The following is a 230,686-nucleotide window of genomic DNA, read 5'->3' as shown; positions in this document are numbered from 1 at the left end:
TCAGAGCACTCACAGCCCTGTCTGCAACCCTGACCCCTGCCTACTGTGAATTAAAGAATTTTGACCATTTTGGAGACCGGGTCATCTTTGTAGATGTGGTACCCAACCCGGCTCTTACCGCTTACCGAAAACAGCTACAGGAAATGCTGCGCACTTCCTTTGGTTTCAGCGACAGCAAGCTTCCGGAACGATTTCATCCTCACATCACCATTGCCAACAGGGATCTCACTGCCGAGAAATTCGAACCCTGCATGCTGGTATTTAAGGATCGTTCCTATTATCGCAGCTTCCGCATGGAGGGCCTTGCCCTGTTAAAGCATCGGGGAGATTACTGGGAGGTTTACAGGGAGTTTCCATTCTAATTAAGAACTGAGAATTGTTTATCTTAGCTCTAAAATCAATTTAGAATCTATGAACGCATTTTTCAAAATTTTTATGAGCTTCGGCCTTGTTCTTCTTATAAGCTGTGGGGAAACCAAGAAAGAAGAAAAGAAAGACGGATTTCAATACGACCAGGCTGCTGAAAAAACAGATACCTCAGAGGAAAAATCACAAAATGAAGTATTGATCACAGGAGACGACATGATGAAATACAGCACCAGGGAGATTCGTGTAAAAGCCGGAGAACCGGTTACCCTTACACTAAAGCACATTGGTAAGCTGGACATTAAGGTCATGGGGCACAACTGGGTTTTACTAAAGCAAGGCACAGACCTCGTTGGTTTTGCCTCTAAGGCTTCTGCAGCGGCAGACAACAATTACATTCCGGCAGAAACCGAAGATGTGATTGCCCATACCAAAATGCTGGGAGGTGGCGAATCAGACACCATTACTTTTGACGCTCCTGCCCCAGGTACCTACCAGTTTTTATGCAGTTTCCCAGGGCATTTCGCCCAGATGCAGGGCACATTTATTGTGGAATAAATCCCTGTGATTCACATGAAATATCTAATTCCGGTGTTTCTTTTGCTCCTGATAACAGGTTGCAAAAGAAACACTTCTTCTACAGTCTCCGAAGCCGCGCCGGCACCGGAATGGATTTCCCTTTTTAACGGAAAAGATCTTGAGGGCTGGGTACCCAAGATCAAAGGGGAATTACCCGGACAGGATTCCCTGAAGACCTTTAGGGTAAACCAGGGTACTATTGCTGTATCCTACGAGAACTATCCGGAGTTTGGCAATCGCTTTGGTCATCTTTTCTACGAAACACCTTTTTCCGCATATTTTCTCCTGGTCGATTACAGATTCCAAGGGGAACAGGCAAAGGGTGGAGAACCCTGGGCCTTCAAAAACAGTGGGATCATGTTTCATTCGCAATCGGCCTCCTCCATGCTCAAAGACCAGAATTTCCCGGTAAGCCTGGAAGGCCAGTTTCTTGGAGGTAATGGCGAGGACCCCAGGCCTACAATGAACCTCTGTACTCCGGGTACCCATGTGCAAATGGCCGACACCCTTTTCACCCCCCACTGCGTCAATTCGACCTCCAGAACCTTTCATGGAGAAGAATGGGTTCAGGCCGGATTCCTGGTGTTAAAAGATTCCCTGATCGTGCATTATGTTAATGGGCAAGAAGTTTTAAGGTATACCAAACCCCAGCTGGGAGGTGATATGGCAGCAGATGCCTCCGCCGAATTTCAGGTCCAGGGCAGCCCTCTTACATCGGGTTATATTGCCTTGCAAAGTGAAAGCCATCCGCTTGAATTCCGGGAGATTATTATTACAGACCTGGAACCCTACTTTGGCGACCAGGAAAAACTGAATGAAGTAATAGAAGGGATCAGGGAGAAAACAGACCAATAAAAAGATCAACGCCAGCCTCCGCCAAGCGCCCTGTAAAGTTCAACCTTAGACTGCAGTTCCTGCAATCTGAAATTCACGAATTCAAATTCGCTGATCAGTTGATTGGTATTAGCATTGAGCACTTCGATATAATCCGCATACCCCTGGGTAAGAAGGATGGCAGCAAATCTTGTGGCCTTGGTATTGGCCTCCAATTCCTTCATTTTAATTTCTGACAAACGCTGGGCAGCATCAATATTGTAAAGGGCATCCGACACCTCTTTTCCTGCGTTTAAAAGGGAGAGTCTGAAGTCAAGAAAAGCCTGCTGTTGCTGGCTTTGAGCCACCTCGTATCCGGTTCGGATCTCCCGTTGACGGAAAATGGGTTGCGTAAGACCTGCCATCAGATTGGAGAACAGTGAACTCGCATTGAACCAATCGTCAAGGTCCGAACTTAAAAATCCGCCGGAAGCACTAAGGGTAAAGGTGGGATAGAAATTACTCCGGGCTACATTGGTGAGTTCGAAAGCTTCCCTGAAGGCATACTCTGAAGCGACAATATCGGGCCTGTTCTGCAGGAGACGATAAGGCACCCCCGTTTCAAGCTCGACGTCGATGGTCACATTCCTGAAATTTCCCCGTTTCAGTGGCCCGGGCACCCTACCCAAAAGCACGGAAAGGGCATTTTCAAGCAGCCGGATCTGGTTTTCCACATTTACCTCCACGGCATCAGAATTATATTTCAGGGCCAGGATCTGCTGTACCCCCACCTCGTTGGCCATACCGGCTTCTTTTAATCCGCGCATGGCTTCCACAGCCCTGCTCCGGTTCTCGATCGCACGTTTTACCAGGGCCAGTTTTGCATCAAGAGACAACAGCTCGTAATACAGGGAGGCTACTCCGGATACCAGGGATGAGCTAATAGCATTCTTTACGGCATCCGAACGATAGAATGAGGCTTCAAGAGCCCGTTTATTGCTCCGGATCCTGCCCCAGACATCAGCTTCCCAACTTAATCCTCCGGTAAGTGCGAATTCCTGGGTGTATAAATTTGGAGGTCTGTTATCCATATTTTCAGAAAATCCGAGATCATTGAATCGGGCCTGTGTATCCAGACGGGGTAAATATCCTGCCTTTCCCTGCTTAAGAAGTGACTCGGCAATAAGCACCTGTTCTGCTGCAATCTGAAGATCTATATTATTGGCCAGGGCCTCCTCAATATAATTGTGCAGCAGGGTGTCCTGAAAAAAGTTTCTCCAGGAGATCTCTGCCACCGATTGGCTGTCAATCTCCGCACCCACATTCCGGTACAGGTTTACAGCCTCTAATTCCTCTACTTCGGGGCGCTCATAATTCCTGGCTACAAAACACGATTGCAATAACATCCCCGAAGCCAAACACCACAATACTATCTTTATGTATTTCACTGTTCTCATACCTCCTTATCTTTAGCAGGTTCTTGTACAGCAGGTTCCCTTAATTCTTTTGGTAATCCCACGATCTTTTCCTGAAGCCATTGAAATATTACAAAGAGTACCGATACCACGAATATCCCAAAGACCGTACCCACGAGCATACCTCCTGCAGCCCCTGTACCTATAGACCTGTTTCCTGCAGCTCCTGCGCCGGTGGCTACAGCCAGGGGCAACAGTCCAAGAACAAAGGCAAAAGATGTCATAAAGATCGGCCGCACCCTGGCCACTGCCCCCTTAATCGCAGCTTCGGTGAGCCCCATCCCTTTTTTACGGGCCAACAGGGCAAACTCCACCACCAGAATGGCATTTTTGGCCAGTAAGCCCACGAGCAGGATCAAAGCGATCTGAAAGAACACGTTATTCTCATACCCCAGGAACTTGGTAAACAGGAAGCCACCCAGAATACCTATGGGAAGCGACAGCAATATGGCAAAAGGAAGCAGGTAGCTCTCGTATTGAGCAGCCAGGAACAAGTACGTAAAGATCAGGCACAGGATAAAGACCAGAATCGCCTGGCTACCCGCACTAACCTCTTCTCTTGTCAATCCCGAATAATCCACCGAAAAATTCGATCCGAGCCTGGAAGCCTCCGCCTCGATCACCGCAATGGCATCCCCGGTACTGAACCCCGGATTGGATTCTCCGGTGATCTTGGTCGAATTAAATAAATTGAAACGATCTACTGCCTGGGGTCCGTACACCCTTCGCAAGGTAACAAATTCTGAAACCGGCGCCATATTCCCCGAATCGTTGCGCACATAGAGCTGATTAAAGTCACTAAGGGTACTGCGGTCTTCCGGGTAGGCTTGTAAACGCACCCTGAACTGACGCCCGAACCTGGCAAAATCGGCGGCATAGACCCCGCCAATATAGCCTTGTATCGTGGTGAGGATATTACTAACTGCCACTCCCCGCTGCTTTGCAGCCGGCACATTGATCTCCAGTTCGTATTGCGGGTATCCGATATCGAAGGAAGCCCGGGCATATTTTATAGCCGGACTGGCATTGAGAGCCTGCAGAAATTCATCGTTCGCTTGGCTCAGGTTTTCAAAAGACCCGCCCGACCTGTCGAGCAGGTTCACTTCAAAACCTGATGCAGCTCCAAAACCGGGAACACTGGGGGGAGAAAAAAAGATAATATTGGCCTCCGGGATGCTGGCCCCGGCAGCGAATAGTTTCTGAAGTAAGCTTTCCACAGAGAGGGAATCTGCTTCCCGCTCTTCCCAGGGCAGGAACTTAATCATTCCCAGTCCGAAATTACTCCCGGCTCCACTTAACACACTGAATCCGCCTACCAGGGTGGTTCCCGTTACCCCGGGAATATCCCTTACTTTTCGGTTCAGCTCTTTCAGCACCTGATCTGTACGATCAAGAGAAGATCCCGGCGGCAATTGAAGATCGACAAAGACCATTCCCCGGTCTTCATTGGGCACAAAACCCGATTTTGTTGTTTTTGATGTCCATACAATACCTGCTACTGCCAGTGCGAGAATGGTGAGCACGATCCATTTATGGGCCACCAAAAAGCCGAGAGCATTCCCAACCACGCCTTTAAACTTTTCAAACCCACGATTGAACCAGTCAAAAAACCGCTGAAGAATGTTGCGTTTTGCCCCTTCCTTATGATGATGTGGTTTTAACAATAAAGCACTTAATGCAGGGCTTAACGTCAGTGCATTAATAGCCGACACAAATATTGCCATGACCAGGGTCACCCCGAATTGTTTATAGAAAACTCCCGTTGGCCCGGTAAGGAAGGTCACCGGCACAAAAACCGCCGCCATTACCAGCGTCATTGAAATTACCGCAGGGGTGATCTCTTCCATGGCTTCCAGAGTGGCTATCCTGGCATTCGCTGCCCCTTCTTCCAATTTTGAGTGAACGGCCTCCACTACCACAATAGCATCGTCTACCACTACCCCAATGGCAAGGATCAGGGCGAAAAGCGTCAGGAGATTCACCGAATACCCAAATAGTTTAAGAAAGAAAAACGCCCCGATAATAGAGACGGGAACCGCAATGGCAGGAATAAGTGTCGAACGAAAATCCTGCAGGAAGATAAACACAACAAGAAAAACAAGGGCAAAGGCTTCAAACAGGGTATGCACCACCTTTTCTATGGAAGCTTCCAGAAACTGATTGGTATCATAGGCAATATCTACTTCCAGTCCTTCCGGAAAATCCTTTTGCAGGATTTCCAATTGGCCTTTTAAATCCTCTATCAGGGCCTGGGCATTTGAGCCCTTAACCTGGTAGACAGCCATCACTATACTGGGATAACCGTTGGTATAGGAGGTATAGGAATAGGAATAGGATTCGAATTTAATATCGGCTACATCCCTCAATCTCAGAAACTGTCCGTCACTCAGTGCCTTTATTATGATATTCTCATATTGCTCCTGGGTTCTGAACCGCCCGCTATACCGGATCTTATAGGAATACGTCTCTCCGCTGGATTCACCGAGATATCCCGGGGCTGCCTCCAGCGATTGCTCATTAAGTACCGCCGCGATATCTGAAGGCTGCAGGTTATAAGCAGCCATCTTTTCCGGTTTCAACCAGATCCTCATGGAATAATTACGGTCTGAAAACGCCCTTACGTCTCCCACCCCGCTAATTCTTTTAAAGGCCGGCACCACATTAATATTCAGGTAATTGGTAATAAAGGTCTCGTCGTAGGTTTCCGTTGTGGAATACACAGACAGAAACATCAGGGCACTGGTTTGCTGTTTTCTGGTAATAACGCCGAGTTTTACCACCTCCGGCGGAAGAAAGGCCGTGGCCTGGGCCACCTTATTCTGTACATTAACTGCAGCAATATCAGGGTTAACCCCTTGCTCGAAGTACACGGTAATTGTACACCCCCCATTGTTTGTGGCTCTGGAAGTCATATACGTCATTCCTTCCACCCCGTTTACCTGCTCCTCAATGGGAATCACCACACTTTCAATAACGGTTTCTGCACTGGCCCCCGGATAATTTGCCGTGATCCTAACGGTTGGGGGTGCGATATCAGGATACTGCTCTACGGGCAGGGTCAGCAATCCGAGAACACCCAGGATAATGATAATGATCGAAATAACTGTAGAGAGAACAGGACGCTCAATAAATGTTTTAAACATAGGATCGCTTATTTAAAAATCGCTTCAATAGGTCGGGCTACACTGTCATAAGGAACAGACCTTGGAGTGATCTGCTGACTGGCGCGAAGCCTGTCAGGCCCGATAGCCACAATCCTGTCTCCGGGTGCCAGGCCACCGGTAACCACATATTGGTTATTTACGATATCTATATAGTTAAGCTTAACCGCCTCCAACGTATTATTCTCGGTAACCCTGTAGGCGAAGACTTCACCCTGCATATCAAATACAGAACGCTCGGGCACAAGAATATGATCCGGATATACAGATGGGATCATAATAGTACCGCTGTTTCCGTCGCTGAGCAATTCCCCGGGATTATCGAAGACTGCCCTGAAACTAACGGTACCGGATTCCGGATTGATCTGTCCGGAGACGGTTTCGATTTCCCCCTGCTGATCATAAAGGGAGCCATTGACCAGCTTCAGCGATACCCGAGGGAAGTTCTTCACTTTCTCCTCAAGGGAATTGCCCTGGAACTCCTGTAAAAAATCGAGATATTGCGCCTCGTTCATTGAGAAGAAGGCGTATACCCTTTCAATATTACTCACCGAGGTTAAAGGCTTGGGATCGGAAGGACTTACAAGACTACCCTCCCTGAAGTTAATTGAGCCAAGATAGCCATCTACCGGACTTTTTACCGTGGCATAACCGATCTTGGCAGCGATACTGTTGTAATTACTTTTGGCTCTGGCCAGGTTGGCCCTGGCTGTTTCCAGCTGAACCGAACTTATGATGCCCTGATCTACCAAGGGCACCAGTTTTTCCACCTCCACCTGGGCCGCGTTCACGGAAGCCTGTGCCGCCTGGGCATCTTCATTAAGAGTTTCGGTTTCCAGGCGAAACAGAGGCTGCCCCTTGGTTACCCGCTGCCCGGCGTCTACCATTACGTTCTGAATATAGCCGGAAACCTTGGCTCTCACCTCGCTGCTAACAATACCCTCTATACTGGCGGGGTAGTTCTGATACCCGGTAATACTGTCCTTTTTCACCTCCAGAACCTGTACTTCCGGGGGAGTGGCAGCAGCCTGCCCGTCCTGTGTACCCGATTCCTTACACCCCGATAAAAGCACTAAAAAAATAAAACAGGAAAATAACCGCATAGAATTTGAATCTTGAGTTTTTTAATTAAAACTGTAACAAGATTTGCGGCATAATCGATTAATTATCCTATAAAAATAAGGCTAAAATATTGATTTACAATATTTTAGCCTTATTTCTAAGTTCAATTATCCACGAGCTTTTAGCTCTCGCTTATTTTCCTTATGTTTTCCTGAATTAAGAGAAGAGTACCCCCGCCATTCCCAGGGTTGCTATCCATTCGATTTGCTCCTCTGAGACCTGTCCGGGTTCCAGTACAAAATTCTTTTCGTACATGACACTTCCCTCGAACCAGGTTACCAGGTATTCGTTTCTGAAATCCAGTAATTCCTCCCTGAGAAATTCAAGCCGACCAAAGGATCCCGGTTGCAGTGCCTCCAGCTTTTTTCGCATGACCGAGGTCTTTTTATCCTCCGAATATCCTCTGAGCACAATCATCATGGTTTCCTTGACATTTTGACCTGCATTCAGCAAAAATATGTCCCAGACATTTTCTCCCAGTTCTTCATTAAATGTACGCACCGCTGCCAGGTACAGTCCTTCTGGTTCAGGGATCTTAATATCCTTCTTCATTACCTTCTCCGGTTTACAGTACGCTTTTGAATTGCTTTAAGAACCGCACATCGTTCTCACTCAACATTCGTATGTCAGAGATCTGATGCAGCAAAAGGGCGATCCTGTCAATTCCCATTCCAAAGGCGAAACCGGAATATTCATTGGGATCGATCCCGCAGTTTTGTAAAACATTCGGATCTACCATTCCACAGCCCATGATCTCAAGCCAACCCGTTCCTTTGGTCATCTTATAATCGGTCTCGGTCTCTAACCCCCAGTAAACATCAACCTCAGCACTGGGCTCCGTAAACGGGAAGTAAGAAGGTCTCAACCTGATCCTGGATTTTCCGAACATTTCAGTGGTAAAATACTGCAGGGTTTGCTTCAGGTCTGCAAAAGAAACACCCTTATCGATATAAAGTCCCTCAACCTGGTGGAAGAAGCAATGCGAACGTGCAGAGATCGCCTCGTTCCTGTAAACCCTTCCCGGGGATATCGTTCTTATGGGTGGTTGATTATTTTCCATGTACCGCACCTGTACGGAAGAAGTATGCGTTCTTAACAGGATATCCGGATCTGTCTGGATAAAAAAGGTATCCTGCATATCCCGGGCAGGGTGGTACTCGGGAAGATTAAGGGCTGTAAAATTATGCCAGTCGTCTTCCATTTCCGGACCTTCAGAGACATTGAAACCGATACGTGAAAATATATCAACGATCTGATTCTTTACAATAGAGATCGGGTGCCTGGACCCTAATTCCAATGGCGTACCCGGACGGGTAAGATCGCCATAGATATTAGCCTCCTGCTGCTTATTTTCCAACTCCGCTTTCAGGGCATTCACCTTTTCCAGGGCAGCTGTTTTAAGCTGATTAATGGTTTGACCAAATTCCTTTTTCTGATCTCCGGGAACATTTTTAAACTCGGCAAAAAAATCATTCAAAAGACCTTTCTTTCCGAGGTACTTGATACGGAAATCTTCAATGTCGTTTAAATTATCTGCAGTAAACTTTTCTACCTGAGTCAAATGCTCCTTTATGGTCTCTATCATATCACACATTTCTTTGGAAGGGCAAATTTAAATAATTCTTGCATATACATTACTTATCTGCCACCTTATCGGGTAAAACTCTTTTATCTTCATAAATATATTTGAACAGCAGAAAAACGGATATCCCCCCAAACAGATGCCAGAGCCAATGGGTTCCATACTCCAAAACCTCCTGGCGGCTGTCGAGATAGCGAAAGAACAACGCTATTACAAAACTCATAATGGCCAGAAAAACCCATGAGCCATGTACCCAATTCGTAGACTTAAGATACCAGACCAGCGGAACCAGCACCGTAGCCGCAGAGATCAGATAATCTATAGTAATGATATAACCAGCGGGCACAGGCAGCCATCTCATACCGGCAGAAATCCCAAGAATTACAACGATAATGAGCAACCGGTAGGATGTGGATCGCACCAATTTGAAAATAAAATACATCACAGCTGCAAAACAAAGCAGCAGGATAGGGACCCAATCCATTAGCAACCATACCTCATGACTCCTGGTGGCGTGATACAAGGTGCCGCCCAGCCAGCCTACGCCAAGTAGCGGCATGGCATACGCCAGAAAGCGATGCTCCATCGGACGCCGGTATACCCTTACCCCCCAATAGACGAGGATAAAGAAAAATACGAGATTACTAAAGGTATTAAAGGGTTCGACGGGAAATCTACCCGCCAGTGTTTCAGCATAAATAGGCCCTGTGTCGTTGGGGAAATATTGAACAACCATGGGCCATGAAATTTAATCTATATATTCTTTTTCGAGGAAATACTGAACGATGGCTTCCTTCATCAGCACACTCTGCTCCCCGGCTTTGAGAACGGGCAGTTCTTCCTTTAACCGGTAATGCGGCCAACCATCATCATCAAAAAAATCGAATTCGTAATATCCGTAAGGCTCCAACAACCTGCAAATAGCGATATGCATGAGATTTACCTTTTCATCCTTTTTAAATCGGCGGTGTAACTGACCGAGTTCCTGCACGCCCACCAGGTAGATCACCGAATCCAGGTCGAGTTCATCTCCATCGGCGAAGCGTTCTGATAACTTTTGGGTAAGCAGCTCCCATCTTCGCTTTAACTGTTCGTCGCGAGCCATAGCAATGTTTTTAGCAAAAATAAGAACTTCAAATAACATATATTTGTTCAAACCGCTTTTGCTATGAATTTTATAGACATCCTGCTGGGCGTACTTATACTGTATGGCGTAATCAAAGGATTTATCAACGGCTTCTTTGTGGAAGCAGCCTCCCTGATCGCCCTTATTGCCGGAATATTCGGAGCCATTCATTTCTCCTACCTTACTGGGAACTACCTGACCCAATACCTGGAATGGGAGGAAAAATACATCAATCTAGCTGCTTTTGCGGTGACCTTCATTGTGATCATCCTGGCCATAACGCTTTTGGGTAAGGTATTAACCAAGCTTGCCAATATCGCCGCCCTGGGTTTTATCAATAAGATCATGGGTAGTGTATTTGGCGGCCTGAAATTTATCGTGGTCCTGGGCGGCTTGCTCATTTTCCTGTCCAGGATAGACATCTCCTTTCCCTTAACCGATCAGGATTCCATGGAAACCTCTCTGTTATATAGCCCGGTAAAAAACATTGGCGGATTATTATTTCAGATCATTCTTGAAGACGAAGCCGTACTTCAGGCTCCTGAAACAATACCGGAATCCATTTAAAACTGCAGACCCTTATCATCTGAGTCTACAGCGCTAATTGCTGTACTCCTGGAATATTCCATAAAAAAAGCCCCTTAACCGGGGCTTCTTTTTAATCGAGATTATAAATCTCCATAATATTTTCGAGGATGCCCTCGAAATCGATCTTCAGGTCGATCAGTTTCCCGTTATGGATATCAAATACCCAACCGTGAACCTTTAATCCTCTTTCCTTATAGGCCTTTTGCACGGCTGCCGTTTTGATCAGGTTCACACATTGCTCCTGCACATTGAGCTCCACGAGTCGGTCATACCGCAATTCCTCATCCTGGATCGCGTTGAGTTCCTCTTTGTGTAATCGAAACACATCCCGGATATTCCGCAACCAGGGGTTGAGCAGTCCAAGATCTGCCGATTGCATGGCAGCCTTTACTCCCCCGCAACTGGTATGCCCGCAAATAACTACGTGATTCACCTTAAGGTGGTTCACTGCGTACTCGATCACCGACATGGCATTTAGGTCAATGTTAGAAACCACATTGGCAATGTTACGATGCACAAACACCTCTCCCGGCTCCAACCCCATCAGCTCTTCGGCCGTTACCCGGCTGTCTGAACACCCGATGTAAAGCAATTCAGGACTCTGTCCCTTTCCCAGCTTCTCAAAGAAATCCTTATCAGTATTAAGTTTATCCTTGATCCAGTCTGCGTTATTTTCAAAAATTTTCTGTAAATCCATTTCAAGTATGTTTATTTATTTTTTCGGCTGATTTTACGCAACCTTGGTGGTTAAAAACAGTTTCATAAAGCTCTCGGGATTCTCAAATGTACCTTTTTCAGAGATAACGGTAATATGAATGCCTTTTTGTTTTGATCTGTACCGAAAATCATCGAGGATCTCCAGGATATCATAATTGAGACGAATACATTTGGTAACGTCCAATTCCAGGTGCGTATTGGGCTGAAGATTGTTTAATTCCCTTAAAATGGCTCCCTTGTTCAGGAAACTTACTTCTTCTGATAAGGTCATGCGAACTTTATGCACCCCGTCTTCCTTCTCCACAATATGCAGGAAGTGAGAATTCTGATAGTTCTTGATCAGGATCATCATAATACCAACACCCAGACCAAGTCCGATACCGAGCAATAAGTCGGTGAAAACAACTCCCAGCACGGTTACTATAAAGGGTATGAATTGTTCCCTGCCCAAACGATACATATTTTTAAAAAGCACGGGTTTGGCAAGTTTGTATCCAACCACCAGCAGAATTGCCGCCAATACGGCAAGCGGAATCTTGTTTAACAAGGCGGGAATGGCGATCACCGAGATCAACAGCAGAAAACCGTGAATAATAGCAGACATCTTGGTTTTTCCTCCGGACTGCACATTAGCACTACTGCGAATGATTACCTGGGTTATAGGAAGTCCACCGATGAGCCCGGACACAATATTTCCCGTTCCCTGGGCAAATAGCTCCCTGTTGGTTGGTGTGGTTCGTTTTTGCGGATCCAGCTTATCGGTAGCCTCCACAGATAAGAGAGTTTCCAGACTGGCCACAATACACAGGGTTATAGCGGTTATCCAGACATCGTAACGCGTAATGGCTCCGAAATCGGGGAACGACAGCTGACCCAGGAAATCTGTTGCACTTTCCGGAACCGGAACGGAAACCAGGTGCTCTGCGGCGATACCAAAAGCATGGTCTGAGGCTATGGTGAAGTTATAAAGGATTCCCACCACAACTGCAATAAGTGGCCCAGGTACGATTTTAAAAACATCTGATTTTTTGGTAAGCACAAGATCCCAAAGAAGAAGTATCCCAAGAGAGATGAGCGAAACCACGATAGCGCCCGGTGAAACATTATCCATCATACTGCCTAGTGCAGTAAAGGTGGTTTCCCCATCCAACTGTAAAAAGTTAAGATCCCCTTCATAATCGGAATCATACCCTACGGCGTGCGGCAATTGTTTTAAAAAGATGATGATACCGATACCGGCCAGCATGCCCTTGATCACTGAAGAAGGAAAGTAGTAACCGATAATTCCGGCCTTAGCCGCCCCGAGAGCGATTTGCAGGACCCCACCCAGCACCACAGCTACGAGAAAAACTTCCCAGCTTCCAAGGTCGGTGATGGCGTTTAAAACGATCACGGCCAATCCGGCAGCCGGACCACTAACCCCAAGACTGGAGCCACTGAGAGAACCTACCACAATACCACCCACGATACCCGCGATCAATCCCGAAAATAAAGGTGCCCCACTCGCCAGAGCAATTCCGAGACACAGTGGTAATGCAACAAAGAATACCACCAAACTTGATGGTAAATCATTTTTTAAATGCTTAAACATAAAATGTAATTTTTAAGAAAGTAGTGTACCGTCTCCTGTATGGGAGCGGCAAGTCATTTTGTAAGAATAATACTGAGGAAATCAGACCCTGAATTCGGGAGGGGGGAGAACAGGAGCCCGAAAGACATCATGGCATACGGGCTGAAGGTGGAAGAACACCCCGGCTTCAGATGAATTATAGGCCCACTCGATAACCTGGAAATGACATATGAAATTCTCGTCCATATCCTTTTCCATGCTTTCCTCTTTATTCTCCTCCTCTTCTGAAATATTGAAAAAATAGGCGACATCGGTATCATCCTGCAGAAGTATAAATACCGAAGGGCTAATCAGAAATGTACAGAAGCTAAAGAGAAAGGTTATCAGGTATATTCTTTCTTTAGTTCCCAAAAAAGTGTTCTTCTTCTACTCCCAAAATTAGGAGTAATGTATGGTAAGATATGTTAATTTAATTAAAAATCCTTAACCACCCTTAATTCATCTTCAGGTAACCATCCTTCTTTTCCGTCTGACAGCCTGATCTTCTTCCAGTTATTAAGTGTATCCAGGATAAAGACCTTGGTTCCCTCATGAAGACGGAAAATCTCTTCGCTACCGAGGTTGGGTTCAGACTTTACGGTGGTTTCCTGCGCAAAGACGATGGCAGGATTGCGTTGGCTTAGCAGTGTACGCTGCTGGAAGGCAAACAAAAGACATACCAGCGATAGCAGTAAAGAAACCCCACTACCGGCAAAAAGCAGGCGCTTTCTCCCCTGTGCATAGGCAAAATAATAGGCGATAAATAAGGTCACGAAAAGAAACATGGCCCCTATGGCGAGGTAGCTCCACATCCGGTAATCCAATGTGCCGATAATGCCGTTAACGAGCTTGGAGATTCCCGTTTGTGGCATTTCTTCAATAGCATCTATGGTCATGTTCCTTGCATAAGCGAGGTTTACCCGAACATCTTCATCCTCAGGATCCAGTACCAGAGCTTTTTCATAATACAGTATACTCGGAGCTATCTCATTGATCTTATAATAGGCATTCCCCATATTGAAATACAATTCCGGCGAATGCATGCCACTCTCTGAAATCTTTTTGTATCGCTGAATGGCTTCCTGGTATGCTCCTTCGTTGTAGAGCTTATTCCCCTCTTCAAAGAGCTGGTCATTCTGGGCTCCCACGCTGGTCAATACAAAAAGCAATAGCCCTGTGAACAGCTCCCGTAAGCTAAACTTTATATTTCCTGTATGTTTCATTATCCCAGATGTTTATCGAGAACAGCGATCACTTCTGCCGCCTTATCATAATCTACTTTCATACCGCCTGCCGTAACCGGGGTGTACCGTGCCAGCTCACAGGAGCTCAACAAGGCCACAAATCCCTTGATCTCTTCTTCTCCCGCCCCGTGTTCCTCCAGGAGAACACGAATTCTCTCCTTACTCATATCGGAGGTTACCAGATGCAGCTTTGCCTTCAGGTAATTGTGCAGGGCCCGCTCCAGAGCCTCGTAGAAGCGATCTCCGTCATCGAGGTTTTTCCGGGCTTCAGAAAGGTATTTCCTGGCCAGCCTGTTTGCCTTCCTTACTCTGTTCCCTTCCACATCAAGTGCGCGCTCCCGCTTTCGCTTACCGATAATAATGGCCAGGGGTATAAGTAATAACGGGCCGAAATACAAAAGATAAAATCGGAGGGTCCCCAGAAACTCCTTCTGAGCTTTAGGCACCAGGTTAGCGTTGAGTTTCAGAAACCTGAACTGGTCACCCACCATGGCAACCGGTTGTTTGACCACTCCGGAATTGACATCCGTGTTCGGGTCGGATCCGGAAGATGGGCCGTCAAACACATTGATCATCGTGCTGGCAGACTTCAGTACTTTATACTCCTCTGTTTCCGGATCAAAATAGGAGAACTCCACCTCCGGAACAGGGTACTTCCCTCTGTACTGAGGAACGATGGTATAACTTTCCGTAACCCTTCCCTTCATTCCGCTCAACCGCGTACGAATCGACTCGGAAAATTCCGGCTCATACACTTCGAGAGAACTTGGCAGGGTAAGCGATGGCAATTCGAATAGCTTGAGGTTACCTTCCCCATTTACGGTGATCTTTGCGGTCAGGGATTCATTTGCCCTGAGATCGGATTTGGAAAGGATCACATCAAAATCAAATTTTCCAACAGCCCCTGAAAAGTTTTCAGGTTTCCCCTCTTCGGGTAAAGGCTTCACTCGAATCGTTCGCTTATCGGTAGCTACTTTTACATGGGTTTGGGTATACACGCGCTCTCCGAAGATATTTCTTCTGTTGGTAGGCACCTCCACCTTGACCTCCAGCGTCAGGGGTTCGATCTCCAGCTTCCCGCTTCGCTGCGGATAGAGCACCACCTGTTTAAGTACTACGTATCGGTATTGCTTTCCCTGGTAGAGGCCATTTTCGGCCTTAAGCCGTTTTACCTCGATATTCTGAGACCAGAAGTTGTTATAAGTCGGATTATCTACCGGGATAAAGTCATAGATATTTATATCCGGACTAATATAAAGTTTATACTCTACACTTATGGCTTCGTTCAGGTAAGGATTGGAATCGGAAACCTCCGCTACCAGGTGCAACTTTTCTTCAGCCACATCATTGGCGCTTGGCGGGGCATTCGGATCGCTAACGGCCTCGGTAACCTCCACCGCAACCGGCAGGGTTTTATAGGTATTCCCATCAATTTCTACAGTTGCCTGCCGGATATTGAATTTCCCTTTTTTTAAGGGTGACAAAACATACGAGTAGGACTTTGAAAAGCTTTTTTTCCCGTTGATCCACTGGTGACTCACCGATTGGTTAGGCCCCATTATAACGCGAAAACCATCGAAATCAGGTGGCGTGAAATTATCCCCATCCTGGTTCATGGTGAAATCTATACGAAGGCGCTCATTGATACCGAGCTTGCTTTTGCTTACCGAAGCATTGAACTCGACAGCATCATCCTGGGCAAATCCAGTGAAAAATACACCTATGATAAATAAAGCCGATATGTACCACTTTAAAGAACTCATGTTAACTTCCTCCTGACTTACCAATCTTTTTCCGTTTTTACGGGTATTCCTTTAACTTTCTTAGCGTTCATTTTTTCCTGAACCTTTTTCTCCTCGTTATTCATAGCCTCGAGGATGTTCTTGATCTGCTGAGGCGAAAGCTGGCTCTGACGTTGTTGCTCAGGCTGACCTTCACCCTCCTGGGGCTGTTGTTTCTGCTGATCGCCTTCCCCCTCCTGCTGTTGATCCTGTTTTTGATCGCCTTCCTGGTTGGGATCTCCCTTTTCTTCCTTCTGGTCTTCTTCTCCCCCGTTCTGATCCTGGTTTTGCTGATCCTGTTGCTGCTGTTGCTGATCCTGGTTTTCTTTATTATCCTGGTTTTGATCCTGGTTGTCCTGGTTGTCCTGATTGTCCTGGTTCTGTTGTTTTTCCTTTTCCAGCATTTCTTTGGCCAGGGCCAGGTTATATCGCGTCTCCTCATCAGACGGATCGTTTCTCAATGCTTCTTTATAGGCTTCAACCGCTTTCTGATATTCTTCATTCTTCATAAACACATTTCCCATATTGTGGAAGGCCTTATGCTTATCTGCCTTGGATGCTGCAGACTCTCCTGCTTCCTTATACCTCATAAATGCCTCTCCCAGGCTGTTCTTTTCGTAATAGGCATTTCCAAGGTTATAGCGGGCTGTGGCATTCTTATCACTTCTGGCTATGGCTTTTCTGTAGGTCGCCTCGGCCTCGGTGAAGTCTTCTTCAATTAACTCGTTATTTGCCTCATAGGTGAGGTCAAGGGATTTGCGGTAATTCTTCTTTTCCGCACCCTCCTCTTCTTGGGCGAAGAGCACGGTTGTTCCCAACCCCATGAAAAGTCCTGAAAGTAATATGATGTTAATTGCAGTTTTCATAATACAGTTATTTACAGCTCCTCTTCCTTTTCGTTAAACAGGTTTAATTTACGCAACCAGGCAGTTTTACGCTCCAGCAGGAACACGTCGATAAAAAGCAATAGCAAAGCCCCGCCGAGAAACCACTGAAACTGGTCCTTGAAATCAGCAAATTGTTTGGCTTCAAATTCCTTCTTATCCATTCTCGACAGCGTATCAGTCACATAATCAATAACCTCTTCTGTATTAGATCCATTTACATACCCTCCTTCTCCCAACTCAGCAATCTGCTGCAGGATGGAATTATCGAGACGGGTGATCACCACATCTCCATTCTGATCCTTTTTATAGGATTGTATCACTCCATTTTCTCTCAGCGGAATCCTTCCGCCTTTTTCGGTTCCAACTCCAATGGTAAATATCCTGATACCTTCCGTTCTTGCCTTGGCGATTGCCTCCTCAAAGTTCCCGGAGTGGTCCTCCCCATCAGAAATGATCACCAACACCCTGTTGGTCTGATCCTGGTCGTCAAAATAGCTGGTGGCCAGGTCTATGGCCTGCCCGATGGCCGTACCCTGAGAAGACATCATGTCGGTGTTCATGTTCTGCAGGAACATCTTAGCCGCAGCGTAATCGGTAGTAATAGGCAACTGGGGATACGCCCTTGCGGCGTATGCAATTATACCAATACGGTCGCTCACCAGGCTGTTGATGATCTCCGAGGTAAGCCTTTTCGCTTTTTCCAGTCGGTTAGGCGCAATATCTTCTGCCGCCATACTCTTAGATACATCTATGGCGAAAACAAGATCTACCCCTTCCCGCTTTACCGTTTCCAGCTTCGTCCCTATCTTAGGATTTACAAGGGCTATCGACAGACATGCAAAAGCCAGGCACCACATTACCAGTTTAAGAACAGGCTTAAATCCGGACCGGTCCGGGGATAAACGCCGGAGCAACCCGGAATCACCAAACCGGTTTCGGGCCCTTCGCTTCCATAATTGCAGCAACAGAAACATGAGCACCAGCACCGGGATCACGGCGAGCAGGTAAAAATAAATATGTTGGTCTAACTGATACATTTATATAAAACTTCTGAAAAAAGTAAATCTTAAACACACTTCCATCAACATCAGCCCTCCGGCCAGTATGGCCAGTGGCCGGAACCGCTCTTCAAAATTGGTGTAGCGGATCTCCTCGACTTCCGATTTTTCCAGTTTATTGATCTCGTCGTAAATTTCTGATAGGGTTTCGTTGTCCGTTGCCCTGAAATAGCGCCCACCGGTATTCTCAGCGATCGATTGCAACAGCTCTTCATCTATTTCAACTTCACGGAAGGCGTACCTGAAACTTCCGTCCAGATTATACGCCACCGGGGTTTCTGCTTTACCGTTGGTACCGATGCCTATGGTATAAGTTTTTATCCCGTACTCCACGGCCAGTTCAGCCGCTGTAGCAGGTTCTATAAATCCGGAGTTGTTGACCCCGTCGGTTAACAGGATGATCACTTTACTTTTCGCCTTGCTCTCTTTTAGACGATTCACAGAGGTGGCAAGGCCCATTCCAATGGCCGTTCCGTCTTCAAGCTGACCGTACCGGATCTCCTCCAGGGAGGAGAGTACAATAGCCTTATCACTTGTGATCGGCGTCTTCGTAAAACTTTCCCCGGAATACACCACCAAACCGATCCGGTCACTGACCCGGTCTTTGATAAAACTGGCAGCGACACTTTTAAGTGCATTGAGCCGGTTTGGCTTGAGGTCTCTGGCGAGCATACTCGAGGAAACATCTATGGCCATCACAATATCAATACCGCGACTGGATTTTGTGCGGGTAGATACATCCTTGGTCTGAGGTCTCGCCATTGCCGTTATCAGGGCACCCAAAGCAAGTAGTCGCAGTAAAAATAATGCCGGTTTCAAGGCAGACAGCACCGATCGCTTCCGTTTAAATCCCCCAAGACTCGGTACGGTAAGGGCCGCAGTTTCCTTCTTCCTGGTAAAGACATACCAAACCAGGGCCACCGGTAACAGCAACAGTAACCAAAAGAATTGTGGATTTGCAAACTCTATATTCTCAAACATGCTATCCTGCTTTTTTAAAATCTACCGAACCAATAATTCGCTCTGCCACCTGGGGAGCATACGGATCGTTCTGGTCGTAAATCATCAACAATTGCTGCAGCCCTCCTTCATGGGTAAAGCTGTACATGGCATATTGCATCTTCCCGGATTGTCCGTCCTCGAAAGGCACACTCAGGCTTCCGTACAGTTTCAACCCCTTCACTCCGGTTGCAGTTGTAAAATCCTCCTCCTTGACCAGCATATTCTGAACACCGGTATCTTCAAGCATTTGTATCGTATTGTCCATGGCCTGGGTACCATCTATCTTAGAGTCCTTCTTAAAAGTAGTGACTCTGAGGTTCAGGTAAAACCGGTCTCCAAGTTCTCCCAGACGGAACACCTGGCTACCGTGAATCTGACTCTGAATTTCCTGTGGCCAGGGTTGATCGGTTCTCATTAGCACCTCGGGAGTTTCCACATAAATGGACGGATACCCATAATCACTCCCTATCCATTGACTATGGAGCAATTGCCTGGTAGGATGCATCAGAACCGTATCCTTCACATTCTGGAATCCGTAGAAATATACCATCGTTCCTCCCATAGCCAAAAGAAACGCCAGGGAAGCAGCAACAGCATACGTGATCTTCTTTTTACGCTTCTTTCGTTGAAGCTCTTCGATCCTTACCTCCTCATCTACCTCACTCTCATCGGGTTCCGGCAAGGCTTCATGGGTTTTATTTACCAATTGCTCTGCCAATGCTCTGTCTTGTTTGATAACGGTGCTGTCGGGTACCGTTTTGGCAAACTTTACAAGGTCTGCTGTTTCCAATACTTTTTGAAACTGCGTAATGGAACCATCATCAAGTTTGAGCGACCCCGAGTCCCTGAGCAACTCCAGCTTGGCAATAAGCTGTGATGTGGTGCTTTCCAAAGCATCCACATGGATCTCATCTTCCAGATAAGAACGTACAATATTGGTAAGGTCAGAATAATACTCTTTATACTCCGACTGGATAAGGTACCTGGAATTGTCGAGCTTTTCCAAAGCCAGCAGCGCCCTGTCATAGGGAGGGAGCAAGGCCACCTTCTCGTCTTCGGTAAGGGGTTTGTCACGCCAGAGGAACCAGTAAAGAATAAGAAAAAGTCCTCCCCCGATAATCAAGGCCCATACCAGGTATTTCCACCATTCGGCATAGCTGCGGTTTACAGCCTGCAAGCCTTTGATATCGTACATTTTTTGTTTTGTGGTATCCACGACAACGGTATTTACCGCAACGGGAACCGAATCTGTAAAGTAGGCTTTCTGCCCAACCATGATCTGTTGTATCGGGATGGTATACGCCCCGGAATCAAATTGGGTAAGCGCGTACTTCCGGATCAGATTGTATTTATCTTCAGCTTTAAAAGTATCAATGGGGTAGGCTTCCACCACCTCCAGAGGCAGGAAGGTTTGCCCCTCGGGAAAAAATACGGGGTTCACCGTATCGGTTTCCACTTCAATGCGAAATTCGATCTGTTCTCCGATTCGTATACTGGTGGTATCAGCATACGAGGATACCTTTGCATCCTGCGCCAGCGCAGCGGAAGCAAAAAGCACACACATACAAAAGAACCATCTCCGGAAAAGATGACCCGGACCGGTAGTATTTATTCTATTTTCCAGTGGTCTATTCATCGATCAGGCTCTCCTTTTAAAATACCCAAGTAACTTCTTGACATAACTCTCATCCACACGGGAACTGAGGGCTCCGGCTCCGCTTTTACTGAAGGCGTTATGGAAATACTGCACCCGGCTGGTATAGTCTTCCTTGTAAGCCCTGCGAATCTTTCGCGAGGTGGTATCCACCAGGAAAAGTTCACCCGTTTCCGCATCCTTCATATTAACCACTCCCACGTTGGGAATGTCTGCCTCCCGCTGGTCATACACCCTGATACCAGTGATATCGTGCTTGTTGGCAGCAATTTTAAGGCTGTGTTCATATCCGTCCGTAATAAAATCAGAGAGTATAAACACTATCGCCTTTTTCTTGGTTACACTCGAAAGGAATTGCAGGGCACGATCCAGGTTGGTGGCCTTGCTTCCGGGAGTAAATTCGATCAGTTCCCTGATAATACGCAATACGTGAAACCTCCCTTTTTTCGGAGGTATGTAAAGTTCCACCTGGTCAGAAAACAACACCAGGCCTATCTTATCATTGTTCTGAAGGGCAGAAAAAGCAAGGGTTGCTGCAATTTCCGTGATCACTTCCTTCTTAAACTGGCTGCTGGTACCAAACATCTCAGATCCGCTGACGTCAACCATTAACATCATCGTCAATTCACGTTCTTCCTCAAAAACCTTGACAAAAGGTTCATTGTAACGGGCAGTTACATTCCAGTCTATGCTCCGCACATCATCCCCGAACTGATACTGCCTTACCTCGCTAAAGGTCATCCCCCGACCTTTAAAGGTGGAATGATATTCTCCCCCGAAAACATGATCACTGAGTCTTCGGGTTTTGATTTCAATCTTCCTTACTTTTTTGAGTATTTCTTTGGTATCCATTTTTAGGGTTCAGTCTTGAAGCTAAGGTTATAACCATTCTACCGGAACTATCGCAATAGTTTAGGGCACCTCAATCGCATTAACCACCTTATGTATAAGGTCTTCAGAACTGATGTTCTCGGCCTCGGCCTCATAGGTTATCCCAACTCTGTGTCGCAATACATCCATAACAACCGCACGGACATCCTCAGGCACCACGTATCCACGTCGCTTGATAAAGGCATAACATTTGGCTGCAGTGGCCAGGTTGATGCTTCCCCTTGGAGAAGCACCGTAACTGATGAGCGGCTTTATCTCCGACAAACCGTACTTTTCAGGGTAACGGGTGGCAAAAATAATATCCAGGATATACTTCTCGATCTTTTCATCCATATACACCTCACGAACGGCTTGCTGAGCCCTGAGGATCTGTTCCAGAGTTACCACCGGCTTAACCTCTGCAAACCCGCCCCGCAGGTTAGCGCGTATAATGAGCTGTTCCTCATCGATTTTAGGATAGTCAATTACCGTTTTCAGCATGAATCGGTCTACCTGGGCTTCCGGCAACGGATACGTACCTTCCTGCTCTACAGGGTTCTGGGTGGCCATTACCAGGAAGGGGCGGTCCAGGGGAAACGTTTCATCCCCGATGGTCACCTGCCTTTCCTGCATCGCCTCAAGCAATGCCGACTGCACTTTAGCGGGGGCCCTGTTGATCTCATCTGCTAAAACAAAATTCGCGAATATTGGCCCCTTTTTTATGGAAAAGTCATTCTCTTTGATATTGTAGATCAGCGTTCCGATAACGTCGGCCGGCAACAAATCCGGAGTAAACTGTATCCTGCTGAAACTACCATGAACCGCACTGGACAGGGTATTTATCGCCAGGGTTTTTGCCAGGCCCGGCACCCCCTCTAACAGAATATGTCCCTGACCTAACAAACCGATCAGCAAACGCTCTACCATATGTTTCTGACCCACGATAACCTTGGTCATTTCCTTGGTTAAAATATCGACAAAAGCACTCTCTGTGGCAATTTTTTCATTGATCTGACTAATATCAATAGTACTTTCTTGCTCCATATAATAGTTTTTTAGCAGTTTGAATATAAGACGACTCGCGGTAGCACGCAAATTGAAAATTAATATGAGAGTATGTTGTTAAGGTTAGGTTAAAAATAAAAAGAGTGATCCCTGCAGAGACCACTCTTAATATTTCTTTAGCAGATTTTAACTTTACTCTACCATTAACTCGATCGGAGCCTCCAGGGTAGTCAGCTCATTATCAGCTACGGTAACCCCGGTAACCTCTACAGACTGATATCCTTCTGCTGCCACGGTAATGGTATAAGACTCACCTTCTCCTGTAGCCGGTAAATTGTAGAAAGTAAATTGTCCTTCCGCACCGTAAACCGCCTCGACACTATTCTCTACTCCTTCAACAGTTACTACTGTTGTAGCGGAAAAAGAAAGTCCCTCATTGCTCACAGTACCGGTAACATCCCCAACATTCTCAAGCATTACAAGAACCACAGGATCCAGCTGGGTGGTTTCACCGTTTACAACAGTAACCCCTTCTATGGTGGCACTGCCGTAACGGACCTCAGGATCCGGCGTCACCAAAACATCATAGGTTCCGGCGGGCACTCCGTAGAGCATAAAATTACCGGTTTCATCGGTGTAAGCACTAACTTCTTCCTCACCAACCATGACACTCACTTTAGTCTGGAATCCTGAAGGTTCCACACTACCGGAAATGATCCCGGAGGTAGCTACAGAACTGGCTCGAATCACAGGCTTGAGATTCTTATTTCCTGAATTCCCGGCCTCCACGATAGAAGCATCCACATCAAAATCCAGGATGATATCATACGTATAGCCGGCTTCGAGGGTTTCATTAACCTTAACCTTCAGTCCGCTTTGCATGGCACTGGGGGTCTCCAAAGGCATTTCGTTTCCGTCTACCACCACGGTGTTGTTTTCACCCAGTACCAGACGTATCTGTTTTAGTTCACCGGCAGGCCACTGGTTGTCGGCAAGTAAAACATTAAGACCTCCGGTTAACTCCAGAAGGTCGTAGATCCCGGTGTTCACGTCCTGCATTTCCTCCCAGCCGGACTCCGGATCATCAGACGCGTTGACCATTACGCCCTGCACATCGATGTTTACAGCTTCATAATCGCCAGGAGCATCGGTAAGACGTACCGTAAGCCGGGCATTTTGAGATAGTTTAGTATCATCGTTATCACTGCAACCTACCAGTGCGGTAGTCACGGAAATAATCGCTAATACGTTGAGTAAGAATTTGTTTAGCATAACATTCAGTATTTAATTAAGTTTTAAGGCTTTCATTCTATGTACGTTGAAAAACGGAAAACGGATCTTTTTATTGCCTTTAAAAACAAGAAGCAGGCATTATTGAAGAGGTAAAGTTGAGATCCTATAAATTGGAATACAGGGGTTCAAAACTAAACCAAACCTGGCAAATTTCAAAAATTGAAATTCCTGTAGTTTTATCTCAAAACACCAAAGTTTAGCCGTGTATTCTTTAAATTGCTATCCATAAACAGAAAAAAGATGACATTTTCAAAAATCATAGCCGGAACCATGACATGGGGAAGCTGGGGAAAAAACCTCAGTACAGCCCAGATGACCCATCTGATCAATTATTGTGTTGAAAAAGGGATCACCACCTTCGATCACGCTGACATCTATGGAGGGTATACCACAGAGGCCGATTTCGGAAAGGCGCTGAAGAAGAGTCCGGTCAAGAGAGAAGACATACAGCTTATCAGTAAATGCGGGATCCAGTATATGGCCGATACACGGGATAACCGGATCAAACACTACGACCTGTCTGAAGACTATATCGTCTGGAGTGCAGAGCAAAGCCTGAAGAACCTGGGCACCGATTATCTTGACCTGTTCCTCTTGCACAGACCGAGCCCGCTGATGGAGCCGGGAGCCATCGCCGCCGCAGCCGAGCGATTGAAAAAAGAGGGAAAGATCAAATCCCTGGGGGTTTCCAACTTCACACCTTCCCAAACCGACCTCATCCGTTCTAAAATTCCCCTGGCCGCCAACCAGATACAGTTCTCTGCCACGCATTTTGAAAGCATGCTCAATGGAGACCTGGACCATATGATCCTTCATGGCATCCAACCCATGGCCTGGAGTCCGCTTGGAAGTGTTTTCCGGGAAGATACGCCTCAGACACAACGCATCAGAACCCTGATGTTCGAACTCATTGAAAAATACAAGGCCACCGCAGATCAGCTATTACTGGCCTGGATCATGAAACATCCGGCCGGGATCATTCCGGTTATCGGAACCACCAACCCTGAAAGAATTTCAAATGCCCTGAAGGCTACAAATATCGACCTGGAATTGCAAGACTGGTTTGCTATTCAGGTAGCGAGCCAGGGTCATAAAGTACCTTAAACACCAACACATGAAAAAAACTGCATTCATTACCGGAGCAAGCAGTGGGATCGGAAGAGCTATTGCCAGAGCATTTGCAAAACATGAGATCCGATTGGTTCTATGCGGCCGCAGGCAGGAGCGCCTGGACACCCTGAAAGATGAACTCTCTCCACTCACTGAAGTAACTACCCTGTGCTTTGATGTAAGATACAGGGAGGTTGTTGAAAAAGCCATAGGGTCGCTGGACCCAGCGTTTTCCCAGATCGATATCCTTGTTAATAATGCAGGGAATGCACATGGGCTGGACCTGATCGATCAGGGAAATCCGGACGATTGGGATGCCATGATGGACATCAACGTTAAGGGACTGTTATACGTTACCCACTGTATTTTACCTCAGATGATGAAACGAAAGGCAGGACAGATCATAAATATTGGTTCTACTGCCGGGAAGGAGGTCTACCCCAAGGGCGATGTTTACTGCGCCAGTAAACATGCCGTTGACGCCATTAACCAGGGCATGCGCCTGGATCTTAACGGATCTGGAATACGGGTGGGGGCCATCAATCCCGGACTGGTTGAGACAGAATTCAGCGATGTCAGGTTTAAAGGCGACCGGGAAAGAGCCGAAAAGGTGTATGAAGGTTACACCCCGCTTCGACCGGAAGACATAGCCGAGATCGCTTATTTTATGGTATCCAGACCACCCCATGTGAACATTGCGGATCTCATGGTCATGTGCACCGACCAGGCCAGCAGTACCATTGTCAACAAGAAGACCTAACTTTAGATAAAATACGAACCTGCACCCGGCATCTTTCCGGGATGACAGGTGGTAATTGAATTCCCATGATCAACAAACGCTTACTCATAAAAAATCTTCTCGCTCACAATGATGAGAACAGTTTTTATGACAAAAAGCGGCAGTTGAACATCGGGGATAAGGAAGGCAAGGCCAAGTTCATTAAACATGTCTGCGCCCTGGCCAATTCCAATCCGGCCAACAACTCTTATATTGTTGTAGGCGTAGATGATGAAGACAACAGGATCATTGGGGTCGATTTCTTTGACGACAGCAGGATACAGAACCTGGTCAATGCCTACATTGAGAATCCGCCGATCATCACCTATGAAAACATTCCCTTCCCCGACCTCCCGGAGGGTAAGGTGGTTGGTTTGGTCACTATCCGGTCAGCAGGAAAGCTCAGTGCCTTAAAGAAGAATATCTGGAAATACTGGGGCGGTTCTGTATTTTTCAGGGATGGAAGTATGAGCATGCCCAAGGTCTTCGACATAGAGATCAAAGACATTAATTCAGAGATCGTTTCTCAGATCGAACAACACGCCAGGAACAATATTGAACTTACCCTCGACGGAGTCATTGATTTCATCAATAACCGCCATCCGGATCTGGAGTCGAACTACAAGGTGTTTAAGGAACAATTCGTGGTGTGCTGGGCGGGGCAAACCAAAAAGGTCAATGACAAGGTTTATTACTCCCGCCTTGACATCGAACTTATAAACGAACAGGTAAAGCTGTTTTATTCGGCCCTGGATGAGGTGGAGATCAGTTATTCCGAAAATACCTTTACCACCACAGAATATTTAAAGCTCGGCCTGGAAAAACACAAGAAGTTTTACCCCCTGGAAAGAGTGGTGATCACCTTTAAGAACAACGGCACATACCGCATAAACAGCAAGCTCTTATTTGAACCTCCCCAGTACGACAAGAAAATGCTGTACCACATCTTCAATACCAACAATACCATCCTGGAAAAACTTAAAAAGAATATTCCCCTGACCCCGTCAAACCTGAAGGATTTTTATCAATTACCTGCCACCCATCTCATCTGTTACCTCAATGGATTTGAAGGGGCTAAACAAATGATGGAAGATTACAAAGAATATGTAAAGGCGGAGGACCCGTCGGTTTACCGATCCCTCAAGGAAGCACTCCGGATTCTTCGAAAGGTACGTTACAATTAGACCGCAACCAGATCGCTGGCCTTCGGCAAGGCAGCAATGGCACCAAAGGAAGTGGTAGTATAGGCTCCCGCCCGGTTGGCAAGCACCGTTACCTCCTTCATGCGTTCGAAATCCGCAATTACAGCCATCGGGTCTCCGGCCGCCGAAAGCTGCCAGAGCATGCAGCCCACGAAGGCATCTCCGGCACCGGTGGTATCCCTGCATTCAACAGGTACAGACGGGATGACCTCCCCTTGATTCGCAACACTCAGATAGGTGCCACGCGCACCCAAGGTTATGGCCACACAAACCACTCCCAACTCATGAAGAAGCTGGCAGGCGGCCGCGGGAGTATCGGCCTGGGTGATTATTTCGGCTTCTTCGAGGCTCAATTTTGCGAAGTGGGCACTTTTTAAAAAATTGTAACAGCTGTCTTTAAAATGAGTTATGCCTTCTTTCCAGAGGTCAGCCCGGTAATTCGGATCAAAACTGACCAGGCATCCCGAAGCCCGGGCTTCCTTTAAATACTGCTTATATGAGGCCTCCAGATGCCCGCCCAGGAAACCCGTCGCTGCCCCGAAATGAAGGATCTGTCCACCAAAAACGGACACCATTTCCGAATCGTATTTAAGTTCCCTGTCGGCTCCCCTGCTAAAGATGAAATCTCGTTCCCCACTTTTGTCCAAAGACACAAATGCAAGGGTGGTAAAGGTTTGCACCCGCTGGGCGTGTCGCACATCAACCTTTTCCTCTGTTAGCGTATTTAACAAAAATTCCCCGAAAGGGTCCTGGCCCACAGCGCCGATAAATCCCGCTTTACCTCCCACCCGCGCTACGGCGGCAGCAACATTGGCAGGAGCCCCGCCGGCTTTTTTGGTAAATTGAGAAGCCGATTCCAGTTTGCTGCCCTGGTTTTCGGCTACGAAATCGATCAGCAGTTCGCCGATACAAAAAACCTTCTTCATAAGTTCCTGGCATTTAATGCTAACTTAAAGATAGCGAATTGCCTATAATCCTGAAAGGCACTGGAGAAGTTAAGGACAGGTATAGTATCTTTGTGTAAGAAACACAACGTATGCCAGAAAGAACCCTCGTCATAGGAGATATCCACGGCGCCCTGAAAGCCCTCGAACAAGTACTCGACCGGGCATCGGTAACCCCGGATGACAAACTGGTATTCCTCGGCGATTATGTAGATGGGTGGAGCGATGCTCCCGGGGTATTGGATCTGTTGATCCAGCTCAATGACAGCCATGAATGTGTATTCATCCGGGGCAATCACGACCAGTTATTCCTGGAGTGGCTTCAAAAAAGACAGGACAACGAACTGTGGCTGATGCACGGGGGACGTTCCACTGTCGAAGCATATGAGGACGTGGCTGAGGAAAAAACACAGCTACACCGGGAATTCCTGGAAAATCTTGACAATTACCACCTGGACAGGAACAACAGGTTATATGTGCATGCCGGTTTCACGAACCTTCATGGGGTAACCCGGGAATACTTTACCGATATGCTGTGGTGGGACCGCTCCCTCTGGGAAATGGCCCTGGCCATGGACCCCGGACTGACGCCCGAAGACCCGATGTATCCCGATCGGCTGCAGCACTACAAGGAGATTTTCATCGGACATACTCCTACCATCCGAATCGGGGAAACCACCCCGGTGAATAAGGCCACCATTTGGAATATGGATACCGGCGCAGCCTATAAAAGTCCGCTGACGCTCATGGACGTGGATTCTAAACAATTCTGGCAGAGCGACAATGCAAACGAACTCTATCCCGACGAGAAAGGCCGGAACGCGAACTAAAGTGAAAAACACATCGCCTCAAAAACCGCGGTGATATCACATCTTACCGCCCTTGAGCTGCTGCTGCCATTCGTACAATTTATCCCATTTGCCCTGGTAAGCAAGGCGTGCCTGCTCGTGCCAGGTCTCCGGGTCGTGAATGCGAAAACGCTCTCCCTCCGAATCCAGGATGTCCCTGCAATGTTCTACAGAGGTCGAGGCAAGACGCGCCCAGGTATCAATCCCGTGCTTTTTAAACAATTCTTCGATCTTCGGACCAATACCCTCCACCACCTTAAGATCGTTCTCCTTTATCGTTCTTCCAAAAACACTCTTTGCCGCTTCAGGGTCAAAGGGAACGCCTTTGATCTGATCCTTCTTCAGGGAGGATAGCTGCGTCCGGCACATGGCCAGTTCCTTTTCCACACCAATATATTTGGTCTTCCACAATTCAACGTCGGCAGACCTGTCATCAGCTAGCAATTTTCCCAGCAGGTATCCCAAAAGCGCACTTATCACGCCGGTAAGCACCGGTATTAAAACACATAAATTCATATTTCGATCAGTTTGACTGGTTATTCCGTTATCGTGATCACCGTACGGCGATTTAAAGCCCTTCCCTCCTCTGAATTATTCCCGGCCATGGGCTCCGTTTCTCCCTTCGACATGATCGCTATACGCTCTTCGGGGATCCCGTATTCAATGAGGTACTCCTTAACAAAAGCAGCACGTTTGAGGCCCAGCTCATAATTAAAACGAGAAGAACTGGTATTGTCTGTATGCCCGGTTACCTGGCAATGATGATCATCCGTTAGTTCGAGATATGTTGCGAGGAGACCCAGTTTTTTCTGCTGGGCTTCAGACAGTGTGATCTCGCTTTCTCCCCATTCAAAGCGAATAACCAGAGGATCCTCCCTTAAAACAGAAGCCAGGGAATCGGGAGAGGTGATCTCGGCCTCTTTCTGCTCGTGAAAAACGAATTCCAATGGCCCCACATACATGCTGTCGTAGGCCACAAGGCTTTCTGCCGCCCTTCCGGAATTGGTTAACTGCTCCGGATCTATGCCCCTTGCTATGAGGTAATTCCGGACCTGAACAGATCGGGCCAGCCCAAGATCTGCGTAAGAAGATATATTTCGTTCGCCTGCACCGTATAATCCGTTGATCTCCAGATAGCGATTCGGATGGGCGTCCAGATAGGTCTTCAAAGAGTCAATTGCGATTCTTACTCCTGCTCCAAGAGGAGGCACAATATTGTAATCAGAGAAATAAAACCTGAAATTTTCATTTTGACTAACCGTAAAACTACCGCCGGAATCTTTTAAGATCAAAGGGTTTACAGGAGGTCCTGAAGGGTCAAATCCAGCTGTGGATGCCCTGTCTTGTATCTGGCAGCAAAAGTTCCAATTCAGATAGGTCCCAAGCAGGATGACCAGGAAGATCCCTGTTAGATACGCATACTTACCCTGCATTTAAGTGTCTCATTTTCATTGTTTTATAAATGTACTTAAAAAAGAGGTTCTTTTCTTTTCATTGGGTAGGAAAAATATGGATTACCCCAGGCAATCAACACTTCGCTGATCCCGGGAACAAAAAAGCCTCCCGAAAACGGGAGGCTTAGTTTTATGAAATGGAATGCTGATTAAAGGTCAAATTTAATCCCCTGTGCCAGCGGCAATTCTGTGGTGTAATTAATCGTATTGGTTTGTCGCCTCATGTATACCTTCCAGGCGTCGGAACCACTCTCACGGCCTCCTCCGGTTTCCTTTTCTCCTCCGAAGGCTCCACCGATCTCAGCACCACTGGTACCGATATTGACGTTGGCAATACCACAATCAGAACCGGCATGAGAAAGGAAACGCTCAGCTTCCCTCAGATTGGTGGTCATGATGGCGGAAGAAAGTCCCTGAACCACCCCGTTTTGCAGTGCAATGGCATTTTCGAGATCTCCCGAATATTTCATCAGGTAAAGTATTGGAGCAAATGTTTCCTCCTGAACAATATCCCAGTGATTTTCGGCTTCCGCGATGGCAGGTTTTACATAGCATCCGCTCTCGTAACCTTCTCCTTCGAGCACACCGCCTTCAACCAAGAGCTTGCCTCCGTGCTCCTGAACCTTGGCAATGGCATGGAGATAATTTTTTACAGCATCCGTATCGATAAGAGGTCCTACGTGGTTATTCTGATCCAGCGGATTCCCGATACGCAATTGCTTGTAAGCATCTGTCAGGGCTTCTTTGACCTGATCGTATACGTCCTCGTGAACGATGAGTCTTCTCGTGGAGGTACATCGCTGTCCGCAGGTACCTACAGCGCCAAATACTGCCCCGATCACGGTCATTTTAATATCGGCATCCGGGGTAACGATAATCGCATTGTTACCACCCAGTTCAAGAAGCGATTTTCCAAGTCTGGCCGCCACGGTTTGAGCAACGATTTTCCCCATTCGAATGGATCCGGTTGCAGACACCAAAGGAACCCGCTTATCATTGGTCATCCACTCTCCTACTTTGTAATCTCCATTGATGAGACAGGAAATCCCCTCGGGAAGGTTATTTTCTTTTAGTACCTCAGCAATCAGGTGCTGACATGCAACAGCGGTTAAAGGCGTCTTCTCAGATGGTTTCCAAACACACACATCCCCACATACCCAGGCCAGGGCGGTATTCCATGCCCAAACAGCCACGGGAAAATTAAATGCAGAGATAATACCCACCACCCCAAGCGGATGGTACTGCTCGTACATTCTGTGTCCCGGACGCTCAGAATGCATGGTAAACCCGTGTAATTGTCTGGAAAGGCCAACAGCAAAATCACAGATATCAATCATTTCCTGTACCTCTCCATATCCCTCCTGAAGCGATTTCCCCATTTCATAGGAAACCAACTTTCCAAGAGGTTCTTTATATGTTCTGAGACGCTCTCCAAACTGTCTTACGATCTCCCCTCTCTGTGGTGCAGGCATTACACGCCATTGCTTGAATGCATCGGTTGCCTTCTCCATGACCTTTTCATAGTCTTCGCGGGTAGTCTGATGTACCTTCCCAATTAACTGTTTGTCAACCGGTGAAACAGAATCGATCAGATCGCCTTCCCCGAACCAATCGGAACCGGTAGAAGTCCCATTATTTATTTCTCTCACACCGAGCTTTCCCAGTGCCTCCATAATTCCATAATCTTCTAAAGTAATCGACATTTTTATAACTTTTTAGGTAGGTTTTGTTAAATATATCACGAATGTACAAAAGATTTTGAGCCTATTCAGGCCTGTACATACAAAATCTTACGGGTATATTCAGGACTCACCCGCCACATACCGTTCATCGGCCGGCATAACATGTCCGCAATTCCTGCAGGTGCGCAGGTCTTTGGAACCATAAAATTCTCTGAAGTGTTTAAGGAAGTCGGTCTCTATATCGTGAAGCGGAAAATACACTTCGTAAAGTTTTTCATTGCACTCATCACAATACCAGAGCAGCCCATCCTTTCCGGAAAGGCCTGTGCGCTTGCGTTCTACCACGAGTCCGATAGATCCGGCTTTCCGTACGGGAGAATGTGGAATTTTAGCGGGATGCAGATACATATCCCCAGGGCCCAGGGTCATCACCTTTTTTTGCCCCTCATCCTGGATATGAACCTCTATTTCTCCTTCGAGCTGGTAGAAAAGCTCTTCGGTTTCGTTATAGTGGTAATCCTTCCTGGCATTGGGCCCAGCCACCACCATTACGATATAATCATCGGATTCTTTGTAGAGATTTCTATTGCCAACAGGAGGTTTAAGACTTTCCCTGTTTTGCTCGATCCATTTATTCAGGTTGAAAGGGCGGTTTACAGCCATAACTCGCGATGCTTTTAAATTCTCCCTAAAATTAAGAAATGCCCTTGTTATGAAGGGTTAAAACAATGCGAAATTCTTAAGAGCTACTGGAGAGCGAAGTAAAAATGATGGTTACGGACCCGCTTTGAAAAAGAGCTGCATATAGTAAACGTCGCCCCCGGGCGTGGTGACCACAGCTACTGCGCTATGCGTATAATCGCCTACTATAGCTGCCCTGTGCTTGCTGCTTAACAACCACTGCCGAAAGGTTTCCTGAGCGGTCGGGAAATTATTGGAAAGATTCTCTGCCACCGCTTTGGCATTTACCAGGGTGCCCAGATTTTCGGCACGACTCACAAAATCCTCATGGGTCATCCTTCCTTCCGAAGCCATCTTTTGCGTATGGGCCAGGGCAATTTTATAAGCATCCTCGCTGTAGAGCAGGGATCCGAGATTCTTGGATATCCTGTATGTATTCACCAACTGCATGGTTGCCGTTTGCAATTCTTCTTCGATTTTAAGTTCTGAAATGGGAATGGATTCCAGATCCGTATCCGGATCATTGGTACAAGACCCCGAAAATAACCCCAGAAAAACAATAATCAACAAATGCGCTCTTTTCATTACCTGTCAGAATTAACAAGTACATGTTCAGAATGGGGACTCCAAAATTGGGGTGAAATAAGTAGTTAAGTCTGTCTGAAAAAGGAGCAGATAATTTTCAATAAGAAAGTGAAAGAACTAACTTAGTCATTTTTAACAGAAAAATAAAGAAAGTCCATGAAATTTGTCAATTTTTTCGTTCTTATGTTACTGATTATCAGTTGCAAACAAACCGAAACGCAACCTGCAGCAGAACAGGAAGCAACCAAACCGGTTTCTGAAAAACCTCCTATCGGGATCGTAATTCACGGTGGTGCCGGAACCATATTAAAGGAAAACATGACCGCCGAACAGGAAGCTGCTTACAAGGAAAAGCTGGAAGAGGCCGTAACCGCAGGATACAAAGTCCTGGAAGAGGGAGGCGAAAGCCTGGATGCAGTGATCGCCGCTATACAGGTCATGGAAGAATCCCCTCTATTCAACGCCGGGATCGGAGCAGTTTTCACTCATGAGGGGAAAAATGAACTCGATGCTTCCATCATGAATGGGAAAGACCTGAATGCAGGTGCCGTTTCGGGCATCAGCAGGGTAAAAAGTCCGATTCAGCTTGCGCGTACGGTGATGGAAAAATCTGAACACGTGATGTTATCCGGAACCGGCGCTGAAGCTTTTGCACAGGAACAGGGCCTGGAAATGGTAGACCCGGACTACTTTTACACCGAACGCAGAATGGAGTCTTTAAAAAGAGCTATTGAAAGAGAAAAGGTCGAACTTGACCATGACGGACAGGCTGCTTTTTACGATCCTTTCATTAAAAATTCCAAGTACGGTACCGTTGGATGTGTTGCCCTTGATAAAAACGGAAACCTCGCTGCAGGAACCTCAACCGGGGGAATGACCAACAAGCGCTATAACCGTATCGGAGATGCCCCGATCATCGGAGCAGGAACCTACGCCAACAACGTGAGTTGTGCAGTATCTTCAACCGGATGGGGAGAATATTTCATCCGCGGAGTGGTTGCCTATGACATTGCCGCCAAAATGGAATACCAGAAGATTCCACTGCAGCAGGCCTCCAAAGAAGTCATCCAGGATAAACTTACCGCCATGGGAGGTACCGGAGGTATCATTGCCATCGATAAGAGTGGAGAGATCTCCATGGAGTTCAACACCCCGGGCATGTACCGGGCCAGTATTGATTCTGAAGGTCAGCTCAACATCGGTATTTACGAGAAATAATACAGCGAATTACCCGGTCCCATGGCCGGGTAATTTTTTGAATATTAGGGGCTTTCCTGTATCTTTAAGGAAAACCCGTACTATTTATGAATAAAGAGTATATCGTAGCCCTGGACCAGGGAACTACGAGCTCAAGAGCCCTCCTCGTTGATCTAAAAGGTAAGATCAGGGGAATGAAGCAAAAGGAATTCCGGCAATACTTTCCTCATCCCGGCTGGGTGGAACACGATCCGGAGGAAATTTTAAGTACCCAAAGGGACGTCCTTGAATCCCTTCTCCGGGACAATGACATCGCTCCTGAACAGGTAAAAGCTATTGGAATCACCAATCAGCGGGAAACCACCGTGGTCTGGAACCGGACCACGGGAAAAGCCATTCATAATGCCATCGTCTGGCAGGATAAACGTACGGCCGCTCTTTGTGACCGGCTAAAGGAAGAAGGACTTTCGGAGTACGTCAATAAAAACACAGGTCTTCTTATTGACTCATATTTTTCGGCCACCAAGGTAAGATGGGTGCTCGATCATGTAAAAGAAGCCCGCGGCCTTGCAGAAAATGGCGAATTGTGTTTTGGAACCATAGACAGCTGGCTCGTCCGGAATCTCACCAAACAACAGCATCACGTTACCGATTACACCAATGCTTCCAGGACCATGCTCTATAATATCCGGGAGTTAAAATGGGACCCTTACCTGTTTGAAAAACTGGAGATTCCCTTAGAGATGGCACCTGAAGTACGTCCTTGTGCAGGACATTTTGGCGATATCGAAATTGCAGGACATGCCATTCCCATCATGGGGATCGCGGGCGACCAGCAGGCTGCCCTTTTCGGGCAGGGGTGTTTCAGGGCAGGAGAGGCAAAGAACACCTATGGTACCGGGTGTTTTATGCTCATGAATACCGGAGAGGAGATCACCACCTCCAAAAACGGGCTCTTAACCACCATAGCCTGGGGCATCGATAATAAGATCTACTACGCCCTGGAAGGAAGCATCTTTATAGCAGGTGCCGCCGTACAATGGCTTCGTGACGAATTAAAATTTTTCGAAGACTCCGCTGATTCTGAAAAGATCGCCAAAAAACTGAAAACTGAAAACCCCGTATACGTGGTTCCCGCCTTTGCAGGGCTGGGGGCTCCTTATTGGGATATGTACGCCCGGGGTGCCATTTTCGGACTCAGCAGAGATACGGGCATCCCTCATATTACAAGGGCTACACTGGACAGCCTGGCTTACCAGACCAAGGACATTCTCGACGCCATGCAAAAGGACTCAAACACCAGCCTGGCCACCCTGAAGGTAGACGGTGGGGCCAGCGCAAATAATTACCTGATGCAATTCCAGGCAGATATCCTTAACTGTGAGGTGATCCGTCACAAATCGGTGGAAAGCACCGCTATGGGAGCTGCATCTCTGGCTGCCTACGCCCTGGACCTATGGGACCTGGAACAAATAAGAAACAATAAAAGGATAGAAAAGATCTTCGCTCCCCTGATCACAGGAAAGGAGCGAAAAGCCCTTTACAAGGGGTGGCAAAAAGCCATATCCCGAACAAGGAACTGGCTGAACCATTAAAATGAGAGCAAATGAAAGAAAGATTCACCAATCTGAAACGAGATGAACTGTTGAAACCTCTCCCAAACACCCACTACGACCTCATCGTGATCGGAGGGGGCATAACCGGAGCAGGGATCCTGCTGGATGCGGCCTCAAGGGGACTAAAGACCCTGTTACTTGAAAAGGGAGATTTTGCCTCCGGAACCAGCAGTAAATCCACCAAACTTATTCATGGCGGACTGCGCTATCTCAAGCAATTTGATTTTTGGCTGGTAAAGGAAGTAGGATCAGAAAGAGCCATCGTACATCAGTTAGCTCCACACCTTGTGCTTCCGGAGAAAATGCTTCTTCCCCTGATCGAGCACGGGTCCTATGGAAAATGGCTCACCTCCATCGGACTGAAAGTTTACGACATCCTGGCCCAGGTAGAGGGCGATGATCAACGCCGCATGCTGGAGAAAGATGAGGCGATGGAAAAGGAACCCCTCTTGCCGGATACTCCTCTTAAAGGAGCGGGATATTATGCCGAATACCGCTCCGATGACGCCCGGTTGACTCTTGAAAATATCAAAAAGGCCCTGGAATATGATGCCACCGCCATTAATTATATGAAGGTAAGCGAGTTTCTATACCAGGAAGAGCAGGTATGCGGGGTTATCGGCAGGGATGAATTAACCAAAAAGGAAATAAAGATCAACGGCAGCTATGTGATCAATGCTGCAGGACCCTGGGTAGATGAACTGAGAAGTCTGAACCGATCTAAAAAGGGAAAACAACTCCACCTTACCAAAGGGGTGCACCTGGTATTTCCCTACGAGAAACTCCCGGTAAAACAATCGGTCTACTTTGATGTCCCCGACGGCCGTATGATTTTTGCCATACCCAGGGGGCGCATCACCTATGTGGGTACTACAGACACCAACTACAACGACAACAAAGACGATATCCATACCGATGTAGCAGATGCTATCTATCTCATTTCGGCTGTAAACAATATGTTCCCGAAGATCAATCTGGAGATGGAGGATATTATTTCAAGCTGGGCAGGTCTGCGCCCGCTAATTCACGAAGAGGGCAAATCGCCTTCCGAACTCAGCCGGAAGGATGAGATCTTTACCTCAGACAGTGGGTTGATCAGTATCGCCGGAGGGAAACTCACAGGGTACCGTAAAATGGCTGAACGGGTGGTGAACCGGGTCACCGAAAAGTTTAAGGAACAACACGACAAAACCTTTTCAGCCTGCATCACAGAAAAGATCGCCCTTTGCGGAGGGCCCTGGAAGGGTGGATATAAGGAAGTTCAGGAATATGAGCATAAAATTCACAACCTCCTGACCGGAGATAAATTCGACCTTCATGACGCCCGCTACCTGGTGCACACCTACGGTAAGCAAACAGAAGAGATCCTGGAGATCTACAATAACATCACCACGGGAGAACCGGAAGAGCGTATGATCCGGGCCGAATTTGATTTCTGTGCGAGAAAAGAAATGATCCTTAATCCCTTTGATTTTTTTATCCGAAGAACAGGAAGAATGTACTTTCAGATAGAAAGTGTCCGAAAGCATATGGGAATCATCCTGAAGGATTACGGAGTTAAGTTCGGGGCAGACCCTTCCACCCTGGAAGACATGGCCGCCGACCTGGAGCACGCAATAGAAGAACACTCCAACTTTAGCTTCGACAGGGTTTAATCGAGCTTATCCGTGAGCTTTTTAAAGATGGGCATCGGATCTTTCCCTTCGTAGAGTACCTGGTATACGGCATCAAGAATAGGAGTTTTTGATTTACGCTTATATTTTTTTGCGATGGCATATGCACTTTTTGTGGCATAATATCCCTCTGCAATCATATTCATCTCCATCATGGCACTTTTTACGGTATAGCCCTTACCGATCATATTTCCGAACATTCTGTTTCGGGAAAATACCGAATATCCCGTAACCAAAAGATCGCCCAGGTAGGCCGAATTATTGATATTCCGTTTCATCTTATGGATACGTTTAATAAACCTCCGAGTCTCTCGTATGGCATTGCTCATTAAAACTGCCTGAAAATTATCTCCATATCCCAGACCATGGGCAATACCCGCTGCAATGGCGTAGATATTCTTTAAGACTGCCGCATATTCGGTTCCAATAATATCATCACTGATCTTGGTTTTAATATAATCACTGGAGAGGTAGCCGGCCACTTCTTCAGCTCTGGCTTTATCAAAACAAGCTACGGTAAGGTAAGAAAGTCGTTCCAGGGCCACCTCTTCGGCATGGCAAGGCCCGGTGATCACCCCGATGGCATCTATGGGTACCTGGTAATGTTCGTTGAAAAATTCGCCTACGATCTGTCCGGTTTCCGGAACGATCCCTTTAATGGCAGAGAATACCACTTTATCCTCAAGGGAAACCGTAAGCCGGTCGAGCTCTTCCTTAAGAAAGGCACTGGGTATGGCGAAGATGAGAATATCAGCCCATGCAGCTGTTTCATTGATATCATTACTCAACCGAAGTTGTTCGGTATGAAACTCTACGGAACTGAGATAATTGGGGTTATGCTGCTGATTTAAGATATGCTCCTTAGCATATACGCTACGCATGTACCACCCAATCTCATGGAGGTTTTCGCTTAACATTTTTACAATTGCCGTGGCCCAGCTACCTCCTCCGAATACCGCCACTTTTGCCGTGTTCTCCATGTGTCTCTGTAAATATGTTGTCTCAAAAATACATGTTAAAATTCAATTGCCGGGCAGATCCCCCATCATTTTGGCACGAAGGTTGAAAAGTAGTTAAGTGAAGCCGTTCAAAGACATGTTGCAGAAAAGGTCCGGCCTAATATCCTAAAATCCCGATAACCAATTGAAGGCAGAAGGATTGGCCTGAAAACTTTAACATGAGATTATGACTTCCCTGTACAATGTTTGATGAAATACAGGCGTTAGATAAAAAAGAGAATCGGAAGATCCCTCTGCAGTAACTTCCCCGGGAAAAAGAGAACGAGAACTCCCGGATCATGCAGAGGATCTGAATAATTTAGTTAGTTGATTTTTTGGTTGGTTATTTAGTTGCAGAACCGCTCTTATTTATTAATAAGGGCGGTTCTTTTTTTAGGTTATTAGCAATTCCTGCCCGGGGTCCGGGTTTCCACCCTAACCAAATCGCTTGCTCTCCCCATCCTTAAACTATCAGGAAAGGCAGCTTCTGAACTAAAAATCCACCCCCTTGATCTAGCGATAAAAATTCATCTCATCAATATATTGCCATACGGGATGCGGGAGCATAGGGCGTATATCCTTTCCCTTTGCTATGGCCTCGCGGATAAAGGTGGAGGACAACTCCATCACCGGGGCATCCAGTCTTTTGATCCGGGGGTGATGGTCAAAGCGGGCATCGGTTTGCTGTCCGTGTAAACGGGGATAGACAAAGATATCGTGTCGCCTGAGGATCACATCGTGGTTTTTCCACTTATGGAGATGGTGCAGATTATCTTCCCCCATGATCAGTGCAAATTCGATATCCGGGTATTTCTCTTCCAGATGGGCCAGGGTATGCACCGTATAACTGGGTTGTGGCAATCCAAATTCAGCATCGCTGGGTTTGAGCTTCGGATAGGGTTCGGTTGCCCGGTATACCAGTTCATACCGATGACGGTCGTCCAGGAGGGTTTTCTTTTTCTTAAAAGGGTTGTGGGGGGTTACCATGAGCCATACCTCATCCATATCACTGAATTCGGCCATATAATTGGCTATGATGAGATGCCCGATATGGATCGGATTGAACGTTCCGAAATAAAGGCCAACCTTTTTCATGATCCCGAGAAATTATTGCGCTATTCGTTTTCCTGCTTTCCGGCCTGTTGGGTGAGTCCTATAAAGTTCGCCACCAGATCGTAGGCCTCCTGTTTGGCAGTATCCAGGTCGTAATTTTTAATGATGGTATCGAATTGGGGTGCAGTAGCCAGTTCCACAGAAGCTTTGGCTATACGCATATTGATCCGGTCTTCGCTTTCGGTCTTGCGCTTTTTAAGTCGTCTTTTCAACTCGTCCACACTTGGGGGCTTTACGAACACCGCCAGGGTCCGTTCCGGAAACTTCTTCTTGATGCGCAATCCTCCGGCTACATCGATATCAAAAATAACGTTCTTCCCCTCGGCCCACAACCGTTCCACCTCACTTTTCAGGGTGCCGTAGAAGTTATCCCTGTAGACCTCTTCCCACTCCAGAAAGTCGCCTGCCTTAATATGGTCTTTAAACGCTCTGGCAGAGAGAAAATAGTAATGTTCTCCGTCTTTTTCCTCTCCCCGTGGAGCTCTGGAAGTGGCCGAAATGGAAAAGGCCAGGTTCAGTTCCGGGTGTTGCAGTAAATGTTTTACGATCGTAGTTTTTCCACTCCCGGAAGGGGCTGAAAATATGATGAGCTTTCCGCCTTTCTGGCTCTCCTCCATAATACCGTGCTATAATACGTTTAAAACTTGTTCCTTTATCTTTTCGAGTTCATCCTTCATCTGTACCACCACCTGCTGCATAGGCGCATAATTGGCCTTAGAACCAATGGTATTGATCTCCCTTCCTATCTCCTGGCATATAAACCCAAGCTTCTTCCCGTTGGAATCATCAGAATCAAGGCTTTCATCAAAATAATTCAGGTGGTTTTCCAGGCGCACCTTTTCTTCGGTGATATCAAATTTCTCCAGGTAATAGATCAACTCCTGTTCAAAGCGGTTCTCATCCACATTTTCTTTGAGATCGGCAACCGCATTCTCCAGCCGGGTGCGAATAGCTTCGGTGCGTTCGGGATCGATCTCCTTCACTTTTTCCAGCAAACTTCGTATGGTGCTTACCCGCGATCTGAAGTCGTTTTCCAGGGCCTTTCCTTCCTGCAAACGAAATTCTGTGATCTGCTCCAGAGCCTCTTCCAGGGAAGCCAGGATAATATTGAACTCTTCTTCATCGATCTCATCCCTTTCCGTTTTCAGGGCATCGGGCATCCGAACCGCCATCTTCATCATCTCCACCCGCGCGCTCTCGTCGGCCAGGTCGGGAAATACATCCATCAATTGCTGTACATACTCCCTTACCACCCCTTTATTGACAGCAGTGGTCGTTTCTTCTCCCGTGATCTCAATGTACAGGTTGAAATCCACCTTTCCTCTTTGCAGGCTGTCTGCGATGAGCCTGCGCATTTGCAATTCCTTCTCCCGATAGTTGGAAGGGATCCTCGCATTGAGGTCCAGAGATTTGCTGTTAAGGGATTTAAGTTCAATGGTGATCTTTTTGGAGGGAAGCTGCCTGACGCTCTTCCCGAATCCGGTCATCGAATGGATCATGCTTTCTGTTTAATTAGAGCAAAAATACGAAATTGTTGGCTATCGGAATCATTACCCCGGATCCCCCGGAGAACAGCTGGATGTTTCCATAAAAAAAGCCCGGAAATACCGGGCTTCTATTTACTATTTTGTTTGATCCTATTCCTGATTGATCACGATGGGATTGGCATTGTTCCATTGGGTCACACTAACGATACGACTGTCATCGTAGTTCACCTCATTTAATGCTTCTTCATTCCAGAAGAACCATTTTCCGACCTTCGCCCCTTTTTCATAGGTGCCCATTGCGATCTTGTTCCCGTCCTTGTCAAAAGCTTTCCATTGTCCTTGTAACTTTCCGTCGAGGTAATACCCCGTTTGCGCCACAACTCCATTGTCGTGATAATAGGTAGCTTTTACCATATCTCCTTCAACTTCATATTTAGGCTTGTTTTCCTGCTGCGCAAGAACCACTACAGAAAAAAGCATCGCGAATGTTAAAACAATGTATCTCATGACTTTAGGACTTTCTTTCTTTTACATTATAGTAACAAATATAGCGATAATTTTAAACTTTTGAAACCTTTTGGTAACATTAAGTTAACATTGGAGCAGATTTGTAATCCTAATCCGGAATGCTTATCAGTAATTACAACACACTGATTCTTTATGTTTTTCCTTATTATTGATTTTCAACTCCTTACGTAAATGAATGTCACTTTCCGTTAATTTCTTCTCTCCCATAAAAAAACCCCTCCGAAGAGGGGTTTTGCTATTGAATACGAAGCGTATTATTCATTTTCTGTTAACGGTACAGGAAGTGTATTGTAGATCACATCCCCGGCCCGATCTATCGGAAGGGTTTGAGACAATCCATACCTTCTCAGGTCAAACATCCTGTGATTTTCACACCAAAGGGAATACCTTCTCTGATTTAAAAGCTCGGCCTCTAATGCTTGCTGGGTACTTGCGCCAGTATCTGCAAGGCCCCATTCATTTCTGATAACATTAAGGGCATTGGCAGCTTCCGGCAGATTTCCTGCGAGCATATTGGCCTCTGCATAAAGCAGAATCAATTCTTCATTTCTAAGGATGTCAATAGGAGACACGTTAGATTCATAAAGTGCCGTCTGGTAAGCCCCGTTAAGTCCGTCCTGGGAAGTAGGGTTATCACGGATCACCGTTTTAAGCGCCACACGCTCATCTCCGGCTTCAGCCTCATCGATCCAGCTGTCGTGAACAATGATCTGGTCTCCGTTATTATCCACGATCTTAAACAAAGGGTTAGTTACATCCCCTCCATTGGTGGAGAACACGTGCTTCGGACCATTTTCAAAAGCCCCGTTGAGATCGAGGTAAGAATTCCCAAGGGCACTAAGAGCCGCCTGACCATCGCCATCATAAACCGCTGCCATTCCGGCAATCCCGCGGTTGAATTGGGCAAAGGTTGCTGGAGAATTAAAGCCTTCAAATCCACCCAGGGTAAACGGAAATTCGCTTCCTGCGGCATTGAGATCGGCCAGTCCTTCATCAAGCAGGGCGCGTATGGCATCCATAGCCTCCCCGAATTCCAGTATGGGTCCGAGGTTCTCAGGATCTGCCACATCTACACGGGCCCTGTTATAGGATTTCAACACCTGGATAAGTTCATACGCCTTAATGGTCTTCGCAAAGCCGGTATAGGCATTGGCCTCCTCTGTAGTGATGCTTTCCGTATTCGCCACAGCCTCAATAAGAATGTTGGCATTTTTTATGGCGCGATAACGCCCTGCCCACGGTGCAGTGGAATAGAACGTATTATTATCCAGGGTACTCCCGTTCTTCCCGAGCAGGTCTCCCGTATTCCGGGGATCTGCATCAAAGAGGTACAATTCCCTGGCCATGGTTCCTGAACCTGTGGTTTGGATGGCTATACCATTACGCATGGCAGCTTCCACCCCAACCACCATTTCATTGAGCTGTCGCCCGGTGGCATTGTTTAACACCCCCTGCAAACTGGGGCCGTTAGGGTCTATTTGTTCGTCGAAGGTACAGGAGACCGCCATCAGCGCGAGTCCGGCCAGTAATACCCCCTTAAATTTTCGTTTTATATCTATTGTGTAATTCATTCCTTTTCGCTTTAGAAGTTAACTCTTAGGTGAAAATAATATTGCTTAGAGCTCGGGAAAGGAGTCACCTCTATTCCTGTGGAAAGTCCGGCACTACCATTTACAGAAGTTTCAGGATCGTAACTGCTGTAATCGGTAATGGTAAACAGGTTTCTGGCGCTTAGCCCCAGTTTGATTCCGCTAATGGTCTCTCCCAACCAGCCCAGCTGATCTCCATTCAACCTGTAGTAAAGCGCAAGCTCCCGCATTCTCAGGTATTCTGCAGGCTCCACAAATCGGGTAGCCACAAATCCCTGGGTAAGGCGCTCCTGACCTTCAGGCGTGTCCAGATCCGGGGTGGTTTGCCCAAGATCCGATAACAGTCTCGAGAGGTTCAGGTTCTCACCACCCGCCTTCCAATGCAGCAGGAACGACAGGTCCCAGTGATTGAAGAAAGTGAACTGGTTGTTAAAGGTCATTTGGAAATCCGGCTCTGTATTACCCACCTGGGTAGGTACCCCATCGATGTTCCCCACCAATTGGGTTACAGGCTTTCCTTCTTCAATATAAAAAGTACCCAGTCCTAATCCAAATCCGGCCCCCGGCAGAGGGAAGGCAGGCACATCGAGACGGGTTACCTCTGAGGTATTTTTCCAGAACTGTACCCCGGTATTCCAGAAGAAATTATCCTGGTTAAATACGGTAGCCCTAAGCGCCAGTTCCACCCCGGTGTTCTTCAGGTCGGCCAGGTTGGTGGTCTCTGAACCAAATCCACTGGAAGTTTCAAGCGATCTCTGCAGTAGCAGGTCACGAACCCTACGATCGTAAAAAGTAAATTCAAGGGTAAGTTTATTCCAGAAGGTGGCATCAAGTCCCACCTCAAATTCCGCTGAAGTTTCAGGATCGATCTCACTGTCTCCTTTTGAAGGGTCTATGGTGGTACCTCCGGAACCTCCGATAGACACCGCATTTAAGCTGGTAAACACATTACCAAATGCAGCAGAAGACCCTGTTTCTCCATAAGCCGCTCTCAGCTTGAACTGATTTACAGCATCTATTCCCCAGAAATCGAAATTATGCAGGTTCACAGCTGCAGAAGCCTTCGGGAACCCATAGAATTTATTCGGATCTCCGTTCAGGGTCGACTTGTCCAAACGATACCCCAGGGTACCGATAAACTGATCCTTAAAGTTGGCTTCTGTTTGCCAGAAGTATCCAAATTCCTTTACGTTCTGAATGGTCTGATCTATAAAGAAGGCACTACCCTGGGAAAGATTGTCCTGGGCAGAGTTTAGCTGTGTGGTCTGATTAAAGATCAGGTCTGATTGCTGTTCCAGGTAGGATATACCCCCCTGGGTGGTCAGGCTGATGTCTCCAAGAAATGCATCCCAAACGGCGATACCCTGGAAGTTGTAGAAATCAAAATTATTTCTACCGGCACCGATAAAACCATTTTGGTTACCGGCCTGTGCCTGGTGGTCTTCCGGAACATAAACAAAGGTTTCGTTGGCCAGGAAGTCAGCACCTCCGTTAAGAATCAAACGAACCTTATGGTTATCGGTATTCAGGAAATTTGTTGTCAGTTTCATGCCCTGGATAAAACGGTTGTTTACATCCTCATTCTTGGCCTGATCTCTAACAAATATCGGGTTACCGGAGTAGTTCGGGTTATCCGGGTAATTGCCTTGTGCATCCGGATAAAGATCTACCCATGGCCGGGTAAAGGCCAGGGTATACCCGTAACTCAGTCCTCCCTCATTCTCATTTCCCGTAAAACTACGGCTGGCTCCACTTTTTACAAAGTTACTGGAAGCCGAAAGACTGAAGGTCTCTGATATCTTATGATCTATATTGGCCCTGAGAGAAAATCTCTCGAACCCGGTATTTTTTATAATACCCTCCTCATCTCTCAAGGATGTGGCCAGGTAGAATTGCGTCTTTTCACCCCCACCACTGGCACTCAACCGGGTATCGGTGATCAGGCCTTGCTCTCCGTAGATGGCCTCTTCGTAGTCGTAAAGGGATCCGTTCTCTGCAATGGCCTGGTCGTACAGCAATGCCTCATCCTCTCCGAAGACTTCCACCACCTTGTCGCGGGTCCAGTTTCGCATCCCGAGTTTTTTGATGATGGTGTTAAAACCGACATCCTGACTAAAACGAATATCTGTTTTTCCTTCCCTACCTCTTTTGGTCGTGATGATTACCACCCCCGCATTTGCACGGGTACCGTAAATGGCTGCAGCAGAAGCTCCTTTTAAGACCTCAATATTCTCAATATCATTGGGGTCCAGATCGGCAATACGGTTCGAGGAGTTCTCCTCGTTACCCTGGTTGGCTCCCGAAGCAAAGCGGAGCCCGGAAGGGATCTCTGCGTTGTTCACATACACCCCGTCGATAATAAATAATGGCTGGTTGTTCCCATTGATCGAGGAAATACCCCGTAATCGCATCGCGATACCTCCACCCGGGGCTCCGGATGCGGATACGATGTTTACCCCTGTCAACTTTCCGTATAAGGCTCCGTCAAGTGTGGGTTGGGCGGTGGTTCCCACCAGTTCTTCTGAGGAAACCGTAGAAACGGCATTGGCAAGGTTCGCCCGCTTTACCGACGATCCAAGTCCCGTTACAACGACTTCTTCCAATCCCGTAGCCTCCATATTCATGGTTACATCCACTGAGGTGGGACCGGTAACCCGTCTTTCCACGGTTTGAAAACCTACATACGAATAAATAAGGGTTGCAGGGAATTCGTCAATGGTAATGGAATACTCTCCATCAAAATTACTCGAAACTCCCCGGGTTGTCCCCTTAATGATCACACTTACTCCCGGCAATGGTGTCCCCATGTCGGCATCGGTTACCGTACCGGTGACCTCTCCCTGGGAAAATCCTAAAAACGGAAGTACTAAGAGACCAAAGAAAATGATTCTCTTTAACGCTTTTTGATTCATAATTTGTTTGTTTGGTTTGACTAATTGTACGTAATTTAAATCATTTTGATATATTTCATCAATTTTTACAAAGAAAATCACTATTGAAAGGCGGTTATTTTTATTTCATTCCTCTGAATTCCAGGCGCATTTTAATAGCTAACCTCCATTTTTGGCCTCCTGATTACCTCCTAAAATCTTTAGTCCATTTATCTGTATAACTTCTTACCTTTGCACCTCAAATGCATTTAAGATCTATGTACAGAAGTCATACCTGCGGGCAACTCAGAGCCGCAGACATCAGCAAAGAAGTTACCCTGTCGGGATGGGTACAAAAAATAAGAAACAAGGGATTTATGATCTGGGTGGATATCAGGGACCGTTACGGCATCACCCAGCTTATATTTGATGAAGAGAGAACTCCAAAGGCGGTTTTTGAGACCGCAGACTCCCTGGGGCGCGAATTCGTTATCCAGGTGAAAGGGGAGGTCATTGAACGGGAATCCAAGAATAACAATATCCCTACCGGGGATATCGAGATCCTGGTGAAGGAACTGGTGGTGTTGAACAAGGCCGAGGTACCTCCGTTCACGATTGAAGACGAGACCGATGGAGGCGAAGACCTTCGTATGAAATACCGCTACCTGGACATTAGAAGAAACCCGGTAAAAAACAAGCTTGTTTTCCGTCACCAGGTAGCTATGAAAGTGAGAAACTACCTTTCTGAGGAAGGATTCATTGAGGTGGAAACGCCTTACCTTATAAAATCGACTCCTGAAGGCGCCCGTGATTTTGTGGTACCTTCCAGAATGAATGAGGGGCAATTTTATGCCCTGCCGCAGTCGCCCCAAACCTTTAAGCAATTGCTTATTGTGGGCGGGATGGATAAATACTTCCAGATCGTAAAGTGTTTCCGGGACGAAGACCTCCGCGCCGACAGGCAACCGGAGTTCACCCAGATCGATTGTGAAATGGCCTTTGTGAATCAGGAAGATATACTGAACACTTTTGAAGGCCTTACAAGACACCTGCTGGAAGAATTAAAAGGTGTGGAGACCGGCACCTTTCCAAGAATGACTTATGATGAGGCCATGAAGCGCTATGGGAATGATAAACCGGATATCCGCTTTGGCATGGAGTTCGGAGAACTCAATGCGGTTGCCCAACACAAGGACTTCAAAATCTTCAACGAGGCCGAACTCGTGGTGGGTATTGCCGTTCCCGGGGGAGCCGCCTATACCCGTAAAGAGATCGACAACCTTATTGACTGGGTAAAGCGCCCGCAGGTGGGAGCTCTCGGTATGGTCTATGTAAAATACAATGAAGATGGCAGCTTCAAGTCGTCGGTAGACAAATTTTACGACCAGGAAGACCTGGCCGCATGGGCAGAGGCCACCGGGGCAAAACCCGGAGACCTGATCTGTGTGCTTTCCGGAGACACCAGAAAAGTACGTCCACAGCTCAGCGCGCTGAGAATGGAGATGGCAGAACGTCTGGGATTGCGTAAAGCAAGTGAGTTTGCACCGTTATGGGTGGTCGATTTCCCATTACTGGAATGGGATGAAGATACCGAGCGTTATCACGCCATGCACCATCCGTTTACCTCCCCAAAAACTGAAGACATCGCCAAACTGGAGAGCGATCCCGGCGCCGTTCGTGCCAACGCCTATGACCTGGTGCTTAACGGGAACGAGATCGGCGGAGGATCCATTCGTATATTCGATAAAGGCTTACAAAGCCTGATGTTCAAACATCTTGGATTTACCGAGGAAGAAGCCAGGGAACAATTCGGGTTCCTTATGGATGCCTTCCAGTACGGTGCGCCCCCTCATGGTGGGATCGCCTTCGGATTCGACAGACTTACCGCCATCCTGGGAGGTCAGGAATCGATCAGAGATTATATTGCCTTCCCTAAGAACAATTCCGGAAGGGATGTCATGATCGACGCCCCTGCACGTCTGGACGAAGAGCAGCTAACCGAATTGCATATCGCTCTAAAGAAATAATAATCCTGCAAGGCTGCCTTAATACAAGTAAGGCAGCCTTTTTCTCCTTTTATTTCCTAGCTTTGAATATATTACACCGGTAATGACGAGATCAAAGTCAAAGAAAAACCTGTTTACCCGCTTCCTGATATGGAAGTACAAACATATCTCTGATAAAAATTTCATTTACATCCTCAGCATTATTGTAGGACTCGCCTCTGGTCTTGCTGCGGTCACCTTAAAGAACCTCACTCATTTTATCGAGGTGCTGCTCAATATTTCTGCCCTGGGCAACCTACAGCTCGCATTTTATTTTGTGTTTCCGATTATCGGCTTCACCCTCACCCTGCTCATGATTACCTATGTAATAAGAAACAAGGTAAGCCATGGTATTCCCTCCACCCTTTTTGCCATATCCAAACGCAAAGGTATCATGAAGCGATTCCAGATGTTCGGAAGCTTGCTCACTGCCCCGATCACCGTGGGATTCGGAGGATCTGTAGGACTTGAAGGTCCTACCGTTGCAACGGGGGCTGCCATAAGTTCCAATCTTTCGCGCCTGCTGCATACCAACCAGGCGTCTCGTATGTTATTGATAGGATGTGCTGCTGCCGGGGCCATGTCATCTATCTTTAAAGCCCCGATTGCCGCCATCATTTTCGCCATAGAAGTCTTCAGCCTGGATCTCACCCTGGCATCCCTGCTTCCGCTCCTGCTGGCATCCCTTTCGGGAGTGATCACGTCCTACTTCTTTTTTGGAAACGATATTATTTTACCCTTCCGTATCACAGAGACCTTTACCATCGGAGACCTACCCTACTATGTTATTCTGGGAGTGGTAGCGGCATTTACTTCCGTGTATTTCTCCAGGGTATACGAGAATATCGCCATCTACTTTGAAAAGATCGGAAGCCCTCTTAAACGCCTTCTTACCGGAGGGTTGGCCTTCGGGTTACTGCTCTTTCTTATCCCCCCCTTATACGGGGAGGGTTTTGATGTGATCAACCACCTCATACAGGACCAGCCGGAAGTAGCACTGCAAAAGAATATATTCAACCTGGACCTCAACAATGCCTGGGTCATCATAGGACTTCTGGCAGGACTGGTTATTTTTAAGATCGTAGCGGCAGCCCTCACCTTCGGAGCGGGAGGCGTAGGTGGAATTTTTGCCCCTACCCTGTTCATGGGAAGCATCATGGGCTACTGCCTGGCACTGCTTATTAACACCCTTAACATTTTTCCCAAGGTGATCTCTACCAGTAACTTTACCCTGGTAGGTATGGCCGGGCTTCTGGCCGGGGTGTTACACGCTCCGCTTACTGCCATATTCCTTATCGCTGAACTCACCGGAGGGTACGACCTGTTCGTGCCGCTAATGATCACAGCAGCTATGTCCTATTGGATCACCCGGTATTTCGTACCCCACTCGGTATATGCCATGGAGCTCGGCAGAAAAGGAGATCTGATCACACACAATAAGGATCATGCCGTACTCACCCTTATGGATATAGAAAGTGTGGTGGAGACCAATTTTATTCCGGTTTATCCGGATATGAACCTGGGGCAGATCGTGAAGGAGGCCATAGTAAAGTCGAAACGAAACATTTTCCCGGTACTCAACCGGGAAACGCATTATCTTGAAGGCATTATACTCATGGATGACCTCAGACCGGTCATGTTCGATCAAAAACTGTACAACGAGATCACTGCCCAGGACCTGATGAACAACCCGCCGGCGGTGATCAGGATCCAAAAGGACAAAATGACCCGGGTCATGAAGAAATTCCAGGACAGTGGTGCCTGGAACCTGCCTGTGATCAAAGACGGAAAATATTACGGATTCGTTTCCAAATCAAAATTACTCACGGCCTACCGCCGAAAGCTCATCCATTTAACCCGATAGTTTATGAAGTATTTCCTGAGATTTTTATTCTTTTCCATCCTTGTAGCCATTGGGGTGGGCTATTATTTTAAATGGCAGGGAAACCATATCACCGGTGACCGCATCGTGGGACTGGCAGTGCTCGCTTCCGCCTTTATCCTCATGCCGATTTTTATATTTCACAGGTCCCGGGGAAAGAAACTAAAGGATTATACTTTCACAAAGGAAAACCTCGATAAGATGAAGGACAGAAAGCACAAAAAACCTGAAAATCAATAATTTTTCACTTAAATATCATTTTTTTAACACGACCTGAACATTTTAATCCTACCTTTACCGCTTTAATTTTTTATTATTTATTACAATGACTGGTACAGTTAAATTTTTCAACGAATCCAAAGGTTATGGATTCATCACCAATGATCAATCAGGAAAAGACATTTTCGTTCACGTTTCAAATCTGAACGGAATCGAACTTCGTGATGGTGACAAAGTAGAATATCAAGAATCAGAAGGCAGAAAAGGAATGACCGCCACAGACGTGGAAGTTATTGGCTAAGGATATATTTTATTTTGTAGTACAAATGCACCCCCCGGGGTGCATTTTTTTTTAGTTCAGATTTCTGCGCTCAATAAAAAAGCGCTTCATAAGCCGGGAAGCTTCTTCCTGCATAACTCCCCCCTGCATGCGGGTCTTGGGGTGCAGGGTAGTACCCATGACCCCACAGCCACGGTGTTCATCGGTGGCCCCGTAAACGATCCGGTCGATCTGGCTCCAGTAGAGGGCTCCGGCACACATCTGGCAGGGCTCCAGGGTTACATATAAGGTGCAACCCTTAAGGTATTTTCCGCCAAGGAAGTTGGCAGCCGCTGTTATGGCTTGCATCTCTGCATGAGCGGTAACGTCATTCAGGGTCTCCGTCAGGTTATGCGCCCGGGCGATGATCCGGTTTTCTACCACGACCACTGCTCCGACAGGAATTTCATTTTTTTCGAAGGCTTCTTCTGCTTCCTGCAGCGCCTTTCGCATAAAGTAATTATCATCAAATACTTCCACCATAATTACAAAAATACAATTTCAGTGTTTTTATATCCCATTTTAAGTCATTAAGGTAGGTACAATCCGAATCTCCTTGTAAATTTGTGCTATGAACACGCCTTTGCTCGACTCGATCAACGATCCATCCGATCTGAGAAAACTGGATCCCGCCACGCTTACCGATCTGGCACGGGAACTTCGACAGTTCATCATCGAGATCGTAGCCACCAAGGAAGGTCATTTAGGTGCCAGCCTGGGTGTTGTGGAACTAACCATCGCCTTACATTATATTTTCAATACCCCCGATGACCTTTTGATATGGGATGTGGGGCATCAGGCCTACGGTCATAAGATCCTGACGGGAAGGAAAGGGGTTTTTGATACCAATCGGCAGCTGGGTGGTATCAGCGGTTTCCCCAAGCGTGAAGAGAGTATTTACGATGCCTTTGGCACCGGCCATAGTTCCACCTCCATTTCGGCTGCCCTGGGAATGGCTATGGCCTCTAAGATCCAGGGCGATCACGAACGCAAGCATATCGCAGTGATCGGGGATGCGTCCATCGCAAGCGGAATGGCCTTTGAGGCACTGAACCATACCGGGGTTAGCGATGCCAACCTCCTCATTATCCTGAATGATAACGCCATTGGGATCGACCCCAGTGTAGGTGCTCTCAAAGAATACCTCACCCGGGTAAAGCGAAAAAAGAATACCGGTGCGCCCAATATTATTAAAGCACTCAATATCGCATATTCGGGTCCGGTAGATGGACATGACCTCCCGGCCCTGCTCAGGGAACTGGAGCGATTGCGCCATTGCAAAGGCCCGCAGTTCCTTCACCTGATCACCACCAAAGGAAAAGGCCTGAAAAAGGCAGAGGAAGACCAGGTGCTGTATCACGCCCCCGGGAGATTTGATGCCCGCACCGGGAAGTTATTACCAAAAAATGAAGAAGGCCTGCCTCCAAAGTTCCAGGATGTCTTCGGACGTACCCTTACCGAACTGGCCGGATTTAATGAAAAGATCACTGCTATTACCCCCGCCATGCCCACGGGAAGCTCCCTGAACATGATGATGAAAGCCTATCCCGAAAGAGCCTTCGACGTGGGTATTGCAGAGCAGCACGCTGTAACCCTGGCAGCAGGAATGGCGGCAAACGGAATGATCCCGGTTTGTAATATCTATTCGACCTTCCTGCAGCGGGCCTATGACCAGGTTATTCACGATGTAGCCCTGCAGAACCTCCCTGTGATTTTTTGTCTGGACCGTTCGGGACTCGTCGGCCATGACGGCGCCACCCACCACGGGGTCTTCGACCTGGCTTACCTTAGGTGTATTCCAAATCTCATTATATTTTCTCCGCGCAATGTTATTGAATTGAGAAATATACTGTATACTGCGACCAAGGGATTGGAGCATCCGATAGCCATCAGGTACCCCAGGGGAAGAGGCCGGATCACTGATTGGGAAAAGCAGTTCAATACCATAGCCACCGGAAAGGGGGATATCTTAAGAAAAGGTTCCCGCCTGGCCATTGTAACCATAGGAACCATGGCATACAATATTCAGGATGCTATGGAGTTACTATCAGAGAAAGAAGTGAGTCAGATCTCCCATTTCGACCTCCGCTTTCTGAAACCCCTGGATCAGAATATGCTGCATGAGGTATTCCGGGAACACGAGTTGGTTCTTACCCTGGAAGATGGCACCATTAAAGGCGGGATGGGAAGTGCTGTTCTGGAATTTGCCTCAGAACACCGGTATACCAACCCGGTAATCCTAAAAGGGATTCCGGACGAATTCATAGAACAAGGAAGTATTAGTGAATTGTATAATAAATTAAAGATTGACGGGCGAAGTTTGGCACAGGAGTTGAGACAACTTCTGTCTGTTTTGTAATCCCTGAACTAACCTACATGCGGTATGAAATATTGGAGAATCCTTCTCTTCGTTTTTTGTTGCAATACCCTGATTGCACAAAATGACCAGGAGATCCTGGGTGAAGAGCCATTACAGGACACCTTATTAGTGATCAAGCGGGATACGCTGAATCTGGAACAATTGCTGGCCAAATACCAGCCGTCTCCCCCTAAATGGACCACCGTTAATAAACTGGGATTCGACCTCAGTGAGATCGCTTTCGTGAATTGGAATGCAGGGGGAAATAATGCCATCACCACCTTATTAAAGGCCGAGTTCAGACGGAGGTACAAGAACCGAAACGTACAATGGAATAATGAGCTCATCATGCGTTACGGCATCAACGTTCAGGAAGGTCAGAAAATCCGGAAGAGCGATGACGCGATCCAGCTGAACTCTACCTTCGGTGCCAGGCATGATGCTCTCTCCAACTGGTATATGTCTGCAAAGGGAAATTTCAGCACCCAGTTCTCCAATGGTTATAAATACCCCGACAGGGAGCAACCCATTTCCCGATTTATGGCCCCGGGGTACCTCTTCCTGGGTATTGGTGCCGAATATTCCCCCGACGATAAGGATGTGAACCTCTATATTTCTCCCCTGACACAAAAATCCACTTTCGTCCTGGACCAGGACCTTGCCGATGCCGGATCTTTCGGGGTGCGACCTGCTGCTTTTGATAGCCTTGGAAATAAATTGAGAAACGGACAAAAGGTCCTTACTGAGATCGGTATCCTGATCTCTCACTCCTTTCAGAGAAAGATCTATGACAATATGTTCCTTTCCAATAAGCTCACCCTGTATACCGACTACCTGAACAGCTTCGGAAACATCGATGTAAACTGGATCCTGGATCTGGAACTACGGGTGAATGAATACGTAAAAGCCACCCTGGGCACCCACATCATCTATGATAACGATGTGAAGTTCAGCGAAATTGACAGCGAAACCGGAGAAACCATTCCGGTAGGCCCCAGGATCCAGCTGAAACAATTGCTAGGCGTGGGACTCACCTATGATTTCTAATGCAATGACTGTCCGTTGATCTTATTAAAGATAAGCAGGGCTTTCCCATCGGTTAGTCCCGCAACAAACTGAGACACCCGGAGTAGTTTTCCATAAGGATCTCCGGCTTCCCGGAAACGCTGAGGCAACATCTCCAGAATAAGTTTATCGTAATTGGTGGGTTTGCCTTCATAATCCCGCATCACTGCTCCGCAGAATATATCCAGCAGGGTGTTTAAAATGCGATACCCGGCTATTTCCTTTTGCACCACCTCCTGGCTCTGATAAATATGGGAAATACTGATCTTTATAATATCGTCGATCTGTGCCTTGAACTTCGATTGCTCCAACAGGGAGACGTGAAATTCCCCGGCCAGGATCGCCTCTTCATTTTCCAGGAAAATACGTACCGCATCATTGATCAGGGTACTTATGGATAACGCCCTCAGGTAAGCCAGACGGTCTTCCCTGCTGCTCAGGGCATGATATTTTTTCGTGTTAATGGAATCCCGAACCAGATTGATCAGGTATTCCAGGGCGTACTCTTCCCCTATAAGACCAAGGTTGATCCCGTCTTCGAAGTCGATAATGGTATAGCAGATATCATCTGCGGCTTCCACCAGAAAGGTTAAAGGGTGCCGGCAATAGGAAAGCTCTTCTTTTGTGTTCCCGGCAGGCATAAGGCCCAGTTCCTCTGCCACGTCTTTGAACACATTCCGTTCCGACTGAAAACAACCGTATTTCTTATCCGCGATCCGGTTCGTGGGCCGTTTCGGAAGGGATTCTTTCGGGTATTTCATGAAGGCCCCCAGGGTGGCATAGCTTAGCCGAAGTCCGCCTTCAATTCCCTGGCGGGTTTCGGTAAGAATACTTAACCCGTTGGCGTTCCCCTCAAAATCAACCAGGTCCTGAAACTGTTTCTCAGACAGCAACTCCTGATACTTTCTGCCATTTCCATTAGAGAAAAATTCTCCTATGGCCTTTTCCCCGCTGTGCCCGAAGGGCGGATTCCCAATATCATGGGCTAAAGCAGCAGCGGCCACGATAGCGCCAAAATCATTAAACCGGTATCCGTAAACCTCAGCCAGGTAAGGGTGTTTTTCCAGCACCGCCTTCCCAACGGCCCTTCCAAGACTACGCCCCACTACAGAAACCTCCAGGCTGTGGGTAAGCCGCGTATGTACAAAATCGGTCTTGGAAAGCGGTATGACCTGGGTCTTATCCTGAAGACTCCGGAATGCGGAAGAGAAAATGATCCTGTCGTAATCCACCTCAAATCCAAGGCGGGTTTCATCCTGTTCTTTTCTGATCCTTTTAAAGGTGTCTCCGTAACGTTTCAGAGACAAGAGTTGTTCCCAGTTCATAGTTCGGTTTTAGGTACTGCAATATACTATTGTCTTCCTGAAAAAAGGATCGCATTGAAAGGAAAAAAGCCCCGGAAAAAAATCGAATTAATATTAAAATAATATTCCGGAAACCTTTGCTTGAGGCTAAAGCTACATTTTTGCCTCAGTCTTAAGACTATTAAATATTTCATTAGTATTAATAGTTTTTGTCGACTTTAATGAAGTATTGGGGTTACCGGTTGGCCAGGTAACCCTTTTCTTTTATAAGCACTTACCTTTTAAAAAGAATATCCTTTAATAACACTCACTTTACATTCAGTTAACATATAAAAAAGTTCTTTGCACCCGACAAAAACTAATACCTACATGAGATATTTAGCTACAGTTATCATGCTGTTTCTACTTTCTCCAGCTGCTATGCATGCTCAGGAAGTAACAGCCCCAAAATTCGGAAAAGGACTTTTAAACATTGTTGGTCAGGACAGTACCTGGAGCATGAATTTTTCTGCCCGTGTACAATTGCTTTCCACCACAACCTGGACCGACAACGACGGAACTTTCGAGAACCCCCAAAACAACAACCTTATCAGACGTTCCAGGTTAAAGTTCAAAGGACACCTGTACAGCCCTAAGATCACCTATAAGATGGAGTTCGGGCTTTCCAACAGAGATATGGGAGGCACCTCTGCCTTTACCAACAACGCCCCACGGTTTATCATGGACGCAGTTATCAAGTACAACTTCTGGGAGAACTTCGAATTATGGGCCGGTCAAACCAAGCTTCCCGGGAACATCGAACGTGTGATCTCCTCCGCAGACCTGCAACTGGTAGACCGTTCCATCGTGAACTCGCGATTCAATATTGACCGTGATATGGGCTTGCAGTTAAGACACCACATCACATTTGGCAACTCCTTTCTGATCCGGGAAAAACTTGCCGTATCTCAGGGAGAAGGACGAAACGTAACCACCGGAAACCTCGGAGGACACCAGTACACCGGACGCATCGAGATCCTGCCTTTCGGGAAATTTGCAAACAAAGGCGATTACAAAGGTGCTGCCCTTGACAGACAGGAAACCCCAAAACTGATGGTTGCTGCCACCTACGACATGAACAAGGATGCGGTACGTACCCGAAGCAATATGGGAAGCTACATGGTAACAGATTACGGATTCCATGAGACCGATATCAACACGTTTTTTGCAGACATGATGTTCAAATACAAAGGTTTTTCCTTTATGGGAGAATATGCTAAAAGAGATGCCGACACCCCAGTTGCCCTTAACCTGGATGGCACCGCTACCGGAGACGTGGTTTTGGTTGGAGACGGATTGAACCTGATGTCAGGATACCTGTTCAAGAACGATTACGAAATCACAGGAAGATACTCCAACGTTGCCCTGGATGAAGCCATAACAGGCATCGGAGAGGAAACCCAGTACACTCTCGGACTTTCAAAGTATTTTGTTGGCCACAAACTTAAGCTGCAAACCGACGTATCTTACACCGATTTTGAAGCTAATAATGACAGGCTTATGTGGAGACTTCAACTGGATTTCCACTTCTAATAACAGACTAATTGCTAATAAGCATTTTTAATTTGACTACTATGGAAAACATTTATTTACTCATGATCGTTGCCCTGGCCATTCTGGCTATCGCCGACCTTGTGGTTGGGGTAAGTAACGATGCGGTTAACTTCCTGAACTCAGCTATTGGTTCCAAGGCAATCTCCTTTAAGACCATTATGATCATTGCGAGTTTAGGGATCTTTTTCGGAGCAGTATTCTCCAGCGGAATGATGGAAGTTGCACGAAAAGGGATCTTTATCCCTGAACAGTTCATGTTCAGTGAGATCATGATCATCTTTATGGCCGTAATGATCACCGATATTCTCTTACTGGATTTCTTTAACACCCTCGGGATGCCCACTTCCACTACGGTATCGATCGTATTCGAACTGCTCGGTGCTGCGGTAGCCATGGCGCTTATCAAGATTGGTGCTTCAGAAACCGAAACGCTTGCTGACTTAGGAAACTACATCAATTCTGATAAGGCTCTGATGATCATTTCCGGGATCCTGTTATCTGTGGTGATCGCGTTTTCGGTAGGTGCCCTGGTGCAATTTATTTCCCGTTTGATCTTTTCATTCCAGTACGAGAAGAAGATCAAGCACTTTGGCGCTATCTTCGGAGGGATCGCATTGACTGCCATCACTTACTTCATCTTTATGAAGGGATTAAAAGGGACTCCTTACTACGATGACCTGAAAGGATACCTGACCGGAAATGAACTGTATATTATCGGAGGAAGCTTTGTATTCTGGACGCTGTTCTCTCAGCTTTACAGCAGCTTGTTCAAGAAAAACGTCCTTACCTTCGTTATCATTATGGGAACCTTCGGTCTTGCCCTGGCTTTTGCCGGAAACGACCTGGTCAACTTTATCGGGGTGCCAATGGCTGCCTACCACTCTTTTGAAGCCTGGACAGCTTCAGGAGTTGCTGCAGACAGCTACTCTATGGAAACCCTTGCCAAAAAAGTACCAACCGAACCCTTCCTGCTTTTCATCGCCGGTGGCGTGATGGTACTTACCCTGTGGTTCTCTAAAAAAGCCCGTACCGTAACCGAGACAGAACTTGGTCTTGCAAGACAGGATGAAGGTCAGGAAAAATTCCAGCCTAACGCATTGTCTCGTGGTATCGTTCGTTTCAGTACCCGTATAAGCGAAGGCATCGGCGCTGTATTACCGGCTTCTGCCATCAGCACCATGAACAGGCAATTTGAAAAACCTGCCCTTGCAAAAGGGATGAAAAAGGAAGATGCTCCGGTATTTGATATGATCAGAGCTTCTGTGAACCTGATGATCGCAGGGGTACTGATCTCTATTGCCACTTCCATGAAATTACCACTTTCCACTACCTATGTTACTTTTATGGTTGCCATGGGTACCTCCCTCGCCGACCGTGCCTGGGGACGTGAAAGTGCTGTATACCGTGTTGCCGGTGTATTTAATGTGATCGGAGGATGGTTCTTTACGGCATTCTCAGCATTCATCGCTGCCGCTATCATGGCCTACATTATATACCTTGGCGGACCTGCCGCCATTGCGATCCTTTTATTCTTTGCAGTAGTATTGCTGGTTCGCAACTACATTACCTACAAGAAGAAAAGCTCCCTCAACAAGGAAGCTGACAGCCTGAAGCGCGCTGAAAGCAGCTCTATCCAGGGGGTTATCCAGGAGAGTGCAGAAAACATTGCCGCTGTAGCAAGCAGAAGTAACAAGATCTTTAACGATGCCATTATCGGACTTTCAAAGGAAGATCTCAAGATGCTTAAGAAAAGTAAAAAAGGTACAACCAAACTTACCGCTGAAGTGGAAGAGATGAGAGACAACATCTTCTACTTTATCAAAAATCTGGACGAATCGAGTGTGGGAGCATCCAACTTCTACATTACGGCCCTGGGTTACCTTCAGGACATGAGCCAGTCTCTGGAATTCATCGGGAAGGCGAGCTATAAGCACGTGAATAACAATCACAGAAAACTTAAGTTCAACCAGACCCGCGAACTTCTGGAATTGCAGCAGGAAATGGAAAACCTGTTTACAAACATCAAAGATGCCTTTACCAATAAGGACTTTGAAGCTATCGAAATACTGTTGCAGAACAAGGAAGCGCTAATGGCTAAGGTTTCTGAAAAAGTTCAGAAACAGATCGCCAGAACCCGTACCGAAGAGTCAAGCCCTAAGAACACATCGCTTTACTTTAGTCTCCTGATGGAGACCAAAGACCTCGCCGAGGCTGTGATGAATCTTATGGAGCTCTACAATAAGGAATACGACAGTAAAGTCCCCGTTCCGGAAACGGCAACGCATTAATCCACAAAAAAGCGCCTTGATCAAGGCGCTTTTTTTATTTTAGAGGGTAAAATTACACCCTATGCATCTTAAAACGCTTCTCCTTGTCTTTAGTATTGCATTGACCTCCTGTAATACGATAAGCGACGGCAAACAGGTTCTGGAACGCGCCATAGAATACCATGACCCTGGACAACGCTGGGATCAGTTTAAAGGCACCCTGGAAATTGAAATGACCACCCCTGATCAGTCTGTGCGGTACAGTGAAGTATTTATTGATCTGCCCGGCAACACCTTTACCCTGAAGACCGAAAGAGACAGCACCCAAACCTTCAGAACATGGAAGGATGGCCAGTGCACCTTCAGCCTTAACGGAGTCACCGATCTTACTCCCGAAGAAATGAAAAAGCACCGCGGCACCTGCGAACGCACCACCATGATGAAGAATTACTACACCTATCTCTACGGCTTACCCATGAAACTCATGGATCCCGGAAGCAGGATAGGTGAAGAGGTGGAGCGCAAAACTTTTATGGGGAAGGAATATCTGGTGGTAAGAGTAGATTATGACCCGGAAGTAGGGCAAGACGTGTGGTGTTTTTATTTTGATCCGGAGACCTATGCCATGGAGGCTTACCAATTCTTTAAGGATGAGACCACAGGCCAGGGAGAATATATCCTGCTCGAAGAAACAATGGATGTTCAGGGCATGAAAATCCCAAAAAGCAGGGCTTGGTATACCAACAAGGGAAAATACCTGGGAACCGACCTGTTAATCGGGGCAGAATAACCCTTTTCTGATCTTAACAGTTATTCTGCCGGTTCCCCAACCGGATCTACCTGAAAAGACACTACCATCCTTTTCGTGTCAGGTTCCGGCACCTCGGCGATAAGGATATAATTGCCGGGCGTAAGATTCGCATGAAAATACCCGGTTTTGCCCATTGGGAGTTCCTGTATCCCGCCAAGAAAGTTGATTCCGATGGGAGCAGGAGATTGCAATCCTCCGGTGCGGCTCCAGTCCATCCACGCCAGAACCGATTCCAGGGCGTCAGCCCTTTCCACCTTTGCCAGGTGAACATCATGCCCAAGTAAATGTCCGTGCACCGATTGATCCCTGAAATACACCGAAAAATTATGGACACCGGCCTTTAGTCGGCGATCAAACTCAATTCCTTTTTGCCGGGATATGACCACAGGAAGCGCCTTTAATGGAGGGCGTCCCGGCCCCTCGGTTTCGGAAACCCTGATTTGCTTTACCATACCCATGGAAGAGTGAAAACTTCCATCCGGCATCTTCAGGTAACACTCCATAACATAGGTGCCCGGTTCGAGATACACCGTACTTCGACCTACCTCTCCGGCAGACGTTAACCCCACCCCGCCACAATAGCGCACCTTATAAAACCAGGAAGGGAGGTTCATTAAGACCGTGAGTCCGCTATCGCGCTTCCCTTTAAAGATCAGGTCACCGGCCTGCTGAAAAACAGGGATCACTTCCTCGAGGTATCGTTCCATACCGATACTATCGGGCAGCTTTTCAAGAACTATAAAATGGGGTTCAGAAGAAAGGTTTACATATTTCAGGTGGTTCCATCCGGAATTCAGGGTATCGGGCCCGGTAAATTCCATATGCCGGGTAACATACTCAGCCTCCCCTTCCCTGTTTTCGACAAGTATCTCTGCTATACCCTGCTTCTCCGTTTTTCCGGCTTGTTTTTCCCGGATGTTTTGTTCTTTGCATGCAACGAAGAACACCCCCAGCAGCAGTATGGGAAGTATTTCCTTGAATATGGGCCATCCTTTTAAACTACCGTACATATATACCGGTTTAAAAAGTCAGGTTCACAATAGAAAGAACGGGGCGGAAATACTGGTCTGGTAAAACAACCGTGGTGATTGCCCCATCAGGACTTTAACTGACTGGCAACTTCCTCCAGTTCATCATACCACTCCTGTCCGAACTTACGGATGAGGGCTTCCTTGACGAACTTATACACCGGAACGCCAAGCTCCTTCCCAAGGGTACAGGCATCGTCGCAGATATACCACTTGTGATAATTAACAGCGGAGAATTCCGCGTATTGCTTTACCCGCACGGGATAGAGATGGCAGGAAAGCGGTTTTTTCCAGTCGATCTTCCCCTGGTTATAGGCCTCCTCGATCCCACAAAGGGCAGTACCTTTTTCATCAAATGTCACATAGGCACATTCCGAGCCGTTCACCAGCGGGGTTTCCCACTCTCCATCTGCTCCCTTTACATACCGACCCTGCTGTGCTATGGCTTCAATACCCTCAGGCCGTAAAAAAGGTTTTACCTCCGCATAAATGTCGTCGAGAACTTTCAGTTCTTCCTCTTCCAAAGGAGCACCCGCTTCCCCCTCCACACAACAAGCCCCTTTACAGGCGTTGAGGTTGCAAACGAAATCATTTTCTATGATCTCTTCCGAAATTATACTTTTCCCAAGTTGAAACATGCTGCAAAGATACCTCGTTTTCTCTGGATATTTTCCCTTAACAACCCGGTAAAATTTAACTATTTATTGATGTCTATCCCGAACTTATTATTAATTTTGCAGCCGATTTTAAAAAACCCTAAGTCCATGAATTTCAGCATTTCCGAAATCCTTCCGGCAACTATGATCCTGTTCGCTGTGATCGATATTATTGGCAGTGTACCCATCATTGTAGGCCTCAGAGCAAAGGTTGGTCATATCGAATCTGAAAAAGCTTCGGTAGTGGCTGCCGTGATCATGATCGCCTTCCTTTTTATCGGGGAAGAAATTCTTAAGCTCATCGGTATCGATGTGAATTCTTTTGCTGTAGCCGGTAGTTTTATCATATTTTTTCTGGCACTTGAAATGATCCTGGGCATTACCCTCTACAAGGATGATGCTCCGGAAACCGCCTCAATTGTACCCCTGGCATTTCCTCTTATTGCAGGAGCCGGTACATTAACCTCTATCCTGTCGTTAAGAGCAGAATATCATGTCGAAAATATTATTGTGGCCATCCTGGCTAATATTATCTTTGTGTATATTATCCTGAAGTCTTCGAAAAAGATCGAAAGGGTTATGGGAAAATCCGGTTTATCGGTGATCCGAAAAGTATTCGGAGTTATTCTCCTGGCGATCTCTGTAAAACTGTTTACCAGTAACATTTCAGGACTACTATAAAAAACAGCTATGAAAATTTTTAATATCGTTCTTATCGTACTTGCATTTGCCCTGGTTATCTACAATGCCACGCTAATTGACTTCAGCAATCCCTTCGAGGGAGACAGCACGGTAGCCATTATCGGGGTAGTAGCATCCCTTTGTGCTATTCTCCTGCTGGTGATCCTTAGCATCTCCAGACAAATCCAGGACAAAGTGAAAGGAAAGAAATGAAATACGATCTTTTGATTATTGGAGGCGGGGCGGCAGGCATGCAATGTGCTTTGGTTATCGGGTCGGCTGTAAACAAACCATACGCCGCCGGAAAGCGCACCGGCATTGTTATGCACCAGAAGGCTTCCCATCTTCAAAATGCATTGTTTAACAATGTGCTTGGTTTAAAACCGGGAACCCTGGGAAAGGATATCCTCAAACAGGGACAGGAGCAATTGCAAGAACTTTACCCTCATATTGATCAGATCCATAAGGAAAAGGTAACTGCTGTATCCGGTTCGGAGGGCCATTTCGAGGTCACCACCAACAAAGGGATCTACGAGGCCGAAAAGGTTGTTATTGCAGTAGGATACACCGATCTGTTCACCATTAAAGGTCTGGAATCCTATATAGCACCTCATGCCCTGTCTCCGGCATCCAAGAATCGGATCCAGTTGAGAAATGAGAATCACCTGGTTTTCCCAGGATTATGGGTGGCAGGAACCCTGGCAGGATGGCGCAGTCAGTTCGCTATTGCTGCAGGCAGCGGGGCACAGGTGGCCACCGACATTCTTACCCAATGGAATAACGGGGAGCACACCAAAGTACACGATAAATTGGTGTAGCCTCGGGGGATAGCTTATAAATTTTCTTTTTTGCTGATATCCACCACTGCCCTGATCATCGGGTCATTTTCCCTGAGGATCTGCTCATAGGCATTTTTTCCAAAGAGTTGCTCGGCAATTGTGGCTTTGAGATATAATTCAAGGTTGTCGCTGTATTTTTCAAGGTCAAACTCGAGTTTTCTATAACTCAGGTAATCCGAAAAGCCTCTTACCAGCGCAGGATCAATGGTTACTTCTTTCTTAAAGGTCTGGAAATCCATACCCAGAAACAATTCCCGGTGCTGATCCAGGTATTCAAACACATAGAAGGACATATACCCGGATTCGAAAACCATGGTATTGAAGAAATTTTCTTCCCTGGTTTCCTCGAGGGGGACAAAGATGTCCGGTATGATCCCTCCGCCTCCGTATACTATCTTACCCTTAGGCGTGCGGAAGATCAGCGAGTCAGCGACCTGAATGCTGTCAGCAGAATATAATTCTCCGTTTTCATATCTTTTAAAAAAGCGCTCATAATAATCGTCGGAACCGTTTTCGTAAGAGCGCTGTATGGACCTTCCGGTGGGGGTATAATACCGCGATACGGTGAGTCTTACAGAAGACCCGTCACCCAGCTCCATTTCCCGCTGCACAAGTCCTTTTCCGAAAGACCGCCTGCCCACGATGGTCCCCCTGTCGTTGTCCTGTAGCGCTCCGGCCACGATCTCACTTGCAGAGGCCGACTTTTCATTCAGCATGACAAACACTTCCCCATCTTCGAAATCGCCTCTTCGGGTGGCGAAGGATTGTTCTACTGCCCCACTCTTGTTCCGGGTAAAGAGCATGAGTTTTTTGGACTCAAGAAATTCATCGGCAATCTGTTCGGCAATTCCCAGGTAACCCCCCGGATTGTCGCGAAGATCGAGGGCAAGTTTGGTCATCCCCAACGATTTCAGTTTTTTAAGGGCTTCCTTGAATTCCTTATAGGTACTTTCTGCGAACCGGTTCAAACGGATATAACCCAGATCACTGCTCAGCATGTAATACGCATCAAGACTTGCTATGGGCACCCTGGACCGGTTAATTTTTACATTCAGGTACCTGTCTTCACTTTTCCGGTATATCTGCAGATTCACCGGAGTGTTAGCCATGCCTTTCAACCTGCTTACCACCTCATCATTGCTGAGGTGCTTCCCATACAAGGTATCCGCATCAGCCATCAGTATCCTGTCTCCGGGAAGAATCCCCGCCTCCATACTTGGACCTCCTTCTATGGCCCGGATCACAGCGAGGCTATCCTTATACATATGGAAGCTCACCCCAACCCCTACGTAATCGCCTTTCATATTCTCAGCGACCCGTTCGGCCTCCTGTTTTGGGATATATACGGAATGTGGATCCAGCTTATCCAGGATATTGTTTACTGTTACATCAACAATACTATCGGTATTGACCTCATCGACATATTCATAATCGATATAATCGATGAGCCTGTTGAGCTTATCCTTTTTGGAATTGGTGGAAAAAAGTTTCTCGGGGGTATCGTTAAAATTGAGCTTTCCCCCAATGAACAAGCCCAGAGAGAATGCCACTGCGAGAATAAGCGGTAATAAATAATATATTTTCTTCATTTAATCGTCTTCTAAGTCCGGCATATGAACCAGTTCAACTCCTGCTTTTGAGAGAAACTGCATTCCGGAATCATCTTTGTATGCACGATGATAGACAACCCGCGTAATACCGGCCTGATGCACAAGCTTACTGCATTCCTTACATGGAGAAAGGGTAATATACAAGGTAGAACCTTTACAGGATTGTGTGGAAGAAGCCACCTTTAATATGGCATTGGCCTCCGCGTGAAGTACATACCACTTGGTATAGCCTTCCTCATCTTCACAAAAATTCTCAAACCCTGTCGGAGTCCCGTTATAACCGTCAGAAATGATCATCCGGTCTTTAACAATAATAGCCCCTACCTGCTTTCGTTTACAGTATGACAGTTTCCCCCATTCCTGGGCCATGCGTAAATAGGCTTTGTCATACTTCCTCTGTTTTTTTTCAGACATAAGTAAATTCGGGTCAAAAAAAGCAACGCTATCTAAGACAATAGGTTGCTTGATCTGATTAATAACGAAGATATGAGGTTTGCCACTGATTTACAACCTTATACCTATTAAAATTTTCCTATAAAACCAGATAGGTGTCTCTCAGTATGGGCAAGGCTATCCCTATGACCACAGAAGAGATCACCATCACCCAATCTCTTTTATTAAAACGGAATACCGTTTGCATCATAAATCCAAGAAGCAGCACCAAAAGCACTACGACAACCTGGGCTGCCTCCACACCCAACGCGAATTCCTCCAGGGTGAGCAGTTTGTTATCTCTTCCCTCGACATTCATCCTGAAAAAGCTCGAGAATCCGAGTCCGTGGATCAATCCAAAGAAAAGGGTCACAAAAAAGTTCAGACCGATCTTTTCCTTTCTCGGGCCTTTCCCCGCCGTAAACACATTGAACAGCGCTGTTAATACAATAGTTACCGGGATCAGGAACTCTACCCAGGCTGCATTTACAGATACCACGTTATAGGAGGCAAGGATCAGACTTACCGAATGCCCTATGGTAAAGACCGTGACGAGCCAAAGTGTTTTTTTCCAGTCTTTAAAGGTGTATGGAACCGTGAGTGCAATTAGGAACAGGATATGATCGTAGGCGTTGATATCCAGGACGTGTGTAAGTCCGAGTTTAAAGTAAAACCAAAAGTCGGCCATAATGTTTTCAGGTTAGATTCAGGTAAGGCCAAACTTACAATTTTTTCTGTTAAAGAAATAATTTTGAATCCTTACTTCAACTGCTTAAAACCCCCTTTCAGACTGAATTTGCTCATAGGCCCTTTGCACTTCCCTGAATTTGTCTTCAGCACCTTTTTTAATGGCCTCATCTTCAGAACGCACCTTGTCCGGGTGGTACTTTTTAACCATTTGCCGGTAGGCTTTTTTCACTTCGGCGTCGGTGGCAGAGGCATCAATTTCCAGGATCTTGTAGGCGTTATCTGCCGACTTAACAAACATGGCCTTCACGCTTTCAAAATCGCGATAGCTGATCCGGAAAAAGCCGGCAATATCATGGATCTTTTCACTTTCACGTTCGCTTACCACACCATCTGCGGCCGCGATCCCAAAGAGAAAATGGACCAGCTGCAAACGAACTTCATAACCTATCCGGGTGTTGAGATACCCGCAAATACGCTGGGCATTGATCTCCCTGTTCTTAACCACTTCATTAAAGGTCCGGAAAATGGCATTGGCCTTTTCTTTTCCATAGGTCGAAACAAAATACCTGCGAACATAATCGAGTTCTGTGGTGTTTACCCGTCCGTCAGCCTTGATCACAATAGAACAAAGGGAGAGCAGGTTCAGCTCAAAATCAGCAGGAGAAACCGATCGGGAACTCTGCCCGAAAATCGTACCGGGATCCACTTTGGTCACCTTGATACCATCGATAAAACTTCCGATAAAAAATCCGAGTACTGCACCCGGAATCCTATACAAAAGATAGCCAATGAAAGCCGCAATCCATTTATACATAGCCTGAATATTGAGAGCCCAAATATACTATTTCTGAAACGTTCGACACTTTTTTACCCAAGGCTTACCGGAAGTGCCTCCAATGGCAGGTTTGTCAACCTGCAGAAATTTACCAACTGGCTGAACCAGGCACCGTACATTAACCACCATCCCTGCTGTTTCCCATGCTCCCCCTTGCCCGAGACCAGGCCAGTTTGGTTTTGAAACAGATGCCGACCAAAAAATCCCTGTGCAATTGCTATGAAATTTAAAAACGAACACTACGTTTTAAGCTGAATTCCAGGACCCTTTACAGAAATCATCCTTACCGGTGAACCCGATCGAAATCTCGAAAATGCATTTTTGAGTGTATGTTTTTCCATATATTTGCGACATCTTATTTATAAAGATAAATCCGGCGTGAACAAAGGTTCACCCATCATAAAAAGAAAGGAATTATATGTATCCACCAGAATTAGTAAAACCCATGAAGGAAGACCTGACATCAGTTGGGTTTACAGAACTTTTAACGGTAGAAGAAGTAGATAATGCCATTGCACAGAAGGGTACCACGCTTGTTGTAGTAAACTCGGTATGCGGATGTGCCGCGGCCAATGCCAGACCGGGGGCCAAAATGAGCCTTCAGAACGCCAAGCGTCCAGACAACCTGTACACTGTTTTTGCCGGGGTAGACCGGGAGGCCACCGACAAGGCAAGAAGCTATATGTTTCCCTTCCCTCCTTCTTCTCCGAGTATGGCATTGTTTAAAGACGGAGAACTGGTACACATGCTGGAGCGTCACCACATCGAAGGCAGACCTGCTGAAATGATCGCGGAGAACCTGATGGATGCTTACAACGATTTTTGCTAAATATCTCCAACGTTAAGAAATACACTAAAGCCACGTCCTGAACGTGGCTTTTTTTGCTGTCAGCTTAATTTTCAACACCAACATGAAGAAAAACTACGATGTTCTTTTTATCTGTACCGGAAACTATTACAGAAGCCGGTTTGCAGAGATCCTTTTTAACCATCAATGCCAGATACAAAATCTGGAATTCACTTCCATTTCCAGAGGTTTAAAACTCTGGAGCGGTAATGAGGGCCCCTTATCAAGGCATACCAAAGCTTATATGGAACAGCAGGAGATCGATATTACCGAATACCTGCATATGCCGCGTTCCCTGAGCCTGCAGGACCTCAGGTCGGCCCCCAGAATAATCGCCATGGATGAGACCGAACACAAGGTGCTGATGCAGGACCAGTTTCCTGACTGGGCCGAGAAAATCACCTATTGGCAATTTGAGGACGATTATATTAAAGACCCCGATCAGGTATTACCGGGACTTGACCGCAAGGTAACCGAACTTGTTGATGCGCTTAAAAAGGAGTATTTTCACATGAATCTTGATTAATACGATGGCGAAGATACTTTCATATCCACTCACCGTAATCTACTACCTGGCATTCGGATTCCTGCTGGTTATTTTTCATCCCGTTCAATGGATATGCCTGAACGTTTTCGGCTACCAGGCCCATAAAAAAAGTGTTGACCTTTTGAACCTGGGACTCACCAGGTGCCTGCTATTACTCGGAAACCGCGTAAGCTTCAGAAATCCGAACAAGATCCCTGTGGGAAGGCCTACGATTATAGTGGCCAATCACCAGAGCATGTACGACATCCCTCCTGTTATCTGGTATATGAGAAAGTATCACCCCAAATTTATCAGTAAGAAAGAACTGGGAAAAGGCATCCCCAGTGTCTCTTATAATCTCCGCCATGGCGGTTCCGTGCTTATCAATCGCAGGAACAGTGATCAGGCCCTGAGGGAGATCAGAAAGATCGCTGCCTATGCCAACGAACACGGTCGGTCTGTAGTGATATTCCCGGAAGGTACCCGAAGCAGCAAGGGAAAGATGAAGAAATTCAAGCGTTCGGGATTGCAAACCCTTATTGAAGAGATGCCAGAAGCACAGGTTATTCCCATCAGTATTAACAATTCCTGGAAAACAGTGAGATACGGTGCTTTCCCGATGGGCATAGGGAACCATATCACCTTCGACGTTCACCCTTCCATTGAGGTTAGCAGCGCAACTACCGAAGCCCTGATCGATCAGATTGAATCTACCATTATTTCGAGTATAAAAGCATATGAGTAACAGCGAGATCATAGAGAAAACCATAGCATTTGTAAAAGAAGCCCTGACGAACGCTGAGGGCGGTCATGATTGGTTTCACACCCAACGTGTGTTTAAAAGCGCCTTATTTATTGCCAAGGACGAACCTAAGGCCGACCCGCTTGTAGTGGGGCTCGGAGCGCTTTTGCACGACATTGCCGACTCCAAATTTCACGACGGGAACGAGGAGGTTGGCCCGGAAATGGCCCGCGGATTCCTTGGGGAGCTCGGGGTGGACAAAAAGATCACAGACCACGTGGTAAAGATCATTGAGAACATCTCTTTTAAAGGTGGTAATTTCAAACAAAAATTCAACTCCCTGGAACTGGACATCATTCAGGATGCCGACAGGCTTGATGCTATTGGAGCTATCGGAATTGCCAGGTGTTTTAACTATGGAGGATTTAAGAACCGGCCCTTATACGACCCTGCTATTCCCCCGCAATTAAACATGAGCAAGGAAGAGTACAAAAAATCCAACTCGCCCACCATAAATCACTTTTACGAAAAGTTACTTCTGCTCAAAGACCGTATGAATACCGCAACAGGAAAAGAACTGGCCGGGAAACGCCACGAATTCATGGAAACCTTCCTGGAACAGTTTTACGGGGAATGGGAAGGCAGACGCTAGAAATACGCCCTCCTAAAACAGCTTAATACAGGTGATTAAAAAAAGGCGCGCGGTAAAATTTCTTTCTCCGCGCGCCTTTTATGTGATTATTTCCAACTGCCAGCCGGCAGACGGACCTATTTTCCTTTAAATTCCGGTTTTCTTTTTTCCAGAAATGCGGTTGTACCCTCCTTAAAATCCCCCGTTCCGAAACAGGCTCCGAAGGCCTTGACCTCTTCGCGGTAACCTTCCCGGCTAAACCCGGCATTTACAGCCTTAATAGCCGTAGCGATAGCCTTAGGCGAGTTGGCGGCGATCTTTGAGGCGATCTTTTTACAAAAGGGTAAAAGTTCTTCCTGGGCCACCATATGGTTTACCAAGCCGTACAAATGCGCCTGTTCTATACCGATCATTCCTCCTGTCATGATCATTTCCATGGCTCTCCCCTTACCTACCAGCTGTGGAAGCCGCTGGGTGCCACCGTAGCCTGGAATAACTCCCAGAGTTACCTCCGGCAAGCCCATACGGGCGTTATCACTCGCCACTCTGAAATGGCAGGCCATGGCCAGTTCGAGTCCGCCGCCCAGGGCAAACCCGTTTACTGCAGCAATGACGGGAGTAGAAAGCCTTTCCACAAAATCAAACAGCAGTTCCTGTCCTTTTGCCGCCAGTAATGCTCCTTCATCAACGGAGAACTCTGAAAATTCAGAAATATCCGCCCCTGCTACAAATGCCTTAGGACCCGCACCGGTAACTATAATAACCCGTACCCCGGGATCTTTGTCCAGTACATCAAAAGCCTCGTGTAATTCCCTGATGGTTTCCCGGTTCAGCGCATTGAGCTTTGAAGGCCTGTTAATGGTGATTACAGCAATGTTCTCTTCCTTTTCAGTAAGAATATTATTGAATTCCATGATTGTTGTGATTTATGATTTTGATGATCTTTTTTATCTTCAAGCAGCAGCGGCCGTGATCAGATCCTGGGGAAGCTCACGGTAAAAACGGAGCCTTTCTGCGGAACGGATGTAAAGGTAATACTTCCCTGGTAGGTTTCCACAATATTTTTCACCATTCCCAAACCGAGGCCCATACCGCTGGTCTTGGTGGTAAATTTAGGTTCAAAGATCTTTTCACGGTTAGCCTCATCGATGCCCTGTCCATTATCGGCCACGGTGATCCTGACCTTATCGGCCTCCGAAAACACGCTCACCACCACCTTGGGAAGGCGATCCTCGGGAATGGCCTGAACCGCATTTTTAACGAGATTGGTAACCACCCGTATCAATTGGGTACGGTCCAGTTTGGCAATGATCTCCTCTTCGTCGCTCACAAAGGTAATGTAGTCTTCATTAAAAATATCCAGTGCGAGCCTTACCACCTTGACCACGTTCAGAGTTTCATTTTGCTGAGCCGGCATATTGGCAAAATTACTAAAGGCCGAAGCTATATTGCTCAGGGTGTCTATTTGCTGAATAAGGGTATCAGTAAATTGTTGTATTTTTTCTTTGGCATCTGCAGCTGTGGGATCAAACCGCATCTGGAAATTCTGTATACTCAACCGCATGGGGGTCAGCGGATTTTTGATCTCGTGTGCCACCTGCCTGGCCATTTCCCTCCAGGCCTGTTCCCGTTCACTTTTTGCAAGCAGGGCTGCACTCTCATTCAACTCATCTACCATCCCGTTATAGGCATCAACCAGAGCGCCTATTTCTTCGCTGGGGTCGTCCAGATAGATCTTCTCATTGGATTTACTCAGCCGCGTCTCATACAGCCTCTTACTAATGGTTTTCAGGGACCGCGTGATATAACTCGAGATCAGGTAAGCCAGGAAAACGGCCAACGCCAGGATGATCAGGATCCCCCCGCCCTGACGCATCAGAAATTCCTTTAATTCGTAATTGTTAAAGCTGTTGTCCTCGAAATAAGGGATGTTAAGAATACCAATAGGCTTAAACCGCTTATCGAGAATATAGCTGTACGACGACTGGTACCGCTCACCGGCAGCCGATTTCTTTTCTACATATCGCTTGCCTAGGGTAGGATTCTCTCCGGGGCTCTCCCTTAGTTTTTCCAGGATATTAGGAGCGAGTTTTACAAAAATAGAGTCGTCTTCATAAATCGGTTTGGAACTTTTGATCAGGTTTCCCTGCAGGTCAAAGATGTAAAAGTTCAGATTCTGAATGTCCGAAATATCGTAGATCTCATCTTTAAAAATGTATTGAAGATTCTCCGTTTTAACCTCGTAGGTGGTCTCTCTTAAAACCAGGTCAATATGCGCCTTTACCTGCTCTTCCTTTCTTTCAAGACGGTCCCGGTGATAATCGACATTCTGTTCGCGATATTGATAGATGGTAAGCCCAGCAAAGAAGATAGAGGCTATGATCACCAGTAGGATCATGGTTATAAATATCCGTAACCGCAAAGAGAGTTTTTTATACACCAATATGCTGTTTTGGGTAAATCTTTATCAATAATTAAGCCATTATGCTTCCGGATTGCGCTTGCGGATATTTTTATACAAACGTATGCCCAGCATGAGTAAGATGGCCAGTCCCAGGATACCCACCACCCCGAAAATCCAGTTAATGGTACTTTTAAGGATCACCAGAAATACCACTGCAAAAAGAATAATGGTAGCCCCTTCATTCCAGATCCGCATGAACGCAGAAGAATATCGCACCTGCCCCATTTGGAGCTCCTTAAACATCTGGTGCGTTTTAAAATGGTAGAGAAATAACAGCACCACGAACCCCAGCTTGACCAGCATCCAGCCCTGGGTTAACCATCCGGGAATGATCACTAAAAGCCAGAGAGCAAAAATTGTGGCCAGCACAGCAGAAGGCCAGGTAATAATATACCAGAGACGCTTTGCCATTAAGGCGAGTTGCTTTCCCAGGATCTCCCTGTCGGGAGATGGCTTTTTGGAAGCTTCGATCTGGTAAACAAAAAGCCTTGGAATATAAAAAAGCCCTGCAAACCATGTGGTCACAAAGATCAGGTGCAGGGCTTTTATGTAATTATACCACTCGGACATGGTTCCTATTTAAGATTAAGGTATTCCAGCTGTTTACTGTTAAATTCCTTATTAAAGGTATCTATTTCCGCATCAACTACGGCATTATATTTCTCCAATTCTGCCAGGATCTCTTTGGTAAGCTCTTCCTTTACAGCCCTGTCCTGTGCTGTAGGAGGAAAATCTCCCAGGGTTACCAGGCTGTTCAGGTGCGCCAGTTTATTGGTGAGCCTGATCGGATAATTCAATGGGTCCTGTCCGCTTCGGTTCTGAGTCTGATAAAGTGCTTTCTCTACTTCTCCCAGCTTTTCCTTCATGGCCTTTGCCTTCTCAACCAGCGCTGCGGTTTCTTCCTGATCGCCATAGCGTTCGATAAAGGTGTCGAGCTGCGAATTCACCCTGCGTATCTTTTTAATGGCCTTATGGGCCTCATCTACTGTTGCGTTGATCTCCTTAACAAAATCAAACTGTTCCTGCATCTCTTCCACTGTAACCTCTGCCCGTGGGTCGGGAAGGATCTCAAAGGTTCGGGATTGCTCTTCTCCGTTCACATTGAGAACTACCTGGTATTCTCCGGGAACGGCCTTGGCTCCGCTGAGGCTGGCCCACCAGAGGATCATGCCGTCAAAACGCTCCGCGCCTTCGTAACGGGTATCCCAGACAAAGGTATTACCCCCTGCTTTTAAATCCTTCAACTTATCCTCCCTGGCAAAGTTGGCAAAGGTTTTAATGGTGTCTCCATCCTTTTCCAGGTAGGTAAGGCTCACCGAATCCTTTTCCACATCGTAATCATTCAGGTAGAAATGAGTGATAACCCCATTAGGGATATTGGTTCCGGCAGTTATAGAAGTCCGACCTCCACGCCCCTGGGTACGATAACTCTCCCTTGGTTTAAAAAGGTAATCTTCGTCATTTGCCACCTCATCCCCGAGCTGGTGCAATACAGTCAGGTCGTCAATGATCCAGAGACTTCTACCCTGGGTAGCCACGATCAGGTTGTTGTCTTTTACCGCCAGATCAGTAATCGGTACTACAGGAAGGTTCTGCTGAAAAGGTGTCCAGCTTTCGCCGTCATTAAATGATATGTACATTCCGGTTTCTGTTCCTGCATACAACAATCCTTTTCGATTCGGATCGGCACGCAGTACCCGGGTAAAATGTTCTTCGTTAATACCATCGGTGATCGTTTCCCACGTCTTCCCGAAGTTAGTGGTCTTATACAGGTAAGGAGCAAAATCACCTTCCTTATAAAGTGTTCCTGCCACATAACAGGTACCCTCTTCAAAAGGAGAAGGTTCGATGCTGTTAATCATAAGCCATTTTGGCGCTTGTTTTGGGGTAACATTATCCCAGGTCTGTCCCCCGTCGCGGGTAACATGTACAAGCCCGTCGTCGCTACCTACCCAAAGTAAACCTTCTTTCAGCGGACTTTCATTGGCAGCAAAAATGGTACAGTAATATTCTACCCCGGTGTTGTCCTGGGTGATAGGCCCACCGGAAGATTTTAATTTCTCAGGATCGTTCCTGGTCAGGTCTGGACTAACCACTTCCCAGCTTTGCCCCTCGTTCTCACTTACATGTACATGGTTGGAGAAGGTATAAAGTTTATCGGGATTATGCTTACTGAAGATGATAGGGAAGTTCCATTGAAAACGGTACTTCATGCCCTCTGCTCCATAGCCCATCGGGTTATCGGGCCACACATTGATGGCACGCACCGAACCGGTTTCATGATTTACACGGGTAAGGAATCCTCCGTAACTGCCCCCGTACACTATATCATCATTTTCAGGGTCTACTGCGATATGGGCAGATTCTCCTCCGGCGGTTTCCTCCCAGTCGTCTTCGGAGATATTTGAACCACTGGAACGATGTGCGATACGTATGGTTGAATTATCCTGTTGCGCCGCATAGATACGATATGGGAAATGATTGTCTGTTGTGACCCGGTAGAATTGAGCGGTAGGCTGGTTGTGATAAGTGCTCCAGGTTTCTCCCCCATCATAGGACACCTGTGCCCCACCATCATCAGCGATGATCATACGCTTCGGATCTTCCGGAGCAATCCAAAGGTCATGGTGGTCCCCGTGAGGAGCATTACTGGCACTAAAGGTTTTACCCCCGTCTTTGGATTTATGATAGGACACGTTCATTACGTAAACCACATCTTCATCCTGGGTATCCGCATAAATACGGGTGTAGTACCATGCACGCTGACGCAGACTTCTGCTGTCATTAATATAGGCCCAGGTCTTTCCTCCGTCTTCAGAGCGATAGACCCCACCTTTATCCTTATTTTCTGCTATAGCCCAAACTCTTTCAGAATTCACCGGCGATACGGTAACTCCGATGATCCCCAGGGTTCCTTTTGCAAAGCCTTCATTGTCTGATATACGGGTCCAGGTTTCCCCCGAATCGGTACTTTTCCAAAGCGCAGAACCCTCTCCGCCACTACTCAGGCTGTAAGGGGTACGTTGTATTCTCCAGGTAGAAGCATAAAGTATTCTTGGGTTATTAGGATCCATTATAAGATCAACTGCCCCGGCCATATCATTGGAGAAAAGTGTTTTTCTCCATGTTTTACCACCATCGGTACTTTTGTAAACACCTCTGTCTTCTGTAGCCTTATAAATATTCCCGAGTACGGCTGCGTAAACAATGTCATGATTTTCCGGGTGCACCACGATTCGCGGAACGTGCCTGCTTTTTTCGAGACCCGCCTGCTGCCAGGTCTTTCCGGCATCCACACTTTTCCAGATACCATAACCTGAGGAAACGTTACCTCTCACGGTAGATTCTCCTCCACCTACATAGATCACGTTCTGATCGCCTGCGGCAACTGTTATAGCCCCGACACTTCCTCCAAAATAACCATCAGAGAGGTTTTCCCAGGTACGGCCACCGTCTTCGGTTTTCCATACCCCTCCACCGGTAGCTCCAAAATAATAGAGGTTGGGTTTGCCGGGAACCCCGGTCACAGCTGCAGAACGGCCTCCACGGAATGGCCCTAAAAGGCGGTACTCCAGGGAACTGTACAATTCTTTTGAATATTCACTCTTGTTCTTTTGTGCACCAGCGGGCACAAAAGACATCATCACACACAACAGGAGCAGGCTCCTAAGCAAGGGAAGATTTCGCATTTTTAAAGTCAGTTAGTAGTTCAGGGCTCAATTTATAAATTAATTACGAATCGATACCATTTCCTACTAATTTCGTGCGGACCTCCTTATGAAGAAAATAGCCGGTAACCACGGTGGAAAGCAGATCTGAGATAGGAAATGAGACCCATACGCCAAACTCACCAAAAAACTTCGGCAGTATCAGCACCAGGGGGATAAAGAAGAAACCCTGTCGGGTGAGGGTGAGGAACAGGGCCGGACGCGCCTTTCCAATGGCCTGAAAATAGGCCGAACCAATTAACTGCACCACCACTACAGGAGTGGCAGCAAACACCCACCTCATGGCATACGGAGCTTCGCTAAGCACCTCCGCATTATCAGTAAACACCTGTGTGATCTGATATGGAAAAGCCATGATCAGGGCAAAAACAACCAGACCAAGCAATGCTGCATATTTGATAGCCGTATTTATGGACTCCCTGACCCGGCTGTAATGATGGGCACCATAATTATATCCGGCTATGGGAAGAAATCCCTGGGTGATACCCAGGACCGGAAACAGCGCAAACATGAGCATCCTCCCAACTATGGCATACACGGTTATAGAAGATTCTCCCCCCAGGTCGAACAGGATATTATTTACAAAGAGATAAGTCACACTTACCACAGCCTGCCTGGCCAGGGTTACTCCTCCCAGGGAAGCGATCTCACTCACAACATTGAAGTTTAATCCCAGATGCGACCAGGAGATCTTGAGTTCAGAGTTATCAGAAAAGAAAAACCAAAGGATATAAAGAAAACAACAGAGATAGGAGCCGGTAGTAGCCCACGCTGCCCCATGCATCCCAAGGTCAAGCACATTGATCAGCAGGTAATCGAGCAACAAGTTCCCTACAGAAGGAATGATCATGGCGATCATCCCGAATCGGGGTTTTCCTTCGGCCCGGATCACGTTATTTCCCATCATGCAAAGGGCCAGGAAGGGCACCCCGTAGAGCACGATCAGGTAGTAGATCCTGGCAGGCTCAAAAATGGCGCCCTTACCTCCGAATTTAGGGATGATATCATCAGCCCAACCCACGCCTAAAAATACAAGGAAACAGGTGAGCACCAGGGTGAGCACGATCTGGTTTCCAAAGGTTTTAAGCGCGTGTTCCTTGTTTTTTGCCCCCAGCGACCTGGAGATCATAGAGGCTCCCCCTATACCAATGGACATACCCAGGGCCGCAATAAAAAAGGATACGGGAAGCACCACATTGATAGCGGCAATGGCCACAGACCCGATCCAGTTCCCCACGAAAATGGTATCGACCAGGATATTTAGTGACATGACAAGGATCCCTATGGAAGCCGGCACGGCTTGTTTTACCAAAAGCCGGCCTATGGGTTCCGTACCCAATTCCTCGGATGAGATCCTGGCCATAGTATGCGTTTTGAATTATTGTGTAACCGAAGCCTGCTCCTGATGCGCCCATTCGTCTACCCATCGGGCGATTACTTTCACCCAGGCTTCATTGTCATTTAAACAGGGGATCAGGTGGAATTCCTCTCCGCCTCTTTCCTTGAATTCCTCCTCTGCCTCCATCCCGATCTCCTCGAGCGTCTCCAGGCAGTCAGATACGAAAGCCGGCGTTACTACGGCAAGCTTTTTCATACCTTTTTCTGCAAACCCATTTACGGTTTTGTCTGTAAAGGGCTGTAACCAGGGGTCAATACCCAGTCTGGACTGGAAAGAAGTTGAATAGGTACCTTCTTTTAGCTGGAGATACGCCGCTACCTGTTTTGTGGTTTCATAACACTGGTGCCGGTAGCAGAACTGGTGGGCGGGTGATGGGGTCTTACAGCACTGACCGTCTATCTTGCAATGTGATTTTGTGATATCCGATTTTTTAATGTGTCGCTCGGGCACCCCGTGGTATGAGAACAACAGATGTTCCCAATCCTTATCCTTGAGATGTTCCCTTATGGATTCTGAAAGCACCCGGATATAATCGTCATGATTGTAGAAGGCCGGAACATTGGTGAACTGCATATTTGGAAACTGTTGTTTGCGAATCTCTTCTGCAAGCACCAGGATGGTCTCTGTTGTAGCCATGGCAAACTGAGGATACAAAGGCAACAGCAGCACATCGGTTACCCCCTTATCGTGCAATTCCTTGAGTCCGGCCTGAATGGATGGGTTTCCATAACGCATGGCCAGAACCACCGGAACCGCTGTCATTTCATCTACCTTGTCGCGGAGTCGTTCCGATAATACGATGAGCGGAGAACCCTCTTCCCACCAAATACGGGAATAGGCCTCGGCAGATTTTTTAGGACGGGTGTTCAGAATGATACCTCTTACAATAAAGGTCCTGAGCCACTTTGGCAGATCGATCACACGTTCGTCCATCAAAAATTCATCCAGATATCGTTTGACGTCTTTTGGGTCTGTCGAATCCGGCGATCCCAGATTCACCAATAATACTCCTTTCATAGACAGCTATAATTTTTTTAGCAAAGTTAAAACTTAATGAGAACCTCTTTCCAATGCCGGCCAATGAAATTTAAATAGGCCTATAGAACATTCCAATACCTAGTTGGGGTTGGTACGCTTCAGGCACCAAAGAATCCCTCCAAGAACGTGTTCCTCAAACAGGGGCTCGCTGAAGGATGCATCGGTATGGCCGCCACCGGTGTAAAAACTGCGACCTCCGTCAAATTCACGGTACCATGCGATAGGGTGGTATTCGCCGTTTTCACCTCCCTCATAACTTTCCTCGTCCAGGGTAAGTAAAACCTGGATCTCATCCGACATTTCCCTGAAATTATACCATTCATCCCTGCGCTCCCAGGTATCAGGCAAAAAGGACGTGGAGGGGTGTCCCTTATCTTCTACTATAATCGTAGCCTCCTGTACAGAAGGATGACTTTCGAAATACGCCCCGACAAGATTGCCGTACCAGGGCCAGTCGAATTCAGTATCCGCGGCCGCATGAATTCCCATAAAACTCCCGCCCGCCCGGATATAATTTTCAAAGGCCTCCTGTTGCTCGTCATTTAACACATCTCCGGTGGTCGACAGAAAGATCACCAGGTCATACTTCTCCAAATCGTTCTTATTAAAGTCTTCTGAATCTTCCGTTCGGTCAACGCCGAATTCATTATTGCGACCTAAACGCCTGATCAGGGAAACCCCATCGGAGATGGAGCCGTGACGATAACCTTCGGTTTTGGTGAACACCAGCACACGCTGCGCAACGGGGGCATCCACCCCCCCATCAGGAGTACCTTCCTGGTTGTTTTCGGCCCCGTCACTGCACCCTATTAAGTAGAGCACAAGGATTAAAATCTGTATTTTCATAAACTACCCGTTGTTTAAAGAAGTAATGTACCGTTTAGGGGTGGTTGCATATTTCTTCTTAAAGGCTGCAATAAAATGACTCGATGTGCTGTAGCCCACTTTAAGACCTACCTCATTTACATTGTGTTCGCCGCTTTCCAGCATTCGCCTGGCGACCTCCATTTTATAATCAAACAAAAAACTGTACACCGAATCCCCGTAGATCTGTTTAAAACCTTCTTTCAGTTTTTTAAGGTTAAGCCCGATTTCTTCCGATAATTCCTGAAGTCCGGGAGGATCGGTCATTCTGGATATAATGATATCCTTAGCCTTTTTGATCCGCCTCACATTGTCTTCATCCACAAGGAAAGGGCATTGCTCAATATCGGCGTCTTCCGGCTTATTCAGGTATAGCCCGAGAAGTTCATAAACCTTCCCCTTCAAATAGAGCATACGAACCGAGGCATGCAGGTTATAATTAATGATCTGACTCAATACTACTGCCATGGCGGGATTAATTGGGGCTGTATTGTAGTATTTCTTGTCCATATTCTCTTCACTGAGAAAGGGAATGTATCCGGCTTCAAGAGAAAATAGCGAGTGGAACTTCTTTATGGATATCAGCACCGAAACCACCCAGGTATTGGCAGAGAGATCCAGATGCATGGGAAGATCCCGCTGCGGGTTGTACAGCAATAGCGAATCATCCTCCCCTAAACTCAGAGAATAACTGCCATTATTAAATAAAAAGCTCCCTTCTCCCTTCAGGCAAAAGTGAAACTGAATAAAGGTTCGGTCTACCTCCCTGGTATACTGAGCAAAAGATGACGAATCATTTCTGGTGATGAGCAATTTGAAGCCGTCTTCAAAACGCACTTCCTTTGATGTTCCTTGAGCGATATTTTTTTTTTCTTCTTCCATAACCCCACCGGGTTTATTTATTTAGAATTGTTATAAACAGTTATTTGCTAAATCCTTGACAATCCCTCAAAATTAAGGGTTTTAAGCCAAAATATGTGTAAAAACCATACAAATCACTTTAAGCGTTATAAAAAGTACTTTGAGCGTTATTTTTTTAAAATGATCCATCCTATTTTTGCAGCTCAATTCGGAACAAACTGAATGAAAGCTTATAACATCTCTAAACACAGTTCTTTTTACGTAGTAGGATTGAGTTATAAAAAAGCCGACGTGCATACACGTGGCAAATTCAGTCTTAACGACGAAGACAGAACCAACCTGCTACGTCAGGCCAAATCGTCTGGTATTGACGGGATTCTGGTAACTTCTACCTGTAACCGCACAGAACTCTATGGTTTTGCCCAACACCCTTTTCAACTGATCCAGTTACTTTGCGGAAATACCAACGGTACGGTAGAAGAATTTCAAAGTGTGGGCTACGTCCATAAAAATTACGAAGCCATCAACCACATGTTCCGGGTTGGCACCGGATTAGACAGCCAGATCCTGGGAGATTTTGAGATCATCAGCCAGATCAAACAGGGTTTTATTGCCTCGAAGGAAGAAGAACTTACCAACCACTTCCTGGAACGCCTGTGCAATTCGGTGATCCAGGCCAGCAAACGCATCAAGAACGAAACAGAACTTTCTTCCGGGGCTACTTCGGTGGCGTTTGCTTCTGTACAGTACATTCTTTCCAAAGTTCCGAATATATCACAAAAGAACATCCTGCTTTTCGGTACAGGAAAGATAGGTCGAAATACCTGTGAAAACCTGGTAAAGCACACCAATAACGACCATATCGTTCTGATCAACCGCACCAGGAACAAGGCAGAAAAAGTGGCCGGGAAGTTTAACCTGGTGGTTAAGGAGTACGGACAGCTGCAGGAGGAGATTCGCAAGGCAGATGTACTGGTTGTGGCTACCGGAGCGCAGCACCCCACGGTTTCCAAAGAGTTGATCTACGCCAACAAGCCGTTGTTGGTTCTCGATCTTTCTATCCCCAGAAATGTACATGAAAATGTGGCGGAGCTTGAAAATGTTACCCTGGTACACATCGATCAGCTTTCAAAAATGACAGACGACACACTGAAGAGAAGGGAACGTTATATCCCCAAGGCCGAACAGATCATAGCAGAGGTAGAAGGCGATTTTAAAAAATGGCTGGAAACCCGGAAGTTCGCCCCCACGATCAAAGCACTCAAAAAGAAATTGAAATCCCTGAAAGAAGCCGAGATCGACAACCAGAGAAAAAAGATCAAGGACTTTAATGATGAACATGCCGAGATCCTCAGCGACCGTCTGATCCAGAAGATCACCACCCAGTTCGCCAACCACCTTCGGGAAAGCCCGAATTCTTCGGATGAGAGCATTGAACTTATAAAGAAAGTGTTTCAACTAGAAACTTCTAAATGAATAAAGTGATAAGAATTGGCACCCGCGATAGCGAACTCGCTATGTGGCAGGCCAGGAATGTGCAGCAAAAGCTGGAAGCACTTGGGTACAGAACACAGCTAATCCCCGTAAAATCAACGGGAGATCTCGTTCTTGACAAGCCCCTTTACGAACTCGGAATTACCGGGGTTTTCACCAAAACCCTGGATGTTGCCCTGTTACAGGAAGAAATTGACATCGCCGTACACAGCATGAAAGATGTTCCCACAGCCCTGCCTGCAGGGATTGTAAAGGCCGCTGTTCTTAAACGCGCCAATACGGCAGACCTGCTGGTTTTAAAAAACGGAGACGACTTTCTGTCCAGCAAAAAGGGCCATATAGCAACAGGCAGCCTGAGAAGAAAGGCACAATGGCTGAGCAGGTTTCCCAAACACCAGGTTTCTGATCTGAGAGGAAATGTTAACAGTCGCCTCGAAAAACTAAAGAACAACCCCTGGGATGCAGCGATCTTTGCAGCTGCCGGACTGGAACGCATTGCGATCAAGCCCGAAGATGCTATAGAGCTGGACTGGATGGTTCCGGCACCGGCTCAGGGAGCAATGATGATCGCCGCCCTTGAAAAAGACAAGCAACTACTCAAGGCACTCAACAAACTAAACGACTACGAGACGGATATTTGCACCGCTATAGAAAGAGATTTTCTCCGGACCCTTGAAGGAGGATGTACTGCCCCTATCGGAGCACTGGCTACCATAGATGTGGATTACCTGCATTTTAAAGGCGTCCTGCATTCCCTGGACGGCAAACAAAAAGTTGAGGTACAAAAGGAAGTACTCATTGAAAATGTCGAGGGCCTTGGAAGTATTTGCGCAAAAGAAGTACTGAATAACGGCGGAGAGAACCTTATGAAGAAGATCAAAAAAACCCTGGCAAAATAATCGGTAACAATTCACAGCATATGGCAGGATCCATTCGCATACTGAGCACTAAAAGCCTCACCACTCCCCAAAAGGAGCGGTTGCTCAATGCCGGATTTGCCCTGGTTGAAATCCCTTTTGTGAAAACAGAAACCGTTCCGTTTTCTCATCCGCATAAAATCGACAGAGCCATTATTACAAGTCAGAATGCGGTCAAGGCGATAAGAGGTGCCGACCTCCGGATCGGCCAGTGTTTTTGTGTAGGAGAAAAAACCGCAGCGGCATTAACCGAAGCCGGTTATCCGCCGGTGCTATGCGAATCTTCGGGGGAACAACTGGCTTATGCCCTGGCAGACCGTTACAAGGGTAAGGATTTTCATTATCTGGGTACCCGCAACCGCAGGGACGAATTGCCGCGTATATTGAAAGAGCATAACACCCCACTAACTGAGATCGAAGTCTACCGCACCCTTACCAATGTGATTGAAGCCCCCGGGAGGTTTGATGCCATACTCTTTTTCAGCCCAAGTGCTGTTAATGCATTCCGGCAAAAGAACGAAACCGGAAACGCGGTGTGTTTTTGCATTGGCCCCACGACCGCTAAGGCCTTCGAAGGCTTTGAAAACAAAGTGGCCATTGCCGCAAAACCAACAGCCGAACACCTGATCCTTGAGGTCGTAAAATATTTTAATCCTAAAAGACAACATAGCGTAGAACAATGATAAAGAACGATCTGTTTTTAAGAGCCCTGAGAGGAGAAGAAGTTTCCAGACCCCCGGTCTGGATGATGCGTCAGGCCGGACGATACCTGCCTGAATTTATGGCCCTGAAGGAAAAGTATGATTTCTTCACCAGGTGTCGCACTCCGGAACTTGCTGCTGAGATCACCGTGCAACCCATCCGGATCGTAAAGCCGGATGCAGCCATTCTTTTTTCGGATATCCTGGTTATTCCCCAGGCCATGAATATCGATGTGGAAATGAAACCGGGAGTCGGGCCATGGGTACCCAAGCCTATCCGCTCTGCCGCCGATGTTGAACAGGTGATCGTTCCGGATATAGATGAAACCCTGGGTTATGTCATGGATGCGATCCGCCTGACCAAGGAAATGCTCAACAACGAGGTACCTCTTATCGGATTTGCAGGATCCCCATGGACCATCCTCTGCTATGCGGTTGAAGGAAAGGGTTCGAAAAGCTTCGATACAGCCAAGAGCTTCTGCTTTTCACAACCCGAGGCAGCTCACGTATTACTTCAGAAAATCACCGACACTACCATTGCCTACCTGAAGGAAAAGGTAAAAACGGGGGTAGATGCCGTTCAGATCTTTGACTCCTGGGGCGGCATGTTGTCACCCGAAGATTACCATACCTTCTCATGGCCATATATCAACCAGATCGTGGAGGCTCTTGAACCGATGACAGAGGTGATCGTCTTCGGAAAAGGATGCTGGTTTGCCCTGGACACCATGGCAAAGAGTAAAGCCAGCGCTCTCGGGGTAGACTGGACCTGTTCTCCTGAAATTGCCAGGAACCTCACCGGAGGGAATATTACACTGCAGGGAAATTTTGATCCTTCGCGACTGTTCACACCCATTCCGGAACTCAAAAAAATGGTCCATACCATGATAGACCGGTTCGGGAAAGATAAATATGTGGTGAATCTCGGGCATGGAATTCTGCCTACGGTTCCCGTAGACCACGCCAAGGCGTTTATCGAGGCCGTTAAAGAATACGAAGGCAAATGAAGGGATCTTTAAAATTGTTAAAGATCCTGCAATGGAAACAATTCAAAGGGGTGTCCGGATTCTTTTTCCGCCACCCCTTATTATTTCTCAGTGCGATTACGGCAACGGGACAATGCCTCCTTATTTGTGACCGGATGTTCGGTAAAAGCCACCACAAGAACAATAAGGCCAACGCCTTCCGGCATGCCCTTTGGAATATGATGCTCATGCGGAATGCATTTGTTGTTGAAAAAAACAGCGAAAAGGTCCGGAGCTGGGTTAAATCACTGACCGACTGGCACGAAACGTTTTCCCCAAACCCTCCTCTTGCCCGGAGTATGGACCTGCACAACAATGCCGCTGGCAGGCAATTGTACCTGCAAAACTTTGACCGAAACGGGGTGAAGAACTCCCAATTAACCCAAGCCTTATTACCTTTGCTGAAAACTGCGAGGAAAATAAACAGCACAGAAGAACTCCACCGGTTTCCCGGGGAGTTGATATATATAAAAGATGAAAAATGATGAAATCGAAATTTTACGATTATATATTGAATTTGCAGGATCAAATTACTTCAGAACTTGAAGCCATCGACGGAAAGGCCACTTTCAGGCAAGACCTTTGGGAGCGGGAAGGCGGTGGAGGCGGACGCACCCGGGTTATTGAAAACGGTGCTGTTTTTGAAAAGGGTGGGGTTAATATCTCTGCTGTGCACGGCGCGCTGCCCGCTTCAATGCAAAACTATTTTAAGGTGGGAGATGTCGACTTTTTCGCCTGCGGCCTGAGCCTGGTGATCCATCCAAAAAACCCTTTTGTGCCTACTGTTCATGCGAACTGGAGGTATTTTGAAATGTACGACAAAACGGGAGCGGTTATCGACTCCTGGTTTGGAGGAGGGCAGGATCTTACCCCCTACTATCTCTTTGAAGAAGATGCCATACATTTCCATGAAATTTGCAAAAAGGCATGCGACAATCACCAACCCGATTTTTATGTCGCCTTCAAAGAAAAATGTGATTCGTATTTTTACAACGCCCACCGGCAGGAAGGCCGTGGTATCGGCGGACTCTTTTTTGATTATTGCCGTGCAGATGAGAAGATGAGTATGGAAGACTGGTATAACTTCGTTACAGAAGTAGGCGACAGCTTCCTGCAGGCTTATAGTCCGATCGTAAAAAGAAGAAAGGACATGCCATATGAATCGAAACACCGCGAATGGCAGGAGATCAGAAGAGGCCGGTACGTGGAATTCAACCTGGTACACGACAAGGGAACCCTCTTCGGACTCAAGACCGGGGGGCGTATCGAAAGCATTCTGATGAGCCTTCCTCCCCATGTACAATGGGTGTATGATCATCATCCTGAGCCGGGATCTGACGAAGCTAAACTATTGGACGTACTGAAAAACCCGGTAAACTGGGTATCTTAACACTAAAAAAACACATCCTATGTATCCGTTGCGAAGAAACCGAAGACTGAGAACCACAGACGCCATCCGTTCGATGGTCAGGGAAACCGTTCTAGTGCCTGCCAACCTTATGGTGCCTTTGTTCATTACCGAAGGAAAGCAGGTAAAAGAGGAGATCGCTTCCATGCCCGGCTATTATCGCTACAGTCTTGACCTATTAAAGGATGAGATAAAATTACTATACAGACTTGGCCTTCGCTCTGTACTTCTTTTTGTTAAAGTTCCCGACCACCTGAAAGACAACAAAGGAACAGAGGCCCTGAATGCAGATGGATTAATGCAAAGAGCCATAAAAACGGTAAAAGACTCCCAGCCGGAAATGCATGTGTTTACCGACGTTGCCCTGGACCCTTATTCCTCATATGGCCATGACGGCATTGTCGAGAACGGCAAGATCGTGAACGACCCCACCGTAGCGGTATTGTCTGAGATGGCTGTGAGCCATGCCCGTGCCGGGGCCGATTTTGTAGCGCCCAGTGATATGATGGACGGAAGAATTTTCGGCATGCGAAGCGCCCTGGAAGAGGCCGGTTTTCACGACACCGGCATCATGTCCTACAGCGCCAAATATGCTTCTGCGTTCTATGGTCCGTTCAGGGATGCCCTGGATTCTGCTCCCGGTTTCGGAGATAAAAAGACCTACCAGATGGATCCGGCCAACCGCCTGGAGGCCATAAGAGAAACGCTCATGGATATTGAAGAAGGCGCCGATATGGTGATGGTCAAACCAGGCCTGTGCTACCTCGATATCGTAAGGGAGATCAAAGACCAGGTTACGGTTCCCGTTTCCGTTTATCAGGTAAGTGGAGAATATGCCATGATCAAGGCAGCTGCAGAAAAGGGATGGCTGGATCACGATGCCGTAATGATGGAGCAGGCCATAGCCATTAAAAGGGCTGGAGCGGACATTATTGCCACCTACTTCGCCAAGGATATTGCAAAATTACTCTAACCAAATACTTTAACCTTTGAGAACTTCCCTTCTTTCCCTTCTCCTTTTTATAATGCTCTCTATGAACAGCTTCGCACAGGAAACCATACTCCAGGATGCATTCCTTGAAAAATGGCAACATTCTGCCCAATATTTACTGGAACTGGCAGCCCGTATCCCGGATGATTCCCTTAACTACAGGCCTACAGAAAGACAGATGTCTGTACAAGAGCAATTACTGCATATAAGGGCTAATATGCTTTGGCTGGGCAATACCTATTTTAATCCTGAAGGTATGGAGGTGCCCGACTCCAAATCGGTACCCGCGAATAAGGCCGAATTACTGGATATGCTGGAGGAAAGTTTTACCGTGGTCAACACCCTTGTGGCCCAGGCAAATACCGCAGCACTTGCAGAGAAAGTAGAATTCTTCGCCGGGCCTAAAACCAGGCTTCAAATCATGAACCTCTTACAGGACCATGTTACCCATCACCGGGGTCAGCTAATCGTTTACCTGAACCTGATGAACATTGAACCTCCCCGATATAGCGGTTGGTAGGATAAAATCACTATTTTATTAGTAAATTAGCTGGAAAGCAACTAACAGTCAAATGACCTTACTCATTTTATACGCCCTGCTTTCCATCTTTATCTCATTTCTATGTTCCATACTGGAGGCGGTGTTCCTAAGTATCACGCCCACCTATGTCAACGTCTTAAAGTCGGAAGGGAAAAGTTACGGATACACCCTGGAGAAATTAAAGAAGGATGTGGACCAACCCCTCATTGCCATTCTTACCCTGAATACTATTGCCCATACCGTGGGTGCCATACTGGTGGGGGTACAGGCAGAAAAACTTCCTTTTAAGATCGACCTGTGGGGGATCAACATCGTGGGGGTGGTTTCTGCGGTCATGACCTTTCTTATCCTTGTGGTTTCAGAGATCATTCCTAAAACCCTGGGAGCAACCTATTGGAAACAACTCGCCAATTTTACGGCCAGAATGCTCACCCTGCTGATCATTCCGCTTAAATACACCGGTATTCTTTGGTTTATGCAGCTCACCACCAAACTCATAGGTGGCAGGGGCGCCCATACCTCGGTGTTTCAACGGGAAGACTTTACCGCCATGGCAGATATTGCCCATGAAGAAGGTGTTTTTGAAGAGTCTGAATCCAAGGTCATCAAAAATCTCGTACGATTTAACCAGATCGAAGCCAAAGACGTTATGACCCCGAGAACGGTCATGAAAACCGCCTCAGAAGACCAGAGCATTGAAGAGTTTTTTAAAGCCAATCCGCAATTGCGCTTCTCCCGGATCCCGATCTACCAGGATAAGCCCGACAACATTACCGGGTTCGTACTCAAAGACCAGGTCCTGGAAGAAATGATCAACGGGAATGGGAAAGAGAAGCTGAGCTCCCTGAGAAGGGAAATTTTAATTGCAAAAAGGAACATTCCGATTCCTAACCTCTTTGAAAAATTCATCGACAACAAAGATCACATTGCGCTTGTGGTGGACGAATATGGTTCTATTGGCGGTTTGGTTACCATGGAAGACATTATTGAAACCCTTTTAGGACTGGAAATCGTTGATGAGAGCGATAACGTGGAAGATCTGCAGCTGCTCGCCCGCCGCAATTGGCAGATCAGGGCAGAGCGCATGGGCATTATAGATAATCCTTCGGAGCCAAACAATGAAGAAGCAGCAGGCCATAATTGACACCCCATTGGGATCTGCAATACTTGAAGGTTGCGAGAAGGGAGTCAGTGGATTCCGTCTCACAGGAAAGCATGCGAAACCTACCTCGCTGCCGTCCTGTCTTGAAGAAGCCGCCCGGCAGATCCATGAATACTTCCGTGGCGAAAGGAAGACTTTTACCCTGAACCTGAATCCTGAGGGCACGCCTTTTCAGCAATCCGTTTGGCAAGCCCTTACCGAAATCCCATTCGGGAGTACCCTATCCTATTCTCATCTTTCCCGATCTCTCGGTAATATGAAAGCCATAAGGGCGGTAGCTTCCGCAAACGGTCGCAACCCCATCTGGATCATCATTCCATGTCACCGGGTAATCGGCAGTGACGGCTCCCTTACAGGCTATGCCGGGGGACTACAGGTGAAGCAATGGCTTCTGGAGCACGAGCAGCCGGTAAAACAGCAACGTCTATTTTAAGCAGATTATTTTTCTATATTTAGCCGTATATTCAATCTCACCCTTGCTATGAAATTACTCATCAAAGTCCTCAAATACCTTCTTTCAGGACTGTTTATTCTTATTATTGCGCTGTACGTCTTTAACTTTGACTACCTGCTCACTGCCATTAACGTGACCTACCTGCGCGGCCATAAAACCGCCTACCTGGACGACTACAAACACTTCGACAACAGAACTATAGCCGCTCCGGAGCAACCGCAATTCTGGCCAATACATGAGGACTATAACAAAGCAAATCCTACCGGACAACTTCAGGAACTCCATGACAGCTACGGTACCGTGGCATTTCTGATCATTAAGAACGACAGCCTATGGCACGAACAGTATTTTGAAGGATACGATGAGCACAGTAAAAGCAATTCCTTTTCTATGGCAAAATCGTTTGTATCTGCCATGCTTGGCAGTGCAATACTGGAGGGCAGTATCAAAGGTCTCGAGCAGCCCGTAGGGGATTTTTTTCCGGAATTTTCGCAAGGCATTGCATCCAAACTCACTGTTGGTGATCTTTCGTCCATGTCCAGTGGATTGGATTGGGACGAATCGTATTATTCCCCTTTTTCCGTTACAACCAGGGCATATTTCGATAAGGAACTCCGCCCGGTGATTCGCGATCTGAAGGTGGTGGAATCGCCCGGAACAGGTTTTAAATACCTCAGTGGAAACACACAATTATTAGGAATGATCCTTGAAAAGGCAACCGGAAAACCTCTGGCAGAGTACCTCTCCGAACACTTCTGGAAGCCGATGGGAGCTGAAAATGACGGATTGTGGCAATTGGACAGTGAAACTTCCGGGATGGAAAAGGCCTACTGTTGTGTAGCAGCTTCGGCAAGAGATTTCGCCAGGTTCGGTAAATTATACAAAGACCTTGGTGCATGGAAAGGAAAACAGCTGATTCCGGAATCCTTTGCACAACGTTCAGTAACCCCGAGATTTGAAAAGGATCCGGAATACGGATACGGCCTATGGCTTCTCCAACATAATGGAAAAGACTTTTTCATGCTCCGGGGCCACCTGGGACAATACGTGATCGTTCAACCGGAAGACAACGTCATTATCGTAAGACTGGGTCACAGGGCTGCGCCCAAAAAGGGAAATGATCCCTTTAGGGAAGATATCTATGGCTATATTGACCAATCCTATAAAATGATGGAATATGCTCCATAAGATACCCCTTGACAACATCCTCTTCCTGGACATAGAAACTGTTCCTGAAACCGCGGATTTCTCTGAACTGGACCCGGTAAAAAAAGAGTTATGGGACCAAAAATCCCGCTATCAGCGTAAGGAAGATCAGACAGCAGAGGCGTTCTATGAGCGAGCCGGTATCTGGGCGGAGTTCGGGCGGATCATTTGCATTTCTGTTGGCTTTTTCACAGCCAAAGGCGGGGAAAGACAGTTTAGAACCACCTCCTTTTTTGGAGAGGAATACGAATTGCTGGCCGCTTTTAAGAATTTACTGGAAACCCATTACTACGGACCCCAGAAGGTACTCTGCGGACATAATGCTAAAGAGTTTGACTTTCCTTACATCGCCAGAAGAATGCTTATTCACGGGATTAAACTTCCTGAAAAGCTCAATTTGTTCGGAAAAAAACCCTGGGAAATCCCCCATCTGGACACCATGGAACTGTGGAAGTTCGGAGATTTTAAACACTATACCTCTCTCAAGTTACTTACGAATGTGCTTAATATCCCATCGCCAAAAGACGATATTGATGGCAGCATGGTTAGCAAGGTGTATTATGAAGAAAACGATTTGGATCGCATCGTTACCTACTGCGAGAAAGACGTTATAGCCACGGCCCAGGTATTCCTCAAATTAAGAGGAGAGCCCCTCCTGGAAGAAGAGGCCATTAAGCATGTATAACTACTTTATAAATTTGTGGGGATTAAGCACCTGGCTCTTTTCAAACACCAGTACATACAATCCACTACTCAGTTCGGATATGGATATCGGCTGGGTGGCATCCCTACCTGTTTTGACGATACGTCCCACGGCATCCACAATATAATACGGGCCTAATGCGCTTTGAGCACCCCGGATATACACGGTTTGTTCCTGGGTATTTCTAACCAAAAGCAGGTCCTCCGGAGAGAAGGTCATACCATCTGTATTTTCTGAGATCGTTCCATCTCCCGTTTCGGGATCCAGAAAGCGCACACCCTCGCCCGGATCAACAGCTTCACGTATGCCCTCCGGATCTGTTACATCAGGATCGAAAATACCTGTCTCTCCTTCCGGGAGATCTGCGGTATTATCCCCCGAGTCTTCCGGGGGCGTATCTTCCCCGGTTTCCGGGTCAGGCTCCTCCTGAGGAATATCCTTGGTCATGAACACAAGGGTTTCTCCATATTCAGAGGCCAGAAGTTCCGAACAAAGTGAACGTACTTCTACCATATACTCTGTATTCTCTATAAGACCGGAAAGACGGATCTCGCCCTCTGACACCATTTTAGATTCCCAGGTTTCCTGATCTGCACGTTTATAACGCACTTCATAAAAGGCGTCATTCACCAGATTCCACGACAACAGCGCCTCGTGCTGCCCAACCTCATCAACAACCGCGGCTTCAGGAGCTACGGTCGTGCACCCTGTTTCGGAAATGCCGCTAACGATCAATGCATACGCCTGAGAGGTGTTAGCCAGCTCTCCTTTATGAGAAACGACAATGGTATATTCTCCACTGGCATTGGGAATTTCGATCTTTTCAAAAGGATCTACGCGATTGTCTCCCTTCACGGCCCCGCCGCGAAGATCACTTAAACTCAGCTTCCAGGGAAAATAGGTTTCTCCATCTTTGGTAACACGGATATCAAGATCGTTCACCAGAACCGGAGTATTATCGTTGGCGGTTCCGTGTAAATGAGACGGAAATGCAGGATCTGTCCAGCTTAGCGAAACACTCAGTGTCTCCCCTTCGATTGCGGTAACGGTAAGGGCATATTCCCGGCCCTGCCTGAGTTCGTTCTCTTCGATCCTGGTATTCACCCCGGCTCCTTCAATCACTTCAGAAGCCCGTTTACTGTTTATAATCCCCCAGCCGAACTTAGGATCAGGACCAGGAGTCTCACCCGCTTCATCGGCAGTATGCAAAGCCAGACCTTTAAGGGTAGACGCTCTCATATAAGTGCCGAAAGCAAGGTAATGATACTGTTGTAAAAGTAACAGGGATGCAGCCACTCCGGGAGAAGCCATAGAGGTTCCTGAAAGGGTTCTGTAACTATCTTCACTATCCGAAAAAGAGGATAGAACATTAACCCCTGCTCCGGTAATGTCAGGCTTAATTCTCCCGTCATCGGCAGGACCAAAATTGCTGAAAGAAGCAATATCTGCCTGAAGCAGTTGCCCGTTACCATCTACCTTAATATTATCCGCTGCAGCTACGGTAAGACCATTCTTTGACACCGCAAACCCAAGCAGAAGATCATATCCTTCACTGGCATCGCCTTCCAATGGCGCTTCGTTATACCCGAGGTGTTGCGTATTTCCGGCGGCAGTAACCATTAAGTAATACGGGGCAGCATACATGATCTCATCCCAATCCTGGGCCTGGTAAATGTATGACCCGAAATACCAGTCCGGAAGATTTCTTCCACTTAAGCCGTAGGAATGATTGGAGATAAGCAGGCCTTCGGCAGCCTGTTCGGCTACTTCCCCTTCATCCTGGTTCCAGTCAAAAGACATCCCGCGTGCATTAAAGGCTACCCCCCTGGCCTTGGAATTTACCCCGGAGGCAATGGCAGTTCCCAAAACGTGGGTGGCGTGACCACTAATACGGGGTGTGTTATCCCCGGCAATAAAACGATCGTCAAATTCCTGATGTTCCGGTAATGCCTTTCCGCTGTCCCATACCCCTATGGTCATGTCGGTTCCATCTACTCCAAAATCAAACTCCAGTCCGTTCGACAGAAATTCGGAACGACTGGTTTTTACGATGACGTCATTAAAGGATACTTTGTAAATGGGGTTTCCCTGGGCATCTACCTGTTGCAGTTCCCTGAATCCACCTCCGGCAAGCTCTTCGGCAATTTTCCATCCGTGAATATGGGCTTTTTTAACAGCTGCCGCTTTATTGGCTATGGCACGCTTTTTAAATTTGGCAGCCATTCCCTTCAGGGTGCTTTTCGAAGCAGATTCTCCGGTAGAAGACCCCTGAGTAGTTTGTGAAAAAACTATGTTTGATCCTAGTAGAAACCACAGGACCAGACTGGCCGTTTGTAAGAGCTTACGTCGGTGGTTATTCATAATTTCAGATTTAAGGGGTCTAGCAATGTAATACTTAACTTACAATCTCTGATTAAAACCCTTACTTTTTCGATGAAATGCAGGGTTTTGAATCGGTTTTTTAAGAATTACACTACAATAATAGTCTATTTCCTACAACAATTAAACATTTTATCGGCTTTTTTTGCATTTAAACGGACTCAAGCATTCTCTTGTAAGAAATGCCTTATCACATACTTTGGGGCCCTGCCTGAAACTTTGGAGTCCCTCCATGACCCTGCCTATACCTTCCGGGGAAGCTGGAAACCAATAGAAATGACCGCAATTCTTTCTCTCCTGATAAAATTTCATTTCTGTACCTTTGTATTAGAATTTTATATATGCTTGAAAAGAAGACATTAGATTATGAAAAAGCTGTGCTCATTGGGGTGATCAACCAGGAGCAGGATGAGGAAAAATCTAAGGAATACCTTGATGAGTTGGAATTTCTGGCCTATACGGCAGGAGGCGAGGTTGTAGGTAGATTTACTCAAAAAATTGAGATTCCCAATCCCAAAACCTTTATAGGTTCCGGAAAGATGGAAGAGGTTCTTTCGTTTATTAAGGAGCATGACGTAGGAACGGTGATCTTTGACGACGAATTATCACCAGCACAACAGAAGAACATCGAACGGATCCTGCGCTGTAAGGTTCTGGACCGGACGAGCCTGATACTCGACATTTTTGCACAAAGGGCCCAAACCAGCTACGCAAGAACCCAGGTAGAACTGGCGCAATATCAGTATTTACTGCCGCGCCTTGCCGGACTATGGACTCACCTGGAGCGGCAACGAGGAGGTATTGGGATGCGCGGACCGGGGGAAACCGAGATCGAGACCGACCGTCGTATCGTTCGTGACCGCATCAGTCTTTTAAAGAAAAAACTGGCCAAGATCGATAAGCAAATGGAAACACAAAGGGGGAACCGTGGGGCCCTGGTCCGGGTAGCCCTAATTGGATATACCAATGTCGGGAAATCGACCCTGATGAACGTGATCAGTAAGAGCAATGTATTTGCGGAGAACAAATTATTTGCCACCCTGGACACTACGGTACGCAAGGTGGTAATCGGCAACCTGCCTTTTCTATTAAGTGATACCGTTGGATTTATCAGAAAGCTTCCCACCCAGCTCGTGGAATCCTTTAAAAGTACCCTGGATGAAGTAAGGGAGGCCGATCTCCTGCTTCATGTAGTAGACATCTCGCACCCCAATTTCGAGGAGCATATTGCCTCGGTAAATAAGATCCTGGATGAGATTGACAGTGCGGATAAGCCTACGATCATGGTTTTTAACAAGATCGATGCCTATGAGCATGAAACCATAGAAGAAGACGACCTTATCACCGAAAAAACCAGTCGCCATTTCACCCTTGAAGAGTGGAAAAATACCTGGATGGGACGTATCGGAGATAACGCCTTGTTCATTTCTGCCCTGAATAAAGAAAACCTGGAAGAATTCAGGAAACGGGTATACCAGGCGGTACGGGATATTCACATCACGAGATTTCCCTATAATAACTTTCTCTATCCCGAGTACGAAGAAATCGACCCTTCATAAAAAAGGCAGCCTCAAGGCTGCCTTTTTCTATATTTTAAAAGCTGTAGTTCACTCCAAAGAGCCAGTACGACTGCAGGTTATTGTCGATATTGTCATAATCTGCATCTGCGATATCCAGGGTGTTCAAGGCGTAATTGAGGGCTTCCTGTTTATTATCTCTCAGTCCAAATTCAAACCCCATACCGATATTCTTCCACAAAGTATATCCCAGGGTATTTGTCCAGGTCCAGTTGGAGTAATTGGAATCGCGATAACTGAAAAATCCAGAAAAATTTGACTTGAACTTCAGTTTTCCAATGGCTTTTGTATAATCCGCCAGCACCTTACAACCCGCAGATGAGGTGAAAATATCATCTTCATCACTGAAAACGAAATTGTAGTTGAGCGGATGCACCACCAGGACCAATTCATCCTTGATGGCGGTCCAGGTGCCCCCCACCCCCAGGTCCAGGTAACCGGGATCATTAAAATTACTCAATATGGTAGTCCGGTATTCTCCCATGGCGGAGAGGGCGAACTTTTCATTTAGTTTATAACCATACAGAGAATTAATATTGAAGACATCGGTAGCCTCCCGGTACCCATCCTCATCATCGGGATTGTCCTTATCGTCGAACTTGATCCACTGAAGATTGATATTGGCAGCATTTCGCCAGAAAAACTTCTCCCGGTCCAGATTCGCAAACCCATTAAAAATAACTCCGATCTTCCCGGAGTTCACGTTTGGCGAACCCTGGGCATACCAGTTACTGAATTGGGAAACATTGAACCCTGCCGTGGCAATTGCTCCAAATTTCCAGCCGGGAAATTCCTTAATTTTTTTATCAATGTCGTCGATCTGGCCTTGTAAGGCATCAAGAGAATCCTGTTTTTGGGCTTTAAGGGCTTTGAGCTCCTCCACGGTTTGTCCCTGAACAGATAAGGTGAGGGCACCCATCAGGATGAATAATAAGAAATGTTTCATAGTGTAGCATTAGAAAAGGAGATAAACCCCTAAGAATCACTTCTTAAATATAATCAATACAACTTCGGAAAGACGAAATATCCGTCAAATTATCGACGTTTGTACAAAGGCACAGATGAACAGGCCTCCCCATACATTATGGTTTTCGCTACCGTATGCAATTTTTTTATAAGAAAAAGATATGCGTTTTGGGGGACAGGCTTTTTAGAACACCCTTTAACTATAACCGGAAGGTCCCTCAGGTACTCCAGGTCGAGATCTGCAATAGCTTCCTGATAAATGGCACTCTCCAGTTGTTCCAGGTTGCCTGTAATGGTCTTCTTCGCATAGGGAGCCAGATGAGTGGCAATCAGCATAAAGGCCCAGGCCGGCACAATGGCCTCTGTAGAACAGTGCAAGGCCACGTATTTCCCGGTAAAAGCTGTCCAGTCTACCGCGTTTAAATTTTCCCTGAACTCTTTTTCCCTTAACAAAACGCCTTCATAAAGCCAGTCTTTAATGTCCAGAAGTACCCGTTCCCCTTCCGGGTAGAGGTCTTCCAGATCAAAAGTTACCAGCTTGCTTTCTGCTACGCGATTTCTGATTTCGTCCAAAATAAAAATATCTATTCTGTTAATTGTGAAAGGGATGAAACCGGATTTCAAAGGATGTGGCACTACTTCGCACAATCGCACCATAACCTGAAATCCGAAGTCCGTTTAAAATTTCCTGTGCACCTGTATCGGGCTTCGGAATTAAAGTAACCCGAGTTCCAGTTTGGCCTCCTCACTCATCAGGTCCTGGCTCCATGGCGGATCAAAGGTGATCTCTACCTCAGCGTCCTTTACCTGTTCAATGGTTTTTACCTTTTCCTCCACTTCCACAGGCAGGGTTTCTGCCACCGGACAGTTGGGTGTGGTCAGGGTCATCAGGATCTTTACGTCGTGATCCTCATTTACAAAAACGTCGTAAATAAGTCCCAATTCATATATATCAACAGGGATCTCCGGATCGTAAATGGTCTTTAACACCTTAACGATCTTTTCTCCCAACTCGGTAGTATCTATAGTTGTTTCGCTCATTGCTGTTTAATTAAGTTGTGTTTGGTAGGCTATGGCATACATCTTCAGTTGCTTGATCATGCTCACCAGACCATTTGCCCTTGTTGGCGAAAGATGTTCCTTAAGCCCGATCTCATCGATAAATGCTGTATCGGCTTCCATGATGGCTTTTGGCGATTGCCCGGAGAATGCTCTGATAAGAATGGCAATGATCCCTTTGGTGATGATCGCATCACTGTCTGCAGTAAAAACAAGCTTATCGCCATCCAGTGCTGCGTGTACCCAAACCTTGCTCTGACAACCCTTAATCAGGTTGTCATCGGTCTTATATTTCTCATCGATAAGAGGTAACGACTTACCCAGCTCGATCATATATTCATACCGCTGCATCCAATCGTCAAACATGGAGAATTCATCTACAATGGCGTCCTGGATTTCTTTTATGGTCATAGACTTTGTTTTGTCGCAAAAATACAACAAGTATACCTGCTATTCAACTGTTTCTGCCAATGTTATCATAGCTTTAACCAATGATTCAAGCGCTTCCGGCGGATTCTCATGATCAAATTCAACAGAAGTATACTCCTCAGATGGTGTAAGTACATGCACTAGTGCATGAGCCGCAGCATCTGAATACCGTTTGGAGGAAGGTGGCTCCAGGGATTTCATCCCCTGTACATCAACCCCCTCAAGCCGCTTCAGTAAATTATCCCATTCAGAGGGTGTTAATTTCCTGCTGCTCCAGGGTGTTCCCCTGAACCCTTCTCTTACTTTTATACTATCCCTAGTCACCAGGACCTCAAAAGAACTTCCCCTGGTAAAGGCTTCATAGCGCAATTCACGAACCACTTCCCGGTCCTGGAAAAGGCATCCTCCTGTAATCAGCGTTAAAAAAAGGATCGTGGTTAAAATTTTCATAGGCGAGATTTCGTTTAAATGTATAAAAAAAGGCACCCTTCTTGGTGCCTTTAGAGCTAATTCTTACCAAAACCCGGTAATTAATCGGCCATTGTAGCCCGAAATCCGCCATTTTCAAAATTTGCGAACATCCTTACTTTCTGCCCTTCTGTAAACATATTGAGACAAGGATCATTGGAGTAATCCATAAAGTTCATGGTCATGTCATTGGTATTACAACTTACGGTAGGATAAGTCGGACACCCTCTGCTTGGGCCGTCGGCATCGGGGGTGTCGGCTACAAAATCGGAAGCTCCACAACCTCCATCACCCCAAATGTGACGTAAATTCAGCCAGTGACCCACCTCATGGGTTGCCGTTCTTCCCGTGGAGTACACGGTGTTTCCGGTGAAGCGATGATCGAGAACAACGCCGTCTGTTGCCCAGTCGCCTCCGGGGAATTGGGCATAGCCGAGAATATTACCTCCACGATAAGGCATATTATTAACCACCCAGATATTGAGAAACTCCTGAGGGTTGACCACATCACTACCTCCTGATGCCGTAAATTTCATAGAATCATCCGGCCTCCATTGACGGTTTCTGGAGTTCACCCGGATCACATCTTCCAACACGAAACGGATGCCGATGTTGGATTCCACACTTTGAAATTCGGCAGGAATCGTAGATCTCCCAGGATTCTGAAGATTAAAATCTTCATTAAGGGCATCGATCTGTTCCTGGATTTGTGAAAGCGGAATGTTCTCGCTTTCCGTGCGGTAAATGATATGAAAAACCACCGGGATTTCAATGACTCCATTTACCAAACGCTGAGACAGCCCGTTTTTCATAACAGAACTGGTGTGCAATTCCACTGCCTGCATGTTCAGGGCTAGATCCGGATCGGATGCCAGTTTTTCATCGAGAACCCCCATGGTACCACATTGATCGTCTGCAAATTCAAATTGCTCCTGCAATTCACTGCTTTGATCCGTATTGAACTCTTCGCCGGAGGAACCCTGCTCGCAGGAAAACAAGAGAAATGCCGCCGCGAGACTTAAAAATATTCTTTTCATAAATGATTAGATATTAGATTAATAGAAAGAAAAGATACATTATTTTAACGATAGTTTAACAAGTTGTTTAGTACAAAAATGCCGTTTCGCCCTGGAAGCTACATGCATTTCATCGATCAGATCCCTCTTTTAAACGAAGAAGCGCGTTGTTTAAAAGTTATCAACAATTAAACAACGCGCCTTAAAATGAGATCTGAATACTCTCTATTCTTACAACAGCATGTTTCTGGCCCTTTTAACCGCTTCAATAAAAGTGTCCACCTCTTCCCTGGTGTTGTAAAAGGCAAAGCTCGCCCTCACCGTACCCGGGATCTTGTAGTAATCCATAATAGGTTGGGCACAATGGTGGCCGGTGCGCACAGCAACGCCCAGTTTATCGAGTATAGCACCTATATCATAAGGGTGAATCCCTTCAATATTAAAGGAGATCACGGAAGTTTTATTGGCAGAGGTTCCGAAGATCCTCACCCCGGGAATCTCCAGGAGTTTACCGGTAGCGTATTGCAGCAATTCCTGCTCGTAGGCAGCTATTGCATCCATCCCTATTCCGTTCAGGTAATCCACGGCTGCTCCGAAAGCAATTCCGCCGCATATATTAGGAGTTCCTGCCTCGAATTTGTGAGGCAGATCAGCGTAGGTCGTCTTTTCAAAACTAACCTCGGCTATCATTTCTCCTCCACCCTGGTAAGGGGGTAACTTTCGCAACCATTCCTCTTTTCCGTACAAAACCCCCACCCCGGTAGGACCACACATTTTATGGGCAGATACCGTATAAAAATCTACATCCAGCGCCTGAACATCTGCCTTGAGGTGAGGACATGCCTGCGCGCCGTCTATCAGCACAGCAGCGCCTACGGCGTGGGCTCCGGCTATGATCTCTTCTACAGGATTAATCGAGCCCAGAGCATTGGAAATATGATTGCAGAAAACCAGTTTGGTCTTATCGTTAAGAAGCGCCTTATAGGAATCCATTACCAGGTCCCCTTCCTCATTCATAGGGATGACCTTTAAAACAGCTCCTGTTTTTTCACACAGCATTTGCCAGGGCACTATATTGGAATGATGTTCCATGGCCGACACCAACAACTCGTCTCCGGGCTTAAGCAAGGCAGCAAAACCACTGGCCACGAGATTGATCCCATGGGTGGTTCCTGAGGTAAAGAGGATCTCATAAGAATGCTTTGCATTGAAATGCTTTTGGATGGTCTTCCGGGCCATCTCATATTTATCGGTAGCTTCCTGTGAAAGGGTATGTACCCCCCGATGGATGTTGGCATTATAATTCGAATAATAATCAACAATGGTATCGATTACCTGCTTCGGGGTTTGGGAGGTAGCCGCATTATCCAGGTATACCAATGGATAGCCGTTGATCTCTCTTTTGAGAATGGGAAAATCTTCCCGTATGCTCTTAACGTCGATCATAACAATTCTTTACGCAAAAATACTAAGTATTTATTAGGAGGAATCCCTATCTTGAGATTAATTTAAACCTCAAAAGTCCCGTTTAAAGTGACCCGACTAAAACAAGCGTTCAAACTCCTTCTTATTCTTATTCCGGCGGGTATTGCCATCCTCTTCTACCTGAACTACCCCAAACTCGATCTGATCACCGGATACTCTTCTAAGAGCAATTGTTCCTGTACCTATATTGCGGGTCGCCCGGAAGCCTACACCGACAGTGTAGACAATAATTTTTCACCTGTAGACCTTGCTGCAGACAAAGTACAGCGAACAGAACAGACAGCAACCGCCGCTGTATTCGGGATGAAAGAAAGAACTGCAAAATATTATCCCGGATTGGGCTGTGTTCTCCTTCCTGATTCTATATCAGAGCTGCCATTCGGGGAAAGGCCTCAAAGAAGCCCCAGGACTTCCCCTCAACCCTATCCCTACGGGGATGGTCCCCAAAAAGACACCCTGTTCCCGGAGGTAGACCGGGAACTCCTTGCCGCTACAGTCAAGGAAGCCTTTGAAGATAACGCCATGAAAAAAACCCGGGCGGTTTTAGTGCTCTATAAGAATCAGATCATTGCAGAAGCTTATGCCCCCGGGTTCGACAGCACTTCGCTTCACCTGGGATGGTCTATGACCAAAAGCATCACTTCGACCCTATATGGAATTCTCGACTACCAGGGAAAAATCGATATTTCCAGCCCGGCTCCTGTACCGAGCTGGCAAAATGATGAACGCCGGAAAATAACCTACAACCATCTTTTACAGATGAGCAGCGGACTGGCCTGGGAGGAAGATTACACCCGGATCTCAGATGTTACTCAAATGCTTTTCAAGGCAGAAGATATGAGCCAGGCACAGGCAGAAAAGGAACTGCTCTACCCTCCCGGTAGTCATTATTACTATTCCTCCGGGACTTCCAATTTACTTTCCGGGTTACTGCGCAATACCTTTGACGACCTGCAGGGATACCTTGATTTTCCATACCACGACCTGATCGACCGCATTGGAATGAGCAGTATGATCCTGGAAACCGATGCTTCGGGAAACTACGTGGGCTCTTCCTACAGTTGGGCCACCGCTAGAGACTGGGGGAAATTCGGATTACTTTATCTCCACAAGGGGGATTGGAACGGCGAAAGGATCTTTTCTGAAGATTGGGCCAGGTATGTGAGCACTCCGGCCTCCGATTCTGAAGGGATCTACGGAGGGCACTTCTGGTTGAACGCCTCCGGAGTCATGCCGGATGTTCCCCGGGACACGTATTATGCGGATGGTTACCAGGGACAGCGGGTCTACATCGTTCCTTCAAAAGACATGGTGATCGTACGTCTTGGACTCACCAATGGCGATCATTTTGATTTCAATGCCTTTGCAGGAGGCATCACAGCTGCAATAAAATAAAAAGCGGGCAAACCGAAAAGGCCGCCCGCTCTTGCTATTTTATTCCTTCGAACTGTTACAGGTCGAAACCAAGGTTCACGCCCAGCTTATCTGCGATAAGCCTGGTGATGCGTTGCTTAAGTTCCGGGATCTTAACACTTTCGAGAACATTATTGGCAAAACCGAACATAAGTAGTGCAGTAGCCTCCTTTTTGGGGATTCCTCTTGACCTCAGGTAGAGAAGTGCCTCATCATCCAACTGACCGATGGTACAACCATGTGAACAGCGCACATCGTCTGCAAAGATCTCGAGTTGCGGCTTGGCATTGATGGTAGCCGTATCGTCTAACAGGATGTTATTGCTTTGCTGAAACCCATTGGTTTTCTGAGCCTCCTTTTCCACAACGATCCTACCATTGAATACCCCGGTACTCTTATCGGCGTAAATACCTTTATAATCCTGATGGCTTTCACAATTAGGCTGAGCGTGATGCACCAGGGTAGAATGATCTACATGCTGTTTCTTATCTGTGATCGTAATCCCCTTAAGGGTCGAATCCAGGTATTCTCCTTTCTGGAAAAACTGCAGGTTGTTCCGCGTTAATTTTCCACCCAGTGAAAAGGTGTGAACAGAAACATGGCTGTTGCGTTGCTGGGAGATGTAAGTATTATCAATAAGGGAGGCGGCATCCTTGTCATTCTGGATCTTGTAGTAATCAACAATTCCTCTCTTATTGGCAAAGATCTCAGTTACGCTGTTTGTAAGCGTGGGATTATCCGTGAGACTCTGATGACGCTCGATAATCTGCACATGCGCATTCTCCCCTACCACGATAAGGTTTCTGGGTTGGGTCATCAGAGAAGATTCCATCCCTGTTGAAAAGTGAAGGATCTGTATCGGTTTTTCCACAACCACCCCTCTCGGAATATTAATAAAAGCGCCCTCTTTAGAGAACGCAGTATTCAAAGAGGTCAATCCGTCCCTGACCGCGATCTTATTGAAATAGTTTTCAATAAGCAGGCGATATTTAGGTTTGCTTAAGGCTGCACTCATCAGGCACACATCAAGACCTTCATGCGATGTTTCCGACAGGTGAGAACTATATACCCCATCTATAAAAACGATCTTGTAAGACTCGATCTCGTGGATGAAATATTGCTTTACGTCCTTGTAATCCAGGTTAGATTCCTTTTTAGGAAACACACTCATATCGCTTTTAAGCAAGCTCTTCAGAGAGGTGTATTTCCATTCTTCCATTTTCTTGGAAGGAAACCCCAGGTTTTCAAAGTTCTTGATCGCCTCTGAACGGACTTCATGTACCGGGTGATTTACATCCACGGTATTTTCGAAGGCCATAAAGGACGATATCAATTTATCTTTTAAATCCATGTAATTTTTTCTTTTTTAAACCGCTGCTTCCTGCTTGATCCAGTCGTATCCTTTTTCCTCCAGTTCCAGGGCAAGTTCCTTGCCTCCGGATTTCACGATCTTCCCGTTGAGCAATACGTGTACGTGATCCGGGATGATATAATCCAGAAGGCGCTGGTAGTGCGTAATAACGATGGTAGCATTCTTGTCGGTTTTCAGACGATTTACCCCGTTAGCAACGATCTTAAGGGCATCGATATCGAGTCCGGAATCGGTCTCATCAAGAATGGCCAGCTTAGGCTCCATCATGGCCAGCTGAAAGATCTCATTTCGCTTCTTCTCTCCTCCGGAAAACCCTTCATTAAGGGACCTGGAAAGGAACTTCCTGTCGATCTCCAGCAGTTCAGATTTCTCTCTGATCTTTTTGAGCATCTCATTGGCAGGCATTTCTTCCTGTCCGCGGGCCTTACGGGTTTCATTGATCGCGGTTTTCATAAAGTTGGTTACCGTAACTCCGGGGATCTCCACAGGGTACTGAAAAGACAGGAATACCCCCTGATGGGCACGTTCCTCGGGAGCCATTTCATTAAGCTCTTCTCCTTCGAGTTCGATACTTCCATCGGTGATCTCAAAATCTTCATTTCCCGCGATCACAGAGGCCAGGGTACTTTTACCGGAACCGTTAGGGCCCATTATGGCATGTACTTCTCCCGGATTCACCTCCAGATTAATTCCTTTCAGGATCTCTTTTCCTTCTACGCTAGCGTGTAAATTTTTGATCTTTAACATATCTCTTCTTGTGTTTCCAGCAACCTGGAAATTTATTTTTTATTTATCCAACCGATCCCTCAAGCGAGATCTCCAACAGTTTTTGAGCCTCCACTGCAAATTCCATTGGCAATTTATTGAGTACTTCCTTACTAAATCCGTTTACGATAAGAGCGATGGCCTTCTCGGTATCGATTCCTCGCTGGTTACAATAGAAAATCTGATCTTCCCCGATCTTACTGGTCGTCGCCTCATGCTCGACCTGGGAGGTTTTGTTTTTCGCCTCGATGTAAGGGAAGGTATGTGCTCCGCATTCGTTACCCATCAACAGGGAATCACACTGGGAAAAGTTCCTCGCATTCTCTGCCCTGCTGTTGATCTGGACCAGTCCGCGGTAGCTGTTTTGTGATTTTCCGGCAGAGATCCCTTTGGAGATAATGGTACTTCTGGTATTTCTTCCCAGGTGGATCATCTTGGTTCCGGTATCGGCCTGCTGATAATTATTGGTCACGGCAATCGAGTAGAACTCCCCTATGGAGTTATCTCCTTTAAGTACACATGAAGGGTATTTCCAGGTTACAGCAGAACCGGTTTCCACCTGTGTCCAGCTGATCTTGGCATTGGTTTCGCAAAGTCCTCGCTTGGTCACGAAGTTGAAAACACCTCCCTTACCTTCCTTATCCCCGGGGAACCAGTTCTGAACGGTAGAGTACTTGATCTCTGCATCGTCAAGGGCAATAAGTTCCACAACTGCAGCATGAAGTTGGTTTTCATCCCGCATCGGAGCGGTACATCCTTCCAGGTAGCTCACATAACTTCCTTCATCAGCAATCACCAGGGTTCGCTCGAACTGCCCGGTCCCTGCCTGATTGATTCGGAAATATGTAGACAGTTCCATAGGGCAACGCACCCCTTTCGGAATATAGCAGAAAGATCCGTCTGAAAATACTGCAGAGTTCAGGGCCGCATAGAAATTATCCTTTCTTGGCACCACCGATCCGATATATTTTTTCACCAATTCCGGATGCTCTTTGATCGCTTCAGAAATGGAGCAAAAGATGATCCCTTTTTCTGCAAGGGTCTTCTTAAAGGTGGTTGCCACGGAAACAGAGTCCATCACCACATCTACGGCAACCCCTGCCAGTTTCTTTTGTTCCTCCAGGGAGATCCCCAACCTCTTAAAGGTGTCCAGCAATTCCGGATCAACCTCATCAAGGCTGTCGTACTTTGGCTTATTCATCGGCGCCGAATAATAGGAGATCGCCTGGAAATCCGGCTTTTTGTACTTTACATTTGCCCACTCGGGCTCTTCCATCTCTTTCCAGACCCGAAAGGCCTCCAGACGCCATTCGGTCATCCATTCGGGCTCTTCCTTTTTCATGGAGATGGCTCTCACAATATCCTCATTCAAGCCTACGGGAAAAGTATCGGATTCTATATCGGTATAGAAGCCGTACTCATACTCCTTAGTCTCTAATTCCTTTTTTAATTCTTCTTCGGTATAAGCCATGTTATATTTCTTAAGCTGTTAAAGTGAAAAACTTTCTCCGCATCCGCAGGTTCGCTGTGCGTTCGGGTTGTTAAAAACGAACCCTTTCCCGTTAAGGCCACCGGAATATTCCAGGATGGTCCCTACCAGGTAGAGAAAACTCTTTTTATCGACCACAATCCGCACTTCATTATCTTCAAAAACCTTATCGTTTTCCCTGCTTTCCGTGTCAAAATTCAGGTCATATGACAATCCGCTACAACCACCGCTTTTGACCCCAACACGAACAAAGTGACTTTGTACATCAAAGCCATCCTCCGCCATTAGCTGGGCGAGCTTGTTTTTAGCTGTATCCGATACCTTTATCATATTAAATAGATTATTTCTAAATAGTTAACAAAAATAAGAACTAAAAGGCGATTTCCCGCATTTTAACAAATTTATAAATCATATACGGGCATAGAGTTTACCTATACCACTTCTTTTGATTTAACAGGTTTCCAATCAATTTCCAGGTCTGTAAAAAATACAGCAGTCCGGAGGGTGAAATTTTCCGAAATGCAGAAAAATCACCTGATAATCTTTAAATTTTGATAAATGGCATCAGGGCCGGTTGCCGGGATTGCTTCCAACTGATTACCTTTGCACTATGTTAGAAGATAAGAATCCAAAACGGACACCCCTTGAAGAACTGGGAGAATTTGGTTTGATCGAACATCTTACCAAAAATTTCACCCCCACCCATCCTACTACCATAAAAGGAATCAATGACGATGCTGCAGTCATGGAGTTTGGTGACCGGCAAACAGTGATCTCCACCGACCTCCTGGTAGAAGGCGTTCATTTTGACCTGTCTTATGCTCCGTTGAAACATCTGGGATATAAGGCCGTGGCGGTCAATCTTTCGGATATCTGCGCCATGAATGCAACCCCAACCCAGATCACCGTTTCCATTGCGGTCTCCAACCGATTTCCTGTTGAAGCCCTTGAAGAACTTTACGACGGAATAGCCCTGGCGTGCAAGCGCTATAAAGTAGACCTGGTAGGAGGCGATACCACCTCATCAACAAAAGGGCTGCTTATCTCAGTCACTGCTATAGGAGTGGCGCCTAAGGAAGATATCACGTACCGAAATACGGCAAAACCCAACGACCTTCTGGTGGTTAGCGGCGACCTCGGAGGGGCCTACCTCGGCCTCCAGGTACTGGAGCGGGAAAAAGAGGTGTTCAAGGTGAATCCAAACAATCAGCCGGACCTTGCTCCTTATGCGTATATCGTAGAGCGGCAGCTTAAGCCGGAACCCAGAGCGGATATACCGGAGATTCTAAAAGACCTGCAAGTAAGACCTACCTCTATGATCGATATCAGTGACGGCCTGTCTTCTGAGATCCTGCACCTCTGTAAACAGTCTGGCGTTGGCTGCAATCTCTATGAAGATAAGATCCCCCTGGATCCTCAGGTGATCTCCACCTCTGAAGAATTTGAACTTAACAGCACCATGGTGGCGTTAAGTGGTGGGGAAGATTATGAACTGCTCTTTACGATAGCCCAGGAAGACTATCCGAAAATAAAAGGCAATCCGCACTTATCCGTCATAGGTCATATGACAGAAAAGCATGAAGGAGCGCATCTGATCACAAGGATAGGCACAAAAATACCCCTTGAGGCCAGAGGATGGAATGCGCTTAAAAAGGATTAGTTTCAGGCAACCGTTCTAAGCGAGTGCCTTTTTCTGTAAAAGTCGGCCAACGTCCTGTTGATCTCCTTTAATTCCGGGGTGAGCTTGTCAAGACGTCCGCTGATATTTGTGGTCGACTCACAATTGCATACCGTGCATTTGTACTCCGTAATATGTGGTGTAATTTTTTTGGCCACCTGGTAGCGATGGCCGAAGACGGAACACAGCAAATTGCCGAGGCTTAAGTTTGAGGTTTTCATAAGGTTAAGAAATTTAGGCTCTCTAATCTAGAAATTTTTAAGAGATCATCAAACTTTTTTTAGCCAACCTTGCAGATCTTGTTGTAAAACCCCGAAATTCTCGAGGAAACTCATATGTCCGTCAGGGTAAACGAATACATCCACTTCTGTGTTTTCCAGGGAATTAAGAAGAAAATCTGCGTCTACCACCGGGTCTTTTCTTCCTATAACCACCATTTTGGGATAGGGAGTGAAATGCATCAGCACCTCCCGATCCGGTCTGATCTTCATGCCTTCCAGTGCAGCTACGATTCCCTGCAAGGGTGTCTTGAGAGCCTCCGCCTTTAAATCACGGATCTCTGCTGAAAGCATCTTTCTGTTTTTTGGCCGGAACAGATTGGTCACTGCCATTCGTATAAAGCTTTTGTGATTTTGCTTTACCGCCCCAATCGCCCGGTCGCGATTTAATTTCTTCTCTGCAGCATCTGCGAAAGGAGTAGAGTTGATCAGGGCCAGGCCTTTGACATTATCCGCGTACATCTCTGCAAAGGCCAATGCCACATACCCCCCCATGGAATGTCCTGCAAGAACCACCTTTCTCAATCGCAGGTGGTCCAACACGGCTTTTACGGCCTCGGCCATCATGGTCATGGTGTGCATATACCCGATACAGCCGGTTTTTCCATGCCCCAAAAGATCGATACAGACCACCCGATACCTGGAAACCAGGTCTTCCTTAAGCGCATTCCAAATACTGCTGTTCTCCAAAAACCCGTGCAGAAACACTACAGCCGTGCCACTACCTTCATCGGTATAAAAAATACGCGTTCCTTTGTAAGCTAATTCCATTTTATACTATATTGAACTCCAACCCAAAGCCAAATAAAAGTCAAAGATAATTCACCCAATGAGGAATACGAAACTTACCCTGTTAACCAGCTTTGCACTTTTCTCACTTTTTTTCGGGGCGGGAAATATTATCCTGCCTCCCTACCTGGGTTTTACTTCCGGAAACAACTGGCCCCTGGTAACCCTGGGGTTCATTATTACGGCGGTGATCATACCCATCCTGGGTATCCGGGCTCATGCAAAGCTACAGGGCAGTATGCTGGATTTTGCCAACAAGGTCTCTCCGGTATTCAGCATTGTATTTTGTTCTGTGGTTTATCTTATAGCGGTCTGTCTGCCTTCGCCACGAACAGCAAGCCTCACTCATGAGATGGCCGTAGCCCCCTATCTGGATGTCGACAGCCTGGTTACGAGCAGCCTCTATTTTTCGGCTGTTTTCCTTTTCGTCATTTTCAGGTCTCAGATCCTGGACCTCATCGGCCGTTTTCTCACCCCTTTTATCCTGATCATCCTTTGCCTGGTCATTGCCATGGTTGCCGCCCATCCGGAAGTTTTTCCCGCAATTTTCTCTGCGCCGCCCGGCATTTCAGAAGGCATCCTTGAAGGGTACCAGACTTACGATGCCATGGGCGCGGTGGTGGTTGGGGCGGTCATCATCATTTCCCTGAATTTTAAGCCGGGGCTCGATTACCTCGACCGGAAGCGTATTATCTCCAGGGCAGGAATACTGGCCGGACTTGGGCTATGCCTTATCTACGCAGGCCTTATCTATAGTGGCGCACTGCTTAGTGGTACCTTTGACCCGACGCTGGACCGAAGCGGCATCCTTAACGCCATGATCCTTTTCGCCCTGGGTACAAAAGGGCACATATTCCTCGCTGTACTGATCGCTCTGGCATGCTTTTCCACCACTGTAGGGATCGTTACCGGGGCATCAGATTATGTAAGAGGTCTTTTTAAAGACCGTGTTGCTGCTTACCGCATCACCGCTGCAAGCAGCTGCCTGGCAGGGGTACTTATCGGGCAGCTGGAAGTGGGTATCATTATTGATATAGGCATTCCGGCGTTGCTGTTTATTTACCCGCTTATTATCACCTTCATATTGCTTCACAACCTCCCATCACGGTGGACAGACCACCTCACCTTCCGGGCAGTTACCTTTACCGTACTGCTGTTTTCTGTGCCGGATGTACTGGGTGCCATCGGGTTTCCGTGGGCCAGTGAACTGATGAGCTCATTAACCCCCTGGGACAGCACAGACTTTACCTGGGTGGTTCCCGCACTGGTGGTTTTCCTGCTGATGCAAATAAAAAAGAACCGGCCGGAAAGCCATCTTCCCAACCGGTTCTCCTAACTATGGAAGCGTAATTTATTTATTCATCCACTCCTCGATCTCTTCCACTTCGATCGGGATATTTCGCATCAGGTTAAATGGCTCCTGGTTATCACGGATTACTACATCGTCTTCCAGTCGGATTCCCATTTGTTCATCAGGAATATAGATACCGGGCTCTACCGTGAACACCATATTGGCGTTCATTGGCTCTTTCAACGGCCCGTAGTCATGCGTATCCAAACCGATATGGTGACTGGTACCGTGCATGAAATACTTCTTGTATGCCGGCCAATCGGGGTTTTCATTTTGCACATCCGCCTTATCGAGCAACCCAAGACCCAGCAATTCGCTGGTCATCAGCTTCCCGACCTCTATGTGATATTCCTTCCACATGGTACCGGGAACAAGCATTTTTGTCGCTTCGTTCTTAACGCGCAGTACGGCATTATACACCTGTTTCTGGCGGTCGGTGAACCTTCCGTTCACAGGAATCGTCCGGGTCATGTCGCTGGAATAGTTCGCATACTCTGCTCCCACATCCATAAGAAGCATATCCCCGTCTTTACACTGGTTCCTGTTCTCGATATAATGAAGCACATTGGCATTGTTTCCGGAAGCGATAATCGGCGTATAGGAGAACCCCCTGGACCGGTTTCTCAAAAACTCATGCATGTATTCTGCTTCGATCTCGTACTCCCAAACCCCGGGCTTCACAAATTGCAACACCCTTTTAAATCCTTTTTCGGTGATCTTACAGGCCTGCAGCAACAGGTCGATCTCCTGGGGCTCCTTGGTACCTCTCAACCGCTGAAGGATCTGGTTGCTCTTTTCCCATCGATGAGCAGGAAATTTCTCCTTGCACCATTTGATAAAACGATCTTCCCTGGTTTCAGTTTCCACAGCCTGACGGTAGTGTTCATTGGTATTGAAGTATACCGCCTCGGCCTCGGTCATGATGTCGAAGAACACCTTATCGAACTCCTTAAGCCAGTATACGGTTTTGATCCCGCTTACTTCAAAAGCCTTTTCCTTGGTAAGCTTCTCACCTTCCCAAACTGCAATATGATCATTAGTTTCTCTGACAAAGAGTATTTCCCTGTGCTTTTCTTCCATCGCATCCGGGAAAAGCACTAAAATACTTTCCTCCTGATCTACCCCACTGAGGTAAAAAAGGTCGCGTGCCTGTTGAAAAGGCATGGTACTGTCTGACCCTATGGGATATATATCATTGGAATTGAAAACAGCAATACTTTTTGGCTTCATCTGAGCCATGAATTTCTCTCTGTTCTTGATGAATAGATTACGGTCTATCAGGTCGTATTTCATATCTATTTTTTAAATTTCCCCAAATTTAAGAAGATTGGCACCCTTAAGTGTTAAACTTCGCTAAAATTATGATAACCTAAGAAACCCTTCAGTTTCTTTAGACAAAAATCAACCCTTTATGAAATACGCCTTACTTCTATCCCTGATGGCCGGACTACAGGTTCAGGCTCAGCAACCTGCTACGAGCCCTGAGGCCTACCTGGACGCTATTGGGAAAAAATCTTTACTGGAATCCGAATCCAGGGTTCAGGCCATTCCGCTGAAAAATGCAGGGCCCACCATTATGAGCGGTCGCGTAACCGACCTGGCTGTTAATCCACAAGATCCCACAGAATTTTACGTGGCCTATGCCAGTGGCGGATTGTGGCATACCAAAAACAACGGAACCACTTTTACCCCTGTTATGGACAATGCCCCGACGCAGAATATCGGTGATATCGCAGTAGACTGGAAAAACCAGATCATCTGGGCCGGAACAGGAGAGAATAACGCTTCCAGATCTTCTTATGCCGGTATCGGCGTATTACGATCGGACGACCATGGTAAAACCTGGACGCATATGGGACTCCCCGATTCCCACCACATTGGCCGCATCGTTTTACATCCTGAAGATCCGGATACCATCTGGATCGGAGTAACCGGACATTTGTATTCATCCAATTCGGAAAGAGGGGTTTATAAGTCTACCGACGGTGGAAAAACCTGGAAAAATACGCTTTTTATCAATGATGAAACGGGAATAATAGACCTGGTAATGACACCTGGCAACCCCGATGTACTTTTCGCATCTGCCTGGCAGAAAGATCGTAAAGCATGGAATTTCACCGGGAACGGTGAAGGCTCGGGAATTTACAAAAGTACAGACGGAGGCGAGACCTGGGACCTGGTCTCAACAGAGGAAAGTGGATTTCCTACCGGAGAAGGTGTAGGCCGGATCGGAATAGCTGTTTACGATGCCAATACCATTTACGCCATTCACGACAATCAATATCACCAAGAGATAAAGGAAGACAGCAAGGAGTCGGACAACCTTCAGAAAGACGACTTCAAAACCATGTCGAATGAAGACTTCCTGGCGCTTGACAACAAAAAGCTGAATGCTTTCTTAAAGACCAACGGATTTCAGGAGAAGTACCGTGCCGAAAATGTCAAACAACTGGTAAGCAGTGGTTCGGTAAAACCGGAAGATATTGCGAAATATCTTGAAGATGCCAACGCCATGCTATTTGACACCCCCGTGATCGGAGCTGAGGTGTACAAAAGTACAGATGGGGGTAACACCTGGAAAAAAACCCATGAAGGAACTATTGAAGATCTGTTTTACAGTTACGGGTATTATTTCTGTCAGCTCGCAGTTGACCCCGGTAACCCGGAGAAACTTTATGCCGGCGGGGTACCCATTATCCGGTCTGACGACGGAGGAAAGACCTGGATATCCATTAACGGTGAGAACGTGCATTCAGACCACCATGCGATCTGGATCAACCCCAACAAACCCGGGCATATCATCAATGGTAATGACGGGGGAGTTAACATCAGCTATGACGATGGGGCTTCCTGGATCAAGAACAATACCCCGGCAGTCGGCCAGTTTTACGCCATTGAGGTAGACAACCAAAAACCCTACAATATCTACGGCGGGTTGCAGGATAACGGGGTATGGATGGCTCCGCATAATGCGCGCGAGAACAGCGGCTGGCACCAGGACGGGGAATACCCCTGGAAGTCGATCATGGGAGGCGACGGAATGCAGGTGGAAGCCGATCCCGAACACCCTAATATTGTTTACACCGGTTTTCAGTTTGGAAACTATTTCCGCATTGACCTGGATAAGGGGTCGAGAACCTATATCCAGCCCAAACACGAACTTGGAGAACGCCCCTATCGCTTTAACTGGCAAACGCCCATCCTGCTCTCTTCCCACAATTCGGACATTCTGTACCTGGGTGGAAATAAGCTGATGCGCAGCCTTGACCGGGGCGATTCCTGGGAAGCCATTTCGGAAGACCTCACCAACGGCGGCAAACCGGGCAACGTAGCTTACGGAACCCTGACCACCATCAGTGAATCTCCCTTTAAATTTGGCCATCTGTACACAGGGAGTGATGATGGACTTGTCCATGTATCCACCAACGGCGGAGGCAGTTGGGAACGCATTTCCGACAACCTTCCCAAAGACCTGTGGGTAAGCAGGGTAGCTGCCTCACAACACTCCAGGGAAAGGGTTTATGTTGCCCTCAACGGATATCGATGGGACGATTTCACACCCTATGTATATATGAGCGAGGACCAGGGCAAAACCTGGAAAGCCATCAGCAGCAACCTGCCGTTGTCTCCGGTAAATGTGATCCTTGAGGATCCTGTAAACCAGGACCTCCTCTTTGCAGGAACCGATAACGGGTTGTATGTGAGCTTCAACAGGGGTAACAGCTGGGAGCCTTTTGGCAACGACCTTCCGGAGGTGGCCGTTCATGATCTTGTAATACAGGAAAGGGAAAAGGACCTGGTAATAGGCACACATGGCCGAAGCATCTATATCGCAGACATTGCAGCAATGCAGGAGGCCAATGCCGTAATGCTGGAAGACGAACTCACACTTTTCCAGCCGGAAGATGTACGCTATTCTCCGCGATGGGGTAATTCAAGAGCCTGGTCCGAGCCTTTCGAGCCTTCGATGAATTACAGCATCTACAGCAAAGAGGAAGGCAGTCTGAATTATGTGATCAAGGATGAATCCGGCATCGTACTGCAAGAAGGCAACCTTCAGGTGAGTAAGGGCTTTAACGCACTGGAATTTGACCAGACCCTTAGTGAAAAGGGAATTAAGAATTACAACAAGAAAAATAAAGACAACCCGGTGAAGCCTTCGGCAAACGGGAAAACCTATTTACCTAAAGGAGATTACCTTCTCAAGGTGGAAAAAGGAAACCAAAGCTCTGAAAAGCATTTTAATATCAAGTAGGTAATCGTTAATGTTTTTTTAAAACCCCGGAAAAATTCCGGGGTTTTATTATTTTAAAGCTGCAATTTCTCGACAACTTCGTTTAGCAATAGTCCAATGATAGCAGGGGTTTGATTGCTAAATCCTTAAACAAACAAATCAATTACTTTAAAATTGTTCTAAATTCCTTTTAAAAGGATGAGGAAACCTTGTGCAAAAGTGCTCTCTGGGTTATTTTTGCCATATCTAACAAAAAATTACTAATGAGCGGATTACTGAATACTTCAATTGCAAGGAAGATCGCTATGGCCCTATCCGGTCTATTCCTTATAATTTTTCTGACACAACACTTTGTCATCAACTTCACATCGGTGGTGAGCCCGGAGAATTTCAATGAGATTTCTCACTTCATGGGAACCAACGCCCTGGTTCAATTTTTACTACAGCCTGTCCTCATCTTTGGGGTGGTTTTTCACTTTGTGATGGGGTTTGCCCTTGAACTAAAGAACAGACAGGCGCGGAATGCCAAGTATGCCATGTACAAGGGAAGTGCCAATGCCAGCTGGGTTTCCCGCAACATGATCATTTCCGGAATGGTCGTTCTTGCTTTTCTTGGTTTGCACTTCTACGATTTCTGGGTGCCGGAAATGGTATACAAGTACATCGAATTCAATCCGGAAGATCCTGCACGATACTTTCCTGAGTTGGTGCATAAGTTTGAGAGTCCTGTAAGGACGGGAATTTACGTGGTTTCCTTTGCGCTTCTGGCCCTGCATTTATGGCATGGCTTCCAGTCTGCTTTTCAAACCATGGGAGTTAACAACAAGTACACCCCGGCGATCAAAACCCTGGGAAAAACCTTTGCGGTAGTGATCCCGTTCGGGTTTGTATTTATTGCACTATTCCATCATTTTAATCAATTTTAACAGCGAACAAGATGTCAACATTAGATTCTAAAATACCACAGGGGCCATTAGCCGACATGTGGACTAAACATAAGAACGAAATTAACCTGGTTAACCCTGCCAACAAACGTAATATTGACGTTATCGTAGTTGGTACAGGACTTGCAGGGGGTTCGGCTGCAGCCACTCTTGCCGAGCTGGGATACAATGTTAAGACCTTTTGTTACCAGGACTCCCCGAGAAGAGCGCACTCGATCGCTGCCCAGGGGGGAATAAACGCAGCAAAGAACTACCAGGGTGACGGAGATTCGGTATACCGCTTGTTTTACGATACGGTAAAAGGAGGTGACTACCGCGCCAGGGAGGCCAACGTGTACCGTCTCGCAGAGGTATCTGCCAACATTATCGACCAGTGTGTGGCTCAGGGTGTTCCTTTTGCACGCGAATACGGTGGACTGCTGGATAACAGGTCTTTTGGTGGGGTACTTGTTTCGAGAACCTTTTATGCCAAAGGGCAAACCGGACAGCAGCTACTTCTCGGAGCCTACAGCGCCATGAACCGACAGATCAACCGCGGAAAGATAAAATCCTACAACCGTCATGAGATGCTCGACCTGGTGATCGTGGATGGGAAAGCACGAGGAATTATAGCCAGAAACCTGGTGACCGGGGAGATCGAAAGACATTCTGCTCATGCCGTGGTTATTGCTTCAGGAGGATACGGAAATGTATTCTTCCTGTCTACCAATGCCATGGGAAGTAATGTTACTGCTTCCTGGAAGATCCACAAGAAGGGGGCCTATTTTGCTAATCCCTGCTTTACACAGATTCACCCGACCTGTATCCCGGTTTCCGGGGAGCATCAGTCTAAACTAACCCTGATGTCGGAGTCCCTGAGAAACGACGGAAGAATCTGGGTTCCTAAAAAACTGGAAGACGCCAAGGCTATTCGGGAAGGAAAGCTTAAGCCAACAGCGCTGGCGGAAGAAGACCGCGATTACTACCTGGAGAGGAGATATCCTTCCTTTGGTAACCTGGTACCACGTGATGTGGCTTCCAGAGCAGCCAAAGAACGCTGTGATGCCGGATTTGGAGTAAATGCCACAGGAGAGGCCGTTTACCTGGACTTCTCTTCTGCCATCATGAGATACGGAAGGGAAAAAGCGGTAACCAGCGGTATTAAAAACCCAACCGAAGACCAGGTAAGAAAACTTGGAGAAGAGGTTATCGAGGCTAAATACGGGAACCTCTTCCAGATGTATGAAAAGATCGTTGACGAAAATCCGTATAAAACCCCAATGAAGATCTATCCCGCGGTACATTATACCATGGGAGGTATCTGGGTAGATTACAACCTGATGACTACCATCCCTGGCTGTTATGCAGCCGGAGAGGCGAATTTCTCCGATCACGGAGCGAACAGGCTTGGTGCCTCTGCATTAATGCAGGGTCTGGCCGACGGTTATTTCGTATTGCCTTACACGATAGGGGATTACCTGTCTAAGGACATCCGAACCGGGGAGATCTCAACCGACCTTCCTGAATTTGAAGAAGCCGAGAACCATGTAAAAGCACAAATAAGCAAACTGATCAATAACAACGGTACCAATTCTGTAGATTATTACCATAAAAAACTTGGTAAGATCATGTGGAACAAATGCGGAATGGCACGTAATGAGCAAGGTCTAAAGGAAGCCATTGAGGAGATCAGTGCCCTTCGCGAAGACTTCTACAAAAACGTACGTGTTCCCGGAGAGGAGAGCGGAAAGAATTCTGAACTGGAGAAGGCAATGCGCGTTGCCGACTTCCTGGAACTCGGAGAGCTCTTCGCAAAAGATGCCCTGCACCGAAATGAATCCTGTGGAGGACACTTCAGAGAAGAGTACCAGACCGAAGAGGGCGAAGCACTCAGGGATGATGAAAACTTTAAGTATGTCGCAGCCTGGGAATACAAAGGCGAACCCAAGGATGCCGTACTTCACAAGGAAGAGCTCATCTACGAGAACATCGAACTTAAAACAAGAAGTTATAAGTAAAACCGTTGCCTGATCGCAACCCCTGCTTCAGGGCAGGCTTAAAGCACCAAGATTATGAATTTAAAACTCAAAATATGGCGTCAGAAAGATGCCGATTCAGCTGGAAAGATGGTAGACTACGAGATCAGTGATGTATCTCCTGACATGTCTTTCCTGGAAATGCTTGACGTTCTTAACGAGGATCTGATCGCCAAAGGCGATGACCCGGTAGAATTTGATCACGACTGTCGCGAAGGTATTTGTGGCGCATGCTCGCTACAGATCAACGGCGAACCTCACGGGCCTGACCGCGGGGTGACCACCTGCCAGCTTCATATGCGAAAGTTCAAGGATGGGGATACCATATACATTGAGCCCTTCCGTGCAAAGGCTTTCCCGGTAGTAAAAGACCTGATCGTAGACCGAAGTTCTTTTGACCGCATCCAGCAAGCGGGAGGATATATCTCGGTAAATACTTCCGGAAATACCATTGACGCCAATGCCATTCCCGTAAATAAGCACGATGCCGACAAAGCATTCGACGCCGCTACCTGTATCGGCTGCGGGGCCTGTGTTGCAGCTTGTAAAAACGCAAGTGCCATGCTGTTTACCTCCGCAAAGGTTTCCCAATTCGCCCTTCTTCCACAAGGGCAGGTGGAAGCTACTGACCGGGTAATGAACATGGTTCGTCAAATGGACCTGGAAGGATTTGGTAACTGCACCAACACCGGAGCCTGTGAGATCGAATGTCCAAAAGGGATCTCCCTGGAAAACATCGCGAGAATGAATCGCGAATATCTGGCAGCTTCGCTTAAGGGATAGACCCGTTTATAACACTGTTTATCATATAAAAATAGCCTGCAAATTGCAGGCTATTTTTTTACTTCGGAATTACTGCCATGGCACTTTAGACTCCGGCAATTGAAAAGTTGTAAAATCACTAATACATTGTTTACCAGTGCTTTGAATACTTTTTTTCGTAAATTACCGTTTTAAAATCATCACTATGAAAAGATCCATTCAACCAGCGATTATTCTTCTTTTAATGTTCACCTTTCATTGGGTGGATGCACAGACCCTAAGTAAAGACGAAAAAAAACGCGTCGTGAACCTTTATGAGAAGGCCATGGAGCAAACCGAAGAAGAGATCAGAGGGCTAAGTAAGGAGCAATTAAACTTTAAACCCACTGCAGAAAGCTGGTCTATTGCCGACTGTATAGAACACCTTGCGCTATCGGAGGATATGTTCAGGGAAATGCTACAAAAGGAACTCGAAAGTCCCGTAGATCCTTCCGCTGCGCCAGACAAGAAGTTTGATGACAAGGATGTCTACGCCATGATCACTAACCGGGAACAGAAGGTAAAGACCTCCCAACCCCTTGAACCTTCCAATAAGTGGGAAAGTACGAAGGAAACCATGAAGGCCTTTAAAAAATCAAGAAGGGAAACCCATAATTTCATTCAAAAAACAGATAAGGAACTCAGAAGCCATTACTTTGAAATGCCATTTGGCAAACTCGACGGCTACCAGATGCTGCTTTTCGGTGCCGGTCATCAAAGCAGACACAACGCACAGATCACCGAAATAAAAAATAACCCGGACTTCCCTACTTCCTGAGTAATTAAACCACAAAATCAACGAACCCCTGAGCGCGAGCCAGGGGTTTATTTTATTAATTCTTTTGTTAAGGAAGCCTTTATAAGGATACAAATTTGAGCAACCCTCTTAAGAAGATATCACCAGTAAAACATCAATTGACAGCCTCAGCCACCAATTCCATAAACCTTTCCAGCTGAGAAGGCTCCAGCCATCGGGTAACCACCACGAGATCATGTTGTGGAATAACCACAATAAAGTTCCCTCCAAACCCCGCTGCCATAAATACATTATCCGAGAAATCCTTAAAACGATTTTCGCTGTTTAACCACCACATAAAACCATAGTCTGCTTTTGCCAAAGAGGGCTCCGTGGCCAATTTGATCCAGTCTTCACTAATTAACTGACGATCTTTCCACTTCCCGCGGTTCAGAAATAGCAGTCCGAAACGGGCATGGTCTTCCGTATTGATAAAAAGACCTCCGCCGGAGTGGCCGCCGCCTGTGACCGATTGCATCCTGAGTCCGTCTACATTGACCCAGGCATTGTCATATCCGAACCATCGCCAGGTGGAGGAGGCACCTATAGGATCCATAATATTTTCCTTTAACACAGACGGCAATGGCTTTCTCCATACCTGGAGTAAGGAATAGGCCAAAAGATTTACCCGAACGTCATTGTATTTAAAAAAGGTGCCGGGCTCATGAAGGGTACGGTTACGCCATTCATCTACACCTCCCTCTTTTGGTGGCCTGTCGGCCCAGTCATGCCCACCCCAAAGGGTTCCGTACCAGTCTGAAGACTGGTTTAACAAGTGCCTCCAGGTGATCTTGCTGTTATGCGCTCCTTTAAAGGTATCATCCCACACATAATGTGAAACCATGTCGTCTACATCCCGAACAAGCTTTTTGTCCCAGGCTAAACCTGCAACCGTAGAGAGATAGCTTTTGGTTACACTAAAGGTCATATCCACCCTGCGCAGATCTCCCCAGGAAGCAACCGCGTACCCTTTCTTCAGAATCATTCCTGCCGGTCCTCCACGTTCTTTTACAGGTCCGGAGATCTGGTGGTAAGGCTCATGCGCAAACCCCTTTAAAATAGCAATTCTAAGATCACGTTCCCCGGCATATTCATTTGCCAGGGCAAAATTAACGGCCTGCTGTAGTTTCTCCTCATTGAATCCCGCTTCGGCCGGAGTCACCTTTTCCCATACCGCATTGCGGTCCGGAAAATAATAATCAGATTGGGCCGATACCGGAACACTTGTAATAAGCCCTATAAAAAATATAATCCGGAGTTGAAACGGAATGTTGGTTTTTATACTCATCGCGTTATTTTTTAAACGTAAAATTTAATGAAAATTAGTCGTAAGAAGGTCAATGAAAAAATTAATCCGTTTCCTATGGAAAAATTCCGGTCAGGACTAAACAAAAAAAGGAGACGCAGATCAAGATCTTACGTCTCCTTTTCAGGTTTTACACCAAAAAGCTTCATTTGGGGCTATTCTGAGGGGCAATCAGAACATAAACAGCTTTTTAGCAACTAACATCAAACTTTTACTTAATTCCAAGGTCGCTTTTAAGTTCTCATTCAGGGCGTACAAAGCAGACCGACTCTTGGAACCATCATTCTGGTAGGTTACAGAATTCATACTCATAACATAATAGGTTAAAGCTGGTTAGACTTTCAAGGCATTATAAAAGTAGGATTAAACTTCTGTCGAAAAGAATTTAAGTTGTAAAACACCTTTTTGTTGTTGTGTATCCTTCCTTTTATAATTCCGTTATATGTAAGAACGTCAGGGTTGCTTTCATTATCAAACATACAACATTTTCTTACATCCTCGATTAATGACCCTGTTTTTTCGATGAAATGCACTATTTGAATAAAAAAACAGGTCCCGAAGAACCTGCAGTATTGTTTTCCATATGTCACATTATAGGATCATCTCAGGGATTTCGCCCTCAACAATCAATTTTCCCAGGGTTGCATCCTGAATTTCCTCTACAGAAACACCCGGGGCACGTTCCTTCAGTACAAATCCGTTTTCAGACACTTCCAGCACCGCCAGATTGGTTACGATCTTTTTTACGCAACCCACTCCGGTTAGCGGCAGGGTACAACGGTCAAGGAGTTTAGAATCGCCTGCCTTATTAGTATGCATCATGGCTACAATGATATTTTCCGCAGAAGCCACAAGGTCCATTGCCCCGCCCATACCTTTCACCATTTTTCCGGGTATCTTCCAGTTGGCGATATCCCCATTTTCGGCTACTTCCATTGCGCCCAGAATGGTGAGATGTACATGCTGCCCCCGGATCATGGAGAAACTCATGGCTGAATCAAAGAAGGAGGCACCTGGAAGGGTGGTAATGGTTTGTTTCCCGGCATTAATAATATCCGGGTCTTCCTCTCCCTCATAAGGAAACGGCCCCATCCCGAGCACGCCATTCTCACTTTGAAATTCGACCGAAATATCGTCGCGAACGAAGTTTGCAACAAGCGTAGGAATCCCGATACCCAGGTTCACATAATATCCGTCTTTAACCTCTTTTGCGATGCGCTGTGCTATTTGCTCTTTAGTAAGGCTCATATTACTGTCTTTTTCTTACGGTTCGTTGTTCAATTCGTTTTTCGTAGGCGGCTCCCTGGTAGATACGTTGTACAAAGATCCCCGGAATATGAATACTATTCGGATCTAGTTCCCCGGCAGGCACCAGTTCTTCCACCTCAGCAACCGTAATTTTAGCCGCTCCACACATTACCGGATTAAAGTTTCTTGCGGTTCCTTTAAAGACAAGATTGCCGGCTTCATCCCCCTTCCAGGCCTTCACAAAGGCAAAATCGGCTTCAAATGCATGCTCAAGAATATGCATTTTACCATTGAAATCCCGACTCTCCTTACCTTCTCCAACCTCGGTTCCGTATCCGGCCGGGGTAAAAAAGGCAGGAATACCCGCTTGTGCAGCACGGCACCTTTCTGCCAGACTGCCCTGGGGAACAAGGTCGACTTCAAGCTCACCGCTAAGCATTTGCCTTTCGAATTCATCATTCTCTCCCACGTAAGAGGAGATCATCTTTTTTATCTGTCTTTTTTGAAGTAGTAAGCCGAGACCGAAATCATCTACCCCGGCATTATTAGAGATACAGGTAAGTTCCTTTACTCCCAGTTCCACCAGGCGGTTGATACTGTTTTCGGGAATCCCGCAAAGACCAAATCCGCCGAGCATCAGGGTCATTCCATCGCGGACTCCCTGAAGTGCTTCTGTGGCAGAAGGCACCTTTTTATTGATCATAATTTTCAGTGTTTTTCTGTTTACCTCCTTAAATCAAAGAGGTTTACGTGTTGTTTGATTGCAACCTGAAAAATACGAATAATCAATAAAAAGCAGTTTTGGATTTGCTGATTTTTTATCCTGCTGAGAATGAAGCCGGCCATGGATCTAGAAATCGATCTCTACGGCCGGTTTTTTAGGTTTCGGAATACTATCGGTTTCTGCCTCGGCAGCGAGATCGCAATCTACTCTGATACTAAGATCTTCGGGCTGCTCAAAGTCGTCTTTTGAAACTTTTAGATCCTCATCACCATAACACTTCTTCATATACAACCCCCATATAGGCAGGGCCATAGAGGCACCCTGTCCGTAGGTTATCGTGGCAAAGTGGGTTGAACGGTCTTCTCCTCCGACCCAAACCCCGGTAACCAGGTTAGGCACCATTCCCATAAACCAACCGTCACTTTGATTCTGGGTGGTTCCGGTTTTCCCGGCGATAGGATTATCAAATCCGTAAGGATAACCGGTAATGATCTCCTTATAAACGGGTACGTCGCCAAGGGACGAATGCCTCAAACGCATTCCCGACCCCGACTCGGTAACCCCTTTCATCAGGTTCACCGTGGCATAAGCGATCTCAGGACTCAGGACATCCTGTGTTTCCGGCACCGATTCGTAGAGTACGGTACCATTCTTATCTTCGATCCGGGTGATCATTACAGGCTTTACATACACTCCCTGGTTGGCAAAGGTTCCGTAAGCTCCCACCATTTCATAAATGGAGATATCAGGAGTACCCAGAGCAATAGAAGGTACGGGAAGTATACTGGCTTCCACCCCCATTTTTTTGATCAGGTTCACGACTGGTTGTGGCCCTACCATATCCATTAATCGCGCTGTTATCGAATTCACCGAATTGGCAAGACCCTCCTTAAGTGTAATGCTTTCTCCTGTAAATTTCCCGCTGGAATTCTCGGGACACCAGGCTTCCATATTTCCATATTTTCCGGCCTCGATACAGGTAGGCAGATCCGGATATTCATCACATGGAGAAAGGTGCAACTGATCTATCGCGGTGGAATACACAAAGGGTTTAAAGGTAGATCCTGCCTGGCGCTTCGCTTGCTTTACCTGATCGTACTGGAAGTGCCTGTAGTTTATTCCTCCAACCCAGGCCTTCACGTGTCCGGTTTGCGGTTCCATAGACATCATCCCTGTTCTCAGGAAATATTTGTAATACCTGATGGAATCCATCGGGGTCATCACTGTGTCTATATCGCCTTTCCAGGAAAAGACCTCCATAGGAACCGGTTCGTGAAAGGATGCTTCGATCTCTTCGTCGTCCTTTTTAAGGTCGTATTTCATATGTCTCCACCGCTCTGAGCGCCTCATGGTTAAGCGCATCAGGGTGTCTATCTGTCCTTTCCTCAGGTCCTGCCATGGAGCAGTAGGATTTCTTTTCTTGGTATTCTGATGAAAGAATTCGGCCTGCAGTCTGGGCATATGCTCATTTACAGATTCTTCAGCATACGCCTGCATGCGCGAATCTATGGTGGTAAAGATCTTAAGTCCATCCAGGTAGATGTTATACTTGGATCCGTCCGGTTTCCGGTTCTCTTCTTCGTCGGCCCAGTTTTTCAACCAGTCTCTCAGGTACATCCTGAAATAGGTGGCGATGCCCTGGCTATGAGATTCCGGGTGATAATCGATCTCAAGGGGCAATGCCTGCAGGCTGTCCTTTTGCTTTTTAGTTAGAAAATCATTCTTATACATCTGCCCGAGCACGACATTTCTTCTGTTGGTTACCCCTTCAACATTTCTTCTGGGGTTATACAGGGCAGAGTTTTTAAACATTCCTACCAGCATGGCAGATTCTTCCACATTGAGTTCTGCGGGTTCCTTTCCGAAATAGATCCGGGCGGCAGAACGTATTCCATCGGCATTGTTGTTAAAATCATAGATATTAAAATACATGGCTATGATCTCTTCCTTGGTATACTGTTTTTCCAGCTGAACAGCTATGATCCATTCTTTAACCTTCTGTAGGATCCGCTCTCCGATATTTGCGGAAACCTGGTCGGTAAATAACTGTTTGGCCAACTGCTGGGAGATGGTACTTGCCCCTCCCTTAGACCCCAGAAAGGCAACTGCCCTGAGGGTACCCCAGGCGTCGATGCCGGAATGCTCAAAGAACCGTTCATCTTCGGTGGCTACCAAAGCGTTAACCAGATGGTCTGGCAGGTTATCAAAGGGAACGGGCGTACGGTTGTCGCTCAGGTAATATTTCCCCAGAGTTTTGCCATCGGAGGAAATGACCTCAGAGGCCAGGTTAGTCTGTGGATTTTCCAGGATCTCAAATGTGGGAAGTGCTCCGAACACCCCCCAGGAAGCCAGGACGAACAATAACACCACCGCACCCACACCAAGTGCGAATAATCTCCAGAACCACCATACATATTTACGGGATCCCTGGTTCTTTTTCTTTTTATTTGAGGCAGCCTTTTTAGCCATAAAACAACACTATTCTTTATTTTCTATCGATATACCTACGTCTGTAATCCCTTCCAGAGATGTCACGCCTTCCACATTTCCGATTCTCCTCATGGCGTGGTAAACCTCGAGGGTATAGCTGCCGGTATCCGGGAACTTCACCCCTTCTTTATACCACAGCTTATTTTCCTTGAGATCGGTAAAACCCTGACCTAACCACTCGCCGTTCGGGCGGGCCATTTCATACTCCAGCGTATCGGTAATGACACGGCCTTCGGGAAATTCCATATTGACGATAAGAAAGATATTACTGTAGGGAAACCGCTCATCATTGCGAAGATTGATAAAGAGGTCATACACGTTCAGGGTATCCGGAGCATCAAAGGTGAAGGTTACGGCCTGGTCTTTTTTCCAGCCATCTTCAATATTTTGATAATCGGCAAACGCGATCTTATTCTTACTGCACCCGGCTACCAGCATAAGCAGGCCAATGAGAAGGGATTGTTTAAGCATTTCTGGGGTTTCTTCTTTTATTCGGTTTTCGGTTCGCGTTTCCTTTGCCTTTTCCTTTTCCATCGCTCTTTTTACCGGCAGGGGCTGCCTTCTTAGGGGCGTTTCCTTTCTGCTGGGGTTTACCTCCTCCTTTTGGGGGTCTTCCCTTTGAGCGCTTGGTATTCTTTCTGCGATTCTTAGGCCTGTCAAAACGGGTAAGGCTGTCCTGACCTACAACGTTCTCAAAGTCCTTTTTAGTATCTTCTGCAGGATCCAGGGCAAAATCTTCCAGTCCTGCTACCGGTTCACCGGCCTTATTTTTATCTATTATGGTATTCACCTGGTCTACCGACAGCATATGCCATTTTGCCCAATCCCCTTCATAGGCATACCACATAAGGCCTTTAAAAATATCTATCTTCTGACAAACGGCAAGCCCTTTTTCGGTTTCCAGCTTCACATCCTGTTTCGGAAATTCCTTGAGCGCATCGAGGTAAGCATCCAGCTCGTAATTGAGACAGCACTTGAGCTTCCCACACTGCCCTGCAAGCTTTTGCGGATTAAGAGACAACTGCTGGTAGCGGGCACTTGCGGTGTTTACCGAACGAAAATCTGTCAGCCATGTAGAGCAACAAAGTTCTCTTCCGCAGGAGCCGATTCCTCCCAGCCTGGAGGCCTCCTGCCGGTACCCGATCTGCCGCATCTCAATTCGGATATTAAAGGCCCGGGCCATGTCCTTAATGAGTTGACGAAAATCCACGCGCCCTTCGGCCGTGTAATAAAATGTCGCTTTGGAGCCGTCTCCCTGGAATTCGACATCAGAGATCTTCATCTCCAGTCCGAGGGCAATAGCCAGTTCCCTGGAGCGCTTTTGAACAGCAGCCTCCCGGTCTCTTACCCCTTGCCAGATATCGATATCCTTTTGAGAGGCCTTCCGGTAAACCTTAGGCATGGCAGGATCTTCAGGATCCGTGCCCTTTTTCTTCATCTGCACTTTTACCAGCTCCCCGACGAGGGTAACAATACCGACGTCATGTCCGGGGCTGGCTTCAGTAGCCACCACGTCCCCTATAGACAGGGTCAGGTTCTCTGTATTTCTGAAAAACTCTTTTCTACTATTCTTGAAACGTACCTCCACGCAGTCAAAAGGCTTTTGACCATTGGGGAGAGACATATTGGAAAGCCAATCAAATACCGTAAGTTTATTACAACCGTCACTTCCGCAAGTTCCATTATTCTTACACCCGCGCGGCTGCCCATCCTTACCGGTTGAACAACTGCTACAACCCATAATTTTATATCTTGAACCGGTTGTGCTGCGGCTGCAGCAACCTCCGGAGAAAGTTCATATTTCCGTTAACTATCTTCGTAAAGATAAGATTATTTCGCAACAAGAAAAACGCGCTACTTTTTATACAAAAGCGATTCGGACCTTCCCTTTTTAAAGATCTTGTTGCTTTTGTCCTTACCGCGTCGCAAACGCTTTTGCTCCTCTTCTGGGAGTGCTATGATCTCCTTACACCGATCTGAACAACACCTATCCATCTCTGCCGCACACGCTTCACACTGAATAAAGAGCAAATGACAGCCGTCATTCGCGCAGTTCACATGCGTATCACATGGCTTTCCACATTGGTGGCAGCTGGCAATCACATCGTCAGAAATGCGTTCGGCACGCCGGTCATCGAAGACGAAGTTTTTCCCTATAAACTTATTTTCCAGTCCCATTTCCTGTACCTGGCGAAAATAATTGATGATACCGCCTTCCAGCTGGTATACATTCCTGAAGCCCTTGTGCTTGTAATAGGCACTGGCCTTTTCGCAACGTATTCCCCCGGTACAATACATAACCAGGTTGCGGTCTTCCTTGTGCTCCTTAAGATCCTCCTCAATGATAGGAAGCGACTCCCTGAAGGTATCCACATCAGGGGTAATGGCATTTCTAAAATGACCAATCTCACTTTCATAGTGATTTCTCATATCTACTACCACCGTGTTGGGGTCTTCCAGGATCTGATTGAATCCCTGCGCATCAAGATGCACTCCCTTATTGGTGACATCAAAACTCGCATCATCCAACCCGTCGGCAACGATCTTATCACGAACCTTGATCTTGAGCTTCAGAAAGGAAAAATTATCCTGTTCAATCGCTATGTTCAGGCGCACATCCTCCAGAAAATCAATGCTGTCGAGGTGCTTCTTAAATGCTTCGAAATTTTCGGCAGGCAGCGAGAGCTGGGCATTAATACCTTCATGGGCCACATAAATCCTCCCAAGAACTTCGAGGGCATCCCACTCCAAAAAGAGCTGATCCCTGAAATCATCAGGATTCTGAATATGATGATATTGATAAAAAGATATGGTTAACCGGTCCTTCCCGGCCTTTGCTATCAGTTCTTTACGCTCTTCTGCGCTTAATTTATTGTACAGTTGCATGCTATACTTAAATTTTATAAGCGTTAATTAAACCGCAAAAGTAAGGTATTTTTGGCCCTCCTGAAAATACCGGGCGCCGCAGTGTTTATTCCCACCCCATCCCCTGTTGAAACATTCATAAGAATTTGGATTTAATCCCTATTTGTGGAATTATTCCATAAAAAAGTGGGGTTTTAGTAATTGTCTGGTGAAAAATAAATAGTATTTTAGCAGCATTCACAAAATAAAACCATATCGTACATGAGCTCGGAAAAAGATGCGAAGTTAAAAGCGCTGAAACTCACGTTAGACAAACTTGACAAGACCTACGGAAAAGGGGCGGTCATGAAAATGGGAGACAGCGTGGTTCAGGATGTAGAAGTTATTCCATCCGGATCCATAGGTCTGGATATCGCCCTCGGTGTTGGAGGATACCCAAAGGGAAGGGTCATTGAAATTTACGGGCCTGAATCCTCAGGTAAGACTACCCTCACCCTTCACGCCATTGCCGAAGCTCAGAAAGCTGGGGGGATTGCTGCATTTATCGATGCCGAACATGCTTTTGACAGGTTTTATGCCGAAAAGCTGGGGGTAGACATCGACAACCTGATCATCTCTCAGCCCGACAACGGAGAGCAGGCTCTGGAAATCGCAGACAACCTGATCCGTTCCGGCGCTATTGATATTGTGATCATTGACTCTGTGGCAGCCCTTACCCCTAAAAGTGAGATCGAAGGTGAGATGGGAGATTCCAAAATGGGATTACATGCAAGACTGATGTCCCAGGCCCTTCGAAAACTAACCTCCAGTATCAGCAAAACCAAATGTACCGTGATCTTCATCAACCAGCTAAGGGAAAAGATCGGAGTAATGTTCGGTAATCCGGAAACCACTACCGGGGGTAATGCTCTTAAATTCTATGCTTCTGTGCGCCTGGATATAAGAAGATCTACCCAGATTAAAGACAGTGGCGGAGATGTTTCAGGAAACAAGACACGGGTAAAGGTCGTAAAGAACAAGGTAGCACCACCGTTTAAAGCGACGGAATTCGATATTATGTACGGGGAAGGAATTTCGAGAATCGGAGAAATCCTCGACCTGGGTGTCGAATACGACATTATTAAAAAGAGCGGCTCCTGGTTCAGCTACGGCGACACCAAGCTCGGACAAGGAAGGGATGCAGTAAAGGTTCTGCTTAAAGACAACCCCGAACTGCTCGAGGAACTCGAAGAAAAGATCAGAGAGGCCATCAAAGCCCTGAAAGAATAACAACAAAAACCCGGATAATCTTCCGGGTTTTTTTATGCTGATACGCAACCATTTAAGATTTTCTGCATCTAGATAGTAAAACCAACGTTTAGGATCAAGATGAAGAAACTTCTGATATATATAGTTGTTTTACCTTTTCTCCTGACCCTGCACGGTTGTGATCTTAATGATGATGATGGGGTTGACTATTACTTTGAGGCCCTCGAGGTGGTAAGCGCAGATTTTCCGGAAAGCTTTGAATTCGGGAAGATTTACCGGATCGATGTAACCATGCTCCGACCAAGCACGTGCCATTACTTCGAAGGCTTTGATTTTTCCCGCACCGGCGACACCAACACAGAACGGACGATTTACCCGATAAGTTCTGTGGTGGAGCGAACCAATTGCGAAGAACTACCAGAGGAAACGATCACATCATTTTTTGACTTTGAGGTATTGTTTACTGACACATATGTCTTTAAATTATACTCCGGGACCGATACCAGTGGCGAAGACCAGTTCATTGTCTATGAAGTACCGGTAGTAAACCCTCAGACCAATTAAAACAGATCACTCTAAGTAGGTGCAGCTTAAAAAACTCGTTTCGCGTTGTATTCAACAGGACCGAAAGGCCCAGGAGGAATTATATCGCATATTCGGAGACAAACTCTATTCGGTGTGTCTTAAATATTCGCGAAACCGGGTCGAAGCCGAAGATAATTTACAGGATAGTTTTGTGACCATATTTGAGAAGATCGGTCAATACCACTTTAAGGGATCTTTCGAAGGATGGCTGAAAAGGATCACCATCAATACGGTTTTACAGAAATACCGGAAAGATGGGGTGCTGTACCTGGTGTCAACCCAGGAGTTACCTGATACGGCCGCCCTTGTTATCGAAGAAGATGATACCGACCTGGACACCCTGCTCAAACTCATTCAGGAGCTCCCCGATCAGTACCGTCTAACCTTTAACCTCTACGTTCTGGACGGATATTCACACAGGGAGATATCAGAAATGCTGGGAATCAGCACCGGAACTTCAAAGTCGAATCTGGCCAGGGCAAAAGCCCTATTAAGAACAAGAATACGAGAAATAATTCACCAAAAAGAAGCTAAAAGCTCTAATCAATAATGAAAGAAGAGAAAGATCTTGAAAGATTATTCCAGGAGCGATTTAAGGATTTCGAATCCCGTCCGCAGCACGACCTCTGGGATGGTATTCTGAATCGCCTTGAGGCTTCAGAGAAAAGACGCGTACCCATCTTTCTATGGAAAAGACTTGGCGGAATCGCCGCTGTAATGGCCATAGCCCTTATGGGCACATTGGCCTACCTTACAGCTCCGGTTACACCTCAGCCTTCTCTTCCTGTAACCTCTGTTCCTGCCGAGGACGTCCCTACCCCGGTTAATACCCCACAAAAGGATAATTTTCCCGGGGTAAAGGTTACTCAGACCGAATCCAGCTTCGCATCCTCTCCGGAAATTCAGGTTAAAAACGCCTTCTCTTCCGCCTATGACAACATCAAGGGAGAAACCGGGCAGCCTTTAACAACAGAACCAGGCACTGCCGGCCTTGAAAAAAACACCCTCCAAACCATGGTTTCCCTTACCCCCAACTCCATAACGGGCATGCCTTTACCACTAACCCTATCAGGTACCTTATTCCTTGAGCGAGACCCACAAAAGGATGATGCATCGCGAAGCGTGTTAACGGCCCACCTTGATGATCCGTCAGAGGCACTGAACGAAAAGCAGCCCGGTTTAAACCGATGGACGGTCAACCCCTCCATTGCCCCGGTTTATTACAACACCTTAAAAAGCGGATCTCCCGTGGCACAAAGGTTTAACGATAATTCAAAAAACGGGGAAACCCACCTGAGTTACGGGCTTAATGTGGCTTACCAGGCTGCCAATAAACTGATCGTCCGCACCGGGGTGAACAGGGTTACCATGGGATACACCACAGACGGGGTTTCCTTTTCTGCAGGTACTGCGTCGGCCCGGAGCTCCGAAACGATCGATTACTCCAACAATAACCTGAACATTATCATCAGTGATCTTGGGCAACGCCCACAGAGCACTATCCAGTCTGATATCCCGAAGGCAGGCGCGATCTATAACGGCAACATGATACAACGTATGGGATACCTCGAAGTTCCCTTTGAATTAAAATATCAAATGACAGGAAATCGCCTCGGGGTTCACCTGATTGGCGGTGTGAGCTCTTTATTCCTTCTGGACAATCAGATCCTTCTTCAGTCTTCAACTATTTATACCGAAGTCGGGGAGGCCAACAATATTAATTCCATGAATTTTAGCACCAACCTGGGAGTTGGGGTAGACTACCGCTTTACTGACGAACTTTTGTTCAACCTCGAGCCTATGTTCAAATATCAATGGAATACCTTCTCAGGGAATGACGGCGGTTTCAGCCCATATCTCCTGGGGATATATACAGGTTTTAGTTTTAGGTTTTAAACTTTTAGTTGGTTAGGTTAAATTGCTAAAGCAATGATGACCGGAATGCTCCCTGTGGTGGGGAGCATTTTTTTTACTGCTCTTCCAGAAGACAATCCAGGATCACCTTACGGGTTTGATCCCTTAACTGGCTTTTACAACTGAGATCTTTACCTTCGGTATCAAGGAAACGATGGATATGGACCCTCATCCTTCCGGGCCCTCCCTTGCAAAACTCAAATGGAAACCGTTTTTTATTATCGCGGAATGTCATAGGAACCACAGGAATCTGATGATCTATGGCCAGACTGAAGGCTCCATCCTTAAACCTATCCAGAACAATATCTTCTTCTATAGGCACTCCCCCTTCCGGAAATATGCAAATACTCAGCCCCTGGTTCAAACGGGCCTGGGCCCTCTTAAAAACACCGGACCTGCTTTTGGTGCAACTGCGGTCCACCATGATGCACACCTTCCTGTAAAAGAAACCGAATACAGGTAGTTTTACCAATTCCTTCTTCCCAACAAAAACGAAAGGGTTTCGGCTTGCCCTGAGCATAAGCATGATATCGGCCATAGAAACATGATTAGCTACCAGCATATAACTTTTTCCTTTCTCCAGTTTCTGTTCCTTCTCAAAAGTGGGAAAAAAACCCATCCCATATAATATAGTGGTTGCCCAAATATTCCTTGCAAACCAGAAGAATTGCGGGTATAAACGTTCAGTAGAGGTAAGGATCAACAGTACCGGAAAAAAGAGGAGTATCGGTATCCCCGCAAGGAGATAGAACCATATTCGATACAACAACATTAAAAAACATCTCAGTGGCTTGAGCATGGAGCAATACTATTAACTACGGTTACAAACATAACCTATTAATTCAAAAGGTACCAACAAATACTCCAAGGCTATTTTTAAAGTCTTTTACGATACTTAACTTTGCGCGACACTAAAGCTCAATATAAATGGCAAGAATTTTAACAGGCATTCAAAGTACGGGTGTTCCACATCTTGGTAATCTCCTGGGAGCGATCATCCCCGCTATTGAAATGGCAAAGCAGCCGGAAAACGATTCCTTTCTTTTTATAGCCGACCTGCACTCACTTACCCAGATAAAAGACGGGGATACCCTGCGTGCCAACACCCTTGCTACTGCTGCGGCCTGGCTTGCCTGCGGACTCGATACCAGTAAATCTGTTTTCTACCGCCAAAGCGACGTGCCACAAACCACAGAGCTCACCTGGTACCTGAGCTGCTATTTCCCTTACCAGCGGTTAACACTTGCCCACTCCTTTAAAGATAAGGCCGACAGGCTGGCTGATGTGAACACCGGCCTCTTTACGTACCCCATGCTCATGGCTGCAGACATCCTGCTCTATGACGCAGAGTACGTACCCGTAGGAAAAGACCAGTTGCAACACCTGGAAATGACCAGGGATGTGGCCTCGAGAATACACAGCAAGGTTGGAGAGCTCTTTGTCATGCCTGAAGCCAGGGTGCAGGAGAACACCAAACTGGTTCCGGGAACCGATGGGGAAAAAATGAGCAAATCAAGAGATAATATCATCAACATATTTCTTCCGGATAAAAAGCTCAGAAAACAAATTATGGGTATTAAAACCGACAGCACCCCGCTGGAGGAACCTAAAGATCCTGACACATGCAACGTTTTTGCGCTCTATAAACTGATGGCCAGCACAGCTGAGACGGAAGACCTACGCCAAAAATACCTTGCCGGCGGCTTTGGTTACGGCCATGCCAAACAGGCACTGTACGAACTCATCACAGCCCGTTTTGCAGAAGAGCGGGAGCGCTTCAATTATTTTATGGATCACCCGGAAGAGGTTAATGCGATTCTTGAAGAAGGCGCTGCAAAAGCGGCTGCGGTGGCCAACAAGGTGCTCCAGCGCGTACGGGAAAAGATGGGCTACTAAATTCAGGCAATTTCAAAATATTTCCCGGGCAGCGGCCGGACCACCCCCCGCATTTCCATACCTAACAGGGTTACCGAGACTCTTTGTACCGGCATTTGACAAGACAAGGCGATATCGTCTATGAGCATCTTCCCATGCAGGTGCAGTTTTTCATAGACCTCCTCTTCATCCGGATCAAGAACCGGAAACAACTGGGGCTGAGCCGGACTATTTCGCTTTGAGGTTTCATCCCATCCCAGCATATACACCAGGTCTTCGGCGCTCTCCAGAAGATGAGCCCGGTGTTTCTTAATAAGGGCATTACAGCCTTTTTTAAATGGTTCGCCGGGACTGCCGGGTACCGCAAAGACCTCCCGGTCATAGGAATTGGCAATATCTGCGGTGACCAGGCTTCCTCCCTTTTCTGCGGACTCCACAACGACCACAGCCTCAGAGATTCCTGCAATGATCCGGTTGCGCCTAAGAAAGTGATCTCTCTCCGGACCTTCATTACCCCAAAAATCGGTGATGAACCCGCCGTTTTTGAGGATGCGGTCATTGTATATTCGATGCGCATAAGGATAGGTTTGCCCTAATCCATGAGCCATACAAGCTATGGTTTGCAAGCCATTTTCCACTGCCGAAAGGTGGGCGCAAATATCCGCCCCATAGGCATAGCCGCTTACAATTACAGGTGCATACGGAAGGAGGTCCTTTACAAACTGTTCGCAAAATTCCCTGCCTTCACGGGTAAGCCGCCTTGTACCTACTATACTTATACAACGCCTAGGGTTCAGATTCACATCTCCCTGAACAAACAAAACCAATGGACCGTCCGGACATTGATTGAGCCTGAAGGGAAAGTCAGGATGCGTAAACGGAATGGCCCTGATATTGCGCGATTCTATCCAATGGAGTTCCTTCCCGGCCCGGGTCAGATTTTCCTTTTCCCTTATCATACGGACTGCGGCAGAACCTATCCCCGCGATCTGCATTAATTTCCCCGGAGATTCGCTGAAAACGGCTTCAGCACTCCCGCAGGCTTCTATCATTTTTCTTGCCCTGAGATCCCCGATCCGCGGAGTTCCCTGCAGGGCCAGCAAAAAATACAATTCGTTCTGACTGGTCATTGTTTTGATTTTCCGGACGTTAATAGGGGGATTTCTTAATCTGTTAATAAATTTAGGATAACAATCTCAAATCCTTTTACATTTTTTTACATCTTTGTTTTATGCATATAGAAAAATACATCAGTGACCTGCTTTACCGCTACCAGTGTGTGACGGTTCCCGGACTTGGATCTTTCCTTGCGAGACACCAATCTGCTAAAGTGTATCATACCACTAATGTATTCTATCCGCCCACCAAGGTAATTTCCTTTAACGGCCAGCTAAGCGATGACGACGGCCTGCTCACCAAGCATGTGGCCCAGGTGAACCAGATCGCCTATGAAGAGGCTTCGGCAAGGATCAAAAAAGAGGTCCAAAGCTGGGTCTCCAAAATGGAAAACGGAGAGACCATTGCAATGGACCAAATCGGAGAGATCTGGTACAGCAATGAAAATAAAATTCTCTTTCAACCTTCTGACCACGTCAATTACCTCACCAGCTCCTTCGGTCTGTCTTCCTTTGTTTCTCCTGCCGTTAGCAGGGAGACCCTTAAGGCAGAAGTAGAAAAGCTGGAAGAGAAGACACCGGTAGCATTTACCCCGGAACGTCGCACAAACATCCCTTCCCTGCTCAAGTATGCAGCCGTATTTATGCTTGCCTTATCGGCGGGTACTGTAGGCTACAAACTGGTGGAACAGGATTACAACCGGCGCATGGAGTTTGCCCAGCAGGAAGCCCAGCAGGAAGTGGAAAAAACGATTCAACAGGCTACATTTTTCGACACTTCACCCATTGAACTACCGGCTGTAACCCTGGAATTGCATAAAGCCCCCCTGAAATATCACATTGTTGCAGGCGCCTTTCGTATTGAAGCCAATGCACAGAAAAGGATAGACGAACTCACAGACCGCGGATTTGATGCGCATCTGTTAGGCGTAAACAAATACGGATTGCATCAGGTGGCTTATTCCAGCTTTGCCGATGTAGACGAAGCTTTATCCTATCTCAGAAAAATTAAAAGAGAGGAGTCTCAGGATGCCTGGCTTCTTGTAGACTAGCTATGCACAAGCTTCCAACCCTGCTTTAATACGTTAACCATGTTAGACCGGGAAAGGAGTACCGGCTTCATAGGTGCTCTTAACAATATTCACACTCTTAGCACGGAAAGCACTGAACAACTGCTCTCCATTACCGATGAGGTTTTCCTGGAAAAACAGGAACTGCTGCTTCCCTTTGGAAAAGCCTGCAGGCATATTTATTTTGTGAACCGCGGATTCGTTAGAATTTATTACCTGAAAAACGGAAAAGAGGTGACCGAATGGTTCGCTGACAAGGGCGAATTTTGTTTTTCCATCGAAAGTTATTTTACCAATCAGCCCAGCTCCCTGGCCATAGAGACCATCGAGGAGAGTCAAATCTTCAAAATCCCCCGGGAAGACATCAGCCGCCTGATAGGCAGTAATCTTGAAATAGCAAACCTGTTCATAGCCATGTTCTCAGGTTCCCTTGTATTGTCCCAGCAACGCATGAGTTCCATACAATTTGAAACCGCAAGAGAGCGGTATGAACACCTCGAAAAACACCACCCCAACATCATTCTCAAGGCGCCTCTGCAACACATTGCCTCTTTCCTGGGTATTACTTCAGAAACGCTCAGTCGGATCAGGTCCTCACGTATTTGACATATATCAATTGAGTTGCGGGAACAATTCTTCAATTTTGAGTAAATTAAAAGCTCATGAATCGTATTGCTCTTGTTCTCTGTATTCTTATAACCGGCATTTCGGCTGCCCAAACCGGTCAAAAAGCGGACAGCCTGATAAGCCTTATGTCCCTCGAAGAAAAAGTCTATATGGTTACCGGAACCGGGATGGACATTCCGGGCGTGCCCGAAAACAGCGAACCCATACAGGCCACAGTTGGCACTACCAAAGACAAAGTGCCCGGGGCGGCAGGCACCAGTTACAGTATCGAAAGGCTTGGCATCCCTGCCGTTGTATTTGCGGATGGCCCTGCCGGAATACGCATTGACCCCAAAAGGGACGAAGCCCCGGACCAATCATTTTACGCTACTGCCTTTCCAACCGCCATCACTATTTCCTCCAGCTGGAACACCGAACTGGTAAAGAAGGTAGGGATGGCATTCGGAATAGAGGGGAAACACTACGGAATAGACTTTTTACTGGCACCTGCCCTGAATATTCACCGTAATCCGCTTGGTGGACGAAATTTTGAATATTATTCTGAAGACCCTCTTTTATCAGGCACCATTGCCGGATATTTTGTTAAGGGCGTACAATCGCAAGGCATCGGGGCCACCTTAAAACACTTTGTGGCAAACAACTCAGAAACCAACCGTACGGCCCTGAACACCGTGGTTTCCAAACGGGCCCTTAGAGAGATCTACCTGAAAGGATTTCGGGTGGCCATGAAAATCGAACAACCCTGGGCTGTCATGTCCTCCTACAATAAGATCAACGGAATCTATGCCTCAGAGAACACTGCCTTATTAATCGATCTGCTAAGAAATGAATGGAACTTCTCCGGCTTTGTAATGACCGATTGGTTCGGCGGGCGAGATCCCATACAACAAATGGCAGCAGGAAATGATCTGCTGATGCCCGGAACGCCCCAACAGAATTCGGCCATCCTGGAAGCTGTAAAATCAGGAGTGCTCAGCGAAGAAATACTCGACCGAAACATAAGAAATATCCTCAACCAATATTTTAAAACTCCATCCTTCAACGGATCCAAACCAACCAATACCCCTCCGCTTGAACAACACAAAGGCATTGCGAGACAAGCTGCAACCGAAGGCATGGTACTTTTAAAAAACATGAATACCCTTCCGATTCAGAACGGTACCAAAATAGCATTGTTTGGCAATACCTCATATGCCACTATCTCTGGAGGCACCGGGAGCGGGGATGTAAATAAGGCCTATATGGTTTCCATAGAGGAAGGCCTTGAAAATGCAGGCTTTGCTGTAAACAGGGAGTTGGCACAGGAATACACCAGCTATATAAAATCTGAAGAGCAAAACATGCCCCCCAAGGAATTTTGGTTCGCACCCGACAGGCTTATACGGGAGATGCCCCTAACCCAGGAGGACATAAATCGTATGGCAGAGAACAATGACATGGGCATATACACCCTGGGACGTACATCAGGTGAATTCCAGGACCGCAACATCGAGGGCGATTACCTGATCACTCCAAAAGAAAAAGAACTGATAACTTCCCTGGCGGAGGCATTTCACTCAAGATCAAAGAAATTTGTGGTGATACTTAACATAGGTGGAGTTATGGAAACTCAATCCTGGAAATCGATTCCGGACGCCATCCTTCTGGCCTGGCAACCCGGACAGGAGGGCGGCAATTCCATTGCAGACCTCCTTAGTGGAGCAGTTACTCCAAGCGGTAAACTCCCGGTTACCTTTCCTGTTTCTCTTGAGGACGTTCCATCATCAGAAAACTTCCCGGGAACCGTTTTAGACCCGAACGCCCCTAAACCGGAGAATCCCATGATGGCTCAGGAATCCAGGGAAATCTACAAGGAAGACATCTATATCGGATATCGGTATTTCGACACCTTCAGGGAAGAAGTATCCTACCCTTTTGGGTATGGCCTGTCTTATACCCAGTTTGACTACCAGGATATAAGCATCCGGAAAAACGGAGACACCATCAATATTGACCTTACGATTTCTAACACAGGAACTTATCAGGGAAAGGAAGTGGTACAGGTTTATGTAAAATCACCTGAAGCAGACTCCCGGGGGCCACTGAAAGAGTTGGAGGCCTTTACTAAAACCACTCTCCTGCAGCCAGGAGGTTCTCAGGACATCACCTTAAGCATCCCCATTGATGAACTCGGGTATTTTGATGCCAGGGAAAACAGCTGGAAAACAGACGAGGGTACCTACAGCGTTTTGATTTGCACCGATGTGAATACGATTATCCATGAGAAATCCTTCGAATTACCTTCCATGATTATATTAAAAACAAAGGACATCCTGTCCCCTGAAAAACCACTAGAAACTCTTAAAAAATAACCAGTTTATGCGATCTTTTAAGTCAATCCAGTTATTAACCATCCTGTTTTTCTCTATAGCAATTAACGCCCAGGAGGCAGCAACTGAAAAGTACAAAGTAACCAGGGATGTGCTATGGGCTACCCCGGGAAACACTGAACTTCACATGGATATCTATTCCCCGGAGGAGAATGACAACCGGCTGCCCGTATTGATCATCTATCATGGGGGCGGATGGCTCATCAACACCAAATCCATCATGGATGAAATGTCGGAATACATTGCAGGAACAGGGAAATATGTAGTATGCAATGTCGATTACAGGCTACTCACTGCCAACAACAATACCACCCCTATGAATGCGATCATTGAAGACGCCATGGGCGCAGTACTCTGGGTAAAGGAAAACATCAGGGACTACGGAGGAGATCCTGAGCAGATCGCGGTTACCGGAGACAGTGCAGGAGGCCAGCTTGCGGCTATGGTGATGCAAGGCCAGGAACTCCTGGGAGCCTGCGGACTTTCGGCTTCTCAAATCTGCTTTAAACCCACCTATATGCCCGAGGGCGTAGTTGTGGAAACCGTAAAGAAGGAAAACCTGCTGGCCGTTCAGGCCGCTGTTATAAGTTATCCGGCAACAGACTTACTGGCGGCATGCAGCGGAAATGGACCCGGAACAGGATTTGAAAGCGCTTCCAATTTTTTCTGGGAAATGGGAAATGGGAAACCCAGAGGTATCTTTGGAGACAGCCTCAATGCCAAGGATCACAGCAGCCTTTATAAAAAAGTCTCACCCATATACACCATCCCTGAAGAGCGGAAACTCCCTCCCATATTCTGCCATGTTGGCGAGGAAGACAATACTACACCCCCTGCTGCAGTAGGAGCTTATGTAAACTCATTACGCGAACGGGGGGCAGATGTACTGTACAAAGTGTACCCTGACCAACCACATGCCTATCTCGACTCCGGAAGTAACGAATTTCTGGGAACCAGTTTTGAAAACAATGCCATAGGTCCGATCCGGGATATAATCTCCTTTCTGGACAACGTGTTCTATCAGGCCACCGGATCTGAAAAGGAATAATGGTCTTAGCATTTTAAAATTGGCCTTACAGAAGGTATCTTTGCAAAAAATAATCTGCAATGAAGGCGAAAACACCCAGTGAATCCCGCACTATTATGACCGACCTGGTCCTGCCCAGCGAGACCAACCCCCTGAACAACCTGTTCGGCGGGGAGCTTCTGGCAAGAATGGACAGGGCTGCAAGTATTTCTGCAAGACGTCATTCAAGAAGGGTATGTGTTACAGCATCCGTAAACCACGTGGCTTTCAACAGGGCTGTCCCGTTGGGTAGTGTTGTTACCGTTGAGGCCAGTATATCAAGGGCATTCAAAAGCTCTATGGAGATCTTTATCGACGTATGGGTCGAAGATCGGGAAAGTGGTAACCGCACCAAAGCCAATGAAGCGATATACACCTTTGTTGCCGTAGACGAAACCGGGCGCCCGGTGGAGGTACCTCCGGTGGCGCCGGAAACTGAACTGGAAAAGGAACGGTTTGCCGCAGCCCTGAGGCGCAAGCAATTGAGCCTTGTTCTCGCGGGTAAGATGAAGCCACAGGAGGCTACAGAGCTCAAAGCCCTTTTTGATTAAATCTTCCAGCTCTCGCTGCATCGTCTTACGAGAGCCCGCTAATATTACCTTCGGCATCGATATCCATACCTTCCGCGGCAGGTAGTGCCGGCAGTCCGGGCATACGAAGCATGGTGCCCGCAATCGGGATCAGGAAGCCTGCTCCCGAAGCCACTTCAAATTCCCGGATGTGTATATCGAAGTCTTTAGGCCTGCCAAGCAACTTCTCATCGTCTGAGAGCGATTTTTGCGTTTTTGCTATACAAACGGGCATCTTACCGAATCCGAGATCCTCAAAGCGCCTTAATTGGCTTTTCGCTTTGTTAGACAGGATAACGTATTTGGCCCCGTAAACAGTCTTGCATATTTTTTCGATCTTTTCCCGAACCGGGTCGTCCAGGCTATAGGTAGGCCGGAATGTGGATTTTGAACCTTCAACTGTTTTAGCCACTATGGTCGCGAGGGTACGGGTTCCTTCACTTCCCCTGGCGAAGCCCTCGCTCACGGCAACCTTCGCCCCATGTGCCTCACAAATCCGCTCCAGCACCCTGACCTCCTCATCGGTATCAGCATCGAACCTGTTTATACACACCACGGCAGGCACCCCGAAGCTCGCTATGGTCTCCAAATGTTTCCTGAGATTTTCGGCACCGGTTTCCACAGCTTTGGGATCGGGCTGCTTTAATTCGGACAAGGCCTTGCCCCCGTGATATTTCAATGCGCGAATGGTAGCCACCAGGACCACCGCCCGGGGAGAAATTCCCGCATTTCGGCATTTGATATTAAAGAATTTCTCAGCTCCGAGATCTGCGCCGAATCCCGCTTCTGTAACCACGAAATCTGCCAGGGACATCCCCATCTTCGTAGCGATAACACTGTTGGTTCCCTGGGCTATATTTGCAAAAGGCCCGCCGTGAATAAGGGCAGGGACATTTTCCAGCGTTTGCACCAGGTTAGGTTTTATAGCATCTTTTAACAGGGCGGCCATAGCCCCCTGTGCATTAAGGTCACGGGCATAGATGGCTTTCCCCTGGAACGTATCCCCGATGTAAATATTTCCCATTCGCTTCTTAAGATCACTCAAATCGTTGCTCAAACACAGTATGGCCATGATCTCTGAGGCGGCAGTGATATTAAATCCCGTTTCCATGGGAATTCCACCGGACTTCCCCCCAAGGGCACTTACGATCTTTCTCAGGGAACGGTCGTTCATGTCCATACATCGCTTCCAAAGTACCGTCCGCGGGTCTATCCCCAGGCTTCGGCTTTTACTCTGGATATTGTTATCGATAAGGGCTGCAAGCAGATTATTTGCTTTTTCAATAGCCGCGAAATCCCCGGTGAAATGAAGGTTGATATCTTCCATGGGCACCACCTGGGAATAGCCGCCCCCGGCGGCCCCGCCCTTAATGCCGAATACCGGGCCTAATGAAGGTTCCCGAAGCACTACTGCCACCTTTTTGCCGATGCTTGCCAAACCGTCTGCAAGACCAATGGAAGTGGTTGTTTTACCTTCTCCGGCAGGAGTCGGGGTGATGGCTGTGACCAGGATCAGGTTGCTCTGGCCCACCTTTTTATCATCTATTAGGGAAAGAGGAAGCTTTGCTTTATGCTTGCCATATTGTTCAAGCTGATCTTCATCGATGCCTAATTTGGCTGCAATTTCTTTAATATGACAAAGGCTGGCATGTTGTGCGATCTCGATATCTGATAACATATATTACGGTATTTTAAGTGAAAGGGCTGTTTCCTGTATATTCGCGTTTGCTAAAAATACAGGGTATTTTTCACTAAAAACCAAACAATTATCAGTTTATGAGGCAGCAGACAGAAGTTTAGACACTACATCCTGTAGATCCAGTCCGAAGGATTGTCGATCTTATTGTTCTCATAGATCATGAACTTCAGGAGGGTTTCGTTGGTTACATTATTGGTAAACACCTCCCCGATCTGTTCTTTGGTATTCACCACATCTCCTTCCTTCACGAAGACCTTACTGAGGTTGTTGTAAACAGAGATATAATTTCCGTGCTGAATAAGCACCGCCTTATTTCCTCCTTTATAACCGGTTACTGCCAGCACTTTTCCGTTAAAAACAGAACGGGCCCTCGACCCCTTTTCAGTGGCTATTCGCACCCCGTTACTTTTTATCTTTACCGAGGTAACCACCGGATGCGGTTGCGTACCGTAACGCATCTTGACCACTCCCTTTTCCACAGGCCAGGGCAATTTGCCCTTATTCTGACGGAAATCCTGCCCGACCAATCTCGCTTCTGCTGTAAGTGCGAAGCTCGTAGATGAGGCGGTAGCGCCTTTTTTAGTATTCTCCCTGTTGGAACGGGCTATGGCCTCTTTGATAAGCTTATCGATCTGCCTGTCGATCTCATCAGATTCCTTTTGCTTCTTGCGGATCTGGGCCGCATAGGTGCTCTCTTTTTGCTTTATGGCATCGACCAGGCTACGTTGAGAGCCAAGTTCCTTTTCGAGCTGCGCCTGTACCTGCTTATTCTCATCGATCAATTTCTGTTTTTCCCTTCGCTGAACCACAAGCCCGTCATTAAGCGCCTTGAGTTTTTCCGTAGTAGCCACGATCTCCTGCCCCTGTTCTTTGCGATAGGCTGCATATTGCTGCATATATTTCATACGCTTAAAGGCCTGCTGGAAATTCTCGGAAGACAACAGAAACATAAGCCTGCTTTGCTGAGATTTACTTTTATAGGATTTCCTGATCATGGCAGCGTAGTCTTTCTTCAGCTCCGCTAACTGGCTCCTCAGGGTTTTGATCTCCTTCTGATTGGCATTGATACGCCGGTTAAGCAGATTGGCCTGCTGGTTGGTCACTTTTATCAGTTCACGCCTCACCCTGATCTTCTGATTGAGATCTTCGAGTTCCTCCAAAACCGATTTGCGTTCTTTACGTTGCTGAGACAACAGGGAATTTATCTGACGGATTTCATCCTGGAGGCGTTCCTTTTGCGCCTCCAGCTTTTTCTGTTCTGAAGACTGAGCGTGTACCCCTCCCAAAGCAAGGAAAGCGGTTAAAACAAGAAGAATGAGGCGCGATTTGAGGTTATTCATAAACTTACTCCAGTTCTATTGGCTTGTATCCGATTGGAATGCTATAGGGAAAAGTGACCTGCTGATCAAACTCAAGGTTTCTGTATTCCAGGTCGATCCGGGTGATCTCTGCTCCGTCAAGAGCCTCAAGACTGATCTTATCGGGAACCACCTTTCCTTCCACATCCTGATAGCTTTCATATGCAATATTAAGAATTCTTCCTTTTTCCGGCTGGGAAAGTTGCTGAAGGGCAATTTTAAAATTACTGGGCTCGAGCAGAAACAACAGTTTAAACAATTCCAATTGCCTGTCCGGCTTCAGCTGATACAGGTTCTCTGCAATGGAGGCCGTGTATCGCTGGTCTTTCAAATCATAGATGGACTGCCCCAGCAGGAGGTTCTGAACCATCGTAAAATTCACTTCTGTACCGAGTAATTCATTGAGGAGGGTGAAATCTCCGTCAAAATAAGTATTGTCGAGCTTGTTGTAAAAACTCACCCTGTCCGGGGTGATAAGGACCTTCACTACAGAAAGGGTAGCTGCCAGCCAAATGGCCTCATCCTTCTTCATTCGAAGGCTCACCGAGAAACCCTGGTCACTATTCCCGTCGGTATAATCCACCTTCACCCTACCCCTCAGGGTTTCAAAATCGACATCATTCTGATAGTGATTTCTAATGATCTGTTTCGCGCTAAGGTTGCTTTTGGTTTCGCCTGAAGTGACCATTTTCTTGGAACCACAGGAAGACAGTACTAAAGCGGCAAGCAAGAGAATACCTGCTCCCGACCGTATTTTATGTACGAGACTAAAACCCTTTCTGACCGATCTTATTTTCAATTTCCTTTCGTTTTTTGTCATTACCGAGAACGCCATATGCTTCCTTCATTAACTGATAAAAAGCAAGTTCCAGTTGATTATCGTCCAATAAATATGCCAATCCCTCCTGGGCGGTCTCCAAAGCCTGCTCTGCATCCCCGGTTTTTAACTGGGCCAGGCCCCGGAAATAATAGAACTCCGGTTGAGCCGGAAAATTGCCTACGGCCTCCGTACTTACCAGCAACAGTTCTTCATAATTCCTTAATCCTGCAAGAGATTCAAGGGCTTTTTTATATTCGTTCAGGGTGTTTAATTCTCCTGTAGCAGTTGCCTCCTCCGGCAATTTCTCAGAACCGCTCCGGGCAGATGCACTGCGCTGATCTATGAGGCGCAGTTTAACTGCAGCAAAGGCGGTATAGGCCTCATCCGGAAATTCCACGGTATTCAGTGCGGCCTCCGCCTTATCAAAATCCTTGTTTCGTATGTAGAGGTCTGCCACCAATAATTCCTGCTCCCATCCGTATTGCCTGTAACCCTCTGCCACTGCGACTGCCTTCCCGGGATCTTCCTGCTCCAGATACAATTGCACAACTGCATTCAGGTACCAGAAATTGCCGGGTTCTGCCTTCAGGGCATTCTGAAGGTGTTCTTCCGCAGGAAGGTATTGTTTTAACTCTCCGTAAAGACGGCCGAGCTCGTAATCAACCACCGCCTCTCCAGGCTCCAGCCTTTTACATTCCACAAGATGATTCAACGCTTTATCGAGGTTCCCGATCCCTTTTTGCTTTAAGGCTTCAAAAAAATTGTCCTGAAAGGCGTCTTCCACCAGCTCTGTAGACAGCTCAGCACTTTCTTCGACCTGGGCATGAGAGGCAACAGGAAAACACACCATTACCATTACTGCAAATTTCCAAAACCATTGAACACCCTTCATCCCGGAATCATTTTATCGGTTAACGACTTCCTAAGCCCGCCACCAGCAGCATTCAGGTAAGCGCAGAAAAATCGCCTATACTTACATCTTTGAATGCTCCATTAAATACTGCATGGTTGCCGATCATAGCATTATCCAAGTTAGCATTTTTTATGATGGAATGGGTTTGTATTAGACTGTTTTTAACAGTCGAATTTTCAATGCGAGTGCCCTTACCCACAGACACATTCGGGCCCACCACGGCATTATGAAGAACCACCCCTTCCCCAATATAACAAGGGGGTATGATCTCGGAATTTCGCATTTCAATGTTTTCAGAAACCAGATCCTGACCTTCCTCATGCAGAAATCCGAGCATACGGGAATTTGTCTCTACGGTAACGTTCTTGTTTCCGCAATCCATCCATTCATCCACTTTCCCGGGAACAAAGCGCATTCCTTTAGCCATCATCGCCTTGATGCCATCATTGATCTGGTACTCACCACCATGAATGATGTTATTATCCAGTACCGTCTGAAGCTCCTGCTTTAACGCTCCGGCATCTTTAAAATAATAGATTCCGATAACGGCAAGGTCAGAAACGAATTCCTGAGGCTTTTCCACCAAACCGGTAATGGCTCTCTCTTTGTTCAATTCCACCACACCGTATGCCTGGGGATCCTTTACCTGTTTCACCCAGATCACACTGTCTGCAGACGTGTCGAGGTTGAAATCTGCCTTGAATAGGGTATCGGCATAGGCAATCACACATGGCCCCTCAAGGGAATCTTTGGCACACATAATGGCATGGCCGGTTCCCAATGGCCTATCCTGGTAGTAAATAGTACCTTTAGCGCCCAGATCCGAGGCTACCCCGAGTAGTTTTTCTTCGATCTCCGGCCCGAAATCATCCTTGATAACAAAAGCCACCTCTTCCACCTGTTCATCAAGTACTGAAGCGATGTCTTCCACGAGGCGTTGAACAATTGGTTTCCCCGCTATCGGGATCAGGGGTTTTGGGATTGTAAGGGTATGCGGACGCAATCTGGATCCTCGTCCGGCCATGGGTACAATAATTCTCATGTCTTTCAGCATTTATGACCTTACGGTCTCATTATAATATTTTCAGATCTTCAGTTATTTGGTTCCGGTACTCCCGAATCCACCTGCACCTCTTGAGGTTTCAGAAAGAGCCTCCACCTGGTTCCATTCTGCACGTTCGTGTTTGGCGATCACCATCTGCGCAACACGTTCTCCGTTTTCAATGGTAAAGGGCTCATTCGAAAGATTAACGAGGATAACGCCAATCTCGCCGCGGTAATCGGCATCTATGGTACCGGGCGAATTGAGTACGGTAATTCCTTTCTTGGCCGCAAGTCCGCTACGCGGTCGTACCTGGGCTTCGAATCCCACAGGTAATTCAATAAACAAACCTGTTTTCACTATAGCACGTTCAAGGGGTTTCAAGGTAATGGGAGCATCAATATTTGCCCTGAGGTCCATTCCTGCAGAGGCGAAGGTCTCATATTCCGGCAAGGCATGAGACGATCTGTTAATCACGTTAATCTTCATAAATTGGTTTTATTTGAACTTTTTGGCGGTACTATCGAGCAAGGGCTTAAACAGCTTTCTCAACTCCTGCCGCTCCAAATAATAGATGAGGCTCAAAAATAATAAAAGTAAAACGGTTCCCGGTAACAGGCTACCCTTAAAAACATAAAAGGCCAGGGCAGAAAACACCACGGAAGTAGTCATATATACCCCGATCTTTTTCAGGTCATAAGGAATGGGATAGTGTTTTTGTCCCAGCAGATAGGAGGTGGCCATCATGGTGCCATAGGCCGCAAGGGTGGCAATAGCCGACCCTTTATAACTAAGCACCGGAATAAGCAGCAGGTTCAGCACGATGGTAATAACCGCCCCGCCAACAGATATCCATGCCCCATAAATGGTTCGGTCTGTGATCTTATACCAGACAGATAAATTATGGTATACGCCCAAACATAGATTGGCCAGGAGAATGAAAGGGACTACCCATAAGGCTCTCCAGTAACTCCTTTCCGGCAGTAGAATTGCAGCAAAAAGATCGGTATACACCACCACAAAAAGGAGGATCAAAGATCCAAAGATGGTGAAGTAAAGGGTAATATTGGCGTAGGTATTCCTGGCATCCTTCTTATTGGCCTGACTAAAGAAGAAGGGCTCCACCCCAAGTTTAAAGGCCGTAACAAAAAGCGTCATGAACGCCCCAAGTTTATACGCTGCACCGTAAACACCTACTTCAGACTCAGCAACGGCTTCGGGAAGCAGGTACCTCAGCATAAGCTTATCACCTGCCTCATTTATGGAAAAGGCCATTCCGGCTACCAATACCGGTAAGGCGTAAATAATCATCTCCTTCCATAGCCCCAGGTCCAATCGCAGTCCGATTCGAAAATACAAGGGAGCAACCAGCAAAAGGGTCACCGCACTGGCTATGATATTGGAAATAAAAATATAATGAACCTTATTTTCAAAAACCAGGTGATCGGCTATTCCATCGCCTGCTCCGGTGATTTCAGGCAGTACTAAAAAGAAGAAAAGATTCAGCCCCAGGTTGATCACCACATTGGTGATCTTAATCACTGAATACCGCATGGGTTTTTCATTTTGCCTGAACCAGGCAAACGGAATTACTGCCAGGGTATCCAGAAAAAGGATAACCACAGCGTACACGATAAATGCGGTTTGATATTTGAGGAACTGCGAAAGTTCTGCCTTAAAAACAACGGCCAGCAAGAGAAAAATAACCGCTGTAGTAAACAAGGATGTCAGCGCTGTGCTTTGCACTTTCTGCTTATCATCGCCCCGGTTGATAAACCTGAAAAAAGCGGTCTCCATACCGTAAGACAGGAGAATATTCCCCATGATAAGATAGGTCATCAGGATGACATAGACACCGAATTGCTTTTCCGGTAGCCCCGAGACATAAAGAGGGGTGAGCACTAGACCTAAAACGCGCGGAAGTACTGTAGCCAGTCCGTAAATAAAGGTATTCTTAAAAAGATTCTTCAGGGCGCTCAAATTGACATCTTTAAGGTCTAAAAGTATTTAAATTAATCAGGCCTGACAATGGAAGCACTTAATTTTTTAAAGCCGGTCGGTCTTCGTAGTGTATAGCCGGAGCCAATTGCATCCCGGTTACTTTGTAATACTTCCTTTGCTCTCCATCTGAATAAGACAGTACGGCCTGATCATGTTCAAGTTGGAATGGAAGATGTGTATTTCGCGGAGGTTGGTTCCCGAATTCCTTCTTCGGATCGGCATGCATAATAATATCATAGGGTTGCTCCTTATTCTCTATGGTGGCTTTGTACACCAGATAGCTCCCTTTTTGTATGCGCATTAAAGGGGCCTTAGTTGTTCTGAAATATACGGTATCCAGGATTATCTCCTTTCCCGAGGCTACGGGAAAAAACAGGTTAACGCCCTTATACTGATCGGCCTCCCCGGCTGTCCAGGGTTCAATATGAGCCGTATCCAGGGAAAAAGGCGGGTTGCTTTCAAACACCTGGGAGCTGCCACACTGGGCAAAAGCCAGAAGGGTAACCCCGCCGAATAAGATATTGAGTATATGCTTCATGGGTATGATATCTTTTATAAAGATACATATTCAAAATTGATGCCACTATGAGAAGTGAAGAGTAGGGAATGGCATTGAGTCAGGAACCGGGAAGCAAGGTAAAGAATGAAGAAGACCGGGCCTGACATACCACCTACCTGATGCCATGCACCGGCAAGATCATTCGCTAAAAAAGATGCGTTGAACGCATTATAGCGTCACTCTGCCTTGTCCAGGGGGAAGTCGGGGACAGATACAGCAGGTAGTAGTGTTTAAAAATCTTGCTTGTTCTGAGCATTTCATTTTCTAACAAATAAAAAACCCCCACGTTTCCGTTAGGGTTTTCTCTGGGCTTTAATACCAGTATTATTATCCGTTAAGGGCTTCGGCACCACCAACGATCTCGAGGATCTCTGCGGTAATAGCCGCCTGACGGGCTTTGTTATAGGTCAGGGTTAATTCTGCCTTTAACTCTCCAGCATTATCAGTTGCCTTATGCATAGCTGTCATACGCGCTCCATGCTCAGACGCAAAAGAATCCCTGATGGCTTTGTACAATTGGGTCTTTAGCGACTTGGGGATAAGAGTCTCGACGATCTCCAGCTTATTAGGCTCGAAGATATAGTCCATAGCACCCTTAGCTTCCGTTTCATTGGCGCGAATAGGAAGGAAATCCTCCACTTTCACGATCTGTGTAGCGGCATTCTTAAAGTGGTTATACACCAACACGATCTTATCGTACTTTCCTTCGGTATAATATTGCATCAGGGTTTCTGCGATGGCAGCAACATTATCAAAAGTCAGGTTTTCAAAGATCCCGTTGTCATTCAGGGCGATATCATACCTCTTGGAGAGGATGTCATTTCCCTTTTTACCAATGGTCACCATATCAATGGTCTTTCCGGCGAACTCCTGTGTTGCGACACGGGCAGACTCCTTGATGACATTCGTATTAAAGGCCCCACACAGACCTCTGTTAGAAGTAATGGCTACGATAAGTACCTTGTTAACCTCTCTCTGTTCTGCATAAACGCTTCCGGCATCACCTTCCAGGGTGGCGCTGAGGTTTTGCAAGAGTTCAGTTAATTTATCGGCATAAGGCCTCATGGCAGTGATCGCATCCTGGGCCTTTTTCAATTTGGCCGCAGACACCATCTTCATTGCACTGGTGATCTGCATGGTGGATCCTACCGAGGTAATCCTGCTACGTATTTCTTTTAAATTTGCCATACTTTTATTTATAGATCCGGTCCGGGGCCTTTCAGCCCCGGGCCGAATAGAATATTAAAATTAAGCCTTGTATTTCGCAGAAAGGTCTTTTGCTACCGCTTCCAGGGTATCAGTAACCTCATCTGTAAGCTTACCAGCTTTCAGGGTATCCAGAACATCTCTGTGCTTGGTATTAAGGAAAGCCAGGTAATCTCTTTCAAACTCCTTAACCTTCTCTACAGGAACGTCCTTAAGCAGATTCTTTGAACCGGCATAGATAATAGCTACCTGATCTTCTACGGAATAAGGATCGTTTTGCGCCTGCTTCAGGATCTCTACGTTACGCTTACCTTTAGAAATTACGTTCATGGTAGCCGCGTCAAGATCAGAACCGAACTTGGCAAAAGCCTCCAGTTCACGGTACTGCGCCTGGTCAAGCTTTAGGGTACCAGCCACTTTCTTCATCGATTTGATCTGAGCAGAACCACCCACACGAGATACAGAAATACCTACGTTAATTGCAGGACGCACCCCAGAGTTGAACAGGTCAGACTCGAGGAAGATCTGTCCGTCAGTAATCGAAATTACGTTGGTTGGAATATAGGCAGAAACGTCACCCGCCTGAGTTTCAATGATAGGAAGTGCAGTAAGCGAACCGCCACCTTTCACGATAGGCTTCAGCGACTCCGGAAGGTCATTCATATTCTTCGCGATCTCATCATCGGCGATTACTTTCGCCGCACGCTCAAGAAGTCTTGAGTGCAGGAAGAATACGTCTCCAGGATATGCCTCACGTCCCGGTGGACGACGAAGCAGAAGCGACACCTCACGGTAAGCTACCGCCTGCTTAGAAAGATCATCATAAACGATAAGTGCAGGACGACCAGTATCTCTGAAATACTCTCCGATAGCTGCACCAGCGAAAGGAGCATATACCTGCATTGGCGCAGGGTCAGAAGCGTTAGCCGCTACGATAACAGTATAAGCAAGAGCTCCCTTATCTTCCAGGGTCTTGGCTATACCAGCAACGGTCGAAGCCTTTTGTCCGATCGCTACATATATACAGAATACAGGTTCCCCTGCATCATAAAATTCCTTTTGATTCAGGATGGTGTCGATACAAACAGTGGTTTTACCAGTCTGACGGTCTCCAATAACCAGCTCACGCTGACCACGTCCTACAGGGATCATGGCATCTACAGACTTAATACCCGTTTGAAGTGGCTCGTTTACCGGTTGACGGAAAATTACTCCAGGAGCTTTTCGCTCGAGTGGCATTTCGTAAAGATCACCTCCGATAGGTCCCTTTCCATCGATCGGGTTACCAAGGGTGTCAACAACACGTCCAAGCATTTGCTCACCTACCTTAATAGAGGCAATTCTTTCGGTACGTTTCACGGTATCTCCTTCCTTCACACTGATAGAAGGCCCGAGAAGTACGATACCTACGTTGTCTTCTTCAATGTTAAGTACAATACCTTCCATCCCGTTCTCGAAAGAAACGAGCTCTCCGTACTGAACATTATTCAGTCCGAATACACGGGCAATACCGTCACCGATCGTCAGAACGGTACCAACTTCATCTAAAGAAGCCTTTGCTTCAAACCCTGATAGTTGCTTTTTTAATATTGCTGATACCTCAGCAGCTTTAACTTCAGCCATCTTAATTAAATATTTAGATTTTCGACCTGGTCACCCGAGGGCATCCGGCCATCCTTAATTTTAAATTTATGCAGAGACCACCGCCTGATTCAGGAAGTCTCTTTTTAAGTTATTCAGTTTATTGGCAATGCTGGCATCGTACTGCTGGTCTCCTACTCTCAGGATAAACCCTCCGATGATCGCTTCATCCACCACGTTCTCCAGAGTTACCTCCTTTGAGGTAAGCTCGCGAACTTTGGCAAGAATTTTTGCCTCTACATCTCCGGTAAGCGGAACGGCAGTTGTTACCACAGCCTTCTCTTTACCCTTAAGCTCATCGTAAAGTACCACGAACTTCTGCGCAACCAGACCGAGGATCTCGATACGGTTGTTTTCCATAAGAAGCGCCACAAGCCTTTCAGCGGAATCACTGAAATCACTAAACACTTCCTTAAGAATGCTCATTTTAAGGTTTGCCTTGATCACCGGACTTTCTATCAGTGAACGAAGGTCTTCATTTTCTTCTACTACCCGGATTACATTAAGCATATCCCCATGAACGGTCTCTAAAGCCCCGTGTTCCTGAGCATAGCCTAAAATAGCCTTTGCGTATCTGGTTGCTGCCCTGCTACCTGTCATGCTGTATTAGTTTAGCTTTACGTCGTCTAACATTCCTTCAACAAGCTTAATTTGCTTGTCTTTTGCAGAAAGCTCCTGTCTAACCACCTTCTCGGCGATCTCAATAGAAAGTTCCGCGACCTTATTTTTAAGGTCATTTACCGCAGCCTGCTTTTCACTCTCGATAGAAGCCTGTGCTGAAGCGATGATCTTGTTTGCTTCCGCCTGAGCCTGCTCCTTAGCATCAGCGACCATCTTATCCTTCACCTCACGGGCCTCCTTCATCATGGCATCTCTTTCCGCTCGGGCTTCCTTAAGCAGCTTTTCGTTGTCTGCCTGAAGGTTTTGCATCTCCTTACGGGCACTCTCGGCCGACTCCAACGCCTTTCTGATCCCTTCCTCGCGATCATTCACCGCCTTAAGGATAGGACCCCATGCATATTTTTTAAGTAGTAATACTAATCCAACAAAAATGACAATCTGCCAAAAGAAGAGTCCGAATGAAAATTGTTCTATTAACTTTTCCATGAAATATTTTATTAATAATGTTTAATCGACATTTTAGAACAAACAGCCGTAACCAACCGTTACAGCTGTTTGTTTAGTCTTAAGCTGCAAAAAGAGCAGCAAATCCAATACCTTCGATAAGAGCCGCAGCAATAAGCATAGCAGTCTGGATCTTACCAGAAGCCTCTGGCTGACGAGCAATAGCGTCCATAGCCTGACCACCGATTCTACCGATACCAAGACCAGCACCAATTACAATTAAACCAGCTCCTACAATAGTTGGGATTTCCATAGTTATATAATTAAAAATTAAACATTCAATTTATTAATGATCATCGTGATGCTCTTCATTCGCCATACCAAAGTATAAGGCAGAAAGCATGGTGAAAATATATGCCTGAAGCGCAGCAACAAGAAGCTCCAGAATAGACAGGGCAAACGCCAGTCCGAAAGAAAGAGAGCTTCCGATCCAGTTTTTGAACAGGAACATCAAACCGATAATACTCATGAGTACCACGTGACCTGCGGTCATGTTGGCATAAAGACGAATCATGAGTGAAAATGGCTTAATGAACATTCCAAGCACCTCGATAGGGGCTAAAACAACACGCATTAACTTAGGCACACCCGGCATCCAGAAAATGTGTCCCCAGTAATTTTTATTTGCAGTAAAGGTGGTGATCAGGAAGGTGATCAGGGCCAACCCGAAAGTCACCGCAATATTTCCTGTAACGTTCACCCCAAGAGGCGTCATCCCTAAAAGGTTAAGGAACCAGATAAAGAAGAAAATGGTTAACAGGAAACTCATGTACTTTTTATAATTCTTTTCCCCAATGTTAGGAATAGCGATCTCATCCCGTACAAAAACCACAAGCGGCTCAAAGAATCGGCCCACTCCGGCAGGAATACCGTTGTTTTTCTTGTAGCTATTTGCAAGACCTCTGAACAAAAGGAACATCAACAGCGAAACCAGGAGCATGGTCACCACGTTCTTGGTGATCGAGAAATCCAGTGGTTTTGCATTTACAGGGTGATGATGGTCATCGTATTCAATAGTTCCCTCTGCATCGGTTTTATAAATCTTATTGTGGTAAAGGGCGTAGTGGTTACCATCCACCTCGGCAACGGTTTCTCCATGATGAAACCTGGAAGAAGAGAAGACTTTAAGTCCGTTATCCCAAAGGATCACAGGTAGAGGAAACCCGTAATGTGTTCCGGCCTCTGCATCTTCGGTAAGGATGAAATAGTGAGAATCCTGGAGGTGGTGGTCTATAAAGGCCTTAATCCCCTCTCTTTTAGATTCCGCACCGCTTTCTGTTTCGGTGGATTCATGTTGAGCCCAGGTAAAAAATGGGGCCAAAACGAATAAAATTACAAGGATCTTTTCAGTAAATTCTCTTCGCATATCACTCAAATAAAGGTGGCTTAAAAATCGGTGCAAATGTAACGCTTTAAATGAAAAACAAAAACAATTTTACCTGAATATTTAAACCCGCTAAACACCAGTTGCTCAGGAGTCTGTGTCGGGTTTTGATTTTAACAGTTTGGAAACTGCGAGGGTTTCGATAAGGAGGCTAAGGCCATAGGGAATGAAAAACCCAATGAATTCTGCTTTTGAGACCAATCCGTCTGCCTTATACACCGGGTTGAACAAGAGAAAGAAGAACAGAAATTTTAACATACTCCCGGCCAGAAATAAAAAACCGATCTGGGAAAAAAAGCGGTTCCTTAACACGTAGATTATACAGAGGATAAGTGAGGCAAGGATTACGTTAACCAGGTACGCCCTTCCCAACAACACCGTTTCGGGTGCAATTTCCATGGAAATAATCACTTTATGGTGAATAAAATACGCCGCCAAAAGCAGCACCACAAGTCCTACAAGTGCACGTATTAGAATTGCCCTGGGAGAAATACTCACTTCTGCGCCTGGTTTAATTGTTTGATCACCACGTAGATGGCGATAGCCACCCCGAGCAGGGTGGAAATGATGAGGTAAAGTTTATTCCCGTTATTATAGGTGTCGTCTAACCATCTTCCCAGCCATGCGAACAGGAAGATGGTTACACCCATTTGAATTGCAATACCCGAAAATATTGCGAAGTTCCTAAGCGGATTTTTCTGATTGTCCTTTTTGGTCATCCTTAAGCGACTTAATCCCGGCACCCTTCATGGTACAAGACGCATTAAAATTAGCTCCGGGTTCTACTGCGAGTTTACCAACCACAACATCGCCTTCGATAACAGCTGAGCTTTTCAAAGCCAGAATATCATTTACTTTCAATTCTCCGTTGAAAGCGCCTTCGATGTCGGCATTTTCACATTGGATCTTTCCTTTAACCGTTCCGGTTTTTCCGATAACGATTTTTCCTGAGGTGATAATACTTCCCTCCAATTCTCCGTCTATACGGATATCGGCCTCAGAGGTAATATCTCCTTTGATCCTTGTGTTTTCTGCAATACGGTTGTTTAAAGCGTTGGTAGGTTCCATTTTGGTTTTTTTAGATTCTGAAAACATGTTCTTTAATTTAGATTTGGGTACGCCTGCCCGGATTCAAGCAAATAATCGTCCAGGTTTTTCTTTATCTGAATTACTTTATAGGCATCTCGCGAAATTACAAAATTCTCAATGTCAACCAAATAATCCTTGTTTTTAGCGAGAAACTCGGCAAAGCCCTCCGCCCTCAGCCTTGAGCCCGCATTATGGATCACAAGAAAGACGAGCTGGCGGTCGTAGACATCCACCGAATAGGTATAGCCGCGCTGTTCCACCTCAACAAGTGAGCGCTCCACCTTTTTTCGGAGGTCTTCCAGGGCCGTTGTGTCTGTCTTTTTCAGCACATAAACCACTTTCCAGTTATCCAGGGCCTCTTCGTCCGAGGGAAAGTCAAGGGTCTCCAGTTTTGGGATGTTGTTCTCAAGGAGTTCTGCAGCCCGAATACCTTCAGGCTTTGACGGGTGATTAAGGCTCAGTTCTGTAAGCGACCTTTTCAAGGCATCCACCCCGTATAATCTTCCCATGGCATTGGCCTTTAAGAGCTCGAATTTTACGCCTATATCCTCACCATTGTATTTTCTGCTGTAATCTCCCGCCTGCGCAATAACCTCCTCGAATTCCTGGGCTTCAAACCGACGGTACAACTCATTATAGTTTCTTTCCGGATCGTCTGTATTGTCTGAAGCAAAGGCACTCGGATCCAGGATATACTGGGCATAACGGGAATCCGGGTAATTGCTCAGGATATCGGCCTTCATTGCTTCAGCCAAGGGTGATTCTGTTTCCAGGTAGATCCGGTACAGGTTGTATTTTGCGGGGAGCACCAAACGCTCTTCCGGGTAATAGCCCAGCAAGTCCTGGAGTCTGTCGGCAGCGAGCATATATTCTCGAAAGCGCTCTTTATACAACAATCCCAACTGATAGTAAGCCAAATCTCTTTCCTGCTGAATACTATCGATCTTTTCAGGTTCCTCCGGTAATTTGGTCAGGTAAAAATCGGGATCATAAATATCCGCAGCCGCTTCTCCTGAAGCGATCTCCGTATTTACTACAGATTCGCCGGCCTTTATTTGCTGTTTTCCGTATTTCCAGTTATCCGTCAGGCTTATATTCCCCCATATTTTCTGAAATTCCTGCTTTCCGTAGGCCACACTGGAAGTATTATAAAAATAGAACCCGTCAGCACCTCCGGAATTATTAAGAGATAAGCCACCGCCTCCGGAATTCTTTTGCAATTCTGCGACCCGCTCCCGTTCGCGTCTGATCGCTTCCTCTTTTTTCAGGGAGTCAATATAATTTTCAAAGTAAGCCAAACGGTTCTCGGGAGTCATGGCCAAAAGGTTCAGAATGCTGTCGTTTCGTTTCCGAACCCCTTCATAGGCAATGACCTCCTGTAGGTTATCACGCTGACGCTTCAGCAGCCTGTATTCCTTACTTTTTTCTGCCATTTGCGAGAGCGTACTGTCGTAGTAAGCTCCTGCAAGGGTATAATCGCGCGCGTCAAAAGCCATCTTCCCTAGCGCCCTGTAATTGCGTTCATTCAGGATCGGGTCCCGGGATTCTGCCCTCAGGGATTTATTATAATACAACCGGGCCAGGTCAAGGGAATCCTGGTCTTCATGATAAAGCGCAGATTGCCTGTATACCATCCCCAGATAAGGCCGGTTCTCCCGGTTTTTTTCCATCTTTGTTAGCAGCTCCAGGAGCTCTTCTTTATCGTACCCCTTGTCATAGAGGTTTCGAATCTTGAAGATCCTGGCATTTACATGATACACCCTGGAGGTTCTCCGGTTCAGGTCTATCACTTTATCGAAGGCGTAATTCGCGCTATCCAGGTACCCTAATTCATTGTAAAGTTGCCCGATGATAAAATAATACCGCCCTTTTTCTTCGGCATCCCCGGTATACAGCGATGCTGTTTTTAATCGCTGCAATGCAGAATCCTTATGCTTAAGGTTGATATAGGCCTGCGCCATCATTGCATTAGCGTCTGCATAGTCCTGATCATCAAGCTCTGCAGCATATTTCAATAATTTTTTCAGATTTTCGATGGCCAGCTCGTCATTTTCCAGGCGGATGTGAGTCTTTTCTCTCCAGATCAGGGCCTGGCCGATAATATCGCTGTTGCGGTATTTATTGAGTACATAGTTAAAGGCCTCGAGGGCTGGAATGAATCGCTGATCGTAGTAACGTGCTTTTCCAAGAAGCAGGTAGGCCTCATCAATCTGGGTATTACGCTCACTGCCACCGATATTCATCCCGTGTTTCTGTATCGCCTTTACCGCCTTCTCCTCTGCTCTTTCAAAATTCGGGGTTAGTTCGGTACCATCCAGCACGACCTCATCTCTTACCTCCATACGCTCTACGGGCAAGATGTCCCAATAATTATCGCGATAGTTGGAAATAAGGTCCTGGCGACCTTCAGCGAGGGCGTTCTTCCCGTTATAAATAGCATTGTACTTTGCATTCATAGCATGCCATTTCCGGTTCAGAAGGGCATCCTTTTTAGTGGAACAGGAAGTCACTGCGATCACCGAAGCTGCTAATCCCAATGTTATTTTAAGTAGGTGTTTCACCTGCAATGGCTCTGGAGTATTAATAACTGATGTACAGCATTAATATTGCTGTATCGCAGTAAAAATACATTTCTTTTCCAATAATACCGATTTACAGGCTAAAAAGCCCTTAAGCCAAAGATGCATTTTCACGGATCTCGCCCGAGAAAAACGCTTCCAGTTCCCGGAGCGTTTCCGGGGAAGTCCTGATATCCTTCACCATTCGCCCCTTCTCAAGAACAACAATGCGCTCACACACTTCGGTTACATGCATCAGGTCATGGCTGGAAATTAAAACCGTGACTCCATTGGCCTCTTTAAGCTCCCGGAGAATTTTCTTCAAACGGATCTGGGTGGTTGGATCAAGGTTGGCAAAGGGCTCATCGAGAATGATCACTTCAGGATTCCCGATAAGTGCTGCAACAATCCCCACCTTTTTCTGGTTTCCTTTGGAAAGGTCTCTGAGGTATTTTCGAACTCCCAGAATTTCTCCGTTAAAAAAATCATCAAAATCTCCCAACATCCGGTCAACATCGGCTTTATTCTGCCCCCGGAGTTCTCCTATAAAATAAAAGTACTCCTCCGGGGTAAGGTACCCTATAAGAAAGGTTTCATCCAGAAAGGCCGAAGTAAAAGGTTTCCATCCCTCACTTTGATCGACCCTGATGTCGTTGCTGAGCACATAACCCGTGGTGGGCCTGACCAGATCGAGCAGCATACTGAACATGGTTGTTTTACCCGCTCCGTTATTGCCTACCAGTCCAAAGCTTTGCCCTTTAGGAATCTCCAGAGATTCGACATCCAGCACCTTTATATTTTTATATTCTTTTGATAGTTGATGAAGTGTGATCATAGTGAATTTGATTTATGCTTTCTGTTTATAGGCTACCAGGGTCTTATACTTTTCGTTCTTATATACCTTTTCGATCAGGTTAAAAACACGATCCTTAAATGCGAACCCGGCAATTCCTGCCGAGGCCACCAGAAGATACCCGAAATTAGGACCCAGGGTGTAATGACCGGCCGCGTAAAGCAACAAAGGCAATATAAGCTTTGGTATGGTAAGCAGCAGGGTCTTTACATTAAACGCCTGCTTATCTCCAAAAGCCTTTTTGTTTGAGGTCAGATCTATGGGAGTTTTTATATAAGCCCCTCCCCACAAAACCATATGGGAATTGACACCTACATTGTAAATGGCCGAAACCAGAATGGCGAGATACACCTCCCAGCCAAAGTAAATATAAAATGATGCCAGCACGGTAGAAATTACAGTACCCATAACCACCAACCACCATTTACTGTTCAGGTAGTCCCGGTATTGTATGTTCTGACTCATCATCAGGGGGTAGTACGAACTGTCCCAGCTCGGAACGAACTGCCCGAAGGTAAACAGGAAGCCTCCCGTAACAAATATCCCGGCAAAAATACGCCAAACGGGTCCCTCATATACTTCCAGCCCACCGCTAAAGAACAACAATCCGTAAAAAATAAAGGCAACACTCATGAGCACCGAGGTCCTGGAGCGCTTATTTCGCTTTATCAGCTTGATATCATTCTTTAAAAACACGGCCAGGCTTCCAAAACGGTTCAGCCAGGAAAGGTCTTCGGACGACACTTCCGAAGTCTTCCCTTTTAACCCGTCGTCCAGATAGAGTCGGTTTCTGAAATACCGGAATGCAGTACAATAAAGCATTCCCAGGATGATTACAGGAACTGCACACCAAACAGGGTTTTCGTAAATACCATCAAAAACGGGAGCGGTAAATGCAGTGATATCAAACACTCTAAAGTACATCAGTACACCAAGAGTGATAAAGACACCGAGTACACTCCAAAAAACCTGATCGACATCGTTCAGAAAGACATTAATAAAATTGTTGCAATAGATCAACGCAGTAATAGCGATGAGCCATCCCACTACATTTCCCACCGGGTATCCCTCAATAAGAAGAACCACGCTGAACGGAATAAAGAAAAACGCATGTATAATATTAAAGAATGACAACACGGTCTTCCAAAGACTGAAATGCACGATCTTATTCTTGCTGAATGGCAAGGGCAATAATGGCTTAATGTTTACCACTGGCATACGCTGCATCAGGTACCTGAACACCAGGTCGCCTACGAGGTAAAAAATTAAAATCCTATTAATCACCTGGAGAGGGTCTTGTTCTAACTGTCCCTGAATGATCTTGTAGGAGAAGGCTCCCAACATAGAGAACACAAAAATGAAGTAGAGGGCCATAAAACCCATTAGGATCTTCAGAGCCAGGTTGGTCTGAAAAGATGCCGCCCTTAAAAAAGACTTCCATTGCAGGGATATGAATCTTTGAAGCATAGTTTGATGGTTTGCAGGTTATTTGTAGCCATTAAAGCCGATCTGTTACAATTATTAAAAACAAAGTGGATCATTCAGCCCTCATATAGGCTTTATAACGATCCTCCAGAACGGAGTCGATCTGTCGCGGGATCACCCAACAAACTACCTGTATGAGTCTTAAGAAAATGACCATAAATACCACAACAATGAACTGAGCCCAAAACGGATCCAACTCTTCGAGATGATCGCTAAGATAGAATTGGACAAGTTGCAGAGGTAAAACAAAAAGTGCAGCTCCACTACCTCCTGCATTTAAAATGATATCCCGTAACAACCATTTTCGCTCTTTTGATTTTTCTTCTTTCCTTTTATCCCTCCACAGTTTTATAAATCCTACCATCCCACTGATGAATATGGTCATATAGAGCACTACCCAAAGCCATTCCGGGTTTACGAGTGCGATCATCCAGTAAAGCAGCACCATCAAAAAAAGACTTTCGAGAATTACCGGCCACCTGAAGAATGCTGTCATACGCCTAAAAACCATGATGTTATATTCTTTTGCTAATGCATTCCTCTTTCTATCCACAACACTTTCGAACCCATGCACCCCAAACTTTTTAAATTCCATTTCAAGGAGCTCCTGAAAGCTCTTATCGGGATGCGTAATAGACAGTTCCTCTATTCCGGTAGCCAGGTGGTCGACGAGTTCGGCTTGAAGGTCATACCAAGGCACGAAGTGCCTGCGAACAAAATCATAAAGGTGATCGATGTGCTTTTTTTCTAGTGTAATCATCCCATAGAAATTTCAGGGTCAATAAGTCTGTTCATCGTGCTAAGGTATTCTTTAAGTTGATCCAGTGCGTTATCCTTCTCACCCAAGCCTTTCTGAGTCAAACTGTAGTATTTGCGCATCCTGTTCCCCACATTATCCACCTCAACCTCCAGAAATCCCTTAGCCTCTAACCGGTGCAATGCAGGATAAAGGGCCCCTTCCTTAATCTGTAATTCGCCCCCGGTAATCTCTTTTACCTTTTGAGTGATTTCATATCCGTACATGCGATCATATTTTCCCAGCAATTGCAACACGATGGTATCTAAACTCCCTTTATATAACTTCCACTTCTCCATATGTTTATGAAAATAACAACAAATTACTTAATACCTAATTAAATTAGGTATATAAATTTCAAGTCTTCGATGAATGACCGATTTACAATTCTTATTTTTGAAAAAAAGTTCATTCATGGAAAAATATAAGCACCTTAATATCTCGAGTATTGAAAGACTTACCCCGAGCGCGGTAAAGGTGAATTTTGAAATCCCGGAAGGAGAAAAAGAGCACTTTCATTTTATTCCCGGGCAGTATATAACCATTAAAACCCATCTGAACGGAGCGGAAGTGAGGCGCTCATACTCCATATGTTCAGGAAAAGAGGAAAATACAATCTCCGTAGGGATCAAAAAAGTAGAGGATGGCCTGTTCTCTAAATATGCCAACGACCATTTGGAGTCGGGGGTGCAATTGGAAGTACACCCTCCAGAGGGCCGGTTTACATTTGATGCCGGAAAAGACCAGGCCTCTACCGTAATTGCTTTTGCTGCCGGGAGCGGAATTACCCCTATTATGAGCATCATGAAAGAGGTACTTAACAAGACGCAAAAGAATTTTATCCTGGTATACGGGAACAAGAGCCTGGAAGAAACCATGTTCCATAAAGACATCCGGAACCTCGTTTCCGAATATCCGGACCGACTTCAGGTACAATTACTTTACAGCAGGGAGCAAAATGAAGATGCCCTGTTTGGCCGTATAGAACGCTCTACTGTAAATTTTATCCTGAAAAATAAAGTGGATAGCCCAAAGAACTGCCTGTTTTACCTTTGCGGCCCCGAAGAAATGATCAACAATGTTTCAGATACGCTGGTAACCCAGGGCATTGAAAAAGATAAGATCAAGTTTGAATTGTTTAGTTCCGGGGATGACAGCACCGAAATTCCCGCTACTACGCATGATGGGAAAACACAAGTAACTGTGCTGGTAGACGACGAAGAGTACACCCTTGTTATGGACAAAAAACAACGGGTTCTGGATGCAGTGCTCAAAGAAGATATAGACGCGCCGTATTCCTGTCAGGGTGGTATCTGCTCCAGCTGTATTGCACGTGTGAAGGAAGGAAAAGTGGAAATGGTGAAGAACCAGATCCTCACAGATTCGGAATTGGAAGAGGGACTCATACTTACCTGCCAGTCACATCCGGTAACCAGTACATTATCTATTGATTACGATGATGTATAGTTTTTAGAGTCAAGAGCCAGGACTCAGGAGAAAAGAAGGAGGGCGCAGGAAGAAAAACCGACCTGAAGAAATGAAAAGTCCTGATGCCAATTTTCTTACTCATATCAACCGTTAATTTTGATTAACTTCGGATACACGGTGATTGGTTCATAAAAAGAAATAAAAAAGGGAAGCTTTCCGCTTCCCTTTTTTATTTCCAGTAATCGGCCACCCAGGGAGCGGGTTGTACGTAGCGATACCACTTACCGCGGCCTCCTTTGATAGCTTTATGCGGATTGATCTCTCCGTGAAATATGATGATCTTGGCACCTTCAGGAATAATCGGCTTCTTCCAGAATGCCAGGGGAAAACGGGAAACACAGTCATATTTAAAACTCGGGCACCACGGTATGGGCCAATAGTTTAAATATCCCTTTTCATGTACAGCCCAGGTAAGATATTCCTGTTCGTTGCGATGCTGTTTCCTGATCTCATCAAAGTTCTCTTTAAAATAATCGAACACATACCCGTGTTTACCAATCTCAAACCGGTATACCGAGGAGTTTCCGGTAATCCTCCAACTCCTCCAGGAATGATCTTTGATAATTCGGAAGGGCGCATCATCTTCAAAAAAGCAATCAATATTGTCAACGATCACGATATCAAGATCCAGAAAAAGTGCCGTTCCTTCGAGTCCGTAAAGGTCGGCTTTCAGGGTTGTTAATTTCTTCCACATCCGTTCCGGAAGATTTCCGGGAATATCGATCTCGGGAATAGGGAAACATTTGATATCGTCATCGATCCCTTCTTCGTTATCGGTAAAACACACCATGGTAAAAGGCAGGGTCAGATTCCTTTTTACCATGCCATGTAAACGATTCACATAGTCCGGGCCGTAGAGAGTACCCCACTTCATACAGAAGATGTGAATGTTTTTGTCTTGAGCCATAATCGTTTTATTGTGCACCCAATGGGTTGTTATTTTTTATTTTTGTAAAGTACCGGATTCAGCTCATCATCATTGTACATCTTCATTTGCTTGTAGACCTTCATGTACTTGTCACCGTTCTCAATATCTGTCAATAGTTGATCGATGGCTGTGGAAAGGTCCTTTTTCTGTTCAAGAAGAACATCCAGTTTAGCCTGACATTTCGCCTTATGCTCTTGGGAAGCGCCTTCCCGTTCAGCCTCCTCCTTCATATGATAGATCTTTAAGGCAAGAATGGAAAGACGGTCGATGGCCCAGGCCGGGCTCTCAGAATTGATGGTGGCTGTTCCTTTTGGCTTCACTTCCTGATACTTATCTAAAAAATAACTGTCGATGAATTCCACCATGTCGGTTCGGTCCTGGTTGGAGGCATCGATCTTGCGTTTGAGGTCCAGAGCGGCTACCGGATCGATCTCCGGGTCGCGAATGATATCCTCATAATGCCACTGCACCGTATCTATCCAGTTCTTGCGGTACAACAGATGTTCTATCTTTTCTTTAGGATACGGATTTTCAAAATTCTGGTAAACATCATCCTTTATGTGGTAATTCCTTATACTTTCCTCAAAAATCTTAAATGCGAATTCGCTAAACATATCGTCTGGTATTTGGATATGCAAATATAGCCCATTCAACAAAGTTTTCCCGCGGATTGCAATAATTACTTGTCAGAGCTCACTTCCATCCCACCCCATTTCCAGCATGAGTGCCACCGCGAAAGCTGGCCTCTCTACCGAAGTATGAATTATGCGGGAATTAATCTCAATAAATTGTAAATTAGAGTATTAACGCATAACCCTTTAAAAACCTGATGATGAATAAGATGCTTAGTTTCATAAAAACCACAATTATAGGCGGGATCCTCTTCCTGATTCCCATCGTGATCGTCATTATTATTCTTACCAAGGCATTTCAGATCATGATGAAGATCGCGCAACCCCTTGGCAGGCTTATTCCAGTAGAGAAAATTGGCGGGGTTGCCCTTGCCAATATTATTGCGGTACTGGGCATTCTTTTACTATGTTTCCTGGCCGGACTGCTGGCCAACAGGAAAAATCTGAAGAGAATGCAGACCAACCTGGAAGACAATGTGCTCATAAATATCCCAGGGTATCGATTCATAAAGGGCATAACTGATGGCATCAAAAGCAACGAAAAGGCATCTGAACACTTTTTACCCGTGCTCGCAGAATTCGATGATAACGCACAGGTTGGTTTTGAAATCGAACGCACAGATAAGAACAGGGTCGTGGTATACCTTCCCGGATCGCCCAATCCGTGGTCGGGAACTGTAGTCTATGTAGCTCCTGAACGGATCATAAAGCTGGACATGACGCCCAAGGACGTGATTAAAATGCTGCAACAACTGGGGAGTGGGTCGCATAAATACGACAGTTTAGACCCGACAGCTGAAAACACATCGCATTCCTGATTACAAAGCCCCACTGCTATTTTTGATAAATCCGTGCACTCCTCTTTTTCATTGTTCATATATAGGCACATAAATTCATTATCTTTAATACATGAAGATACATCACCTGGCAAAAACCCCTTCGGTTTTAAACACTTACCTGGCCCAGATCAGGGACAAGGAAATCCAGAAAGATGCCATGCGCTTCAGGCGAAACCTGGAGCGTATCGGAGAGATCATGAGTTATGAAGTAAGTAAACACCTCCATTACAAAGCTATTGGGATTACCACTCCACTGGGAAGTAAAACCATGGAGACCCTTCAGGATCAAATTGTGATATGTTCTGTATTACGGGCCGGATTACCGCTACACCAGGGCATTCTTAATTATTTTGACTGGGCAGAAAACTCCTTTATTTCTGCCTACAGGTACCATACTAGTGAAACGGCATTTGAGATCATCGTGGAGTATCTGGCCAGTCCGGAACTGGACCATAAGGTGTTGCTCTTAGCCGATCCGATGCTGGCCAGCGGCCATTCTCTTGTAGCTACTTTTGAGGCTTTGACCAAGGTCGGATTGCCCAGAGAGATCCATCTATTAACCGCTATTGCTTCTGAGGAAGGGATTGCCTATATCTCCCGGCATTTCCCCCCGGAAACCCGGTTGTGGGTAGGCGACATCGATCCTGAACTCAATGATTACTCTTATATCGTTCCCGGTTTAGGCGATGCCGGAGACCTGGCATTTGGGAACAAGCTACAAAAATAGAACAACCAGGGGTACTGCCAGAAACAACCATAGGAAAAGCTCTTTCAGCCATTTTTTCTTTATCGATTGCAGGTAGTTGGCCATCATTACACATAATGGGAATCCTGCAAAAATAAGCTCGGAGGTATTGGCACTTTCCACCAGGGCTACCACTACTCCCGAGAGCAGCAGAAAGATCATTATCAACCATCCGGGAATCCGGGCTTTATAGGCGCGTCCGCTTACTTTCATAAAATAATACACCACAGAAACAAACCCAAAGGCCGAAATAAAAGCCAGCGGCAACACAAATTGAAGATCTGCGTATTTGTCCAGGCTAAATGTGGGGGTCAGGTCAAAGAAGTCACTCCAAAGGAGGGCATCGCCCATATATAATTTATAGGTTACGGCAAGAATGGCAACGGTAAGAAATGCCACAAAGGGCACCAGCAGGTTTTTATAATAGTTAACCCCATACAGAAAGATACCCGCAAATACCAACACCAGAAAAACTACCGACCAACTGTAAAACAAGGCAGCAACAAACACCCAGATACTCGCGTCAAAGATCTTCGAACGCACCTCCTGTCCGCTTTTGATACTGATCACCCGCCTGAAGGCCAGCAAAACAAAGATATGAGAGATAATTACCTGCACATCTGCAAAGATCTTCGGAAACATGCAGAGGTACAGCAAAAAGAAAAAACTCAGGTAGGTATTGTCTTTTGTAAGCCCATTTTTACGGTTGATAAACTCAATTAAAAGCATCGTAAAAGTTACCAGAAGAACGGTCAGCAATAAATCGGGTAAAAGGGTTAGCGTTAATCCTCCCGGGACCGAGAGCAGATAGTAGCAAATCAGAAAAACGAATGCAAACAAGGCAAGTAAAACGAAATTTATAGGCTTAGTTCTTCCAAAAATGCTTGATATCATGGGCGCTTTTTGTATTTTTGCTGGGTAAATTTAATATAACTTTTACTCATGAGTGATTTTTTCTACGGTATCCAGTACTTATTTGAAGAAATATTATTCGCACCACTTAATTTCTTAAGAAGCATGGACAGCTGGTGGGGTGCCAATACCATTAACTGGATCTTTATGATCGTAGGTTTTGTAGCCTTTATATACTGGATGGGGCAATTGAAGATCTTCAACGATAACAACGAAGAAAACAAGGATATTTCAGCGCATTCGTACCTGTAATTTCCGGATAGCATATTTATTCTGAACATCCCCGGAGGCCAAGGCTTTCGGGGATTTTTGGATTATGGAAATGCGCGAAGTGTGATGTGTGACGTGTGATGCGGGAAGTGCGAGGTGTGACGAGTGATGCGAAAGTTGTAAAAAATATTAAATTAAGATCCATCCAAACATTTAGAATATAGTATTAAATTTATAGAATATATTCTAAATGTTGTGCATCATAAAAATCTAAGGGTATACAAAGAATCCATGTCCCTGGTTAAGGACATTTATAATATTACTTCGGCATTACCCGAGTCTGAAATGTTCGGACTTTCTTTCCAGTCAATTAAAGCGTTCGGCTATCTCTGTGCCTTCCAATATTGCCGAAGGAGCTGCTCGAGGTTCTACTAAAGATTTAATACGCTTTTTGTATATCGCTTTAGGTTCCTTAGCAGAACTGGAAACTCAACTTGATATAACCTGCCAGTTAGAATTCATCAAACATAACCCTGAGGTTGAAAATCGAATTGAATATACAAGAAGAATGCTATTAAACTATATAAAAGGCTTAAGGCAAAAACTTAAGCCTTGATAGATTTTTTATCTTTGAATTCCTTTTCGCATCACGCATCCCGCTTCGCATTTAACTCGTCTACTCCAAATCAAACCCAAGATCTTTCCTGTAGTAGATCCCGTCAAAACAAACCTTATTAAGACTGCTGTAGGACGTTTTAAGGGCAGACCGGTAATTGTCCCCGAAAGAAGTGAAAGCTATTACACGGCCTCCTGAGGTTACCACCTTGTCTCCGTCCTGACTGGTCCCGGCGTGAAACACAATAGAATCTGTTACCTTATCCAGTCCTACGATCTCCTTCCCTTTCTCATACGCCTCCGGGTATCCTCCTGAAACTGCCATAACGGTAGTAGCCGTGCGAGGATCAGTTTCAAGGGTTTTCTGGTTAAGCGTGCCGTTAGCGACTGCCAGGAAAAGGTCTACCATATCATTTTTCACCCTCGGAATCACCACTTCGGTTTCCGGGTCACCCATTCTTACATTGTATTCGATAACATAGGGTTCTCCGGCCACTTTAATGAGTCCGATAAACACAAATCCCTTGTAATCAATATTGTCTTTCGCGAATCCTTCCACGGTAGGTTTTACGATGCGCTCTTCCACCTTTCTCATAAAGTCAGAATCCGCAAAAGGCACGGGAGAAATGGCGCCCATACCACCGGTATTCAGCCCGGTGTCTCCTTCCCCGATACGCTTGTAATCCTTGGCGGTTGGCAGGATCATATAATCGCTCCCGTCGGTAAGCACAAAAACACTGAGTTCAATTCCGCTCAGGATTTCTTCAATAACCACCTTGGCGCTGGCATCTCCGAACTTGGCATCAACCAGCATTTTTTTTAGCTCCTGTTTAGCTATGTTCAAGTCGTCTATGATAAGTACACCCTTTCCTGCTGCCAGACCGTCAGCCTTAAGCACGTAAGGCGCCTTGAGGGTCTCCAGGAATGCATAACCGGCCTCCAGGCTATCTGCTGTAAAACTCTGGTATGCTGCAGTAGGAATGTTGTGCCTTGACATAAACTCCTTGGCATACTCCTTACTCCCTTCGAGAATAGCTCCGGTTTTAGACGGCCCGATAACCATGACTTCCTTCAGTTCCTCCTCGTCTCTGAAATAATCGTAGATCCCCTTTACCAGCGGATCTTCAGGTCCGACCACTACCATATCGATTTGCTTCTCGATAACCAGCTTTTTTACAGCTTCAAAATCGTCCGGGGCTACTGCTACATTGGTAGCGATACGGGCAGTCCCCGCATTTCCTGGAGCTACAAAAAGGTTATCGGTAAGTTTACTTTGAGCGATCTTCCAGGTGAAGGTGTGTTCACGTCCACCGGAACCGAGTACGAGGATATTCATGTTACTCTGCTTTAACTGAAAATGGATTAGACAATGTTTTTGGAGTGCAAAGATAGGTAAATAAAGTGATGAGTGATGAGTGATGAGTGATGAGTGATGAGTGATGAGTGATGAGTCGGGAGTCAGGAGTCAGGAGTCAGGAGTAGGGAGTAGGGAGTAGGGAGTCGGGAGTTGTGAGTTGTGAGTTATTGTTCGTCCCTGATATAGGTTGACCACTTAAACGTGGGAAACTATAAAATTCTTAGTATGCGTTCTCCTCGCCTCTGAACACATTGAGTACGGTATCGATAATGATCTTAAAATCAAGCGCCATGGTCCAGTTTTCCACATAAAATATATCCAGTCGGACGCGGTTAATGATATCGCTATCCTGGGTGATCTCACCGCGGTACCCTCTTACCTGGGCCAACCCGGTAATTCCTGGTTTTACGAAGTGGCGTACCATGTACTTATCTACAAGATTTCCGTAAAGTTCCGTGTGGAAAACCATGTGAGGTCGCGGCCCCACTACTGACATCTGGCCGAAGAGCACGTTAAAGAACTGCGGCAATTCATCAATACTGGTTTTGCGCATAAAGTTTCCAATTTTGGTGACCCGCATATCTCCCTTTGTTGCCTGGGCTTTATCAGCATCCTGATTCACCGCCATGGAACGGAATTTATAACACCGGAACTCATCTCCATTGATACCATGTCGTTTCTGCTTGAAAAATACAGGGCCCCTGGATTCGAGCTTGATCAGAATTCCCATCAAAGGCACTAACCAGGAAAGCAGGAACACGATAACGCCAAGGGAAAACACAATGTCGAACAGCCGTTTCAGAAAGTAGTTAATGGATGCTTCGAGAGGGATATCCCGGAGCGACAATACTGGCAGATAATCGTAATAATCAAACTTAAGTCGCTTGTTGTAAATGAATTTATTATCAGGTATAAACTTTACCGCCTTAAGGTTGTTGTCTGCAAAGTGAACGATCTCCGCGAGTTGAATATTTGTAAGCTCTGCCACGGAACAATAAATCTCATCTATTTCATGGCTTTCGATGAAGTCGATACATTCCTGAACGGAGAAGGACTTGGATTTCGGTGTGAATTTTCTTTTAAATACATAACCGAATTCCGGGTGATTATTAAATATCTGTATAAGCTGTTGGGCTTTTGCATTATTCCCGACCACCACAGTATTCCGAAAATTGCCCCCCAGGGTCTCCCTGTAACGCTGCAGGAGGTAATACATCAGGATCTTAAAGAAAGCAACAAGGAAGAAGGTCAAGGCAAAATACTGTGCAAGCATTAAACGGCTAACGAGGTGCTCCTTAAAGAATCCGATAAAAGCGTATAGCACGACAAAGTAGACTACGAACTGGCGAAAGAGCAGGGAAAATACACGCGAAATCTTTGCATAGCGTTCCACTTCATAGAACTCGTTCTTAACGGAAATCACGATCCACCCGACAAATAAATATGAAATAAGCAGCAGGGGATAATGCAATCTTAGCGGTAAAATGACCGCCAGGCCAATTACAAATGACAGATCCAAAAAATAGGAAATAGGCTTAAGGAGTCCGGAATATCTTCCCTGTTTATGGAACATGGCTAGGTGTCGACTTTATTCTGCAAAAAAACAAAAAAAAATCAACATCTGCTTGCTTCCGCTTAAACAAAACGCTTAATTAACGCTCCCCTCCCTTTTGAATAGAGAGCAGAAAGGATTCATATTTGTTATTAATTATATCCCAGGAATATAGCTGTTTTATTTTATATCTGTTTTTCAGTGTAAAATTTTCATTCAACACTTCAAATTGGTCTGTATCCAGATACCCTTTAACATCCTCTGAGTTCCTGAAATAAAGTGCCTCTTCCTCAAGTATGGCTTTGTTGAAAATATTATCGTTCGCAATGATAAATGTGTTCGAACTCATGGCTTCCAGCAAAGAAGGGTTGGTGCCTCCAACGGAGTGGCCATGAAAATAAAACCTTGAGTAATATCTTAAATTATTCAGCTCCTCCTGGTTATAATTAGGCCCAACAAATCTGACCCTTTCATCATGCCCATACTTTTCACTTAATAGTTTCCCATAGCTGTTAAGCCCCCCAAAAATTAATAATGGCCTCTTTGTTTGGGATTTAATATAACCTTTAATAATCGTTTCGATATTATTTTCCGGCTCCAATCTTGCTATAAGCATATTATACTCGAAGGGAGAAAGTCCATACTTGTCTAACACCATTTTGGAAGGATTCACAAATACATCAGCCCCGTATGCTATATATTCAGAATTCAGACCATATACCTTTTTCAGGTGATCTTTAATCCCAATAGAATCTGAAATCAAAAAATCACTGTTTTCAGCTGCCAATCCTTCGGCATATTTCAGAAATCTGCGAACCTTGGCAGAATACTTGGATCTTTTCCACTCCAGACCATCCATATTCGTGACAATCTTCGCGGACTTAGGCATTAGCCAATGCCATATTGAGCTGGACGTATAACCCAGTTGCAATATTACATCGAAGTTTCTTTTTCGAGCATCCCAGATACAGTTCAGATCATATATAAATTGACCCGCCGTTCCAATTTTATACTCGGGATCATAACAGTGAATTATTTTTACGCCATGAAACATATCGTCCTGGTAAGGATGATTATGTGAATTATATACATATACCTCATGGCCTCGTTCAGCCATGTGAATAGAAAAATATTCTGCAAACTGCTCAAATCCCCCGTGGTTATTTGGTATCCCCCTGGTTCCTATGATCCCTAATTTCATTCAAGTAATAATCCTTAATTAATAATGTATTAAAAAAAACAAATAGCACGATACCTTTATTCCTGGATAGATATGATTCAAAACAAAATGCAAACAGCATCGTACCTAAAAATGCAAGATGTAAAAAACTTTTATTTCGATTCGCTACCGTAACAGACTTCCACAAGTAGAAACAAAATAACAAAAGTCCCAGTATTCCCATAGACGCAAGTATCTGCAAGTACTGATTATGAACATTATACCCTTCAAACCAACCGGGAGCCAGTCCATAGTACATATAATATAAATCCAGATGATCTTGAACATCACCTACGCCATATCCTAAAAGCAATTTACCATCATCATTTAAATGAAAAAGGGCCAGCCTCCAAAAGATATACCTTAAATCAAGATCACTTAGATTATGCTTGTCGTCATTACCAAAAACAAATGCTTCCCCTACATCGTGGGTTGGCTGAAAACTGGTATAATTCAGGGTTAAGCCCTCCACAAATCTTTCTTGCAAAAACGGGATATTGATAACAGATAATATACCGAGAGTCAACAAAGCAAAAATTGAAATCAACCTCATTTTAGCATTCTTTATGTATAGCGCTAATTGTATCGGGTACAACACTGCAAACACAAGGAGAATCGCTTTGGAGGATGTAAGAAGCAACACTACACCCAACAACAGGTTAATAGCAATTACTCCCAGTTTTGAGACTCTGCTAAAACAAGAATAATAATGGGTCGCTATGAAGACACTCATAGCACAATAAATAGCGAAATACACAGGATGTTGGTCATATAGCGCGGTGAATTCATGGAAAAACATCACATCACCTCTTCCCGTTTTCAGCACTCTGAATATTCCATAGACCAATAAAAGAAAGGAGGCCAATCCGGTTGAATATACGAATGACATTAAAATGGGTTTAAGATATCGTCTTTCTGTATATAAAACCCCTAAACATATCGGGAGTAAAATTAACAAAAGGCTCTTGTCCAGCTGTTTTATTCCTTCCCGTATATTATAGCTTGTTAACGCACTAAAAAATATAATTAAGAAGAATATTAAGGGCCAAATGATATACCAGCAGGAATAAACTTCAACTTTCTGTTTCTTGAATACCATCAAGTAAAGCGAGTATATAAATGCAGTTATTATAGCAACATTCCCTATGTTAACAGCAAAAGGAATCCCAATAGTAATAAGCATCAAAACATGAAGCCCAGAATTCCCCGACATGAACTTATTAAAACGCTCTTTAAATGGTTTCAGCATCTTCAAATAGTTGAAGTATTTCTTCGGCCTTAGATTGCCATGAATGCTTATTTATATCAAATGCCGGCTTTTTGTTTTCAAAATCCCTTAAATGTTCGGTAAATTCCTTGTTAGAATCTGCCAGGTAAATATACTCACCTAAATCTTCAAGACCATTTCCTCTTGTGCCTACAACTTTTTTGCCAGTCATCAAATATTCATAGGCTTTTATAGAATCACCTCCATGTTGCTTTTCTTTTATGTTATAAGGGATAACACAAATATCAAAACCTGACACATATTGGGGGTATATACTGTAATGTTTATCTCCCAGGAAATGAACATTTGGTCTCTTTTCTATTTGGTTGTATACTTCTTTGTCAAGAATCTGACCTACAAAGACGAAGGATTTATCAGGATGATCTTTGGTAATCGTATTAATCAGATTGGTATTTATCAAATATGATAATTTCCCTCCAAATCCTATTATAGGCCTTGGAATTCTTTTGAGATCATCTGGTAAAATTAAATGATTTGGAATAAAATTTGTGTTAACCCCGTTTTTGAGCAACTTAACCCTATCCTTTCCAAATTCATTCTGGTAGAAATTTTGATTTTCCCTAGAATTCGTCAACCAGGTATTTGAGCTTTCAGCAAGAGATTGATACCCCCGATAAATGTCTTTTCTGATAGATTTATATGACGGAAATTTCAGGAAGTTATCCCAGGCATCAAAAATCTTTGATGAAGCTGTTAATCTAGATGCCAAGCCACTGGCAAAAACATTTTGTGTGAGTAATAAAGGCTTGTGAACTCCCAAACTCGCCAAGCTTTTATCTATGAATTTCACATAATGTGCAGACGAGTATTTTTCAAAAAACCACTTATGCTTTTTTATTACCTGACCTAAAATATCATTTGAACGATAATTCACCACATAAATCTTTTCTGATATCTTATATAACGAAAAACCATTCCTTTGTGTGATAAGCTTCCCCTTAATTCCTGTGAAAGATCTTTTGTACAGATCTTCCAAAAAAGTGGATGGTCGGTTTACAACCAAAATCTTACCTACTTTAGTATTACCTGCTAAAGCATTAATGATATGTACATCTCTTGTTCTGAACCCTTCCGCCTCACTTTTCTTCCAATCGTGGAAGGGCGTAACAACTATATCCATCAATCGATTTTTTGTTTAAATAAAATAAATAGGCTGGCCATTATTGCAATGTCTGCTAATATGGTAGTATAAAAAGCATAAACTATAATTATTCCCGAAAAGATTACAAAGGGTACACCCTTAACCGTGGTAATGGATTTAACTATTGAAAATATTAATAGAATAACCGCGAATAAGCCCAAGAAGCCCAGGTCGAAATATGCCCAAATCAGCTGGGAGAAATGCTGGGTTTTAGTGAAGGTTCCTTTAAAAAAATCAAAATACGAAAACGGTCCCGAACCAATGAATTTAGGTTCCAGCTTTTTTATCGCCACCAAGACAATCTGCGATCGCTTTGCGGTCGTATTTTCATACTGTTTATAGGCTGTTTCAATAGAAAACTGATCTTCGAATTTCCCACCTAACCGTTTCTTCATAAAATCATAGTCCTTTAACTGAAAGACCATAAAAATTAAGGACAACAAAAATACTCCTGTTAATATTTGAAACCTTTTGTTTCGATAATATTTCCTGTAGATTGGAAGAATGACAACAAAGGCCAGCAGAAGTGAAAGGAACAATTTAGAAATGTTCGACTCTGTCAAAAAAATGGCAACCGAAAGAATGGAAACATTTAGCCATCTGAAGCGAACCCCTAATTGCCTAACGGAAGGGGTAAAAATGAGAATACTGATCAAAATCAACAAAAATAGACACAAGGAATGATCGGATTTGATAAAAAAGGTGCCATACATAAAATCATACCATTCTATTTTCTGCCCGCTGCGATTCCACCCTATAAGTTCCTGATAAAAATTTCTTTGAATCAATAGAACAGGAAATTGGAATAACCCGATATAAAACAATAATTTAAAAATTGATCTATATGACACAATACCTTCTTTCCAGTTTATATGCGCAAATCCATAAAGTGAAAAAGGAAGTATTACAAATAAGCAGTACAAGATTATTTTGGCAACTCCGCTTTGGTTTATTAGACCGGAAAATAATATCACTGCTAAAAAAAACATTAGAGCAAAAACTACTTTATTGAATAATATGCGTCCGGATAAAAGGCAGTAAATAGTGTAATTGGCTAATGCCAATCCGGAGAGTGCTAATGTGAGTAAGGTGTTTGAAACCCCAAGAAAAAACTGCATTGCACCTCCAATCAGGAATGTAAGTAAGACCGTGCTAAGAAATGAAAATTTGTAAATCTCCCGAAACAAGATCATAAATCATGGATATTATTCAAACGCACTATTCTTTTGACACCGTTTAAAACATATTCAGTCCCCCAAAATTCCAACACCAGGCTACGGTTTATTGATTTTTCTTCATCAGTAAGTGGCGTCAAGAGCAGAGTGCTGTGATCTGTTAAGGTGTTTACTATAAACCCATATTCCTCAAGGGTTTTGAAAGTAACGCTTTTTTTGTTTAAGTAAATTCTCAGTCCTAAATATAACCCCAACAAAATATTACCAAGAGCTTGTTGTCGGATATGAAACATGATCATTGTGTTACAATCCTTTAATATTTCCACATATTCACCCATTTTCATAAAATGAGTGATCGGTATCGCATCATCTCCGAGCTCCGATTTAGAGGCCTTAATAATCTTTTTTGCATACTCGTGATTACCATAGTTCAAGGGAATATAAACCTTCCTGTTTATCCCCTTTAAATACTTAAAGGTATCAAGGTGATTATTGGTTTCGGTTGCAGAATTTCCGAGAAAAACTGAGGGTCCATTTGCATAACTCTTATTGGCAAGTAAGCCCTCATCGAAAGCGCTATAGTTAAATTTAAGGAATTCGGCATCTATATTCAACGAATTTTTTATAACGGGATACTCTGCTTCAATCACAGTAGATATATAATCTATTCGATGCAAAAGTTCATTTTCAAACAATAAAGGTTCTACGCCATATTTCTGCTTATGATACAACCGATACAATAAACTGAACCGGTATTTTTCACGAAAATCTCCTTTGATCATCTTTGCCGTCCTGGGTTCATAGATCTCCTTATACGGCATATGAAGATAAAAGTCGCGACCCCATACTGACCAAATTACGCGAACCCTTTTTGGGGCATTTTTAATTACATGATACTTTATTGGAGTCAAATAATGTACTAACAATACATTACACCCTTCAAAAATCAACTCATAATCTAGATACTTCCAATTGTTCTTCTGGATGATAACCTTCTGTACATTTGTAACATGCACCAGCTCTTCACTATTAGAGAAAATAACATATTTGTTCTTTCCCGGTGCGACTTCCTCGAAAATTGAAATCGTTGAATCGACAAATTTTTCATCCTCAAATAAATGTACAATCATGTCTAATTCTGAGCTCTGGGAATTAGTTTAGCGGGAACACCAATGGCTAAATGATTTTCGGGCACATCTTTTGTTACCACGGCACCTGCTGCTATTATCGCATTGTCACCTATGGTAATTTTAGGTAAAATCGTTGCCCCTGCACCAACAAAAACCTTGTTTCCAATCACACAATTTCCCGTGATTGTAGCCTTAGGGGCTACCTCCGTGTAATTACCCAATTTCGAATCATGACTAATACTCGCATGTGTGTTAATTAGACAACCCTCTCCAATCAAAACGTCATTAGTTACCACCACTCCCGATGATAATATAGTACCATTGCCAATATAAGTGCCATAAATACCAACCTTAGCCGTATCGCAAAATACTGAAATTAATTGCCCCCCAAGTTCAATGAACCTGCAAGCCAATAATTCTCTATGTTCCGGATTACCTAACCCCAAAGTAAATGAAAAGCCATGCTCTTTAAAAAACTCCTTCACTTGATTTTCGCTTCTAAGTATGGGAAATTCATTATATATTTTTGTTGGAAGATCACTAGAAACATCATCGAAAAACGCAATATCTTTTACCTTATCTATTGGTGTTAAGAAACTTAACACCTCTTTAGCCATCCCTTTTGCCCCTACTATAATCATTCGTGCGAATTTATAACCTTAACAACTTTTTGTAAATCTTTATAATCCAGATCATGCGAAAGTGGTAAACATAAAATCCTGCTCGAAATATCTTCAGAAACCGGCATTTTCAAACTATTTACATAGTTCAAATTATTTAAGGAAGGATAGAAATATCTTCTGGGGTTTATCCCATTATCATTCATTTTCTCGATTATCTTAATTAAAGTTGCTTCGGAACTGAAAAGAACAGGATAATAGCTATAATTCCAGCTTGAACCTTCTCTAATTTTGATCTTATCACATATAGAGAAATTAATATGTCTATTATAATACTCTACACAATTTCTACGGTTTTTCATAATTTCATCAATATGCGGCAATACAGATAATCCCATGGCTGCCTGAAGTTCCGAAATTTTCCCATTAATTCCCAGTCCATGAAATGCTGTGGGTCCATTATGTCCAAAATTATGACTGTAAAATAGCTGATGATTCAACTTATGATCATTACAAAAAACCGCTCCTCCCTCTCCGGTATGAAATAATTTTGTGGCATGAAAACTACATGTGCTGACATCTCCATAGGAGAATAGAGACTTGCCTTTATAATTAACACCAAAAGCATGCGCAGCGTCATAAATAACCTTCAACCCATATTTTCGCGCAATTAATTCTATCTCCTCCACTGCACAGGGATTCCCAAAAACATGTGTCGCTAGAATACAAGTAGTTCTTTCTGTGATGGCTGCCTCTATTTTCCTTTCATCAATAGTGAAATACTCTGGATGGATATCAACAAAAACCGGTTTACAGTTTTCCCACACAATTGCAGACGTTGTGGCAACATAGCTGAAGGGGGTGGTTATAATTTCCCCTCCTTCTCCTAAAACTTTTAAAGCGATTTGCATTGGAATTGTGCCGTTATTCATCAGCAGTACATTCTGAACACCTAGGAAATCTTTCAGTTTACCCTCCAATTCAATTGCAAGTTCCCCACGATTAGTAAGCCATTCATTACGCCATATTCGTTCCAACTGCTTTACATATTCTTCTAATGGAGGAAAATATGTCTTAGTAACATTGATCATGTCTTCATCTTTTTAATTAAAAAATTCACAACCACTTCTAGGGCTTCAGTTTTAAGTATTCTGTGACTTCCAAAGTAGCATACTACCCCGATTACCACTGAGATTGAAATTCCTATAAACTTATTTGAGTTTATCCAAAATTCATTTGTCACAAACATTAGGGCTGCAGTGAACAAGGAAATTGCAAAGGTGGGTAAAAGGTCAAGAAGCTGCCTTTTCGTTGGATAATCTATCATTTGACCACTATAGAAACTATTAATGAGCAACGCACTAACCGAAGTAATTATTATTGAGGCGACCAAACCATATATTCCAAAACCAATAAGCGAAATCAACGCAACAACTATTACAGATTTCTTGTAAAGCTCCAATTTTAGAAACAAATCAGACCTTCCATACACTTTTAACACGTTTACATTAAACGCATGTATAGGATAGAAAATCGCAGAGAAACTTAGCATTTGAAAGATCAGCACCCCGCCAACCCATTGATCTCCCAAGATCAGAAGAAATAATGGTTCTGCTAAAGCAGCCAGACCCAACATCAATGGAGCTGTAATAAAAAAGGTGAACAGAATTATACGTTTGTATATTGATGATACGCTTTGTTTGTCATCCTGAATTTTAGCTAGCAAAGGAAAAGATACTTTATTAATAATGCTAGTAATTGAAGTTACGGGGTAGTCATTAATTGCTTTTGACCTTTCAAAATACCCCAAGGTTTGAACTGAAAAAAACTTCCCTATAATTACGTTATAAATATTATTAAAAACGGTATCGATTAACCCGGATAACATTAATTTATATCCATATCCATAATGATATTTACTACTTTTCCTTGAAAACCTCATCTTAGGTCTCCATCCGGACCCAAACCATAACAAAACAGCATAGGTGAATTGAATTATAAGGTGCATAATTACAATACTCCAAACTCCTACCCCATTCATCCCCATTAATATACCCGTTATAACTCCAATAATAGTTCCAGGAATATTTAACATCATTACTCGCCTGAACTGCATTTCTCTCATCAACTTAGCCAATTGTACAGAGGAAAATGCCTGAATAAGAAAACTCAGGCTATACACTCTTATAATCGAAACTAATATCTTCTGTGAAAAAAAATCGGCAACCAGCGGCGCTACGATTAACATCAAAACATAGACTAATACACTAAAGGCAAGATTTAAAATAAAAACGGTGTTCAGATCTACCTCTTCAATTTCTTTGGATCTGATCAATGATGCTGCCATACCGCTATCAACCAGAGATGTCCCAACAGCAATTAAAATGGAAATCATACCCATTAATCCAAATTCTTCCGGCCCTAGAATTCGTGCTAGAATTATTCCAGCTATAAACACAAGACCTTTTAAGACATAGCTATCGGCAACGCTCCAAATCAGCCCCTTGAATGTAGATTCTTTTAAAGTCATTTGCCTTGCGTTAATTTCAATTGAATCGTTTTAGTTAAAAGGGGAGTGGATGTCAAATAAGGATCGTATTCATTATTTCTAACCCTTCTTGAAAAATTCGATCCGCATATCTCAACATACTTATTACCCTGAAAATACCTTTCAAAATTGTTTTTGGTCATCTTCAGGGTATCTAATTGAACCAAGACAATCTGTGATATCTCGATATCATTCTCATTTCTATTCTCTCCCAAATCCAATCTAAGTTTATGCGGAATATGACCAGTTGATATTTTGAATTTTACTTTCTGGAAGTTTGGACTGGGATTAACATCCTTATATAAACGTTTTTTATCTGTAAAAGCTTCCTGAGCTATATCCTGGTAAAACAATTGAATTCTTTCCTGAACTGGAATTTTAATTACTAAAATTAATTCGAGATCTTTATTTTCAAGCGACTCCTGACCCCATTGATTACAGGACAATATCCCAGTGAGTAGCACCAGAAAAAGCATCCTGTTAAAAATCGTCTCTGTATTTAAGAAAATTACTGAGGTTCTCATTACTACAATTCTCTCATTAAACTAGGAAACTGCCAATCCGTTTTTATAAAAAAGATTGAAATATGAATACGGTCAGAGAAATTACTGCAAAGTAGAAACTTCTAAAACTGAATATTTCGGCCTTTTGGCCTTTAAGCTTAAATCTGCAGTTTTAATTTTTTTAACCCTGCCCTTTAAATGGTTTGATTCAATAATGTCGATTGCAAAGTCATACCAATTCATTATTTTTCCATCGCAGAAGTGCTTTATCCCAAAAGTTTCATCATTACAAATTAAACTGATTAAATACTGAGAAAGGTTCGCCGTATCCGTTGGACATCCATATTGATCACTAACAATCTTCAATTCTTCTCCTGATCCTGCCTTTTTAAGAATTGTCTTATAAAAGTTTTTACCATGTTTTTTGCTATAAAGCCATGATACCCGGACTATAAAAAATTCTTTTAGGATTTCCTGTACATGGATCTCCCCTTTTAGTTTAGATTGTCCATAAACATTTATTGGGTTAGGCAAATCGGCAATCGTATAAGGGCGCGTCTTTTCCCCATCGAACACGTAATCTGTGGAGATTTGAATTAATACAACATTATTTTCCTTACATGTCTCCGCAAGCATATGAACCGCATCAGCATTCACTGCAAATGCCTTCTCCGGTTCTTCCTCCGCTTTATCTACCGCGGTATAAGCCGCACAATTTATGCAATAATCATATCGACTTCTTTCAAAAACTTCCTCTATACTTTTGCTGGAAGTAATGTCCAAATCGGCAGAGGATTTAAAATCAAACTCTAAATCGTTGTATTCACCGGCTATATCCCGTAACGACATTCCCAATTGCCCGTTTGCCCCGGTTACTAAAACTCTTTTCATAATCGTGCTTCTTTTAATTTGGGGAGCTGAGCATCCTTTTCTGAAAGAAGAATTTCTTCCTTTGGAAGGATCCAATCAATATTCAATTCAGGATCGTTATAAATGATACCTCCTTCCGAAGCTTTATTATAGTAATTATCGCATTTATAAAAGAATTCCGCCGTCTCACTCAAAACGATAAACCCGTGTGCAAAACCTCTGGGAATAAATAGTTGTCGCTTATTGTCTGCACTTAATTCGATTGAAAAGTGTTGCCCAAAGGTTTTAGAATCCTTCCTCAGGTCAACAGCTACATCCAATACCTTTCCGCTTAAAACTCTTACCAGTTTTGCCTGTGCATGTTCCCCCAGCTGATAATGCAATGCCCTGATAACTCCCTTACTTGAAAATGACTGATTATCCTGAACAAAGTTAACTGGTCTACAAACTGCTTTTTCAAACTCCTTATGATTGAAGCTTTCAAAAAAATAACCCCTGTCATCTTCAAAAACACGAGGTTCTATAACAAAACACCCTGCTAATCCGGTTTCAGTTACTTTCATTTACTTTCGCTCTTCTTTTAATAACCCTAATAGATTCTTACCATATCCGCTTTTCATAAGAGGCTCTGCAAGGGCAATAAACTCATCTTTACCAATATATCCCATCTCATAGGCTGCGCCCTCAATAGACCCCAGCTTAAGGCCCTGTCGCTCCTCAATGACCTCTACAAACTGTGAGGCCTGCATTAACGACTGGAAAGTACCCGTATCCAGCCAGGCTGTACCCCTGTCCATAATACTTACTGAAAGTCTACCCCTCTTAAGATATTCCTTATTCACATCAGTGATTTCCAACTCTCCTCTGGCGCTTGGCTGTATACTTTTTGCTATAGAAACCACTTCATTGTCATAAAAATATATTCCCGGAACGGCATAGTTTGATTTGGGCTTTTGCGGCTTTTCTTCAATGGACAAAACTTGACCGTTTTGGTCAAACTCAACCACACCATAGCGTTCAGGATCATGCACATGGTATGCATAAATGATACCACCTTGCGGGTCATTATTCGCCTGTAACAACTCAGCTAATCCGGTTCCGTAAAAGATATTATCTCCCAGAATCAGGGCAACTTTATCGTCTCCAATAAAGTTTTCTCCTATCAAAAATGCCTCTGCCAGTCCATTTGGGTGTTCCTGAACTGCATACTCAAATTTGCACCCATACTTCTTTCCATTTCCTAACAATTCTTTAAACAGAGGTAAATCCTTAGGAGTAGATATTATCAAAATTTCCCTGATCCCGGAACGCATTAAAGTGGACAAGGGATAGTAGATCATAGGTTTATCATAAACAGGCATAAGTTGCTTACTTACCGCAAGGGTAAGTGGATGCAGTCTTGTACCTGAACCTCCTGCCAGTATAATTCCCTTCATGATCTTTATCGAATTTATCGGTATTGTTTGTTGTAATATTCCTGATAAGCTCCTGAGGTAACACGCTTAAGCCATTCTTCATTCTCCATATACCAGTCCACGGTCTGCTCTAACCCTTCTTCAAAAGTAACAGATGGCTCCCACCCCAGTTCATTTTTTATTTTAGAGGCATCAATCGCATAACGAAAATCGTGGCCGGGACGATCCTTTACATTTGTGATCAACTGCTCACTACTCCCCTCATTACGATTTAACTTACGGTCCATGATCTTACATAAGAGTTTTACTAAATCGATATTCTTCCATTCATTAAAACCTCCAATGTTGTATGTATCACCGGTGCTACCTTTATGAAAAACAAGATCAATAGCCCTTGCATGATCTTTCACAAACAGCCAGTCTCGGGTATAATTACCATCCCCATAAACAGGAAGCGCTTTGTTCTCAATTATATTATTAAGAAATAATGGGATCAACTTTTCCGGAAAATGATTAGGACCATAATTGTTCGAGCAATTGCTGATCACATAAGGTAATCCATAGGTTTCCCCATAAGCTCTCACAAAATGGTCTGATGAAGCTTTCGAGGCTGAATACGGCGAATTGGGACTGTATGGCGTTTTCTCCGTAAACAACCCTGTTTCTCCCAGGGTTCCATACACCTCATCGGTACTTACATGATAAAACCGCTTACCTCCCCAGTTATTATTCCACAAAGCCTTGAAAGCATTCAGTAAAATCATGGTACCAAGAACGTTTGTTTTAGCAAATGCCAAAGGGTCTGATATGGAGCGGTCGACATGAGATTCTGCAGCTAAATGGATAACTCCGTCAAACCTATATTTCTCAAATAACTGAGAGATAAAATCCTGATCTGTTATATCTCCCTTTATAAAATGATAGTTAGGATAATTTTCAACATCGAGAAGATTTTCCAGATTTCCTGCATAGGTTAAAGCATCCAGATTAAAGATTTGATACTCCGGGTACCTGGTCACCATTCTTCTTACCACATGTGAACCAATAAATCCGGCTCCTCCTGTTATTAAAATTTTCATAAACAAACTGAGTAGTTAAACTATTTAAAAAATAGGGGTCCAAAACTACGGCTTTTTAAGCGGTCTGAGGACTTAAATCACAATGAAATTTAGTACAGTCGTCAATTTGAATTATCTAAGAAGTTTACCCCATGTGGTTTTCTCTATATCCCTTAAGATATTTGTTGAGTTGCAGAAGTATTAAAATTAAAAGGGTTAGCAAAACGAATGCCGCTGGTAAAAGCAGTTTAAAACTATTGATAAATCCTTTTAGCTCTACCCCTCTTCTTGGGAATTCTGAGATCACATTCACGATATCCGACTTATTTGCCCGCTCCATGTTAAGCGCTACCAGGCTTTCTTTCAATTCATCGATCTGTCGGATCAATGCGAGTTCCTTATTCTCCTGTTGTCCGTTCTCGCCTAAGGAGATACTTGTTCCCTGCATGGGTTTTTCTGCTTCTTTCTCCATAACCCTCTTATACAGTCCCTGAAGGGAGTCAATTTCCACCAATTGCCGTTGAATGATGCTGTCCTGAACATCGATGTTCTTTTGCGCAATGTTCTTTTGCAAACTGAAGTAGTTATTCCTGATAATTGAGTTCAGAATCGCAGGTTGGGTTTTTCGGGCAACATAAGGGTCTGTAGCTACTATAGAAATGTTGTGAAAACGCGCATCAAAGGAGTTGAAGTTCTCCATGAAATTTTCCAGGTCTATCGTATTTCGCGTCGTTGAATCCAGCTCCCTTACAAACTCATCGAAAAGTTTTACCTTTTGATTCTCATCCGCATAGGATTCAATAGTGAATTCTCTCAGGGATGCTGCCTCCTCCACAGGAAGATCAAGCGCTTCTGCCAGGGAAACCGAATCCCTTGCGGCGGCGAGCTCGTTATAAAAATTGATATTATTATATAGCTGCTGGGCACTGTTAAAATTAGGTTCTACCACCATGGTAGAGAGATACTTTGTCTTCACAAAATTATCGGCTACAAACCCTAAAATTGCTCCTAACACCGCTGCGATCACAAACTTGACAAAATGCTTCTGAACAAAGAGCAGGAAAAGAATCAACAGATCGAAAAGCCTTTGAAAAATGCTCCCAATAAAATTAAAGAAGTTTCTAAACCCATCGCCTATGAGTTTAAATAACTGCCCGAGGTCTATTTCCTCTGAGCTACTGTTTTGGGGGGTACGTTGCAGGTTGTTGTCCATGATGGTTTACTTATTATTCAATATTTGGTCCAGGATCTTCTCTGTGATCAGATAGGTCGGTTTTACGCCTGTTATCCCCAATCCTCCCGAAGCCAGGGTGCTCCCGGTCTCCAGCGGATTATCTGATGCGTAATAGGCGTACCTTACCTGAACATCCTTAGAAATACTCTTTCTGATTCGCGATGCCGATTGCACTGCCTTTTGGTAGTGCGCTCCTTCCATTTCCAGTCCGATCACATTCCAGGTACTGTCATGGAAGAATTTTAAAATATCCTTGTTTTGCAGGGAGGTTCCTAAAACGGTAATCATAGTACCTTCGAATACCTTTAAACCATGCCCTTTAAAATCTGCAGCACATAATTCGTTGATGAAAGGATAATTATCTGCCGTTCCCTCAAATATATGAGCCGATGGAATCATAAGATCCCCTTTGCCTCCCTCCAGGATACCGGCCTTCCCCATAATAGACACAGAGGCGATGTTCATGTAATGTTTTACACCATCTTTCTCAGAAAAAGGCTTCAAAAATTCATCGATCGTCTCATATGCCTGTTCTCCGAAGGCGTAATCCATAACGAAAAGCACAGGAATATCCGCCTCTTCCGAAGCTGCAAAATTAGGATTAATTTCTACATCGCCAATTTTTTTAAGGTCGAAAAGCTGCACGTCAATATTGGCCCCGGAAACATCATTAACACTGATCATTCCGTGCTTTTCGGCATAGGCTTTCACCCGTGATCTCAAGGTGTCGCTTTCCGGCTGACTCAGAAGGGTATAGAGCTCCAGGTCATTCTTATCTTTTACAGATGCCCCCAGCGCCTTCCTGGCGTAAATAGTATTCATTACCGAGTGCATGTTTGCACTGATAATATGAAGGGGTCTGTCCAGGAGATGGTGGTTTTTAAGCTCCTCTTTTATCCTGTTGGCCCATTTCTCTCCGTGGATATGGTGCCCCAGGCGCTCCCGTAAAACGGGACTGAAGGTAATGGTTCGCTTTTTTCCCTGGGTGAGATCCGAAAGGCCCATTTTTCCCAGCCAGTAGATCAGGCTAAGGAACCTGTCCGGCTCTTCCTTGGTTTGGAATATCTTATGCGCAGCCTTAAGTTCTTCAAAAGTCCGCCCCAGAATATTACTCATATGACTCAGGGCTACCTCCCTCTCGGTAAGGGTGAGCTTTTTCTTATGTACGGCCTCTTCCAGCTTTTGCCAGTCTCTCAGCACCGTTTTATCCTCTTCATCATAGATGCGGCTGGCAATCTTATGGGATTCTATGAATAAAAATGTGAGGTGCGTAAGGATATCATAAATATCTGAACGCCCGCGCGTAATTTCAATATTCATCTGTTCCTCATCGATGCGGTAACAATTTCTTCTCCTTTTAGGAGGAATGATCACCTTGAATCCGGAATTCTTATAGCCTTCATCACTGGTCAGGTTGATGTACCTGCATTGTTCTATCCCATAAGGCAGGCGGTCCAGAATATACACCAGTCCATGCAATTCTGTTTTTTGCTCGGCAACAGACCCGTATATTTCCGGTCGCAATTGCAGCAGGGCTTCCCGAAGTGTTTCTCCGGATACTCCCATAGGTTTATAAAATCCTCTGTTGAAAAGGTGACGCATGGTAATGTACATGCGTTCAATGGCCGCTGTAGACTCCTGGGCCCGGGTACGATTTCCTATAGTACTCATCTCAGGTTTTTCCCTACAAAAATACGAGTTCTTTTGGAACTCTCCCGAAATAAAAGTTTTATCCGCTTAAAATGAATGTATTATCCTAAAAAGAAAAGCGCCCTACTCCATCAAAAAGGAACTTCCATGATAAAAGGGGGATTCACCAGATCCTTTTTATTGTATTTCAGGGGCTTGCGATCATCCAACCTCTTCATAACAGCTCCTGCGGCTTCACAAATAGCCTGCCCGGCGGCCGTATCCCATTCCATACAAGGGGAGTACCTGGGATACATGTCTACCTTACCCTCAGCCAAAAGACAGAACTTAACCGAGCTTCCTCTTTTACAAAGCTCGACGGCATCGGCACCGTATCTGGTTCTAAGGCTTTCCACAAATGCGAGGGTTTCCCCGCTAAGGTGAGATGCGCTCACTGCAATTCTAATGATATTTCCTCTTCGAGGTGGTGTTACCGGTTTTAAATTTATATGCTCCACAACCCCTTCATCAAAATCCATAAGTTTCGCCTTAAAAACCTGTTTAAAGGAATGGCCTCCAATGTATAATTCCCGTGTAAATGGGATGAAAATTATCCCTTCCACCGGACGGTTATGCTCCATTAGTGCAATATTGACGGTAAAATCCTTTCCTCCGTTAACAAACTCCTTGGTACCGTCTAAGGGATCTACCAGCCAATATCTGTTCCAGATGTTCCGGATCTCAAAAGACGGGATCTGCATTTCTTCACTCAACACAGGCAGATTCGTGGGCTTCAAAGCTTCAAGAATCACTTTTTGGGCCCTGTTATCTGCAATGGTTACAGGCGAATCGTCTTTTTTATATTGCGTCCCCAGGTCCTTTCCATAGACCTTCATGATTTCCCCTCCCGCCTTAACTGCTGCAGCGATTGCGAGCTGTAGATCCGAAGAAAATTGGGATGGACTGGTCATAATGCGCTAAACCAGAAAATCAGATAGTGCATCGGCTAACTTACGGTCGTTGGCCAGTCGCTGTACTTTATTTTGTCCGCCTAATTTTCCCGATCTTTTCATAAAGGCATTGAATCCGCCGGGAGTGACCGGGGTGATCTTTAGCGGCTGCAAGACCTTCCCTGCGATCAGGTCATAATAGTAGGAATTTTGCTTTTGCATTTCCTCATCCAGCCTTTTAGCCATTATTTCCAGTGCATCAGGCACCTCTTCGAATTCTATGAACCACTCGTGATACGGCAATTCGCCCTCTTTGACCGCTAGTTGCGGAGCCACCGAAAACTCCCTAACCCGGGCTTTCATTTCAGAAGAAACGATCTTCATGGCCTGTTCCACTTCCTTGGCGATCACATGTTCGCCGAAGGCGGAAATAAAATGCTTAATTCTTCCGGAAACAATAACCCGGTAAGGGTCTGTAGATACGAACTGTACCGTATCCCCCAGGTTATATCCCCATAGTCCCGCATTGGTGGATATGATCATCACATAATTCACCCCTGTCCTCACCTGCCCTATGGTGAGGCGTTTGGCGTCTTCTTCAAAGAATTCATCTGCTTTAATAAACTCATAGAAAATACCATTATTAAGCAATAACAGCATTCCGGGTTCTTTTTGAGAGTCCTGGTAGGCAAAAAAGCCCTCACTGGCCGGAAACAGCTCAATACTATCTACTTTTCTGCCTATAAGCGACTCAAACCGCTGACGATACGGCTCAAAGTTCACCCCTCCGTAAATGAAAAGCTCAAATCCGGGGAAGATATCCCCAACCTTTTTCCCGGTGCGGCTTTCCAAACGTTCAAAATACATCTGTACCCAGGAAGGAATCCCGCTAATAACCGTCATATTTTCCGGCAGGGTCTCGTCTACAACGGCCTCAACCTTGGTTTCCCAGTCTTCAATACAATTGGTTTCCCAACTGGGCATCCTGTTTTTCTGCAAGTAAGATGGCACGTAATGGGCTACGATTCCGGATAGTCTTCCCAGTTTGATCCCGTTTTTTTGTTCGAGTACCGGGCTTCCCTGTAAAAAGATCATTTTTCCATCCACGAAATCGGCCTTTCCGGTTTCAGCAATGTAGCACAGAATGGCATTTCGTGCTGCCTGAATGTGGTATGGCATGGAAGCCTCGGTAATAGGGATGTATTTGGCTCCGGATGTGGTTCCTGAAGTTTTGGCAAAATATATGGGTTTCCCTGGCCATAGTACATCTGCGGTTCCCGCGACCACCCGGTCTATCCAGGGTCTCAGCAATTCGTAATCTCTTACCGGAACCCTTTGTATAAAATCTTTATGGTCACGTATATTTTTAAAATCATGGTCTTCCCCGAAAACGGTATCCTTTGCTCTGCTAATCAGGTCCCGAAAAACCCGGGCCTGGGTTTCTTCAGGGCGGGAAGCCCACTTTTTAATCCGTTGAGTTACAATTCGGGCAAATACCTTCGCCCCTAGTGCTTTTATTGACATATTATTCAAAGTCTATATAGTCGGAAGGATCCACCGGTTGACCTTCACTCCATAATTCAAAATGCAGATGAGGACCTGTGGTGAGTTCGCCCGTATTCCCGATAATGGCAATAACCTCTCCTCCTTTAACCAGGTCGCCCTGTTGTTTACTTAAGGAAGAATTATGCTTGTAGGCAGAAAGCAATCCGTAGGGATGTTCCACAATAATCACATAGCCTGTCTCTGTAGTCCATTCCGCAAAGATCACCGTACCATCGGCTACCGCTTTTACCGGTGTTCTGGCAGGAGCCGTCAGGTCGATGGCATAATGCTTTTCCTCCACATTATAGGTTTGGGATATTTCGCCCTGTAAAGGTGGAAACAGCACAAAATCGATTCGGGAGGAAGCGGCCTGGAATAAATTGTATTTATCTTCCATAGCCACCTTTTCACGCAGGAGGGAGTCCTGTTTATTGGGTAAAAGATCTACAGAAGCTGTATCCGGGCGAAATTCTGAGAAAAGGGAGTCCCGGTCGATCTCCTCGGTATCGAGCTCTCCCTTCAATACCCTCTGTATCTTATTAAAGTAGGCTTCGTTTACCGCCAGTTTGTATTCCAGAGAATCCACCTTAAACGCCAGGTCAGTGGCCTTAATACGCAATTCGGTGGAAGAGTATCCGGGAATGTATTCTTTCAACGGGGTAAAGGCGATTAAAAATATGGTTCCGGCTATAAGGAAAATCGTAAACAGCGTTCCCATGACAAATACATTGAGCCGGTTAAGCTTAAAGGACAGGCGTTCTTCAAAAGTGTCCTCATTAAGCACCACCAGGCGATACTTATGCAGGAGCTTTTTCCTGATCTGCTTCCTTTTCTGTTCTTTGTTTGCCATAATAGAGCAAATATAACCATTACACGCTGTAATTCAATCTTGCAATTCCCGGATTTTAAGGGGATATGTAATGTGTTTAGACTTTAATTCTTACCTTTGTCGATGAACTTAATTTTAATATCATGGCAATGACATTTTTTCTTGCAATTGGTTGGCAACAGGTATTGATCATCGCGATCGTTGTTTTGCTGTTGTTCGGAGGAAAGAAAATACCAGAGCTCATGCGAGGGCTTGGCAGTGGTATAAAAGAATTTAAAGACGCTTCCAAGGAAGACGCTACGGATTCAGAAAAAAAGAATGATTAAAGAATAGTCATCTACCTTCATAAAAAAGCCTTCCAAATGGAAGGCTTTTTTCTTTTCTGAAGGATGGTTACTTATTCTGCAGTGGCTATTTCACTGTCATCACCTTTGTCAATAAATTTCAGGGTTCTCAGAATAGCTTCCAGTTCGAACATATAGTCTCTTTTATTGGTAGAGGGGGCAAAGGTAAATCCTTCCAGCACCAGCAAACGGTTATTGGGTGTATCCTCTACCACATAATTTACGAATGGCCCGGCCATAAAGAAGTTTTTCACTTCCCACATTCCTTTGGTCTCTATCGCTTTTCTTCCTGCCAGTTCCGAGTCAAAAACATAGGGAGCATAAGCCTTCTCAGTGATCATATACATCCCTTCTTCGCGTCCGGGAACATAGGTTTGCCCTATGCTGTCTCTCATCTTAATAATGGCATTCACCCTGGTAGAGTCGTTGGGGATACTGTTCAGTGGCATTTCATAAACAAGAATATTCATGGTACCCTTGTGAATAATACGCTCAATCCAGAAAAAGTTATTTTCTTTTTTGGCGATCTTGTAAATCGAAGGCATGGAAAGGGAAATCCCCAATTCTTCAAGATCCTTCTCCTTGTTCAGGGAGCGTAGAAAGCGCTTTTGAGTTTCCCTGATCTCCATTTCCTTAAATTCCGAAATGATCTTTGGGGCGTGTTGCTCTACCTGATCAATGAGCTCTTCCCGGGTAGGGGCTTTCAGTATCGCTACCTGCTGTGGCCTGGCGAACATATCATTTCTGATCCCTGCGGTCTCTGAAGAATCGATCTCGGTGATGAGTACATTTCTTCTGGTCCTAACAAAATCCGTAAACACCTCCGGGTCTACCTGTCGGATGGTAAAAAGAGGCTCATCCCAGGGAAGTCCGTCTACAGGAGCTGCAAAATATTTTCTGATGCTATCTCCAACCTCTCCTTCCCATAGTTCGTTATCGACCACTAAAGAGATTTCGTTAATGGCTCCCACAGATTTTGGCAGGACCTTTTCATTAGACTCTTCACAGGAGAACAAAAAGGTACTAAGCAAGAGAAGAATACATACGTGTTTCATGATTCAGTAAATTTTAAACGGATGGTTTCCTCCGTCTTACCGCGAATATCGTTCCATTTTGATAAAACGAGGGGGTAAATTTAATAAAAAAGGCTTCAGTCCCGTATGTCGGGGCTGAAGCCTGTATAAGAAAAACGCATATAAGCGCTCTGGTTTCAGATTCTCCTCGGGTAGATAATCAGGCGTTGTCCCGCACGGATATTACTGTTTCGCAACCCATTCCATCGCTTGATCTCACTTACGCGAACCCCGTACTTTTTGGCGATCTTCCCCAGGTAGTCCCCGTTTCGAACGCGGTATTTTATCTGAGCATTTCGCTCTACCAGTTCCGGAAGCGGTTTTTCCCGCTGGGCCAGGTCTTCCTTTACATGGGCGTATATGGCATCTTCATTGGCTACAAATTCCCCGATCTTGCGCACCGGTAAACGAAGGGTGTAATTTTTACCTTCGATATGGGGAATGATATTTAGCTTATAAGATGGGTTAAAAAACTCCAGCTCCTCTACATCCATATCCATGATCTCAGAAACGTGATCAAAAGTGATCAGGTGTTTTACCCGGACGGTATCCGACTCGTAATACGCCCATTCCGGATTCAGGTCTTCCAGGCCGTGTTCCTTTGCATATTCGAAAATGTAAAGCGTTGCCTGGAAGGCAGGCACGTAGCCCGCCGTTTCCCGAGGCAAAAAGGGCCTGAGATTCCAGTAATTCTGGCTTCCACCGCTACGTCTTATGGCTTTGGATACATTCCCGGGGCCTGAATTGTATGCTGCCAGGGCCAGATCCCAATCACCAAACATTTCGTAAAGCTTTCCGAGAAATTTTGCGGCGGCTTCCGTAGAACGCTCGGGGTCACTGCGCTCATCTACATAGCTGCTCACGTTTAATCCGTAGGACCTTCCTGTGGCATACATGAACTGCCAAAGGCCTGTGGCTCCCACCCAGGACTTTGCCTTGGGATTCAGGGCAGACTCAACGATCGACAGATACTTCATTTCCAAAGGAATATCATACCTGTCAAATTCCTGCTCGAACAAAGGGAAATAGTATTTACTCAGGGCAATAAGCCGGGTAAGTTGTTTTTTTCGGTTCTTCAGGTAATTATTGATAACGCTCTCCAGAATGGGATTGTACTCTATATGAAAGGGAGTTTTCTGATTCAACAATTCAAGCCGGGCCTTCAGGGTATCCGTAGGAAGCACCACCTCACTTACCTTTTAAAATTCCATGGAAGCTATATCCTTATAGATGGTATCATACAATCCGGAACCGTAAAACTGCTGGAGCCACAGACTATCCACCTCTTTTGCGAATGGATTGTCTGGAAGGACGTATTTCCCGCCTTTTTTCAGCGTCAGTGCCTTTATGGTATCTGCCTCAGCCATGAGGACCTTTTCGTCATTCAGTTTGGAAATCTCATTAGACGTTTCTCCCTTTTCCCCGGCAGTTACACCGGACATGTCTTTCTGGGCGAACAGAAGTGATTGACATAAAAAGGAACAAATAAAAAGAATTTGCAGTTTTCTCATTAGATATCAGGGCATTTTAGGGCTTGCAAAAATCGCGGTTTTTTTAAAAACAGCGGCTTATATAATGTTAAAAAACAAACCCTTATACACAGTACAAGGGTTTGCTGTCTCCATAACGAGACGTTATCATTATTATTATTTCAGAATAGCAGCAATTCCCGGAAGTGTTTTTCCTTCCAGGCTTTCCAGCATGGCTCCGCCACCTGTTGAAACATAGCTTACCTTATCTTCAAATCCAAATTGCTTTACCGCAGCCACAGAATCACCTCCTCCCACAAGAGAAAATGCTCCGTTCTTTGTGGCCTCTTCTATAAATTCCCCTAAAGCGATGGTTCCCTTGGCAAAACGCTCCATTTCGAATACCCCCACAGGACCATTCCACAACAGGGTTCTGGATTCCAGGATCACCTTTTTAAAATTTTCAAGGGTCTGCGGACCCGCATCCAGCCCCTGCCATCCGTCCGGGATCTGATCTACAGGGCATACCTTGGTTTCCGCATTATTATCAAAGGCATCGGCAGCCACCACATCTACGGGCAGGTACACATTGACCCCTCTGGATTTAGCCTTTTCAAGAATACTCAGAGCCAGGTCCTGTTTGTCGTCCTCACATATGGAATCTCCTATTCTACCTCCCTGTGCTTTTACAAAAGTATAGGTCATTCCCCCACCAATGATCAGATTATCAACCTTATCCAAAATGTTTTCTATAATGGTGATCTTAGATGACACCTTTGCTCCTCCCAAAATGGCTGTAACAGGCTTCTCCCCGCTTTTCATCACCTTATCAATGGCTTCGATTTCCCTGGCAAGCAAGTATCCAAAACATTTCTTTTCCGGGAAAAACCGGGCAACAATAGTGGTAGAGGCATGTGCCCTGTGCGCGGTTCCGAAGGCATCGTTCACATAAATATCTCCTAATTTTGAGAGTTGTTCCGCAAAAGCCTCATCTCCCTGTTCTTCCTCCGCATGAAACCTGAGGTTTTCCAGTAATAGTACCTCCCCGGGCTTCAGGGCCGCTACGGCTGCTTCTGCTTTTTCTCCTACACAGTTCTCTGCAAATTTTACCTGAACGCCAATGATCTCTGATGCCTTATTCAAAATATGCTTCAGGGACATGCTGTCATTAACCTGCCCCTTGGGTCTTCCCAGGTGACTCATTAATACCGCGCTACCTCCATCTTCAAGAATCTTTATGATCGTGGGTTTCGCTGCCTCTATACGGGTAGCGTCAGTAACTTTGAGCTCTTCATTCAGAGGAACATTAAAATCGACCCTTACCAGGGCCTTTTTATCTTTAAAATTAAAATCGTCTATTGTTCTCATAATTTTTCTTCAGTTCTAGACAAAGTTACATATTTAAAATCTCCCTGAAAAAGCGATAATCCCCGTATTCCGGCATTTCTTCGAATTCATCTCCCCTATTTTAAAAAGGCCCTATTGCTTGTAGAAACACAGAATAACCTTTATTTTTCCAACTGAAAACACCCCTTATGCGATTTGAAGATATAACCGGTCAGGAGCATATTAAAAATCACCTGAAACACAGTGCCGATCACGGCAGGATCCCGCATGCGCAACTCTTTGTCGGGCCTGAAGGCTCGGGACTGCTGCCTATGGCAATAGCCTATGCCAGGTATATTATCTGTGGTTCAGAGCACAGGAATGCCGGAGCCTGCCATCTTAAATTCGATAAGTTTGCCCATCCGGATCTCCATTTCGCATATCCGGTTAACACGAGCGATAAGATAAAGAAGGACCCGACCAGTAAGGATTATGCCCAGGAATGGACTGCCTTTTTGAAGGAACAGCCTTATGGCAACCTCTTCGATTGGTTATTGAGCATAGGTATAGAAAAAAAACAGGGGCTTATCTCGGTTCACGAAGCCAAGGACATCCTGAAGTCGATCTCGCTAAAGGCTTTTGAAGGAGGTTATAAGATATGTATCGTCTGGATGGCGGAAGCGATGAATAATGCCTGTGCCAATAAACTACTCAAGCTCATCGAAGAACCCCCGGAGAAAACTGTATTTCTTTTACTGGCAGAGGATGAAGAAGCCCTTTTACAAACCATACGATCAAGATGCCAGGTTATTCATTTCCCTCCGCTTTCCGAGGCCTCTGTTGTCAAAGCCCTTGAGCAAAAAGGAATGGCTGCGGCCGAGGCCCTTAAACTTGCGCACCGTTCCGACGGAAACCTGAACAAGGCATTCGACCTGATGGAACACCGGTCTGAAGATGAGGTCTTCGAAAAATGGTTCGTTACCTGGGTGCGAACAGCCTTTAAGGCCCGGGGGAATAAACAGGTGGTTAACGATTTGCTCTCCTGGAGTGATGAGGTGGGAAAAACCGGAAGAGAAACCCAGAAAAAATTTATCTATTACTGCATGGAAGTGTTCCGGCAAGCCCTGGTTTTAAATTATAACGCCAACAGCCTGGCGTTTATGGAATTCGACACCGGTTTCCAGTTAAAGAAATTTGCCCCCTTTGTTCACGGCAATAACATCAATGAAATTCACAGGGAACTGGAGAACGCTCTTTACCAGGTAGAGCGCAATGTAAACAGCAAGATCATTTTCACAGACTTATCTCTTTCGCTTACGCGATTACTCCATAAGAAACCTGAATAGACTTTTATACAGGACGCGATAAGCAAAATCATGTTTCTTTCAAAAACTGTAAAAAGATCCTTCCCCCGGGTTCTGATAAGAAATTTCTCCTTAAGCTGCGTTGCACCTAAGGCGCATTTTCCCAATTTATAACCCCTCTAACAAAAAAAGACCACACTACTACGTGCAGTCTTTTATACATCCGGTATCAGATGCCCCTAAGGTTCGGGGGAACCTTATATAGGGTGATAACGCACGGGATCGCAATTTCTTATATCAGCTACAGCTAAAAGCTCCCTTTTCCATGGCGCTATTGAGGTGTCTCTGGATGACCTTTCAGGTAGCTCTCCTTTGTATGTAAGCTTGATACCATTCAGGATTTTCGCTTGTAAACTTTAAAGACAATAATAGCCGTGCTTGTCAGTAATGGTTTTTCTGAGGCATCGGGCGCCCCGAAGCGTCGGGGAGGACAACAGCCAGTGGCTGTTTTTAGCGCAGGGGCCAGCTAGCGTGCGGGCAACTTAGCCTATACCTTAAGATAGCCGGGGCTTGTAAATAAAAAGCTATATATTTTAGGGAGCCTGCGATTCTTTTATTCCTGAACAAAAAAAGACCGTCCTTGTTACAGAACGGTCTTATTAGTTGAGGCATCGAGCGGATTCGAACCGCTGTACAAGGTTTTGCAGACCTCTGCCTAGCCACTCGGCCACGATGCCCTTTTGTGGTGGGCAAAAATAAGAAATTAATTCTCTTTATTCCAAAAACTATTTACTTTACCTGCTCAGGGTCATTTCTATGGTTACCTTTTCCACATTTCCCCCTATTGGCGGATTGATCTTTGACACCTCGACCGTGGCTTCCATGGCTATCGGAATCTCATCAAAGATACGATCAAGCATCCGTTTGGCAACGTGCTCCAGCAATTTCGAACGAACCGCCATCTCCTCCTTTACAATGCGGTTAATATGCACATAATCCACAGTATCCCTGAGCGCGTCACTTTTTGCTGAGGGTTGCAGATTGGCCTTTACCGCCACATCTACCCGGTAATCACTTCCTATCTTACCCTCTTCCATCAGGCATCCGTGATAGGCATAAACCTGAATGTTGGTTACCCTAATTGTTCCCACACGTCTAATATTTAACGCAAAAATACATCAAACCTCCAGCATGAAAAAACAACCCGTTAATTATCTCCTCTGCCTGCCAGCTGTTTTCGCAAAGAAAATGAACCTTACCCTTGCACATCACCTGAAGGCGTTTTAAGGCCCTACAGCAAACTTTTGCTAAAATCAAGGAGGAACACTTCCTGTCAATTTCGTTCAAATGGAACGAGCTTTGTTGCTTAGCGGTAAAGGGTAAAGAGACCTACATAATTGCGGACATCTTCCCCTTCATCAAAACTAACCACATACCAGTAATCTCCGGTTGGCAATTCGCTTCCGTTATAGGTGCCGTCCCAGAACTGGCCCGCACGCATCTCCCCTACCACCCTGCCGTAGCGGTCATAAACAATGGTTTTTATACTCGGGTACGCCTGGGAATTTGACGGCCCCCAGGTATCGTTGTTATTGTCTCCGTTTGGTGTAAAAAAGTTCGGAATTTCAATATCATAGAACTCTACAAAGATCGAAGCGCGGCTCTCACACCCGTTGGCATCTACGACCACCACCTCATACGTTCCGGTTTCCCGAATTCGGTAATTGGCATCCTCACCCACGTACTGGCCATTCACGTAGTACGAATATGGAGGTACTCCCCCAACAGCCGTCATTTCCAAAAGATTAAATTCTTCATTGGTCAGCGATAGTTCAAGGGGTTCTATAGAATCGATCTCAAAATCGATAATTCGTACACATCCTTCATAACTTGCCGTGATGGTGTGAGGACCCGGAGCCACGTCCACAAAAATATTTTGAAACTGATCAGATCCATTATCGAGGTTGTAGATCACATCGGTGATGGTCGGATCGCTCATATTAACAATCACCTCATTACCTGAGCTGTTACCTATACAGGTATACATTACTTCTACCTGCGGATCTAAAGGAACCGGGGCTTGCAGGGTTACAGCGATATTCTCTTCACATCCATTGGCATCTTTTACAAAAATGGTATAGGTTTCTCCCCCCGAAAGTCCTTCAAAAAGGGTCTGTCTTTCCACAAAATCGCCCGGGTTATTGGAATTCAAGGAGGTGTAATACGGAGCCACACCTCCACTTATGTCCAGAGAAATAATTCCTGTATCCTCTCCCTCACAGTATTCCTCGGAAATGATCTCAGGGGTCAATACCAAAGGTGTTGGGGCCACGATATCCACTTCAAAAATAAACGGCAGACATCCGTTGGAATCCTGTGCTATGATGGTATAACGACCCGGTTCAAGGTCATAAAAAATATTCTGGTCCTGGAACTGGTCCAAGCGCGGGGAAATGGCATACTGGTATATTCCCGTACCGCCTTCCAACAGCACCTCTATGGTTCCAAAATCCTCAGCACAGGCAGGCTGGGTGACCACCGGGTCGCTGGCTGTGATTGGATTCCCTTCTCCCAGCTCAATGCGAATCGTTTCAGAACAATCCTCACTTTCCACTCTTACAAAGTACACTCCCGCAAACAGATCAGCAAATACATTGGAGTTCTGTGCCGGTCTTACCGGGTTCTTGATATCCATAGTCTCATCGAGCAGGGTAAACACATAATTCCCTGCCCCTCCCGTTGCTCTTACCTGAATAAATCCGGTAGCTTCCTGGTAACAGCTTGCATCGGCAGCGATCTCCGCAACGATCTCTACAGGGGATATTTCCTCGATACTAACCGTATTGGACACAAAAGAAATACATCCGTTAGCATCTTTCACATAATAGCTGTACTCACCTGGAGGGACGGTAAAAGTGACCGAACTTCCATTGGTAAAAGGGGAAAAGTTACCCGAAGGTGAAGTTGCATAGCTGTAGGGCGCCGTTCCTCCGAAGGCGGTCAGGGTTATAGTGGCGTCCTCCAAACAGGTGTTTGCGCTTTCCAAACGCAATTGTGATGTGAGCTGCTCCGGTTCTGTGAAAGTCACTGCGGGCGTTGTGTAATCACATCCCCATCCGTCAGTTACGGTAACACTGTAATTTCCTACTCCCAGATTGGTAAAGGTATCTTTTTGGCCCGGAGCAGTGCTAAAGAGAATGTTCGTGCCCGAATTATCCAGGTAATTCAATGAGAAAAGGTATTGCGCACTGGAGTCCAGTTCCGGCAATCCTCCACTCACCAAAGCGACTGAAACAGTTCCCGTATTGTCTCCGAAACAATTAATGGTTGCATCTTCAATCAAGCTGGCAGTGATCGGATTTGGAGCCACCAAATTAACATCCTGAACGGCCTCACAACCAAAGGAATCTCTTACCGTAACCCGGTATTGCCCTCCAGGCAGTCCCGTAAATTCCGAGGCCGAACCGAAAGGTACCACTATGGTTGCCGGCACGGTCGAAATATCAGAAAGCTGGTATTCGTAGGCGGCGGTACCGCCACCTGCATAGGCAATAATGGCACCGTGATCTATACAGGTTGGGGTCTGAGATACTTCAGCGTCCAGCAACAACTGACTTGATGATTCTGTAATTTCAAACTCCACCGAGCTTACTGAACAGGCATTATAGGCGCCTCCAACCTCTGTGAATAATACATAGTAAGTACCCGGATCTAACCCGCTTAGGGTCCCGCTGGTGATTGATCCGGTTACCGGAATACGGTTGCTTACCCCGGTGAACTCATTGGTTTCCGGAACAAAGACTTCATAAGCGATCTCTGTGGTAAATGAATCATAGCCTGTAACGGTAAAGTCCACACTTCCATTCGCAGCTCCGTAACAAGTTACGTTAGCTACCTGGTCCAGGGTCGGGATCATTGAAGACGGACTATCAATAGGGCCGGCTGCAGTTTCAAAGTAATAACAATCCGTTACAAGGTCATGTACAACAAAGGTGTAGGTAACCCCGGGTGTTAATCCTGTAAAGGTGGCTCTGTCAGTAAATCCGGTATCAGGCCCACGGTAATTTGACGGATCGGTATAGGGTACCTTATAATATTCCAGTACCGCAAACTCATAATTTCCGCTTCCGGTGAGGGTTGAAGAAACGCTAACCACCGCTGTACCTCCAACGGTACAGTTAAGGGTAGGGGTTGAAGTATCAATAATAAGGTCATCCGGAGGTGTAGCAAGAACCACCTCTGCTGGCGGGCCTGAAGGACATCCTTCGGCATCGGTTACCTCAACATGGTAAATGCCGTAATCAAGGCTGCTAAAAGTGTATGGGTCTGCAGGAATAGAAGCGGAAGTATAAGTTGACCGGAATCCATCCTGACGTGTAAGGGTGTACGTATAGGGAGGATTGCCTCCGGTAACGTTATCCACCGTAATACTTCCCAACGATCCGGTTGTACAGCTTATTTGCTCATCAGAGAGCGCGTAAGTTACTTGCGTGGGCTGATCAACATTTACTGTTTCTGAATAAATACATCCATTGGTGTCTGTAGCGGTCAGAATATATTGTCCGGCCGGAAGGTTTTGAAAATTTCCTGAATCATTTCTTAACACACTGCCATCAGGATATTCCAACTTATAGGTTTGACCATTACCTCCGGTTCCGGCTACCACCTCGATGGTAATAAATCCGTTGTCAGACCCGAAACACGTCACATTCCCATTGTTTACTGTATATTCTGTTACCGGGGGAGCAACGATCTCTACAGGATTTGAAAATGCAGTACAATTATTCCGGTCAAGAACCACGAATTCATAGGTTCCCTCAGCTCCGGCAGCCACCTGAAAATTATCACTTCTCGAAAAGACTCTCGGCGGTATATCATCTATGCTTCCGTAGTTAATGGCCGGAGCGGTAGCACCGATCGCTGGTGTATAACTCCAGACAGCAAAAAAGTAAGGCTGCACGCCTCCGGTGGCATTGACCCTGAGTATACCGTTGGTTCCACAAATAATCTGCTGCTCCACCCAGGCAGTTATTTCAAGATCAGAGTCACTGATAATACTAATGTTTTCAGTATAGGAACACCCATCAGAGGTTTCGGCTATAACGGTATAATCCCCTGTGGCCAGGTTTTTAAAGGTGTAGTTGTTGTCGTTATCAGGACCAAAAACGTCTACCGTAGCTCCGGCATCATCCAACAGCGTATAGGTGTACTGAGGTTCGGCATTGTTCATGGTTATCGTAATGCTCCCGAAACCTGTGGGACACTGTGGATTGGTAACATTCACAGTGGCGGTGAAATCTCTGTCTGTTACAGCAATGTCAGGCACCGAGAACAGGCAAGGCTGCCTTCCGTCAAGACCGGCATCAATTCCGGCCTGACGAATAAAAACAGTATATACCCCGGGGGTATTAATAGCAAAGGTGTTTGCAGATTGCCAGGTAGCCGAGTTAGCGACAAAACCTTGCGGATCTGCAGTCACAGCATACTCATATCCTGCCGGAACATTAGTGATGGTTATATTTCCGGGAGTAGAACAGAGGATATCTCTTGAATTCACTTCCGGATTCAGGGTGTTCTCATAGACTTTAAAAGGAAAACGATTAAAACAACCATTCTGGTACACCACGATAAGGCGGTACTCTCCCGGACCTTCCAGGGTATAATCCTCATCGGTAGAAACAGTAGTCCAGCTACAGGTGAGCGACCGCGTTGGACAATCATCACCAGCCTCAGCATCACATCCTCCATCCAGGCGTTGCCATTCAAAAGATTGGGCATCATTGAAAGAAATATCCAAAAACCGGTCATCATTCGCCCCGCAGAGATAAAATTTAGGCAGGTCACTGCCATCATTAGGGCAGGAAACCACCTCATCGGCTATCGCTATAAAGGGGTTCACTGCATTATTGCTGAAGGGTAGCACGTTAATCGTTTCTTCATCAGAAATACAGCCTTGTGGGGCGGTCTTTACCACCCGATACGTACCAAAACCAGTTGCGGTAAAGGTTTGGCCGGTAGCCTCTGCAATATCGGTAAAGTTCCCATTACCATCGCCTCTTTGCCATTGATAGGCCGTATATCCGCTACCTGCCGTAAGTTCAATACTCGAACCGCAGAGGTACTCATCCCTTTCAAAATTGCAATCTTCCAGGCCAACCAGGAAGTTGGTAGAGCCGGGAGTGGGGAATCCGCAGTTATTAAACCGACTCACGCTGGGATCATCAGTGATCTGGTTGTCGTTTATCACTCCGCGATAGGTAGCATAAGCCAGGTTCTCAATAATATTGGAGCAGGCATCCCGCAGCCCGTAGCAGTTCTCCAGCACCTTCACCTTGATTCTGATGGAATAACTCCCATCTTCCATTTCGATATATGAATCAGGAATTCGGAAGGTCAATTCATGATTACCCTCATCGTATTGCACATCAATGACATCCCCGTTGGAATCGTATACCAGTTCATCCAATAAAGGATCAACGTTGACAGGAAGCCTGTCCCTGATGGAAAAATCTGTACCATCGTCATTCCCTACATTGTCGAAGGTAAGCACATAGTACATTTCCTGTCCGAGGGTCACATTTCCTCCCGTAATGTCATTCCCTGTCAGGTCTTCCACAATTTTTGTAAGCTGAATATCAGGCTCAATGATCTCGATGGAGAGGGTGTTGAGAAACACCCCATACCCATCTCCGGTGGTTTCCACCCTGGCGGTCAGCCCTGTTTCATTGTTATTGATAACACTGTTATTGGGGTTGTCCAGATCAAAGATATCGGCGTCAAAGCCAAGGGCATTTAACCCTGCAGGTTGCCGGGTGGTCACGTTATTCCCGTCTACCGTAATACTACTGTTAAAAAAGTTATTAGTAGCGCCTACATCGTTTCTGAGGGCAGTAAAGGTGGCATTGCCATCTGCGCGAATCTCCATACGGTCATTCACCTTTCCATAATCTCCTTCCAGGGCACCTACTCCTAAACGGGCACGAACCGGACCATTGGGAATGGTTTTAAAGCCACTATAGCTGAAATCCTGAATATTATTACTCCCGCTACCTCCAACTGCTGCATAGCCATCGAAGGTAGAGATATATCTGCCGGGCAGGTTTGGATCTTCATACACAAGCACCAGTATCCATCCTCCTCCGGAGCCACCGTTTTTTGTTCCCTGGTTGGCCCGGATATTGGCGACCGTATAAGTTCCGTTAGGGTCTGGTAATGCCGAAACCACATTGGTTACATCCTTATAACAAACATAGGATGTTTCATTAGCCCGGTTGGTCGGAGAGCCGTAATACTGCCAGTCTGCCAACAGGTCTGTATAGGGTTGACCCGGTACCATAAACTTAACCTGATCGTAATCATCCCTGGGAGGCGTAGATTCATCATTGTCGTGGGGATAGATGGCCGACCAATATAAGCCGGCGTAAACAATACGGGTACAGCCTTGCAGATAAAGGTCAGAACTCGATGAACTAAAAGTAGTGGTATCGCCATCGATATCTATATAGGCAACATCAACATTATTGTTGTCCCGATTACCGTTGTAATCAGCATTAGGGTCATTTGATGGATTGAGGATGTTATTGGCCAGCATAACTAATTCACCTCTAACATTGGTAGAAAACCGTTGTTCAAAGGGTCTTCCGATCTGTGCGGACAATGACCCGATACCCGACAATAACAAGCAGGCCAACAGGATCACTTTTTTTAAGTAGGAAATTGTTGCATTCATAGCATAGTAATTTGATCTTCATAAGAATTGGGGCTTCTTGTATAGTGGTAATCGACATCCATAAAGCTTTAAGGAAGATAAATATGCCTGGTGCAGGAAAAGAAGAAAGTCATTCCAGTAGGTTAATGCAAATCAATTAAGATCGAAGCCTGGCCCTTGTAATAGGTATTTAACAAGGATCAGAAATAACGACCGCGAATTGATGGTATTGAATGAACTTTCTGCGTATTTAAAACAGATTCGTTCCCGATAAAGATTTTGTGGATAGCGTAAAGTTGTTTATAGGCGTCTTAATTATGGGTTTAGAAATGTAAATCATTCATTTTATAGTAATTATACGACATTTAACGAATATTTGATGCATTTTAACTGATTTTTTTTCATTTAATCGATGATTTACACCTGCAGAAATCAGAAACCGACATCCTGGTTGCATTTAACGTCTCTATTCAAATTTTGGCCATAAAAAAACCCTTCCTTGAACAATCAAGGAAGGGTCATAATTAGCGTATGCTTTATATTATCTGTAAAGGGTAAAGTGGCCTACATAATCCCGGACATCTTCCCCTTCATCAAAACTAACCACATACCAGTAATCTCCACTCGGCAATTCGCTTCCGTTATAGGTGCCGTCCCAGAACTGGCCCGCACGCATCTCCCCTACAACCCTGCCGTAGCGGTCATAAACAATAGTCTTTATACTCGGATACGCCTGAGAATTTGAAGGCCCCCAGGTATCGTTATTATTATCTCCGTTGGGCGTGAAAAAGTTGGAAATGCTGATGTCGTAAAATTCAAGGGTGATCTCTGCCCGGCTTTCACATCCGTTGGCATCCACTACAACCACTTCATACGTTCCGGTTTCACGGATCCTGTAATCGGTGTCTTCTCCCCTGTATTCTCCATTTACATAAAAAGTATATGGCGCAACACCTCCGCTGGCCTGCATTTCTATCAGGTTGAAAGTTCTGTTAGCCAGGGAGAGTTCTACAGGAGAAATGGCATCGATTTCAAAATTCAGGGTCTTTTGGCACCCCTGGTAACTTGCAGTAATGCTGTGGGTGCCAGGAGCAACATCCTTAAATGAATTTACGAACTGATCCGGTCCGCCGTCCAGAGAATAGATCACATCCGTAATCCCCGGGTTGCTCAGCGCGATCACCACCTCGTTAGATGAGGAATTGTCGGTACAGTCATACCAGATTTCAAGTACCGGGTCTATCGCATAATCATAGGCCCTGAACGGATAATAGGTTATACAACCGTTATCGAAGGTCACCGCCAGGCGGTATTCCCCTGCTGCATCGAGGGTAAAATCTTCTCCGGTAGCCACAGTGCTCCAGGTACAACTATCTGAGGTTACAGGACAATTCCCTGTTTCTTCCTGGGAACATCCCCCATCCAGTTTTTGCCATTCCAGGGAAACACTATTATTTATAGAAACGCTTAAAGCACGCTCTTCATCGGCACTACAAAAATAAAACTGTGGTACGGGTGTCCCATCTGCAGAACAGCTAACCACCTCGTCGGCCTGATTGATCACCGGGTTCACAAGTCCGTTATCGGCAAGGTATACATTATATACCTCTTCCCCAGAGATACAGGGAGAGGCTATGGTTTTAATCACCCTGTAGGTTCCCTCTGCTGTGGCTTCAAAATTGAAGGAATCAGCCCCTGTGATATTTATGAAGGTTCCCGTATCGTCCAGGTATTGCCATTGATACGTGGTAAACCCATTCCCGGCATTCAGCATAATGCTACTGCCGCACAAAAAGAGGTCACTCTCGAGGTTGCACCCTGTAAGATCGATATAGTTTGTGGCGCCGGGGGATGGGATGCGGCAATCGCCAAATTCGGTCGCTCCGGGGTCATCCGTAATAATATTATCATTGATCACACCCCGGTAGGTCCCGTATACCAGGTTTTCCAAAACATTGGCGCAGGCGTCCCTCAACCCAAAACAATCTTCCAGAACCTTTACCCTGATCTTGATGGTATATGCACTTTCTGCGACTTCGACATAGGAATCCGGAATTTGAAAGGTGATCTCCCGGGTGGCTGAATCAAAATTGTACTGAATCTGGTCTCCGTTATCCGGAAAGATGATTTCGTTAAATAAGGGGTCTACATTAACAGGGAGTTGGTCGCGTAGTGTAAAGTTCGTTGCGTCGTCGTTTCCTGTATTGTCGAAGGTAATTACATAATACATTTCCTGCCCCAGGGCAACGCTGGCTCCGTCAATATTATTCCCGCCGAGATCTTCAACGGTATTGGTGAGCTGAATATCGGGTTCAATATTTTCAATAGCCAGGGAGGTAAAAAAGAGATCATACTTATCTCCTGTTGATGTCGCCCTCAGAGTAGCTCCCGTCTCATTATTAGGGATCACCGAATTAGACGGATTGTCAATTTCCAAAAGATCGGTATCCCATCCGAGGGTATTTATACTGTTTGGGGTGCGTCCGGAAAGGGAACTCCCAAACTGACTGATACTGCTGTTAAAAAAGTTATCCGAAGGATTAAAAGCATCGCCCAAAGTAGTAAAACCGGTGTTGCTGTCTGCCTTAAATAAAAGGGCATCCCCGGCAATATCATTATCTCCCTCCAGGGCTCCTACCCCAAGGGTGGCATTAACCGGAAATGGATTGGGGAGGGTGTTAAATCCGCTAAAGGGAATATCAACCGTTTCTCCGGCCTTTATACCTGCATAACCATCAAAGGTGGCAATGTTTTTTGCAGGCACCGTTGGGTTTTCAAAGACAATGACAAGGGTCCAACCTGCGGATATCCCCCCGGAAACACTGGTGTAGTCTCCTGCCGCTGCAAGCACATTGGCTACGGTATATTCTCCCTGAGGATCTGCAAGGGGGGTAATGAGACCCGTTACATCCTTGTAGCAGATATACGGACTGTATGTTCCAAAATCACTGTCGCCATAACCATCAAAAATGATCTCATCTGCCGTAATATCCTGATAGGTTCCGCCGGGCAATTTAATTTTTACCTGGTCAAAACCGGTGCTCCTGGTATTTGGGTTCCCGTCTCCGTCATGCGGATAAACAGCTCCCCAGTAAAGCCCGGCATAACGCACTTTAGAACAATTGGGATCTGTAAGGGTAAATGTTGCGGAGGAGGAGCTAAATGTGGAGGTGTCGCCATCCACATCGATATATTGCATATTGAGAAAATCGTTAAGGTCTGAACTGCTGCCGGTAAGATTATAGGCCGTTTCAGGATCTCCGGATGCGTCATCCCTGTTTACGATACTATTTGCAATAAAGGTAAGGTCTCCCCTGATATTCTCCTGGTATCTTGGCTCAAAGGTCTTTTTTACCTGGGCCGACACCGTTAGGGTGGTGCACAGTAAAAATAAACCCCATAGGATTATTTCAGCGAGGTTGGCTTTGGTTTTAATCATAATAAAATATTAGGGCATTAACCAGGTGTGGGGGAACCAAAAAGCTAACTTCCGTTTTAATATGACAGGTGTTTTTTCATACCGAAAGGGAAGCAGTGTTCATTTTTAATGAAAACCCCTCCCTTTCTGATTTTTAGTATCTTATTTTAAAGATTAACGTTCATACTGCGTTGGCTAAACACACAACAGCACCCAACAACCAAGGTTGCAGGTACCGTATTTTTGTTAGCGCATGGTACATTTACAATTGCTGATTCCCTGGAACAGGTCGACTCCAACAGTGATCACATGCGTACCTGTACTGTACAGCTGGATCTCATTAAAGATCACCTGGTAGCTATAGCCAAAATAAAAACCTCCCTTTTTAAGGCCTCCCATCGGACCGATATTCCAAGGGTTTAGGAACTGGTCATTCAGGAACCGGTAGGTCAATCCAAACCAGTAATACTCTTCATCCCGTTCGCCCTGAAATTTCCAGTACCGAACCTTGAAGTTCACATCGGTACTCGAACGGCCGTCACTTTCAAACAACTGGAAGAACACCGAAGGTTCATATTCCCAGTTGGATGTTATTCTCTCCTTATAGCGATACCCGGTGTACAAGTAATAATTACGAAGACGGTTTGGTTCAGAGATCGCAAAAACGTTCAGGTCCTTATTCAGGATGTTCGCCGCGTTTAAACTCGCAAAGAATTTTCCATGACGGTACAGGATGCCCACATCAAAATTGTGGTTGGTGGTAGCTCTGTCGTCGGTTATAGAGGGATCTGCATTCGGGTCAAATTCATTGATGTCGATCCGAAACTGGTTCACATTATACGATAATCCGAACGACAGAAACTTGTCGTCCATATTATTCAGGGTCAGGTGGTGGGCAAAAGACAGTCTGGCCCCCAACTGACGGGTGTACCCATTCCGGTCGTTGTAAAACAGCACTCCGGTTCCGGAGCGTTGTCCGAGTCGGACATCCCCCACCAGCGTCTGGGTATCCGGGGCATCCTTGATGCCCACCCACTGGGTCAGGGCATTTCCCCTCACCTTCACATAATCTCCGATTCCCGCGTAGGTAGGCGAGATAACGAACTCATTATCCGAGGTGTACTGGGTAAATGTCGGAAGGGTAAGCTCCTGGGCTGAAGCGTGCATCCCGACAAGGGCCATGGTAGCATAAATAAGTTTTCTCATCATGATATATCTCCTTTCGTTATCTGTACAGGGTAAAGTGTCCTACAAACTCTCTGGCATCCTCTTCTTCATCGAACTTGATCACGTACCAGTAATCTCCCGTAGGTAATGGAGATCCGTTATAAGTACCATCCCAGAATTGTCCGACGCGCATTTCACCAACTACCCTTCCGTAACGGTCGTAAACCCTTGTTCTTATGGTTGGATAGGCCTCAGAGTTCGCCGGTCCCCAAACATCGTTATTGCTGTCTCCATCCGGAGTAAAGAAGTTAGGGATATCTATATCGTAGAACTCCACAAAGATCTCTGCACGGCTTTCACACCCGTTGGCATCCACGACCACCACCTCATAAGTGCCGGTTTCCCGGATACGGTAATCGGCATCGTCTCCTCGGTATTCTCCGTTCACATAATAATTATACGGCGGCTGTCCTCCGGTAGCATTGAAATCGATCACGTTGAGCTGCTCGTTGGCCAGGGAAAGCTCCAGTGGCTCATAAGCGATCACCTCAAAGAACTCACCGGCAGGCATCACCTGGGCACAACCTTCATGGAAGATCGTGATAAACTGATCGGCTCCGGCAGGAACGTTTCTGACAATTCCCTTCCCGTCGATGATCTCATTAAACAATACAGCCTGGTTAATATCATCAGTATTCAGGGCGTACATTACCTCAGCCAGGTCAAGCGTACTGTTGATCAGGCTTACCTCGATGTAATTCTCAGGCAGGTTGGTCGAACATTCATAGACCACATCCACTGCAGCGCTCAGGTCCGGACCGGTAGGAATCATAAAGGTGGTCTCTGTGGTACAGGTATTGGCATCGGTTACCTCTACCCTGTATTCCACATCTCCTTCGAGATCCCAGAAAGTCACAGCCTCTGCAAGGCCGATTCCTGTAAAGGTCTCCACAGGGGTGTCGCTATCCGGATGGTACAGGGAAACAGTGTATGGAGCCGTTCCCCCGGTCATATTAAACTCATAATAGCCATCTGTGGTTCCGTAACACACCACGGTGGGTTGATCGGTCACATTTACTGAAATTTCCTGAGGGTCGGTAACTACGAATACCTCGGTTTCAAAGTCACAATCCCACGGATCGAGAACCTTGATATAGTAGCTTCCTGCAACCAGCTCGGTAAATACAGGAGATTCCTGACTTTCCCCGATCTGATTTCCTGCCTGGTCGTAAAGCTCGAAATAGTAACTATCCGGGCCGGCACCACCGGTAATATTAATGGCAGAAACTTCTCCGGTATTAGATCCGAAACATGTGGTTGGTTGTCCGGTGATCTCTGCGGAAATAAATTCCGGCCTGATCAGTTCCACCGGTAGGGTTTCAAAAGTACACCCCTGTGCATCGGTTATATAAGCCGTATAGATATCAGCTTCGAGCCCAAGGAATACCCATCCGTCCACATTGGTGTGGGTTTCACTGTATCCTGTATTCTGTCCCACCAGGGTGATCTCGTAGTACGGATACCCCCCTGACGCATCCACATAGATTTCTCCGCGATTATTCAAACAGGTTACATTATGTACCTCTTCTATGGTCGCTGTAAGATCTTCCTGTGGTTGGGTTATGGTAAACTCAGTAGGCTCCACACTACATCCCAGTCCTCCGCTGGTAATAGTGGCAATTGCAGCATAATGTCCGGCAGGTAAACTTCCCACCGTAATATTGCTTAGTCCGTTACTGTTACCACTAGCTACCAGGGCATCGTCGGAAACTCTTCTGATCTCATAATCGAAACTTCCTGCCTGGTTTCCATCTCCGAGGAAGGTGTCGATCATGGTAAGCTCAACACTACCGGTAGCTTCTCCAAAACATGTAGGATCTACTACGGTGGCAGTCATTACGAACGTATTCGGATCATCTACCGTGTGACTCAGACTTACCTCACATCCGGTATACTCGTTCAGGATATTTATAAAGTATGCTCCGGGTGCAAGACCAGAAAAGGTGTGGCTGGAGCTTCCCGTAGCCGTAATAGTTCCGGAGTTCTCCAATGGATTTCCATTAATATCGGTAAGCGTATATAACAGGTCTGTGGTTCCCGGAGTACCGGAAAGCCCTTCAAAAATATCCACGCTTACAGTAACATCTTCTCCGTTAACACAGGTAGCCGTGGTGTCTACATTAAGCTGGGGATTTTCAATTCCGATAAACGGATCGATAATAAAGTTGCGTGTTACACTACAGTTATTGCTGTCGTAAACGGTAACAGTACCAGTTCCTCCCCTGGTGTCAGTTACGATAAACTGAGGATTAGAAGAAACCTGGGTTACACCGTTAAAGTTAAAGGCATAACGTACATAACTACCGCTACCCCCTGTTATGGTTGCAGGGTCTACCACCACAAGAGCATTGTTGAACGAGTTGCTACCTGCATTACAGCTAAAGTGTGTAACTCTTGGCGTTGGCATGGCAACCGGTTCCGGGGAAGTGATTGTTTCACTGATCTCCACAACGCATCCGTTTTGAGCTGTAGCTCTAATGGTATAAGTAATTCCAGCAGTATCCCCGTTAAGGTTGCTGAAGGTTGCAGTATATCCGTCTGTCTGATTCGGTGCAATCGCTGCAGCCGTACCGTCTATATCCACAATTTCAAAGGTGAATGGCCCGATGCCATTATCCGGAGAAGACACGATGATCTGCCCCAGGTCACCGGAACAGGACGGATCCTGAAGGCTCACCAAGTTAATAACAGGTTCCACTCTTTCCGGAACCACAACCTCCCTGGTAAGGGAACAGGTTCCGTTAAGATCATAAACAGTAATGGTATAGGTTCCTGCCACGGTAGCTCCGTTCCAGGTTGTCCCGGCCGGATCAAGGGTGGTTTGAGCCTGGTCTGCTGCACCCGGTCCGTCTATGGCATATGCAAAAGGTCCGCTACCGGAAATATTATCGATGGTGATGGCTGCCGGCCCATCACAGTATAACAATCCTGTTACCTGAGCTGAGTAGTCAAGAGGCACGATGTCTATGGTTCCGGTGACATTCACCCCACAACCATTGGCATCTGTAATGGCGATATCGTATGTGCCTGCAGAAAGCCCGGTAATCACATAAGGCGTACTGCTGTCTATGGTAACAGGACGTACAGCACCATTTACACTAAGCGTGTAAGGGGCAATTCCCTCCTGGGTCATATTCACAGTAATCTCATACTGACCGGATGGATCACAATTGTCGGTGATCTCCAGATCGATCTCCGGGGTAGGATCTGTTCCTACCGTAGCGATACCGGTTACAAAACATCCGGCATCAGACGTCACGGTAATATCGTAAGAGCCATCGGGCAATCCAGTGAATACTCCGTCATTATTGGTTTGTAATACACTGCCGCCCTGGCTGATCTCATATATATATGGAGGATCAGTCATGGTGCTCGGATCTAACTCCACGGTCACTGTTCCATCGTTCCCAAAACAAGTGACGTTGGTTTCCAGGATATCCTGAATAACAGGGATCACAGGAGCCGTCATCTCAATCGTTGTGGTTTCTTCACAAAGGGTAATATTATCCCTTACAGTAAAGGTGTAGGTTCCGTCAAGGGTAAGCCCTGAGAATACAGCACTACTGCCAAACGGGATGGTTGTTCCATCAGGGTATGTTGCCGAATAGGCAAAATCTCCGGATCCACCGGTGGCACTCAAGGTGATCTGTCCACCTACAGAACCATTAGTGGCATCACAGGAAAGGTTGCTGTCTATGGTAGCATCTGCGATAAATTCCTCATACATTTCAATCGAAGTTGGAATAACCACATCACACGACCAGGCATCAGATATTTCCACCTGGTAGGTGCCCGCACCTAACCCGGTAAAGGTATATGTAGTATTTACCCCCGTTACCGGAGCGCCAAAGGGAACTCCATTTTTAATTAACTGAAGCGTATAGGCACTTCCGTATCCCCCGGCGATATTTTCAACAGTTATTTCTCCTGAAAGGCCGGCGCAATTTGGATTTGCCGACGTGATATCTGCGGTAATCGGAGTCGGATCAATCAATAGTTCGTCTCCAAGCTGAACGATACATCCGTTCTGATCCTGGATCCAGACCTGGTAGGTTCCGGCTACCAGATTTTCAAATCTCGGACTGCTCACAAAGTCAGTTCCGGCAGGTGCAGGTTGGGAAACATCCGCTACAAAGTAGGTAATACCTCCCCATCCTCCGGTAGCCAGAATTTCGATCACGCCATCATTGCCCAAACAGGTTGGATTGGTCACCACGGTAGTTGCAGCAAGCGGCTCGCTTGGCTCCACAATAATAAAGGAGTCTGTTACCGTACACTGAGGAGCTCCCACCAGGGTAGCCGTTACATCATAGGTGCCGGCTGGAAGATTTGGGATCGTTAGGGTAACCCCCGAACTTGTTCCTGATGCAACGATAGTTCCTCCGGTATCGGTAATGGTATAATTAAAGTCTCCGGCGTTGTCACCATTGGTTGTCGGGTCGGTGTCGATCATCGTGATGGTTACCTCACCGGTACTGGCACCGTAACAGGTTGCTCCCGCAACGATATCCAGTTCAAAGGTGTCCGGATCGTTAAGGCTTTCCGTTACTACCAACTGGCAGCCGGTTTCGGTATTGGTTACCGTGATCTGGTAATCCCCGAAATCAAGTCCGTTAAACGTATGTGTGGCAGTATTTCCTGTAAAGGAATCATTATAACTTCCTCCGATCTGAAGGATGTCATACTGAAGGTTGGTGGTGCCCAAAGCAGGGTCCACTGTTGTGTTTACGGTAATACTTCCGTCTCCTGTTAAACAGGTAGGATCGGTAGCAAGGGTTGTCACATCTTCCAGTCTTACAAATGGAAGGATGGTTTCCGAATGAGTATCGGAGCATCCGTTGGCATCATAAACCGTAACAGTGACACTTCCTCCCAATGGGTTAGATACTACATACGAAGTACTTGTTCCAGATTGGGTAAGGTCGTCGGTGGTATCCGCCGTTGTACCGTTGTCATAAACAAAAGTATAGGTATAAGGAGGGGTTCCTCCGGTAACTCCTGAAGCAGAGACCCGGGCAGAATTTCTCGTATTTCCTACGGTACAATCAAATTGATCCGGCACTAAGGTGAGTCCACTTAATGCAGTAGGCTCATTAACTGTTGTACTTGCTACAAAGGAACAACCGTTAACCGTTGAAACACCGGTAATGGTATAAGGTCCTGCCGTTAACCCTTCAAAAGTATTGGTTGTGGCATTAAAGCTTGCTCCGGCTGGCATCGGGCTAATGGTATAGGTTAATGGCAGGGTGCCATTATCTACCTGATTAATGATAATCGAACCATCGTTTCCTCCATTACAGCTCACATGCTGCGGAAGCAGGGTAAAACTTGGCTGGATAGGCGCGAGGATCTCCACATTTTTGGTTACCGAACATGCATCAGCTGTAGCCATGTCCCAAACCGTGATCGAATAAACCCCGGCCGCATTGGCATCTGTATAGGTAAACGGTACTGAGGCGATTGCAGTTCTCGGCAAATCAATTCCGGGACCGGTGATCGCTATCTCATAATTTCCGGATCCAATCAGGTTGTTTATGGTGATCTCACCGGGACCGTTACAGTCAAATAGCCTGGAAACCTCCGCAGAGAATTCCAGTGGCTCTACAATATCAATGGTCGCTGAAGTTGTACACCCGTTAGCGTCTCTTACCTCAATGGTATGCGTTCCGGAGTTCAACCCGGTAACCTGGGCAGACCCGCTGCTCAGGTTTACATTTTGAAAAGCAGCTCCGTCAACACGAATCTGGTAGGGTGGCATACCAACGGATGTAAGTGAAACAGTAGCGCTGAAATTACCTTCAGAAACACAGTAATCATCTACTGCAGCAGTAATAACCGGCTGCGGATCGATATCTACGGTTACCGGCACACTCTGTATACAATTATTGGCATCCTTTACATATACGACGTAATTGCCGGCAGCCACATTAAATACCCCGTTACTGTTTTGTGCCCCTGAAGTCCAGAGCGCATCCTGCGGATCGGTCACCGCCGGGGCAGTATCCGGTTGAACAATAAACGTATAAGGTGCTGTTCCGAACTGGGCGGTAGCGGTGATTACCCCATCGGTATTACAAGTAGCATTAATCGAAGTTGCCGCAATCTGTAAAGGATTAGTCGACTCTATAATGCTGAATTCCTGAGTACCTACGGTACACTGATCAAAAGCACCGCCGATCTCCCTGAACAACACATAATAGTAACCCGGAGCAAGAATACCTGCGGTTTCCGTAACCGGTCCGGTAGGCGGATTTACCGCAATGGTTCCGGTTTGTCCGGTTGTAATGTTGGTCTGTGCATTAAAAATCTCCCATTCCACAGCTGAAGCTCCCCCGTCATAATTGTCTAAGGTAAAGGTCACACTTCCGTCTGCTGCCCCCGTACAGGTAACATTGTTTGGAATAAGATTATCAATAGTCATATTCGACGGTGTAAGGATCGGACCGTCGGCAGATTCAAAATAGTAACAATTCGTGGTCAGGTCATGTACCACAAAGGTGTACGTAATCCCCGGTGTTAGACCGGTGAATGTTTTCGTATCTCCACCTGCAACATCAGGTGCCATATAATTGGTTGAGTAAGGCGCCGAGAAGGTCTCCAGGATCGCAAACTCATAATTACCGCTACCTACCGCGGATGAAACCGATACGATGGCTGTTCCCCCTGAAACACAGTCTGCAGTAGGGGTGGCTATATTTATATCCAGGTCATCTGGCGGAGAGGCTATAATTTCCTCTCTTCTGATGGAGCATCCATTAGAATCAATGATATCCAGCTGGTAAATTCCAAAATCAAGAATGGTAAAGATGTGGTCCTCTCCCGAGTTGGCAACAAAGCTGTCACTAAACCCATTATTGCTGGTCAGGTAATACGTATATCCAGGAGTCCCTCCACTAACATTGGAAACTGTGATTGCTCCCGGAGTGGTTCCGGAACCGGAAAGGGAACAGGTGATCGGATCCAGATCAACGTTATAGGTGATCTCACTGGGTTCCCCAATCGTAATATCCTGTGGTAAAGAAGCACAACCTTTGCTGTCAAATACCACTACGGTATAAGTCCCGGCTGTTAAACCGGAAATGGTGGTCTGAGTGCCGTAATCCACCCCATTTACCTCCACACGATAAGGTCCAACTCCAACAGTAGTGTCAATATTTACCTGGAAGGCCCCATTACTACCTCCAAAACAAAGGATGTCGCTAACCTGGGTTAAAGTAAACACAGGCGGATCTGCCGGGGTAACCGTTACTGGTCCGGCAATATCACTACATCCATTAACATCGGTAACCTCAAAATAATAGGTTCCTTCAGCATTGGTGTTAAACACATTTGAGCCCATGGCCGTAAAGGGTCCGGACGCAGTCGTACCCCAGGCAAAGGTGTATGGTGCAGTGCCTCCGGTGGCATTCACTGTTATTTGTGCATCTGCGGAACAGGTCAGGTCGGCATCCAGAATCGCGTTGGCTACGACCTGTTCAGATATGGTAACGGTTTGAGGAGCAGTCGGACATCCAAATCCGTCCCGAACTTCTATATCATAGCTTCCGGCAGAAAGTCCGGTAAATGTATGGCCTGTAGGATCATTATTGAGAGGTACAAATGGACCTCCGTTCAGACTCACCTGCAAGTTTCCGTTCCCATTATTAACCGGGTCAATGGTTACTGTTACCGTACCGTTATTATCTCCGGCGTAACAGGTAGACGCAACAGCGGTAAATGCGAGATCTGTCGGGGCATCTACGGTTATCGGGAATGAAGCTGTACATCCGTTCGCATCCCGAACTTCTATGGTATAATCTCCGTTAGGGAGGTCGGTAAAGGTGTCATTAGATGAATAATCATAGCCATTGAAAACGGCTGAAGAACTATCAAGTAACCTGAACTCATAGGGTCGGGTACCTCCCGATGCTGTTGCCTGAACGGTTGCTCCGGCATTACAGGTTGCTTCTACTATAGTTGCTCCCCCCGCTGTAAGTGCATCAGGTTGGGTGATCGTCTCTGTTAAAGACTGAACACAAGAGCCTGCTGAGTCAAATTGAATATCGATGGTATAGGTACCTGCAGCAAGACCGTTGATGGTTTCCGTAGCCGAAGTTGAAGCAGTCCATGTAGCTCCGCCATCATAACTATACTGGTAACCCGCAGTCGTATCAAAATTGGTGACTTCAAAGGTTAAGGATCCGTCAGTGGCCCCGTTACAACTTACATGGGTAACCCCGGTAATTCCGGCACCGAAATCCTGTCCGCCCTCCACTACTACCGGAAGGGTAGTCGTACAGTCACTTCCGTAATCCACCTCCACGGTATAGGTTCCGGAAGCCTGGGCGATAAATATATTGGCATTAGGACCTGTCTGGGCAGCCACCTGAGCTCCAGTGTTATCAAGCAAGGTATACGTCCAGGCTGCATCAAAAGGAGTCACGGTAATATCGCCAAGGCCGTCACAGGTATATGCTACTGCAGCAGAAAGTACAGGAGCTACCGGAAGCGGATCAATAATGATCACATCTTCGTATGTACACGACACTGCATTGGCATCCCTTACCCGGATGGTATAACTGCCATCCTGCAATCCGGTAAATACATTGCTGCTTTGCCATGCTCCGCCATCCAGGCTGAACTCATAAGTACCACTTCCACCGGTGGCGGTAATGGTGGTCTGGGCATCCGCAGAACAGGTATAGGCTGTTTCCACATGGGTATATGAAAGTGGATCCGGTTGCTCGATCTCAATACTCACATTATCTAAACACCCGTTCACGTCTCTTACTACCGCCTCATAGGTACCGGCTGGCAGGTTATAGAAATCAGGGGTATTCACGAAGGTAGATCCGTTATCTATACTGTATTGGTAAGGCGCTGTACCTCCGGTTGCACTTAAAGAAATGCTTCCGTCGGCAGCTCCGTTACAGTTTACATTAACATGGGTCTCAAAAATTTCCACAGGAGTCGTAGATCCGATGGTAATAGTATACACCGTCTCGCAATACTCCGCATTACCGGAATTATCGCGTACATACACGTCATAATCCCCTGCAAGGGTCGTGTTATAAGTGCTCGAAGGGGTAAAATCCCCTGCACTTACAGGTTGTCCTGCAGGTACGAATGCAAACACATAATTTCCGTCCCCTCCGCTTGCAGTCGCTGTAATATCCGTATTTCCACCACAGGCAGCAATATTCCCTGCTGTAGCGGTAAGTTGCAACTGAGTGTCGATGGTAATGCTCGCGGTATCCTCACAATCAAGGGCGTCTCTTACCGTTACGGTATAGGTTCCCGGGGCCACATCAAAGGTGTTGGAAGCCTGGAAGGCCCCTCCGTTGATTCTATAGGTATAAGGCGCCACTCCTCCGGTTGGAGTTGCGGTAATAGTCACATTATTCGTTCCGTCGTAACACCCTGCGCTGCCAAGCGTTAGGGAGGGTGGTACGGGTGTGTTAAGTGTAAAGTCAAGAGGGATGTTACATCCTCCGGCATCCGTTACGGTAACGGTATACGTACCGGTCTGGGTAAGGTTGGTAAACCTGTTGTTATTCTGAGGCAGGGTCGTGGTTCCGTCAGGATATGTCAGGGTATACCTGTAATTTCCGTATCCTCCAGTAGCATTTACAACCACCCTTCCTGAAGTAACCACACAGGAAAGATCGGTTACGTCAAGGGTAGCGGTAAGGGCATCTGCAGGGGCATCTATGGTTACCATGGCTGTGGTATTACAACCGCGGTCATCAGTTACCGCCACCGTATAGGTGCCTGCACTTAAATTATCGAGGTTGATCGTACTTCCGCTCTGGGTTACTGCATTTGCTCCGTTCACGGTATAGGTGTATGGGGGAATAAAATCAGTAACTGTTAATACCGCGGAACCGTTGGCTTCTCCAAAACAATCTACATTGGCCTGTGAGGTAACGGAAATTCCGATTTGCGGATCAATGGTAGCCGGGAGCATTTCCTGGCAATTCGAACCGTCTCTTACATAGACATTATACGAGCCCGGTGACAGCGAACCAAAGGTATAGGTGTCGGGCGTAGCCGGATCTGGACTGAACCACGCAGTGCCGTTCAGGCTGAACTGGTAATCTCCGTTCCCCTGGGTAACTGTTACCACGATCTCCCCATTGCTGCCGTTATAACATACAGTAGGAGTCACATCAAACAGGATGGGCTCCGGAGCCTCCAAAACTACAGGAGTGCCGATATTGGTTTCACAACCATTGGCATCCCGCACCCAGAATTCGTAGTTCCCTGACAGAAGTCCGGTTATCAAACTATTACCTCCATAGGTAACGCCGGAGCCGCTGCCATCGTCAATACCATATTCGTATGGAGGAGTTCCTCCTGTAGCGGTCAGGTTTACTGATGCCCCCGGATTGGTGGCATCACAGGTGATCTGTTTTGTCAATTCATATTCCAGATCCAGTTCCTGGGGTTGACCGATCGGAGCAGATGCATCCATGGTAAAATCACAGGAACCATCTCCCGGAACCCTTACATCTACCGTTACAGCTCCCAAACCAAGACCATTTACCTGTACCTGGGCATCTGTAGAAGCGATCCAGGGACCGCCATTCACGCTGTATTCATATCCGGTAACAGGGTCAAAATTGTAAACCGCAAAGGTGATAGAACCGTCGGGGTTGGTCATATTGGCACAGCTCAGATCGCTTTGCGCAATGATCTCCCCGGCAAAGGCTTCGTTGTCCTGAACTACAATAGGCACATCTACTGCAGCTGTACAGATCTCAGGCACCTGGTAAACCCGAAGGCCGTCGATCGCTATATCGTTCCCTGATAAACAGGTGGAATTGCTTCTTATTCTGAACCTTAGCTGGGAATTCCCTCCGGAGTTCAGTGTCATGGCTATGTTATGCCATTGCTCATTATTATCTATGGCTCCGGTACTTTTGGAGTCAACAACCTGACCGGTTACATCAAGAAGCTCCACGATCAGATCCGGGTCGCATTGCCCTGAAGAAGCGAGAAGCAGATTGATAATACTGAGTTCCACGGTGATCTCTGAACCACTGGAAAGGTCCGTAAGCATCTTGTCGTAGATGATGCCTCCGGCACCAACCACATCTCCGATATTCACCGCCAGGTAACGTCCGCCAACTTCTCCGTCTACATCAGAGGGCACGAACCACTGTTGTCCGCCAATGGGTTGTAAACTGGAAGTAACCACATACTCCCCGTCATCAAGCATGGCGTCGTCATCGCCGGCAGGCGGGTCTTGTCCCACTACCTGGGACTCGTATTTGTAAACCGGGTTAATTTCTCTTAAGGTGGTGTTCTCGCCGGTTCCAAAATCTTCTTCCAGCAATAATCCCGGAGTTGGGTTATCCGGAGTTGCATTTTCGTAGTACAGTCTGAAATTATAATTCCCCGGAGGCAGAGAGGTAAACAAGCTGTCGGATACCGGGTAATCTCCGTTCATGCTGTACTCATAAATATAGACCAGGTTGGGATCGGCCACAGAAGGCGTAAGAGCCACATTTCCTGTACCGTCACAATTATAGGTTAATTCGTAATCGACCGAAGGGATCTCCGTGGCTGCATTTACATCCACGAACATATCATAGGTACATCCGTTGGCATCAACCACGGAAACTATACCATCATTTGCCAGGTATCCGATATTACTTGCCTGGGCAACCCCATTAAAAATATAGGTGTATGGCGGGGTTCCTCCGCTCGCATTGGCAATTTTCACCTCAGATGCCCCGATGTTCTGTATACAGGAAACATCGGTGATCACCCCGGCATAGGCTTCCAGGGGCGCATCCGGCTGATTGATCGTAAATGGCCGGATAAAGGAACAGGTCGAATTTCCCCGTTTGAGCGTAATGGTCACCTCAATAATATAATCGCCTGCAGAAAGGTTGGGATAGGTACCGCTTCCGTTTCCGGTAAATAATGGCGTATTGGTACCTCCGTACACGTAGGTATCTGCATCATATAGCTCGGTAAAAACTTCACTTACACGGTCTGAATAGAAATACAGGGATACTGACCCGTCAGAACCGCCGTAGCACAACACATCCTCCGGGTTCACATCGAACCGGTAACTAGGATCCAGGGCTATTGGCACTACGCCTGAAACGGTAAAATTCCCGCTGTCATCGCGCATCACAAAGATATAGTCCCCTTCCTCTTCAATAAGGAATTCATATACCCTGGCCTGGCTTCCCCCGGTACTTTCGCTTTCTTCATTTGAGAATTTAGAATCCGGAATTTCCTGGAAGGTTTCATATTTAGGCACCCCGTTTATACTCCAGATCGCGAATTGGTATGGCGGATCGCCCCCACCACGCTGTAAACGGATCCTTGCACGGTTACAATCCTTGATGTTAAACAGGGTTCCATCGAACCACAGTGGATTATTATCTGTAATGGTAACTACTTCGGTATACGAACAACCCGTATCGCTACTTACCGTTACAGTGTAATCCCCATCTATAAGATATTTAAAAACATGTGAGTTTTCTGTAGTAGGTCCATAAGTGTAATCGTAACCGTCCGGTCCGTCAATACTATAGGTGTATTGAGGTCCCACCCCGCCTGCATCTATAGAGATGGTCCCAAGGGAAGAAGGAGAATAGCTGGTTACGGACACGGAGGCGTTTAGCTGATCTTTGTATACATTGAAATAGTAGATCTTCAGACAGTTGGCACCGCTGTTTCCTTCAAACAATACCTCAACCCTGTAGCTTCCGGCTTCGGAAACGGTAAAGGTATCCCCGCTTCCTACCACATCAGACGAGGTCCAGCAGGCATTGGAGGCATTGGCACAGTTGGCTATAGAGGTACAACTTCCGTTTTGCTTTTTCCAGGTAATACTGCTGGCAGTACTGGAAAACCCGATATTCAGGGTTCGACTTCCTTCGGTACCACACAACAAAAGATTCGGCATCTGGCTTCCGTTATTCGGACAGGTACCGATATCATCTGCAAAGTTCAGAATCGGGTTTGCGATCCCGTTTACGTCGTAGAGATTTAAGGTTTCGGTATAGGTGATCACCCGTCCGTTACACTGAACGGTTTTCTCCACCACATAGGTTCCCGGATCGGTGGCCGTAACGGTTTGGGTATTCCCAACAAAGGCGCCGTTTCGGGTCCAGGTATAAGAATCAAAACCCCCGGTAGCGGAAATATCAATACCCGCAGTACCACAAATGGCTTCCGTACGGGTATAATTCAACTCGTTTGCGCTTACAAAAAAGGTAGCAGGAGCCGGGCTGGCATCTGCAAAACCGAGATAACTCGCTTCCTGCAGTCCATTGTACACCCCATAGGCCTGGTTGCTGATAAAGGAGCTGCACGCATCCCGGAATGCGACGGGATCGTTAACTACCTGAACATTTACCTGTAAATTCCCCTGTGCCCCCGGTGCAAGATTTCCAACATTCACCGTTAAAACCCTGGTTACAGGATCGTAGGTGCCCCCTCCGTTGTTTCCAACATAATTTATACCGTTCGGTATTGTGTCTATGATGGTGTAGTTAGCTACAGGCCCACTGTCCCTGTTCTCATAACGCAGATCATAGATCAGGTTCTGGCCCGGATCAGCATCGCCCAGGAGGGTTCCACCGCCGGCATTGTTTACCGTTTTCACCAGTTTCACCTCATCGGCAAAAGCAACCGCTTCCGCAGCCTCGGAGCTAAAAAGGGCTTTAAAGTCAAATGCCTCGGTAACTCCGGCTATTTCTGAGGAAATATCGGAGAATCCTTCGGTAATAACTTCAGAAAACTCTTTGAGAGAAGTGCGTTGTGCATCGGTAAGCACCTGAGGGGTTACCTTAAATGCAAAAGTGCCTGCAAAAATTATGCACGCAACCAGCAACACATTGGTTAAGTTGGAGTAGTTTTTCATCATAGCATTCTGTTTTGGGGCAGCACTAAGCGAATTAGGGGGCTTCAGTTAGTAGCTCTATGAACTTCCTACCGGCATGATCCAGATGTCATCTTCATAGGTATAGTTGACATTAGACCTGTACGAGCCCACGGCTTGCCGCCATGAGTTGTACTTCTGCAGGTAAACGTATTTATAATTGTTTCTTGGGTTGATATAAATATTAGCTTCAATTCCTTTTTTCTTTAGGGATTCCACAAATCGCCTGGCGTATTGTTCATTCTTATACACATTGGCGACGATGTAATATCCTTTAAGATCATCGGTCTTTCTGGGGGTAACCTCTCTGTTTTCGGCAAAAAGCACTTCCCGCTCTTCCGGTTTAAGGAAGGGCTTCATGAGGTTATTTACATACCGTTCGGTACATTCAGAAATTACTGCTCTCTGTCGGTTGATAAAAGATTTGTAATCCTTGTTTTTCTGATCTGCAGATGCGATACCATTTTTATCCGATAACAGCTCGGGTAGCTCCGCCTTTGCAAGTCGGGTTTCGGTTCTGTTTCGCTCCGGCATATCGCTGTCCTGCTTAATGCGCAAGACCCATGATTTGCCCTGGTAGACACCATCGAGATTGGATTCGTATGCAACACGCGCATCAGCAAGTTTCTCGAATCGCTCCAGGTATACATAATTCAACCCGTTCTTTTTGAAGGAAGAGGCCTTAATTCCCTTCTCTTCCAATTCCTTCAGGAAACGGTTCAGGTTAGATTCCTTACGGAACACATTCGCGATCAGGTAATACCCCTTCCCTGCTCCATCGACACGCTGGGTGGTCGTGGCCTGAAGAGAGGTGTTTCCCCTTTTCGGGGCCGCAGCTTCTGATTGGGTATCTCGATCTGTAACTGATCGTTTTACTGCCTTGTCAGCGGTTTCCTTTACAGGTATGTCCGCCGCGGCCAGTGTGTTTTGGCTGGCATAGGAAACCGGTTCCGGTTTAGCCGCCTCGTTCTTTTTATACTTATCGGTATCTATGGAGGGCTCTCTAAATGCCACCCCTTCTTCGATGTCTTTTTTAAACTGCTGCAGTTGCGCGTTCATTTGCCCCTGATTCTCCTTATTGGCATAATCTTTAATGAACTTCTGCATGTAAGCAAATCGCTTATTGATATACTTCTGCCTGGCCTCTTCCATAGAATCCTGCCTGAACATCATCTCTTCGATGATCATATTGTTCTCTTCCACCAATTCACGCAGCCTGGCGATCTCAGCATTTTTATCCTTGATGGAATCCTGCGCCTCCTCCGAATATACCATTTGGTTTTCTTCGCTGAAATCCTCGTAAACCCTGTTTTCGGTAAGTGTAGGAGTAAAGGAGTAAGCAAAGTGAACTTCGTGGGTTACCCCGAAATTGGAGATCTGGTCATCAATCCCTTTTTCGGCCGTATATCCTATGGAGATCCGGTCGGTCAGGTTAAAGCCAAGTCCCGCAGCAACGCCGTAAAAATCGTCATACCCCGTTTCCAGCCACCCCAGCTTGGGCAGGTCCAGGATGAGGCTTCCCGACAGATTCAGGTCGTCTCCGGCAATATTTCTTGCTCGGGAGAGAACGCTGAATTTCCCGTTCTCAAACATTCCTGAACCATTTTGAAATTTTCGGGTATACATCAGGTGACCGGTATAGGTCTTTTCACCGAAGCTGGTTAACGACTCATTGGTACGCAGGTTGTAATCGAACAGGTTCTCTGCATAAACCCCAAGGTCAAAACTTCCTAAAGAAAGGTTGATCCCGGGTTGAAAGCTCACCATTGAACTGCCGTCGAGTCCTACCAGAAGCGGATCGTCCGGCTGGGCAGTATTGAGATTACTGTCATCAATACCGCTGTTGTAATAAGACAGGTTAAAACCAAAGGTCAGGTTGCTCTTCTCGGCCAGCTTAACCCCGTAGGCATAGTTTGCCATTAATCCGAAATTGGAAATGGTGGCGAAATTCTGGTGGTAAACACTTAAGCCCACCCCCATGCGGTCACCAATCCTTCCGGAATAACTGGCCAGGTAGGTGTTATAATTGTTTTCATAGGCCGCCCACTGGTTTCGATGGTAGAAATTCAGGTATGATTTATCCTCATTTACCGTCGAAAAGGTAGGGTTAATAAGGAACCTGTTAAACTTCAGCAGGTTCTGCGAAGGAATTTGAATTGCAGCCACAGGGGTCTCCTCCTGGGCGTGTACCCAGGCACCAAACAACATAAACATCAATATGTAGCACCAATTTCTGATCATTATTCCTTATCTACTTCACCACGGTAATGGTTCCTCGTTTCACAATTTCCTTTCCTTTGCTTATGGTATAGTAATAGATCGGAGGCTTGGCTCCGTTATAATTCATATTATCTGACGATTCCGGCCAGTTGTTCTGGTATGCTACAGAAGAAAACACCTGAACGCCGCTTTCGTTATAAATCGTTACCTGAATATCCGGTTGGTATGCATAGGCCGATGGCAGGATCCAGAGATCATTGAAGCCATCGCCATTGGGAGTAACGGCATTGGGTACGCTGTAGCTAAGCTGGAAGGATAATTCCAGGGTCTTAACCACCTCGCAATTCCCTACCAGAGCCTTCACCATGTACTGTCCCTCAGCAGATAGTTCTACAGAGGCCGAGGTGCTCAGTTCGTTATAATCGGCATCATACCAAATGTAGCTTTCCCCGCCGGTGGCTGTCACAATCCTGCTTTGTCCTTCGGGAATCGAAAATTTAGACGGTACGTCAAGCTGCACCATATCGGCACTCACTTCTGAAATTGTCACCTCATTCGAACGTACAGTACAACCGTTGGCTTCTACCTCAAGACTATAGGTGCCCGGAAGCGTGGTTTGCAGGTTGGCTGCTGTTTCAGACATGGCCACCCCATTGCGATACCATACATAGGTGTATGCCGAAGAGGTCATGTTAGAGGTAATATCGAGTAAAACACCATCATTACAGGTAATCGTTACCGGGGCATCGATCTGAGGCGTTTCTGTAATTCCCATTTTAACGTCCAGTTCCTGAGACAGGGCGGTTTCTGTATTAAAACTTGCCTGAAGCGCATAAATACCGGAGGCATCTATCCCGTTGATGGTAATGCTTCTGTTGTTTTGTCCCGCTATTGACGTTCCATTTAACATCCACTGATAACTGAAAAGCGCCAGGGAAGATTCCGCAAGCACATAGCGGTCATTCCCCGCAACCGCTTCGATCTTATCGAGATTCAGGGTGAGGGACCCGGTCATGCAGTCGGTATACCCACCGGTGTTCATGCTTACCGCAAAGGCATCCGGAAGAATCACCTCTGCAACAGGGGTGAATTTTTCGGTCACACAGGATCCGTTTCCAATTACTTTGGCTTTATATACGCCTGGAGCGTTCACCGATATCTGGGAACCGTTCTGACCGGCCATAAGTACTTCATCTTTATACCATTCAAATGATGGATTACTGGCCGAGGTGGTTACATTTAAACTAACGGATTTCCCGGGTAATAATACCAGTCCGTCCGGGGTGTTCATGTTGGCGTTAAATCCATCTGAACCCACGGTAATAATGTTCGAGGCTTCCTCACATCCGGTCAGCGTATTTTCCACCACCAGGTTGTACTTCCCTTCAAATCCGGGGTTGGAAGCATCTACCGTATAGGTATGACTATTGTTCTGCACGATCAGGTTGCCATCTTTATACCACTTGTACACCAGGGTAGTTTCGTTATAATTGGCTTCAAGGGTATAGGCGTCTCCCTGGCAAAGGGTAACATTGGCATCACCCAGCAAAGAAATGCCCAGCGAACTGGGTTGGTAAACTTCCACAAGATTGGAAGAGGTCGCTATGGAACAGTAATCCCCATAATCTATTTCCACAAAATAAATCCCGGGCTCGGTTACTTCTATGAAGGACCCATTTTCACCGGGGATCAGGGCCATATCCTTATACCAGTTATAGGCCGGTTCATTTGGATAGTTATCTACACTTAGTATATACCCGGTACCTTCACACATGGACGCTTCCTGGTAATTGTTAAGTACAAGCGCCTCGTTTACCTTCATGTAATAGGCGGAAAACGCATCGCTTTCTGCACTAACCTTCTGAGGACTAGTACTTCTCACTCTAACTTTGTAGGAATCTCCTGCTGTTGTGTTCGGGAAATTAATGTTGAATTTAAATTCGTAGGATGTATTCTTATCTGACAAAGTGCTTAATATTGTCGGATTTGAAAAAGATCCGTTTGCGTCAGATAATTCGAGGATAAACTGGTTGTCCGATGCGACCGCTGGTGACAGCCATGAAAAAGAAACAGCAAAGTCATTAAACGAGGAAGATGCACAAGCATAAGAGAAGTCGGGGGTTGGTTTTCCCAATGTTTGAGCAGCACATACGGAAACCCCTGCTAGCGAAAATACTGCAAGCAGCAGAAAGATTAATCTGTGGGGCTGTAAGGCTTTCATTATTGAATAGGTATTAATTTGGGTAATTACAAAGTAAACCTTTTTGCAATTATTTTCCTAAAGTTATTAGAATTTTTCAACAATTATTGACAATTGTGGTGAAACATCCTATTTTATATGGCAAGTATTTGATTATAAGAGTTTTCCTAATAAGTGAAATACAAATATACCATACGGTATACTCCCCTCTCCCCGATTATTATTGTTAATAACTCTGAGAAACCTTCTAATTTCTTAATTTTGCCGCTATAATTTACGCTAATGGCAGAAGAAGTAAAATCACTGAATTTTATAGAGCACATTATCGAAGAAGATCTTCGAAATGGCTTTGAAAAAAATAACCTCCGATTTCGTTTTCCACCGGAGCCCAATGGCTATCTCCATATCGGACATGCCAGTTCCATTTGCCTGAACTTCGGTTTAGGCCTGGATTACCAGGCCCCGGTTAACCTGCGTTTTGACGATACCAACCCGGAAAAGGAAGAGCGGGAATTTGTGGAAGCGATTAAACGGGACGTGGAATGGCTTGGCTTTGAATGGGATAAAGAGTGTTATGCCTCCGATTATTTCCAGCAATTATACGATTGGGCCGTTGAGCTCATTAAACAGGGAAAAGCCTATGTAGACAGCCAGGATGCGGCAAGTATAGCCGAGCAAAAAGGTACGCCTACCCGTCCGGGAACCAACAGCCCGTTCCGCGATCGCAGTGTTGACGAAAATCTCGACTTGTTCGAACGCATGAAAAACGGAGAATTCCAGGCCGGAGCACACGTTTTAAGGGCAAAAATAGACATGGGGCATCAGAATATGCTCATGCGCGACCCGATCATGTACCGCATTATGCATAAGGAGCATCACCGCACCGGATCCGATTGGTGTATCTATCCCATGTATGACTGGACGCACGGAGAGAGCGATTACCTGGAACAGGTATCGCATTCCTTTTGTACCCTTGAATTCGCCATGCACCGGGAGCTGTACGACTGGTTCCTCGACCAGGTCTATGACCCGAATAAGGTGCGACCTAAACAAAGGGAATTCGCCAGAAGGAACCTGAGTCACACCGTGGTGAGTAAACGTAAACTGTTGCGTTTGGTACAGGAAGGGGTGGTAGAAGCCTGGGATGACCCCAGAATGCCTACCATTAGCGGGTTACGCCGCAGGGGGTATACCCCGGAGTCCATCCGGAATTTTGCCAACACCATAGGAATTGCAAAACGCGAGAACCTGATAGATGTTTCCCTCCTGGAATTCTGTGCACGGGAACACCTGAATAAGATAACGCCCAGAGTTATGGGGGTGCTCGATCCGCTCAAGGTCGTGATCACCAATTATCCTGAGGGACAGACAGAGCAATTGCAGGCGGAAAACAATCCTGAGGAAGAAGAACTTACGTTCAGGGAAGTGCCTTTTTCAAGAGAACTGTATATCGAGCGTGAGGATTTTCGCGAGGAAGCCAACAGAAAGTTCTTCCGTTTGAAGCTGGGTGGTGAGGTGCGCCTGAAAAACGCTTATATCATAAAGGCCGAAAACGTAGTAAAGGATGATAACGGAAAAATCCTGGAGGTGCACTGTACCTATGATCCGCTCAGTAAAAGTGGCAGCGGCACCCCGGAGAGTACCCGGAAAGTAAAGGGAACTTTGCATTGGGTCTCTGCAGCGCACGCTGTAAAGGCAGAGGTTCGACTGTACGACCGGCTTTTCTCCGTTGCCGAGCCTGAAGAAGACAAGGAAAAAGACTTTATGGAGTTCATCAATCCCGACTCCCTGGAAATTACAACCGCCTATGTCGAGCCAAGTCTTGCAGAAGCAAAGCCCGGAGATCGTTACCAGTTCCAGCGTTTAGGGTATTTCTGTGCAGACAAATCCAGCACAGCAGATCAACTGGTTTTCAACAAAACCGTAGGTCTTAGAGATAGCTGGGCTAAAATTGAAAACAAGAAATAAACCGATTGGTATATTTATTTTAAAAAGCACCCGTAGCGGGTGCTTTTTTTATTTCATCGTATTTAACTCAAAATTAAGTTATTATAACGTATTTTCTATGGTTAAACCCTATAAATTCCTTACTTTAAGGGGTGAATTTAAAATGTATAAGATTATGAACAGCAACACTGGAAGTACGATTGTAGCACTGTTAACCGGAGCGTTAATCGGTGCAGGCGTCGGGCTATTGTACGCCCCCGACAAGGGCGAGGAAACCCGCAAAAAAATTAAAAAGAAAGCCCGCAAGGCTCAGGAAGATATGGAAAAGCAACTCAACCAGACCAAGGCTGATATGAGTGCAAAATTATCAGAAGCCAGGGCTAAATTTGACACCAACCTGGAAAGTGCTTTATCCAGCATGAGCTACAAAACGGAAGACCTCATCGATGCTTTGGAATCGAAACTGGAAGACCTGAAGGCACAAAACGCCAAATTGCAGAAATAACCACCGGGAACAGCATCCTAACTGAACTTAAAAACAGGAGACCTTGAGCAACTTAAAGGAGAATGTACAGCATATAAACGAACACAGCCAGGAATACATTGAGAAACAACTGGAGTATTACAAGCTGAGTTTGTTCAAAAAATTAATGAAAGGGGCTACTGCCTTTGTTCATTTTCTCATTATCGGCGCCATATTATTTTTGACCGTCATCTTTATTTCACTGGCCGGGGCATGGTCTCTGGCCGGATGGCTGGATAATATTCCGCTGGCCTTTATTATCATGGGCCTCTTTTATGCCATCATTCTCTTCCTGTTCGTAAAAGTATTTAAAAAACGTCTGGATGTCCGTATTCTGAAGGCATCCTCTAAAGAATTCTTCGATTAAACCACAACGGATGGCTAAGCATATTTACAGTAGTTTTGAAGAGATCGACCTGCAATTGGAAATCCTGAAAACGGAGGCGCAGCTCGAAAAAGCCAGGGTTACGCAGCAATATAACGAAGCCCGCCAACAGATGAGCTTTTTCAGTATCCTCGGCAGTGCCACAAGTTTTCTGGCAAAAAAAGCGGTGATCGCCAAGATCATCAGCAAGATATTCAAATAAAAAAAAGGCCCGGTTCCCCGGGCCTTTCCTTATTTCTTATCAGAATCCTTTTTTTGACTTTGCCTCTTCATGGCCTCGCCTATCTGGTTGCTGGCCGTAAAGGAGGCCACCATGTTGTTGAGCATATCACTGCCGGCCTGGGGGGAGTTCGGCAACAGGATTAAATTGCTGTTGGTTTCTTCCCCTATAGCCTGAAGGGTGTCATAATGCTGGGTGACAACGATTAGTGCCGACGCTTCCTGCGAATTTATCCCTACTTTATTGAGTACCTCTACAGATTCCTCCAGTCCGCGGGCAATTTCCCTTCGCTGGTCTGCGATACCCTGCCCTTGTAAGCGCTTGCTTTCGGCCTCTGCTTTCGCTTTTTCCACAATAAGTATCCTGGCGGCATCTCCCTCGAATTGGGCCGCTATTTTTTCTCTTTCCGAGGCGTTAATGCGGTTCATGGCCGCCTTTACCTGTGCATCCGGATCGATATCTGTTACCAGGGTTTTTATGATGTCATACCCGTACTCCAGCATAGCGTCCTGTAGTTCGGCCTTTACCGCTATCGCAATATCGTCCTTTTTAACAAAGACATCATCCAGTTTCATCTTTGGTACTTCCGCCCTTACTACGTCAAATACGTAAGAGGTGATCTGTTCGTGCGGATATTCCAGCATATAAAAGGCTTCGTACACCTTCTCCTTAATAACCACATATTGGACCGAAACCTTGAGCTTCACAAAAACATCATCCAGGGTTTTGGTTTCCACGATCACATCGAGCTGCTGGATCTTTAAACTTAACCGACCGGAAACACGGTCTATTATCGGGATCTTTAATTGCAATCCGGAATTCCTGATGCTGTGAAACCTTCCCAGGCGTTCAATAACCGCAGCCGTCTGCTGTTTTACGATAAAGAACATCCCTAAAGTGAACAACAGGGTTAGAACTGCTAATAAGGGTAAATAGAAAAATGTCATTTTATGGAATTTTATGTTGTGTTAAATTACAACTTATATTCTCTATATGTCATGTGAACCCATCAAATGTTACAATTCTGTGATCTCCAATAAAAAAGCCGGATAAAATCCGGCTTTCCTATTCTGTATCACTCAGGCTTATCCCAGCGACTCACAAATGCGATGCATCCTTTGAACGGTTTCCTCTTTCCCCAATAACTCCATGATATCAAAAACATGCGGCCCCTGCATAGCTCCTACCAGGGCAAGACGCAAGGGGGGCATCACCTTTCCGAAACCAAGTTCCTTTTCCCCGATCCAATCCTTTACGATCTTTTCGGTGTGGGCAGCACTGAAATCTTCCAGCCCTTCCAGAACTCCGGCTAATTCAAGAATATACCCTTTGGTATCTTCTTTCCAGGTCTTTTTAACCCCTTTTGGATCGTAGTGTTCGGGTGCAAAAAAGAAATAACTCCCAAGATCCCAAAGTTCTTTGACGAAAACCGCCCGTTCTTTTAAAAGTTCTACCACTCTTTTCACATAGGCAGGGTCCTTTTTTATGCCCTTTTCCTTCAGAAAGCCCTGAAAAGCCGCAGCTACATCCTCATTATCCGCTACCTGCAGGTAATGCTGATTAAACCATTTGATCTTTTCCGGATCAAACCGGGCTCCGGAACGGTTTACCCTGGAAATATCAAAAGCCTCCACCAGTTCGTCCATCGAAAAGAGCTCCTGTTCCGTACCCGGGTTCCAACCCAGCAAGGCCAGGAAATTCACCACAGCTTCAGGGAAATACCCCTCTTCGCGGTATCCCGTGGATATTGCTCCCGAATTCGGGTCTTCCCACTGCAAAGGAAAGACCGGGAAACCGAGTTTATCCCCATCCCGCTTGCTAAGCTTTCCTTTACCAACAGGCTTAAGGATCAGGGGCAGGTGTGCAAACTCCGGTGACTGCCAGCCAAAAGCCCTGTATAAAAGTACGTGAAGGGCCAGGGACGGAAGCCATTCCTCTCCCCTGATCACATGGGTGATTTCCATCAAATGATCGTCTACAACATTAGCGAGGTGGTATGTAGGCATCCCGTCACTCTTAAACAGGATCTTATCATCAAGCACCTTGCTGTCTATCTCCATACTTCCCCTTACCAGGTCTTTAAACTGTACCTTTTCATCTTCAGGAGAAAGAAACCTGATCACATAATGGTCTCCGCGCTCCAGACGGGTGCGAACTTCTTCCGCGGAAAGAGATAGCGAATTTTTTAGCGTATTGCGGTTATGCCAGTTATAGATAAAGGTTTTCCCCTGGGTTTCATATTCCTTTCGTATCGCATCCAGTTCTTCCGGAGTGTCAAAGGCATAATATGCGTGTCCGCCCGAAATAAGCAGATCGGCGTATTCCCTGTACAGGTGTTTGCGTTCACTCTGACGATAAGGTCCGTAGTTTCCTCCTACCCCGGGGCCTTCATCCAGGGGCATCCCGCACCAGTTCAGGGCAGAAATAATATAATCTTCTGCACCCTCCACATAACGATTCTGGTCTGTATCCTCTATCCTGAGGATAAAGCTTCCTCCGTGTTTTTTGGCAAACAAATAATTGAACAAAGCGGTGCGAACCCCTCCGATATGCAAAGGACCGGTCGGACTGGGTGCAAAACGAACACGTACTGGCTTACTCATCTCAAATTTTTTGGCAAAGATAAGGCATCAGGCAGAATTCCGGAGTGAAGAGTAAAGAAACCTTAAGCCGCCAGCTGTTTCATTTTCTCCGGGATCCTCGGATTCATTATTCTGAACCAGAGGGGCGGAAGTAATGATAAGACCATGGAGGTTGGATACCCAAAAGGCATTTGCGGACTCGTTTCATGGTTATCCAGTACCTGATACTTCTTTGAAGCCCTGTAATGGTGATCGCTGTGGCGGGTAAGTTCATACAGCATGATCCTTCCCATGATATGATCGGAATTCCAGGAATGCACCTCCCGAACCCGCTCGTATCTGCCGCTGGGCAGTTTTGTCCTTAATAAGCCGTAATGCTCAATGTAATTTATGGTTTCCAGCAACAGAAAGCTCACCACCGCGATCCCGATGGCATACAGCACCGTGAATATTCCAAAGAGATAGCCTACGACAATAAGATACCCTAATTGAAAAAGGGTGGCCCAAAACATATCGTTCTTAACGGAAAGAAAAGGCAGCCCGTCATTTCGCAGCAGTTGGCTTTGAATTTTCCAGGCTTTGAAATATTGACGGGTCACCGAAGTGATCCAAAACGAATAGACACTCTGCCGGTAACGCGCCGTAGCAGGGTCTTCTGGAGTGGCTGCATGAAGATGGTGACCAAAATTATGTTCGATATAAAAATGAGAATACAAGGATGGCAGTAACAGCAGTTTAGCGCAAATTCTTGAAAAAAGATCGCTACGATGCCCGAGTTCATGAGCCACGTTAATGCCATTGGACCCCATGACGATTCCACAGGAAAAAACGATTCCGAGTTGCTGGTCCAAAGGAAGTTCAACCGTGGATAACAACCACAGACTGTACCCAAGAA

Annotated in this window: 200 protein-coding genes and 1 tRNA gene (2 of these 201 only partly in view); 69 read left to right on the top strand and 132 right to left on the bottom strand. The window is 45.8% G+C overall.

The features are described from left to right. The 3 genes in view from K7R11_RS02725 to K7R11_RS02715 are tightly spaced (at most 49 nt apart) and all read left to right on the top strand, a layout consistent with a single transcriptional unit that may run on beyond the window. Window positions 1-362 carry the 3' portion of a 2'-5' RNA ligase family protein gene (locus tag K7R11_RS02725; protein WP_224488465.1) on the top strand. The gene continues 175 nt to the left of window position 1, outside the view, so 362 of the gene's 537 nt are visible here — the last part of the coding sequence; the start codon falls outside the window, past its left edge; its stop codon occupies window positions 360-362. A gap of 49 nt (window positions 363-411) precedes the next feature. Continuing rightward, a complete protein-coding gene (gene azu / locus K7R11_RS02720) occupies window positions 412-924 on the top strand; it encodes an azurin (protein WP_224488464.1) in 513 nt (170 codons plus the stop codon). A gap of 15 nt (window positions 925-939) precedes the next feature. Next, window positions 940-1,800 (top strand): 3-keto-disaccharide hydrolase, encoded by an 861-nt coding sequence (locus K7R11_RS02715; RefSeq protein ID WP_224488463.1) that lies wholly within the window; start codon window positions 940-942, stop codon window positions 1,798-1,800. Between the two features lie 5 nt (window positions 1,801-1,805). Here K7R11_RS02715 and K7R11_RS02710 read toward each other — a convergent pair whose 3' ends face one another. The 7 genes from K7R11_RS02710 to K7R11_RS02680 form a co-directional block, all read right to left on the bottom strand. Next, window positions 1,806-3,215 (bottom strand): efflux transporter outer membrane subunit, encoded by a 1,410-nt coding sequence (locus K7R11_RS02710; RefSeq protein ID WP_224488462.1) that lies wholly within the window; start codon window positions 3,213-3,215, stop codon window positions 1,806-1,808. Continuing rightward, window positions 3,212-6,376, bottom strand: coding sequence for an efflux RND transporter permease subunit (locus tag K7R11_RS02705; RefSeq protein WP_224488460.1), 3,165 nt, complete (start codon window positions 6,374-6,376; stop codon window positions 3,212-3,214). The genes K7R11_RS02710 and K7R11_RS02705 overlap by 4 nt, the downstream gene beginning before the upstream one ends. Window positions 6,377-6,384: 8 nt before the next feature. Next, the gene (locus K7R11_RS02700; RefSeq protein WP_224488458.1) at window positions 6,385-7,497 is read right to left on the bottom strand and encodes an efflux RND transporter periplasmic adaptor subunit; all 1,113 of its coding nucleotides are present in this window, start codon (window positions 7,495-7,497) and stop codon (window positions 6,385-6,387) included. A 175-nt stretch (window positions 7,498-7,672) separates the two neighbouring features. After that, window positions 7,673-8,068, bottom strand: a complete 396-nt coding sequence (locus K7R11_RS02695; RefSeq protein ID WP_224488456.1) for a hypothetical protein — start codon at window positions 8,066-8,068, stop codon at window positions 7,673-7,675. Between the two features lie 13 nt (window positions 8,069-8,081). Next, window positions 8,082-9,101, bottom strand: coding sequence for a phenylalanine--tRNA ligase subunit alpha (gene pheS / locus K7R11_RS02690; protein ID WP_224488453.1), 1,020 nt, complete (start codon window positions 9,099-9,101; stop codon window positions 8,082-8,084). A 49-nt stretch (window positions 9,102-9,150) separates the two neighbouring features. After that, window positions 9,151-9,834 carry a ceramidase gene (locus tag K7R11_RS02685; RefSeq protein WP_224488451.1) on the bottom strand — a complete coding sequence of 228 codons (684 nt, stop codon included), beginning with the start codon at window positions 9,832-9,834 and terminating at the stop codon, window positions 9,151-9,153. A 12-nt stretch (window positions 9,835-9,846) separates the two neighbouring features. Next, entirely contained in the window at window positions 9,847-10,203 is a 357-nt protein-coding gene (locus tag K7R11_RS02680) for a hypothetical protein (RefSeq protein ID WP_224488448.1), read from the bottom strand. 63 nt (window positions 10,204-10,266) lie between these two features. Between K7R11_RS02680 and K7R11_RS02675 the strand changes: the two genes are divergently transcribed. Beyond that, on the top strand, window positions 10,267-10,791 hold the full coding sequence (locus tag K7R11_RS02675) for a CvpA family protein (protein ID WP_224488446.1): 525 nt from the start codon (window positions 10,267-10,269) through the stop codon (window positions 10,789-10,791). A gap of 91 nt (window positions 10,792-10,882) precedes the next feature. On the opposite strand, the gene K7R11_RS02670 is transcribed toward K7R11_RS02675, so the two are convergent. From K7R11_RS02670 to K7R11_RS02615, 12 genes are all read right to left on the bottom strand, one after another. Beyond that, a complete protein-coding gene (locus K7R11_RS02670) occupies window positions 10,883-11,509 on the bottom strand; it encodes a carbonic anhydrase (RefSeq protein WP_224488445.1) in 627 nt (208 codons plus the stop codon). A gap of 33 nt (window positions 11,510-11,542) precedes the next feature. Then, complete coding sequence (locus K7R11_RS02665) at window positions 11,543-13,120, bottom strand: SulP family inorganic anion transporter (protein ID WP_224488444.1); 1,578 nt, start codon at window positions 13,118-13,120, stop codon at window positions 11,543-11,545. Window positions 13,121-13,201: 81 nt separating this feature from the next. Further along, window positions 13,202-13,510, bottom strand: coding sequence for a hypothetical protein (locus tag K7R11_RS02660; RefSeq protein WP_224488443.1), 309 nt, complete (start codon window positions 13,508-13,510; stop codon window positions 13,202-13,204). 62 nt (window positions 13,511-13,572) lie between these two features. Beyond that, a complete protein-coding gene (locus K7R11_RS02655; RefSeq protein WP_224488442.1) occupies window positions 13,573-14,361 on the bottom strand; it encodes an SH3 domain-containing protein in 789 nt (262 codons plus the stop codon). Further along, a complete protein-coding gene (locus K7R11_RS02650; protein ID WP_224488441.1) occupies window positions 14,361-16,145 on the bottom strand; it encodes a BatD family protein in 1,785 nt (594 codons plus the stop codon). The genes K7R11_RS02655 and K7R11_RS02650 overlap by 1 nt, the downstream gene beginning before the upstream one ends. Window positions 16,146-16,162: 17 nt before the next feature. Beyond that, window positions 16,163-17,029, bottom strand: coding sequence for a tetratricopeptide repeat protein (locus tag K7R11_RS02645; RefSeq protein ID WP_224488440.1), 867 nt, complete (start codon window positions 17,027-17,029; stop codon window positions 16,163-16,165). 11 nt (window positions 17,030-17,040) lie between these two features. Next, window positions 17,041-18,087: a VWA domain-containing protein gene (locus tag K7R11_RS02640; protein ID WP_224488439.1), complete on the bottom strand. Its 1,047-nt coding sequence runs from the start codon at window positions 18,085-18,087 to the stop codon at window positions 17,041-17,043. Then, window positions 18,088-19,089 (bottom strand): vWA domain-containing protein, encoded by a 1,002-nt coding sequence (locus tag K7R11_RS02635; RefSeq protein WP_224488437.1) that lies wholly within the window; start codon window positions 19,087-19,089, stop codon window positions 18,088-18,090. 1 nt (window position 19,090) lies between these two features. Beyond that, a complete protein-coding gene (locus K7R11_RS02630; RefSeq protein ID WP_224488435.1) occupies window positions 19,091-20,746 on the bottom strand; it encodes a hypothetical protein in 1,656 nt (551 codons plus the stop codon). A gap of 3 nt (window positions 20,747-20,749) precedes the next feature. After that, window positions 20,750-21,616: a DUF58 domain-containing protein gene (locus K7R11_RS02625; protein WP_224488433.1), complete on the bottom strand. Its 867-nt coding sequence runs from the start codon at window positions 21,614-21,616 to the stop codon at window positions 20,750-20,752. A gap of 60 nt (window positions 21,617-21,676) precedes the next feature. After that, window positions 21,677-22,678 (bottom strand): AAA family ATPase, encoded by a 1,002-nt coding sequence (locus K7R11_RS02620; protein WP_224488432.1) that lies wholly within the window; start codon window positions 22,676-22,678, stop codon window positions 21,677-21,679. Window positions 22,679-22,831: 153 nt separating this feature from the next. Next, complete coding sequence (locus K7R11_RS02615) at window positions 22,832-23,911, bottom strand: DUF4382 domain-containing protein (protein WP_224488431.1); 1,080 nt, start codon at window positions 23,909-23,911, stop codon at window positions 22,832-22,834. A 261-nt stretch (window positions 23,912-24,172) separates the two neighbouring features. Between K7R11_RS02615 and K7R11_RS02610 the strand changes: the two genes are divergently transcribed. The 3 genes from K7R11_RS02610 (at window position 24,173) to K7R11_RS02600 (ending at window position 27,004) form a co-directional block, all read left to right on the top strand. Next, complete coding sequence (locus tag K7R11_RS02610; protein WP_224488430.1) at window positions 24,173-25,036, top strand: aldo/keto reductase; 864 nt, start codon at window positions 24,173-24,175, stop codon at window positions 25,034-25,036. Window positions 25,037-25,046: 10 nt separating this feature from the next. Beyond that, entirely contained in the window at window positions 25,047-25,802 is a 756-nt protein-coding gene (locus K7R11_RS02605; protein ID WP_224488429.1) for an SDR family NAD(P)-dependent oxidoreductase, read from the top strand. Window positions 25,803-25,867: 65 nt separating this feature from the next. Next, entirely contained in the window at window positions 25,868-27,004 is a 1,137-nt protein-coding gene (locus K7R11_RS02600) for an ATP-binding protein (RefSeq protein ID WP_224488428.1), read from the top strand. On the opposite strand, the gene K7R11_RS02595 is transcribed toward K7R11_RS02600, so the two are convergent. After that, on the bottom strand, window positions 27,001-27,948 hold the full coding sequence (locus K7R11_RS02595) for a carbohydrate kinase family protein (protein WP_224488427.1): 948 nt from the start codon (window positions 27,946-27,948) through the stop codon (window positions 27,001-27,003). The genes K7R11_RS02600 and K7R11_RS02595 overlap by 4 nt on opposite strands. 110 nt (window positions 27,949-28,058) lie before the next feature. Between K7R11_RS02595 and K7R11_RS02590 the strand changes: the two genes are divergently transcribed. Continuing rightward, on the top strand, window positions 28,059-28,796 hold the full coding sequence (locus K7R11_RS02590) for a metallophosphoesterase family protein (protein WP_224488425.1): 738 nt from the start codon (window positions 28,059-28,061) through the stop codon (window positions 28,794-28,796). Between the two features lie 36 nt (window positions 28,797-28,832). Here K7R11_RS02590 and K7R11_RS02585 read toward each other — a convergent pair whose 3' ends face one another. From K7R11_RS02585 to K7R11_RS02565, 5 genes are all read right to left on the bottom strand, one after another. Next, the gene (locus tag K7R11_RS02585) at window positions 28,833-29,330 is read right to left on the bottom strand and encodes a hypothetical protein (RefSeq protein WP_224488423.1); all 498 of its coding nucleotides are present in this window, start codon (window positions 29,328-29,330) and stop codon (window positions 28,833-28,835) included. A 20-nt stretch (window positions 29,331-29,350) separates the two neighbouring features. Beyond that, window positions 29,351-30,247 carry an OmpA family protein gene (locus tag K7R11_RS02580; RefSeq protein ID WP_224488421.1) on the bottom strand — a complete coding sequence of 299 codons (897 nt, stop codon included), beginning with the start codon at window positions 30,245-30,247 and terminating at the stop codon, window positions 29,351-29,353. A 170-nt stretch (window positions 30,248-30,417) separates the two neighbouring features. Next, entirely contained in the window at window positions 30,418-31,971 is a 1,554-nt protein-coding gene (amaB, locus tag K7R11_RS02575) for an L-piperidine-6-carboxylate dehydrogenase (protein WP_224488420.1), read from the bottom strand. A gap of 99 nt (window positions 31,972-32,070) precedes the next feature. Beyond that, on the bottom strand, window positions 32,071-32,613 hold the full coding sequence (locus K7R11_RS02570) for a 3-hydroxyanthranilate 3,4-dioxygenase (protein ID WP_224488418.1): 543 nt from the start codon (window positions 32,611-32,613) through the stop codon (window positions 32,071-32,073). A 111-nt stretch (window positions 32,614-32,724) separates the two neighbouring features. Then, a complete protein-coding gene (locus K7R11_RS02565; RefSeq protein ID WP_224488417.1) occupies window positions 32,725-33,216 on the bottom strand; it encodes a CAP domain-containing protein in 492 nt (163 codons plus the stop codon). A 183-nt stretch (window positions 33,217-33,399) separates the two neighbouring features. Here K7R11_RS02565 and K7R11_RS02560 point away from each other — a divergent pair, with 183 nt between their 5' ends. The 3 genes from K7R11_RS02560 to K7R11_RS02550 all read left to right on the top strand — a co-directional run bounded on the left by K7R11_RS02560 (window position 33,400) and on the right by K7R11_RS02550 (window position 37,684). Further along, window positions 33,400-34,434 carry an isoaspartyl peptidase/L-asparaginase family protein gene (locus K7R11_RS02560; protein WP_224488415.1) on the top strand — a complete coding sequence of 345 codons (1,035 nt, stop codon included), beginning with the start codon at window positions 33,400-33,402 and terminating at the stop codon, window positions 34,432-34,434. Between the two features lie 86 nt (window positions 34,435-34,520). After that, window positions 34,521-36,008 (top strand): glycerol kinase GlpK, encoded by a 1,488-nt coding sequence (gene glpK, locus K7R11_RS02555; RefSeq protein WP_224488413.1) that lies wholly within the window; start codon window positions 34,521-34,523, stop codon window positions 36,006-36,008. An 11-nt stretch (window positions 36,009-36,019) separates the two neighbouring features. Beyond that, window positions 36,020-37,684: a glycerol-3-phosphate dehydrogenase/oxidase gene (locus K7R11_RS02550; RefSeq protein WP_224488412.1), complete on the top strand. Its 1,665-nt coding sequence runs from the start codon at window positions 36,020-36,022 to the stop codon at window positions 37,682-37,684. Here K7R11_RS02550 and K7R11_RS02545 read toward each other — a convergent pair. The 7 genes from K7R11_RS02545 to K7R11_RS02515 form a co-directional block, all read right to left on the bottom strand. Further along, entirely contained in the window at window positions 37,681-38,682 is a 1,002-nt protein-coding gene (locus K7R11_RS02545; protein ID WP_224488411.1) for an NAD(P)H-dependent glycerol-3-phosphate dehydrogenase, read from the bottom strand. The two genes, K7R11_RS02550 and K7R11_RS02545, sit on opposite strands and share 4 nt — an antisense overlap. Window positions 38,683-39,213: 531 nt before the next feature. Next, window positions 39,214-39,795 (bottom strand): nicotinate (nicotinamide) nucleotide adenylyltransferase, encoded by a 582-nt coding sequence (gene nadD / locus K7R11_RS02540; protein ID WP_224488410.1) that lies wholly within the window; start codon window positions 39,793-39,795, stop codon window positions 39,214-39,216. Between the two features lie 20 nt (window positions 39,796-39,815). Then, on the bottom strand, window positions 39,816-40,430 hold the full coding sequence (gmk, locus tag K7R11_RS02535; RefSeq protein ID WP_224488409.1) for a guanylate kinase: 615 nt from the start codon (window positions 40,428-40,430) through the stop codon (window positions 39,816-39,818). A 9-nt stretch (window positions 40,431-40,439) separates the two neighbouring features. Beyond that, on the bottom strand, window positions 40,440-41,312 hold the full coding sequence (locus K7R11_RS02530) for a YicC/YloC family endoribonuclease (RefSeq protein ID WP_224488408.1): 873 nt from the start codon (window positions 41,310-41,312) through the stop codon (window positions 40,440-40,442). 138 nt (window positions 41,313-41,450) lie between these two features. Next, window positions 41,451-41,807, bottom strand: a complete 357-nt coding sequence (locus K7R11_RS02525) for a toxin-antitoxin system YwqK family antitoxin (RefSeq protein ID WP_224488407.1) — start codon at window positions 41,805-41,807, stop codon at window positions 41,451-41,453. A gap of 275 nt (window positions 41,808-42,082) precedes the next feature. Then, on the bottom strand, window positions 42,083-43,399 hold the full coding sequence (locus tag K7R11_RS02520; RefSeq protein WP_224488405.1) for a RagB/SusD family nutrient uptake outer membrane protein: 1,317 nt from the start codon (window positions 43,397-43,399) through the stop codon (window positions 42,083-42,085). An 11-nt stretch (window positions 43,400-43,410) separates the two neighbouring features. Beyond that, complete coding sequence (locus K7R11_RS02515) at window positions 43,411-46,329, bottom strand: SusC/RagA family TonB-linked outer membrane protein (protein WP_224488402.1); 2,919 nt, start codon at window positions 46,327-46,329, stop codon at window positions 43,411-43,413. A 236-nt stretch (window positions 46,330-46,565) separates the two neighbouring features. Between K7R11_RS02515 and aspS the strand changes: the two genes are divergently transcribed. From aspS to K7R11_RS02495, 4 genes are all read left to right on the top strand, one after another. Beyond that, window positions 46,566-48,314, top strand: coding sequence for an aspartate--tRNA ligase (gene aspS / locus K7R11_RS02510; RefSeq protein WP_224488400.1), 1,749 nt, complete (start codon window positions 46,566-46,568; stop codon window positions 48,312-48,314). Window positions 48,315-48,396: 82 nt separating this feature from the next. Beyond that, window positions 48,397-50,196: a chloride channel protein gene (locus K7R11_RS02505; protein ID WP_224488399.1), complete on the top strand. Its 1,800-nt coding sequence runs from the start codon at window positions 48,397-48,399 to the stop codon at window positions 50,194-50,196. Between the two features lie 3 nt (window positions 50,197-50,199). After that, a complete protein-coding gene (locus K7R11_RS02500) occupies window positions 50,200-50,454 on the top strand; it encodes a hypothetical protein (RefSeq protein WP_224488398.1) in 255 nt (84 codons plus the stop codon). An 85-nt stretch (window positions 50,455-50,539) separates the two neighbouring features. Next, a complete protein-coding gene (locus K7R11_RS02495; RefSeq protein WP_224488397.1) occupies window positions 50,540-50,734 on the top strand; it encodes a cold-shock protein in 195 nt (64 codons plus the stop codon). 51 nt (window positions 50,735-50,785) lie between these two features. Here K7R11_RS02495 and K7R11_RS02490 read toward each other — a convergent pair whose 3' ends face one another. Next, window positions 50,786-51,235: a nucleoside deaminase gene (locus K7R11_RS02490; protein WP_224488396.1), complete on the bottom strand. Its 450-nt coding sequence runs from the start codon at window positions 51,233-51,235 to the stop codon at window positions 50,786-50,788. Window positions 51,236-51,323: 88 nt separating this feature from the next. On the opposite strand from K7R11_RS02490, the gene K7R11_RS02485 reads away from it, so the two are divergent. Together K7R11_RS02485 and K7R11_RS02480 are read left to right on the top strand one after the other, a co-directional pair. Further along, entirely contained in the window at window positions 51,324-53,111 is a 1,788-nt protein-coding gene (locus K7R11_RS02485) for a 1-deoxy-D-xylulose-5-phosphate synthase (RefSeq protein ID WP_224488395.1), read from the top strand. A 24-nt stretch (window positions 53,112-53,135) separates the two neighbouring features. Beyond that, a complete protein-coding gene (locus K7R11_RS02480) occupies window positions 53,136-54,158 on the top strand; it encodes a DUF3078 domain-containing protein (protein WP_224488394.1) in 1,023 nt (340 codons plus the stop codon). Here the strand turns inward: K7R11_RS02480 and K7R11_RS02475 are convergent. Next, window positions 54,155-55,501: a deoxyguanosinetriphosphate triphosphohydrolase gene (locus K7R11_RS02475; protein WP_224488393.1), complete on the bottom strand. Its 1,347-nt coding sequence runs from the start codon at window positions 55,499-55,501 to the stop codon at window positions 54,155-54,157. The two genes, K7R11_RS02480 and K7R11_RS02475, sit on opposite strands and share 4 nt — an antisense overlap. Window positions 55,502-55,849: 348 nt before the next feature. Here K7R11_RS02475 and K7R11_RS02470 point away from each other — a divergent pair, with 348 nt between their 5' ends. The 3 genes from K7R11_RS02470 (at window position 55,850) to K7R11_RS02460 (ending at window position 60,130) form a co-directional block, all read left to right on the top strand. Further along, a complete protein-coding gene (locus tag K7R11_RS02470; protein WP_224488391.1) occupies window positions 55,850-57,052 on the top strand; it encodes a porin in 1,203 nt (400 codons plus the stop codon). Between the two features lie 41 nt (window positions 57,053-57,093). Continuing rightward, the gene (locus K7R11_RS02465; protein WP_224488389.1) at window positions 57,094-59,361 is read left to right on the top strand and encodes an inorganic phosphate transporter; all 2,268 of its coding nucleotides are present in this window, start codon (window positions 57,094-57,096) and stop codon (window positions 59,359-59,361) included. A gap of 61 nt (window positions 59,362-59,422) precedes the next feature. Next, entirely contained in the window at window positions 59,423-60,130 is a 708-nt protein-coding gene (locus K7R11_RS02460; RefSeq protein ID WP_224488387.1) for a DUF6503 family protein, read from the top strand. A 20-nt stretch (window positions 60,131-60,150) separates the two neighbouring features. Here the strand turns inward: K7R11_RS02460 and K7R11_RS02455 are convergent, their stop codons facing one another. Both K7R11_RS02455 and K7R11_RS02450 read right to left on the bottom strand, forming a co-directional pair. Further along, window positions 60,151-61,161 (bottom strand): hypothetical protein, encoded by a 1,011-nt coding sequence (locus tag K7R11_RS02455; protein ID WP_224488385.1) that lies wholly within the window; start codon window positions 61,159-61,161, stop codon window positions 60,151-60,153. An 86-nt stretch (window positions 61,162-61,247) separates the two neighbouring features. Beyond that, window positions 61,248-61,817: a DUF3109 family protein gene (locus tag K7R11_RS02450; protein WP_224488382.1), complete on the bottom strand. Its 570-nt coding sequence runs from the start codon at window positions 61,815-61,817 to the stop codon at window positions 61,248-61,250. A gap of 126 nt (window positions 61,818-61,943) precedes the next feature. On the opposite strand from K7R11_RS02450, the gene K7R11_RS02445 reads away from it, so the two are divergent. From K7R11_RS02445 to K7R11_RS02435, 3 genes are read left to right on the top strand one after another with little or no spacing between them, the layout of a single operon-like run. Then, window positions 61,944-62,516, top strand: coding sequence for a MarC family protein (locus K7R11_RS02445; protein WP_224488380.1), 573 nt, complete (start codon window positions 61,944-61,946; stop codon window positions 62,514-62,516). 9 nt (window positions 62,517-62,525) lie between these two features. Further along, a complete protein-coding gene (locus K7R11_RS02440; RefSeq protein WP_224488379.1) occupies window positions 62,526-62,729 on the top strand; it encodes a hypothetical protein in 204 nt (67 codons plus the stop codon). After that, entirely contained in the window at window positions 62,726-63,334 is a 609-nt protein-coding gene (locus K7R11_RS02435; protein WP_224488376.1) for an FAD-dependent oxidoreductase, read from the top strand. The genes K7R11_RS02440 and K7R11_RS02435 overlap by 4 nt, the downstream gene beginning before the upstream one ends. Window positions 63,335-63,348: 14 nt before the next feature. Here K7R11_RS02435 and K7R11_RS02430 read toward each other — a convergent pair whose 3' ends face one another. From K7R11_RS02430 to K7R11_RS02415, 4 genes are all read right to left on the bottom strand, one after another. Then, window positions 63,349-64,944: a S41 family peptidase gene (locus tag K7R11_RS02430; RefSeq protein ID WP_224488374.1), complete on the bottom strand. Its 1,596-nt coding sequence runs from the start codon at window positions 64,942-64,944 to the stop codon at window positions 63,349-63,351. Further along, the gene (locus K7R11_RS02425; protein ID WP_224488372.1) at window positions 64,945-65,379 is read right to left on the bottom strand and encodes a deoxycytidylate deaminase; all 435 of its coding nucleotides are present in this window, start codon (window positions 65,377-65,379) and stop codon (window positions 64,945-64,947) included. A 118-nt stretch (window positions 65,380-65,497) separates the two neighbouring features. Next, window positions 65,498-66,085, bottom strand: a complete 588-nt coding sequence (locus tag K7R11_RS02420; protein WP_224488370.1) for a HupE/UreJ family protein — start codon at window positions 66,083-66,085, stop codon at window positions 65,498-65,500. An 84-nt stretch (window positions 66,086-66,169) separates the two neighbouring features. Further along, window positions 66,170-66,901, bottom strand: a complete 732-nt coding sequence (locus K7R11_RS02415) for a TerB family tellurite resistance protein (protein ID WP_224488368.1) — start codon at window positions 66,899-66,901, stop codon at window positions 66,170-66,172. A 439-nt stretch (window positions 66,902-67,340) separates the two neighbouring features. On the opposite strand from K7R11_RS02415, the gene K7R11_RS02410 reads away from it, so the two are divergent. The 4 genes from K7R11_RS02410 (at window position 67,341) to K7R11_RS02395 (ending at window position 69,689) form a co-directional block, all read left to right on the top strand. Continuing rightward, window positions 67,341-67,751: a BrxA/BrxB family bacilliredoxin gene (locus tag K7R11_RS02410; protein WP_224488366.1), complete on the top strand. Its 411-nt coding sequence runs from the start codon at window positions 67,341-67,343 to the stop codon at window positions 67,749-67,751. A gap of 82 nt (window positions 67,752-67,833) precedes the next feature. Next, window positions 67,834-68,295, top strand: a complete 462-nt coding sequence (locus tag K7R11_RS02405) for an arsenate-mycothiol transferase ArsC (protein ID WP_224488364.1) — start codon at window positions 67,834-67,836, stop codon at window positions 68,293-68,295. A gap of 4 nt (window positions 68,296-68,299) precedes the next feature. Further along, window positions 68,300-69,040, top strand: coding sequence for a lysophospholipid acyltransferase family protein (locus K7R11_RS02400; protein WP_224488362.1), 741 nt, complete (start codon window positions 68,300-68,302; stop codon window positions 69,038-69,040). After that, window positions 69,033-69,689: an HD domain-containing protein gene (locus K7R11_RS02395; protein WP_224488360.1), complete on the top strand. Its 657-nt coding sequence runs from the start codon at window positions 69,033-69,035 to the stop codon at window positions 69,687-69,689. Before K7R11_RS02400 ends, K7R11_RS02395 begins: the two co-directional genes overlap by 8 nt. Window positions 69,690-69,805: 116 nt before the next feature. On the opposite strand, the gene K7R11_RS02390 is transcribed toward K7R11_RS02395, so the two are convergent. From K7R11_RS02390 to K7R11_RS02355, 8 genes are all read right to left on the bottom strand, one after another. Beyond that, window positions 69,806-70,582 (bottom strand): enoyl-CoA hydratase/isomerase family protein, encoded by a 777-nt coding sequence (locus tag K7R11_RS02390; protein ID WP_224488358.1) that lies wholly within the window; start codon window positions 70,580-70,582, stop codon window positions 69,806-69,808. Window positions 70,583-70,641: 59 nt separating this feature from the next. Further along, window positions 70,642-72,066, bottom strand: a complete 1,425-nt coding sequence (locus K7R11_RS02385; protein WP_224489134.1) for a sensor histidine kinase — start codon at window positions 72,064-72,066, stop codon at window positions 70,642-70,644. Between the two features lie 84 nt (window positions 72,067-72,150). Then, complete coding sequence (locus tag K7R11_RS02380; RefSeq protein WP_224488356.1) at window positions 72,151-72,702, bottom strand: CopD family protein; 552 nt, start codon at window positions 72,700-72,702, stop codon at window positions 72,151-72,153. 5 nt (window positions 72,703-72,707) lie between these two features. Next, on the bottom strand, window positions 72,708-75,821 hold the full coding sequence (locus K7R11_RS02375; protein WP_224488354.1) for a WD40/YVTN/BNR-like repeat-containing protein: 3,114 nt from the start codon (window positions 75,819-75,821) through the stop codon (window positions 72,708-72,710). A 43-nt stretch (window positions 75,822-75,864) separates the two neighbouring features. Beyond that, window positions 75,865-77,223, bottom strand: coding sequence for an MATE family efflux transporter (locus K7R11_RS02370; RefSeq protein ID WP_224488353.1), 1,359 nt, complete (start codon window positions 77,221-77,223; stop codon window positions 75,865-75,867). A 15-nt stretch (window positions 77,224-77,238) separates the two neighbouring features. Further along, window positions 77,239-78,276, bottom strand: coding sequence for a ferrochelatase (gene hemH / locus K7R11_RS02365; protein ID WP_224488351.1), 1,038 nt, complete (start codon window positions 78,274-78,276; stop codon window positions 77,239-77,241). Window positions 78,277-78,375: 99 nt separating this feature from the next. Continuing rightward, on the bottom strand, window positions 78,376-79,143 hold the full coding sequence (locus K7R11_RS02360) for a ThuA domain-containing protein (protein WP_224488349.1): 768 nt from the start codon (window positions 79,141-79,143) through the stop codon (window positions 78,376-78,378). A 3-nt stretch (window positions 79,144-79,146) separates the two neighbouring features. Next, window positions 79,147-80,043 carry a helix-turn-helix transcriptional regulator gene (locus tag K7R11_RS02355; protein WP_224488347.1) on the bottom strand — a complete coding sequence of 299 codons (897 nt, stop codon included), beginning with the start codon at window positions 80,041-80,043 and terminating at the stop codon, window positions 79,147-79,149. A gap of 201 nt (window positions 80,044-80,244) precedes the next feature. On the opposite strand from K7R11_RS02355, the gene hemA reads away from it, so the two are divergent. From hemA to K7R11_RS02295, 12 genes are read left to right on the top strand one after another with little or no spacing between them, the layout of a single operon-like run. After that, window positions 80,245-81,498 carry a glutamyl-tRNA reductase gene (gene hemA, locus K7R11_RS02350; RefSeq protein ID WP_224488345.1) on the top strand — a complete coding sequence of 418 codons (1,254 nt, stop codon included), beginning with the start codon at window positions 80,245-80,247 and terminating at the stop codon, window positions 81,496-81,498. After that, window positions 81,495-82,415 (top strand): hydroxymethylbilane synthase, encoded by a 921-nt coding sequence (hemC, locus tag K7R11_RS02345; protein WP_224488343.1) that lies wholly within the window; start codon window positions 81,495-81,497, stop codon window positions 82,413-82,415. The genes hemA and hemC overlap by 4 nt, the downstream gene beginning before the upstream one ends. Before the next feature lie 20 nt (window positions 82,416-82,435). Continuing rightward, a complete protein-coding gene (locus tag K7R11_RS02340; protein ID WP_224488341.1) occupies window positions 82,436-83,116 on the top strand; it encodes a uroporphyrinogen-III synthase in 681 nt (226 codons plus the stop codon). After that, window positions 83,113-84,141: a uroporphyrinogen decarboxylase gene (gene hemE / locus K7R11_RS02335; protein ID WP_224488339.1), complete on the top strand. Its 1,029-nt coding sequence runs from the start codon at window positions 83,113-83,115 to the stop codon at window positions 84,139-84,141. The genes K7R11_RS02340 and hemE overlap by 4 nt, the downstream gene beginning before the upstream one ends. Further along, window positions 84,138-84,644 (top strand): DUF6973 domain-containing protein, encoded by a 507-nt coding sequence (locus K7R11_RS02330; RefSeq protein ID WP_224488337.1) that lies wholly within the window; start codon window positions 84,138-84,140, stop codon window positions 84,642-84,644. The genes hemE and K7R11_RS02330 overlap by 4 nt, the downstream gene beginning before the upstream one ends. Next, window positions 84,644-85,549, top strand: coding sequence for an oxygen-dependent coproporphyrinogen oxidase (gene hemF, locus K7R11_RS02325; RefSeq protein ID WP_224489132.1), 906 nt, complete (start codon window positions 84,644-84,646; stop codon window positions 85,547-85,549). Before K7R11_RS02330 ends, hemF begins: the two co-directional genes overlap by 1 nt. A 19-nt stretch (window positions 85,550-85,568) precedes the next feature. Beyond that, window positions 85,569-86,540: a porphobilinogen synthase gene (gene hemB, locus K7R11_RS02320; protein WP_224488335.1), complete on the top strand. Its 972-nt coding sequence runs from the start codon at window positions 85,569-85,571 to the stop codon at window positions 86,538-86,540. 16 nt (window positions 86,541-86,556) lie between these two features. Further along, window positions 86,557-87,078 (top strand): DinB family protein, encoded by a 522-nt coding sequence (locus K7R11_RS02315; protein WP_224488333.1) that lies wholly within the window; start codon window positions 86,557-86,559, stop codon window positions 87,076-87,078. A 52-nt stretch (window positions 87,079-87,130) separates the two neighbouring features. After that, window positions 87,131-88,243, top strand: a complete 1,113-nt coding sequence (locus tag K7R11_RS02310; RefSeq protein WP_224488331.1) for a CNNM domain-containing protein — start codon at window positions 87,131-87,133, stop codon at window positions 88,241-88,243. Further along, window positions 88,218-88,694 carry a methylated-DNA--[protein]-cysteine S-methyltransferase gene (locus K7R11_RS02305; RefSeq protein WP_224488329.1) on the top strand — a complete coding sequence of 159 codons (477 nt, stop codon included), beginning with the start codon at window positions 88,218-88,220 and terminating at the stop codon, window positions 88,692-88,694. The genes K7R11_RS02310 and K7R11_RS02305 overlap by 26 nt, the downstream gene beginning before the upstream one ends. Window positions 88,695-88,742: 48 nt before the next feature. After that, on the top strand, window positions 88,743-89,903 hold the full coding sequence (locus K7R11_RS02300; protein ID WP_224488328.1) for a serine hydrolase domain-containing protein: 1,161 nt from the start codon (window positions 88,743-88,745) through the stop codon (window positions 89,901-89,903). Further along, window positions 89,893-90,606 carry a 3'-5' exonuclease gene (locus tag K7R11_RS02295; RefSeq protein WP_224488327.1) on the top strand — a complete coding sequence of 238 codons (714 nt, stop codon included), beginning with the start codon at window positions 89,893-89,895 and terminating at the stop codon, window positions 90,604-90,606. Before K7R11_RS02300 ends, K7R11_RS02295 begins: the two co-directional genes overlap by 11 nt. On the opposite strand, the gene K7R11_RS02290 is transcribed toward K7R11_RS02295, so the two are convergent. After that, window positions 90,607-92,985 (bottom strand): S8 family serine peptidase, encoded by a 2,379-nt coding sequence (locus tag K7R11_RS02290; RefSeq protein ID WP_224488326.1) that lies wholly within the window; start codon window positions 92,983-92,985, stop codon window positions 90,607-90,609. It lies immediately after the preceding gene. A 359-nt stretch (window positions 92,986-93,344) separates the two neighbouring features. Between K7R11_RS02290 and hflX the strand changes: the two genes are divergently transcribed. Next, window positions 93,345-94,562, top strand: coding sequence for a GTPase HflX (gene hflX, locus K7R11_RS02285; protein ID WP_224488325.1), 1,218 nt, complete (start codon window positions 93,345-93,347; stop codon window positions 94,560-94,562). 34 nt (window positions 94,563-94,596) lie between these two features. On the opposite strand, the gene K7R11_RS02280 is transcribed toward hflX, so the two are convergent. From K7R11_RS02280 to K7R11_RS02250, 7 genes are all read right to left on the bottom strand, one after another. Next, window positions 94,597-95,526 carry a DUF3078 domain-containing protein gene (locus K7R11_RS02280; protein ID WP_224488324.1) on the bottom strand — a complete coding sequence of 310 codons (930 nt, stop codon included), beginning with the start codon at window positions 95,524-95,526 and terminating at the stop codon, window positions 94,597-94,599. A gap of 89 nt (window positions 95,527-95,615) precedes the next feature. Continuing rightward, window positions 95,616-96,122 (bottom strand): DUF2480 family protein, encoded by a 507-nt coding sequence (locus K7R11_RS02275; protein WP_224489130.1) that lies wholly within the window; start codon window positions 96,120-96,122, stop codon window positions 95,616-95,618. A 138-nt stretch (window positions 96,123-96,260) separates the two neighbouring features. Further along, window positions 96,261-96,587, bottom strand: a complete 327-nt coding sequence (locus tag K7R11_RS02270) for an SUF system Fe-S cluster assembly protein (protein WP_224488323.1) — start codon at window positions 96,585-96,587, stop codon at window positions 96,261-96,263. Between the two features lie 6 nt (window positions 96,588-96,593). Beyond that, entirely contained in the window at window positions 96,594-97,016 is a 423-nt protein-coding gene (locus K7R11_RS02265; RefSeq protein ID WP_224488321.1) for a SufE family protein, read from the bottom strand. A 39-nt stretch (window positions 97,017-97,055) separates the two neighbouring features. Then, window positions 97,056-97,484, bottom strand: a complete 429-nt coding sequence (locus K7R11_RS02260) for a hypothetical protein (protein ID WP_224488319.1) — start codon at window positions 97,482-97,484, stop codon at window positions 97,056-97,058. An 80-nt stretch (window positions 97,485-97,564) separates the two neighbouring features. Then, window positions 97,565-98,539 (bottom strand): zinc metalloprotease, encoded by a 975-nt coding sequence (locus K7R11_RS02255; protein WP_224488317.1) that lies wholly within the window; start codon window positions 98,537-98,539, stop codon window positions 97,565-97,567. 210 nt (window positions 98,540-98,749) lie between these two features. Continuing rightward, a complete protein-coding gene (locus K7R11_RS02250) occupies window positions 98,750-99,964 on the bottom strand; it encodes an aminotransferase class V-fold PLP-dependent enzyme (protein WP_262899767.1) in 1,215 nt (404 codons plus the stop codon). A gap of 87 nt (window positions 99,965-100,051) precedes the next feature. Between K7R11_RS02250 and K7R11_RS02245 the strand changes: the two genes are divergently transcribed. Then, complete coding sequence (locus K7R11_RS02245; protein WP_224488315.1) at window positions 100,052-101,398, top strand: serine hydrolase domain-containing protein; 1,347 nt, start codon at window positions 100,052-100,054, stop codon at window positions 101,396-101,398. Window positions 101,399-101,453: 55 nt separating this feature from the next. On the opposite strand, the gene sufD is transcribed toward K7R11_RS02245, so the two are convergent. Genes sufD through K7R11_RS02225 form a run of 4 tightly spaced genes read right to left on the bottom strand, consistent with a single transcriptional unit; the run spans window position 101,454 to window position 105,372 of the window. Next, complete coding sequence (gene sufD / locus K7R11_RS02240; RefSeq protein ID WP_224488313.1) at window positions 101,454-102,767, bottom strand: Fe-S cluster assembly protein SufD; 1,314 nt, start codon at window positions 102,765-102,767, stop codon at window positions 101,454-101,456. Between the two features lie 15 nt (window positions 102,768-102,782). After that, window positions 102,783-103,535 carry a Fe-S cluster assembly ATPase SufC gene (gene sufC, locus K7R11_RS02235; protein WP_224488311.1) on the bottom strand — a complete coding sequence of 251 codons (753 nt, stop codon included), beginning with the start codon at window positions 103,533-103,535 and terminating at the stop codon, window positions 102,783-102,785. A gap of 43 nt (window positions 103,536-103,578) precedes the next feature. After that, window positions 103,579-105,024: a Fe-S cluster assembly protein SufB gene (gene sufB / locus K7R11_RS02230; RefSeq protein ID WP_224488309.1), complete on the bottom strand. Its 1,446-nt coding sequence runs from the start codon at window positions 105,022-105,024 to the stop codon at window positions 103,579-103,581. Between the two features lie 18 nt (window positions 105,025-105,042). Further along, entirely contained in the window at window positions 105,043-105,372 is a 330-nt protein-coding gene (locus tag K7R11_RS02225; protein WP_224488307.1) for a HesB/IscA family protein, read from the bottom strand. A gap of 280 nt (window positions 105,373-105,652) precedes the next feature. On the opposite strand from K7R11_RS02225, the gene thiL reads away from it, so the two are divergent. Next, window positions 105,653-106,702 carry a thiamine-phosphate kinase gene (gene thiL, locus K7R11_RS02220; protein WP_224488305.1) on the top strand — a complete coding sequence of 350 codons (1,050 nt, stop codon included), beginning with the start codon at window positions 105,653-105,655 and terminating at the stop codon, window positions 106,700-106,702. Window positions 106,703-106,704: 2 nt separating this feature from the next. On the opposite strand, the gene K7R11_RS02215 is transcribed toward thiL, so the two are convergent. Beyond that, a complete protein-coding gene (locus K7R11_RS02215) occupies window positions 106,705-106,941 on the bottom strand; it encodes a hypothetical protein (protein ID WP_224488303.1) in 237 nt (78 codons plus the stop codon). A 48-nt stretch (window positions 106,942-106,989) separates the two neighbouring features. After that, window positions 106,990-107,769 (bottom strand): alpha/beta fold hydrolase, encoded by a 780-nt coding sequence (locus tag K7R11_RS02210; protein ID WP_224488301.1) that lies wholly within the window; start codon window positions 107,767-107,769, stop codon window positions 106,990-106,992. 58 nt (window positions 107,770-107,827) lie between these two features. Between K7R11_RS02210 and K7R11_RS02205 the strand changes: the two genes are divergently transcribed. Beyond that, complete coding sequence (locus tag K7R11_RS02205) at window positions 107,828-109,123, top strand: branched-chain amino acid transport system II carrier protein (RefSeq protein WP_224488299.1); 1,296 nt, start codon at window positions 107,828-107,830, stop codon at window positions 109,121-109,123. 15 nt (window positions 109,124-109,138) lie between these two features. Here K7R11_RS02205 and K7R11_RS02200 read toward each other — a convergent pair whose 3' ends face one another. Then, on the bottom strand, window positions 109,139-110,431 hold the full coding sequence (locus K7R11_RS02200; RefSeq protein WP_224488297.1) for an aminopeptidase P family protein: 1,293 nt from the start codon (window positions 110,429-110,431) through the stop codon (window positions 109,139-109,141). 118 nt (window positions 110,432-110,549) lie between these two features. On the opposite strand from K7R11_RS02200, the gene K7R11_RS02195 reads away from it, so the two are divergent. The 5 genes from K7R11_RS02195 (at window position 110,550) to K7R11_RS02175 (ending at window position 117,910) form a co-directional block, all read left to right on the top strand. Then, window positions 110,550-113,393, top strand: coding sequence for a WD40/YVTN/BNR-like repeat-containing protein (locus K7R11_RS02195; protein WP_224488295.1), 2,844 nt, complete (start codon window positions 110,550-110,552; stop codon window positions 113,391-113,393). 242 nt (window positions 113,394-113,635) lie between these two features. Next, window positions 113,636-114,298, top strand: a complete 663-nt coding sequence (locus K7R11_RS02190; protein WP_224488294.1) for a succinate dehydrogenase cytochrome b subunit — start codon at window positions 113,636-113,638, stop codon at window positions 114,296-114,298. 11 nt (window positions 114,299-114,309) lie between these two features. Beyond that, on the top strand, window positions 114,310-116,313 hold the full coding sequence (locus tag K7R11_RS02185) for a fumarate reductase/succinate dehydrogenase flavoprotein subunit (RefSeq protein ID WP_224488293.1): 2,004 nt from the start codon (window positions 114,310-114,312) through the stop codon (window positions 116,311-116,313). Between the two features lie 54 nt (window positions 116,314-116,367). After that, window positions 116,368-117,114, top strand: a complete 747-nt coding sequence (locus tag K7R11_RS02180) for a succinate dehydrogenase/fumarate reductase iron-sulfur subunit (RefSeq protein ID WP_224488292.1) — start codon at window positions 116,368-116,370, stop codon at window positions 117,112-117,114. Between the two features lie 184 nt (window positions 117,115-117,298). Next, window positions 117,299-117,910 carry a DinB family protein gene (locus tag K7R11_RS02175; protein WP_224488291.1) on the top strand — a complete coding sequence of 204 codons (612 nt, stop codon included), beginning with the start codon at window positions 117,299-117,301 and terminating at the stop codon, window positions 117,908-117,910. A gap of 133 nt (window positions 117,911-118,043) precedes the next feature. On the opposite strand, the gene K7R11_RS02170 is transcribed toward K7R11_RS02175, so the two are convergent. The 7 genes from K7R11_RS02170 to trhO form a co-directional block, all read right to left on the bottom strand. Further along, a complete protein-coding gene (locus tag K7R11_RS02170) occupies window positions 118,044-119,216 on the bottom strand; it encodes a serine hydrolase domain-containing protein (RefSeq protein ID WP_224488290.1) in 1,173 nt (390 codons plus the stop codon). Window positions 119,217-119,825: 609 nt separating this feature from the next. Then, the gene (locus K7R11_RS02165; protein WP_224488289.1) at window positions 119,826-120,482 is read right to left on the bottom strand and encodes a CoA transferase subunit B; all 657 of its coding nucleotides are present in this window, start codon (window positions 120,480-120,482) and stop codon (window positions 119,826-119,828) included. A 1-nt stretch (window position 120,483) separates the two neighbouring features. Continuing rightward, window positions 120,484-121,185, bottom strand: a complete 702-nt coding sequence (locus K7R11_RS02160; protein WP_224488287.1) for a CoA transferase subunit A — start codon at window positions 121,183-121,185, stop codon at window positions 120,484-120,486. Window positions 121,186-121,332: 147 nt separating this feature from the next. Continuing rightward, window positions 121,333-123,675, bottom strand: a complete 2,343-nt coding sequence (locus K7R11_RS02155) for a penicillin-binding protein 1A (RefSeq protein WP_224488285.1) — start codon at window positions 123,673-123,675, stop codon at window positions 121,333-121,335. A gap of 9 nt (window positions 123,676-123,684) precedes the next feature. Further along, on the bottom strand, window positions 123,685-124,167 hold the full coding sequence (locus K7R11_RS02150; protein ID WP_224488282.1) for a gliding motility lipoprotein GldH: 483 nt from the start codon (window positions 124,165-124,167) through the stop codon (window positions 123,685-123,687). Beyond that, window positions 124,160-125,437 (bottom strand): PSP1 domain-containing protein, encoded by a 1,278-nt coding sequence (locus K7R11_RS02145; protein ID WP_224488280.1) that lies wholly within the window; start codon window positions 125,435-125,437, stop codon window positions 124,160-124,162. The genes K7R11_RS02150 and K7R11_RS02145 overlap by 8 nt, the downstream gene beginning before the upstream one ends. A gap of 113 nt (window positions 125,438-125,550) precedes the next feature. Next, on the bottom strand, window positions 125,551-126,582 hold the full coding sequence (gene trhO, locus K7R11_RS02140) for an oxygen-dependent tRNA uridine(34) hydroxylase TrhO (RefSeq protein WP_224488278.1): 1,032 nt from the start codon (window positions 126,580-126,582) through the stop codon (window positions 125,551-125,553). Window positions 126,583-126,822: 240 nt separating this feature from the next. Here trhO and recA point away from each other — a divergent pair, with 240 nt between their 5' ends. The 4 genes from recA (at window position 126,823) to K7R11_RS02120 (ending at window position 130,290) form a co-directional block, all read left to right on the top strand. Continuing rightward, window positions 126,823-127,830, top strand: a complete 1,008-nt coding sequence (recA, locus tag K7R11_RS02135) for a recombinase RecA (protein WP_224488276.1) — start codon at window positions 126,823-126,825, stop codon at window positions 127,828-127,830. A gap of 99 nt (window positions 127,831-127,929) precedes the next feature. Then, window positions 127,930-128,373 carry a hypothetical protein gene (locus K7R11_RS02130; RefSeq protein WP_224488274.1) on the top strand — a complete coding sequence of 148 codons (444 nt, stop codon included), beginning with the start codon at window positions 127,930-127,932 and terminating at the stop codon, window positions 128,371-128,373. Window positions 128,374-128,392: 19 nt separating this feature from the next. Further along, window positions 128,393-128,944, top strand: coding sequence for an RNA polymerase sigma factor (locus K7R11_RS02125; protein ID WP_224488271.1), 552 nt, complete (start codon window positions 128,393-128,395; stop codon window positions 128,942-128,944). Then, the gene (locus K7R11_RS02120) at window positions 128,944-130,290 is read left to right on the top strand and encodes an outer membrane beta-barrel protein (protein WP_224488269.1); all 1,347 of its coding nucleotides are present in this window, start codon (window positions 128,944-128,946) and stop codon (window positions 130,288-130,290) included. Before K7R11_RS02125 ends, K7R11_RS02120 begins: the two co-directional genes overlap by 1 nt. Before the next feature lie 73 nt (window positions 130,291-130,363). Here the strand turns inward: K7R11_RS02120 and K7R11_RS02115 are convergent, their stop codons facing one another. Next, on the bottom strand, window positions 130,364-130,927 hold the full coding sequence (locus K7R11_RS02115) for a lysophospholipid acyltransferase family protein (protein ID WP_317196461.1): 564 nt from the start codon (window positions 130,925-130,927) through the stop codon (window positions 130,364-130,366). Between the two features lie 308 nt (window positions 130,928-131,235). Here K7R11_RS02115 and trpS point away from each other — a divergent pair, with 308 nt between their 5' ends. Then, a complete protein-coding gene (gene trpS / locus K7R11_RS02110) occupies window positions 131,236-132,204 on the top strand; it encodes a tryptophan--tRNA ligase (protein WP_224488264.1) in 969 nt (322 codons plus the stop codon). Window positions 132,205-132,206: 2 nt separating this feature from the next. Here trpS and dprA read toward each other — a convergent pair whose 3' ends face one another. Further along, complete coding sequence (gene dprA / locus K7R11_RS02105; protein WP_224488262.1) at window positions 132,207-133,313, bottom strand: DNA-processing protein DprA; 1,107 nt, start codon at window positions 133,311-133,313, stop codon at window positions 132,207-132,209. A gap of 101 nt (window positions 133,314-133,414) precedes the next feature. On the opposite strand from dprA, the gene K7R11_RS02100 reads away from it, so the two are divergent. The 5 genes from K7R11_RS02100 to K7R11_RS02080 are packed head-to-tail and all read left to right on the top strand — an operon-like array spanning window position 133,415 to window position 138,981. After that, entirely contained in the window at window positions 133,415-134,350 is a 936-nt protein-coding gene (locus K7R11_RS02100) for an HU domain-containing protein (RefSeq protein WP_224488259.1), read from the top strand. A gap of 39 nt (window positions 134,351-134,389) precedes the next feature. After that, window positions 134,390-134,974 (top strand): Crp/Fnr family transcriptional regulator, encoded by a 585-nt coding sequence (locus tag K7R11_RS02095; RefSeq protein ID WP_224488258.1) that lies wholly within the window; start codon window positions 134,390-134,392, stop codon window positions 134,972-134,974. A gap of 56 nt (window positions 134,975-135,030) precedes the next feature. Next, the gene (locus tag K7R11_RS02090) at window positions 135,031-137,346 is read left to right on the top strand and encodes a beta-glucosidase (RefSeq protein ID WP_224488255.1); all 2,316 of its coding nucleotides are present in this window, start codon (window positions 135,031-135,033) and stop codon (window positions 137,344-137,346) included. Between the two features lie 7 nt (window positions 137,347-137,353). Beyond that, on the top strand, window positions 137,354-138,412 hold the full coding sequence (locus K7R11_RS02085; protein ID WP_224488254.1) for an alpha/beta hydrolase: 1,059 nt from the start codon (window positions 137,354-137,356) through the stop codon (window positions 138,410-138,412). Between the two features lie 59 nt (window positions 138,413-138,471). After that, window positions 138,472-138,981 carry an acyl-CoA thioesterase gene (locus K7R11_RS02080; RefSeq protein ID WP_224488253.1) on the top strand — a complete coding sequence of 170 codons (510 nt, stop codon included), beginning with the start codon at window positions 138,472-138,474 and terminating at the stop codon, window positions 138,979-138,981. A gap of 25 nt (window positions 138,982-139,006) precedes the next feature. On the opposite strand, the gene K7R11_RS02075 is transcribed toward K7R11_RS02080, so the two are convergent. The 22 genes from K7R11_RS02075 to K7R11_RS01970 all read right to left on the bottom strand — a co-directional run bounded on the left by K7R11_RS02075 (window position 139,007) and on the right by K7R11_RS01970 (window position 159,827). Continuing rightward, entirely contained in the window at window positions 139,007-140,677 is a 1,671-nt protein-coding gene (locus K7R11_RS02075) for a formate--tetrahydrofolate ligase (RefSeq protein WP_224488252.1), read from the bottom strand. 125 nt (window positions 140,678-140,802) lie between these two features. Continuing rightward, window positions 140,803-142,038, bottom strand: a complete 1,236-nt coding sequence (locus K7R11_RS02070) for a murein hydrolase activator EnvC family protein (protein ID WP_224488251.1) — start codon at window positions 142,036-142,038, stop codon at window positions 140,803-140,805. A 4-nt stretch (window positions 142,039-142,042) separates the two neighbouring features. Then, window positions 142,043-142,855, bottom strand: coding sequence for a DUF4292 domain-containing protein (locus tag K7R11_RS02065; RefSeq protein WP_224488250.1), 813 nt, complete (start codon window positions 142,853-142,855; stop codon window positions 142,043-142,045). Then, window positions 142,824-143,768 (bottom strand): tetratricopeptide repeat protein, encoded by a 945-nt coding sequence (locus K7R11_RS02060; protein ID WP_224488249.1) that lies wholly within the window; start codon window positions 143,766-143,768, stop codon window positions 142,824-142,826. The genes K7R11_RS02065 and K7R11_RS02060 overlap by 32 nt, the downstream gene beginning before the upstream one ends. Before the next feature lie 52 nt (window positions 143,769-143,820). Further along, window positions 143,821-144,831, bottom strand: a complete 1,011-nt coding sequence (locus tag K7R11_RS02055; RefSeq protein ID WP_224488248.1) for a sugar phosphate nucleotidyltransferase — start codon at window positions 144,829-144,831, stop codon at window positions 143,821-143,823. 54 nt (window positions 144,832-144,885) lie between these two features. Then, entirely contained in the window at window positions 144,886-145,320 is a 435-nt protein-coding gene (dut, locus tag K7R11_RS02050) for a dUTP diphosphatase (RefSeq protein ID WP_224488245.1), read from the bottom strand. Between the two features lie 9 nt (window positions 145,321-145,329). Beyond that, entirely contained in the window at window positions 145,330-146,811 is a 1,482-nt protein-coding gene (locus K7R11_RS02045; RefSeq protein ID WP_224488243.1) for a lipopolysaccharide biosynthesis protein, read from the bottom strand. A 58-nt stretch (window positions 146,812-146,869) separates the two neighbouring features. Then, a complete protein-coding gene (locus K7R11_RS02040) occupies window positions 146,870-147,370 on the bottom strand; it encodes a hypothetical protein (RefSeq protein ID WP_224488241.1) in 501 nt (166 codons plus the stop codon). Between the two features lie 348 nt (window positions 147,371-147,718). After that, entirely contained in the window at window positions 147,719-148,579 is an 861-nt protein-coding gene (atpG, locus tag K7R11_RS02035; protein ID WP_224488240.1) for an ATP synthase F1 subunit gamma, read from the bottom strand. Window positions 148,580-148,639: 60 nt separating this feature from the next. Beyond that, window positions 148,640-150,220 (bottom strand): F0F1 ATP synthase subunit alpha, encoded by a 1,581-nt coding sequence (gene atpA, locus K7R11_RS02030; protein WP_224488239.1) that lies wholly within the window; start codon window positions 150,218-150,220, stop codon window positions 148,640-148,642. 66 nt (window positions 150,221-150,286) lie between these two features. Continuing rightward, entirely contained in the window at window positions 150,287-150,838 is a 552-nt protein-coding gene (atpH, locus tag K7R11_RS02025) for an ATP synthase F1 subunit delta (protein WP_224488238.1), read from the bottom strand. Between the two features lie 6 nt (window positions 150,839-150,844). Continuing rightward, window positions 150,845-151,345, bottom strand: coding sequence for a F0F1 ATP synthase subunit B (locus K7R11_RS02020; protein WP_224488237.1), 501 nt, complete (start codon window positions 151,343-151,345; stop codon window positions 150,845-150,847). 79 nt (window positions 151,346-151,424) lie between these two features. Next, window positions 151,425-151,616 (bottom strand): ATP synthase F0 subunit C, encoded by a 192-nt coding sequence (atpE, locus tag K7R11_RS02015; RefSeq protein WP_224484301.1) that lies wholly within the window; start codon window positions 151,614-151,616, stop codon window positions 151,425-151,427. A gap of 33 nt (window positions 151,617-151,649) precedes the next feature. Beyond that, window positions 151,650-152,729, bottom strand: a complete 1,080-nt coding sequence (gene atpB / locus K7R11_RS02010) for a F0F1 ATP synthase subunit A (protein WP_224488236.1) — start codon at window positions 152,727-152,729, stop codon at window positions 151,650-151,652. A gap of 105 nt (window positions 152,730-152,834) precedes the next feature. Further along, window positions 152,835-153,245: a DUF6168 family protein gene (locus K7R11_RS02005; protein WP_224488235.1), complete on the bottom strand. Its 411-nt coding sequence runs from the start codon at window positions 153,243-153,245 to the stop codon at window positions 152,835-152,837. After that, the gene (locus K7R11_RS02000; protein WP_224488234.1) at window positions 153,242-153,466 is read right to left on the bottom strand and encodes an AtpZ/AtpI family protein; all 225 of its coding nucleotides are present in this window, start codon (window positions 153,464-153,466) and stop codon (window positions 153,242-153,244) included. Before K7R11_RS02000 ends, K7R11_RS02005 begins: the two co-directional genes overlap by 4 nt. Further along, on the bottom strand, window positions 153,432-153,842 hold the full coding sequence (locus K7R11_RS01995; protein ID WP_224488233.1) for a bactofilin family protein: 411 nt from the start codon (window positions 153,840-153,842) through the stop codon (window positions 153,432-153,434). Before K7R11_RS01995 ends, K7R11_RS02000 begins: the two co-directional genes overlap by 35 nt. Window positions 153,843-153,847: 5 nt before the next feature. Next, window positions 153,848-156,373: a type IX secretion system periplasmic lipoprotein PorW/SprE gene (gene porW / locus K7R11_RS01990; RefSeq protein WP_224488231.1), complete on the bottom strand. Its 2,526-nt coding sequence runs from the start codon at window positions 156,371-156,373 to the stop codon at window positions 153,848-153,850. Between the two features lie 133 nt (window positions 156,374-156,506). Then, a complete protein-coding gene (locus K7R11_RS01985; protein WP_224488230.1) occupies window positions 156,507-157,229 on the bottom strand; it encodes an ABC transporter ATP-binding protein in 723 nt (240 codons plus the stop codon). Window positions 157,230-157,241: 12 nt separating this feature from the next. After that, entirely contained in the window at window positions 157,242-158,714 is a 1,473-nt protein-coding gene (locus tag K7R11_RS01980; RefSeq protein ID WP_224488229.1) for a DUF5687 family protein, read from the bottom strand. Window positions 158,715-158,784: 70 nt separating this feature from the next. Continuing rightward, entirely contained in the window at window positions 158,785-159,492 is a 708-nt protein-coding gene (locus K7R11_RS01975; RefSeq protein ID WP_224488228.1) for a hypothetical protein, read from the bottom strand. Then, window positions 159,489-159,827 carry a PadR family transcriptional regulator gene (locus K7R11_RS01970; protein WP_224488227.1) on the bottom strand — a complete coding sequence of 113 codons (339 nt, stop codon included), beginning with the start codon at window positions 159,825-159,827 and terminating at the stop codon, window positions 159,489-159,491. Before K7R11_RS01970 ends, K7R11_RS01975 begins: the two co-directional genes overlap by 4 nt. Window positions 159,828-159,942: 115 nt before the next feature. Between K7R11_RS01970 and K7R11_RS01965 the strand changes: the two genes are divergently transcribed. Continuing rightward, window positions 159,943-160,995, top strand: coding sequence for a ferredoxin--NADP reductase (locus K7R11_RS01965; RefSeq protein WP_224488226.1), 1,053 nt, complete (start codon window positions 159,943-159,945; stop codon window positions 160,993-160,995). 190 nt (window positions 160,996-161,185) lie between these two features. Here the strand turns inward: K7R11_RS01965 and K7R11_RS01960 are convergent, their stop codons facing one another. Both K7R11_RS01960 and K7R11_RS01955 read right to left on the bottom strand, forming a co-directional pair. Further along, complete coding sequence (locus tag K7R11_RS01960; protein ID WP_224488225.1) at window positions 161,186-161,890, bottom strand: glycosyltransferase; 705 nt, start codon at window positions 161,888-161,890, stop codon at window positions 161,186-161,188. Window positions 161,891-161,952: 62 nt separating this feature from the next. Then, window positions 161,953-162,558, bottom strand: coding sequence for a DUF4254 domain-containing protein (locus tag K7R11_RS01955; protein ID WP_224488224.1), 606 nt, complete (start codon window positions 162,556-162,558; stop codon window positions 161,953-161,955). 218 nt (window positions 162,559-162,776) lie between these two features. Between K7R11_RS01955 and K7R11_RS01950 the strand changes: the two genes are divergently transcribed. Next, a complete protein-coding gene (locus K7R11_RS01950; protein WP_224488222.1) occupies window positions 162,777-163,394 on the top strand; it encodes a DUF502 domain-containing protein in 618 nt (205 codons plus the stop codon). A gap of 91 nt (window positions 163,395-163,485) precedes the next feature. After that, the gene (gene upp, locus K7R11_RS01945; RefSeq protein ID WP_224488221.1) at window positions 163,486-164,142 is read left to right on the top strand and encodes a uracil phosphoribosyltransferase; all 657 of its coding nucleotides are present in this window, start codon (window positions 163,486-163,488) and stop codon (window positions 164,140-164,142) included. On the opposite strand, the gene K7R11_RS01940 is transcribed toward upp, so the two are convergent. Beyond that, entirely contained in the window at window positions 164,131-165,054 is a 924-nt protein-coding gene (locus tag K7R11_RS01940; protein ID WP_224488220.1) for a DUF6427 family protein, read from the bottom strand. The two genes, upp and K7R11_RS01940, sit on opposite strands and share 12 nt — an antisense overlap. 48 nt (window positions 165,055-165,102) lie before the next feature. On the opposite strand from K7R11_RS01940, the gene K7R11_RS01935 reads away from it, so the two are divergent. After that, window positions 165,103-165,324 (top strand): DUF6341 family protein, encoded by a 222-nt coding sequence (locus K7R11_RS01935; RefSeq protein WP_224488219.1) that lies wholly within the window; start codon window positions 165,103-165,105, stop codon window positions 165,322-165,324. Between the two features lie 271 nt (window positions 165,325-165,595). Next, the gene (locus K7R11_RS01930; RefSeq protein ID WP_317196467.1) at window positions 165,596-165,898 is read left to right on the top strand and encodes a four helix bundle protein; all 303 of its coding nucleotides are present in this window, start codon (window positions 165,596-165,598) and stop codon (window positions 165,896-165,898) included. A 60-nt stretch (window positions 165,899-165,958) separates the two neighbouring features. Here K7R11_RS01930 and purD read toward each other — a convergent pair whose 3' ends face one another. From purD to K7R11_RS01830, 20 genes are all read right to left on the bottom strand, one after another. Further along, on the bottom strand, window positions 165,959-167,233 hold the full coding sequence (purD, locus tag K7R11_RS01925) for a phosphoribosylamine--glycine ligase (RefSeq protein ID WP_224488218.1): 1,275 nt from the start codon (window positions 167,231-167,233) through the stop codon (window positions 165,959-165,961). 241 nt (window positions 167,234-167,474) lie between these two features. Further along, the gene (locus K7R11_RS01920; RefSeq protein WP_224488217.1) at window positions 167,475-168,827 is read right to left on the bottom strand and encodes an undecaprenyl-phosphate glucose phosphotransferase; all 1,353 of its coding nucleotides are present in this window, start codon (window positions 168,825-168,827) and stop codon (window positions 167,475-167,477) included. Between the two features lie 79 nt (window positions 168,828-168,906). Continuing rightward, the gene (locus tag K7R11_RS01915) at window positions 168,907-170,007 is read right to left on the bottom strand and encodes a DUF1972 domain-containing protein (RefSeq protein ID WP_224488216.1); all 1,101 of its coding nucleotides are present in this window, start codon (window positions 170,005-170,007) and stop codon (window positions 168,907-168,909) included. Continuing rightward, complete coding sequence (locus K7R11_RS01910) at window positions 169,967-170,914, bottom strand: O-antigen ligase family protein (RefSeq protein ID WP_224488214.1); 948 nt, start codon at window positions 170,912-170,914, stop codon at window positions 169,967-169,969. The genes K7R11_RS01915 and K7R11_RS01910 overlap by 41 nt, the downstream gene beginning before the upstream one ends. 343 nt (window positions 170,915-171,257) lie before the next feature. After that, the gene (locus K7R11_RS01905; RefSeq protein ID WP_224488212.1) at window positions 171,258-172,433 is read right to left on the bottom strand and encodes a glycosyltransferase family protein; all 1,176 of its coding nucleotides are present in this window, start codon (window positions 172,431-172,433) and stop codon (window positions 171,258-171,260) included. Next, window positions 172,433-173,443: a hypothetical protein gene (locus tag K7R11_RS01900; RefSeq protein ID WP_224488210.1), complete on the bottom strand. Its 1,011-nt coding sequence runs from the start codon at window positions 173,441-173,443 to the stop codon at window positions 172,433-172,435. The genes K7R11_RS01905 and K7R11_RS01900 overlap by 1 nt, the downstream gene beginning before the upstream one ends. A gap of 200 nt (window positions 173,444-173,643) precedes the next feature. Beyond that, on the bottom strand, window positions 173,644-174,759 hold the full coding sequence (locus K7R11_RS01895) for a TDP-N-acetylfucosamine:lipid II N-acetylfucosaminyltransferase family protein (RefSeq protein WP_224488209.1): 1,116 nt from the start codon (window positions 174,757-174,759) through the stop codon (window positions 173,644-173,646). A gap of 2 nt (window positions 174,760-174,761) precedes the next feature. After that, window positions 174,762-175,400 carry an acetyltransferase gene (locus tag K7R11_RS01890; RefSeq protein WP_224488208.1) on the bottom strand — a complete coding sequence of 213 codons (639 nt, stop codon included), beginning with the start codon at window positions 175,398-175,400 and terminating at the stop codon, window positions 174,762-174,764. Beyond that, entirely contained in the window at window positions 175,397-176,470 is a 1,074-nt protein-coding gene (locus K7R11_RS01885) for a DegT/DnrJ/EryC1/StrS family aminotransferase (protein ID WP_224488207.1), read from the bottom strand. Before K7R11_RS01885 ends, K7R11_RS01890 begins: the two co-directional genes overlap by 4 nt. Then, window positions 176,467-177,909, bottom strand: a complete 1,443-nt coding sequence (locus tag K7R11_RS01880; protein ID WP_224488206.1) for a lipopolysaccharide biosynthesis protein — start codon at window positions 177,907-177,909, stop codon at window positions 176,467-176,469. Before K7R11_RS01880 ends, K7R11_RS01885 begins: the two co-directional genes overlap by 4 nt. Beyond that, window positions 177,906-178,451, bottom strand: coding sequence for a hypothetical protein (locus K7R11_RS01875; protein ID WP_224488205.1), 546 nt, complete (start codon window positions 178,449-178,451; stop codon window positions 177,906-177,908). Before K7R11_RS01875 ends, K7R11_RS01880 begins: the two co-directional genes overlap by 4 nt. 81 nt (window positions 178,452-178,532) lie before the next feature. After that, window positions 178,533-179,321, bottom strand: coding sequence for a dTDP-4-dehydrorhamnose reductase (gene rfbD / locus K7R11_RS01870; protein WP_224488204.1), 789 nt, complete (start codon window positions 179,319-179,321; stop codon window positions 178,533-178,535). Further along, window positions 179,318-179,863, bottom strand: coding sequence for a dTDP-4-dehydrorhamnose 3,5-epimerase (rfbC, locus tag K7R11_RS01865; RefSeq protein WP_224488203.1), 546 nt, complete (start codon window positions 179,861-179,863; stop codon window positions 179,318-179,320). The genes rfbD and rfbC overlap by 4 nt, the downstream gene beginning before the upstream one ends. Next, the gene (gene rfbA, locus K7R11_RS01860; RefSeq protein WP_224488200.1) at window positions 179,864-180,736 is read right to left on the bottom strand and encodes a glucose-1-phosphate thymidylyltransferase RfbA; all 873 of its coding nucleotides are present in this window, start codon (window positions 180,734-180,736) and stop codon (window positions 179,864-179,866) included. It lies immediately after the preceding gene. A 14-nt stretch (window positions 180,737-180,750) separates the two neighbouring features. Beyond that, on the bottom strand, window positions 180,751-181,794 hold the full coding sequence (gene rfbB / locus K7R11_RS01855) for a dTDP-glucose 4,6-dehydratase (protein WP_224488199.1): 1,044 nt from the start codon (window positions 181,792-181,794) through the stop codon (window positions 180,751-180,753). Between the two features lie 124 nt (window positions 181,795-181,918). Then, the gene (locus K7R11_RS01850; RefSeq protein WP_224488197.1) at window positions 181,919-182,986 is read right to left on the bottom strand and encodes a hypothetical protein; all 1,068 of its coding nucleotides are present in this window, start codon (window positions 182,984-182,986) and stop codon (window positions 181,919-181,921) included. Between the two features lie 6 nt (window positions 182,987-182,992). Further along, window positions 182,993-184,678: a DUF6909 family protein gene (locus tag K7R11_RS01845; RefSeq protein WP_224488195.1), complete on the bottom strand. Its 1,686-nt coding sequence runs from the start codon at window positions 184,676-184,678 to the stop codon at window positions 182,993-182,995. Between the two features lie 110 nt (window positions 184,679-184,788). Next, window positions 184,789-185,607 carry a 3'(2'),5'-bisphosphate nucleotidase CysQ gene (cysQ, locus tag K7R11_RS01840; protein WP_224488193.1) on the bottom strand — a complete coding sequence of 273 codons (819 nt, stop codon included), beginning with the start codon at window positions 185,605-185,607 and terminating at the stop codon, window positions 184,789-184,791. A gap of 6 nt (window positions 185,608-185,613) precedes the next feature. After that, window positions 185,614-187,110, bottom strand: coding sequence for a GH3 auxin-responsive promoter family protein (locus K7R11_RS01835; RefSeq protein ID WP_224488191.1), 1,497 nt, complete (start codon window positions 187,108-187,110; stop codon window positions 185,614-185,616). Window position 187,111: 1 nt separating this feature from the next. After that, window positions 187,112-187,981, bottom strand: coding sequence for a M23 family metallopeptidase (locus K7R11_RS01830; protein ID WP_224488189.1), 870 nt, complete (start codon window positions 187,979-187,981; stop codon window positions 187,112-187,114). 122 nt (window positions 187,982-188,103) lie between these two features. Between K7R11_RS01830 and K7R11_RS01825 the strand changes: the two genes are divergently transcribed. Then, a complete protein-coding gene (locus K7R11_RS01825) occupies window positions 188,104-188,286 on the top strand; it encodes a twin-arginine translocase TatA/TatE family subunit (protein WP_224488186.1) in 183 nt (60 codons plus the stop codon). Window positions 188,287-188,357: 71 nt separating this feature from the next. On the opposite strand, the gene K7R11_RS01820 is transcribed toward K7R11_RS01825, so the two are convergent. The 4 genes from K7R11_RS01820 to K7R11_RS01810 all read right to left on the bottom strand — a co-directional run bounded on the left by K7R11_RS01820 (window position 188,358) and on the right by K7R11_RS01810 (window position 192,214). Then, the gene (locus K7R11_RS01820) at window positions 188,358-189,359 is read right to left on the bottom strand and encodes a DUF4837 family protein (protein WP_224488184.1); all 1,002 of its coding nucleotides are present in this window, start codon (window positions 189,357-189,359) and stop codon (window positions 188,358-188,360) included. Window positions 189,360-189,514: 155 nt separating this feature from the next. Then, on the bottom strand, window positions 189,515-190,564 hold the full coding sequence (locus K7R11_RS01815; protein WP_317196460.1) for a lytic transglycosylase domain-containing protein: 1,050 nt from the start codon (window positions 190,562-190,564) through the stop codon (window positions 189,515-189,517). A gap of 12 nt (window positions 190,565-190,576) precedes the next feature. Then, window positions 190,577-190,888 carry a hypothetical protein gene (locus K7R11_RS15070; RefSeq protein ID WP_317196459.1) on the bottom strand — a complete coding sequence of 104 codons (312 nt, stop codon included), beginning with the start codon at window positions 190,886-190,888 and terminating at the stop codon, window positions 190,577-190,579. A 135-nt stretch (window positions 190,889-191,023) separates the two neighbouring features. Then, window positions 191,024-192,214: a phosphoglycerate kinase gene (locus tag K7R11_RS01810; RefSeq protein ID WP_224488182.1), complete on the bottom strand. Its 1,191-nt coding sequence runs from the start codon at window positions 192,212-192,214 to the stop codon at window positions 191,024-191,026. Window positions 192,215-192,381: 167 nt separating this feature from the next. On the opposite strand from K7R11_RS01810, the gene K7R11_RS01805 reads away from it, so the two are divergent. Then, on the top strand, window positions 192,382-193,518 hold the full coding sequence (locus K7R11_RS01805; protein WP_224488180.1) for a DNA polymerase III subunit: 1,137 nt from the start codon (window positions 192,382-192,384) through the stop codon (window positions 193,516-193,518). 624 nt (window positions 193,519-194,142) lie between these two features. Here K7R11_RS01805 and K7R11_RS01800 read toward each other — a convergent pair. The 8 genes from K7R11_RS01800 to K7R11_RS15065 all read right to left on the bottom strand — a co-directional run bounded on the left by K7R11_RS01800 (window position 194,143) and on the right by K7R11_RS15065 (window position 223,816). Further along, window positions 194,143-194,213, bottom strand: a tRNA-Cys gene (locus K7R11_RS01800). 57 nt (window positions 194,214-194,270) lie between these two features. Beyond that, window positions 194,271-194,627 (bottom strand): dihydroneopterin aldolase, encoded by a 357-nt coding sequence (gene folB / locus K7R11_RS01795; RefSeq protein ID WP_224488178.1) that lies wholly within the window; start codon window positions 194,625-194,627, stop codon window positions 194,271-194,273. Between the two features lie 215 nt (window positions 194,628-194,842). After that, entirely contained in the window at window positions 194,843-201,205 is a 6,363-nt protein-coding gene (locus K7R11_RS01790; RefSeq protein ID WP_224488176.1) for a T9SS type B sorting domain-containing protein, read from the bottom strand. 520 nt (window positions 201,206-201,725) lie between these two features. Beyond that, entirely contained in the window at window positions 201,726-204,623 is a 2,898-nt protein-coding gene (locus tag K7R11_RS01785; RefSeq protein WP_224488174.1) for a T9SS type B sorting domain-containing protein, read from the bottom strand. A gap of 225 nt (window positions 204,624-204,848) precedes the next feature. Further along, a complete protein-coding gene (locus K7R11_RS01780) occupies window positions 204,849-205,808 on the bottom strand; it encodes a PorP/SprF family type IX secretion system membrane protein (protein WP_224489128.1) in 960 nt (319 codons plus the stop codon). Between the two features lie 19 nt (window positions 205,809-205,827). Continuing rightward, window positions 205,828-219,699, bottom strand: coding sequence for a T9SS type B sorting domain-containing protein (locus tag K7R11_RS01775; protein WP_224488172.1), 13,872 nt, complete (start codon window positions 219,697-219,699; stop codon window positions 205,828-205,830). Between the two features lie 54 nt (window positions 219,700-219,753). Next, window positions 219,754-221,928 (bottom strand): PorP/SprF family type IX secretion system membrane protein, encoded by a 2,175-nt coding sequence (locus K7R11_RS01770; RefSeq protein ID WP_262899766.1) that lies wholly within the window; start codon window positions 221,926-221,928, stop codon window positions 219,754-219,756. A 37-nt stretch (window positions 221,929-221,965) separates the two neighbouring features. Beyond that, window positions 221,966-223,816: a T9SS type B sorting domain-containing protein gene (locus K7R11_RS15065; RefSeq protein WP_224488169.1), complete on the bottom strand. Its 1,851-nt coding sequence runs from the start codon at window positions 223,814-223,816 to the stop codon at window positions 221,966-221,968. A 600-nt stretch (window positions 223,817-224,416) separates the two neighbouring features. Between K7R11_RS15065 and K7R11_RS01760 the strand changes: the two genes are divergently transcribed. From K7R11_RS01760 to K7R11_RS01745, 4 genes are all read left to right on the top strand, one after another. Further along, window positions 224,417-226,102 (top strand): glutamine--tRNA ligase/YqeY domain fusion protein, encoded by a 1,686-nt coding sequence (locus K7R11_RS01760; RefSeq protein ID WP_224488167.1) that lies wholly within the window; start codon window positions 224,417-224,419, stop codon window positions 226,100-226,102. Window positions 226,103-226,256: 154 nt separating this feature from the next. Beyond that, complete coding sequence (locus K7R11_RS01755; protein ID WP_224488165.1) at window positions 226,257-226,586, top strand: YtxH domain-containing protein; 330 nt, start codon at window positions 226,257-226,259, stop codon at window positions 226,584-226,586. A gap of 43 nt (window positions 226,587-226,629) precedes the next feature. Next, window positions 226,630-226,971 (top strand): phage holin family protein, encoded by a 342-nt coding sequence (locus K7R11_RS01750; protein ID WP_224488163.1) that lies wholly within the window; start codon window positions 226,630-226,632, stop codon window positions 226,969-226,971. A gap of 10 nt (window positions 226,972-226,981) precedes the next feature. Beyond that, complete coding sequence (locus tag K7R11_RS01745) at window positions 226,982-227,191, top strand: hypothetical protein (protein WP_224488162.1); 210 nt, start codon at window positions 226,982-226,984, stop codon at window positions 227,189-227,191. Between the two features lie 29 nt (window positions 227,192-227,220). Here the strand turns inward: K7R11_RS01745 and K7R11_RS01740 are convergent, their stop codons facing one another. The 3 genes from K7R11_RS01740 to K7R11_RS01730 all read right to left on the bottom strand — a co-directional run. Continuing rightward, window positions 227,221-228,156 (bottom strand): SPFH domain-containing protein, encoded by a 936-nt coding sequence (locus K7R11_RS01740; RefSeq protein ID WP_224488161.1) that lies wholly within the window; start codon window positions 228,154-228,156, stop codon window positions 227,221-227,223. Between the two features lie 138 nt (window positions 228,157-228,294). Further along, window positions 228,295-229,812 carry a glutamate--tRNA ligase gene (gene gltX / locus K7R11_RS01735; RefSeq protein ID WP_224488160.1) on the bottom strand — a complete coding sequence of 506 codons (1,518 nt, stop codon included), beginning with the start codon at window positions 229,810-229,812 and terminating at the stop codon, window positions 228,295-228,297. A gap of 62 nt (window positions 229,813-229,874) precedes the next feature. Further along, window positions 229,875-230,686, bottom strand: partial view of an alkane 1-monooxygenase gene (locus tag K7R11_RS01730; protein ID WP_224488159.1) — the 3' portion only. Its footprint extends 244 nt past the window's final position; only the last 812 of its 1,056 coding nucleotides appear in the window; the start codon falls outside the window, past its right edge; the stop codon is at window positions 229,875-229,877.

Source organism: Robertkochia flava (genome assembly GCF_020166515.1).
Classification (GTDB): domain Bacteria; phylum Bacteroidota; class Bacteroidia; order Flavobacteriales; family Flavobacteriaceae; genus Robertkochia; species Robertkochia flava.
The sequence above is the reverse complement of the archived record's forward strand: the minus strand, read 5'-3'. Positions and strand labels throughout refer to the sequence as shown.

Bases quoted from the DNA above. Each gene is read 5' to 3' on its own strand.
- azu (WP_224488464.1), top strand. From the start codon at position 412: ATGAACGCATTTTTCAAAATTTTTATGAGCTTCGGCCTTGTTCTTCTT.
- K7R11_RS02715 (WP_224488463.1), top strand. From the start codon at position 940: ATGAAATATCTAATTCCGGTGTTTCTTTTGCTCCTGATAACAGGTTGC.
- K7R11_RS02710 (WP_224488462.1), bottom strand. From the start codon at position 3,215: ATGAGAACAGTGAAATACATAAAGATAGTATTGTGGTGTTTGGCTTCG.
- K7R11_RS02705 (WP_224488460.1), bottom strand. From the start codon at position 6,376: ATGTTTAAAACATTTATTGAGCGTCCTGTTCTCTCTACAGTTATTTCG.
- K7R11_RS02700 (WP_224488458.1), bottom strand. From the start codon at position 7,497: ATGCGGTTATTTTCCTGTTTTATTTTTTTAGTGCTTTTATCGGGGTGT.
- K7R11_RS02695 (WP_224488456.1), bottom strand. From the start codon at position 8,068: ATGAAGAAGGATATTAAGATCCCTGAACCAGAAGGACTGTACCTGGCA.
- pheS (WP_224488453.1), bottom strand. From the start codon at position 9,101: ATGATAGAGACCATAAAGGAGCATTTGACTCAGGTAGAAAAGTTTACT.
- K7R11_RS02685 (WP_224488451.1), bottom strand. From the start codon at position 9,834: ATGGTTGTTCAATATTTCCCCAACGACACAGGGCCTATTTATGCTGAA.
- K7R11_RS02680 (WP_224488448.1), bottom strand. From the start codon at position 10,203: ATGGCTCGCGACGAACAGTTAAAGCGAAGATGGGAGCTGCTTACCCAA.
- K7R11_RS02675 (WP_224488446.1), top strand. From the start codon at position 10,267: ATGAATTTTATAGACATCCTGCTGGGCGTACTTATACTGTATGGCGTA.
- K7R11_RS02670 (WP_224488445.1), bottom strand. From the start codon at position 11,509: ATGGATTTACAGAAAATTTTTGAAAATAACGCAGACTGGATCAAGGAT.
- K7R11_RS02665 (WP_224488444.1), bottom strand. From the start codon at position 13,120: ATGTTTAAGCATTTAAAAAATGATTTACCATCAAGTTTGGTGGTATTC.
- K7R11_RS02655 (WP_224488442.1), bottom strand. From the start codon at position 14,361: ATGAAACATACAGGAAATATAAAGTTTAGCTTACGGGAGCTGTTCACA.
- K7R11_RS02650 (WP_224488441.1), bottom strand. From the start codon at position 16,145: ATGAGTTCTTTAAAGTGGTACATATCGGCTTTATTTATCATAGGTGTA.
- K7R11_RS02645 (WP_224488440.1), bottom strand. From the start codon at position 17,029: ATGAAAACTGCAATTAACATCATATTACTTTCAGGACTTTTCATGGGG.
- K7R11_RS02640 (WP_224488439.1), bottom strand. From the start codon at position 18,087: ATGTATCAGTTAGACCAACATATTTATTTTTACCTGCTCGCCGTGATC.
- K7R11_RS02635 (WP_224488437.1), bottom strand. From the start codon at position 19,089: ATGTTTGAGAATATAGAGTTTGCAAATCCACAATTCTTTTGGTTACTG.
- K7R11_RS02630 (WP_224488435.1), bottom strand. From the start codon at position 20,746: ATGAATAGACCACTGGAAAATAGAATAAATACTACCGGTCCGGGTCAT.
- K7R11_RS02625 (WP_224488433.1), bottom strand. From the start codon at position 21,616: ATGGATACCAAAGAAATACTCAAAAAAGTAAGGAAGATTGAAATCAAA.
- K7R11_RS02620 (WP_224488432.1), bottom strand. From the start codon at position 22,678: ATGGAGCAAGAAAGTACTATTGATATTAGTCAGATCAATGAAAAAATT.
- K7R11_RS02615 (WP_224488431.1), bottom strand. From the start codon at position 23,911: ATGCTAAACAAATTCTTACTCAACGTATTAGCGATTATTTCCGTGACT.
- K7R11_RS02610 (WP_224488430.1), top strand. From the start codon at position 24,173: ATGACATTTTCAAAAATCATAGCCGGAACCATGACATGGGGAAGCTGG.
- K7R11_RS02605 (WP_224488429.1), top strand. From the start codon at position 25,047: ATGAAAAAAACTGCATTCATTACCGGAGCAAGCAGTGGGATCGGAAGA.
- K7R11_RS02600 (WP_224488428.1), top strand. From the start codon at position 25,868: ATGATCAACAAACGCTTACTCATAAAAAATCTTCTCGCTCACAATGAT.
- K7R11_RS02595 (WP_224488427.1), bottom strand. From the start codon at position 27,948: ATGAAGAAGGTTTTTTGTATCGGCGAACTGCTGATCGATTTCGTAGCC.
- K7R11_RS02590 (WP_224488425.1), top strand. From the start codon at position 28,059: ATGCCAGAAAGAACCCTCGTCATAGGAGATATCCACGGCGCCCTGAAA.
- K7R11_RS02585 (WP_224488423.1), bottom strand. From the start codon at position 29,330: ATGAATTTATGTGTTTTAATACCGGTGCTTACCGGCGTGATAAGTGCG.
- K7R11_RS02580 (WP_224488421.1), bottom strand. From the start codon at position 30,247: ATGCAGGGTAAGTATGCGTATCTAACAGGGATCTTCCTGGTCATCCTG.
- amaB (WP_224488420.1), bottom strand. From the start codon at position 31,971: ATGTCGATTACTTTAGAAGATTATGGAATTATGGAGGCACTGGGAAAG.
- K7R11_RS02570 (WP_224488418.1), bottom strand. From the start codon at position 32,613: ATGGCTGTAAACCGCCCTTTCAACCTGAATAAATGGATCGAGCAAAAC.
- K7R11_RS02565 (WP_224488417.1), bottom strand. From the start codon at position 33,216: ATGAAAAGAGCGCATTTGTTGATTATTGTTTTTCTGGGGTTATTTTCG.
- K7R11_RS02560 (WP_224488415.1), top strand. From the start codon at position 33,400: ATGTTACTGATTATCAGTTGCAAACAAACCGAAACGCAACCTGCAGCA.
- glpK (WP_224488413.1), top strand. From the start codon at position 34,521: ATGAATAAAGAGTATATCGTAGCCCTGGACCAGGGAACTACGAGCTCA.
- K7R11_RS02550 (WP_224488412.1), top strand. From the start codon at position 36,020: ATGAAAGAAAGATTCACCAATCTGAAACGAGATGAACTGTTGAAACCT.
- K7R11_RS02545 (WP_224488411.1), bottom strand. From the start codon at position 38,682: ATGGAGAACACGGCAAAAGTGGCGGTATTCGGAGGAGGTAGCTGGGCC.
- nadD (WP_224488410.1), bottom strand. From the start codon at position 39,795: ATGAAAAAGGTTGGCCTTTATTTCGGAACGTTCAATCCGATCCATATC.
- gmk (WP_224488409.1), bottom strand. From the start codon at position 40,430: ATGGAGGAGAGCCAGAAAGGCGGAAAGCTCATCATATTTTCAGCCCCT.
- K7R11_RS02530 (WP_224488408.1), bottom strand. From the start codon at position 41,312: ATGATCCATTCGATGACCGGATTCGGGAAGAGCGTCAGGCAGCTTCCC.
- K7R11_RS02525 (WP_224488407.1), bottom strand. From the start codon at position 41,807: ATGAGATACATTGTTTTAACATTCGCGATGCTTTTTTCTGTAGTGGTT.
- K7R11_RS02520 (WP_224488405.1), bottom strand. From the start codon at position 43,399: ATGAATTACACAATAGATATAAAACGAAAATTTAAGGGGGTATTACTG.
- K7R11_RS02515 (WP_224488402.1), bottom strand. From the start codon at position 46,329: ATGAATCAAAAAGCGTTAAAGAGAATCATTTTCTTTGGTCTCTTAGTA.
- aspS (WP_224488400.1), top strand. From the start codon at position 46,566: ATGTACAGAAGTCATACCTGCGGGCAACTCAGAGCCGCAGACATCAGC.
- K7R11_RS02505 (WP_224488399.1), top strand. From the start codon at position 48,397: ATGACGAGATCAAAGTCAAAGAAAAACCTGTTTACCCGCTTCCTGATA.
- K7R11_RS02500 (WP_224488398.1), top strand. From the start codon at position 50,200: ATGAAGTATTTCCTGAGATTTTTATTCTTTTCCATCCTTGTAGCCATT.
- K7R11_RS02495 (WP_224488397.1), top strand. From the start codon at position 50,540: ATGACTGGTACAGTTAAATTTTTCAACGAATCCAAAGGTTATGGATTC.
- K7R11_RS02490 (WP_224488396.1), bottom strand. From the start codon at position 51,235: ATGGTGGAAGTATTTGATGATAATTACTTTATGCGAAAGGCGCTGCAG.
- K7R11_RS02485 (WP_224488395.1), top strand. From the start codon at position 51,324: ATGAACACGCCTTTGCTCGACTCGATCAACGATCCATCCGATCTGAGA.
- K7R11_RS02480 (WP_224488394.1), top strand. From the start codon at position 53,136: ATGAAATATTGGAGAATCCTTCTCTTCGTTTTTTGTTGCAATACCCTG.
- K7R11_RS02475 (WP_224488393.1), bottom strand. From the start codon at position 55,501: ATGAACTGGGAACAACTCTTGTCTCTGAAACGTTACGGAGACACCTTT.
- K7R11_RS02470 (WP_224488391.1), top strand. From the start codon at position 55,850: ATGAGATATTTAGCTACAGTTATCATGCTGTTTCTACTTTCTCCAGCT.
- K7R11_RS02465 (WP_224488389.1), top strand. From the start codon at position 57,094: ATGGAAAACATTTATTTACTCATGATCGTTGCCCTGGCCATTCTGGCT.
- K7R11_RS02460 (WP_224488387.1), top strand. From the start codon at position 59,423: ATGCATCTTAAAACGCTTCTCCTTGTCTTTAGTATTGCATTGACCTCC.
- K7R11_RS02455 (WP_224488385.1), bottom strand. From the start codon at position 61,161: ATGTACGGTAGTTTAAAAGGATGGCCCATATTCAAGGAAATACTTCCC.
- K7R11_RS02450 (WP_224488382.1), bottom strand. From the start codon at position 61,817: ATGTTTCAACTTGGGAAAAGTATAATTTCGGAAGAGATCATAGAAAAT.
- K7R11_RS02445 (WP_224488380.1), top strand. From the start codon at position 61,944: ATGAATTTCAGCATTTCCGAAATCCTTCCGGCAACTATGATCCTGTTC.
- K7R11_RS02440 (WP_224488379.1), top strand. From the start codon at position 62,526: ATGAAAATTTTTAATATCGTTCTTATCGTACTTGCATTTGCCCTGGTT.
- K7R11_RS02435 (WP_224488376.1), top strand. From the start codon at position 62,726: ATGAAATACGATCTTTTGATTATTGGAGGCGGGGCGGCAGGCATGCAA.
- K7R11_RS02430 (WP_224488374.1), bottom strand. From the start codon at position 64,944: ATGAAGAAAATATATTATTTATTACCGCTTATTCTCGCAGTGGCATTC.
- K7R11_RS02425 (WP_224488372.1), bottom strand. From the start codon at position 65,379: ATGTCTGAAAAAAAACAGAGGAAGTATGACAAAGCCTATTTACGCATG.
- K7R11_RS02420 (WP_224488370.1), bottom strand. From the start codon at position 66,085: ATGGCCGACTTTTGGTTTTACTTTAAACTCGGACTTACACACGTCCTG.
- K7R11_RS02415 (WP_224488368.1), bottom strand. From the start codon at position 66,901: ATGTATAAATGGATTGCGGCTTTCATTGGCTATCTTTTGTATAGGATT.
- K7R11_RS02410 (WP_224488366.1), top strand. From the start codon at position 67,341: ATGTATCCACCAGAATTAGTAAAACCCATGAAGGAAGACCTGACATCA.
- K7R11_RS02405 (WP_224488364.1), top strand. From the start codon at position 67,834: ATGAAGAAAAACTACGATGTTCTTTTTATCTGTACCGGAAACTATTAC.
- K7R11_RS02400 (WP_224488362.1), top strand. From the start codon at position 68,300: ATGGCGAAGATACTTTCATATCCACTCACCGTAATCTACTACCTGGCA.
- K7R11_RS02395 (WP_224488360.1), top strand. From the start codon at position 69,033: ATGAGTAACAGCGAGATCATAGAGAAAACCATAGCATTTGTAAAAGAA.
- K7R11_RS02390 (WP_224488358.1), bottom strand. From the start codon at position 70,582: ATGGAATTCAATAATATTCTTACTGAAAAGGAAGAGAACATTGCTGTA.
- K7R11_RS02385 (WP_224489134.1), bottom strand. From the start codon at position 72,066: ATGATCCTACTGGTGATCATAGCCTCTATCTTCTTTGCTGGGCTTACC.
- K7R11_RS02380 (WP_224488356.1), bottom strand. From the start codon at position 72,702: ATGTCCGAGTGGTATAATTACATAAAAGCCCTGCACCTGATCTTTGTG.
- K7R11_RS02375 (WP_224488354.1), bottom strand. From the start codon at position 75,821: ATGCGAAATCTTCCCTTGCTTAGGAGCCTGCTCCTGTTGTGTGTGATG.
- K7R11_RS02370 (WP_224488353.1), bottom strand. From the start codon at position 77,223: ATGGCCAGGATCTCATCCGAGGAATTGGGTACGGAACCCATAGGCCGG.
- hemH (WP_224488351.1), bottom strand. From the start codon at position 78,276: ATGAAAGGAGTATTATTGGTGAATCTGGGATCGCCGGATTCGACAGAC.
- K7R11_RS02360 (WP_224488349.1), bottom strand. From the start codon at position 79,143: ATGAAAATACAGATTTTAATCCTTGTGCTCTACTTAATAGGGTGCAGT.
- K7R11_RS02355 (WP_224488347.1), bottom strand. From the start codon at position 80,043: ATGGAAGAAGAAAAAAAAAATATCGCTCAAGGAACATCAAAGGAAGTG.
- hemA (WP_224488345.1), top strand. From the start codon at position 80,245: ATGAAAGCTTATAACATCTCTAAACACAGTTCTTTTTACGTAGTAGGA.
- hemC (WP_224488343.1), top strand. From the start codon at position 81,495: ATGAATAAAGTGATAAGAATTGGCACCCGCGATAGCGAACTCGCTATG.
- K7R11_RS02340 (WP_224488341.1), top strand. From the start codon at position 82,436: ATGGCAGGATCCATTCGCATACTGAGCACTAAAAGCCTCACCACTCCC.
- hemE (WP_224488339.1), top strand. From the start codon at position 83,113: ATGATAAAGAACGATCTGTTTTTAAGAGCCCTGAGAGGAGAAGAAGTT.
- K7R11_RS02330 (WP_224488337.1), top strand. From the start codon at position 84,138: ATGAAGGGATCTTTAAAATTGTTAAAGATCCTGCAATGGAAACAATTC.
- hemF (WP_224489132.1), top strand. From the start codon at position 84,644: ATGAAATCGAAATTTTACGATTATATATTGAATTTGCAGGATCAAATT.
- hemB (WP_224488335.1), top strand. From the start codon at position 85,569: ATGTATCCGTTGCGAAGAAACCGAAGACTGAGAACCACAGACGCCATC.
- K7R11_RS02310 (WP_224488331.1), top strand. From the start codon at position 87,131: ATGACCTTACTCATTTTATACGCCCTGCTTTCCATCTTTATCTCATTT.
- K7R11_RS02305 (WP_224488329.1), top strand. From the start codon at position 88,218: ATGAAGAAGCAGCAGGCCATAATTGACACCCCATTGGGATCTGCAATA.
- K7R11_RS02300 (WP_224488328.1), top strand. From the start codon at position 88,743: ATGAAATTACTCATCAAAGTCCTCAAATACCTTCTTTCAGGACTGTTT.
- K7R11_RS02295 (WP_224488327.1), top strand. From the start codon at position 89,893: ATGCTCCATAAGATACCCCTTGACAACATCCTCTTCCTGGACATAGAA.
- K7R11_RS02290 (WP_224488326.1), bottom strand. From the start codon at position 92,985: ATGAATAACCACCGACGTAAGCTCTTACAAACGGCCAGTCTGGTCCTG.
- hflX (WP_224488325.1), top strand. From the start codon at position 93,345: ATGCTTGAAAAGAAGACATTAGATTATGAAAAAGCTGTGCTCATTGGG.
- K7R11_RS02280 (WP_224488324.1), bottom strand. From the start codon at position 95,526: ATGAAACATTTCTTATTATTCATCCTGATGGGTGCCCTCACCTTATCT.
- K7R11_RS02270 (WP_224488323.1), bottom strand. From the start codon at position 96,587: ATGAGCGAAACAACTATAGATACTACCGAGTTGGGAGAAAAGATCGTT.
- K7R11_RS02265 (WP_224488321.1), bottom strand. From the start codon at position 97,016: ATGACCATAAAAGAAATCCAGGACGCCATTGTAGATGAATTCTCCATG.
- K7R11_RS02260 (WP_224488319.1), bottom strand. From the start codon at position 97,484: ATGAAAATTTTAACCACGATCCTTTTTTTAACGCTGATTACAGGAGGA.
- K7R11_RS02255 (WP_224488317.1), bottom strand. From the start codon at position 98,539: ATGAAAAGAATATTTTTAAGTCTCGCGGCGGCATTTCTCTTGTTTTCC.
- K7R11_RS02250 (WP_262899767.1), bottom strand. From the start codon at position 99,964: ATGATCGACGTTAAGAGCATACGGGAAGATTTTCCCATTCTCAAAAGA.
- sufD (WP_224488313.1), bottom strand. From the start codon at position 102,767: ATGGATTTAAAAGATAAATTGATATCGTCCTTTATGGCCTTCGAAAAT.
- sufC (WP_224488311.1), bottom strand. From the start codon at position 103,535: ATGTTAAAGATCAAAAATTTACACGCTAGCGTAGAAGGAAAAGAGATC.
- sufB (WP_224488309.1), bottom strand. From the start codon at position 105,024: ATGGCTTATACCGAAGAAGAATTAAAAAAGGAATTAGAGACTAAGGAG.
- K7R11_RS02225 (WP_224488307.1), bottom strand. From the start codon at position 105,372: ATGATAAAGGTATCGGATACAGCTAAAAACAAGCTCGCCCAGCTAATG.
- thiL (WP_224488305.1), top strand. From the start codon at position 105,653: ATGTTAGAAGATAAGAATCCAAAACGGACACCCCTTGAAGAACTGGGA.
- K7R11_RS02215 (WP_224488303.1), bottom strand. From the start codon at position 106,941: ATGAAAACCTCAAACTTAAGCCTCGGCAATTTGCTGTGTTCCGTCTTC.
- K7R11_RS02210 (WP_224488301.1), bottom strand. From the start codon at position 107,769: ATGGAATTAGCTTACAAAGGAACGCGTATTTTTTATACCGATGAAGGT.
- K7R11_RS02205 (WP_224488299.1), top strand. From the start codon at position 107,828: ATGAGGAATACGAAACTTACCCTGTTAACCAGCTTTGCACTTTTCTCA.
- K7R11_RS02200 (WP_224488297.1), bottom strand. From the start codon at position 110,431: ATGAAATACGACCTGATAGACCGTAATCTATTCATCAAGAACAGAGAG.
- K7R11_RS02195 (WP_224488295.1), top strand. From the start codon at position 110,550: ATGAAATACGCCTTACTTCTATCCCTGATGGCCGGACTACAGGTTCAG.
- K7R11_RS02190 (WP_224488294.1), top strand. From the start codon at position 113,636: ATGAGCGGATTACTGAATACTTCAATTGCAAGGAAGATCGCTATGGCC.
- K7R11_RS02185 (WP_224488293.1), top strand. From the start codon at position 114,310: ATGTCAACATTAGATTCTAAAATACCACAGGGGCCATTAGCCGACATG.
- K7R11_RS02180 (WP_224488292.1), top strand. From the start codon at position 116,368: ATGAATTTAAAACTCAAAATATGGCGTCAGAAAGATGCCGATTCAGCT.
- K7R11_RS02175 (WP_224488291.1), top strand. From the start codon at position 117,299: ATGAAAAGATCCATTCAACCAGCGATTATTCTTCTTTTAATGTTCACC.
- K7R11_RS02170 (WP_224488290.1), bottom strand. From the start codon at position 119,216: ATGAGTATAAAAACCAACATTCCGTTTCAACTCCGGATTATATTTTTT.
- K7R11_RS02165 (WP_224488289.1), bottom strand. From the start codon at position 120,482: ATGAGCCTTACTAAAGAGCAAATAGCACAGCGCATCGCAAAAGAGGTT.
- K7R11_RS02160 (WP_224488287.1), bottom strand. From the start codon at position 121,185: ATGATCAATAAAAAGGTGCCTTCTGCCACAGAAGCACTTCAGGGAGTC.
- K7R11_RS02155 (WP_224488285.1), bottom strand. From the start codon at position 123,675: ATGGCTAAAAAGGCTGCCTCAAATAAAAAGAAAAAGAACCAGGGATCC.
- K7R11_RS02150 (WP_224488282.1), bottom strand. From the start codon at position 124,167: ATGCTTAAACAATCCCTTCTCATTGGCCTGCTTATGCTGGTAGCCGGG.
- K7R11_RS02145 (WP_224488280.1), bottom strand. From the start codon at position 125,437: ATGGGTTGTAGCAGTTGTTCAACCGGTAAGGATGGGCAGCCGCGCGGG.
- trhO (WP_224488278.1), bottom strand. From the start codon at position 126,582: ATGCAACTGTACAATAAATTAAGCGCAGAAGAGCGTAAAGAACTGATA.
- recA (WP_224488276.1), top strand. From the start codon at position 126,823: ATGAGCTCGGAAAAAGATGCGAAGTTAAAAGCGCTGAAACTCACGTTA.
- K7R11_RS02130 (WP_224488274.1), top strand. From the start codon at position 127,930: ATGAAGAAACTTCTGATATATATAGTTGTTTTACCTTTTCTCCTGACC.
- K7R11_RS02120 (WP_224488269.1), top strand. From the start codon at position 128,944: ATGAAAGAAGAGAAAGATCTTGAAAGATTATTCCAGGAGCGATTTAAG.
- K7R11_RS02115 (WP_317196461.1), bottom strand. From the start codon at position 130,927: ATGGGTTTTTTTCCCACTTTTGAGAAGGAACAGAAACTGGAGAAAGGA.
- trpS (WP_224488264.1), top strand. From the start codon at position 131,236: ATGGCAAGAATTTTAACAGGCATTCAAAGTACGGGTGTTCCACATCTT.
- dprA (WP_224488262.1), bottom strand. From the start codon at position 133,313: ATGACCAGTCAGAACGAATTGTATTTTTTGCTGGCCCTGCAGGGAACT.
- K7R11_RS02100 (WP_224488259.1), top strand. From the start codon at position 133,415: ATGCATATAGAAAAATACATCAGTGACCTGCTTTACCGCTACCAGTGT.
- K7R11_RS02095 (WP_224488258.1), top strand. From the start codon at position 134,390: ATGTTAGACCGGGAAAGGAGTACCGGCTTCATAGGTGCTCTTAACAAT.
- K7R11_RS02090 (WP_224488255.1), top strand. From the start codon at position 135,031: ATGAATCGTATTGCTCTTGTTCTCTGTATTCTTATAACCGGCATTTCG.
- K7R11_RS02085 (WP_224488254.1), top strand. From the start codon at position 137,354: ATGCGATCTTTTAAGTCAATCCAGTTATTAACCATCCTGTTTTTCTCT.
- K7R11_RS02080 (WP_224488253.1), top strand. From the start codon at position 138,472: ATGAAGGCGAAAACACCCAGTGAATCCCGCACTATTATGACCGACCTG.
- K7R11_RS02075 (WP_224488252.1), bottom strand. From the start codon at position 140,677: ATGTTATCAGATATCGAGATCGCACAACATGCCAGCCTTTGTCATATT.
- K7R11_RS02070 (WP_224488251.1), bottom strand. From the start codon at position 142,038: ATGAATAACCTCAAATCGCGCCTCATTCTTCTTGTTTTAACCGCTTTC.
- K7R11_RS02060 (WP_224488249.1), bottom strand. From the start codon at position 143,768: ATGAAGGGTGTTCAATGGTTTTGGAAATTTGCAGTAATGGTAATGGTG.
- K7R11_RS02055 (WP_224488248.1), bottom strand. From the start codon at position 144,831: ATGAGAATTATTGTACCCATGGCCGGACGAGGATCCAGATTGCGTCCG.
- dut (WP_224488245.1), bottom strand. From the start codon at position 145,320: ATGAAGATTAACGTGATTAACAGATCGTCTCATGCCTTGCCGGAATAT.
- K7R11_RS02040 (WP_224488241.1), bottom strand. From the start codon at position 147,370: ATGAAGCATATACTCAATATCTTATTCGGCGGGGTTACCCTTCTGGCT.
- atpG (WP_224488240.1), bottom strand. From the start codon at position 148,579: ATGGCAAATTTAAAAGAAATACGTAGCAGGATTACCTCGGTAGGATCC.
- atpA (WP_224488239.1), bottom strand. From the start codon at position 150,220: ATGGCTGAAGTTAAAGCTGCTGAGGTATCAGCAATATTAAAAAAGCAA.
- atpH (WP_224488238.1), bottom strand. From the start codon at position 150,838: ATGACAGGTAGCAGGGCAGCAACCAGATACGCAAAGGCTATTTTAGGC.
- K7R11_RS02020 (WP_224488237.1), bottom strand. From the start codon at position 151,345: ATGGAAAAGTTAATAGAACAATTTTCATTCGGACTCTTCTTTTGGCAG.
- atpE (WP_224484301.1), bottom strand. From the start codon at position 151,616: ATGGAAATCCCAACTATTGTAGGAGCTGGTTTAATTGTAATTGGTGCT.
- atpB (WP_224488236.1), bottom strand. From the start codon at position 152,729: ATGCGAAGAGAATTTACTGAAAAGATCCTTGTAATTTTATTCGTTTTG.
- K7R11_RS02000 (WP_224488234.1), bottom strand. From the start codon at position 153,466: ATGACCAAAAAGGACAATCAGAAAAATCCGCTTAGGAACTTCGCAATA.
- K7R11_RS01995 (WP_224488233.1), bottom strand. From the start codon at position 153,842: ATGTTTTCAGAATCTAAAAAAACCAAAATGGAACCTACCAACGCTTTA.
- K7R11_RS01985 (WP_224488230.1), bottom strand. From the start codon at position 157,229: ATGATCACACTTCATCAACTATCAAAAGAATATAAAAATATAAAGGTG.
- K7R11_RS01980 (WP_224488229.1), bottom strand. From the start codon at position 158,714: ATGCTTCAAAGATTCATATCCCTGCAATGGAAGTCTTTTTTAAGGGCG.
- K7R11_RS01975 (WP_224488228.1), bottom strand. From the start codon at position 159,492: ATGATTACACTAGAAAAAAAGCACATCGATCACCTTTATGATTTTGTT.
- K7R11_RS01970 (WP_224488227.1), bottom strand. From the start codon at position 159,827: ATGGAGAAGTGGAAGTTATATAAAGGGAGTTTAGATACCATCGTGTTG.
- K7R11_RS01965 (WP_224488226.1), top strand. From the start codon at position 159,943: ATGGAAAAATATAAGCACCTTAATATCTCGAGTATTGAAAGACTTACC.
- K7R11_RS01960 (WP_224488225.1), bottom strand. From the start codon at position 161,890: ATGAAGTGGGGTACTCTCTACGGCCCGGACTATGTGAATCGTTTACAT.
- K7R11_RS01955 (WP_224488224.1), bottom strand. From the start codon at position 162,558: ATGTTTAGCGAATTCGCATTTAAGATTTTTGAGGAAAGTATAAGGAAT.
- K7R11_RS01950 (WP_224488222.1), top strand. From the start codon at position 162,777: ATGAATAAGATGCTTAGTTTCATAAAAACCACAATTATAGGCGGGATC.
- upp (WP_224488221.1), top strand. From the start codon at position 163,486: ATGAAGATACATCACCTGGCAAAAACCCCTTCGGTTTTAAACACTTAC.
- K7R11_RS01940 (WP_224488220.1), bottom strand. From the start codon at position 165,054: ATGATATCAAGCATTTTTGGAAGAACTAAGCCTATAAATTTCGTTTTA.
- K7R11_RS01935 (WP_224488219.1), top strand. From the start codon at position 165,103: ATGAGTGATTTTTTCTACGGTATCCAGTACTTATTTGAAGAAATATTA.
- purD (WP_224488218.1), bottom strand. From the start codon at position 167,233: ATGAATATCCTCGTACTCGGTTCCGGTGGACGTGAACACACCTTCACC.
- K7R11_RS01920 (WP_224488217.1), bottom strand. From the start codon at position 168,827: ATGTTCCATAAACAGGGAAGATATTCCGGACTCCTTAAGCCTATTTCC.
- K7R11_RS01915 (WP_224488216.1), bottom strand. From the start codon at position 170,007: ATGAAATTAGGGATCATAGGAACCAGGGGGATACCAAATAACCACGGG.
- K7R11_RS01910 (WP_224488214.1), bottom strand. From the start codon at position 170,914: ATGTCATTCGTATATTCAACCGGATTGGCCTCCTTTCTTTTATTGGTC.
- K7R11_RS01905 (WP_224488212.1), bottom strand. From the start codon at position 172,433: ATGGATATAGTTGTTACGCCCTTCCACGATTGGAAGAAAAGTGAGGCG.
- K7R11_RS01900 (WP_224488210.1), bottom strand. From the start codon at position 173,443: ATGTTTTTTTTAGCAGTGATATTATTTTCCGGTCTAATAAACCAAAGC.
- K7R11_RS01895 (WP_224488209.1), bottom strand. From the start codon at position 174,759: ATGATTGTACATTTATTTGAGGATGAAAAATTTGTCGATTCAACGATT.
- K7R11_RS01890 (WP_224488208.1), bottom strand. From the start codon at position 175,400: ATGATTATAGTAGGGGCAAAAGGGATGGCTAAAGAGGTGTTAAGTTTC.
- K7R11_RS01885 (WP_224488207.1), bottom strand. From the start codon at position 176,470: ATGATCAATGTTACTAAGACATATTTTCCTCCATTAGAAGAATATGTA.
- K7R11_RS01880 (WP_224488206.1), bottom strand. From the start codon at position 177,909: ATGACTTTAAAAGAATCTACATTCAAGGGGCTGATTTGGAGCGTTGCC.
- K7R11_RS01875 (WP_224488205.1), bottom strand. From the start codon at position 178,451: ATGAGAACCTCAGTAATTTTCTTAAATACAGAGACGATTTTTAACAGG.
- rfbD (WP_224488204.1), bottom strand. From the start codon at position 179,321: ATGAAAAGAGTTTTAGTAACCGGGGCAAACGGGCAATTGGGAATGTCG.
- rfbC (WP_224488203.1), bottom strand. From the start codon at position 179,863: ATGAAAGTAACTGAAACCGGATTAGCAGGGTGTTTTGTTATAGAACCT.
- rfbA (WP_224488200.1), bottom strand. From the start codon at position 180,736: ATGAAGGGAATTATACTGGCAGGAGGTTCAGGTACAAGACTGCATCCA.
- rfbB (WP_224488199.1), bottom strand. From the start codon at position 181,794: ATGAAAATTTTAATAACAGGAGGAGCCGGATTTATTGGTTCACATGTG.
- K7R11_RS01850 (WP_224488197.1), bottom strand. From the start codon at position 182,986: ATGGACAACAACCTGCAACGTACCCCCCAAAACAGTAGCTCAGAGGAA.
- K7R11_RS01845 (WP_224488195.1), bottom strand. From the start codon at position 184,678: ATGAGTACTATAGGAAATCGTACCCGGGCCCAGGAGTCTACAGCGGCC.
- cysQ (WP_224488193.1), bottom strand. From the start codon at position 185,607: ATGACCAGTCCATCCCAATTTTCTTCGGATCTACAGCTCGCAATCGCT.
- K7R11_RS01835 (WP_224488191.1), bottom strand. From the start codon at position 187,110: ATGTCAATAAAAGCACTAGGGGCGAAGGTATTTGCCCGAATTGTAACT.
- K7R11_RS01830 (WP_224488189.1), bottom strand. From the start codon at position 187,981: ATGGCAAACAAAGAACAGAAAAGGAAGCAGATCAGGAAAAAGCTCCTG.
- K7R11_RS01825 (WP_224488186.1), top strand. From the start codon at position 188,104: ATGGCAATGACATTTTTTCTTGCAATTGGTTGGCAACAGGTATTGATC.
- K7R11_RS01820 (WP_224488184.1), bottom strand. From the start codon at position 189,359: ATGAAACACGTATGTATTCTTCTCTTGCTTAGTACCTTTTTGTTCTCC.
- K7R11_RS15070 (WP_317196459.1), bottom strand. From the start codon at position 190,888: ATGAGAAAACTGCAAATTCTTTTTATTTGTTCCTTTTTATGTCAATCA.
- K7R11_RS01810 (WP_224488182.1), bottom strand. From the start codon at position 192,214: ATGAGAACAATAGACGATTTTAATTTTAAAGATAAAAAGGCCCTGGTA.
- K7R11_RS01805 (WP_224488180.1), top strand. From the start codon at position 192,382: ATGCGATTTGAAGATATAACCGGTCAGGAGCATATTAAAAATCACCTG.
- K7R11_RS01790 (WP_224488176.1), bottom strand. From the start codon at position 201,205: ATGAATGCAACAATTTCCTACTTAAAAAAAGTGATCCTGTTGGCCTGC.
- K7R11_RS01785 (WP_224488174.1), bottom strand. From the start codon at position 204,623: ATGATTAAAACCAAAGCCAACCTCGCTGAAATAATCCTATGGGGTTTA.
- K7R11_RS01780 (WP_224489128.1), bottom strand. From the start codon at position 205,808: ATGAGAAAACTTATTTATGCTACCATGGCCCTTGTCGGGATGCACGCT.
- K7R11_RS01775 (WP_224488172.1), bottom strand. From the start codon at position 219,699: ATGATGAAAAACTACTCCAACTTAACCAATGTGTTGCTGGTTGCGTGC.
- K7R11_RS01770 (WP_262899766.1), bottom strand. From the start codon at position 221,928: ATGTTTATGTTGTTTGGTGCCTGGGTACACGCCCAGGAGGAGACCCCT.
- K7R11_RS01760 (WP_224488167.1), top strand. From the start codon at position 224,417: ATGGCAGAAGAAGTAAAATCACTGAATTTTATAGAGCACATTATCGAA.
- K7R11_RS01755 (WP_224488165.1), top strand. From the start codon at position 226,257: ATGAACAGCAACACTGGAAGTACGATTGTAGCACTGTTAACCGGAGCG.
- K7R11_RS01745 (WP_224488162.1), top strand. From the start codon at position 226,982: ATGGCTAAGCATATTTACAGTAGTTTTGAAGAGATCGACCTGCAATTG.
- K7R11_RS01740 (WP_224488161.1), bottom strand. From the start codon at position 228,156: ATGACATTTTTCTATTTACCCTTATTAGCAGTTCTAACCCTGTTGTTC.
- gltX (WP_224488160.1), bottom strand. From the start codon at position 229,812: ATGAGTAAGCCAGTACGTGTTCGTTTTGCACCCAGTCCGACCGGTCCT.